207 protein-coding genes, 3 tRNA genes and 1 pseudogene (2 of these 211 only partly in view) are annotated in these 230,686 nt (G+C 58.0%); 128 read left to right on the forward strand and 83 right to left on the reverse strand.

The genetic code is table 11. The features are described from left to right. A protein-coding gene (trxB, locus tag D3878_RS02240) for a thioredoxin-disulfide reductase (protein ID WP_119783992.1) crosses the window boundary here: on the reverse strand, nt 1–766 show its 5' portion. 191 nt of this gene lie to the left of the window's left edge; the window shows 766 of its 957 coding nt (coding positions 1–766); the start codon lies at nt 764–766; its stop codon lies beyond the left edge, outside the window. A 132-nt stretch (nt 767–898) separates the two neighbouring features. On the opposite strand from trxB, the gene D3878_RS02245 reads away from it, so the two are divergent. The 16 genes from D3878_RS02245 (at nt 899) to D3878_RS02320 (ending at nt 20,343) form a co-directional block, all read left to right on the forward strand. Then, nucleotides 899–3,235, forward strand: a complete 2,337-nt coding sequence (locus D3878_RS02245; RefSeq protein WP_119783993.1) for a DNA translocase FtsK — start codon at nt 899–901, stop codon at nt 3,233–3,235. 1 nt (nt 3,236) lies between these two features. Further along, nucleotides 3,237–3,947, forward strand: coding sequence for an outer membrane lipoprotein chaperone LolA (gene lolA / locus D3878_RS02250; protein WP_420799469.1), 711 nt, complete (start codon nt 3,237–3,239; stop codon nt 3,945–3,947). After that, complete coding sequence (locus D3878_RS02255) at nt 3,948–5,243, forward strand: replication-associated recombination protein A (RefSeq protein ID WP_119783994.1); 1,296 nt, start codon at nt 3,948–3,950, stop codon at nt 5,241–5,243. A 271-nt stretch (nt 5,244–5,514) separates the two neighbouring features. Continuing rightward, nucleotides 5,515–6,294: an SDR family NAD(P)-dependent oxidoreductase gene (locus D3878_RS02260; protein WP_119783995.1), complete on the forward strand. Its 780-nt coding sequence runs from the start codon at nt 5,515–5,517 to the stop codon at nt 6,292–6,294. A 70-nt stretch (nt 6,295–6,364) separates the two neighbouring features. Next, nucleotides 6,365–7,339: a thiamine pyrophosphate-dependent dehydrogenase E1 component subunit alpha gene (locus D3878_RS02265; RefSeq protein WP_119783996.1), complete on the forward strand. Its 975-nt coding sequence runs from the start codon at nt 6,365–6,367 to the stop codon at nt 7,337–7,339. A 3-nt stretch (nt 7,340–7,342) separates the two neighbouring features. Continuing rightward, nucleotides 7,343–8,323 (forward strand): alpha-ketoacid dehydrogenase subunit beta, encoded by a 981-nt coding sequence (locus D3878_RS02270; protein WP_119783997.1) that lies wholly within the window; start codon nt 7,343–7,345, stop codon nt 8,321–8,323. Between the two features lie 25 nt (nt 8,324–8,348). Further along, nucleotides 8,349–9,692 (forward strand): dihydrolipoamide acetyltransferase family protein, encoded by a 1,344-nt coding sequence (locus D3878_RS02275; protein ID WP_119783998.1) that lies wholly within the window; start codon nt 8,349–8,351, stop codon nt 9,690–9,692. Continuing rightward, a complete protein-coding gene (locus D3878_RS02280) occupies nt 9,679–10,377 on the forward strand; it encodes a TetR/AcrR family transcriptional regulator (RefSeq protein ID WP_158592154.1) in 699 nt (232 codons plus the stop codon). The genes D3878_RS02275 and D3878_RS02280 overlap by 14 nt, the downstream gene beginning before the upstream one ends. Nucleotides 10,378–10,495: 118 nt before the next feature. Further along, nucleotides 10,496–11,722, forward strand: a complete 1,227-nt coding sequence (locus tag D3878_RS02285; RefSeq protein WP_119784000.1) for an ABC transporter substrate-binding protein — start codon at nt 10,496–10,498, stop codon at nt 11,720–11,722. Nucleotides 11,723–11,809: 87 nt separating this feature from the next. Beyond that, nucleotides 11,810–12,553: an SDR family NAD(P)-dependent oxidoreductase gene (locus D3878_RS02290; RefSeq protein ID WP_119784001.1), complete on the forward strand. Its 744-nt coding sequence runs from the start codon at nt 11,810–11,812 to the stop codon at nt 12,551–12,553. 27 nt (nt 12,554–12,580) lie between these two features. Next, entirely contained in the window at nt 12,581–14,104 is a 1,524-nt protein-coding gene (locus tag D3878_RS02295) for a class I adenylate-forming enzyme family protein (protein ID WP_233556202.1), read from the forward strand. Nucleotides 14,105–14,166: 62 nt separating this feature from the next. Beyond that, the gene (locus D3878_RS02300) at nt 14,167–15,147 is read left to right on the forward strand and encodes an NADPH:quinone reductase (protein ID WP_119784003.1); all 981 of its coding nucleotides are present in this window, start codon (nt 14,167–14,169) and stop codon (nt 15,145–15,147) included. Between the two features lie 105 nt (nt 15,148–15,252). Continuing rightward, the gene (gene serS, locus D3878_RS02305; protein WP_119784004.1) at nt 15,253–16,548 is read left to right on the forward strand and encodes a serine--tRNA ligase; all 1,296 of its coding nucleotides are present in this window, start codon (nt 15,253–15,255) and stop codon (nt 16,546–16,548) included. Nucleotides 16,549–16,629: 81 nt separating this feature from the next. Next, nucleotides 16,630–16,720: transfer RNA gene (locus D3878_RS02310), tRNA-Ser, on the forward strand. Between the two features lie 161 nt (nt 16,721–16,881). After that, nucleotides 16,882–18,105 carry a tyrosine-type recombinase/integrase gene (locus D3878_RS02315; protein ID WP_119784005.1) on the forward strand — a complete coding sequence of 408 codons (1,224 nt, stop codon included), beginning with the start codon at nt 16,882–16,884 and terminating at the stop codon, nt 18,103–18,105. A 486-nt stretch (nt 18,106–18,591) separates the two neighbouring features. Further along, the gene (locus tag D3878_RS02320; protein ID WP_119784006.1) at nt 18,592–20,343 is read left to right on the forward strand and encodes an ATP-binding protein; all 1,752 of its coding nucleotides are present in this window, start codon (nt 18,592–18,594) and stop codon (nt 20,341–20,343) included. A gap of 57 nt (nt 20,344–20,400) precedes the next feature. Here the strand turns inward: D3878_RS02320 and D3878_RS02325 are convergent. The 3 genes and pseudogenes from D3878_RS02325 to D3878_RS02335 all read right to left on the reverse strand — a co-directional run bounded on the left by D3878_RS02325 (nt 20,401) and on the right by D3878_RS02335 (nt 22,129). Beyond that, a pseudogene (locus D3878_RS02325) lies at nt 20,401–20,771 on the reverse strand (helix-turn-helix domain-containing protein). An 18-nt stretch (nt 20,772–20,789) separates the two neighbouring features. Further along, on the reverse strand, nt 20,790–21,035 hold the full coding sequence (locus D3878_RS02330) for a type II toxin-antitoxin system HigB family toxin (protein WP_119784007.1): 246 nt from the start codon (nt 21,033–21,035) through the stop codon (nt 20,790–20,792). Between the two features lie 53 nt (nt 21,036–21,088). Beyond that, the gene (locus D3878_RS02335) at nt 21,089–22,129 is read right to left on the reverse strand and encodes a S49 family peptidase (RefSeq protein WP_119784008.1); all 1,041 of its coding nucleotides are present in this window, start codon (nt 22,127–22,129) and stop codon (nt 21,089–21,091) included. Between the two features lie 301 nt (nt 22,130–22,430). On the opposite strand from D3878_RS02335, the gene D3878_RS02340 reads away from it, so the two are divergent. Then, nucleotides 22,431–22,808 (forward strand): hypothetical protein, encoded by a 378-nt coding sequence (locus D3878_RS02340; RefSeq protein ID WP_147383864.1) that lies wholly within the window; start codon nt 22,431–22,433, stop codon nt 22,806–22,808. 13 nt (nt 22,809–22,821) lie between these two features. Here D3878_RS02340 and D3878_RS02345 read toward each other — a convergent pair whose 3' ends face one another. From D3878_RS02345 to D3878_RS02450, 22 genes are all read right to left on the reverse strand, one after another. After that, nucleotides 22,822–25,629, reverse strand: a complete 2,808-nt coding sequence (locus D3878_RS02345; protein ID WP_119784010.1) for a conjugal transfer protein TraG N-terminal domain-containing protein — start codon at nt 25,627–25,629, stop codon at nt 22,822–22,824. A 28-nt stretch (nt 25,630–25,657) separates the two neighbouring features. Further along, nucleotides 25,658–27,097: a conjugal transfer protein TraH gene (locus D3878_RS02350; RefSeq protein WP_233556203.1), complete on the reverse strand. Its 1,440-nt coding sequence runs from the start codon at nt 27,095–27,097 to the stop codon at nt 25,658–25,660. 10 nt (nt 27,098–27,107) lie between these two features. Then, nucleotides 27,108–27,971: a conjugal transfer protein TraF gene (gene traF / locus D3878_RS02355; RefSeq protein WP_119784012.1), complete on the reverse strand. Its 864-nt coding sequence runs from the start codon at nt 27,969–27,971 to the stop codon at nt 27,108–27,110. Between the two features lie 12 nt (nt 27,972–27,983). Next, nucleotides 27,984–28,358 carry a hypothetical protein gene (locus tag D3878_RS02360; RefSeq protein WP_233556204.1) on the reverse strand — a complete coding sequence of 125 codons (375 nt, stop codon included), beginning with the start codon at nt 28,356–28,358 and terminating at the stop codon, nt 27,984–27,986. Continuing rightward, the gene (gene traN, locus D3878_RS02365) at nt 28,355–30,769 is read right to left on the reverse strand and encodes a type-F conjugative transfer system mating-pair stabilization protein TraN (RefSeq protein WP_119787657.1); all 2,415 of its coding nucleotides are present in this window, start codon (nt 30,767–30,769) and stop codon (nt 28,355–28,357) included. Before traN ends, D3878_RS02360 begins: the two co-directional genes overlap by 4 nt. 2 nt (nt 30,770–30,771) lie before the next feature. Next, a complete protein-coding gene (gene trbC, locus D3878_RS02370) occupies nt 30,772–31,533 on the reverse strand; it encodes a type-F conjugative transfer system pilin assembly protein TrbC (RefSeq protein WP_119784014.1) in 762 nt (253 codons plus the stop codon). Continuing rightward, nucleotides 31,520–32,512, reverse strand: a complete 993-nt coding sequence (traU, locus tag D3878_RS02375) for a conjugal transfer pilus assembly protein TraU (protein WP_233556446.1) — start codon at nt 32,510–32,512, stop codon at nt 31,520–31,522. Before traU ends, trbC begins: the two co-directional genes overlap by 14 nt. A gap of 17 nt (nt 32,513–32,529) precedes the next feature. Further along, nucleotides 32,530–33,168, reverse strand: a complete 639-nt coding sequence (gene traW, locus D3878_RS02380) for a type-F conjugative transfer system protein TraW (RefSeq protein ID WP_119784016.1) — start codon at nt 33,166–33,168, stop codon at nt 32,530–32,532. 3 nt (nt 33,169–33,171) lie between these two features. Beyond that, complete coding sequence (locus D3878_RS02385; RefSeq protein ID WP_119784017.1) at nt 33,172–33,510, reverse strand: hypothetical protein; 339 nt, start codon at nt 33,508–33,510, stop codon at nt 33,172–33,174. Nucleotides 33,511–33,521: 11 nt separating this feature from the next. Beyond that, nucleotides 33,522–34,127: a conjugative transfer signal peptidase TraF gene (gene traF, locus D3878_RS02390; RefSeq protein WP_233556205.1), complete on the reverse strand. Its 606-nt coding sequence runs from the start codon at nt 34,125–34,127 to the stop codon at nt 33,522–33,524. Next, nucleotides 34,124–34,480 carry a hypothetical protein gene (locus D3878_RS02395; RefSeq protein WP_119784018.1) on the reverse strand — a complete coding sequence of 119 codons (357 nt, stop codon included), beginning with the start codon at nt 34,478–34,480 and terminating at the stop codon, nt 34,124–34,126. Before D3878_RS02395 ends, traF (D3878_RS02390) begins: the two co-directional genes overlap by 4 nt. Further along, nucleotides 34,477–37,044, reverse strand: coding sequence for a type IV secretion system protein TraC (gene traC / locus D3878_RS02400; RefSeq protein ID WP_119784019.1), 2,568 nt, complete (start codon nt 37,042–37,044; stop codon nt 34,477–34,479). Before traC ends, D3878_RS02395 begins: the two co-directional genes overlap by 4 nt. A gap of 23 nt (nt 37,045–37,067) precedes the next feature. Continuing rightward, complete coding sequence (locus tag D3878_RS02405) at nt 37,068–37,703, reverse strand: TraV family lipoprotein (RefSeq protein WP_119784020.1); 636 nt, start codon at nt 37,701–37,703, stop codon at nt 37,068–37,070. Next, the gene (locus D3878_RS02410; RefSeq protein WP_199688063.1) at nt 37,700–38,530 is read right to left on the reverse strand and encodes a DsbC family protein; all 831 of its coding nucleotides are present in this window, start codon (nt 38,528–38,530) and stop codon (nt 37,700–37,702) included. The genes D3878_RS02405 and D3878_RS02410 overlap by 4 nt, the downstream gene beginning before the upstream one ends. Then, nucleotides 38,514–39,884, reverse strand: coding sequence for a TraB/VirB10 family protein (locus D3878_RS02415; protein WP_233556206.1), 1,371 nt, complete (start codon nt 39,882–39,884; stop codon nt 38,514–38,516). Before D3878_RS02415 ends, D3878_RS02410 begins: the two co-directional genes overlap by 17 nt. Before the next feature lie 2 nt (nt 39,885–39,886). Beyond that, entirely contained in the window at nt 39,887–40,693 is an 807-nt protein-coding gene (locus D3878_RS02420; RefSeq protein ID WP_119784023.1) for a type-F conjugative transfer system secretin TraK, read from the reverse strand. After that, nucleotides 40,690–41,247, reverse strand: coding sequence for a type IV conjugative transfer system protein TraE (traE, locus tag D3878_RS02425; RefSeq protein WP_119784024.1), 558 nt, complete (start codon nt 41,245–41,247; stop codon nt 40,690–40,692). The genes D3878_RS02420 and traE overlap by 4 nt, the downstream gene beginning before the upstream one ends. Nucleotides 41,248–41,264: 17 nt before the next feature. Next, complete coding sequence (gene traL / locus D3878_RS02430) at nt 41,265–41,564, reverse strand: type IV conjugative transfer system protein TraL (RefSeq protein WP_119784025.1); 300 nt, start codon at nt 41,562–41,564, stop codon at nt 41,265–41,267. Nucleotides 41,565–41,595: 31 nt separating this feature from the next. Further along, a complete protein-coding gene (locus D3878_RS02435) occupies nt 41,596–41,952 on the reverse strand; it encodes a hypothetical protein (RefSeq protein ID WP_119784026.1) in 357 nt (118 codons plus the stop codon). An 81-nt stretch (nt 41,953–42,033) separates the two neighbouring features. Then, nucleotides 42,034–42,720, reverse strand: a complete 687-nt coding sequence (locus tag D3878_RS02440) for an OmpA family protein (protein WP_119784027.1) — start codon at nt 42,718–42,720, stop codon at nt 42,034–42,036. Beyond that, nucleotides 42,717–43,265: a lytic transglycosylase domain-containing protein gene (locus D3878_RS02445; RefSeq protein WP_119784028.1), complete on the reverse strand. Its 549-nt coding sequence runs from the start codon at nt 43,263–43,265 to the stop codon at nt 42,717–42,719. Before D3878_RS02445 ends, D3878_RS02440 begins: the two co-directional genes overlap by 4 nt. Nucleotides 43,266–43,459: 194 nt before the next feature. Continuing rightward, the gene (locus D3878_RS02450) at nt 43,460–43,963 is read right to left on the reverse strand and encodes a hypothetical protein (RefSeq protein WP_119784029.1); all 504 of its coding nucleotides are present in this window, start codon (nt 43,961–43,963) and stop codon (nt 43,460–43,462) included. Between the two features lie 516 nt (nt 43,964–44,479). Between D3878_RS02450 and D3878_RS02455 the strand changes: the two genes are divergently transcribed. From D3878_RS02455 to D3878_RS02465, 3 genes are all read left to right on the forward strand, one after another. Beyond that, nucleotides 44,480–45,481: a YfgM family protein gene (locus D3878_RS02455; RefSeq protein ID WP_119784030.1), complete on the forward strand. Its 1,002-nt coding sequence runs from the start codon at nt 44,480–44,482 to the stop codon at nt 45,479–45,481. Between the two features lie 146 nt (nt 45,482–45,627). Then, nucleotides 45,628–46,224 (forward strand): hypothetical protein, encoded by a 597-nt coding sequence (locus D3878_RS02460; RefSeq protein ID WP_119784031.1) that lies wholly within the window; start codon nt 45,628–45,630, stop codon nt 46,222–46,224. Between the two features lie 72 nt (nt 46,225–46,296). Next, entirely contained in the window at nt 46,297–47,007 is a 711-nt protein-coding gene (locus D3878_RS02465) for a hypothetical protein (RefSeq protein ID WP_147383865.1), read from the forward strand. A 119-nt stretch (nt 47,008–47,126) separates the two neighbouring features. On the opposite strand, the gene D3878_RS02470 is transcribed toward D3878_RS02465, so the two are convergent. The 8 genes from D3878_RS02470 to D3878_RS02505 all read right to left on the reverse strand — a co-directional run bounded on the left by D3878_RS02470 (nt 47,127) and on the right by D3878_RS02505 (nt 55,719). Next, complete coding sequence (locus D3878_RS02470; protein ID WP_119784033.1) at nt 47,127–47,750, reverse strand: IncC plasmid conjugative DNA transfer DtrJ family protein; 624 nt, start codon at nt 47,748–47,750, stop codon at nt 47,127–47,129. Then, a complete protein-coding gene (traD, locus tag D3878_RS02475) occupies nt 47,747–49,648 on the reverse strand; it encodes a conjugative transfer system coupling protein TraD (RefSeq protein ID WP_119784034.1) in 1,902 nt (633 codons plus the stop codon). Before traD ends, D3878_RS02470 begins: the two co-directional genes overlap by 4 nt. Then, nucleotides 49,642–51,411: a MobH family relaxase gene (mobH, locus tag D3878_RS02480; RefSeq protein ID WP_119784035.1), complete on the reverse strand. Its 1,770-nt coding sequence runs from the start codon at nt 51,409–51,411 to the stop codon at nt 49,642–49,644. The genes traD and mobH overlap by 7 nt, the downstream gene beginning before the upstream one ends. Before the next feature lie 95 nt (nt 51,412–51,506). Beyond that, the gene (locus D3878_RS02485; protein WP_119784036.1) at nt 51,507–52,130 is read right to left on the reverse strand and encodes a FlhC family transcriptional regulator; all 624 of its coding nucleotides are present in this window, start codon (nt 52,128–52,130) and stop codon (nt 51,507–51,509) included. 21 nt (nt 52,131–52,151) lie between these two features. Beyond that, on the reverse strand, nt 52,152–52,472 hold the full coding sequence (locus D3878_RS02490) for a flagellar transcriptional regulator FlhD (RefSeq protein ID WP_158592156.1): 321 nt from the start codon (nt 52,470–52,472) through the stop codon (nt 52,152–52,154). 374 nt (nt 52,473–52,846) lie between these two features. Next, nucleotides 52,847–53,911 carry a DUF932 domain-containing protein gene (locus D3878_RS02495; protein ID WP_119784038.1) on the reverse strand — a complete coding sequence of 355 codons (1,065 nt, stop codon included), beginning with the start codon at nt 53,909–53,911 and terminating at the stop codon, nt 52,847–52,849. Nucleotides 53,912–54,132: 221 nt separating this feature from the next. Then, nucleotides 54,133–55,143 carry a DUF7146 domain-containing protein gene (locus D3878_RS02500; protein ID WP_119784039.1) on the reverse strand — a complete coding sequence of 337 codons (1,011 nt, stop codon included), beginning with the start codon at nt 55,141–55,143 and terminating at the stop codon, nt 54,133–54,135. 57 nt (nt 55,144–55,200) lie between these two features. Beyond that, nucleotides 55,201–55,719, reverse strand: coding sequence for an immunoglobulin domain-containing protein (locus tag D3878_RS02505; RefSeq protein WP_147383866.1), 519 nt, complete (start codon nt 55,717–55,719; stop codon nt 55,201–55,203). A 186-nt stretch (nt 55,720–55,905) separates the two neighbouring features. Between D3878_RS02505 and D3878_RS24550 the strand changes: the two genes are divergently transcribed. Beyond that, nucleotides 55,906–56,031, forward strand: a complete 126-nt coding sequence (locus tag D3878_RS24550; RefSeq protein WP_274381892.1) for a hypothetical protein — start codon at nt 55,906–55,908, stop codon at nt 56,029–56,031. 171 nt (nt 56,032–56,202) lie between these two features. Further along, nucleotides 56,203–56,976 (forward strand): AcaB family transcriptional regulator, encoded by a 774-nt coding sequence (locus tag D3878_RS02510; RefSeq protein WP_119787659.1) that lies wholly within the window; start codon nt 56,203–56,205, stop codon nt 56,974–56,976. Between the two features lie 25 nt (nt 56,977–57,001). Here D3878_RS02510 and D3878_RS02515 read toward each other — a convergent pair whose 3' ends face one another. After that, on the reverse strand, nt 57,002–57,247 hold the full coding sequence (locus D3878_RS02515; protein ID WP_119784041.1) for a helix-turn-helix domain-containing protein: 246 nt from the start codon (nt 57,245–57,247) through the stop codon (nt 57,002–57,004). A gap of 375 nt (nt 57,248–57,622) precedes the next feature. Between D3878_RS02515 and D3878_RS02520 the strand changes: the two genes are divergently transcribed. Continuing rightward, nucleotides 57,623–58,540 (forward strand): site-specific integrase, encoded by a 918-nt coding sequence (locus tag D3878_RS02520; protein ID WP_119784042.1) that lies wholly within the window; start codon nt 57,623–57,625, stop codon nt 58,538–58,540. 373 nt (nt 58,541–58,913) lie between these two features. Here D3878_RS02520 and D3878_RS02525 read toward each other — a convergent pair whose 3' ends face one another. After that, nucleotides 58,914–59,258, reverse strand: a complete 345-nt coding sequence (locus D3878_RS02525; RefSeq protein WP_158592157.1) for a hypothetical protein — start codon at nt 59,256–59,258, stop codon at nt 58,914–58,916. A 365-nt stretch (nt 59,259–59,623) separates the two neighbouring features. Between D3878_RS02525 and D3878_RS02530 the strand changes: the two genes are divergently transcribed. Beyond that, the gene (locus D3878_RS02530) at nt 59,624–60,028 is read left to right on the forward strand and encodes a hypothetical protein (protein WP_147383867.1); all 405 of its coding nucleotides are present in this window, start codon (nt 59,624–59,626) and stop codon (nt 60,026–60,028) included. Between the two features lie 161 nt (nt 60,029–60,189). Here D3878_RS02530 and D3878_RS02535 read toward each other — a convergent pair whose 3' ends face one another. Further along, nucleotides 60,190–60,774, reverse strand: a complete 585-nt coding sequence (locus tag D3878_RS02535) for a JAB domain-containing protein (RefSeq protein ID WP_119784045.1) — start codon at nt 60,772–60,774, stop codon at nt 60,190–60,192. Nucleotides 60,775–60,857: 83 nt separating this feature from the next. Between D3878_RS02535 and D3878_RS24195 the strand changes: the two genes are divergently transcribed. After that, nucleotides 60,858–61,289 (forward strand): hypothetical protein, encoded by a 432-nt coding sequence (locus D3878_RS24195; protein WP_233556207.1) that lies wholly within the window; start codon nt 60,858–60,860, stop codon nt 61,287–61,289. An 88-nt stretch (nt 61,290–61,377) separates the two neighbouring features. Here D3878_RS24195 and D3878_RS02545 read toward each other — a convergent pair whose 3' ends face one another. Both D3878_RS02545 and D3878_RS02550 read right to left on the reverse strand, forming a co-directional pair. After that, nucleotides 61,378–61,866, reverse strand: coding sequence for a hypothetical protein (locus D3878_RS02545; protein WP_119784046.1), 489 nt, complete (start codon nt 61,864–61,866; stop codon nt 61,378–61,380). A gap of 10 nt (nt 61,867–61,876) precedes the next feature. After that, on the reverse strand, nt 61,877–62,089 hold the full coding sequence (locus tag D3878_RS02550; protein WP_119784047.1) for a hypothetical protein: 213 nt from the start codon (nt 62,087–62,089) through the stop codon (nt 61,877–61,879). Nucleotides 62,090–62,994: 905 nt separating this feature from the next. On the opposite strand from D3878_RS02550, the gene D3878_RS02560 reads away from it, so the two are divergent. The 3 genes from D3878_RS02560 to D3878_RS02570 all read left to right on the forward strand — a co-directional run bounded on the left by D3878_RS02560 (nt 62,995) and on the right by D3878_RS02570 (nt 65,651). Further along, entirely contained in the window at nt 62,995–63,297 is a 303-nt protein-coding gene (locus D3878_RS02560; RefSeq protein ID WP_119784049.1) for an HU family DNA-binding protein, read from the forward strand. 594 nt (nt 63,298–63,891) lie between these two features. Continuing rightward, entirely contained in the window at nt 63,892–64,359 is a 468-nt protein-coding gene (locus D3878_RS02565) for a LexA family protein (protein ID WP_119787661.1), read from the forward strand. A gap of 2 nt (nt 64,360–64,361) precedes the next feature. Then, nucleotides 64,362–65,651, forward strand: coding sequence for a Y-family DNA polymerase (locus D3878_RS02570; protein ID WP_119784050.1), 1,290 nt, complete (start codon nt 64,362–64,364; stop codon nt 65,649–65,651). Nucleotides 65,652–65,801: 150 nt separating this feature from the next. On the opposite strand, the gene D3878_RS02575 is transcribed toward D3878_RS02570, so the two are convergent. Next, nucleotides 65,802–66,923, reverse strand: coding sequence for an integrase domain-containing protein (locus D3878_RS02575; protein ID WP_119784051.1), 1,122 nt, complete (start codon nt 66,921–66,923; stop codon nt 65,802–65,804). Between the two features lie 1,136 nt (nt 66,924–68,059). On the opposite strand from D3878_RS02575, the gene D3878_RS02580 reads away from it, so the two are divergent. From D3878_RS02580 to D3878_RS02600, 5 genes are all read left to right on the forward strand, one after another. Next, nucleotides 68,060–69,073 (forward strand): PRTRC system protein D, encoded by a 1,014-nt coding sequence (locus D3878_RS02580; protein WP_119784052.1) that lies wholly within the window; start codon nt 68,060–68,062, stop codon nt 69,071–69,073. After that, entirely contained in the window at nt 69,070–69,348 is a 279-nt protein-coding gene (locus D3878_RS02585) for a hypothetical protein (RefSeq protein ID WP_119784053.1), read from the forward strand. Before D3878_RS02580 ends, D3878_RS02585 begins: the two co-directional genes overlap by 4 nt. A 48-nt stretch (nt 69,349–69,396) precedes the next feature. Further along, a complete protein-coding gene (locus D3878_RS02590; protein ID WP_147383868.1) occupies nt 69,397–69,852 on the forward strand; it encodes a CFI-box-CTERM domain-containing protein in 456 nt (151 codons plus the stop codon). Then, on the forward strand, nt 69,842–70,399 hold the full coding sequence (locus tag D3878_RS02595; RefSeq protein WP_119784055.1) for a PD-(D/E)XK nuclease family protein: 558 nt from the start codon (nt 69,842–69,844) through the stop codon (nt 70,397–70,399). The genes D3878_RS02590 and D3878_RS02595 overlap by 11 nt, the downstream gene beginning before the upstream one ends. A 110-nt stretch (nt 70,400–70,509) precedes the next feature. Further along, nucleotides 70,510–72,654 carry a putative bifunctional diguanylate cyclase/phosphodiesterase gene (locus tag D3878_RS02600; protein WP_233556208.1) on the forward strand — a complete coding sequence of 715 codons (2,145 nt, stop codon included), beginning with the start codon at nt 70,510–70,512 and terminating at the stop codon, nt 72,652–72,654. 418 nt (nt 72,655–73,072) lie between these two features. On the opposite strand, the gene D3878_RS02605 is transcribed toward D3878_RS02600, so the two are convergent. After that, entirely contained in the window at nt 73,073–73,360 is a 288-nt protein-coding gene (locus tag D3878_RS02605) for a hypothetical protein (RefSeq protein ID WP_119784057.1), read from the reverse strand. 187 nt (nt 73,361–73,547) lie between these two features. Between D3878_RS02605 and D3878_RS02610 the strand changes: the two genes are divergently transcribed. Beyond that, on the forward strand, nt 73,548–74,495 hold the full coding sequence (locus tag D3878_RS02610; RefSeq protein WP_119784058.1) for an alpha/beta hydrolase family protein: 948 nt from the start codon (nt 73,548–73,550) through the stop codon (nt 74,493–74,495). 508 nt (nt 74,496–75,003) lie between these two features. After that, on the forward strand, nt 75,004–76,341 hold the full coding sequence (locus tag D3878_RS02615; RefSeq protein WP_158592158.1) for an MFS transporter: 1,338 nt from the start codon (nt 75,004–75,006) through the stop codon (nt 76,339–76,341). A 170-nt stretch (nt 76,342–76,511) separates the two neighbouring features. On the opposite strand, the gene D3878_RS02620 is transcribed toward D3878_RS02615, so the two are convergent. Next, nucleotides 76,512–77,219, reverse strand: coding sequence for a TetR/AcrR family transcriptional regulator (locus D3878_RS02620; protein WP_119784060.1), 708 nt, complete (start codon nt 77,217–77,219; stop codon nt 76,512–76,514). A gap of 245 nt (nt 77,220–77,464) precedes the next feature. Here D3878_RS02620 and D3878_RS02625 point away from each other — a divergent pair, with 245 nt between their 5' ends. From D3878_RS02625 to D3878_RS02670, 10 genes are all read left to right on the forward strand, one after another. Next, nucleotides 77,465–78,697, forward strand: coding sequence for a cytochrome P450 (locus tag D3878_RS02625; RefSeq protein WP_119784061.1), 1,233 nt, complete (start codon nt 77,465–77,467; stop codon nt 78,695–78,697). 55 nt (nt 78,698–78,752) lie between these two features. Beyond that, entirely contained in the window at nt 78,753–79,856 is a 1,104-nt protein-coding gene (locus D3878_RS02630; protein ID WP_119784062.1) for a CaiB/BaiF CoA transferase family protein, read from the forward strand. Next, the gene (locus D3878_RS02635) at nt 79,853–81,058 is read left to right on the forward strand and encodes a CaiB/BaiF CoA transferase family protein (RefSeq protein WP_119784063.1); all 1,206 of its coding nucleotides are present in this window, start codon (nt 79,853–79,855) and stop codon (nt 81,056–81,058) included. Before D3878_RS02630 ends, D3878_RS02635 begins: the two co-directional genes overlap by 4 nt. Nucleotides 81,059–81,221: 163 nt before the next feature. Next, nucleotides 81,222–81,992, forward strand: coding sequence for an SDR family NAD(P)-dependent oxidoreductase (locus D3878_RS02640; protein ID WP_119784064.1), 771 nt, complete (start codon nt 81,222–81,224; stop codon nt 81,990–81,992). An 83-nt stretch (nt 81,993–82,075) separates the two neighbouring features. Then, nucleotides 82,076–82,870: an SDR family oxidoreductase gene (locus tag D3878_RS02645; RefSeq protein ID WP_119784065.1), complete on the forward strand. Its 795-nt coding sequence runs from the start codon at nt 82,076–82,078 to the stop codon at nt 82,868–82,870. 67 nt (nt 82,871–82,937) lie between these two features. After that, on the forward strand, nt 82,938–83,738 hold the full coding sequence (locus D3878_RS02650) for an SDR family NAD(P)-dependent oxidoreductase (RefSeq protein WP_119784066.1): 801 nt from the start codon (nt 82,938–82,940) through the stop codon (nt 83,736–83,738). Nucleotides 83,739–83,923: 185 nt separating this feature from the next. Then, entirely contained in the window at nt 83,924–84,805 is an 882-nt protein-coding gene (locus tag D3878_RS02655) for a FadR/GntR family transcriptional regulator (protein ID WP_119784067.1), read from the forward strand. A 157-nt stretch (nt 84,806–84,962) separates the two neighbouring features. After that, nucleotides 84,963–86,174: a CaiB/BaiF CoA transferase family protein gene (locus tag D3878_RS02660; RefSeq protein ID WP_119784068.1), complete on the forward strand. Its 1,212-nt coding sequence runs from the start codon at nt 84,963–84,965 to the stop codon at nt 86,172–86,174. Nucleotides 86,175–86,378: 204 nt separating this feature from the next. After that, complete coding sequence (locus D3878_RS02665) at nt 86,379–87,341, forward strand: TauD/TfdA dioxygenase family protein (RefSeq protein ID WP_119784069.1); 963 nt, start codon at nt 86,379–86,381, stop codon at nt 87,339–87,341. A 37-nt stretch (nt 87,342–87,378) separates the two neighbouring features. Next, entirely contained in the window at nt 87,379–88,359 is a 981-nt protein-coding gene (locus tag D3878_RS02670) for an AraC family transcriptional regulator (protein ID WP_119784070.1), read from the forward strand. Nucleotides 88,360–88,478: 119 nt separating this feature from the next. Here D3878_RS02670 and D3878_RS02675 read toward each other — a convergent pair whose 3' ends face one another. The 6 genes from D3878_RS02675 to D3878_RS23370 form a co-directional block, all read right to left on the reverse strand. After that, nucleotides 88,479–89,618, reverse strand: coding sequence for an alkene reductase (locus tag D3878_RS02675; protein ID WP_274381894.1), 1,140 nt, complete (start codon nt 89,616–89,618; stop codon nt 88,479–88,481). Between the two features lie 160 nt (nt 89,619–89,778). Beyond that, the gene (locus D3878_RS02680) at nt 89,779–90,456 is read right to left on the reverse strand and encodes an SDR family NAD(P)-dependent oxidoreductase (RefSeq protein ID WP_119784072.1); all 678 of its coding nucleotides are present in this window, start codon (nt 90,454–90,456) and stop codon (nt 89,779–89,781) included. 14 nt (nt 90,457–90,470) lie between these two features. Continuing rightward, complete coding sequence (locus tag D3878_RS02685; protein WP_119784073.1) at nt 90,471–92,234, reverse strand: N-acyl-D-amino-acid deacylase family protein; 1,764 nt, start codon at nt 92,232–92,234, stop codon at nt 90,471–90,473. Between the two features lie 46 nt (nt 92,235–92,280). Beyond that, entirely contained in the window at nt 92,281–93,246 is a 966-nt protein-coding gene (locus D3878_RS02690) for a TauD/TfdA dioxygenase family protein (RefSeq protein ID WP_119784074.1), read from the reverse strand. Nucleotides 93,247–93,382: 136 nt separating this feature from the next. Beyond that, a complete protein-coding gene (locus D3878_RS02695) occupies nt 93,383–93,631 on the reverse strand; it encodes a hypothetical protein (RefSeq protein WP_119784075.1) in 249 nt (82 codons plus the stop codon). 92 nt (nt 93,632–93,723) lie between these two features. Further along, complete coding sequence (locus tag D3878_RS23370) at nt 93,724–93,975, reverse strand: hypothetical protein (protein ID WP_147383869.1); 252 nt, start codon at nt 93,973–93,975, stop codon at nt 93,724–93,726. Nucleotides 93,976–94,910: 935 nt separating this feature from the next. Here D3878_RS23370 and D3878_RS02705 point away from each other — a divergent pair. From D3878_RS02705 to D3878_RS02760, 12 genes are all read left to right on the forward strand, one after another. After that, nucleotides 94,911–96,359: an MFS transporter gene (locus D3878_RS02705; protein WP_119784077.1), complete on the forward strand. Its 1,449-nt coding sequence runs from the start codon at nt 94,911–94,913 to the stop codon at nt 96,357–96,359. Nucleotides 96,360–96,587: 228 nt separating this feature from the next. After that, the gene (locus D3878_RS02710) at nt 96,588–98,267 is read left to right on the forward strand and encodes a DUF1302 domain-containing protein (RefSeq protein ID WP_119784078.1); all 1,680 of its coding nucleotides are present in this window, start codon (nt 96,588–96,590) and stop codon (nt 98,265–98,267) included. A 25-nt stretch (nt 98,268–98,292) separates the two neighbouring features. After that, the gene (locus D3878_RS02715; RefSeq protein ID WP_119784079.1) at nt 98,293–99,684 is read left to right on the forward strand and encodes a DUF1329 domain-containing protein; all 1,392 of its coding nucleotides are present in this window, start codon (nt 98,293–98,295) and stop codon (nt 99,682–99,684) included. An 89-nt stretch (nt 99,685–99,773) separates the two neighbouring features. Continuing rightward, nucleotides 99,774–100,886 (forward strand): WD40/YVTN/BNR-like repeat-containing protein, encoded by a 1,113-nt coding sequence (locus tag D3878_RS02720; RefSeq protein ID WP_119784080.1) that lies wholly within the window; start codon nt 99,774–99,776, stop codon nt 100,884–100,886. 24 nt (nt 100,887–100,910) lie between these two features. Beyond that, nucleotides 100,911–103,352, forward strand: a complete 2,442-nt coding sequence (locus D3878_RS02725; RefSeq protein ID WP_119784081.1) for an efflux RND transporter permease subunit — start codon at nt 100,911–100,913, stop codon at nt 103,350–103,352. 168 nt (nt 103,353–103,520) lie between these two features. After that, nucleotides 103,521–105,539, forward strand: coding sequence for an alpha-ketoacid dehydrogenase subunit alpha/beta (locus D3878_RS02730; RefSeq protein WP_119784082.1), 2,019 nt, complete (start codon nt 103,521–103,523; stop codon nt 105,537–105,539). Further along, a complete protein-coding gene (locus tag D3878_RS02735; protein ID WP_119784083.1) occupies nt 105,539–105,763 on the forward strand; it encodes a lipoyl domain-containing protein in 225 nt (74 codons plus the stop codon). The genes D3878_RS02730 and D3878_RS02735 overlap by 1 nt, the downstream gene beginning before the upstream one ends. A gap of 28 nt (nt 105,764–105,791) precedes the next feature. Then, nucleotides 105,792–106,958, forward strand: a complete 1,167-nt coding sequence (locus D3878_RS02740; protein WP_119784084.1) for an acyl-CoA dehydrogenase family protein — start codon at nt 105,792–105,794, stop codon at nt 106,956–106,958. A gap of 1 nt (nt 106,959) precedes the next feature. Then, the gene (locus D3878_RS02745; protein WP_119784085.1) at nt 106,960–107,958 is read left to right on the forward strand and encodes an acyl-CoA dehydrogenase family protein; all 999 of its coding nucleotides are present in this window, start codon (nt 106,960–106,962) and stop codon (nt 107,956–107,958) included. A gap of 18 nt (nt 107,959–107,976) precedes the next feature. After that, nucleotides 107,977–108,504 carry a MarR family winged helix-turn-helix transcriptional regulator gene (locus D3878_RS02750; RefSeq protein ID WP_119784086.1) on the forward strand — a complete coding sequence of 176 codons (528 nt, stop codon included), beginning with the start codon at nt 107,977–107,979 and terminating at the stop codon, nt 108,502–108,504. A gap of 121 nt (nt 108,505–108,625) precedes the next feature. Continuing rightward, nucleotides 108,626–109,711: a hypothetical protein gene (locus D3878_RS02755; RefSeq protein ID WP_119784087.1), complete on the forward strand. Its 1,086-nt coding sequence runs from the start codon at nt 108,626–108,628 to the stop codon at nt 109,709–109,711. After that, nucleotides 109,708–110,844, forward strand: a complete 1,137-nt coding sequence (locus D3878_RS02760; protein WP_119784088.1) for an ABC transporter substrate-binding protein — start codon at nt 109,708–109,710, stop codon at nt 110,842–110,844. Before D3878_RS02755 ends, D3878_RS02760 begins: the two co-directional genes overlap by 4 nt. A gap of 40 nt (nt 110,845–110,884) precedes the next feature. Here the strand turns inward: D3878_RS02760 and D3878_RS02765 are convergent, their stop codons facing one another. The 5 genes from D3878_RS02765 to D3878_RS02790 form a co-directional block, all read right to left on the reverse strand. Beyond that, nucleotides 110,885–111,826: an AraC family transcriptional regulator gene (locus D3878_RS02765; protein ID WP_158592159.1), complete on the reverse strand. Its 942-nt coding sequence runs from the start codon at nt 111,824–111,826 to the stop codon at nt 110,885–110,887. 170 nt (nt 111,827–111,996) lie between these two features. Beyond that, entirely contained in the window at nt 111,997–112,470 is a 474-nt protein-coding gene (locus tag D3878_RS02770; RefSeq protein ID WP_119784090.1) for an aromatic-ring-hydroxylating dioxygenase subunit beta, read from the reverse strand. Continuing rightward, nucleotides 112,458–113,756 (reverse strand): aromatic ring-hydroxylating oxygenase subunit alpha, encoded by a 1,299-nt coding sequence (locus D3878_RS02775; protein WP_119784091.1) that lies wholly within the window; start codon nt 113,754–113,756, stop codon nt 112,458–112,460. The genes D3878_RS02770 and D3878_RS02775 overlap by 13 nt, the downstream gene beginning before the upstream one ends. A gap of 48 nt (nt 113,757–113,804) precedes the next feature. Continuing rightward, on the reverse strand, nt 113,805–114,614 hold the full coding sequence (locus D3878_RS02780) for a class II aldolase/adducin family protein (protein ID WP_119784092.1): 810 nt from the start codon (nt 114,612–114,614) through the stop codon (nt 113,805–113,807). Between the two features lie 426 nt (nt 114,615–115,040). Further along, nucleotides 115,041–115,805, reverse strand: coding sequence for an enoyl-CoA hydratase/isomerase family protein (locus D3878_RS02790; protein WP_158592160.1), 765 nt, complete (start codon nt 115,803–115,805; stop codon nt 115,041–115,043). A gap of 240 nt (nt 115,806–116,045) precedes the next feature. On the opposite strand from D3878_RS02790, the gene D3878_RS02795 reads away from it, so the two are divergent. Beyond that, nucleotides 116,046–116,888 (forward strand): FadR/GntR family transcriptional regulator, encoded by an 843-nt coding sequence (locus D3878_RS02795; protein ID WP_119784095.1) that lies wholly within the window; start codon nt 116,046–116,048, stop codon nt 116,886–116,888. 31 nt (nt 116,889–116,919) lie between these two features. Here the strand turns inward: D3878_RS02795 and D3878_RS02800 are convergent, their stop codons facing one another. From D3878_RS02800 to D3878_RS02810, 3 genes are read right to left on the reverse strand one after another with little or no spacing between them, the layout of a single operon-like run. Next, nucleotides 116,920–117,684 carry a dihydrolipoamide acetyltransferase family protein gene (locus D3878_RS02800; RefSeq protein WP_119784096.1) on the reverse strand — a complete coding sequence of 255 codons (765 nt, stop codon included), beginning with the start codon at nt 117,682–117,684 and terminating at the stop codon, nt 116,920–116,922. Between the two features lie 37 nt (nt 117,685–117,721). Further along, nucleotides 117,722–119,233 (reverse strand): class I adenylate-forming enzyme family protein, encoded by a 1,512-nt coding sequence (locus D3878_RS02805; protein ID WP_119784097.1) that lies wholly within the window; start codon nt 119,231–119,233, stop codon nt 117,722–117,724. Nucleotides 119,234–119,289: 56 nt separating this feature from the next. After that, nucleotides 119,290–120,078 carry an enoyl-CoA hydratase/isomerase family protein gene (locus D3878_RS02810; RefSeq protein WP_199688066.1) on the reverse strand — a complete coding sequence of 263 codons (789 nt, stop codon included), beginning with the start codon at nt 120,076–120,078 and terminating at the stop codon, nt 119,290–119,292. Between the two features lie 133 nt (nt 120,079–120,211). Between D3878_RS02810 and D3878_RS02815 the strand changes: the two genes are divergently transcribed. Then, entirely contained in the window at nt 120,212–120,988 is a 777-nt protein-coding gene (locus D3878_RS02815) for an enoyl-CoA hydratase/isomerase family protein (RefSeq protein ID WP_119784099.1), read from the forward strand. A 58-nt stretch (nt 120,989–121,046) separates the two neighbouring features. On the opposite strand, the gene D3878_RS02820 is transcribed toward D3878_RS02815, so the two are convergent. Genes D3878_RS02820 through D3878_RS02830 form a run of 3 tightly spaced genes read right to left on the reverse strand, consistent with a single transcriptional unit; the run spans nt 121,047 to nt 124,290 of the window. Beyond that, nucleotides 121,047–122,126 carry an acyl-CoA dehydrogenase family protein gene (locus tag D3878_RS02820; RefSeq protein ID WP_119784100.1) on the reverse strand — a complete coding sequence of 360 codons (1,080 nt, stop codon included), beginning with the start codon at nt 122,124–122,126 and terminating at the stop codon, nt 121,047–121,049. Further along, the gene (locus D3878_RS02825; RefSeq protein ID WP_119784101.1) at nt 122,123–123,316 is read right to left on the reverse strand and encodes an acyl-CoA dehydrogenase family protein; all 1,194 of its coding nucleotides are present in this window, start codon (nt 123,314–123,316) and stop codon (nt 122,123–122,125) included. The genes D3878_RS02820 and D3878_RS02825 overlap by 4 nt, the downstream gene beginning before the upstream one ends. A 53-nt stretch (nt 123,317–123,369) precedes the next feature. After that, nucleotides 123,370–124,290, reverse strand: a complete 921-nt coding sequence (locus D3878_RS02830) for an enoyl-CoA hydratase/isomerase family protein (RefSeq protein ID WP_199688067.1) — start codon at nt 124,288–124,290, stop codon at nt 123,370–123,372. 186 nt (nt 124,291–124,476) lie between these two features. Here D3878_RS02830 and D3878_RS02835 point away from each other — a divergent pair, with 186 nt between their 5' ends. Both D3878_RS02835 and D3878_RS02840 read left to right on the forward strand, forming a co-directional pair. Further along, nucleotides 124,477–125,850, forward strand: coding sequence for an aromatic ring-hydroxylating oxygenase subunit alpha (locus D3878_RS02835; RefSeq protein WP_119784102.1), 1,374 nt, complete (start codon nt 124,477–124,479; stop codon nt 125,848–125,850). Nucleotides 125,851–126,067: 217 nt separating this feature from the next. Next, nucleotides 126,068–126,829 carry an alpha/beta fold hydrolase gene (locus D3878_RS02840; RefSeq protein ID WP_158592161.1) on the forward strand — a complete coding sequence of 254 codons (762 nt, stop codon included), beginning with the start codon at nt 126,068–126,070 and terminating at the stop codon, nt 126,827–126,829. Nucleotides 126,830–126,919: 90 nt separating this feature from the next. On the opposite strand, the gene D3878_RS02845 is transcribed toward D3878_RS02840, so the two are convergent. From D3878_RS02845 to D3878_RS02865, 5 genes are read right to left on the reverse strand one after another with little or no spacing between them, the layout of a single operon-like run. Then, entirely contained in the window at nt 126,920–127,909 is a 990-nt protein-coding gene (locus D3878_RS02845; RefSeq protein WP_147383870.1) for an NADP-dependent oxidoreductase, read from the reverse strand. Then, nucleotides 127,900–128,667: a hypothetical protein gene (locus D3878_RS02850; protein ID WP_119784105.1), complete on the reverse strand. Its 768-nt coding sequence runs from the start codon at nt 128,665–128,667 to the stop codon at nt 127,900–127,902. The genes D3878_RS02845 and D3878_RS02850 overlap by 10 nt, the downstream gene beginning before the upstream one ends. A 60-nt stretch (nt 128,668–128,727) precedes the next feature. Beyond that, a complete protein-coding gene (locus D3878_RS02855) occupies nt 128,728–129,888 on the reverse strand; it encodes a hypothetical protein (RefSeq protein WP_147383871.1) in 1,161 nt (386 codons plus the stop codon). Between the two features lie 36 nt (nt 129,889–129,924). Beyond that, nucleotides 129,925–130,710, reverse strand: a complete 786-nt coding sequence (locus D3878_RS02860; protein ID WP_119784107.1) for an SDR family NAD(P)-dependent oxidoreductase — start codon at nt 130,708–130,710, stop codon at nt 129,925–129,927. Between the two features lie 33 nt (nt 130,711–130,743). After that, entirely contained in the window at nt 130,744–131,817 is a 1,074-nt protein-coding gene (locus D3878_RS02865) for a LysR family transcriptional regulator (RefSeq protein WP_119784108.1), read from the reverse strand. Between the two features lie 86 nt (nt 131,818–131,903). Here D3878_RS02865 and D3878_RS02870 point away from each other — a divergent pair, with 86 nt between their 5' ends. After that, entirely contained in the window at nt 131,904–132,128 is a 225-nt protein-coding gene (locus tag D3878_RS02870; RefSeq protein ID WP_158592162.1) for a hypothetical protein, read from the forward strand. Here D3878_RS02870 and D3878_RS02875 read toward each other — a convergent pair whose 3' ends face one another. Further along, nucleotides 132,129–132,605: a MaoC family dehydratase gene (locus D3878_RS02875; RefSeq protein ID WP_119787663.1), complete on the reverse strand. Its 477-nt coding sequence runs from the start codon at nt 132,603–132,605 to the stop codon at nt 132,129–132,131. A gap of 265 nt (nt 132,606–132,870) precedes the next feature. Between D3878_RS02875 and D3878_RS02880 the strand changes: the two genes are divergently transcribed. The 10 genes from D3878_RS02880 to D3878_RS02920 all read left to right on the forward strand — a co-directional run bounded on the left by D3878_RS02880 (nt 132,871) and on the right by D3878_RS02920 (nt 144,283). Then, complete coding sequence (locus D3878_RS02880) at nt 132,871–134,508, forward strand: flavin-containing monooxygenase (RefSeq protein WP_119784110.1); 1,638 nt, start codon at nt 132,871–132,873, stop codon at nt 134,506–134,508. 2 nt (nt 134,509–134,510) lie between these two features. Continuing rightward, the gene (locus D3878_RS02885) at nt 134,511–135,437 is read left to right on the forward strand and encodes an alpha/beta hydrolase (protein ID WP_119787664.1); all 927 of its coding nucleotides are present in this window, start codon (nt 134,511–134,513) and stop codon (nt 135,435–135,437) included. Between the two features lie 38 nt (nt 135,438–135,475). After that, on the forward strand, nt 135,476–136,567 hold the full coding sequence (locus D3878_RS02890) for an alcohol dehydrogenase catalytic domain-containing protein (RefSeq protein WP_119784111.1): 1,092 nt from the start codon (nt 135,476–135,478) through the stop codon (nt 136,565–136,567). 63 nt (nt 136,568–136,630) lie between these two features. Beyond that, nucleotides 136,631–138,079 carry an aldehyde dehydrogenase family protein gene (locus tag D3878_RS02895; protein WP_233556209.1) on the forward strand — a complete coding sequence of 483 codons (1,449 nt, stop codon included), beginning with the start codon at nt 136,631–136,633 and terminating at the stop codon, nt 138,077–138,079. A gap of 316 nt (nt 138,080–138,395) precedes the next feature. After that, nucleotides 138,396–138,719 carry a 2Fe-2S iron-sulfur cluster-binding protein gene (locus D3878_RS02900; RefSeq protein WP_119784113.1) on the forward strand — a complete coding sequence of 108 codons (324 nt, stop codon included), beginning with the start codon at nt 138,396–138,398 and terminating at the stop codon, nt 138,717–138,719. Between the two features lie 35 nt (nt 138,720–138,754). Then, nucleotides 138,755–140,014, forward strand: a complete 1,260-nt coding sequence (locus D3878_RS02905; protein WP_119784114.1) for an NAD(P)/FAD-dependent oxidoreductase — start codon at nt 138,755–138,757, stop codon at nt 140,012–140,014. Between the two features lie 57 nt (nt 140,015–140,071). Further along, on the forward strand, nt 140,072–142,210 hold the full coding sequence (fadB, locus tag D3878_RS02910; protein ID WP_119784115.1) for a fatty acid oxidation complex subunit alpha FadB: 2,139 nt from the start codon (nt 140,072–140,074) through the stop codon (nt 142,208–142,210). A gap of 140 nt (nt 142,211–142,350) precedes the next feature. Continuing rightward, nucleotides 142,351–143,100: an electron transfer flavoprotein subunit beta/FixA family protein gene (locus D3878_RS02915; RefSeq protein WP_119784116.1), complete on the forward strand. Its 750-nt coding sequence runs from the start codon at nt 142,351–142,353 to the stop codon at nt 143,098–143,100. Nucleotides 143,101–143,144: 44 nt separating this feature from the next. Further along, entirely contained in the window at nt 143,145–143,306 is a 162-nt protein-coding gene (locus D3878_RS23975) for a hypothetical protein (protein ID WP_199688068.1), read from the forward strand. A gap of 47 nt (nt 143,307–143,353) precedes the next feature. Beyond that, entirely contained in the window at nt 143,354–144,283 is a 930-nt protein-coding gene (locus tag D3878_RS02920; protein ID WP_119784117.1) for an electron transfer flavoprotein subunit alpha/FixB family protein, read from the forward strand. 295 nt (nt 144,284–144,578) lie between these two features. Here D3878_RS02920 and D3878_RS02925 read toward each other — a convergent pair whose 3' ends face one another. From D3878_RS02925 to D3878_RS02935, 3 genes are all read right to left on the reverse strand, one after another. Continuing rightward, nucleotides 144,579–145,727 carry an MBL fold metallo-hydrolase gene (locus D3878_RS02925; RefSeq protein ID WP_119784118.1) on the reverse strand — a complete coding sequence of 383 codons (1,149 nt, stop codon included), beginning with the start codon at nt 145,725–145,727 and terminating at the stop codon, nt 144,579–144,581. Between the two features lie 62 nt (nt 145,728–145,789). Next, nucleotides 145,790–148,033: an acyl-CoA dehydrogenase family protein gene (locus D3878_RS02930; RefSeq protein ID WP_119784119.1), complete on the reverse strand. Its 2,244-nt coding sequence runs from the start codon at nt 148,031–148,033 to the stop codon at nt 145,790–145,792. Between the two features lie 2 nt (nt 148,034–148,035). Then, nucleotides 148,036–149,169 carry an NAD(P)H-dependent flavin oxidoreductase gene (locus D3878_RS02935; RefSeq protein WP_199688069.1) on the reverse strand — a complete coding sequence of 378 codons (1,134 nt, stop codon included), beginning with the start codon at nt 149,167–149,169 and terminating at the stop codon, nt 148,036–148,038. Nucleotides 149,170–149,285: 116 nt separating this feature from the next. Between D3878_RS02935 and D3878_RS02940 the strand changes: the two genes are divergently transcribed. After that, nucleotides 149,286–150,395, forward strand: coding sequence for an AraC family transcriptional regulator (locus D3878_RS02940; RefSeq protein ID WP_119784120.1), 1,110 nt, complete (start codon nt 149,286–149,288; stop codon nt 150,393–150,395). Nucleotides 150,396–150,551: 156 nt separating this feature from the next. Here D3878_RS02940 and D3878_RS02945 read toward each other — a convergent pair whose 3' ends face one another. Then, entirely contained in the window at nt 150,552–152,681 is a 2,130-nt protein-coding gene (locus D3878_RS02945; RefSeq protein ID WP_119784121.1) for an acetate--CoA ligase family protein, read from the reverse strand. 217 nt (nt 152,682–152,898) lie between these two features. Between D3878_RS02945 and D3878_RS24200 the strand changes: the two genes are divergently transcribed. The 10 genes from D3878_RS24200 (at nt 152,899) to D3878_RS02995 (ending at nt 164,328) form a co-directional block, all read left to right on the forward strand. Further along, entirely contained in the window at nt 152,899–155,265 is a 2,367-nt protein-coding gene (locus D3878_RS24200; RefSeq protein ID WP_233556210.1) for an enoyl-CoA hydratase-related protein, read from the forward strand. 344 nt (nt 155,266–155,609) lie between these two features. Continuing rightward, nucleotides 155,610–156,803: a thiolase family protein gene (locus D3878_RS02955; RefSeq protein WP_119784123.1), complete on the forward strand. Its 1,194-nt coding sequence runs from the start codon at nt 155,610–155,612 to the stop codon at nt 156,801–156,803. Continuing rightward, nucleotides 156,800–157,222: a Zn-ribbon domain-containing OB-fold protein gene (locus tag D3878_RS02960; RefSeq protein ID WP_119784124.1), complete on the forward strand. Its 423-nt coding sequence runs from the start codon at nt 156,800–156,802 to the stop codon at nt 157,220–157,222. Before D3878_RS02955 ends, D3878_RS02960 begins: the two co-directional genes overlap by 4 nt. 325 nt (nt 157,223–157,547) lie before the next feature. Then, nucleotides 157,548–158,978, forward strand: coding sequence for an MFS transporter (locus D3878_RS02965; protein WP_119784125.1), 1,431 nt, complete (start codon nt 157,548–157,550; stop codon nt 158,976–158,978). 10 nt (nt 158,979–158,988) lie between these two features. Beyond that, a complete protein-coding gene (locus D3878_RS02970) occupies nt 158,989–159,933 on the forward strand; it encodes a 2-hydroxyacid dehydrogenase (protein ID WP_119784126.1) in 945 nt (314 codons plus the stop codon). A gap of 440 nt (nt 159,934–160,373) precedes the next feature. Continuing rightward, on the forward strand, nt 160,374–160,580 hold the full coding sequence (locus D3878_RS02975; protein ID WP_119784127.1) for a hypothetical protein: 207 nt from the start codon (nt 160,374–160,376) through the stop codon (nt 160,578–160,580). Next, nucleotides 160,577–161,353 (forward strand): SDR family NAD(P)-dependent oxidoreductase, encoded by a 777-nt coding sequence (locus D3878_RS02980; RefSeq protein WP_119784128.1) that lies wholly within the window; start codon nt 160,577–160,579, stop codon nt 161,351–161,353. The genes D3878_RS02975 and D3878_RS02980 overlap by 4 nt, the downstream gene beginning before the upstream one ends. After that, nucleotides 161,353–162,144, forward strand: coding sequence for an SDR family NAD(P)-dependent oxidoreductase (locus D3878_RS02985; protein WP_119784129.1), 792 nt, complete (start codon nt 161,353–161,355; stop codon nt 162,142–162,144). The genes D3878_RS02980 and D3878_RS02985 overlap by 1 nt, the downstream gene beginning before the upstream one ends. Nucleotides 162,145–162,162: 18 nt before the next feature. Continuing rightward, nucleotides 162,163–163,266: an ABC transporter substrate-binding protein gene (locus D3878_RS02990; protein ID WP_119784130.1), complete on the forward strand. Its 1,104-nt coding sequence runs from the start codon at nt 162,163–162,165 to the stop codon at nt 163,264–163,266. Nucleotides 163,267–163,275: 9 nt separating this feature from the next. Then, nucleotides 163,276–164,328, forward strand: a complete 1,053-nt coding sequence (locus D3878_RS02995) for an ABC transporter substrate-binding protein (protein WP_119784131.1) — start codon at nt 163,276–163,278, stop codon at nt 164,326–164,328. Nucleotides 164,329–164,492: 164 nt separating this feature from the next. Here the strand turns inward: D3878_RS02995 and D3878_RS03000 are convergent, their stop codons facing one another. Continuing rightward, nucleotides 164,493–165,503: an AraC family transcriptional regulator gene (locus tag D3878_RS03000; protein WP_119784132.1), complete on the reverse strand. Its 1,011-nt coding sequence runs from the start codon at nt 165,501–165,503 to the stop codon at nt 164,493–164,495. A 174-nt stretch (nt 165,504–165,677) separates the two neighbouring features. Between D3878_RS03000 and D3878_RS03005 the strand changes: the two genes are divergently transcribed. The 10 genes from D3878_RS03005 (at nt 165,678) to D3878_RS03050 (ending at nt 179,676) form a co-directional block, all read left to right on the forward strand. Next, nucleotides 165,678–166,502, forward strand: a complete 825-nt coding sequence (locus D3878_RS03005) for an SDR family oxidoreductase (protein ID WP_119784133.1) — start codon at nt 165,678–165,680, stop codon at nt 166,500–166,502. Nucleotides 166,503–166,559: 57 nt separating this feature from the next. After that, on the forward strand, nt 166,560–167,744 hold the full coding sequence (locus D3878_RS03010) for an acetyl-CoA C-acyltransferase (RefSeq protein ID WP_119784134.1): 1,185 nt from the start codon (nt 166,560–166,562) through the stop codon (nt 167,742–167,744). A 165-nt stretch (nt 167,745–167,909) separates the two neighbouring features. Beyond that, a complete protein-coding gene (locus D3878_RS03015) occupies nt 167,910–169,028 on the forward strand; it encodes a Re/Si-specific NAD(P)(+) transhydrogenase subunit alpha (protein WP_119784135.1) in 1,119 nt (372 codons plus the stop codon). An 11-nt stretch (nt 169,029–169,039) separates the two neighbouring features. Next, nucleotides 169,040–169,396: an NAD(P) transhydrogenase subunit alpha part 2 gene (locus D3878_RS03020; RefSeq protein ID WP_119784136.1), complete on the forward strand. Its 357-nt coding sequence runs from the start codon at nt 169,040–169,042 to the stop codon at nt 169,394–169,396. Between the two features lie 2 nt (nt 169,397–169,398). After that, nucleotides 169,399–170,856, forward strand: a complete 1,458-nt coding sequence (locus tag D3878_RS03025) for an NAD(P)(+) transhydrogenase (Re/Si-specific) subunit beta (RefSeq protein ID WP_119787666.1) — start codon at nt 169,399–169,401, stop codon at nt 170,854–170,856. Between the two features lie 168 nt (nt 170,857–171,024). Next, complete coding sequence (locus tag D3878_RS03030) at nt 171,025–172,209, forward strand: isovaleryl-CoA dehydrogenase (RefSeq protein ID WP_119787667.1); 1,185 nt, start codon at nt 171,025–171,027, stop codon at nt 172,207–172,209. A gap of 112 nt (nt 172,210–172,321) precedes the next feature. Then, a complete protein-coding gene (locus D3878_RS03035) occupies nt 172,322–173,995 on the forward strand; it encodes an electron transfer flavoprotein-ubiquinone oxidoreductase (RefSeq protein ID WP_420799470.1) in 1,674 nt (557 codons plus the stop codon). A 238-nt stretch (nt 173,996–174,233) separates the two neighbouring features. Then, nucleotides 174,234–176,810: a PAS domain S-box protein gene (locus D3878_RS03040; RefSeq protein ID WP_119784138.1), complete on the forward strand. Its 2,577-nt coding sequence runs from the start codon at nt 174,234–174,236 to the stop codon at nt 176,808–176,810. Nucleotides 176,811–177,553: 743 nt separating this feature from the next. After that, complete coding sequence (locus tag D3878_RS03045) at nt 177,554–177,769, forward strand: helix-turn-helix transcriptional regulator (protein ID WP_233556447.1); 216 nt, start codon at nt 177,554–177,556, stop codon at nt 177,767–177,769. A gap of 551 nt (nt 177,770–178,320) precedes the next feature. Beyond that, nucleotides 178,321–179,676, forward strand: a complete 1,356-nt coding sequence (locus tag D3878_RS03050; protein ID WP_119784140.1) for a leucine-rich repeat-containing protein kinase family protein — start codon at nt 178,321–178,323, stop codon at nt 179,674–179,676. A 79-nt stretch (nt 179,677–179,755) separates the two neighbouring features. Here the strand turns inward: D3878_RS03050 and D3878_RS03055 are convergent, their stop codons facing one another. Beyond that, nucleotides 179,756–180,244, reverse strand: a complete 489-nt coding sequence (locus tag D3878_RS03055; protein WP_119787668.1) for a VOC family protein — start codon at nt 180,242–180,244, stop codon at nt 179,756–179,758. A 476-nt stretch (nt 180,245–180,720) separates the two neighbouring features. On the opposite strand from D3878_RS03055, the gene D3878_RS03060 reads away from it, so the two are divergent. The 10 genes from D3878_RS03060 (at nt 180,721) to D3878_RS03105 (ending at nt 192,789) form a co-directional block, all read left to right on the forward strand. Further along, entirely contained in the window at nt 180,721–183,309 is a 2,589-nt protein-coding gene (locus tag D3878_RS03060; protein WP_158592163.1) for a PAS domain S-box protein, read from the forward strand. Between the two features lie 113 nt (nt 183,310–183,422). After that, nucleotides 183,423–183,698 carry a formaldehyde-responsive transcriptional repressor FrmR gene (gene frmR, locus D3878_RS03065; RefSeq protein ID WP_119784142.1) on the forward strand — a complete coding sequence of 92 codons (276 nt, stop codon included), beginning with the start codon at nt 183,423–183,425 and terminating at the stop codon, nt 183,696–183,698. 55 nt (nt 183,699–183,753) lie between these two features. Further along, nucleotides 183,754–184,863, forward strand: coding sequence for an S-(hydroxymethyl)glutathione dehydrogenase/class III alcohol dehydrogenase (locus D3878_RS03070; protein ID WP_119784143.1), 1,110 nt, complete (start codon nt 183,754–183,756; stop codon nt 184,861–184,863). A 16-nt stretch (nt 184,864–184,879) separates the two neighbouring features. Next, complete coding sequence (fghA, locus tag D3878_RS03075; RefSeq protein ID WP_119784144.1) at nt 184,880–185,710, forward strand: S-formylglutathione hydrolase; 831 nt, start codon at nt 184,880–184,882, stop codon at nt 185,708–185,710. 430 nt (nt 185,711–186,140) lie between these two features. Next, nucleotides 186,141–187,625 (forward strand): class I adenylate-forming enzyme family protein, encoded by a 1,485-nt coding sequence (locus D3878_RS03080; RefSeq protein ID WP_119784145.1) that lies wholly within the window; start codon nt 186,141–186,143, stop codon nt 187,623–187,625. Between the two features lie 14 nt (nt 187,626–187,639). Then, nucleotides 187,640–188,464 (forward strand): enoyl-CoA hydratase/isomerase family protein, encoded by an 825-nt coding sequence (locus D3878_RS03085; RefSeq protein ID WP_119784146.1) that lies wholly within the window; start codon nt 187,640–187,642, stop codon nt 188,462–188,464. Next, a complete protein-coding gene (locus tag D3878_RS03090; protein WP_199688070.1) occupies nt 188,464–189,711 on the forward strand; it encodes an MFS transporter in 1,248 nt (415 codons plus the stop codon). The genes D3878_RS03085 and D3878_RS03090 overlap by 1 nt, the downstream gene beginning before the upstream one ends. A 5-nt stretch (nt 189,712–189,716) precedes the next feature. Beyond that, nucleotides 189,717–190,355: an acrylate utilization transcriptional regulator AcuR gene (gene acuR, locus D3878_RS03095; protein ID WP_119787669.1), complete on the forward strand. Its 639-nt coding sequence runs from the start codon at nt 189,717–189,719 to the stop codon at nt 190,353–190,355. An 86-nt stretch (nt 190,356–190,441) separates the two neighbouring features. Further along, on the forward strand, nt 190,442–191,437 hold the full coding sequence (acuI, locus tag D3878_RS03100) for an acrylyl-CoA reductase (NADPH) (protein ID WP_119784148.1): 996 nt from the start codon (nt 190,442–190,444) through the stop codon (nt 191,435–191,437). A gap of 149 nt (nt 191,438–191,586) precedes the next feature. Then, a complete protein-coding gene (locus D3878_RS03105) occupies nt 191,587–192,789 on the forward strand; it encodes an ABC transporter substrate-binding protein (protein ID WP_119784149.1) in 1,203 nt (400 codons plus the stop codon). Between the two features lie 294 nt (nt 192,790–193,083). On the opposite strand, the gene D3878_RS03110 is transcribed toward D3878_RS03105, so the two are convergent. The 3 genes from D3878_RS03110 to nhaR form a co-directional block, all read right to left on the reverse strand. Further along, nucleotides 193,084–193,866 (reverse strand): helix-turn-helix transcriptional regulator, encoded by a 783-nt coding sequence (locus D3878_RS03110; RefSeq protein WP_119784150.1) that lies wholly within the window; start codon nt 193,864–193,866, stop codon nt 193,084–193,086. Beyond that, nucleotides 193,863–194,795, reverse strand: a complete 933-nt coding sequence (locus tag D3878_RS03115) for a HEAT repeat domain-containing protein (protein WP_119784151.1) — start codon at nt 194,793–194,795, stop codon at nt 193,863–193,865. Before D3878_RS03115 ends, D3878_RS03110 begins: the two co-directional genes overlap by 4 nt. A gap of 290 nt (nt 194,796–195,085) precedes the next feature. Continuing rightward, nucleotides 195,086–195,979 carry a transcriptional activator NhaR gene (gene nhaR, locus D3878_RS03120; RefSeq protein WP_119784152.1) on the reverse strand — a complete coding sequence of 298 codons (894 nt, stop codon included), beginning with the start codon at nt 195,977–195,979 and terminating at the stop codon, nt 195,086–195,088. A gap of 107 nt (nt 195,980–196,086) precedes the next feature. On the opposite strand from nhaR, the gene D3878_RS03125 reads away from it, so the two are divergent. Together D3878_RS03125 and D3878_RS23665 are read left to right on the forward strand one after the other, a co-directional pair. Next, nucleotides 196,087–196,854 (forward strand): TerC family protein, encoded by a 768-nt coding sequence (locus D3878_RS03125; protein WP_119784153.1) that lies wholly within the window; start codon nt 196,087–196,089, stop codon nt 196,852–196,854. 228 nt (nt 196,855–197,082) lie between these two features. Beyond that, complete coding sequence (locus D3878_RS23665) at nt 197,083–197,238, forward strand: hypothetical protein (protein ID WP_158592164.1); 156 nt, start codon at nt 197,083–197,085, stop codon at nt 197,236–197,238. Here D3878_RS23665 and galE read toward each other — a convergent pair. Further along, nucleotides 197,222–198,253 carry a UDP-glucose 4-epimerase GalE gene (gene galE, locus D3878_RS03130; protein WP_119784154.1) on the reverse strand — a complete coding sequence of 344 codons (1,032 nt, stop codon included), beginning with the start codon at nt 198,251–198,253 and terminating at the stop codon, nt 197,222–197,224. The two genes, D3878_RS23665 and galE, sit on opposite strands and share 17 nt — an antisense overlap. A 138-nt stretch (nt 198,254–198,391) precedes the next feature. On the opposite strand from galE, the gene D3878_RS03135 reads away from it, so the two are divergent. Both D3878_RS03135 and D3878_RS03140 read left to right on the forward strand, forming a co-directional pair. Then, nucleotides 198,392–201,058 (forward strand): sensor domain-containing protein, encoded by a 2,667-nt coding sequence (locus tag D3878_RS03135; protein WP_119784155.1) that lies wholly within the window; start codon nt 198,392–198,394, stop codon nt 201,056–201,058. Nucleotides 201,059–201,162: 104 nt separating this feature from the next. Continuing rightward, nucleotides 201,163–202,419: a DUF445 domain-containing protein gene (locus D3878_RS03140; protein ID WP_233556211.1), complete on the forward strand. Its 1,257-nt coding sequence runs from the start codon at nt 201,163–201,165 to the stop codon at nt 202,417–202,419. A 9-nt stretch (nt 202,420–202,428) separates the two neighbouring features. Here the strand turns inward: D3878_RS03140 and D3878_RS23375 are convergent, their stop codons facing one another. Next, complete coding sequence (locus tag D3878_RS23375; RefSeq protein ID WP_147383873.1) at nt 202,429–202,644, reverse strand: hypothetical protein; 216 nt, start codon at nt 202,642–202,644, stop codon at nt 202,429–202,431. 24 nt (nt 202,645–202,668) lie between these two features. On the opposite strand from D3878_RS23375, the gene pstS reads away from it, so the two are divergent. The 8 genes from pstS (at nt 202,669) to D3878_RS03180 (ending at nt 210,212) form a co-directional block, all read left to right on the forward strand. Next, the gene (gene pstS, locus D3878_RS03145; RefSeq protein ID WP_119784156.1) at nt 202,669–203,715 is read left to right on the forward strand and encodes a phosphate ABC transporter substrate-binding protein PstS; all 1,047 of its coding nucleotides are present in this window, start codon (nt 202,669–202,671) and stop codon (nt 203,713–203,715) included. A 66-nt stretch (nt 203,716–203,781) separates the two neighbouring features. Further along, nucleotides 203,782–204,777, forward strand: a complete 996-nt coding sequence (gene pstC / locus D3878_RS03150; RefSeq protein ID WP_420799573.1) for a phosphate ABC transporter permease subunit PstC — start codon at nt 203,782–203,784, stop codon at nt 204,775–204,777. 2 nt (nt 204,778–204,779) lie between these two features. Next, nucleotides 204,780–205,652 carry a phosphate ABC transporter permease PstA gene (gene pstA / locus D3878_RS03155; protein ID WP_119784158.1) on the forward strand — a complete coding sequence of 291 codons (873 nt, stop codon included), beginning with the start codon at nt 204,780–204,782 and terminating at the stop codon, nt 205,650–205,652. A gap of 17 nt (nt 205,653–205,669) precedes the next feature. Continuing rightward, nucleotides 205,670–206,455, forward strand: coding sequence for a phosphate ABC transporter ATP-binding protein PstB (gene pstB / locus D3878_RS03160; RefSeq protein WP_119784159.1), 786 nt, complete (start codon nt 205,670–205,672; stop codon nt 206,453–206,455). A gap of 31 nt (nt 206,456–206,486) precedes the next feature. Then, entirely contained in the window at nt 206,487–207,182 is a 696-nt protein-coding gene (gene phoU / locus D3878_RS03165; RefSeq protein ID WP_119784160.1) for a phosphate signaling complex protein PhoU, read from the forward strand. Between the two features lie 9 nt (nt 207,183–207,191). Beyond that, nucleotides 207,192–207,881 (forward strand): phosphate regulon transcriptional regulator PhoB, encoded by a 690-nt coding sequence (phoB, locus tag D3878_RS03170; protein ID WP_119784161.1) that lies wholly within the window; start codon nt 207,192–207,194, stop codon nt 207,879–207,881. Continuing rightward, nucleotides 207,878–209,185 carry a phosphate regulon sensor histidine kinase PhoR gene (gene phoR, locus D3878_RS03175; protein ID WP_119784162.1) on the forward strand — a complete coding sequence of 436 codons (1,308 nt, stop codon included), beginning with the start codon at nt 207,878–207,880 and terminating at the stop codon, nt 209,183–209,185. Before phoB ends, phoR begins: the two co-directional genes overlap by 4 nt. A gap of 106 nt (nt 209,186–209,291) precedes the next feature. Then, a complete protein-coding gene (locus D3878_RS03180; protein ID WP_119787671.1) occupies nt 209,292–210,212 on the forward strand; it encodes a patatin-like phospholipase family protein in 921 nt (306 codons plus the stop codon). Between the two features lie 3 nt (nt 210,213–210,215). Here D3878_RS03180 and D3878_RS03185 read toward each other — a convergent pair whose 3' ends face one another. After that, nucleotides 210,216–210,731: a C40 family peptidase gene (locus D3878_RS03185; RefSeq protein WP_233556212.1), complete on the reverse strand. Its 516-nt coding sequence runs from the start codon at nt 210,729–210,731 to the stop codon at nt 210,216–210,218. Nucleotides 210,732–210,895: 164 nt separating this feature from the next. Here D3878_RS03185 and D3878_RS03190 point away from each other — a divergent pair, with 164 nt between their 5' ends. The 5 genes from D3878_RS03190 (at nt 210,896) to D3878_RS03210 (ending at nt 217,833) form a co-directional block, all read left to right on the forward strand. Further along, complete coding sequence (locus tag D3878_RS03190) at nt 210,896–212,140, forward strand: response regulator (RefSeq protein WP_119784164.1); 1,245 nt, start codon at nt 210,896–210,898, stop codon at nt 212,138–212,140. 257 nt (nt 212,141–212,397) lie between these two features. Continuing rightward, nucleotides 212,398–213,588 (forward strand): glutamine-hydrolyzing carbamoyl-phosphate synthase small subunit, encoded by a 1,191-nt coding sequence (gene carA, locus D3878_RS03195; RefSeq protein WP_119784165.1) that lies wholly within the window; start codon nt 212,398–212,400, stop codon nt 213,586–213,588. Continuing rightward, nucleotides 213,581–216,811: a carbamoyl-phosphate synthase large subunit gene (carB, locus tag D3878_RS03200; RefSeq protein WP_119784166.1), complete on the forward strand. Its 3,231-nt coding sequence runs from the start codon at nt 213,581–213,583 to the stop codon at nt 216,809–216,811. The genes carA and carB overlap by 8 nt, the downstream gene beginning before the upstream one ends. Nucleotides 216,812–216,898: 87 nt before the next feature. Continuing rightward, on the forward strand, nt 216,899–217,375 hold the full coding sequence (greA, locus tag D3878_RS03205; protein WP_119784167.1) for a transcription elongation factor GreA: 477 nt from the start codon (nt 216,899–216,901) through the stop codon (nt 217,373–217,375). 14 nt (nt 217,376–217,389) lie between these two features. Next, nucleotides 217,390–217,833 carry a DUF4149 domain-containing protein gene (locus tag D3878_RS03210; RefSeq protein ID WP_233556213.1) on the forward strand — a complete coding sequence of 148 codons (444 nt, stop codon included), beginning with the start codon at nt 217,390–217,392 and terminating at the stop codon, nt 217,831–217,833. Nucleotides 217,834–217,900: 67 nt separating this feature from the next. Here the strand turns inward: D3878_RS03210 and yhbY are convergent, their stop codons facing one another. After that, complete coding sequence (gene yhbY, locus D3878_RS03215; RefSeq protein ID WP_119784169.1) at nt 217,901–218,374, reverse strand: ribosome assembly RNA-binding protein YhbY; 474 nt, start codon at nt 218,372–218,374, stop codon at nt 217,901–217,903. 37 nt (nt 218,375–218,411) lie between these two features. Between yhbY and D3878_RS03220 the strand changes: the two genes are divergently transcribed. The 7 genes from D3878_RS03220 (at nt 218,412) to D3878_RS24775 (ending at nt 224,219) form a co-directional block, all read left to right on the forward strand. Further along, complete coding sequence (locus tag D3878_RS03220; protein WP_119784170.1) at nt 218,412–219,056, forward strand: RlmE family RNA methyltransferase; 645 nt, start codon at nt 218,412–218,414, stop codon at nt 219,054–219,056. Between the two features lie 178 nt (nt 219,057–219,234). After that, entirely contained in the window at nt 219,235–221,118 is a 1,884-nt protein-coding gene (gene ftsH / locus D3878_RS03225; RefSeq protein WP_119784171.1) for an ATP-dependent zinc metalloprotease FtsH, read from the forward strand. An 86-nt stretch (nt 221,119–221,204) separates the two neighbouring features. Next, nucleotides 221,205–222,077 (forward strand): dihydropteroate synthase, encoded by an 873-nt coding sequence (folP, locus tag D3878_RS03230; RefSeq protein WP_119784172.1) that lies wholly within the window; start codon nt 221,205–221,207, stop codon nt 222,075–222,077. Nucleotides 222,078–222,108: 31 nt separating this feature from the next. Then, entirely contained in the window at nt 222,109–223,443 is a 1,335-nt protein-coding gene (gene glmM / locus D3878_RS03235) for a phosphoglucosamine mutase (protein WP_119784173.1), read from the forward strand. Nucleotides 223,444–223,494: 51 nt separating this feature from the next. Then, nucleotides 223,495–223,571 (forward strand) — tRNA-Pro (locus D3878_RS03240). A 62-nt stretch (nt 223,572–223,633) separates the two neighbouring features. Beyond that, nucleotides 223,634–223,710: transfer RNA gene (locus D3878_RS03245), tRNA-Arg, on the forward strand. Between the two features lie 299 nt (nt 223,711–224,009). Next, the gene (locus D3878_RS24775) at nt 224,010–224,219 is read left to right on the forward strand and encodes a transposase (protein ID WP_420799471.1); all 210 of its coding nucleotides are present in this window, start codon (nt 224,010–224,012) and stop codon (nt 224,217–224,219) included. A 185-nt stretch (nt 224,220–224,404) separates the two neighbouring features. Here D3878_RS24775 and D3878_RS03255 read toward each other — a convergent pair whose 3' ends face one another. The 3 genes from D3878_RS03255 to D3878_RS03265 are packed head-to-tail and all read right to left on the reverse strand — an operon-like array spanning nt 224,405 to nt 227,432. Further along, nucleotides 224,405–225,631 (reverse strand): ABC transporter substrate-binding protein, encoded by a 1,227-nt coding sequence (locus D3878_RS03255; protein ID WP_119784175.1) that lies wholly within the window; start codon nt 225,629–225,631, stop codon nt 224,405–224,407. A gap of 58 nt (nt 225,632–225,689) precedes the next feature. Further along, a complete protein-coding gene (gene kce / locus D3878_RS03260) occupies nt 225,690–226,622 on the reverse strand; it encodes a 3,5-dioxohexanoate:acetyl-CoA acetone transferase (protein WP_119784176.1) in 933 nt (310 codons plus the stop codon). A 15-nt stretch (nt 226,623–226,637) separates the two neighbouring features. Beyond that, nucleotides 226,638–227,432: a 3-hydroxybutyrate dehydrogenase gene (locus D3878_RS03265; protein WP_119784177.1), complete on the reverse strand. Its 795-nt coding sequence runs from the start codon at nt 227,430–227,432 to the stop codon at nt 226,638–226,640. A 53-nt stretch (nt 227,433–227,485) separates the two neighbouring features. Between D3878_RS03265 and D3878_RS23380 the strand changes: the two genes are divergently transcribed. Beyond that, complete coding sequence (locus tag D3878_RS23380) at nt 227,486–227,755, forward strand: hypothetical protein (protein ID WP_147383874.1); 270 nt, start codon at nt 227,486–227,488, stop codon at nt 227,753–227,755. On the opposite strand, the gene D3878_RS03270 is transcribed toward D3878_RS23380, so the two are convergent. Together D3878_RS03270 and D3878_RS03275 are read right to left on the reverse strand one after the other, a co-directional pair. Then, nucleotides 227,745–229,211 (reverse strand): sigma-54 interaction domain-containing protein, encoded by a 1,467-nt coding sequence (locus tag D3878_RS03270; protein WP_119784178.1) that lies wholly within the window; start codon nt 229,209–229,211, stop codon nt 227,745–227,747. The two genes, D3878_RS23380 and D3878_RS03270, sit on opposite strands and share 11 nt — an antisense overlap. A 133-nt stretch (nt 229,212–229,344) precedes the next feature. Further along, nucleotides 229,345–230,686, reverse strand: partial view of a winged helix-turn-helix domain-containing protein gene (locus D3878_RS03275; RefSeq protein WP_119784179.1) — the 3' portion only. 1,298 nt of this gene lie beyond the right edge of the window; only the last 1,342 of its 2,640 coding nucleotides appear in the window; the start codon falls outside the window, past its right edge; its stop codon occupies nt 229,345–229,347.

Raw genomic sequence — 230,686 nt, forward strand, 5'->3', positions numbered from 1 at the left:
TCTGGCCTTCGAAGATCGACGTATTGGGCTTGTGGCCGATGGCGATGAACAGGCCATGCACATTGAATTCGCTGGTGCTGCCTTCGGCAGTGGACTTGATGCGCACGCCGGTCACGCCGGAGGCGTCGCCCAGTACTTCATCCAGGGTATGGTGCCACTTGACCTCGATCTTGCCTTCGGCGACCTTGGCCATCAGGCGGTCGATCAGGATCGGTTCGGCGCGGAACTTGTCACGGCGGTGGATCACGGTAACCTTGCTGGCGATGTTGGACAGGTACAGCGCTTCCTCGACCGCGGTATTGCCGCCGCCGACCACCGCGACGTCGCGGCCGCGGTAGAAAAAGCCGTCGCAGGTGGCGCAGGCCGACACGCCCTTGCCCATGAAGGATTCTTCGGAGGGCAGGCCGAGGTATTGGGCCGAGGCGCCGGTGGCGATGATCAGGGCGTCGCAGGTATAGCTGCCGGCATCGCCGACCAGGCGCAACGGCTTTTCATTCAGATAAGTAGTGTGGATGTGGTCGAACACGATTTCGGTCTGGAAGCGCTCGGCATGCTGCAACAGGCGCTGCATCAGTTCCGGCCCCTGCACGCCCATCGGGTCGCCTGGCCAGTTTTCGACGTCGGTGGTGGTCATCAGCTGGCCGCCTTGCTCGACGCCGGTGACCAGCATCGGCTTGAGGTTGGCGCGCGCGGCATACACGGCGGCGCTGTAGCCGGCCGGGCCGGAACCGAGAATCAGGACTTTGGCGTGTTTGGAGGTGGTCATAAGCTGGATTCGGAAGAGAGTTTGTGGACGAATGCGCGCGCAAGGGGCAAAATTTCCACGGCAGCCGGATTATTCGGCCTTGCGCAAGGTAAACTAAACAGGATTATAGTCGATGCGCCAGCAAGCTGATTTATGACGAGAACCGCCCAAGCCTATACCCGCAATACCGCGCCCGCCGAGCCGCCCGAGCCCAGCCGCCTGGTGCGCCTGCTGTCCGAGGCGCGCTGGATTGCGCTGTCCGGCCTGTCGGTCTACCTGGTCATGATTTTATCCAGCTATTCGCGGCTCGATCCCGGCTGGTCGCATGCCAACGCGGCGGCACGCCTGCACAACTGGGGCGGCCACCTCGGCGCCTGGCTGGCCGATGTGATGTTGTTCGTGTTCGGCGTGTCGGCCTGGTGGTGGTGCGTGATGGTGTTGTGGACGGTCTGGGGCGGCTACCGCCGCCTCTCGCAACGCTACCTGTTGCGCCAGGAACCCGCGCCCATGCAGCGCCATGAAGGCTGGGTGCGCGGCATCGGCTTCGTGCTGCTGCTGACGGGCAGCGTGGCGATCGAATACCTGCGCATGTATTCCCTGAAGGCGGAATTGCCGCGTGCGCCGGGCGGCGTGCTGGGCGAGGTGCTGGGTGCGGCCGCCTACAATGCCTTCGGCTTCACCGGCGCCACGCTGCTCTTGCTGCTGGTGTTCGGGGTCGGCTTCAGCCTGCTGTTCCAGGTGTCGTGGCTGACGCTGGCCGAGAAGATCGGCGGCGGCATCGAATGGTCGATTGCCGCCATCCGCAACCTGAATGCCGCGCGCGAAGACCGCAAGCTGGGCCAGGAAGCCGCAGTCAAGCGGGAAGTGGCGGTGGTGCAGGAACGCGCCAAGATCGAAGTGGCGCCGCCGATCCGCATCGAGCCGCAAGTGGTGGCGGTGCCGAAATCGGAACGGGTGGAAAAGGAAAGGCAGGTGTCGCTGTTTGCCGACATGCGCGACACCAACCTGCCGCCGCTGTCCTTGCTGGACGATGCGCCGCCGTCGCAGGAAACCGTCAGCGTCGAGACGCTGGAATTCACCAGCCGCCTGATCGAGAAAAAGCTTTCCGACTTCGGCGTCGAGGCCAAGGTGGTGGCGGCTTATCCCGGTCCGGTGATCACCCGCTACGAAATCGAGCCGGCCACGGGCGTGAAGGGTAGCCAGATCGTCAACCTGGCGCGCGACCTGGCACGTTCGCTGTCGCTGACCTCGATTCGTGTGGTCGAGACCATCCCGGGCAAGAATTACATGGGGCTGGAGTTGCCCAACCCGAAGCGCCAGATCGTCCGCCTGACCGAGATCCTCGGCTCCAAAGTCTACAATGACAGCACCTCCAGCCTGACGGTCGCGCTCGGCAAGGATATTGCCGGCAACCCCGTTACTGCCGACCTTGCCAAGATGCCGCACTTGCTGGTGGCCGGTACTACCGGCTCGGGCAAGTCGGTGGGCATCAATGCCACCATCCTGTCGCTGCTCTACAAGGCTGATCCGAACAATGTGCGGCTGATCCTGATCGATCCCAAGATGCTGGAAATGTCGGTGTATGAAGGCATTCCGCACCTGCTGGCGCCGGTCGTCACCGACATGCGCCAGGCCGGCCACGCGCTGAACTGGGCGGTAGGCGAAATGGAGCGGCGCTACAAGCTCATGAGCAAGCTCGGCGTGCGCAACCTGGCTGGCTACAACAACAAGATTGCCGATGCGGACAAAAAGGAAGAAAAGATTCCCAATCCTTTCAGCCTGACGCCGGACGCCCCCGAGCCGCTGGAAAAACTGCCGACCATCGTCATCATCATCGACGAATTGGCCGACCTGATGATGGTAGTTGGCAAGAAGGTCGAAGAACTGATCGCCCGTATCGCACAAAAGGCGCGCGCCGCCGGCATCCATCTGATCCTCGCCACGCAGCGGCCGTCGGTGGACGTCATCACCGGCCTGATCAAGGCCAACATCCCGACCCGCATCGCCTTCCAGGTCAGCAGCAAGATCGACTCGCGCACCATCCTCGACCAGATGGGTGCGGAAGCCTTGCTGGGCATGGGCGATATGCTGTACATGCCGCCTGGTACCGGCTTGCCGGTGCGTGTGCATGGCGCCTTCGTCTCCGACGAGGAAGTGCACCGGGTGGTCACGCACCTGAAAGAGCAGGGCGAGCCGAATTACATCGAAGGCATCCTGGAAGGCGGCTCGCTTGATGAGGGCGGCGAGGGCGGAGCGCTCGGCGGCGAAGGCGCAGGCGGCGGCGAAGCCGATGCGCTGTACGACCAGGCCGTCGCCGTGGTCCTGAAAAACCGCCGGGCTTCGATCTCGCTCGTGCAGCGTCACCTGCGCATCGGCTACAATCGGGCTGCACGCCTGCTCGAACAGATGGAGCAGAGCGGCCTGGTGTCAACCATGCAATCCAATGGCAATCGGGAAATCATGGTGCCAGCGGGTAATGCAAGCGAATAGGATGATTATTTTGAAATTGATGGAAGAAATGCGGGAAGAAATGCGGCAACAAAAGCGCCTGGCGGGCGTGAGCCTGGCCGCATGGCGCGCGCTGCTGTGCGCCGGCGCGGCGGCGGTCGCCCTGCTGCCGGGCCTCGCAGCGGCCTCTGCGCTGGAACAGTTCAAATCCTTTGTCGCCACCACCAAGTCGGCGCAAGGCGAGTTTTCCCAGCGATTGGTGAAGGCTGACAAGGATGGCAAGCCAAGGGTGTCGCAGGAATCGACCGGCACCTTCACTTTCGCCCGTCCCGGCAAGTTTGTCTGGCTGTACCAGAAGCCCTACGAGCAATTGCTGCAAGCCGATGGCGAAAAACTCTATATTTACGACCGCGACCTGAACCAGGTCACGGTCAGGAAGCTGGGTAACGCGCTGGGTTCCTCGCCGGCGGCGATCCTGTTCGGCAGCAACGACCTGGAAAAGAATTTCGTCCTGAAAGAAGGCGGCAGCAAGGATGGCCTGGAATGGCTGCAAGCCACGCCGATGGCCAAGGACACCACCTTCGACCAGATTGGCATCGGCCTGAAGAACGGTGTGCCGCAGGCCATGGAATTGCGTGATTCCTTCGGCCAGGTGTCGCTGCTGACCTTCAAGAAATTCGAGAGGAATCCGCCGCTCAAGCCGGGCCAGTTCAAGTTCGTCGCGCCCAAGGGCGCCGACGTCTTCGAGCAGTAAATGTCTTCCATTCCACTTGCCGAGCGCCTGCGTCCGCAGGCGCTCGATGACGTCATCGGCCAGCAGCATCTGCTCGGTCCCGGTAAGCCGCTGCGCGTGGCGTTCGAATCGGGCGAGCCGCATTCGATGATCCTGTGGGGGCCGCCGGGCGTCGGCAAGACCACGCTGGCGCGCCTGATGGCGCAAAGCTTCAATGCTGAATTCATCGCCTTGTCGGCGGTGCTCTCGGGTGTCAAGGAAATCCGCGAAGCGGTCGAGCGGGCGCAAGTCGTGCGCGCCAATTCCGGCCGTCGCACCATCCTGTTCGTCGACGAGGTGCACCGCTTTAACAAGAGCCAGCAGGATGCCTTCCTGCCGCATGTCGAAAGCGGGCTGTTTACCTTCATTGGTGCCACCACCGAAAACCCGTCCTTCGAAGTCAACAGCGCCTTGCTGTCGCGCGCGGCCGTTTACGTGCTGAAGTCGCTGACCGAAGAAGACCTGGATGCGCTGGTGGACCGCGCCTGCATCGAGGAACTCGAAGGCCTGGATATCGATCCGCAAGCCAAGGCCATGCTGGTGGCCAGCGCCGATGGCGACGGCAGGAAACTCCTGAACAACCTCGAAATCGTCTTCCGCGCCGCCACTGCCAAGGGGCAGGAAGAAGTCAACCAGGCGCTGCTGGCCGAATGCCTGGGCGACGCCCTGCGGCGTTTCGACAAGGGCGGCGACGCCTTCTACGACCAGATCTCGGCGCTGCACAAGTCGGTGCGCGGCTCCAACCCGGACGCGGCGCTGTACTGGCTGGTGAGGATGCTCGACGGCGGCACCGATCCGCGCTACCTGTCGCGCCGGCTGGTGCGCATGGCCACCGAGGATATCGGCCTGGCCGACCCGCGCGCCCTGCGCATCACGCTTGACGCCGCTGAAACCTATGAGCGGCTTGGTTCTCCTGAAGGCGAGCTGGCGCTGGCCGAGGCAGTGATCTTCCTCGCCTGCGCCGCCAAGTCGAACGCTGTCTACAAGGCCTACAACGCCGCGCGCGCCTTCGTTGCCAAGGACAAGTCACGCGGCGTGCCGGAACATTTGCGCAATGCGCCGACCAAGCTGATGAAAGAACTTGGCTACGGCAAGCTGTACCGCTACGCCCACGACGAGCCGGGTGCCTATGCGGCCGGCGAGACCTACCTGCCGGAAGGCATGGCCGAGCCGCACTGGTACCAGCCGGTGCCGCGCGGCATGGAAGGCAAGATCGGCGAGAAGCTGGCTTACCTGAAGTCGCTGGATGAGGCGGCATGGAAGAAAGACCGTAAATAGCGTCCGCGCGCGTTGCTCCCAAGCCTCTATCATTCGGAACGGCTGCCGTTCGCACTGATCTCCTGCAAAATTATCATCGGGAAAAAATATAAATAATCCCCGAATTGGCGCTGTATATCCCGCACTCCTAACCGGTCTTCTCAATTGAGAAAACCGGTTTTTTTATCGTTAAGCCGCCTTGACACGGCGAAGTCCTTGCTTTAAATTACGAATATCGAATTACGAATCGAGATTCGTAATTCGTAAATAAACAAAACAATGGAGACATGATATGCCCGGAGCGGAGAAGCCGATCGTCGTCATTACTGGCGGAGCAAGCGGCATTGGCGCCAGTTGCGCCGAGCTGCTGGCCAATGAGGGTTATCAGGTAGTGCTTGCCGATGTGCAGATCGACCTGGCGCAGGACGTGGCTGCGCGCATCGGCGCCCAAGCCTATGCATTTGACGCCACCGACGAGCGCAGCATCCGCGACCTGGCGCGCCGGGTCGAGAGCGAAGTCGGCCCCGTGTATGGCCTCGTCAACAGCGCCGGCATAACCCAGAAACCGCTGCCGCCCGAACACTTGGATATGGCGCAGTGGGACCGTGTGCAGAGCATCGACTTTCGCGGCACCTATGTCGCCGCACTGGCTTTTTCCGAAGGCATGCGCAGCCGCAAGCGCGGCGCCATTGTCAATATTTCTTCCATCGCCGGGTCCAGCTCCATGCCCTTGCATTCCTATGCGCCCGCCAAGGCCGCGGTCATCAGCATGACGCAATGCCTGGCGGCGGAGTGGGGACCATCCGGCATCCGCGTCAATGCCGTCGCCCCGGGTTACACCCTGACGCCCATGCTCCAGGAAGCGATCGATCGTGGCGAGCGCGAAGTCAGCGGTGCCCTGCAAAATACGCCGCTGGGGCGACTGGTGCTGCCGTCCCAGGTGGCCGATGCGGTGAGCTTCCTGCTGTCGCAACGCGCCAGTGCCATTACCGGCGTCAATCTGCCGGTCGATGGCGGCTGGCTGGTGGGCTGCAGTTGGGACATGTACGGCGGTTTGCGGCAGCCCGCATGAGGGCTGCCTGAAAACTTTACGAATTTTTACGAATGAAAACCAACATCAGAGCGCAAGCTTGTCAAAGCCAATGACTAAAAATAAAGACAGCCAGTTGCTGCTGTCCCTGTACCGGACCATGCGTCTGATCCGGGTCGCGGAAAGCAGCCTGATCAAATTGTTTGCAGATAGCGAAATTCCCGGCTTCATCCACTTAAGCATCGGCCAGGAGGCGGTCGCCGCCGGCGTGATGGCTGCCCTAGAAGAGCGCGATACTGTCGCGACGAATCACCGGGGGCATGGCCATGTGCTCGCGCGCGGCATGGAGCTCGACCTGTTCTTCAAGGAGTTGATGGGCAAGGACGGCGGCATCTGCCGCGGCCGCGGCGGCTCCATGCACGTGGCCGACAGGAGCAAGGGCATCCTCGGCGCCAATGGCATCGTCGGCGCCGGTATCCCGATTGCCCTGGGCAGCGCGCTGGCGCATTCGGTGCGCGGCACCGGTGGCGTTGCGGTAGCGTTCTTCGGCGACGGCGCGATGGCTGAGGGCGTGCTGCATGAAAGCCTGAACATGGCGGCGCTGTGGAAATTGCCGATGCTGTTCGTCTGCGAACACAATGGCTGGTCCGAATTTTCGCAAACAAAGGAACAGTTCGTCGCCGAGCTGGCCGATCTGGCGCGCGCTTTCGGCATCCAGCATGTGCAGGTGGACGGTAACAATGTCGAGGAAGTGGCATTGGCAGCGCAGCAACTGACAAGCCAGGCGCGCGCCGGCGGGCCGCGTATTCTCGAATGCAAAACGCACCGGATACGCGGACACTTCGAGGGCGATTCGCAGAAATACCGAAACGCCGAGGAATTGATCGCGGCCGACGACTGCGATCCGCTCATATTCGCCCGCGCCATGATCGAACAGTGCGGCGTGGCGCCTGCAGCCGTCGACGGGATCGATGCCGAAGTCGAGGCCCAGGTGGCAGCGTCGGTGCTTGCCGGCCGCGCCGACAGGCAACCGGATTTTGCGCAGGCTTTTGCGGACGTCTATACGGCCACTGCGGCACAAGGATAAAAAATGGCTGAAATTCGTTATATGGAAGCGATCAATCGGGCGCTGCAGGATGGCATGGCGGCCGACGAAAACGTGATCGTAATGGGCGAGGATGTTGCGCGCGCCGGCGGCTCTTTCAAGGCGACGCGCGGCTTGCTGGACAAGTTTGGCGCACGCCGTGTGATCGATACGCCGATTGCCGAATCGACGATTGTTTCGGCGGCCGTGGGGGCTGCCATGACCGGGCTGAAGCCAGTGGTCGAAATCATGTTCATGGATTTCATCACCCTGGCGATGGATGCCATGGTGAACCAGGCGGCCAAGGCCCGCTTCATGTTCGGCGGACAATTCAATGTGCCGATGGTATTGCGTACTCCGCATGGCGGCGGGCTGAATGCCGGCCCGCAGCATTCGCAATGCCTGGAAGCCTGGTTCGCCCATGTGCCGGGCCTGAAGGTGGTTTGCCCGTCGAATCCCCAGGATGCCTACAGCCTCCTGCGCGCAGCGATCAGCGATCCGGATCCGGTGGTGTTCATCGAGCACAAGGCCTTGTACGGCAAGCGCGGCGAAGTCGATACCGCGATCGGCGCGCAGATCGGCAAGGCCAGGATCGCGCGGCCCGGGCGCGACGTCACCATCGTCACCTACGGCAATACCGTGCACGCCTCGCTGCAGGCGGCAGCGCAGCTCGCCGGCGAGAATATCGAAGTCGAAGTGATCGACCTGCGTTCGCTGCAGCCCTGGGACGAGCAAGCCGTGTACGAATCCGTGTCGCGTACCCATCGCGTGGTGGTGGTGCACGAGGCAGTCAAGTCCTTCGGCAGCGGCGCAGAAATCGCCGCCAGCATCACGGAAAACGTCTTCTACGAACTGGATGCGCCGGTCATGCGGGTCGGCTCGCCCTTCATGCCGGTGCCCTTCGCCACGTCGCTGGAAGCCCAGTACGTAATCAAGCCCGCCGACATCGCCGACGCCGTGCGCGTCACCATGGCGGGCGGGCGCTAGGCGCGGATCTCACTCAGGAAAGCTTATGAAACGCAAATTACTGATGCCGAAACTGGGCCTGACCATGACCGAAGGGGTGGTCGCCGAGTGGTCGATCCAGCCCGGCGCCGCCTTCAAGACCGACGATACCCTGTTCGTGGTGGAGACCGACAAGGTCGCCAACGAGATGCCGGCCGAGGCCGATGGCGTGTTGAGCGAAATCGTCGCCGCGGTCGGTCAGACGGTCGCCGTGGGGGAGATCATCGGCTACTGGGATGACGGCGCCGCCGGCGAGGAAAGTGCCGCACCAGCGGACGCAGCGGCCGTGACGGCGCCGCAAGCACTGGCAGTGCAGGCTTCGGGACAACAGGCGGCGGGATCGCAAGCGCCGGCGGCGGCCGTTGCCGCTGCACCGGCTGGCCGCGTGCGTTCGTCGCCGATGGCGCGGCGCATCGCCGCCATGGAAAATGTCGACCTTGCTGTCGTGCCGGGCTCCGGCCCTCGCAGCGCGGTGCGGGCGCAGGACGTGCGGGATTACCTGGAGGCGCGCGCGGGTGCGGCTGCCGCAATGGCCGCAGCGCCGGCTCCTGCAGCGTCGGCTCCGGCTCTGCCAGCGGCAGCGCGCATTGGCGCAGCTGTGGCCTGTCCCGCCGGAGAGGGCGCGATCGACGCCGGCATACGCAGCAAGCCCAGCCTGGTGCAGGCGGCGACGGCGCGGCGCCTCATCGCAGTCAAGCAGCAGGTGCCGCATTTCTACCTGGCGGTGGAGGCGGAAGTGTCGAAGCTATTGGCCTTGCGCGCCGAAATCAACGCGCAGGATCCGGTGGTGCGCCTGACCATCAATCATTTCGTCGTGGCTGCGGTCGGTCGCGCGCTGGTCGATCTGCCCGAGGCCAATGCCGTGTGGGCGGATGGCGACATCCTGCGTTTTCATAGCGCCGACGTCGGCGTGGCCGTCAATTCCGAGCGCGGCCTGTTCGTGCCGGTGTTGCGCGATGCCGGCAGGCTTGGTTTGAACGCCCTGGCGCTGGCCGGCAACCGCCTGGTCGAACGCGCCCGCGCCGGCGCGCTGACGGCGCCGGAAATGCAGGGTGGCGCGATCACCGTTTCCAATGCCGGCATGTTCAACGTTAAGTTCATGACGCCGATTATCAATCCCGGCCAAGCCATGATCCTTGGCGTGGGCAGCATCAGCAAGCAGTTCCGCCCCGATGCGGAAGGGCGTCCGGCACTGACGCAGGAAATGGGGCTGGTGCTGGCCGGCGACCATCGCCTGCTGGATGGCGTGTCCGGCCTGCGTTTCCTGAGCCGCGTCACGCATTACCTCGAACAGCCGCTGCAACTCTTGCTCGGCCATGCCGGCGCGAAAGGAGCGCATGATGGAAACTAAATTGGCGGAAAAGACGGCTGGCGCCGGCGTCAAGGCGCCGCGCGGCAGGCGCCGTATCGAGAAGTCGGAACAGACTCGCGAGGCGCTGTTGCAGGCCGCCGCAGAAGTGGTGGGCGAGAAAGGCTTCGCCAATGCCTCGATCACGCTGATCACCCAGAAGGCAGGCGTCGGCCAGGGAACTTTTTACAATTACTTCAATTCGCGTCAGGAAATCCTTGACGAGCTGATGCCGGCGGTCGGCCGCAACCTTTTGGCGTACGTCAAGGGCAAACTGACTGGTGGCCACAGCTTTGCAGAACTGGAAGAACAGCAATTTCGCGCTTTCTTTTCCTTCCTGCAGATTGCGCCGAAATTTTTCCGCATCCTGAACGAAGCCTACCTCTTTTCGCCTGAGGGGCATGATGCGCACATGAAAAACGTGTTCGATAACTACATGCGTTTTTTGCTGCGTTCGCATGCCAGCGGCGAATTCCCCGGATACGAGCCGCGCGAGCTGGAAGTGATCGCGCAAATCCTGATGGCAGCGCGTGATTACCTTGCCGTCAACTATACGCACGAGGAAGGCGGTGCGCCGAAATTGCCGGATTTTGTTGCGGATACTTATATGAAATTCGTCCGCTACGGGCTGGAAGGTGTGCCGCCGCAAGCGCAGCCGAAGAAGCGGGGCGAGGGCAGAAAGGAATGATGCCATGCTGCCGGATGCCAGCTTGCGCAAGCGGCAGGCATTCCGGGAGTTGGCGCAGTGAGGCTAGAGCAAGCAGTGCCGCCGGCAGTACGGCGTATTTCAATAAATGGAGACAGCAATGAAACAGACAAGCAAATTCAGCCGCAAGGCAATCACCCTGGCGACTGCAGCCGCATGCGCGATGGGGCTGGGCGCGCCGGCCGCGGCGCAGATTTCCGGCGACACCGTCAAGATCGGCATGCTGACCGACATGTCGGGCGTGTATGCCGACATTTCCGGCCAGGGCGGCATCGAGGCCATCAAGATGGCGATCGCCGACATGGGCGGCGCCATCAACGGCAAGAAAATCGAGATGGTGTATGCCGACCACCTGCACAAGGCCGATATCGGCTCCAGCAAGGCGCGCGAATGGGTGGATCGCGACGGCGTCGACTTGCTGATGGCGGGTGCGAACTCGGCCGTGATGCTGGCGATGGGAAAAATTGCCGCAGAAAAGAAAAAGGTCTTCATCATCCCCGCTACCGGTACCGGCCGCATCACCAATGAAGACTGCAATCCCTACATGGTGCACTACGGCTACGACACCGTGTCGGCGGCCAGGGCCACCACGGCGGCAGTGATGAAGCAGGGCGGCAAGAGCTGGTACTACCTGACCGCCGACTACGTGTTCGGCCTGTCGCTCGAAGGCGATTCCGCCAAGGTAGTCAAGGCCAATGGTGGCACGGTGGCCGGCGCGGCGCGCCATCCGCTCAATGCCTCGGATTTCTCATCTTTCCTGATGCAGGCGCAGTCGTCGAAGGCGCAGGTGCTGGGCTTTGCCAATGCCAGCAATGACTTGATCAGCGCCATCAAGAGTGCCAACGAATTCGGCGTCAACAAGTCCATGAAGCTGGCGGTGCTGTTCATGTTTATTACCGACGTGCACGCGCTGGGCCTGCAGCAGACCCAGGGCCTGTATGCCACCGACAGCTGGTACTGGGACCAGAGCCCGGAATCGCGCGCCTGGTCCAAGCGTTACTTCGCCGTGATGAAGCGCATGCCGACCGCCCTGCATGCCTCGACCTATTCGGCCGCCATGACGTACCTGAAAGCGGTCAAGACGCTCGGCGCCGACGATAGCGACAAGATCATGGCGTACCTGAAGAAAACCCCGGTCAACGACATGTACACCAGCAACGCGACGATCCGAGAAGATGGCCGCCTGATGAGCGACATGAAGCTGATCCAGGTGAAGACCCCGGCCGAATCGAAGGCGCCGTGGGATTACTACAAGATCGTGCAGACGATTCCCGCAGCGGACGCCTTCACCACCAAGGCCGAATCCAAGTGCACCATGTGGAAGTAAATTGAGGCAGGTGTGAGGCCTGGAGTTTCCCTTGCCGTACGTGGTTGCGGCCGGCAAGGGCAGGTTGAAAAGAATGGAGCATAAAAAATGTCGGACCTGATGGGTATTTCAATGGAGTCCAGCCGCGTCGCCATCGTCGGCGTCGGCGGCATCGGCGAACCTTGTGCGGATATTTGCGCCCAGTTGGGCGCGCACCTGATACTGGCGGACCGCGCGGCGCCGCAGGCCAGCGCCGCGCGGATTCGGGGTCAATACGGGACGCAGGTGGATGCGCATGCGCTGGACATGGGGTCGGTCGAAGACGTCAAGCGCTTTTGCAGCGCAATCGGCGACGTCGATGCACTGATCGTCACTGCGGCGATATTGCCGGAAGAGCGCGAGCTGGAACCGGGCAGCCCGGAATGGGAAGACAGTTTTCAGCGCGTCTATAACATCAACCTGCGCGGGCCGATGTTGCTGGCGCAACTGGCAATGCAGAAAATGATCGAAAGAAAAACCGGTCGCATTGTCCTCCTTGGCTCGCTGGCCGGCCGCAGCGGCGGCTTGCTGTCGGGCGCGCAGTATGCGAGCAGCAAGGGCGCGCTGCATACGCTGGTGCGCTGGCTGGCCTTGCGCGCCGCTTCGCACGGCGTTAGCGTCAACGGCCTGGCGCCGGGCGCAACGGCCACGCCGATGCTGCATAATGAAGTGGTCGATACGCGCAAGATTCCGGCGGGCCGCCTGGCGCAGCCGCTGGAAATCGCCCGCGTCGCGGCCTTTCTCGCCAGCCCTGCGGCCAGCTACATGCATGGCGCGGTGGTCGATGTCAACGGCGGCGCCTGCTTCAGTTGACCTAATTTATTCATCAGGATGCAAGCAATGGAATCGAGAGAATTGATCAGGGAAGCCGGCGCCGGTCCGGTGATGGGCGAGCTGTTCCGCTTGCGCGCCATGGCGCGCGGCGAACGCATTGCGGTCCAGGACGAGCGGCGCGCACTGAGCTACACGCAGCTCAACGAACGCGTCAATCGCCTGGCAAATGCTCTGCTCGGCAGCGGGCTGCAGCGCGGCGACCGGGTCGCCATCATGTCGGAGAACCGCGCCGAATACCTCGAAGCGCAACTGGCCTGCGCCAAGATCGGCGCCATCGCCGCTTGCCAGAACTGGCGCCAGTCGGATGCCGAGCTGAGTCATTGCATCAGCCTGGTCAGCCCGCGCCTGCTCATCCACTCGGAGCGCCACGGCCCGGCCATCGCCCGGCTGAACCTGGCGATCCCGCAGAGCATCGTGTTCGGCGACGCCTACGAAACCCTGCTGCAGCAAGCCAGCGAGATCGAGCCGGCGGCGCAGGTGCATCCGGAAGACGGTTTGCTGATTCTCTACACCAGCGGCACCACCGGCTTTCCCAAGGGCGCGCTCATCAGTCATCGCGCCATGATCGCCCGCGCCGCGCTGATGTTTGCCGACTGGAGCCTGACGTCCGACGAAACCTATGTGGCGTGGTCGCCGCTGTTCCACCTGTCCGGCGCCGACCTCTCGCTGGCGTCGCTGCTGCAGGGCGGCAAGGTGCGCATCATCGACGGCTTTAACCAGCAGCAGGTCGGCGATACCATCGCCACCGAAAAGATCAACTGGCTGATCATGGTGCCGGGCATGATCGAGCGCACCATGGCCGAGGTCAGGGAGCGCAAGATTGTCCCGAAGGGCATCAAGCTGATCGGTTCGATGGCCGACCTGCTGCAGCCGCAACTGATCGCCGAGCTGACCACGCTCTTGCAGGCGCCTTTCCTGAACAGTTTCGGCGCCACCGAAACCGGCATGGCGCCGGCCAGCAAGTCATTGATCCCGGTCGGCCACGCGCCCACCGGCTTCGACAAGGAGCAAAGCTCGTTTTGCCAGGTGCGCCTGGTCGACGACGACGACCGCGAAGTGGCGACCGGCGAAGTCGGCGAGATGAGCCTGCGCAGCGCCACGCTGTTCAGCGGTTACTGGAATGCGGAAGAAACCAACCTCAAGGATTTTCGCAACGGCTGGTTCCATATGGGCGACATGTTCCGCCGCAATGCAGACGGCACCCTTGCGTTTGTCGACCGCAAAAAATACATGATCAAGTCCGGCGGCGAAAATGTCTATCCGGCCGAGATCGAAAAGGTGCTCCTGACAAGCGAGCGCATCGCCGAAGTCGCCGTGGTCAGGAAACCGGACAGCAAATGGGGCGAGGTGCCGGCCGCTTTCGTGGTGCGTCGCGATGCCTCGCTGACGGAGGAAGATGTGATCGCCCTGTGCCGCAACGCCATCGCCGGCTACAAGATCCCGAAAACTGTGCGGTTTGTCGACGCTGCCGATATTCCGCGCAGCGAAACCGGCAAGGTCAAGCGTCACGAGCTGGAAAAATTGCTGTGACAGGAGGGCATGTGGGCGACATGCCGAACACCGGGAACAGAAACAATACAGGAGTAAGCATCATGAAGGCAGCATGGTATGAAAAAAACGGTGCGGCGCGCGAGACATTGATCGTCGGCGAAATGCCTACGCCGCAACCCGGCCCCGGCGAAGTGCTGGTGAGGGTCCATGTTTCGGGCGTGAATCCGTCGGACGTGAAATCGCGCCGCGGCCGTCCGCTCAACGGCCCATTCATTATTCCGCACAGCGACGCCGGCGGCGTCATCGAAGCGGTCGGCGCGGGCGTGCCGCCGACGCGCATCGGCGAACGGGTGTGGATCTGGAATGGCCAATGGCAACGCCCGATGGGCACGGCCGCCGAATACATCGCCTTGCCGGCGGCGCAGGCGGTCCGGCTGCCGGACAATTGCGACTTCGCAGCCGCCGCTTGCCTGGGTATCCCGGCGCTGACTGCCTTTGAAGCGGTGCGCCTGCTCGGTGACATCCAGGGCAAGACCATCCTGCTGATCGGCGCAGCCTCTGCGGTAGCGCATTATGCCGCCCAGTTTGCCGTGCTCGGCGGCGCCCGCGTGATCGGCACCGTGGGGTCCGACGAGAAGGCGCAGCATGCCAAGGCTGCCGGCGTGGCCGAGACCATCCATTACAAGACCGAGCCGGTAACGCAGCGGATCCTGGAATTGACCGGGCGGCGCGGCGTGGATGCCATCATCGACATGGATTTTTCCACCACAGCCAACCTGGTGCGCGAAGGAGCCTTGATGCCGCATGGCAAAATCGTCTGCTACGGATCGAATTCGATGGAAGACCACGTCATCCCGTTTCGCCCGATGCTGATGAATTCCTTGCAATTGCTGTTTTTCCTGGTCTACGACCTGACCCAGGAGCAGCGCCAGCAAGGCCTGGACGCCATCGGCGACTTGCTGGCCGCCGGCCGCCTGAAGCATACGATCGGCGCACGTTTTCCGCTGGAACAGATCGCCGCGGCGCACGAGGCGGTGGAAGGCGGCAAGGTAATGGGAAATGTCGTGGTCGATATCGCCTGAGCCTGGGCTGACTGCAAACGAAGCGGGGGCGGCAGGTCCGTCTGGCTCGAGTGCTGCCCGGCTTGGTACAATGGCGGTTTTCGACCGAAAACCACATCCTTCGCCATGATCGACATCCAACTCCTCCGCAAAGACATCGATAGCGTCGCCGCCCGCCTGGCCGCCCGCAAGTTCTCCCTCGATGTCGCCGCCTTCAATGCGCTGGAAGCCGAGCGCAAGCAGATCCAGACCCGCACCGAGGAATTGCAGGGCAAGCGCAACACCTTGTCCAAGCAGGTCGGCATCCTGAAAGGCAAGGGCGAGGATGCCTCGGCGGTGCTGGCCGAAGTTGGCGGCATCGGCGACGAACTCAAGGCCTCGGCCGCGCGGCTGGACGAGGTGCAGACGCACATGACCGAATTCCTGCGCGCCATCCCGAATTTGCCGCACGAATCCGTGCCGGTGGGCGCCGATGAGTCCGGTAACGTCGAATTGCGCAAGGTCGGCACGCCGCGCAGCTTCGATTTCGAGGTCAAGGATCACGTCGACGTTGGCGCCGCGCTTGGCCTGGATTTCGATGTCGCCGCCAAGCTGACCGGTTCGCGCTTTGCCGTCATGAAGGGTGGCATCGCCCGCCTGCACCGGGCGCTGGCGCAATTCATGCTGGACACCCATACCGAAGAGCATGGCTACACCGAATGCTATACGCCCTATATCGTCAACGCCGATTCGCTGCGCGGCACCGGCCAGTTGCCGAAGTTCGAAGCCGACCTGTTCGCGGTGAAGAAGGGCGGCCAGGAAGGCGAGGGCGAGTCGCTCTACTTGATCCCGACCTCGGAAGTCACGCTGACCAATATCGTGCGCGATGAAATCGTCGCCGGCGATGCCTTGCCGATCCGTATGACGGCGCATTCCCCGTGCTTCCGTTCGGAAGCCGGCAGCTACGGGCGCGACACGCGCGGCATGATTCGCCAGCACCAGTTCGACAAGGTCGAGATGGTGCAGGTCGTGCACCCGGAAAAATCCTTCGAGGCGCTGGAAGAAATGGTCGGCCACGCCGAAGCCATCCTGAATAAACTCGGTTTGCCCTACCGCGTGATTACCCTGTGCACGGGCGACATGGGTTTTGGCGCGGCCAAGACCTACGACCTGGAAGTGTGGCTGCCGGCGCAAAACACCTACCGCGAAATTTCCTCGGTATCCAACTGCGAAGCCTTCCAGGCGCGCCGCATGCAGGCGCGTTTCCGCAATGCCCAAGGCAAGCCGGAACTGGTGCATACCCTGAATGGCTCGGGGCTGGCGGTCGGCCGCACCCTGGTGGCGGTACTGGAAAATTACCAGCAAGCCGACGGCAGCGTGGAGATTCCGGCAGTGCTGCGGCCCTACATGGGCGGGGTGGAGCGCCTGGCACCGCAGGCTTGAGTAAAATTACTGCCACAACAAGCCAGACTTTGATATAATCTCAGGCTTCGCGGCAAGCCCATGCCGTGATCGACCGAATCCGGAGAGGTGGCAGAGTGGTCGAATGTACCTGACTCGAAATCAGGCGTAGGGTATCCCCCTACCGTGGGTTCGAATCCCACCCTCTCCGCCAGTTTGTTGTTTCAAGAAGTCCAAAGAAGTCCAGAAACCCGCATCAAGCCCAGTGCTGATGCGGGTTTTTTGTTTATTGCGCATTTTGACGTCCGTTTACATCCGGCTAAATTGGGGGCACTATTGGGGGCATAAGTGCAGTTCCTCATCGGAGATGCCCCCATGCCCCTGACCGATACCGCATGCAAGAACGCCAAGCCAGACGTCAAGCCCCGCAAAATGGCAGATGGAGGCGGCATGTACCTGGAAGTCATGCCCACCGGGTCCAAATATTGGCGACTGAAATATCGCTTCGACGGCAAAGAAAAACGGCTGGCGTTCGGCGTGTATCCGGAAGTGTCGTTGAGTGAAGCGCGGGAAAAGCGCGATCAAGCGCGTAAGCTACTGAAGCAGGGCATCGATCCCGGGCTGGCCAAGCACATTGCAGAACAAAAAAGGGCATTAGAGAGTGCCAATACCTTTGAGGCGATCGCCCGCGAATGGCATCAAAACAATATCGAAAAATGGACGCCGGATTACGGCACGAACATCCTGCACCGGCTGACCCTGGATGTTTTCCCCGTGATTGGCAAGCGTCTGATCGCTGAACTGGAAGCGCCCGATCTCCTGGATATGCTGCGCAAGGTCGAAAAGCGCGGCGCCTTGGAAATCTCCAAGCGGTTGGGGCAGACTTGTGGCCAGGTGTTTCGGTACGCAATCGCTACTGGCCGTGCCAAGCGCAATCCGGTGCCGGACCTCAAAGATGCTTTGAAACCCGTCATTCCAGGCCATTACGCAGCACTGGATGCGAAAGACCTGCCGGAGTTTATCCGCGTCCTGGATCGCAATGATGCGCGCCTCTATCCGCTGACGCGCCAGGCCATCCGCATGATGATGCTGACCTTCGTGCGGACCGGAGAACTGATCAACGCCAGGTGGAGTGAATTTGACCTGGATGCCGCCCTTTGGGTGATTCCCGCCGAGCGCATGAAAATGCGCAAAGAGCACTCGGTTCCGCTCTCCCGCCAGGCGCTGGCTGTTTTGGAAGAATTGCAGGCCTTCAGTGGTGGCCGGAGCCTGTTATTTCCGAACCAGGCACATCCCAGCAAACCCATGAGTAACAATACGATCCTTTTTGCACTTGGGCGGCTTGGCTATAAAGGCCGGATGACCGGGCATGGGTTCCGGGCGCTGGCAATGAGCACCATTAAAGAAAAACTGGGGTATCGGCATGAAGTGGTGGACCGCCAGCTGGCCCACGCACATAAAAACAAAGTGGATGCCGCGTATGACCGCGCCAAGTTTCTGGATGAGCGGATTGTCATGATGCAGGAGTGGGCTGATTACCTGGATGCGTTAAGAGCAGGGAGTGAGGTGATGCCAGGGAAATTCGGCAAGGCTACTTAGCCCGATGCAGTCTGATCATGCTTGTCACGTCGGCGGAATAAGCGGTAATGCTAATTTTATTTGCCCGGCATGTTTGTCGCTTTAAAGGGCAATCTAAAAAATAATGAAAAGATCGTGATGCGCAAGCACGTCGGCCTGATGTTAATCCCCAAGCGGTCTTGACCGGACGATTTTCGTGTGGATTGCTTTGTCCCTCGGCGGATGGGTGCCGAAATTCATAATTTCTGGCTTTGATCGTTCGCCTATCCGCAGAATTGTCTGCGCATTTTAGTCGTGGTTTCAGTCGACAGAGCCTGCATCAGATGTCGTAACCCAGCCCTGACCAGCCATCCGTTGTCAGATTCGGTCAAATCAGCCTAAGTTTTTACTCTCAAAATAAAATCATCATATTGAATACAAAAAAGTCGCCTTGGATTAATTGCATGATAAGCAATGAAAGTGCTGGTATGCTTGACTTACCTAATAGCAATGTCAAGGTAATAAAAGATGAAGAAGATCGACACCCGATTTCAAGTTAACTCGCGGCTTGCAAGTCTGTTAAGTCAAGAATATGCGTCCACCGAAAAGGCTATTAAAGAGTTGGTTGATAACGCATGGGATGCCGATGCAGATCATGTGAGTGTCTCATTACCTGCTCCTATGAGCGAAGGCTCGATTGTGATTCTCGACGATGGCACAGGAATGACGACTGAAGAGTTGACCAATCATTACCTTTCGATTGCGTCTGACCGAAGAGAACGAAGTGGGGAGCGAACTTCTGGAAAACAAAGGCTTGTCAAGGGGCGGAAAGGCGTAGGCAAATTTGCTGGACTTATGGCGGCTTCTGCCATGACTCTTGAGACTTATGCGCGGGGTGTTCGGACCAGTTTCACACTGCGAATTCAGGATCTCGCCACAGTACAGGACATCGAGCATCTTCCTATCGTTCTTAATAGTGATCCTTGTGACGCATTATCTCACGGCACTCGAATTACACTGAGCGGGCTGCACCAGCATTTGGCGTTTCCCGATCCGCTGAAGTTTCGTCAGATTTTGTTACAGGAATATGGGCGAGAAACTGATTTTGCCATTTTAATTAACGATAAACCCCTTGGCGTCGATGATGTCGACGGATTATTCAAAGATGAAAGATTATCTGTGCGCGACGTCGGCGATGTGCGTCTTCGTTTCGCAATCTCAGAGAAGAAATCAATATCACGTCAGCCTGGCATCGTGATCCGAGTGGACGGCAAGGCAGTCGGCAAACCGTCCTTCTTTGGCCTTGACGAGCAGGAGGATTTTCCTCAGAAATTATTGAAGCGTCTATACGGTGAGATCGATGCGGATGGGCTGAGAGAACATGTCACAGCAGGTTGGGACAGTCTAATCGAAAACAGTGAATTGCTAATGCGTGTGGCTGAAATGGTCAGGCCGGTTGTTCTCGCTGCATTCAAAGAGAAGCACGGAAAGGAAATCCAGTTAGCCCATGCGAGATTGCGGCGTGATATCAAAGATCGGTTAGCTGCTCTTCCTGAAAATCGGCGCGAGTTTGCTGAAAAAGCAATTAAGAAGATATTAGATCGGTTCTATCAAGAACCAGAGGAAAAGATTGCACCGTTCATCTATGTATTGCTTGAAGCGATTGAACGGTCTGAATATGGAACTGTAGTTCAGCATCTTGCAGAAGCGAAACGGAAGGATATCGCTGCGCTCGCGGATGCTCTGGATGAATTTGGTTTAGTGGATATGGCCCATCTCGTCGAACAGGCGAATGCTCGGAACAAGTTTCTGGACCAGCTTGAATCACTTTCCAAAAATGAAAGAACGCTTGAAGCCCAAATGCACAAGGCAATTGAAAAGAACCTGTGGATATTTGGCCCTGAATTCTCGCTTTTCAGTTCGAACAAAACACTTCAAAGGCAGGTTGAAGATTTTTTGGGTAAAAAGTTCTCAGGCAAAAGAGCAAACAACCGTCCAGATCTTCTCCTGAACGAAAATCTGAATGGCGAGTGTCTCCTCATTGAGTTTAAGCGGCCCTCTCATCCTCTAAATAGAGATGATTACACCCAGGCCACGGATTACCGTCACGATTTAGCGAAGTTGGTCACCAAGCCTATTACAGTTTTGGTGATGGGAGGAAAGCGGTCACCGGATTTTCCGATAAGCAATCTTGAGCCGGATGTTAAGGTGGCAACGTTTTTGGACGTTATTGCTACTGCTCGTCGCCAACTAAGATGGCAATTGACTCAGCAAATCTGACCCATATTTAAAAGACGTGGTAGGGAAATGCTAGTTTCGTTGAAACCGTAAACGCAATCATTCGACAACTGTCTCTGCAATTAGCACCTCTGCCGGGATGCCAAGACGCTGGTGCAGCTTGCGGATCTTAGGCAGGGGCAGCGGGCGCTTGCGGTTCAGAATCTCGTAGACGCGGTTGCTCTTGCGGATGATCGGCTCCAGATCCTTGACCGAAAGACCGCTTTGCTCCATGCGGAATTTGATGGCCTTGACCGGGTCGGGAGCGCTGATGGGAACGTGCCTGGCTTCATAGGCCTGAACCAGCGTGGCCAGGATGGCCAGACGATCTCCATCCGTCGTGCCTGTTCGGGGTTCGCATTCATCAGGGTCGAGATATCCCTGAGGGTGACTTTGTAGTCTGCTTCGGTGTGGATGGGATGAATGTCCAGGTTGTCCTCCAGAGCCAATCAGGCCATATCAACGGTTTCTGCGTCCACTGCGTCGTACTCCTTGTGGGTACCGACAAACTTCACCCAGACGATCTGCAACTTGTAGGCAATGACCACGATCAGTAGATAGTGGTTGCCCTTGATGTCCGATGGCTGCGTCAAGGTCGCGTTCGTACCTTCTTCGTACCACTCCTTCAGGGGTTGCTCGGCAACGGGATGTCGCTCCCAGAATGCTCGTAGTGTAGCGACTGCAATAACTCGCATTGTTGGAGAAGGCTCATGTCTTACGAAGCGTCCCGAATGACTATGCCGAATTGCTAGCGCAGCTGAAAGCGCTGCTGAGCAAGGAAGTGTTCAAGTAGCTGCAACACGCTGGCATTCGCTTGTGCAGAAAAGGCGCCAATGCCTGCCTGATGCGGTCCAAAATCGTAGGTCTTGAGTCCCCAACTCTGCTGTGCCACCTCATCCAGGGTGCCAATGTCATCGATCAAACCGATTTCCTTTGCCTCTAGGCCCCCCCAGACTTCGCCGCTACCGTAATCAACTCCCGGCTTTAACGCCGCACCACGCGCGGCCTTGAGTTCATTGACAAAGGTTTGGCCCATCTGGCCGACAAGCTGCTGGGCTTTGGCATCCATCTCGGGGGAGACAGGCGTGAAGGGATTCAGGAAAGACTTCATCTTGCCGGAAGCGTAGACGCGTTGGGTGACATTTAGCCTGCCCATCGCACGATGCAGCTCCCATGGCGTCATGATGGCGCCAATCGAGCCGACCAGGCTGTACTTGCCGGCAACGATTTTATCGGCATGCAACGCAATCAGGTAGGCTGCTGAGGCGCCAAGGTTGTTGATGACGGCAACGACGGGCTTGTCATATTTTTTCTTCAGGGAGGCAATCGCATTGTTGATGCGCTCGGATTCGACCGGCGCGCCGCCCGGGCTGTCGATCGACAGGATCACGGCTTTGACGTTGGCATGAGCAAAGGCCTTTCCCAGGGCGGGAATGATTTTGTCGGCGGAGGATGGGGACGAGGATGAAATCTGACCGTCGATACGGACCACGCCCACCACCTCGTCGAAAGGCCCCCAGCGAAACCCCGACGAGCTGAGGAAAAATGAAAAATAGAGGAGGCCAAGGATAAGGGGCGCCACAAAGAATACGCCTTGAAAGAACATTTTCCAGCGCCGTTCTACCCGACGCTCGGATGCCGCCAGATGGTGTTCGGCCTGTAGCGCCAGGCGCTGTTCACGCATTTCGCGGAGCAATTGCAGCATCACGGTCTCGTTCTGCGGCGGCACAGGGGGTAGCTCTTGCAGAGGGGGAGTGCGCTGTTCGAGTGTCTTTTCATCCTGGATCATGAGTGGCTCCGTGATCGCGACAAGCCAAGAAAAAAGTTCTACGCTTTACTTGTGCCTATTCCGTCACGGTACTGCCCGACCGGGTCTTGCGCCATAGGAAATGACGAGGGTTTTTACGGGCATTCGGCATTGGCGCGTCTGCCTGCGTGCCGGGCCAACGTAGGGCTATGATCTTGCGCAAGCCACTACCAAATGTCTGGCGCAAGCCAATGCCTATGCCCTGTGGCGGAATGTAGAATGATTGCTAATTCGTATTGACGACAAGGACGCAAAGTCGCGTACTCTCAGTGAGGATCAGGCCATGGTTTTCTTCGTCATCGGAATTGCAATGGGAATCGGCGCCATGCTCGGCGTCTTTACTTCAATTCAGGAAGGCGTCGGGCTGATGCTGGTCATGGGAGTCATTGGCGCAGCGTTTGCTGGCGCCATTGCAGGTGGGCTGTGCGCCGTAGTGCATGCGTTTAGTCGACAATCAATTAAATGCGAGCCGCAAGAGTGCTATTCCGGCAGTGCTCTGGATGAAAATACCGATTTTGACCATGCTGGTCTGATGGCCATGGCCAAAAAATGGTCTGATGACAAGGAGCGGTTTCCTATCGCAGGAGATCCAGAACTAATCTCAAGAGTTAAATCTGGTTCGCCAGATTTAACTAATTTGAATCATCACAATGGTTTTTGAATCATCATCAAATCTATTTTTTCTTTATCAAAAGATCTTTAACGACTTCCTTGGTATTGTCGGCAGCATTACCGCCGTCTTCGACCACTTGTTTCCCCGCCAGTTTCATCAGTGACCTGGTGGAAGACAAGGTGCCATCCGGAGTGGTGACGATTTCCGCTTGTTGATCGAAGCGGGCCTTTGCCGATATGCCATGGGCACGCAGGGACGCACCTTCCTCTGCCACGCGTTGACGCACGGTGGGTAACCTGACAGTAGCCGGCTGTTCCTGGGCCGGAGCATGCGGTTTGGGCGCTGGCTTCTGAGTGACCTGGGCGCGGTTGGCATGGTCGCGATCCTTAATTGCCGGATTTAGCGCCGGATCGTTCGCCTGCGCCGTGTGCCGGTCTTTCACTTCTGAAAAGGAAACAGGGATCGCCGTCCCGTCCGAGAAGACGCGATTGGGCCGCAGGGCTTGACGGGCAAGTTCGCTATCCAGCAGGACAAATGCTGACGCACTGTCGCCGCCATACTGCTCCGAATAGCGCAGGAACATGGCAAGGTTATGGGGATCCTGGGCCATGTCGATCGAGATGGTTTCGCCGCGCTCGCGCGCAGAGGAAAGGCGCTCGGCAAGCACCGTGCGTTCGCCGTAGCTTGCCTGGGCACGCTCGGCACGTGAGGTAGTGCTTGCCAGGCGAGCGGACAAGTCGCTGGCTTCGCGATTATCGGACGACACCGCCTGGAGCCAGCCCTGGTCCCGGCTGACGCGGTCGCCGAATTTCTTGAATTCCGCTAGCTGCTCCGATGAAAGGGCGCCAAGGACTTTCTGCTGATCGGCTGACAGCCCCGATGAAAAGGATTTTCCGGCACTGGCATTGGCCTGCAAACCGGCCTTGACTGGCGAGAAACCAGGCGTGCTTACACCCAGGTGCCCTGAAGCGCCGAAGGCGATCTGGGCTACCTGCTGTTGGCTCATGCCGGTGCGCTCAGCTACTTGGCGGGAAATTTGATCCAGGCGGTCGAGGCTGGAACCGATTTCTTCGAAACTGCTGCTGTTGCTGCCATTTGAAGTACGAACGGAATTGAGCTTGGCCGTGCCCTTGCTGAAGACATCCGCCAGCATGGCGGAGCGCTCGGTATTGGCCGCCACCAGGTCACTGCGGGCGGCTTCGGCGGACTGGTTGGCCTCGACCACATCCTGCTCCGAAACTTTCATCGACACCACGCGCGAGGCGAACCCCTGGTTGCGCAGCAGGTTGACGGCGGTGCGCCCGTTCAAGGCATTTGCCGAGACGGTATTGCCGGTGATGTCGCTTTGCAGGCTTCCCATGAAAGCGGAGGTGCGGTTGGGCGCCAGCTGCATCTGGTCCATGGCGACATTGCCCATGCTGACATTGCCGGCGGCCGCCGTCCCTGTTGCCATGGTCGCCGTCGATTGCAGGCCGGTCAGGCCGCCCACCACGGTATTGCCCAGGTTTTCCATGCGCTTCAAGGCGGCCCAGGCGATAAAGGGAATGCTGATGGTCAGATACCCCACCACCGCTTCCGAGGAAATGGCATTGGCGTAGATGGACGATGCGGTCTGCAGCGACAGCGCCTTCAAGCCGCCGCCCACGTTTGCCGCGGCGGCCAGTTCCGATGCCGCATACATGCTTGCCATGTAATTGAGGATGGCGTACAGGGGCGGCCACAGCTGGATCCAGATGAGCACGGCAATATAGTTTTTCAATGCCATCATGGTTTCCCTGCCGCCAGTCAGAAACAGCAGCAGCACCACGATCGGAAAAATCGCATACGCCAGGGCTTCAACGACATTGCGCACCACCGGCAAGGCTTGTTCGGCTATCTTGCCGCTATTGATCCAGGCCGCATTGGTTTGCGCAATCGCCTGGGCGCGACCGACTGCCAGCACCATCGAGGCGGGATCGTTGGTCTTTTGCCCGATTAATTGGCTCGTATCGTTGACTGCATTGATGACGGCGTTCTGGCGGATGATGTCTGCAGCCGTGGCGGCGGCATTGGCGATATTGTTTTTCAAATAGGCTTGCTGGATCTGCGCGGCAATCACGCCAGCCGCCGCAGCACCGGGCAGGGTAGGATTCAATTGCGTGGCGAGTTTTCCCTGGATGAAACTGATGTGCGCTGGTATCCGCAGATTCAGGTCGTTGTAGACGTTGGGACAGGTGTCGGTGGCAACAGCGCCGCCGCTGCCGGTGAGCGTGGTGAAGCGGGCGGGGTTTGGCGTCGCCATCAAGCCCCAGACATCGTCTGCGCGCGCAAATACGGTCGGGTCGAGTGTGCCGTCGATTAAGTCATACATGGTGCAGTTGTGGATGAAATTGACCAGGTCGGTGCGGAAATTCGGATCCTGGAATACCACCTTGCCGGTTTCCCTGATCAGGCGGTTACCGAACATCAAGCCATTCTTTTGGTAGGTCAATTCACTGGGCAAATTCGGGTTGCCGGGAATGATCTGGAACGCAGTTTCGAACAGCTCGGTCAGTGTATTGCCAATCGTGCTGGTCAAGCCACCAAACAAGGCAATGCCAAAGGGGACATTGTCCACCACCTTCACCGGCGCCCCGCCGGTCTTGTCGACAATGCCGACCGTCACCCGCGGGACAAACAGGATGGCATACACCAGCACCACCGACGCCAGCCATTGCCAGCCCTGCAGCTTGTGCGGTGCAAAGGCGTAGGCGAGCAGGGCGGCAATGAAGCCGCAAAAGGTGACGGCGGCAATTGCGCTCAAGTACGTGTCGGCTCCGCGGATTGCGGCAATGGCATTGAAGATGCCAAACAGGCTGTCCGAATTTTGGTAGGCATAGATTTCCCACATGCGGTGTCCTCGCTGGCTTGGGTGACGTTTACTTGCCCATGGTGGCCGCCTGCTGGCCCAGCATGTCCATGACGTGCTGCGGCATGCTGCTGCGCAGTTGCCGCTCCAGCTGTTCCAGGTGCGACGCTACCGCCCTGAAGGAGCCGACCTTCTGGTATAACAAGTTCTTTTCCTGGGCGAGCTGCAAGAGCAGGCCTTGCACGCGCTTGCGGATGTCGGCTGATTGCGTGCGCTGGGGATTGGTCAGCAGATAATCCTTGTCCAGTGCCGCCATGCCGATGCGCAGATTGCGCTCCAGGAAAACGTAGGCATAGTCGGCGGCGATGACATCGCGGTATTGCGCGATCAGGCTGTCGGCGAGACCCGAACCGGGAATGGTGGCGCCGATCGACAGCATCTTGTAGACGGGTTCGGTGGTCTGGTTGACAAAGCCGACTTCCGCGGAATTGTTGGGGATGGCGGTGCGCGTGGCAATTTTTGTGGCGATCGAACGCATCATGGTCTCCACCTTCATCGTGAAAGGCGTATGGACGTAGGTGGTGTCGAGCGTGACGACATCGCACTCCACGTAGTTATTGCATTTCAATAGATGCTGCGTGACGTTGCCGCCACTGGCATTTTCCTGGCCGTACAGCAGGTGGGCAATCGACGTCATGGTGGGCGCGAACGGCGCCGGCGCCTGGGCGGCTTCTTCCGGATAGAAAATCACCGTGCCGACCAGGCTCATGATGAGTTCGCGTTCCTGGTCATCCAGATAGGTGCTGCCGAGCTGCAGCGCCTTCCAGGTCAGGTTGCCGACGAAGGGGGCCTTGTTTTTGATATTGGGGTCGGCCGAGCTCCGGGCGGTGGCCAGGATACCGGCGCGGTCCGTGGCGCAACGGCGGCGGGCGGCATCGCGGTCGGTCTCCAGCCCCATCTCGATGGCGAGATCCGCGCAGGTTTCCTGGCTGCTGTAGCCCACGGCATCGGCCGCCGTGCTGACGATGGCCTTGGCGGTTTCGCAGGAATTGATACGGGCATTGTTGATCCAGGTTTCCAGTCCCTTGGCCCATTTGGTCAGTCCCCCCAAGAGGGGTGAGACGGATTCCAGGGCGAGCTGGAAGGCAATGCCGGGCAAGGCGGCGGTAATGTTTTTGAGCATGTTCTTGAACTCGGTGGCGGAAATATGCGAAAACGAGCCGCCAAAGACGTCGATGCCGCCGCAACCGGCCTTGGCGCTGGGGAACTGGATCGCTGCCAGCTGGTAGACCTTGTTGGGGGCGCGCATGAAGAGATTGCCGCCGGTATAGGTATTGAAGGTCTGGCCGCGGAAGGCGCCGGGCGCCGTGTAGTTGCCGACGGCGCCGAGATGATTGAACATGTTGTCGACTTCGGCATTCAGGTCGCCAGCCCGCAAGGAAAGCGGGGCCAGGATGAGGCACCCGGCAGTGACGAACACGATTGTTCGCGGCAAGATGGGGGTATGCATGGGCATTCTCCTAGCGCAGCGTGACAGGTTGGGGGCGGTTGGGAACCGTTGCTTGGGCGACAGGCGCAGCCGCCAAGGCGATGCGCTCTATCAACTGGGATTCGGAGAGGACGCCAAAGCCGATCGGCGCAATCTTGCCGGCGAAGGGCTGCGCCAGGAAGACGGCCGGCACTTGCGTCACCTGCAGGGTACGGGCGATGCCGTTGTCGGGCCTGGGCGCGGGGAAGCCCGGAATGCCGCCGCCATCGAGGCTGATGGGCACCACCGCAATCCCATACCTGGCCTGGAAGGCTCCCAGCGTCGGCGCAAAGGCATGGCAATACGGGCAGTCGCTGCGAAAGAAAAAGAACAGCACATGGTCGCGCCCGAGCTGGGCGATCGAGCGCGTGCGCCCCTGCATCTGATCCTGCTCATACACTTCCAGCGCCTTGGCATTGACCGGGCGGCCGTGCAAGGTCGGATCGAGTTCCGGCGTGGCCCAGGCCACGCGCTGGGCGACGTCAGCAAAGAGCGACGCCTGGCCAACCACCCTGGACTCCAGTTCCATGTAGCGGCGCACATTGGCTTCGGTCGGACGCATGATGGCGATATGGCGGGTTTCCTCCAACTTTTTCTGCAATTGCTCGAACTGGACCAGTTCCGGGGCTTTCGGCGTTGCCACAGGTTCAGGGCCAGGCTTGGGAGGCGCTGGAGCCGCCTTGGCGGCGGCAGGCTCGTCTTGCGGGTCTTCATAAAAATGCCAGCCGCGCCAGTTGTCGGACCAGTAGGCGGGCGCCGCTGTCAACCTGTGGCCGGGATCCTGGGACAACGCAGCAGCTGGCAGTAGTGCCAAAAGGCAGCAGAGGAGCGCGGGCGCGATCGAGTGTAGGGGCATGGCGAGACCTCCTCACAGCAGGGATTTCGGCGGCAAGCCGTCGCGGCAATAATTGATGCCGATGTCGATTGCCTGCTTTTTCGGGGCGGCGGCCCCCGGCAAGATCACGCCTTCCTGCCAGATCGTCACGTTCAGGCGGCTGCAGCCAGCCTGACGGTAACGGCGCAGCGTGGTGACGTCGATATAGATGGGCGAAGCGGACTGGAAGCGGCGCGCAATGGCGTCGGCCGATTCGCCTACCAAAATGCCGTAGGCCGTACCGGTCGGCGCGTCGAGGGCAGCGAACATCAGCGGGCGCGGATCAGTCACCCGTGAGCGGTCGATGGCATGCGCTGGCGCGGTGGCCGTCAAGGCGCAAAGCAGCAGGGCGAGCGGCAGTGGTCTCATTGGCATCTTCCTTGTCCGTAGTAGCAGCTCGACATGCGTGCGGCGTTGCTCGACTGGATCGTGCCCACATTGGGCAGGCTGGGCACGATCGAGGCATAAAACTCCGTCAAGTCCATCGCCGCAAAGTCGAGCGACTGCAATTGCGCAATGGTGAAGCCGGAACAGTCCGGGGTCTGTGCGCCGCCCCAGCCCTTGCCGACCTGCAGGCGCCCCTGTTCGTTGACCAGGCGCGACAGCACCGAGTTGAAGCAGCATTTCGCGGTGGTATGTTCGGTGCAGGAGACGCATTTTCCCAAAACCTTGATGCAGGACGAGCACCAGCTGCCGACCGCGTGGCACAGGCGCGCGCCTTCCTTCATGGCGAGCTTGCCTTCTTCCTCGCTGCACGACATCATCGATATCACGACATAGATCACCACGGCGACGGCCAGCGACCAAGGGTCGAAGGCGACAGCCATGTTCTCGCCCGCGTACAGGGTAACGGAGCCGGCCGGCAGCGCCGTGCCATTGACGGCCACCGTCACGCCATAGGTCGAGAAACTGCCAGAAAATCCCGCACCGGACACCAGGGCATTGAAGCCCTGGTAAAGGAATTCCCGGTTGTCCGCATTCATCAGCACGTCGTACACCAGCTTTGATCCGGCGCCGAACATGGACTGATTGGTCATGCCCGCGCCCTTGGCGTCCGCATAGCAGCAATTCTTCAGGAGCCGGTCGCGGCACTGGTTCGCTTCGCCCTTAAAGACCTGCATGCGGTCGGTGTCGAGATAGACGCCGGCTTCGCGCGCGGCTTCCATGTAGGACATCGTGCGGGCGAAATCGGCATCGTTGGTAGTGGACGTGTTGAAGCAGCTGGCGCCCAGGCAAAACACATTGCCGGGGCAATTGCTGGCCGTGGTCGCGGTCTGGACCGGGACGGGACACTGGTAAGTGTCCTGGAACACTTCGCACGCGCCGGTGACGGCATTCTTCCGGGTACAGGTAGATGCCGCCGGCGTGCAGCCCGCCGCCGCCAGGGGGGCGCATTCGTCGAGTGGTGCGCCGCCGGCGCAGGTAAAGCTGCGCTGGTACTGCCAGCAGGCGCGGGTGACATCCTTGCCATCGATTTTTTTCGTGGCGGGGCCGTCGATGCAGACTTCGGCGCCCGCAGGCGTGCAGCGGCTTCCCGTTGCCAGCGCGGGGCACTGCTCATCCCAGCGCTCGGTTTCGGCAAACTGCGTCGCCGGTTTCGTATAGCTGAGTGTCATCTTCGGGATTGCCCGTGGAAAGGCCGGATTGATCTTCCAGCCAGTGACTGTGCGTGCCCCGGCCTGTTGCCAGTACAGTGTGGCGCCGAACGTGCCGGTGACATCCAGCCCAACGTGCGGCGTGGCGCTGGCAGCCGGCGTGTAGCACAGGGCGTCATCCAGCGTCTGGCTAACCGCATTGCAGTCGGGGCAGCTTGACGCCAGGGACTGGATTTTGCCGCCGCTTTGCTGGCTGGCGGGACAGGGCGCATACGTCTTCTTGAAGGGTTCGACTTGCGTGCAGGCCGGCAGGCCGGCGTCGCCTCCCGCCGTGACGGGGCAGGTGGGATCGTGGTCGGGCGCGATCAGTGCCGTCACCGTGCAGGTCGTGGCATTACAAGTCGTGTCGGCAATCCAGACCCGGTCCTGCACCGGTACACCCAGCCAGCCAGCCGAAGCGGCATGTCCGAGATCGGCGACAGGCTGCGGGAAGAGGCGGGGAGTCGACAAATCCGCATCGAAAAAGGCCACCGGATTGCCGGATTGCGTCACCCGGAAATGCTGTGCCGTGTCCGGGCGATCCGGCAGGCATTGGGCCTCGAAGCCGGCGGCGCCCGCGCCGGCGTGGGCAAACCACTCGCCCGGCGTGCAAGTGGGCGTGCGATCGACCGCCACAGTCAGGCTGCGCGCGCACGTGAAGTTGCCGATGCCGGTATACCGGTTGCACAGGCGCGGCTGAGTCGAGGCCGGCGTGGTCACGTCGGTCGTTGTGCAGCCGCTGTAATAGCTGGCAAGGCTGCCCAGCGCCAGCGACGGGTTGCGCGCAATTTCCTTGGCTGCAGCGACGCCCGGGTCAAAGGCGGAAAGCGTAGGTCGCGCCGTATTGGCCGATGCCATGGCGCCCTGTTGCGCCTGGCAGACCGGGTCCGTCGGCGTCAGCGCGCAGTTGATCAAGCGCGCATGGGCCTGGGCGGCCAGATTCGGCTGGCCGGCATACGCCCGTTCGATTGGGGTGTCCGTGTAGCCGGGAACGACCGTCGTTGCGCTCGCTTGGTTGACCATGCTGGACACGACAGGATTGGCGGCAGTGCCTGCGGCCACGCCCTCGTCATGGGGCGCGGCCAGCGCCAGGGTTTGCGTCCAGAAGAAAAAGCACAAGGTAAGATGCACCGCGAGCGTGCGCATGGTCATCCTTTCAGTTTCTTCACATACATGCGCGCATCCCTGGCAAAGCGGGGCGCCTGGCGCTCGATGAATGCGAGCGCATAGTCGAGGCTGACATCGCCCGAGGTCGCCATGAACGCTTCCGCTGGCAGGCACTGGCCGGCGCCGCAAGGCTCGCCCTTGGCGCCGGCGCGCACGAGCACGAAAGTGGGGGTGCGGGTGACGGCGAAGCGGTCGAAGGCTTGCGGGTCGATCTGCACCGCCACCTGGCGCTGGCCGATCAGCGCCTGCATGCGCGTCACCGTCTCGCGCAGTGACCCGTCGACGAAGCCGCGGATCAGGAGCGTTGCCTGGGCGCGCGCCGCCTGGTCGACCAGGCGTTGCAGCGTCGGTTGCGGCATCGAGAAACTGATGAAGATCATCAGCGCCGGCCTGGCAGACAGACCTTGTGTCATGGCCATGCCCTCAGTGCCGGCTTGATAGCCGCGCGCCAGCGCTTCCAGGTCGAGCGGGGACGAGGCGGCCGGTTGCGGCAGCGCGTCGATGTTGGGCGACGATTTCGGTAGGCGCTCCAGGGCGGCATCCATCGGCAGGCGATGTGCTTTGGCCGCGCGTGCCATGTCTTGGTCGGTGATGACCGGCTGGTTGCGCTGTACCCGCGCAATGTCGGCCTCGGTGACAGCCGCCGTGCCCTGCGCTTGGGCGCTGCCCATGCCGTAGCAGGCAGCAAGGCTCGCCAGCGCCAGGAGGCGTGCGGCTTGGGTGAAATGGTTAATAGCCGACACAGCAATTCCTTTTTCGAAACAACATGAAGGCAAAGTCTTCGCCGCGCACCGGATATTCCTTGCCGGCGCCCCACAACACCGTGGTGCGGCCGAAAGGCTGGCAACAGCGGCCGGCCTCCTTGGCAGTGGCGGGAATTGGATAGGTCAGTTGGGTCTTGTAGGCAGTCTTGTCCATCACCGGTTGGAAGTACGGCCCGCACAGCCCAGCCTTGCCATGCCAGCCCCACGCCAGCAGTTCGCGGTGCATCTTGGCGGTCAGCCGCTGCGCGAGCAGCGCGGCGGTGCGCACGCCGCCCATGTGATAAGGCACGTGGCCGTCGAGCGGATAGATGCCGCCTTGGCAGCCGGCGCACCAGAACAGGTCGCGCACGCCAAAGCCGGTCGATGCCGCAACGCAATCGGCGGCGCAGGCGGCCACGGCGACCGGGTTGGCGAACAGTACCGCTTCCGGATTCAGGATCAGCGTCAACTCATCATCGTTCCAGAGCGGATCGACTTCGGTCAGGTAGGCGAGATCAAAGGAGCCGTGTTCCAGGCAGGGGAAATCGGTGATGACGCCCAGCCAGTACATGACCGGGTTCACGTAATAATGCGCCTGGTAAAAGCTGCCGCTATCGCCATCGCCTTCGGGACGGGTGTAGCGGGCGCCTTCCGGGGCGGGAATGCCGGGATCGAGGTCAATGCCGCCCAACGAAGTCAGGCAAAAGGGTTTACGGACCACCTCGACATGGCGGGCCGGTTCCCAGAAGCCGACCGACAGGCCGATGACCGGATTGACGCCGCAGCTGCAGACCGGGTTGGCCGGGTTGTCGATATCTTCCTGGCCGCCAAGATCGCCAATGCGCGCGCTGCCGATGGAAATCGGCAGGATGCAACTCCAGCAAATATCGGTGATCGGATTGGGAAACTTGCCGGTGCAGGTGGCGATCCCAGCGGCTTGCACGCCACTGACCGGCAGCCACAGGACCAAGCACAACATCAGGCGGGCAAGCGTCTTCATGGGAGTACCAGTTCATCGATGCGCAGGCGCAAGCCTTCCTGCGTGACCAGCGCCGGCACGTGCCCAATGCCGAGTCGCCGTGTCAATAGTCCCTGCTGGTCGTAGTACACCGGCGCGCGCCAGGCTTTCATCAGGTCAAGGTAGGAGCCGCCGACCAGGATCGGCTTGACCGGGATCTTGCGGGCGCGATAGAAGGTGATCAGGTCGCGCGCCCGCGCCACCTGGCGCCGGTCGCGTCCATCGAAAAACAGCAGGTGCTTCGACAGGGACACGATTTCCAGCGGGTTTTTGCGGGTGCCGGCGGCAAACAGCAGCCGGCCCTTGTCGTCAAGGATATTGCGGTCGAGTACAAACGTCGGGTCGACATAGAAGGTGCGGGTAGTCTGCGCCAGCGTCACACCGGCGACCGGCGTGGGCGTCGTGACAGCAGCTGTGCCGCGCGTTTGCGCGTCCTTGGCCAATTTTTGCAGTTCGCCATTGCGCTCTTTTTCCTGCAGGCGCGCGCGGATGAAGTCGAGCAGATGGGGTTCGGCCACCGGGTAGGCGGGCCCGATGGTGCCCAGGTCGCCTGCCTGCGCAGCGGCGCAGACGGCAAGGGCGGTGGCGGATAGCATGGGCACTAGACGGCGCAGCATGGTTCACCTCCTTCCAGTGCACGGCACGGAATTCGACAGGCGCTGTAGCAGGGCGGCGTCGCGCTGGGCGCTGGCGCGCATCATGGCCATCAGGACCGGTTCGCCCGCGCCGTCGGCCACCGCCTGGCGCAGTTCCTGGACGGTCAGTTGCCGGCCACAACGCTGCCGGGACGCCGCCAGAAACGTTTCGGCGCCGTTGCGCGCAGCCGGCGCGATGCGCTCCAGCAGCGCCAGATAAGCGTCCAGCGGCAAGTCTTCCGTTGGCGGCTGGGCAGCCGTACTCTGGCCTGGAGCGGCAAAGGAGGTAAGTAACAGCAGGAGGGCAAGAATCGTTAAGCGCATTGGTTTCTCCGCTAGAACAAGGGCGTGACCTTGCCGATCACCTGGCGCATGGGCACCAGACCACTTTCGCGATAACGCGAATCGAAACTGTCGGAGTGCGCGCCTTGCACGTAGTAGTAACCGGGTGGGATGACGGTCTCGGCAATCGGGTTTAAGGGATGGCGATCGAACGTGGTCGGTTTGGCCAGTCCCATGGAGACACCGTTGACGAACACCTGGCGTCCCATGACGGTTACGCGGTCGCCGGGGATGCCGGTCACCTGCTTGAAAAACGGTTGCGCACGCAGTCCCGGATAGCGCCTCTGCGCATCGCCCGCAAACGCATAGACGATAAAGTCGCCGCGTTGCAGTATTGGCGGATGGCCATAGTGCAGTAGCGCCACCGTGTAGGGCAGGCTGGGCGTCCAGTTGAAGAGGATCGGCAGGTGCGGCGTCGGATCGACCAGGACGCGCGCCAGCGCACAGCCCCAGATTGCCAGGACCGGTAGAAGGCCAAGCCAATGGAGGCGTACCAGTCGCACTGGCATGGCAATCCCGCCGCCAATAGCTGCTAGCGCACGGTAATGCCAGCCGTTGCGGGCATGGCGCGGGGCAAGGATGGTCGGGTCGGTCGTCACGGCAAGCCCACCTTGCGCTGCAAGAGCATTGTTAAGTCCAGCGCGTGTGGCGGGCTGCCGGCCACCGCCGAGCGCACCAGCACCAGGCATGCGCAGTCGCGCGACAGTTCTTCCAGCGCCAGGGGCAATTGCTGGGCAAAGCGTTGCGCCATCGTCAGCGCCTGCTGGCGCTCTTCGTCGGAAGCGCTCTTGGTCACCAGCTGGGTGAACTCGGCTTCCTTCAGGCGGTACACTTGGCCGACATCGACGACGCCGATGGATTTATCGGCGCGCACAACCAGCCGGTCGTAGGCTGCGAGCGCGACGGCGACGACTAGGAGGGTGACGACACTCTGGGATAGGAGGGTTTTCATAGGGTGTGCCCCCGGCGGCGCAGCAACTCCGTGATCGCCTCGTCGATGCTCAAGCCCTGCGCGCGCAATTCGTCCAGCGGCGCATTGTCTTCGAGCTTGTTGGAAAACAGCAGGTGGGTGGCTGGATCAAGGATGTTGCGCGCCACCCCTTCACCCACCGGCGATGAAATGAACAGTTCCGAAAACACCCCAGGCTCGGTGCGCAGCGAGTTGAGCAGGCGTTTTTTGGCTTCGTCCATGGTGAGTCTGCCCTTGCGATCCAGCATCTCGATGGATTCCTTCTTTTGCCGCATTAGGAATACCCAGTCGGAACAGTTGAAAGCCGCTTCCATCTGCGCCGAGCCGTAATAGTCGTCGGCGCTTTGCGTGGCCGTGCCTAAAGCGCCGCCATACTTGCGGGCGCGCCGCGCAGCTTCTTCGACCACCGCCGCCTTGACGGGATCGTCGGCGCCGATGTCGCCCAATTGCTGCTTCAATTCATCGATGAACAAGACTTTCTTGCGGTTGCGGGTCAGGTACATCTCGCCCGTGATCTGGTACAGCAGCAGGATGTTGACAACCGCGTGCAGGTCGGGCTTGCGCTTTAATTCCTCGTTTTCGATGACGATGAAGTCGTTGGAAAAATCGATGCTGCTTTTGCCCTCGAAAAAGCGTTCGTACTGGCCACCCCGGGCATAGGGGTTCAACATGATCGCCAGGTCGCGGATACGCGCGTCGTTGACCACGCCGAGCTCGGCGATGGTGCCGCTCTTGAAGGCGTCGCGCAGCGCCGTGATGGTCAGGTCTCGGCCGTATTCCCGGAACAGTTTCAAGGTCATCGCCGAGATCGCCTTGTACTGCACTTCTTCCAGCGTGTGCTGCATCGAAGCCATCTTGGCAATCGCCGGCACCAGCATGTCGATATCCTCGTTGATGTCCTGCACGGTCGAGAACGGGTTCATGCAGATATCGACATCCGGGCGGAATTCGATATAGGTGCCGCGCGCCTTGCGGCACAGCTTTTCGAACGAGCGCCCCAGGTCCAGCATCCATACCTTGGCGCCGATGGCGCGATACGACCAGGCCATCTCGTTCATCAGCACCGACTTGCCCGAGCCGGGCGCGCCGATGATGGCGAAGTTGTAGTTGCCCAGGTCGTTGTCGTACAGGTCCAGCGTCATCAACTGGCCGCGCCGGCCGCCAAAGACCAGCGTGGGCGTCCTGGTGCCGCGCCATTCGGCCACCAGCGGCGCCAGGTGGATCGCGTTGGCCATGGTCTTGCGTGTGACGCGGCGCATCTTGCGCAAGTCGTTATGGAAACGTTCCGACAGCGTCATCGGCAGGCTGGCGATCAGCGCCTGGCGGTGCATGTAGACATCGGCATTGAGTTCGAAGCCGCGCGCCCGCCAGATGGATTTTGCCGTTTCCTCGACGCCGACGGCACGCGCGGGGGACGTAAAGATCGCCAGCTGGTGGTACATGCTGACCAGCGCGCCACCGACATCGATGGCGTCTGCCGCGGCATTCCAGTCTTTCAGCTTTTTGCCCACGTCCGGCATGACGTTGGCCATCTTGCTCTGGGCGTTTTGCGTGGCGCGCACGTGGTTGGCAATGACGGTGGCCTTGGTGGCGTTGGGATCGAGCACGTGCACGCCCATGGTGAGCAGGAACGGCGCGCTGTACTGCAGCGCCGGCTGCATCAGGTCGCCGATGAGCGAGCCCATTTGCCACAGCGCAAAGCGCTCGGGAAACGACTTGACCGAATAGAAGCGCGCTTCCAGCACGCCGGGGTCGCCTTCTTTCCACAGCTGCAGGCCGCTGGCGCGGGCCTCCTGGATGGTGTCGAAATCGACGATCTGGTCGCGGATTTCCCGGCCATCGTCGTAGAAAAGATTGGGCGCGTCGGTGCGCGAGATGCGGTCGGGGTTGGTAAACAGCGAACACCAGTTGATCAGGTCGGCGGCATCGCAGACGCGATTGGGGAGCGATGCCGCCCGCAGGGTGGTGGCCATCGCTTCGCGCAAGCCCACCAGTTCGTCGCGCCGGTTGAGATCGGCGGCAGATCCCGGCAGCGCCACGCTCATCATCAGACGAAAGTCGCGGATGGTGTAATGGAAGCCGGATGTCATCGACTGTTGTGCCCCGAGCAAGAGGTGGCCGACGCGCTGGCGGGCAAGGCGGCGAAACAGGCTGTCGTTGCGCGCCGGACGGCCCCAGTGCCGGGCATTCTCGGCCTGGTCGGCGTCTTCGGTGCGCAGATTGGCATAGCGGCGCAGCTGGCCATGGACATGCGGGGAGGCGAACAGGTGAAACTGGATGCCGGTGCCCTTGGGACAGGTGGCATACAGGGAAACCAGCACTTCCACCATGCGTTCGTCCGCCCCGGACTGCGGCATGATCTCCAGCATAAAGCCGAGGTTGTCGCGGTTGACGAAGAGCTCGTCCTCAGCGATATAGGCAGAATACGGCAGCCAGCTGGCAAACTGCTCGGCGGGCGAGTCATCGTGCCCCAGGCTAAACCACTCCTGGTCTTTCAGGGCGGCGCCGGCGGCGCCCGTTAATCCTGCGCGAAGCGCTGTAAACATGGCAATCTCCTTCGTCGCGGTGGTTATTGGTTATCGCCAGCGGTGAGCAGGGGGGCGCCGGGCCAGGATGGGGAGGGCAGCGGCAGCGGGCTAGGTTGGCTGCCGGCCGGCTTGCCGTTCAGGACGGAAGCTGCTGGCGGCCTGTCCGACTGGGCGGCCTGCTGGGAGAGCAGGGCAGGCGGGCGCAGCGGCGCATAGGCGTCGCGGATGCGTTGCTGCGCATGGTCGATCAGCCAGCGGCCGTTATCGACCTGCACATAGACATAGCCCTGGTCGTACAAATCGCGGTCGGCGTCTTCCCAAGGCTTGTACCAGAGCCGCAGCACGCGCGGCTGGGCGCGCAAGGGCAGGGCAGCTACCATGGGTGCAGCGCTTGCGGTCGCCGCCGCGGCGTCCGTTCGCAGGGGCGCAGGTTGCGGACGATCGGGAATCACGCTGCTGCTGCCATCGGATTTGCGCGCTGGCTGCTGGCTGGGCAGATTGTTCTGGAGCGCGTTGTAATACGTGCCGGAAACCGAGTCGCAGCGTACGCCAGATGGCGCCTTGCAGCCATACTCGGCGCTGCCGGAGAGGCCCGTAATGCTGGCGCAGCCTGCCGACAGGCTTGCTGCCAGCAGGAGTGGCACACAACGCGCTTTGGAAAAAATGGAATGTTTCATTGGCGGGCCTCCTGGAGTTGTGTGGCGGGAACCTGCGTACGCGTGGCGGCAGCGGCCAGGCGGGCTTCAATGTCGGCGGCACTGGCATAGCCGTCGGAACGCTGCCCATTCGCATAGAACATCGTGGGCGTGCCGCGCACCGTGAGGCGCCGGGCGAGCGCCAGATTGCGATCGAGCGGGTGGGGACAGGCATCTGTCGGCTGGGTCGTCGTGGCCAGCCCGCCTGGGTCGCCCTGCCGCATGACGCGGCGCCAGGCATCCTGGCGTTCGGCGGCGCACCAGATGGCCGCTGGCAGCGCGACGCCCTGGAACGGCACCAGGAAGGTGTGGACTGTCACGTTGTCGAGCCTGTCGAGTTCGCCTTCCAGTCGCTTGCAGTACGAACAGGCGGGGTCGCTGAAAACGACGAGCATTCGGCTGCCGTCACCGCGCACGGTCGTGATCGCGTCTGCTAGTGGCAGTTGGCCAATTGCAATGGTCGGTGCGCTCTCTTGCTGGTCGGTGGCAGTGTCCAGGCGCTGGGCTTGCGCCAGCTTCGGCGCGGTCAGGTCGGTCATGGTTTGGGTATCGAAGACGTGGCCAAACACCAGGTAGCGCAGGTTGTGTCTGGAGACGAGCGCCATGTTGGGGCCCATCCATGCTTCATAGAGGCCAGGTACGGGCGTCGGCGCCACGCCGGTGAAGCGCGTGCCGGGATGAGCTTTTTTCAGCGCCGCCAGCAGGCGGGCTTCGGCGGGCGCGGGAGTGGCCGCCAGGACCGTGTCTGTCGCGGCGACGGCCAGAACCAGGGCGGCGGCCAGCAGCATCGGCTTAGTAGTCGTCATCATCGTTTCCTTTCGGGGCGGTTTCAGAAGGCAGCGGGCGCTGCTTGTCGGCAGCTGGCGCGCCTGCCTTGGCGGCGGAAGGCGCGTCGATGCGCACACCCTTGGTAATGACGACATCGATTTCGCGGCCAGCGTCGATTTCCACGACCGGAAACGTCTGTTCAGCGAGCTTGATGTAGTACTGGGCGAGGCGGTCCAGCGCCCGGCCGACGCCATTGCCAACGCCGGCGCGGTAGGCGTCGCCCCCGGATGTGGTGGCAATCGTCCCCAGCGCCGAGGTGCTGTAGCTGGTGGACGAGGTCGCCAGCCCCTGGCCGATGCCGCTGGCGATGCCGGCCAGTAGCGCATTGGCCAGCATCTGGCCCTGCTTGGTGACCAGGCGCCCGCGCATGCCGACCTTGCCGTCTTCGCCATAGACGCTGCCCTGAATCCTGACTTCCAGGGTCGAGCCGTCATTGCGCACGCAGGAAAGGTTTTCGGTGCGAAGGTACGCGCGTTCAGACCCGATGTCACCATAGCCGGCGGCAATTACGAAGCATTCGCGCACCTCGCTACGAAAGCGGTTTGGGAGGACGGCATTGTCGGAGAGACGGATCAATACCGGGTGCGGATTGGATTGCGACTGGCCGCCGGTCGGGGCATCCAGCCCGCCCAGCAGCACGCCGCGGGTGAAACTGACCGGCAGGTAGCTGGCGACCGTGTCGGCGCGGCTGGCACCGTCAGGCGAGGCGCCGGCTGGCGCGGCGATCGCCGCCTTGGCCGCGTCACCGACCGTCACATGCACTAGCCCAATGGCGGGTGGCTCGGCGCGCTCGGGTAGTGCGCCGGCCGGGGCGGGCCGTGCGGGCACGGGTGGCAGGCTGGCGGGCAGGGCGTTGGCGGGCGGGAACTGCATCGGCGACACGGGCGCCACGGGCGCTGCTGCAGCAGGCGCCGGAAGCGGCTTTGGCGTCTCTGGCTGCATCTTGGCGGCGGCCGTCAGCCGCTGTTCCAGGTCGCTGAAGCGCTGCATCGTGCGGTCTTCGAATTCCTTGCGGTCGCGGTTGAGGCGGGATTGCTCATCGCGCTCGTGCTCGTACTGGGCAAGTTTTCTGCCTGCCGTGCCGACCCACTGGTCCAGCGGGTTGACTTGCTGGCCCGGCGCCATCACGCCGATGTTGGTTGGGGCGGCACCGCCGGCAGACGGGGAAGATGGCGCCGCTGCGGCGGCGGAGCTGGCGTTGCCGGTGAAGGCAAAGACGGCCCACAACGCGCCGACGCCGCCAGCCATGATGGCTACCAGGGTGGCATATTGCCGTTGCTTGGGCGTCAGGTGCGCCAACAGCTTGCGCACCGCGGAGGCATTGAACGTAGCCATGCTCATTTCCCCTGGCGAATGACGTAGACGCTGGTGCTGTCACCGGAACGCAGGTTCAGGTTATCGATGGCCACGCCAAGCACGCTGCCATCGGCGCGATCGAATTCCTGTTCCGCCAGCACCATGGTTTGTCCGCTGGTATTGGTCAGCAGGTATTTTTCGCCGACCAGGCCGCGTGCCTCGAAGGTGCGCACTAGCGTGAAGTTCACCTCGTTCCACAGTTGCACGGGGCGGTTGACTTCCTCCATGCGCACGTCGGGCGCGCTGCGCTCGGACGCCATGGCCACCAGCAACGCTTTCATGGCGCGCACGTGGTTGGATGATGCGCCCAGCGGCCCCTGGTGGGGCATGGGTGGTCCGGTGCGGGCATGCCTGTCGCGGATGACAATGGTGTCCGATGGCGTATCCGAGCGGCGCAGCAGCAGCGTGTAGGTGGCGTTAGCCGAGGAGATAAACAGGTTGACGGGTTTGGTGGAATTTCCCACCGGGCGCACGTAGACTTCGCCCTTGTCGCGGTCGCATTCGAGCATGATTTCGCCGGCCTGGTTGACGGCGGGCGCCATTGCCGGCATGGCGGCGGCGCCCGTGTTTGCCGGTGCCGCCGTGGCGCAATTGCTGGAATGGATATTGCCGAACACATCGGTGATGGGGCCATGCTCGATGCGGATGCGGGTCGGCTCCTTGATGGACATGACCGCTTCGACCGTCACGCCGTCGCGCGCGTCAATGAGCTGCAACGCCTGGGAGGGACTGCTGGCGCAGGCAAGCAGCAGCGGCAGTAGCGGCCAGCGCAAGGATGGATGGGTCATTGGGGCATCTCCTTGAAGGATTTCAGGTGCATGCGGCCTCCGGCGTACTGGAATTCGGCCAGGTACGCCTTGGTTTCGGTCGCGGTTTCCTGGCCGTTGACTTGTGTGCGCAGGCGCCCGCGGATGGCGACGGTCTGCTTGTCTTCGTTGGGAACCAGTTGCTGCGGCAAAAAGAAGGTGCTGGCATTGATGCGCCGCAGGCGCTCGGCCTCGATATCCTGGCGGGACTGCATCGCGCCGTGCTGGTCGGGCGCGACGTAATTGAGCAGGATGTCCTTTTTCCAGTCGATCGACGCCGGCGTCACATCCAGGATCAGCCAGGCAACGAAGCTGCCCATCTGTTCCAGGTAGTCGCGGCTGACACGGTCGCGGGTGACCCAGAATGACTTGTCGATGGTCGGCGGCACCACGATGGTGCGCTCCATGCCGACCACGTTCAGGATGATCACGAGGCAAATGAGCAGCCCCAGGATCAAGCCTCCGACGGTCAGGCTCAAGGCCCGGTTGCGCCGGCGCATTTCCTTCAGATCGTTGTCCAGCTTGGCAAAGTCCATGGCGGGTTCCTATGGGTTCAGCCGACCATGCGGCGCAGGTGGGAAGGCGGCGTTCCCTGCATCGTCGTCAGAGGATTGGGCGGCAGGCACCAGTAGATCCAGTGCATGGCAAACGCCGGATGCTTGTCGGCCTTGATGCGGGAAAGCCAGCGCGACAGGAAGATGCCGATGCCCATGCAGACGGCGAATGACAGTTTTGAGCCGGACATGTAGCCCACGAAAAAGCAGAACAGGATCGGGGCAGCGACATCGACGTCCCAGAATCCGATCTTCCACTGATCATCGAGACGCCGGGGGATGTAGGTTTCCGTCTGCATGGCGTTTCCTTATGTAACTGGTGGGTACGGTTCAGAGGACCGCGCCCATGATCGCGCCGGCAATCACGAGACCGACGGCAGCAAAGATCGCCAGACCCACGTAGAACAGCACGGGACCAAAGTTGCGCAAGGCCGATAGCGAAATCAGTGCCACGACAAAGCCGACGAAGCCGACCAGGGCCTTGATGCCGGGGCCGAGCGCGGAAATCTGGGTGAGCGCCGAGGTGAGCGGGCCGGTGATGCCGGTGAAGGCCACCAGGTCCAGTGCGTGGCTGGGAAATGCTGCAACCAGGCCAATCAGGAGCAAGGCCAGCAGAGAGAGCGCAGCCAGAGGCTTGCGCGGCAGGTGATTGGTCGTGACGGTCGAATCGTGAAGAGCGGTGTGCATGAAATTCTCCTTAAGCAAGTTGAGGGGAAAGCGACGGGCTACGGCATGGGTCAAGCGGGTAAAAATCGTGGCATTGCTGCGTCAGGGCGGCGCCTGCCTTTGGGGGCGCACGACGACTTCGACGCGGCGGTTTTGCTTGCGGCCCTGCGGCGTGTCGTTGGCGGCAAGGAAGCAGCAGGCTGCCTGCGAGACCAGCGCCAGGGTGGTCTGGTTTGCGGGAAGGCGGGTGCGCAGGTGGTCGTGGACCGTTTGGGCACGCGCCTGGGCAAGTCGCCGGTTGGCGCGCAGGCTGCCGGTATTGTCGGTGTAGCCGGTAATGGCGACCTCACCGGTCTCGGGAGCTTCGGCCATCGCGCGATCGAGCCGCGACTTTTCGGAAGGAGAAAGGTTGGCGCTGCCGGAGGTAAACCGGACGAAGACGCGGTGCCGGGCGGGCGGCGTCTGAAGCGTGGTGGCAAGACGCAAAGTAGGGTGATCTGCGGCAAACGTATCAATTGCCTGCGGTGTGGCCGGTATGGCTGCGGGCATCGTCACAGCGAGGGTTTTGCGAGTGACTGCGGGGCAGGCCGGCTCCATGCAGGCAGCATAGGAGGCCTTGCCGCCAAAATCGACCTGGGTGAGCTTGCGGGAGAGCGGGGAGCGGTCCGCGTGGCGTAACTGCCCAGGTTCCTCCTGTTGCCGGGAGGGCAAAGTGCACGACATGGACAATAGCGTCATGGCGACAAGCAGGCCGATTCTCCTCACGGGGCGGAGTGCATTTTTTCTCATGGCGACACCCGCACGGCAAGGAGGGCGGGCGGGACGCCCTGGGCTGCGGGAGACTGACGACCGGGCTTGCGGGAGACCGCAGGCGTATGTGTGCCCTGTTGGGAGGGCAATTGCCGGTAGACCAGCCAGGCATACCTGGCGCGGGCTTGTTGGCAGGCTGCGCCTTTCAACTGGCTGCAGGCGGCGTTATAGGCGCCGATCCCGTCCCACGTTGCGCCGTGACGCGAGAAGCTGTCGGCAAGCAGCCAGGCGCCGACATGGATGTTGATGCACGGGTCGTACAGATCACGTTCGCGGATGCCGTAGCGTGCCAGCGTGCGCAAGTGCGTACTGTTGATTTGCATGAGTCCGATATCGTAGGAACCGGTGCGGGCGAAATGCGCGCGATTGACCGCCTGCGGGTTTAGGCGCGATTCGACGTGCGCAATCGCGACCAACAGATCCGCGGGGACGCGGTAGTGACGTGCCGCTTGTTCCCAGCAGGCCTGGGCCAGCGCGGGGGCGCACAGCAGTAAAACCAGTCCGACGACGTGAAGACGCGGCATACCCAATTCCCCAAAAAAGTTAATGCACTGCGCGCACCGTGCGCGAGCTGCGCTACTGCGGCCGGCTGTGCGGCTAAGGTCGGGTTCGAGTGAGCCCCGGCGGCGAGCGTCAGGGCAGGGTGGTGCAACTTGGGACAACTTGGCGTGGGACGGTGGCGGGCACCGGCACCACAGATTTTTTCAGAGGGAAGGCGTCAGCTGGCTGGCGGCGATGCTGTTCTTCTGGTGATCCGCTCGGCCGTGTTGATCCGTGCTTGATGCAGTACCAGGGCGCCCGTCGAGTCTTCTTGGCGGCAGAGCGCCACGCAAGCGGTCGTCAGCTGGTCGAGCTGGAACTTCGGGTGCGGATGTCTATTAGCCGAGGATCGCTGCACTGCCTGCAGCAGAACATACTGCGGCATCCACATGGATTCACGGCGGCGGGGGCTGTGTGGCGTGCGCAAGATTAGTTCGCCCCCAAGGAAAGCGAAGATGCGCGCTGCAGCATTGTCGTGGGAGAAAATCAGCGCGACGCAGGCGCTGATCAGGTCGGGAAAGCGGAACGTCGGCGAAACGTTGTGTTCGCTCTTGAGCAGTGCGTACAGCCAATCGTGTTCTTCCAGCCAAAGTCGTGTTTCGATGATGTCATCGACGAGCCCGCTGGCGGGCCGGGGTGCTGGTGAAGTCCCATGTTGCGCGGTCAGAATAGCGGGGGGCATGGCGAGCTCTTCCTTCAGTGTGCGCCGTGGTGAAGCGGCTGATGAAAGAAGGTTAATGAAAGGATGGGGGCAAGTCTCTGGGAAATGAACAAATTTGCAAGGGGGTTTTGCAATTAGCTCAGCATGCTGTTTGCGCACAGCGGGATTCGACCTGACAGCAGTTGTATGACTGGACCCAACAAAATTTGATTGGGTTAGCTCGTACATTCACTGACACACCGTGGCGGACCAGCTTACAACTGAACCCTGTCGTTACGTCCTAGTGTGATCATAAGCTATCAGTTACAGCAGTGCTCTAAAGCGATCATTGAAGACTACCTGGTTTACGTCATTTGCTAAATTACAATTTTAGTCATAAACTTTGGCGTAATGCTAACTGTTCGTCTTTCACGATTTTTCCAGTTCGTATACCTCAGCGTTATTTCGCAAAATAACAGATGGCGCGGCCTGGCAAGGCATCAGTCGTCGTGTAGATCGGGCAGTTCTTTTCATATAAGTCACTATCAGGAATCTCACATGGGAATTTTTGATCGCCTATTCGGCAAAAAATCGCCGCCATCGAGTGCTCAAGTTCCAAGCAAACCACTCGTGACAATCCACGTTTCATTTTCAGGGAAATTTCTCACCATAGATGCCATAAATTTCTTTGGGCAATTCGCCAAGTCTAAATCAGGTGAATGGATTGTTGCTTGGCGCGATGCAGATATTGAACAACAACGAGGGGGCCATAGAGTAAGTGGAATGGGTGAATATTTGTTATTTAACACTAAAACAAATAGCATAAACCTCCAAGGCAGGATGGCGCGTCCCAATAATGGCAATGTTGCAAATGATGGGCACTTCTCTCTTGAGGATTGGCATTTTGGTAGGGAACTTGGTGGAACTTTTAATGTTTTTTCGCCAAATGGCGATCAAAAGATCAAGCGCGTCGTAAGTGCAAATATCTTCAATAGTGCACTTTCAGACGATGGAAGGTACGCTGTATTTCAAACCGCTAATACTCCAAATGGAGGCGATGGCAACCTACTTATTGCATTTGAAGTCGAACATGGCAAAGAGTTGTTCGCAGTTCGTCCGCAAACCGGATGGGCCGATAAGTACGAGTTCAAAGAAAACCCCACGGCTATTGTCGTATCACACAAGGGGATTGGAAAATTTAAGTATGACGCACATGGAAACTTCATTGATGCAGAAAAATTCAAATTAGCATGCTTAAGTTGCAATAGATATGAGGTGCTTTTACCTGCTGTAGCAGAGCTACTCAAGACTGAAGCATTAAGCCGAAAAGATGCGCAAAAAGCTCTAGAGGCTATACTTTCAGCGAAGTCACTCGGTGCAGAAAACGATAAAGGGTGGAGGGCCACCGCATTTAAGCTGCAAGGTCAAGCTTTTGAGGTCCTTGGAGAAATAAAAGAAGCAATTGCCTCGTACGAAGAAGCGTTAGCATCAAACCCCAAGATCGGGGTAAAGCAGAAATTGGCTGCATTAAAAAAAATGACGCCTAATCCTGCACTATGATCAATGTGTTTTCCGGGACTAAGCGCTACCAATTCCTAACTTTCGGAACAGCGCGGACGCGCCAACGCTTCGCGTCGTTGTCGACTAACCCATGCGTTAGCCCCGTGCATCCTTATACCCTTAAACTCAATTATTTTGCATGAACGATGAAGTTTGAAATTGGGGATGAAACCGATCAAGCGCTCACGACAACGCTTGTTCATGAATTTGTGCTCTGCAAGGACAGTTTTGAGCGATTCGCCGCCTTGGCCAAGACGAACATCTTGGGACGTCGCGACAAGGCCTTAAAGATACGGTGCCACGATGCCTATGCCAATTTTCTTCACCATCTCTATGAGTTCAACGTTGGGTGTATCAAGCGAGATATCCGAAATACTGAAAACCTACAAGGCAAAGTACTCGACAAAATATTCAATCATGAAGTTACAAAGCTGTTGAAAAATCGAGTTGACGCGATCAAGGGAGGTTACGCGCCATCTTGGGAAAATCACATTTCTGTCTATCAAGTGGAAGTGCCTGCCGAATTTGGGACACAGTTTAGAAAGATCAGAAACCGAACGGCTCACGCCAGCACCAAACGCTCTTCGCCGGAAGACGAGTTAGCCCTTGGACAGTTTTATGAACAATATCACGACTTCGTTTATCTTCTGTATGTTTCGGCTCAGTGGTTTTGGTCTGTCAAAGACATCGAGGCATACGATTGGAAATCAATTGAAGAATTCGACCTTGCAGTGCGGGGTTAACCAATCATTCGAGTGGGCCTGCGCCGGCAAGCGTGCTCCAATTGCTCATGTCAAACGTTATACTTCTCTCAAATGATGCTGTTTCCTCATACAAGCTCGCTTTATGCGTTATCAGCAAATCTAGACAAAGAAGATGTCTTGTTTGTCGATGGCATACGTTATGCGAGCGAAATGGTGCAAATTGCCTACAACAGGTTAGCTGAGGCGCTTAAGCAGCTTCCAGAAGAAGATGAACCCAACACACATCGCCATTTGATGACATGCGCAGTTCACGATGCTTGGTCAATTATCGATTCGGCAGACAGGCTAAGAGGCCTTGTTTCACGCTCAACGCTGCTAAATCAAATAGAGAAGGCAAAGCAAAAATTCATAAGTAACGCTGACCCCATCAGGAAGTTACGGAATACACTTCAGCATATTGATACCCTCATACCCAATCACGCAGGTGCAGAATGGCCTGTCTGGGGGTTTTTGAGATGGTTTTGTTGGAAAGAATTTCCGCATACTGGCATCTCGTGCCAATTACTGGCCGGAGGGCATGTTACCAAGCGCCCCTTCAACATTGGAGGTCCGCACCCAGAGTGCTCAGGCGAAAACCTATCGGACGTATTCCTTTCAAACAAAGGCATCGAAGTATCGCTGCGCGATATTAAAAATTGTGTAGAAGCGCTTTCAATTGAGGTCGAATCCCTCATTGAAAAGCTTGCTGCAGAACGTGGCTTATCGCAAACGCGCTTTGCTGATGTTTTCATATCTGCTCACGTGGATTTTCGGAAGAAGTGAGCACACCATGAGACCAATATTTTTCGCAATCAACAACTAGGATCACATTAGATTTAACTGAATGATCTAATCGGTTTTCCGCTTGCTAGACTGATGGACTATGTTCAAATGAACGCCTGTCAAGCGCGCCGATGAAAACTCGCCAGCGCCCGGCTGGCAAACACGCTGATGGCCAGCGGCACCAACGGCCAAGCCAGCGGCGGCACCGTCACCGGCAGAACCAGAGCAACGACCGTGAGACACGCGGCCACGATCGCCGCGCAGGCATAGAGGGCAAAGATTTCCGGATTGTGCTGGATAAATGCCCGTGACTTGATCAGACGCCGCATGCCGCCATCGAACAGGGCTGCCAGCATCCATGCCAGCAACACCGGCAACCATTCCACCAGTGCGCAGAGGCGGTACGTCGCCAGGGCAAACAGCGTGTCGATTGCGCGAAAATAATCACTGTTGAACAGGCGATTGTTGGCCTGCGCCATCTGCCAGGCGACATCCAGCGCAACCGGCTGGGAAGGCGGCTCCACCGAGGGCGGGGGAATCGGGCTAGCCTGCTGTGCTGTCGCTTGCAAGTCCAGCATGCGTGCCAGTATACGCACGGCGCGTGCCGGGCTCCAGGCTTCGGCGGTCAGGGCGTGTTCGACGCGCAGCTGGTTAAGGAAACGCTCGGGCGGAAAGGCGGCGGGCAAGTACAGTACCAGCATCAGCAGCGCCACCAGGGAGGCTGTGCACACGAAGCGGATCATGCCGGCGCTCCGGCCATGGATTTGCCGGCATCGGGATCCAGGATCGGAAAGCGCCCCTTGATGATCCGCCCGCCCGAAACCGAGGCGAAATACTGCAGGTTCGGCAGCTTGCCGAGGATGTCGGCGGGGATGCGCTCTTCCAGCGTTTCAGTGAGCTGGGATGAGTAGGAGGAAGTGAAATCCCCCAGATGCGCGTCCGACGCAGTGTTCAGGCCAACCCGCAGAGTGTGGATCGCGGTCTTGCCGAAGGTTTCGACGATGAAGTCTTGCGTGGGCCGATCCTTGGAGCGCAGCGCAATCAGGTTGTTGAGATTCCCCAGAGCCATGCGTGCGGCCGCTTCGCTGCCCAGGCGTCTTGCCAGGTCAGCCAGCGTTTGCATGGCGCAGGTCGTAAAAATCCCGCCTTCAGCGCCCTTGTTGAGGATTTCAATCAAGGGCTGGTTGATCACGTTCGACACTTCGTCGACAAACAGCGAGATGCGCCGGAAGCCGCCCAGGTTGTAGCGCATGCCGGCGCGGGCGGCCAGGTCCGCCAGCAAGAGCGCGCCGATGGCGGAGGCGACCGACGGGTCGGGCAGGGCGTCGAGGCACATGTAGAGGACGTAGCCACCGCGTTCGATTTTTTCGAAATTCATGATGGCGCGCCGGTCATCGGCATCGAACGGGTCCGGCGACAGGCTCAACCCCAGGTCGCCCGAGGTCAGCATCGACAACACCGGCAGCAGGTTGGCGGTGATTTTCTGGTAATGCTCGCGGTTGTGGCGGAAGGTCCGCACCTGCGCATCGATGACCTTGTTGTGCTGGTGCTGCGGCACGTGATGCTCATAAAAGGCGACGAAAGCGAGCAAGTCGTTGCTGGCCGCTTCCGAGGGGCGCTTCAAGTTGCCGCGCTGGGCGTCGGCGAGGAGCTTGCGCATGTCCGCCTGCTCGCGCCAGCCCGGGCCAAAGGAACCGTCAAAAAAGCGCCGCAACGACGCTTCCAGCACCGGCTCGATGCCGCCCTCGATATACTTGGTCAACTTCATCAGGTTGGGCCGCTCTTCCAGGTCGACCAAGCCCTGGACCACGACATTGACGGCATCCCAGCCGAAGGCGCTGAAGGCGCCGGCGGTATCCGGCGGCATGATCGCCTGGATGCGCGAGGCAATCTCCGTCGGCTTTTGCCAGTTGAAGGTAAAATCCAAACGGACGCCGGCTTCCGGAAAGGCGGGATGGAATTCCAGGAAAGTGTCGGCTTCCCGGTAATCGGCGCAGGCCCGCATGACCGCGCGCTTGAGTCGCCGGCTGTTCTTGGGATCGATCACCACCACGACGTCGCCGCGGCGCACCGCTTGCGTGACCAGGTTGGCCAGCGCCACGCCCTTGCCGGACTGGGTGGTGCCGACCAGGAGTGTGCCGCCCTCGAAATTCTGCAGCGGCCGGTAGAGCGCCTGCTCGCGCGGCGCGACGCCATGGATGTAGGGCAGGCCGATCTCGCTGTCGGGTTGCGGATCGACCGCATAACCCAGCCAGCGCAGCAGCACGGGCGACACTGCATAGTCGCGGAAATCCACCTTGGCCAGCTCGTAGAGGCGTTGCGAATGCACCGGCTGCCACTCGAAGCCGAAGCCCAGAAACACTTGGTCGGGTTGCCTGCACAGTTTCTCCAGGGTCTTGGTGGGCACCACCTGCATGGCGCGGCCCGACAGCGAGGCGCGCACCACCAGGATGCGCAGCGCCTGCCGCAGGCGCAGCACCGCCATCATGAAACAGCTTGCCGCAAGGAACCCCGTCATTTGCCAGGGCAATTGTTCTTGCGTAGCGACGGCGATAGAGACGACCAGGGCGGCCAGCCACGCCAGGCTGGCGTAGGCTTCATAGGCAGGACGCCATGGCATCTCAAATGGGCGGGTCAGCATGCCGGTGTTCCTACGTCATTGGCCGTCGGGGCGGCATGGCCGGTATGGAAGCCTTTAACGAAGCGGAATGCGAGCAGCAAGCCGCGCGTTGGTTTGCCGTCGATGTCGCGCGCCACGGTGGCAGTGGTGCCGTCCGGCTGCGCCAGCATGCCGGCGTCGGTCAGGGCACGCAAGGCAAGCGTTGGTTCAAGCTGGCGCTTGGTAAATTCGGCGAGGGCAATGAACAGGCCGGCTTCCTCCATGCAGATGCCGGCGCCTGGCTCGTCGCGGTTCATGGCGTCGACAATTTCGGCCAGCGCATCGCGCACCACGGGATTCAAGCGCATGGGCGCGTCCAGCCGGAACCGCAGGATTTCCAAGGCGAGCTGGATGGGACCACCAGGGGGGCGCGCCGGGCTCGCAGCGCAGGCAGTGGCATTCTCTTCCGCTACAGGGGAGGTGGCAGCCGGAGCAGGCACGTTGGGCGCGGCATCCATGGGCAACGGCAGTTGCTCTGTCGCGTGGCACGGCGGGGCCGCAGTTCGGTCGCCTGCCGATGCGGTGGGCGTCGCGCGGGCCAGCGTAACGGCCAGCGGCTCGGGCGCCGGATCGATCCCCGCAAACAGCAGTGCCGGTGCGGATAGCCTGACGGCATCAAGCCCTGGCTTGCCGCCGGGCGGATGGATTTGCCACAAGGCTTGGCCGTCATGCTGGGCGACCAACACGCCGGCGGCCAGCAGGATGCCCAGCATCGTGTCACTTTCCTTGGGTATCCCCGCCAATGTTTTGGACGCCAGCAGGGTGCGCAGGTCGGCAGCGGCATTGGGCCACACCAGGAATACGCCGTCGCGTCCGTACCAGAGGCGCGACTTGTCCGTGTTGGGTCGCCAGGCCGGATGGGTGCGCACCAGCTGGCGCAGCGCATCGACCAGGTGACGCTCCCAGTGCGCACCAACCTGCGGCTGGCCACGGCGTTCGCCGCTGGCGCGCAGGTCGCGGTCGATGACCAGGGCCGCCGCGCGGCGCACCAGGTCGTCAAGAATATTGTGTTCCGGGTAGACCGGCACGCCGGCAATGCTGGCCAGCATGTGCGGCACGATGACGGTATTGCCGCTGGCAAGGTGCTGCAGGACGGCATTGGGCACCACGTGGGGCAGGATGAACAGGCCCTGGGCGCGGCAGTCTGGCGCGTGGGGAAGCCATTTCAGGTGATAGCGTTCGGCATGGAGGCGTGCGAGCCATGCCGACAGCGGCAGCAGGTAGGGTTGCCATGCTTCGCCCTGGTCGTTGGTGACGGCGACGTGGCTGAGGGTGCGATACAGCTCGCTGCACAGGCCGGCCAGGAAGGTCGCCTGGCGCCAGCGCGGCTCCAGGTGCCGGCGCGTGGAAATCGTGGCACGCCCGGAAAAGATATGGCCATCGGTGCCCTGCAGGCTGAAAAATCCCACTTCCAGCCCCAGGCGCAGCAAGCCGCCCGGCGTAGGAAAATAGTTATCGGGCGTGGCCGGCAACAGATGCACGCATGCGGCGTAGTTGCGGATCAGCGGCAGCAATTCCACTGCAAAGGTCGGGCGGTCCACACCGTAACAGACTTTGATGCGGTCGATCAAGTCCTGGTGTTCGCCGAGCACTTCTTCGATGGGACGGGCGGCGATGCCGGGATCGGTCGCTGGCGGCATAGAGACCGGCCTGTGTTTTTCCAGTACGTATGGCGCGACGGCATCCGCGGCGACGCTTGCCCGTGGCAGGCCAAAGTGGCGCAGGAGGTGTGCAAAGGAGCGCATGGGATGGAAGGGAATCGGTCGGGACAAACGATTCTGGCGCGGCAAGCCAGGGCGGCGCCAGCCGAAATGACCGGTTCCTGCGGCGGCTATCGCACTTAGCCTTCCCGCGTTTGCCTGGCCAGGGCGACGATGCCGAGTTTTAAGACGGTGGTGTCGGGCAGTGCCGTCACGGGGAAGGAAGTCTGGATGCGCGGGTCGCGCCGGTACCGATGCAGCAGCTTGCAGAATGGGCATTCATGGTTGGTAGCCGGGCACGCGCCGACCGCCGTCAGGTACTGGCTGGCGCAGGTCGGGCAGGTCGCCAGTGAAAAACTCGGCACCCTGACGATCCACAGGCCATCCAGGTGTGAAGCCAGGTCGAAGGCACGGTCGAAGCTGATGCGTGGCGCGCCATGGAGCATCGACAGATAATGCTTGTAGGCCGCCACCAGCGCTTCGGCCGGGCCGAAATCCAGCCCCCGGATACGCCGGTAGAGCGACACGACCATCGAGGCTTCCGTGCGGTACAGCAGATTGGCGCTGTGATACCAGTCAGGAGAATCCGGTGGGCGGCCGCGCGGTATGGCATTGTGATCGGCAAAAAACAGTTGCACCAGTTGTCCGTGCGGCAGCCCAGTCACATAGCCGATCGTGCGAAGACGCGCGCCCAGGGCTGCGCAGTCTTTTGCCAACCCGAGCGCACGGATATGGCGCTCGGCATAAGGGGATTGGGTCGCCATCAGTTTTTCCTTCACGGGTTGTCAGCACTGCACCACGGCGGGCTGCGGCGCATAGGGCGCGTGATGCGGCGGATGGACCGCCATCACGGCGCCGGCAAGCGGCAGCGGCAGGGTCAGCAGCGACACCATGTCCTGTCGCGGCAGGAACAGGCATTCGTGTCCAAGATTGGCGACCAGGATCAGGATTTGGTCGATGGACAGCGACTCCAGCAGGCGCGCCTGCGCCTCGCACAGGCCGAACTTGCAGCAGGCGGCAATCCGGTCCTGCTTGATGCTGTCACGCACGGTGATCAGCAGGGAGAGGTTGATAATTTGCACATCGGAAAATTGCATATTGCCCATGATAATTTCCTTACAGTAAGCCCTTCTGGGCATGGTGACTGCGTGGCAGCCTGATCAGACCAGGCTGGGCGATTGCTTCGGTAAATCCTTGTGACTGTTCATCGGGTAACTAACTATCCTTCCTGCATGTAAGGTTATTATTTTGCTAACATTGGCGTCAATAATGAATACTTGTGGCAAGAAAAGCGCCACCTGCAAATGCTCCCGTTTCGGAAGAATTTTTCGGGCGGCGTGCAATTGACGCAAAACGCGCGTCGCCCGGCGTGTTCCAACCAGGTTGCCCGCAACCTGGACCAGCCTGCATCCGCCCATGGACAAGGCCTTCCCCTTGCGGGGATACCTTGTCCGGTGCGGGACTGCCTTGCCTTAGTTGCTTAGGTCGCTTGCGCGAGTCCTTTCCACTCGCTGGCGGCCAGTTCAATCAACTTGCCGCCCAGGGCTTCGAATTCCGTCGCCCGGTCGTAGTCGTCGATCTCTTGCGAGTAATGCGTAACCGCATTGACCAGCCCGTAGCCTGAGAGATCGCCTTCAATGACCAAGTGGCGCAGCACGCCGGCGCGCTCAGTCTCGTTCAAGGTATAGCGATTGGCCAGCACTTCGACGGTCTTGACCGGGTCGCCGGTCAGCGCAATGCCCTGCGTCTTTTGCATCTTGTGCGCGATCTGGAGGAAGCTGGCTTCGGACACCGCCGCCTCGACCACGTCGCGCACCTTCAGGAAGAAGGCCTTGTCATCCGCCGCCAGCGTATCGTCGCGAAACACCGTGATGGCTTCTTCCTCGGTCTGCTGGATGCGCCCCACATGCGTCTTGCGCAAGCCGTGGTCCGCCGCAATCAAGCCATTGCTGCATACCAGGCGGTAGAGCAGCGGCTGCACCGACAGCGTGCCGTGGCCGACTTCGGAATTCATGATCACCAGCCCGGCTTGCACCACGTCGCCCGGCGCCATCTCGAAGCGCGTGCGCGGCGTGACCACCTTGAGGTACATTTTCGTCTCGGTCAGTTCGACCGACTCGAAGCGCATCTCCGGCAGCCGCTGCAGGATTGGCAAGACGTTTTCCGCAAGGTCGTAATTGTCCAGGCGCCGGTAGCGCTCCGACAGCACGGCCCGCACCTGGCCATCGAGCGTGCGGATCAGGCGACGCTCGCCATCGGCCTGCAGCCAGGTGTTGATATTGCTGTCGAGCAGATCCGGCTGGTCCAGGCGCATGCGTTCGAAGTACGCAAACGGGATCTTCAGCTTGTCGGCCAGCTGGCGGCGCGCCAAATGCGTGATGCCGTACGGGGCAGCAGCGCCGCTGGCCGCGATGGTCAAGGCGCAGTCACCCTGGGCATCGGTGCGGCATGCCATCAGGGGCGAGGGCACGATCATGTCTTGCTTGGTGCCGAGCTGGCGCAGCAGTTCCTGGGCCAGGCTGGAAAGGGTGCGTCCGGTTTTCATGGGTATTCTCCTGAGAAAAGCGGGGACGACACCGCCCGCAGCGGGCAATCTCCCCGCTGGGGTTGAAAAACAGGCCTGGCGGATCCAGACCTGCAGAGCGCAATGCATTGCGCCAATGCTTGGGCTGCCTTCGATGGGGGAATGCCCATCCTGGTGGCAGCTGCCAGTGAAAAACGCCTGCGCGAGAGGACAAGGCGCGGCATGGCGGCCGCACCCCGTGCCTATTGCGCGTCCACTTGCTGCTCGCCGCGCGCGCGCCAGACATCGGCCCAGTCCGTGCCCGCGTGGCGCGGCACGAATACCGTCACCTGGCGCGCTGGCCCCAAGCGTGCTGCCTGGCTCAGGCGCCGGGCCAGGGCAAACGCGCAGGCCTGGCCAGCGTAGTCGCCATCGGCATCGTTGTCGGCGTAGATGCAGATGCGGCGCACCGTGTCGGGCAGCCACAGCTTGTCCATGTTGCCGGCATTGATCGCCGCCCACACCGGCTTGCCGGTGCCCAGATGAATGGCCAGCGCCGTTTCGATGCCTTCGGCAATCGCCAACTCGTCACCGGCGGCAAACAGCCGAACCGCGGCGCCGTTGATGCCGGCTGACAGCACCTTCCTGGCGTCGCGCAGCGGCGCCTTCTGGCCATCCTGCAGATAGGTGCGGTGCAGCGTCACCGCCAGCCCGTCGGCGCCCTGGATGCAGGCCAGCATGGCGGGATACTCGGCGACCTTGTGCGACTTGCCCGCGGCATTCTTTTCGTAATAGCCCAGTGCCGGGTGAAACCGCAGCACCTTGGGATAGCTAGCCAGCCCGAGACCCCGGCGGCGCAGGTAGCAGTCGACTGCGTCGCCCGCCACTACTGCCGTGGCTTCGTCCCAGATGCGCCTGGCCAGCTTCTTCATCTTGTCTGCCGGCGGCCCTTCCAGGCGCAGGCGCGTGGCAGCCAGCTGGGCGCTGCCCAGGCATGCTTCCAGGCGCAGCAAGACCGTGCCGAAATCCCAGCTGCGGATTTCCTGGAGCAGCTTGATGCCGTCTCCGGGACCGCAGCCGCGGCAGTGATAATTGCCTTCCCCGAACTTGTCGGTGTACTGGAAGCGGTCGTGGCCGCCGCACAGCGGGCAGGGCTGGTTGCGCCGGTTGAGGATGGCGGCATCGATGCCGAGCGTCGTCAGCAGCTCGGTCCAGCAGCCATGGGCGCGTTGCTTGATGTCGGCAACGCGCGCTTCGAATAGATGGTGGTCCATTTGGGTCTCCCCGCGGCCAGCCGGCCGCGCCTTGGTTGAACGATGCCCGGACGGGCTTTACGCGAACAGGTCGCCTTGCGTGAACCGTTGCCGCACTTGCTGGTTGAGCCACTGCGGGTTCTTTTCCAGATGACGCGCGATCCACTCCGGGTGGCGCTGCACGGCTTCGCGCACCCAGGCGGGATAGCGATTCAAGGTGGCCTGCAGCCAGGCCTGAAGCTGGCCCCGGATTGCTTCCTTGACGGCATCGGCATCGACCTGCCCGATATAGGGCAGGGGCGACAGCGGGCTGCACGCCACGACCTGGATGCAGTTGGCAAAGGAAAACGGCCTGCTTTCCTTCTCGCGCTCGGTAAACACCCAGCGCAGCATGTCGAGCTTGTCTTCCAGCGGTGTAGCTGGGTCGCCCAGTTCGGCCACGGCCTTAAGCAGTCGCCAGTGCAGCAGCACGATTTCTTCTTCTTCCCACTCGACGGTACCGTCATCGTCGGCGAGCAGCAGCGCTTCGGCCACAGGCGCGGACGTTGGCAATGCCGACGGCGAGGGGATGGGGAATGCACTCAGGTTCAGCATCATTGCCTCCAAAAATAGTTATGCGAGGCAATGACCACCACGGCGGGACACTGGCCCGCGCAGGGTGAGGAACGACCGGCGAAGTGCCGGCATGTGGGGCTGGCTAGGCTTGCAGGGCAGCGTGCCCTTGACCGGTGTGCCAGCTACCGGTCGAGAAAACGGTCGAGAAAACGGTCAAGAAAGCGGTCAATGTGCGATGGCGTCTTCGCCGGGGCAGCAAGCTGGGCGAAGGAACCAGACCGGCACGGGAAACTGGCCGGTGACGCAGGGACATTGCGCGAACTCCAGGGCTTGCCGAACGGCTTGCAGGGCTAGCTGCTGCATGTATTCAAGTTACGCCGCCGGCCCGAGGCCGTCAATGTCGCCGAAGTGACTTTGACCGTCTGATGGCGAAAAGGCGCCGGCAGGTGGTCCTTTTTGGGTGGCGCTTGCAGGCTTGGGCCGGGAAGATGGCATTTCATGATGCATTTCTTGCGGAGCGACGACATGGCAGACACCCAGCTCGTGAAAGTGGACCAGGGGGCGGTGAACGAACGCATCCTGGCGCGGGAAGTGAAGGTGGATTTTCGGCGGGTCGAGGCGGCCAGCGTCAAGATGGTCACGCACCTGAAGAGCGCAGAGGGCAAACGCTTGTTCGTGCGCTACTTCAACACCCTGCAACTCAATGGCCACTTCATCTCGGTCACCGCCCGCACCAAGTTAAAGCACGACGATGTCGCCAAGGTGGAAGCGGCGCTGCGCGAGAAGCTCGACGCGGCAACGCTTGCCTTGAACAAGGGCATCGACGGCGCCGAGGCGCTGTTCCAGAGTCATGGCATCACGCATGTGGCGACCTACGATACGCTGCCGCTGGTGCTCGAAGTTGGCATCATTTCTTCCCTGGGGCGGCGCTATTTCGAGCTGTTGAACAAGGTCGACCAAATCATGCCCTTGCTGCAGACCCTGGAAATTCATGAAGTCATCACGCCGGGCGACGCCGATATCCAGCGCGCCCTGTTCAAAAAGATGATCCGCAGCGTGGCTGGCAGCGCACGCAATCTGGCAGGTGGCCTGCGCCGGCGCATGAACGAGCTAGCAAGCCGCGACGCCGAGCAGGCGCGCGCAAAGGGGGAACACGGTACCGCGCTGGCGGTGTCTGCGTTTACCATCGCCAATCGCGAGCGGCAGTCCGGGGACCAGGGCAATGCAACAGAAACGACGCAAGAGGGGAGTTCGGTTGATGCACCGGCGGCGATGACGGCACCATCGCGCATTGCGTGAGCGGGCGGTCTGGGGCCAGCGCCTGTTACAGGTCGGCGTCGGCCAGGATGTCGGCGGCCCGGGTGGCGAGCGCATCGCTGATGCGCAGCAGGTTGAGCACCGACAGGTTGTTTTCTCCGCGCTCGATCTTGCCCATGTTGCTGCGCTCGATGCCGGCGGTGATGGCCAATCCCTCTTGCGACAAACCCAGGAGCTTGCGCCGGGCACGAATCGCTGCACCCATGCGCACGAGTTTTTGTTCCTTGTCGAGTTTGGACGAGAGCCTTGCCATGCGCCAATGTTGGCGTCACGCTGCTTTTAATACCACGTGATTGAATACCCATATTGCATGCGAGTAGGTTTCAGACGGCCTAGTTCTGGACTATGACGATACAGCTTGCCCAGCGACCAGGCATGGCGCGACCTGATTTCTGTTGTTATCGAGTCAACGGCATTCATTACCCATTTAATATTAAAAAAACAACAAACGATTGTTTATAAAATGGCAATTTTAATAATGAACCCCTACAATCCGCTGCGCAGTGCTTGTGCACAGCGATGGTCGCCCTGCTGGAGCCGAAAGCGTCAGGATCGTCGGGGGTTTTCGGGTGGCGGGTGAGGGTCGAAGACTGGATCATGAAAAGAAATCTCAAAGGCGTGTTTTCCTATGGATACCGATTCACTCCTGCTGTCGATTGCGATGCTTCAGGACGTCGTCAATGGCAAAACCTATGAGGCGGTGGCAGCGGCTTACGGACTCACGCGTACCGCCATCGAGCGGCGCGTCAAGACGGCAGCGCTGCGGCTATTCCGGGAAGCCGGCATCGATGGCATCAACGAGGACGGGCTGGCGTTCGTGCAGCGGCTGCGCGCCTGCCGGACGGCGATCACGGCAGCCATCCAGCGCTACGAGCCGCGCAGGGCCGACCGCAAGCGTGTCGGGCGCATCCTCTCCGACCAGGATATCGAGATGGCAATCCAGCGCACGCGCCAGCGCAGTCCCTGTGCGCAGCGCGACGTGGCGCTCTTGTGCGTGTTGCTGACCACGGGCGCGCGTCCGCTGGAAATCGCCCGGCTGGAAGTGCGCGACTACCTGGAAGCCGATGGCAGTGTGCGAGAGGAATCGGTCATGCGCAGCGAGGTCGCGGTCAACCGCAGGAGCCGGCCGCTGTTCTTCGCCAGTGACAAAGTTCGCGAGGCGATGGACCGCTATCTGACGGATCGCACCGGAGGGCATCCTGGCGTCGCGGGGACGCTGCCCTATCGCGGCCTGGCGCCGGATAGTCGCCTGTTCCTGACTGAAAAGGGGATGCCGTTCGAGATCCACTGTCACGGCGCGCAGGGACAGAGGCGCTTTCTGTGCCGTGGCATCCTCGATACCTACCGCAAGATCTTCCGCCGCATCGGCTTGCCTGGCGCGTCGGCGCTGAGCGTGCGGCGCACCGTCGCCAATCGCCTCTACGAGCGCGGTGCCGCAGAAGACCAGATCGGCGAGATCCTGGGCATCAGCGAGAAAAAGTCGGTGCGTGAACTCTTGCCCAGGCAGCGCCAGCCCCTGCAGTCGGTCGTGCGCGGACTGGTCTGAGCGCGCGGACTATCGTCAATCATGCCGGGTGGGTTTGCGCAGCAGGGAAGGGACGCGGAAAGTGGCGCAATGCCTGGGAGGGCGTCACCCCGGCAAGGGGCGATTACAGGAGGAGACAACCGGCAGCACAGTTTCTCTGTGAAAAATACGGGAACCCCGGAGTGCTCACCTCGTTGGTTGCGATTTCTCCATCTCTTGTCGCAGTTTTGCGGGCAGCAGGAGATGACTTTGCTACCGGCGTTTTGCCGCAGATTTTTAGGGAAGAGCAGACTTCCTGGCGATCGCCGCAGTCCCACGTCCGTTGAGTAAAAGTGTGGTCTCAACGGCATTCCAGGGCGGCTAGAAACCGGGGCGCCATGGCGTGATGTCTTGGTTACTGATTGCGGGGAAGCTCGCCCGTTTCGATGTAGCGCGCGGAATTGGCGCAATGGCGCCTGGATTCTGCTTGTGCGGTATCCGACTTGAGCTCCGCGCTTGCCCTTTCCCAGTCCGCGCATTGCTTTGCCAGGCTACGGCCGTGGATATCGGCACTACGCTGCGCACGCAACTGGTCTCTTTGCATGGCTGCATTCTCCTGGCTTCGCTGCATGGCGGCTTGATTGGCGGCTTGCACGCGCTGGGTCTCCTGGTTGATGACTTTGGCGGTGTTGTTCCAGACTAATGCGATCTGATGCTGAGCGATTTTGGCTGTAATCCAGGCCGATGCAAGATTACCCACGACGACTGCTGCGGTAATCGTGATAAAGAGGCGCCAGTAATTCGGCGATGACTGTTTTGGGGCAGTGAATGTCGGGGGCACTGCTCATTCCTTGTTCAACCAGGCAGAAGCGCCTGCCATCGCAGTCTACGTTAATTGGTTGCTAACTGTCCATGAAGGAAATGGCGGTGAGGGCTACCCAAGCACCCGCTGTGCAGCCCGCAGTCCTATCGATCATTACGGGAGAAGTCCACTGCGCTGGTCGGTATGAACGATGGCGCTGCCTGCTGCAGCGCCAGGAGGCGGCGCAATGCGGCTCTTGAAGCGGCGCAGAAATGCGCGATGCTGGACAGGCGAAATCCATCACACTGCACAGGATCCGCGCCATGACATCCATCATCGACCCATCCCGGGAAGTTCTCTCGCGCGTCGTTAGCCTGGACACGCCGGAACCCGCGTCAGGCGACAGGCAGCAGGGCCGGGAATGCCGCTCAGAATACCTGCCGGCAGGCGCGGTCAGCACGTCCGCCCCGTTTGCGCTGGCGCCGCCATTGACGGGGGCGTGCGCGCCCAGTGTCGACCAGGTGAGGGCGGCAGCGGTCGCTCTGGGTGTGGATGCGACACGCTTTGCGCGGTATGCGGCGCTGCGCTGGGGTCGCGGCTGGCGGCGCAACGCGACGGACCGGGCACTGGCGCTGGATGAAATCAGGCGCTACCGCAATGACGCCGAAGGATTTGCTGACAAGGTCGATACTGTAGGGCGGTCGGCTGGACGTATCGGCGGCGACTGATGCCGACCCTGAACCGGGCCGGGCACGTCATTGCTAGAGACTGCTCTGGACTGATTTTAGGTCCACTTTCCGGTACGCCCTCTGCGTGGGACTGGTGCATGCTGCCCATTGTCCGGGCAGCATGCACGTGGCAGGGACAGCGCGTGGCGGGGCGCTGGCAACTACAGCATGCCCTGTTCGGCAAATGACAACACCTCGCTGCCGGCAACGATGCAGTGGTCGTTCAGGCGGATCTCCACCAGTTCCAGGGCGGACTTGAGCATTGTCGTCAGCATCTGGTCGGCCTGGCTTGGCGTTGTACTGCCGCTCGGATGGTTGTGGGCCACAATCAGCGACGCCGCATTGCGCGCCAGCGCTGCCTTCACCACTTCGCGCGGATAGACTGACGTGTGGGTCAGCGTGCCGCGGAACAGTTCCTGCGCTTCGATCAGGCAATTGCGGGCATCGAGATACAGCGCCAGAAAGACTTCGTGTTCAACATGCCCGCAGTGCAGGCGCAGCCAGTCACGCACGATGCCGGGTGAGCTCAGGACGGACCTGCCTTGCATCTGCTCGGCCAGGTCGCGCAACAGGAGTTCGCGCGCAATGGCGAGGCGCCGCTGCACCAGCGTCTCGTGGGACGCCCGGGCGACCATGTCGTAAGGTGCTGCCAACGCGGCAGACAACTCGGCAATCATTGTCGGCTGGGGCACTGCCACCAGCTCGCTGGTGAGTTGGGCGCGCGACATCGAGGAAATTTTTTTCATGGCGTTCTCCAATAAAAATGGGAACGCCGCCCCCAAGGGGGACAGAGTTCCCCGGGGTCAAAGCACGCGGTAGGCGTGCAGGAATGGGTGTTGCATCCTTGCCGCAGGCGGCATGCATTCGTGCTGGAATGCGACTACAGACGGACTGCACAGCGACTGCAGCGCGCCAAAAAATTATGTTGGCGGGCGCTGCCTGCGGCAATACACAGGCGCAGCGGATTGCGCGACAATCAGGCGATCGACGATCCGCTAGGAGAACGATGATGCTTCGCTGGGGATGCCATATCCGCCTGACCGCGCCGGAAATCGCGCGATTTGAAAAAATCACCGGCTTTGTGCCGGAGAATGTCAAAACGCTTGCCGATCTGGATGCCTACATCGCCCGCTGTAAACGCTATTACTGGGGCGTATCGCGCGACACGCGCTTTTTGCACTGGCTGATGGATCGCGAGCGGGGCCGCTGCCTTGACGCGGGGCACGAGGATACACGCCGCAATGCGTCAGGAAGCAGCTGAGTGCTTCACGCGCCTCCCTCGTGGGGAAGCCGTGAAGACACCCGGCGCTGCTTGCGCCAGCGTAGCAGAATCGCCGAAACGCGCCCGATCACGCTGCCCTGGTGCCGCCGGCAGGGAGCTCGCCCGACGCAGCCGCTGGCGCTGCCGCTGTGCCGGCAAACGCCGTCTGTGCTTGCGCAAATTCGGTGTCAACCGACAGTTGCTGCACGCGTGGCATGGCCGGCTCCCGGACGACTTCAGGCAGGCATGCCACGAAAACGTCGCCGGTCCTTTGCAGCAGCTTGCGCAGGGCACGCAGCGGCACCGTCAGCAGCACGCCGCACAGCAGCCGCACGCCCTGGCCGATGCGCTGGTGGCGTGCCTGCCGTGCTTTTTGCAGGCGCAATCCTTCCTTGCATAGCAGGTACAGGGCCAGATGGGCCCGCTTCATTTCCGGATCGGCTTCAAGCTGGCGCAGGATTTCCAGGGCGAGGGCGGGATGGCCGACGCGCCGGTAAAACCCGGCCCAGGCTTTCTGTTCCTCGTCGTCGACGCTGGCGCGCCGGCTGCGGGGAGGCTTGCTGGGGGCAGGGGACATGGCGACTCCTTCAGCTGCGGCGGCGGTTGCCAGGCAGGGCATGGCGCTGGCGCGACGTGCCGGTGCCGTTTTCGGATGACGGGCCGGGCACAAGTCGCCTGGCGCCGGCGTTGCGCTGCCGCAGCAGGGCAGCAACTGCAGGTCCGGCTGGCGCGGCGGCCGGCTGCGTGCCGGTGCCGCCCAGCAGGGTGCAGGGGGAAGGGAAGCGATTGGGGGAGAGCATGGGATTTCCTTTCAAGAAAAAAGGGAACACCCTCCCCGGCGGGGAACGATGTTCCCCGGGTGGGATGGCGCCAGTTGGCACTGGCGCGGCTTGAAGGGCATGCGTTGCGGCATGCGCAAAACAAAAGGCCCGTAGTCCTTGCGAACGGGGGCCTTTTTCTCGGTGGTGAAGCACGGCCTGCACAGGGCAGGCGTGCATTTTCACCGCATGCTCGCCGGCATTTCCCGAAGGAGGCTGGCGAGCGGCAAGTCCGGCAAGCGCCGGCGATACTACAAAGCCACTTGCGTGGCGTGACCGGCATGACTGTCGGTCGCTTCAGGGCGGGTAACGACCGCAACGCCGGCTGGATGGGCCGGACTTCACGTCAGCTTGGCGACAAGCCAGGGTGAAGGCTGTGTAGGTGCGATACCCACAGAAAGCGATTCAAGTATGGCAGTGGAGGTGGGCGCTTTCAAGCGTCGCGAGTGTGCCCGGGCGGGGCGCCATGCGCATACCAGAGCAAAGGCGGCGGTTTGGGGTGGCGGCATCTGCCGTCAGGGAAACGCATCCAGGCAAGGGCGGGCCATCGCTGCCGCGACGCACGTAAAACTGGTGCGCTGCGTATTTTCCTGAGCAGGAATGGTGAGCGTCGGCTGGCTTGGTCATATGCTTCCATCCTGGTCGCCTGCGTGGGAGCGATGGTGGAAATCGCGTGCTTGTACACCAGCTGGCTGCCGTTGCCACTGCGGCATTGTCTGCGCCTTGCTGCCAACGGGAGAGTGCGCAGGTTACCAGGTGGACCTTGCTCGGGGAGCGAGACTGTAATTGCCATAATGGAATGGATCAGTGAAAATGCAGCAGGCACAGCGTTTTCCCGACGCTGCTTTTATCGTGACTGCACGTCACCTCACTTCATAAGGTATGCAATGAACCGTCTAGAACTCGCAGAAAAAATCGCCACCCAACATGATCTGTCGAAAGCCGAAGCCGCCCGTATCCTGGCAACGATTACCGAAACCATTGTGACCACCGTCAAGAAGGGGGGCACGGTCGGCATCGTCGGCTTCGGCACCTTCAAGCAGGTGAGCCGCGCCGCACGCAGCGGCTTCAATCCGAGCAAAGGCACCAAGATCAAGATCCCGGCAAGCAAAGTGCCGAAGTTTGTGCCGGGCGCTGGCTTCAAGGCAGCCGTCGACCCGAAGGCCGCCAAGCGCAAAGCCGCGAAGTAAGGGCAAGGATTATCGGAAAGCAGGACGGCAGATTCCGCTGGCGGAGTCTGCCGGGAGTACCTTTGTCACGGCCGGGAAGCGTATCGCGAACGTGTCCGACACAGTGGATTGCCGCAGCCTGGAGCCGACAGGGGAATTTGGCAGGACCACTTTCACGCCAATTGTCGTGAAAGTGACGGCCAAGTATGCGGGGAAAATTGCTTCGCGTATCGACACCGTAAGTCCAGCCATGGATGATAGGCTAGACCTGTGACCGGAGTTTGACATGCATCACCGTTGTCAATGACAGGCCGAAGAAGAGCCCGCAGGGATGCGTCAATTCCATCCCGGCCAAAAAAAAGCCCGCGGACCTTGCGGTGCGGGCTGGAATCCAATTCATAGAGACTTGGAGGAGACAGAATCACTATAACCTTCCCGTTTTGGTGCGTCTGCTTTCGTTTTGTGATGTCAGTTATGTCTGTTAAATATAACAACAGCGATGGCGCGCTGGCTGCCAGGGATGGGTCAGGCGACGTGGCAATGATTTTTCTCAGTGCAAATCGGTTGACGCAAGATACTGTATAAATGTACAGTGGTGCCATTATGCCGCTGCCGATGATTTCCTCCCTTCTTCCTCCCGACGCACTGACGCTGTTGCAGGAAGCCGCGCCTGCCGCAGCCATACCGGCGCCATGGACAATCCGTTTTTTCCGGCAGCCGATTCCCGCGGGATTTCCTTCGCCGGCCGCCGACTATGCCGAAGAGGGGCTCGATCTCAATGCCTATCTGATCGCGCGCAAGTCCTCCACCTTTTTGTTTACAGTGGTAGGCGACTCCATGAAGCATGCCGGCATCCTGGATGGCGACAAAGTCGCGGTCGACCGCGCCATCGAACCCCGGCACGGCCATATCGTCATTGCCGTCGTCAACCAGGAATACACCATCAAGCGGCTCTATCGACGTGCTGGTGTCATCGAACTGCGTCCGGAAAACCCGGCCTTCCCAGCCATCCGATTTGCCGGTCTGGATGAGCTGCATATCTGGGGCGTGGTCACCGGGGTGGTGCGCCGGTTCGCAGTGTAGTCATGGAAAACACCCCTCGGGTCTTCGCCCTGGTCGACTGCAATAATTTCTACGTGTCGTGCGAACGCGTCTTCAATCCAAAGCTCGCGGACAAGCCGGTTGTCGTCCTTTCCAACAATGACGGCTGCGCGGTGGCGCGCTCCAATGAAGTCAAGGCGCTGGGCGTGAAGATGGGCACCCCCTGGTTTCAGATGCAGCCTCTGGCCAGGCAGCACGGCATCATCGCGCTATCGTCCAACTACACCCTGTACGCTGACATGTCGCAGCGGGTCATGACGATCCTGCGCGACTTCAGTCCCGAGGTCGAAGTGTATTCGATCGATGAATCGTTTCTTGGCCTGCAGGGCCTTTCCAGGCTCTGGCCAACCTACACCGATCTGGGGCAGGCGATCAGGCATCGCGTCGGACAATGGACCGGGCTGCCGGTGTGTGTGGGCATCGCCCCCACCAAGACCCTGGCCAAGCTGGCCAATCACCTCGCCAAAACCCGGCCGGAATTTGCCGGCGTGTGTGACCTGACGGTCCTAAAAGAGGGGCAGCTGGCTGGCTACCTGGCATGCCTGGAGGTCGGCGAAGTCTGGGGTGTCGGCCGGCGCATCGCCGCCCGGCTGCAGGCACTGGGGATCGGGTCGGTCCAGGCGTTACGGGCAACTCCGCCGCACGTCATCCGGGAGCATTTCGGCGTGGTGATGGAACGCACCGTCCGCGAGTTGCGCGGGATATCCTGCCTGGACCTGGAGGAGGTGGCGCCGCCAAAGCAGCAGATCATCGCTTCCCGCTCGTTTGGTGCGCCGGTGATCTCCCAGGAAGAGTTGCGCGAAGCGGTTTCGCGCTACATGCAGACTGCCGCCGAGAAGCTGCGGCAGCAGGGTTCCGTCTGCAGCGCCGTGCAGGTATTCATCCATACCAATCCATTCAAGACGCACGACAGGCAGTACAGTACCGGTGTGGTCGTGCCATTGACACAGGCGACCGATGATTCACGCCGGCTGGTCGCCGCCGCGCTGTGGGGACTGGCGCGCATCTACCGTCCAGGGTATTGCTACAAGAAAGCCGGGGTGATGCTGCTGGACCTGGCACCCGCATCGGTACGGCAAGCTTCCCTGTTCAGTCAGGTCAACCCGCGCACAGCCCACCTGATGCGCGTGCTGGATGAATTGAATGCGGCGCATGGTCGCAACACCATCCATCTGGCCTCCTCAGGCATCCAGCAGCGCTGGGCAGCCCGGTTCGACCACCGCACGCCGCGCTATACCACGCGCTGGGATGAACTGCCGCGCGTCCATGCCTGAGGTGCCTGCGGCAAGGAGATGCGCCAGGGACCGTTGCCGCTCGGGATAAGCCAGCAGTGCGGCACGGCAGCTTGCAGGACTGCGGGAGTACTCGCTATGTGGGCGTTCCTGAAGTTGGCCGCAATTGCCCACGCATGGTCTTGTCTTGCGCTAGGCTTTCCTACCCCGTGCAGCCGCCGTACCACCAAGGTAGGCCGTGGAGGCACGCTTGCGCCCGTGGCCTGCCAGTTCGGCCACGTCCTGTCGCGCAATCCGGTCGATCTCGGCAGGCGGCTTTGTGCCGCCGCGCACCGGCGCGGCAGCGCCCGTCAGCGTTTCGAACTGATTGATCAGCACTTCATGGCGCAAGCCGTGCGCCGTCACACCCAGCTGTTTCTTGGTGATGCCGAACTTGTCCATCACATAATCGAAGCGGCGCATCGCCTGTTTCAAGTCAAGTGCGGGATGGCCGATGTGGGCGTCGCGGGTGGCAGCGACTTGCCGGGCATGGTCGATGGCGGCAAGACGTTCCGGGGTGTCAAGCGCGACAAAGCGCTCGCGCCCACCCTTGCTGCCCGCCTTGATGCGCCCATACCATTCCGCTTTTCTTTTTTCCGGGGAAAAGCCGGTCGCCTCGAACGGCACCACGCATTGATGGGGCCGGAACATGATGGCTTCTTTCCTGCGGACGCCCAGCGCGCGCATGAGCCTGAGTGCTGCGCCGACATGCGCGTCGTAGGCAGCGATTTTCTCAATCAGTTCATCGATGTTGACGTGCTGGGCCGACCAGCTCCTGTCGTGATCGGCAGCTTCATGCCGTTCATAGTCGTCGCGCTGCAATCCATAGTGGTGCGGTTTTCTCACCAGCCCGGGCTTGCCGAGCCAAAGTGCCAGCGCGCGCAAAAAGCTCAGGTAAGTCTGGATCGTCGCTGGCGCCAGTTGTTCCTGCTGCCAGAGGGCGACCATGGCCCGGATATGGCGCTGGCCCAGGTTGCGCGGATCGGGCAGGGTGGCAAAGCCTGCCTTGTGCTTCAAGTCGCGGTAAAAGCGCCGCAGGAAGTTGGCGCGTTCCTGGCGTGTCTTGAACGACACTTCCTTGTGGCGGACCGTGTGCTGCTTGTTGAAAAGATCGATCAGGATGGCGAGTACGACCAGCGGCGCCGTCTTGCCTGGTGGGTTGAGCGCCAGGATCTCGGCGGCGCTCAGGCCATTCCAGTCCTGGCGTCGGCGCGGCTGATGGACGAGCGACATCGCCGCGTGTCGGGGGCGGCTGGATTGCGTGTGAGTGGGCATGGGGTGCTCCAAAAGAGACCGCCGGCAGCGCGGAAAGCCGGCGGGTCCAGCAAACGGGGAATCGCAAGAATGGGCAGATGCGGCGGATTCCATCGCCCTATCTGCCACGCGGTCGACATCAACTTGCAGTCCGCGGCCGCGAGCGGTGCTGCAGTGTCCCAATGCATTGCCGGCTTCCTGAAAACTTGCCGTGGCCGGCTCGGTCATCCTTAAAAATGGTGATGGTGATCCGTCCCGCTTGGGCATTTCTGCGCCGCGCGGGGGTAGACGCCGCCATGCCTCCAGGACATAGGGCATGCATCCACGCCGAGATCGGGTCTGGCGTGTGGTGGGATCGTTTCTTGATGGTCGTCACGTCACCTGCATGGAACCGTTCCTCACCGAAAGTCCGGGACGGTGTCAGGTGCATGCGCAAAAAACGCGCGGGGAGCCTCTCCAGGCAAGCACAGCCGCGCGCCGCAAAAGCTGCAGGCGCATTGGGGTGACGACAAAGTGGCATCCGACATCGGGTGTCGGCAAGACGAGCTGCTCGGCACCTGGCGCTTCCCGAAGATAGCCAGCGAAAGATGGCTGAAGGCCAGGGCAGACTGCACTTCATGAAAATGGACTACACGGCACGACCTCGCGGGGCGCGCCACAACCGATTCAGTGATCGGCAGTCAGGGCGGGTCACGTCCGCAACGCCTTTTTGCGTCCCGCGATGGGAGCAGGGCAAGGAGCCTTCCGAGCAGGATCATCTTGCGCGCGACGGGGGTGTGCGTCAAGAGCAGGTAGGGCAGTTTCGGGTGGCGTTGAACACGCCGCATGAGGGGCATTTATTCTTCGATTGCCGACCGCGACGAGCCGGCATGTGCCCTTGACAGGGAAAAAAATGGCCTCTGGTTGCGGCCTGGGGATTCCGAAAAAAATCGCCCCTTGACGCCTCGGTTTCTGGTGCGAGCCTGATGGGACCAGCAATGGCATCGCGCCGCGACGCCGATTCCTGGTCGGATTATGGCTTGGCTGCAGCCACACCGTGGTCGTGGCAAGGCGCGACCTGATGCCGAAACATGGCAGGTAAGCAGTCGATTGTGCCTGGCCTGGCCAGGGCGATTTGCCGATGCTGGGTGTATTCATTGACTGAAACGGAGGAAGCTATGGAATCGATTGTCAGGGCGGTGGACGTCGGGTTCGGCAATACCAAATACGTGACGGGCGCCACTGGCGCGGACATCCGCTGCAGCGTCTTCCCGTCGGTGGCGTACCCGAGCGCCCGGGACTTGTCGGCCGTGCCGATCGACGGCTTGTTTTACGAAGTGGGGCCGGAAGTGAACCTGGCAGCGGACACCTTCCGGGCGACGCAGATGCATGACCGCTACACCGAGACGCCCGAGTATCTGGCGTTGTTGCGGGGTGCCTTGAACCAGATGAAGGTGCCCGCCATTGATTTGCTGGTGGTCGGCTTGCCGGTTGCCGCCTTCCTTGCAAAAAAAGCCGCGCTGGAAAAGGCCATGACGGGCAGGCACGAGGTGGGCGGCGGCCAGACCGTGACGGTGCGTAAGGCGCTTGCCGTCGCCCAACCGCAAGGTGCGCTGGTCTACTATGCGTCGCTGCATGAGAAGCTGAAGACGATCGAGCACGAGCAAAGCCTGATCATCGACCCGGGTGCGCGCACGTTTGACTGGCTGGTTGCCAAAGGCATGCGGCTCGTGCAAAAGAAAAGCCATTCGATTAACCGCGGCATGGCCGACGTCCTGCAGGCCATTGCCACCGAGATCAGCGAGGATATTGGCACGTCGTACCGCGACTTCGATGCAATCGATGTGGCACTGCGTACCGGAAAAAGCCCGATGATCTACCAGAAGCCCTATGACATGACGCGTTTGATGCCGATTGCCCGCACGATCGCGCAACAGGCCGTGTCATCGATGATGCAGTGGATCGAAGCTTCCTACAGCTTTCAGAACATCATCCTGGTCGGGGGCGGGGCCTTTCTGTTCAAGAAAGCGGTGAAGGAGGCATTTCCCAAGCATAAGATCCATGAAATCAAGGATCCAATGTACGCCAACGTCAAGGGCTTTCAGATCGCCGGGATGAATTACGCTACCAGCATCTTGGCAAAAGAGGGGCAATTCCACAGCACCGGCGCCACGGCAGGAGGCGCGGCATGAATGCCGGCACGGCGATGGCGCCCGAGACAATCCGCCTGCTCTTCGAGTTGGAGCGCGACGACAATCCGCGCCTGTACGATGAGCTGATCCGGTTTAAAAAAGGGACCAAGCGGGTGAACAGGCTGCGCACGCTGGCGCAGGAAGGATTGCTGGCGCAGCACTGGCCGATCGGATCGGCAGGGAAGCGGGGCGCGGCCAGGGAAGAGGCAACGGCCTGCGATCAGGGCGACGCCGCGATGACCAACCAGGTGTTTGAGCAGCCAATCGCTGAATAGCGGTGCCATGCCGCTGTTATGCAAGCGAAGGCTGGCCAGGAGGTTCCCATGATGCATCGTAATAAACGGATGAAGCGTCCGGTGAGCGCATCCGAACTCGCGCAGATGGGCATGTGCGAACGTCGGGTTGTATATGAACATCGCCTTGGCGAGCGCAGTACGGCAAGCCAGTGCGCGGCACGGCAACGCGGCTTGACAGAGCATGAGCGTTTTTATCTGGAGGCAGTGCGCGCCTCTTATAAGAAAGGGCGCTGTTATGTCGCGACGCTGATTTGGGGAGAAGGGCCGGAAACCGCTGCGCTCAGGTTGTTGCGGGACCGGGTATTGCGTAAAGGCGCACTGGGACGGTGGATAATCGGCGGCTATTATCGATCGGCGCCGTTTATTTGTACCGTACTGGTGCGGCATGCGTGGCTGCAGCCTCTGGTCGGGATAGCAATAAGGACGGTTGCCTGGGTGGTTGGGTGCGCTCTACGCTACAAAAGGAGGGAGCGTGACCGTTAGCGGGTGGAGTTTACTGGGGCTAGCTGCCATCGTTCTGCTGCTTATATTGCGTTGGATCGGTCGGACATGCCGTGTCGCCACAGAACGCGCATGGCTGCCGCAGGATTTGCGGGATGCCGAGCTTGCCTATGCCGAACAGCGCTTCCGGGCAAAGGTGCCGGTTGCGCTGGGCGCCAGAGTGGATCGCGCTTACCGGCATCTCAATGGCGTAATGGTGCTGGTCGAGTTGAAGGCGCGGCACGCCAACCGGGTATATTTTTCCGATGTGGTCGAATTATCCGCCCAACGATATGCGCTGGAGTCGCACACCGGGGAACCGGTTGCCCGGCAGGCGTACGTGCTAGTCCAGCAAGCGGGACAACTACAGAAGGTGCCGCACCGGGTGACTCTGTTGGCGCATGATGAGGTCGTGGCATTGGTGAAACGACGGGAGGCGATCCTGATCGGGATGGTCGAACCTCAATATTCAAGGTGGCCGAAGCTATGCCGGCAATGCGCATTCAGGCAGCAATGCAAGTCGCCATCGGTTAATCAACGGAAAAATTAAGGAATGGTTAAGGGCATCGCACGATACGCTCAGTTATCGGCCAGCTAGTTGTAACGATTTCCGATGCCAGGATTGGCATTGCCCTGAACCCTGTCGCGAAAAACGGGCCTTTGGACTGGTTGGCATCGAGGAGCGCATCAAGACGATCGGCGGCACGTTTGCCGTGGACAGCACTCCCGGCAAAGGCACAACGCTCACCTTGGCCATTCCGTTGCCGGTGCCAATCGACCCGTCGTGCTAATGGCATCACGACGGCCGGCACGCTTGCCCCTGAATTATCCTGCATACTGATCTATAATAAATTTCTTACATGTAGCAAGTCTGGGACAGGCTCTATGAAAGACCTTGGCGATGTGCCAATGGGCAACCAAGCCGGGCCTGCGTCAGTGGAGGATCAGGCCCGAAAACTGGCGCGCGTTCATCGTGCCCTCAAAACCTTGAGTGCCGGAAATCATACTTTATTGCATGCTTCAGATGAGCAAGCATTGCTTAATGATATGTGTCGGATCATTGGGGAAAGTGGCGGATATCAACGCGCTGCCGTTGGTTATGCAGAACACGATCAAGAAAAGACGATCCGCTGGATGGGCACCGTCGGTACGGACATAAGGTTTCTTGAGTCGGTGCATCTTACCTGGTCGGATACGCCATCCGGACGCAGCGTGGCTGGTACGGCAATCCGCACCGGCAAACCCTATGTGGGGCAACATATCCTTACCGACCCAGCCTATGCCGCTCCAGCCTACGACCCTTTGCGCGAGGCGGCAATCAAGAAAGGCGTTACTTCAGTCACTGCTTTCCCTTTGCGCATCGATGGCGAGGTGATTGGCGCCCTGGTGATTGGTGCGGCTGAGCCCGATGCATTCGATGAAGAAGAAGTCCAGTTGCTCAGCGAGTTGGCCGATGATCTGGCCTACGGCATTGCCAACCTGCGGATCCGCGAAAAACATCGCGATGCCGAAGCCACCATCGCGCGACTGGCTTACTATGATGCGCTGACTGGCTTGCCAAATCGCACATTCCTGCTGGAGCGCCTGGAGGAATCCATGCAAGAGGCGAAACAGCATCACCATGCGCTGGCATTGCTGCACTTGTACGTAGGGCGCTTTCATGAAATCAACAAAGTCCTGGGTTACCGCTCGGGAAATCAATTGCTGCAGGAGCTCGGCCGGCGCCTTAAGCTGGCAGTGAAGGAAAATGAAACGCTTGCGCACGCAGGAGAAGCGGAGTTTGCCTTGCTGTTGCCTGCGGCAAGTGCCGAGCATGCGATCCAGAGGGCGCAACGGCTTACCACCATTCTGCATGATCCCGTAGCAGTGTCCGGTCTGATGGTGGATGCCAGCGTGAATATCGGCATTGCGCTTTTCCCTGGCCATGCCACGACCCCGGAAGCATTATTGCGCAGGGCGAATGCCGCGATGCGCGAAGCCAGGCCCACGCACGATGGTTATGCGATGTACACCGGCGGCCAGGAAGAACAGCACGCCCGGCGGCTTGCGCTCATGGGGGACTTGCGGCATGCCATCGAGCACGACCAGTTGCTGCTGTATTGCCAGCCCAAGGTGGACATGGCTTCGCGGCGCGTGTGCGGCGCGGAAGCGTTGGTGCGTTGGCAGCATCCAGTGCATGGCATGATTTTGCCCAGTGACTTCATCCCGCTTGCGGAACAAGCTGGCTTGATCACGCCGCTCACCGACTGGGTGCTGGAATCGGCATTCAGTCAAAGCTACGCCTGGCATGAGGCCGGGCTGGACTGGCCGCTGGCGATTAACCTTTCTGCGCACGATCTGCGCGATCCCGATCTGGTCGAGCGGATCCGGGGTTTGTTTTCTACCTGGGGCATCGGGCCGGAACTGATTCAATTCGAGCTGACCGAAAGCGCTTTAATGGAGGACCCGGCCAGCGCCATGGAGACGCTCACCGATTTGAAGCAACTGGGCACCCGGCTGTACGTCGACGACTTTGGCACGGGTTACTCCAGCCTGAGCTATTTGCAGAAATTGCCTGTGGATTACATCAAGATTGACCAGTCATTCGTCATGCCCATGACGGTATCCAATGATTCGGCAGTGATCGTCCATTCCACCATCGAACTGGGGCACAATCTGGACATGAAAATCGTGGCGGAAGGGGTCGAGAGTCAGGCGCACTGGGATAGTTTGGCGGCGCTTGGATGCGATGTGGCACAAGGCTATCATATCGGCAAGCCGATGCCGACAGCACAGTTCAGGAATTGGGAAACTGGCTGGGCTTGATGTGGATGAATTTCGCTGCGGTGCAATATCTATTTGATCAGGCCTTTGCAATTGTCGCGGACTTGTTGGCCAGCGAAATGACTTAATTGCCATGATTCTGGAAACAGGCGGGCAAGAGATAGTTGGGGGCTTGTATGCCTTGTTTTCGGGCAGGAAGAGGAAGCGGTCTTCGGTGACGGGGGGAAGTGGGGCGCCGCGTTCCTGCCAGTCGGGGAGGAGTTCGGCCATGGCAATGCGGCTCTGCGTGCCTTTATAGAGCGGGACGCTATGCGCACTGTGTTCCTTTTATTCTTCATTTATTTATATTTGGAGAATAAAAGGAACATGCTGTGTAAATTATACGAATTGATTCTCACACCCATCGTCTGTTCGATCTGCTACGGCAGAAGGGAGTGCTGCGCTCCAAGGAACCAAGTAGTCATCGACAAGTAATTGTGTAGTCGGTGCCGAAGCCGCGTCTTAAGGCAGCGACTTCGTCGTGCAATTCCATCCCGGACAAGGTGAGGAAGCGGCGCCAAGAGTATTTCGCCTGTCTTTCCTGCATCGACGCTCCATGTTGAATACCAGCGTTGTCCCGGATGACCCCGGTCTTTTTCGTCAGGCCGCCAACCATTCGATCAAAGAAGGCAATAACGTCTTCGCCGGCGACCGAATGCGTCATTATTTCCCAAATCAAGTCGACACCCTTTTGCAGGCAGCCCAGCACGTTGACTCATTAAAGAAATTGAATTTTACTTGGCGTTGACGTAGTATAAATAAATAACTAAGCTATATAGGATGGCTGTTGTTTTTAAATGTCAACCGGAGGCGAAGCATGGCTCGGATCTGATCGAGGTGAGCGATCCGCTGATCGTCATGCCGATGGTCGCTAATAAAACAGGAGATACTCTTTAATGATTGAAACTCAACGCGCACTCAAAACATCGCTGACACTCGCCGACATGGGCAGCTTCTTCATCGAGGGGCAGCGCAAGCACGTCGAACACACGGCAATACCGCATATCGGTCCGCAAACCATCAACGATGGTGCCATGTATGTGCGCTACATGATTCCTGCGGAGCGTAAATTCGATCTGCCCATCGTGCTCGTGCACGGCGGCACACACACCGGCATGACCTGGGAAACCACCCCGGATGGACACGAGGGTTGGGATACGATGCTGGTCGCCGCGGGTTTCGTCGTTTACAACATCGACCAGCCCTATCGCGGTCACTCCGGTTTCAATGGCGGTATTTTCAACGCCGTTCGCGAGGGCGCAGTGTCAGTGGAATCGCTGCCGCCGCTCGGGGTCGGCGGCGAGGAGCTTGCCCATAAGTTCGCGCGCGGTGGCAATCGCTTTCCGTTCGATCACCTCACGCAATATGTCGCACAATTAGTTCCCGATTTTTACACGCCGATCGCCGTGAGCCGCGGCCGCCCCGGCGAGTGCGATCCGCGCGTGTTGAAGGCGATGCAGGCGCTGCTGGAGCGCATCGGCCCGGCAATTCTGCTCACGCATTCTCAGGGCGGCGAAGTCGGCTGGCTGACAGCACTGCAGGCGCGGGACAGGGTGTGCGCGATCGCCGCCGTCGAACCCGGCGTCGGTTGCGAAGTGCTCGACCGCGCCGACTTTCCCGATATCCCCGTTTATGTGATGTGGGGCGACAATCTCGCGCCGGCGGGCGTTCTGACGCGGGCGCAAATGGAAGCCTGCAAGGAGCTGGCGGCGCAACGGCGCAACATAACCGTGGATTACCTGCCGGACGCTGGCATTTTTGGCAATGGCCATATGCTGATGATGGAAGACAACAACCGTGAATTGCTTGATCGAATCATCGCGTGGCTGCGAAGCGTCGGTTAATTGTCAGCCGTAACGAAAAAACAAGGCGCCGTAAGGGCGCCTGTTGCTATCGATGTGGCGATTAGCGCTCCACCGCAACTGCCATTTCCTTGCCTTCCAGCGCTGTGTGTAGCACAAGGCAAGCCGGCCCTTTGCTACCCGGTGCACCGAGATTGTGATCTTGCTGTGTCAAAGCCGTGTTGCGATGATTTCCATTTGAAAAATTTCTCGGTGACCGTGCAAGCTCGGGCTGAATTCGCAGTGACGAATTCTCTTGTGATAAGTATGGAACTACGTTAACCTAGTAATTAAAAATAGAAATAAGGCGGGCGTGTCCTTGGTAGGTGGAATTTATGCTTCAGCTGTCTGAGACGGCAGGCAAAGCGAAAAAGTGACATCGGTCGGTACTGCTCAGCACCGACTCGTTTGAAAAACGGGTCGACTAAGAGTGTGCTCGGGAATCCGCTATAAAAGTAAGACAGCCAATCCGGCATGCCGGTGCAGAATGTTGAAACATATAGGAGACAAAATGACCGCAGTGAATGAGAGAATCGCCCCGATGGAAGTAATGCCATCGCATAGTGCTGTCGACGGCAATTTCCGCAGATGGTATGTGTTATTCATCCTGGTGTGGGCCTATGCTATACATAACCTGGATAAGCAAATCGTCTCGGCGTTGATTGGTCCCCTGAAGGCGGAATTCGCTATGAGCGACTTCCAGGTTAGCATACTGGGCGGGCTTGCCGCATCGGTGCCATTTGCGCTGGTTTGTATACCAATGGGGATGCTGGCAGATCGCAAGAACCGCAAGCACCTTTTGGTCATTTTGCTGCTTGCATGGAGTTTAGCAACATCTTTTGCTGGGTTTGCTTCGACATTGGCAGTTTTATACTTGTGCAGAATCAGTGTTGGCGCACTTGAGGCAGGATTCAGTCCAATTACCATGTCGCTGATTTCCGATCATTTCCGTCCGAAGGAGCGTTCGACTGCACTTGGTTTTTTCGCTCTGGGTGCGCCAGTAGGCACGTTTTTGGCGATGGCGGCAGGCTCCTATATTGCGGCCGACTACGGCTGGCGTATGGCATTTCTTTTGGCCGGCATTCCTGGTGTGGTATTGGCGATCGTTATTGCATTTACTATCCGGGAGCCCGCGCGTGGCAGATACGATGCGGTGAAGACAGTCGACAATGAGACGGCTTCTTTAAAAATGGCATTGCGTTACATGCTGTCAGATAAAGCCCTGCTTCACACTTTTGTGGGTATGGTGCTTTGCGTGGCGCTTCTTGCCTGTCTCGCGGTTTGGCTGCCGACGTTCCTGGTGCGAGTGCATTCGCTAAGCATGAAGGAGGCGGGAATATGGTCGGCATTGGTGGTTGGTGCCGTTGGCGCTCTTGGCGCGGCGGCAGGTGGCTTTGTGGCTGATTTTATTAGCCAGGGGAGGGAGTCACGCAAGCTCATGATGGTGATTATCACAACAATTCTGGCTGCCGTTTGCACGGTAGTTGCCATGCTTTTTTCCCCCAGCCTTAGTGTTGCCGTTGTCTTGATAGGTTGCACTACGTTCCTGGCCCAATCTCTATTTGGAACCGGTTATGGATTGGTGATCCATCTTTCTGCGCCCAATATGCGTGCTACCGTACTGGCAATGCTGGTCGTTGCCTTCAACCTGATTTCCTATACCGTGGGGTCGTCGGTGGCAGGATGGGTGAGCGATCGGATGGCTTCGTTTGCGGGAGTGCATTCAATCACCTATGGAATTGCCGCGACAACGATTCTTTCCTTTTGGGGGGCAGGGCACTTTTTCCGGGCATACCAACTGCTACGGCAGCGAGAACCTAAATATCCTGACGTAATTCATTCCAGGTAATGTGCGATAAGCCGCCAGTCTGTTGAAGCCGGTTGGCGGAAATCCTGCAGCCACAATCGGAATTTGGCTTGAACCGATTTCATGGATGAATTTGTCGGCGTTTGATGGACGCGACCTGGAATGTTTTCGAGGTCGTCAGTGCGCCGCACGAACAGCTATATTGGTCGCCTTTAAAGGGGACTGCGCAATACGCCGTTAAGCATGCGCTCGACATAGTCGCGCCAGCGTTGTCGATGGCCTTCTTCCCAAGTCAATTTTCCAGCTGCATTCATCAGCGGCGAGAAATGAAATGGAAAGGTCAGCAGTCCGCTGACCATGACGGCGGCCACTTCGATGTCCAGGTCGGGCCGAAACATGCCCTGGCTTGCTACTGCAGAAAGGTGCTGTCGTACGGCATCGTAAGCCCGCGCTGCCAGCCTGCGCCGATAAGCAACGCGTGCTCGTCTTTCGGTCAAAGCCACTTCGGCCGAAAACAGGGTCAGTACGTCGTTCCAGCTGACATAAATGGCCATCATTTCATTGGCCAGCTGCCGAATCGGATCGCGCTTCTCGCTCTGTATTTTTTGCGAGAGGCGCTTCAGGCGATCCACGACGTTATCAAACATGGCATCAATCAGCGCAAGGAACAAGCCTTCCTTGCCACTAAAGTAATAGTTGATCATGGCGGCGTTGGTACCTGCTTTTGCGGCGATATCCCGTACAGCGACGCGCGAGAAAGACTGACTTTTCAGGCTCTCGCGGGCAGCGGCAAGCAGAGCTTGGTAGACCTGCCCATCGCGGTCGCTCGGCGGCCGACCTCGGCGTCGCCTGACGATGCTGTCGACATCTTTTTCGCTGATTAAGTCCGGCTTGGACATTGCCATGTTGACGGCTTGCATTGCGTTCCCTTAGTTCACCACAAAAATACAGAGACTCTGGCACCAAGAAAAGAGCGCGCGATCTCGGATTTCTGCGCGCCACAAAGTCGGAGTGATTAAAAGAATTTCTGTTTAATTTTACTCCTTGCAATTGGCTCCATTTCGCGACTAAAATCATTGCATGCAAAAGAACATAGTAACCTAAGATGTCTTATATATCTTATTTTCATAAAATCAGAGTGTAGTTTTTAAAAGAGGAGTTCCGGATGCAAGCAGCCAAAATCATTCCCCCACTGACCGAAAAGCCTGCGCATGTCCCGGCTGAATTGGTGCGTGACGTCGACATCTTCAATTTGCCTGGGGCGCGTGAAGACGTACATTTGGCGTGGAAGCGTATTCAGATGGAGATGCCGCGCATATTCTGGACGCCACGCAATGGCGGGCTATGGATGCTCACCCGTGCTGCCGACGTTCTGGAGTATCAGAAAGACCACGAAACCTTTTCATTAAAGGGTGCCCTGGTGCCGAACCATCCACGTCCCTTTCCCGCGCCGCCTATCGACGTGGAGGATGCGGAACATGCCCCGTGGCGTCTTCTGCTCTCGCCGGCCTTTTCGCCCAAGAAGGTTGCAGAGGCCGAGGCGATGGTGCGCAAAGTCACAATTGAAGCAATCGAGGGCTTTAATGCACGTGGCGAATGTGAGTTCGTGAGGGAGTTTACGCGCATTCTGCCCATCGTCGTTTTCCTGACCATGATGGGTCTGCCTCCCGAAGACAAAGAGGAATTGCTGCCGCTGGCCGACGTGATCGTGACATCGTCGACACCGGAAAAGCTGACCGAGGCGCGCATGGCGCTCATGGCTTACATCCAGAAGCAAGTCAACGAACGCAAGATCAACCCCAAGGACGATCTGATCACGCAGATCATGAATGCCAAAATCAAAGGGGAGCCGATTGAAGAGCGTTATGCGGTGGGTATGCTTACGCTCGCACTTAGCGGTGGGCTCGATACAGTCAAGAACATGTTGGGATTTTGCTGCCTGTTCCTGGCCACCCATCCAGATCATGTGCGCCAACTGCGTGAAAACCCCGATCTGATTCCCAACGCGGTAGAAGAGTTGTTCCGCCGCCATGGCGTGTCGAACACTGCCCGCCTGGTGCGCAAGGATTGTGAGTTTGCTGGTGTCCACCTCAAGAAGGGCGACCAGATCCAGGGCGTCTCATCGATGGTGGGCCTGGATGATGAGACGGTACCGGATCCGATGACCGTGGACTTTAATCGCCCGATGCCGATTCCGCACGCAACCTTTGGCAACGGACCGCACCGTTGCCCTGGTTCTATCCTTGCCAAACGCGAGGTGGTGGTTTGGCTGCAGGAGTGGTTGCCGCGTATTCCTGAGTTTCGCGTCAAGCCAGGCACCGTGCCACGCCAGAACGCCGGCATGGTCAACAATGTCGCCGAGCTCTGGCTATCGTGGGATGCTGCCAAGACGGCTTAATCTCGGGAAAAAACCGGACGCAATCCACCTCAATTAATGCATTGATCTTGGAGTTATGAATCGTATGACATCTACTCACGCCGCCCGTCCCCCGCTCGAAGGCATTCGGGTTCTGGACCTGTCTTTTTTTACTCCCGGCCCCTTTGCATCGCAAATCCTTGCCGATCTTGGTGCAACCATCATCAAGGTGGAGGCGCCGCCGGAGGGAGATCGTGAGCGGTACATCATGCCTTCTTATTTCAAGGCATACAACCGCGGCAAGTATAGCGTGGTGCTGAACCTGAAAGATCCGGCAGATCTGGCCAAATGCCTTGAGCTGGCTAAAGAAGCGCATGTCGTTATTGAAGGCTTCCGTCCTGGCGTCGTCGAGCGGTTGGGGGTTGACTTCGAAACGATTGCCAAGCTGAACCCTGAAATCATCTATGCCTCCATCAGCGCCTACGGCAGCAAGGGGAAATACGCCCAAGCGCGGGCGCATGACCCCGAGATTCAGGCCATGACGGGGCAGTTACATTATGCCAAGGACGCAAGCGGCAAGCCCTACTACAACTTCGCATACCCGACATCCGATTACGCGGCTGCCATGTATGCAGTGATCGGGATCCTGTCCTGGGTGCACAAGCCCAACCATGGTCCGGTTCATGTCGAGGCGCCGATGGCTGCGGCTGCCCTTGCCTGGATGTACCCACAGTACCTCAACGCAATCGAAGATGGCAATCGGGACTTTGCCGACAACAACCTCTGGCGCGGCAGCTATCGCACCTCGGATAACCGTTACATCACGCTTACCCCGGCGGAAGGCTTGGTTGAGCTGGCCAAGGTGCTGGGTGTGGAAGGCATCACTGGGCGCAGCAAGGAAGAGATGGGACGGATTGCCGACGCCATCGCGCTACGCCATTCCGAGGAAGTGGTGCCCTTGCTGTTGAAGGCGGGAGTTCCCGTGGGGCTGGTGCAGACCGCCGATGAAGCCATTGCAGACCCCGGCCTGCTGTCGCTCGGCATGCTGGAGTTTGCGCCGGATAACATGACCTGCGGCTCCCCCATTCTGGGCATGCCGACGCTGCATTTGCGCGATGTTCCGCAGCTCGACGGCCACGGCGTCCAAATACGTACTGGCGGATGGTCCGCAATTGAGAAAAACCAGGAGACAACAAAATGAGTGAAAAACCGAAATTGGGGCAAGAACCTGCGCGTCTGAAGGTCATTGACTTGGGAACGATGGTGGCGGGGCCCTTTGCTGCAACACTAATGGGTGATTTTGGTGCCGACGTGCTCAAGATCGAGCGGCCTGATGGCAAGGGCGACCGCATGCGCATGAATTCCGACTATTGGCCGGTGGAAGGGCGCAACAAACGCTCGATCACCCTCGACCTGCGCATCGAGGAAGGCAAGGCCATTTTGCGTAAGCTGGTGGCATGGGCAGATGTGCTGGTGGAAAATTTCAAACCCGGCACCATGGCGAAATGGGGCTTGGGTTACGAACAATTGTCCGCCATTAACCCGCGCCTGGTGATGGTCAGTGTATCTGGCTTCGGGCAGACCGGGCCAAACAGTCCCCGTCCCGGTTACGACCACGTGGGTGCCGCCATGGGAGGCATGTGGTACGTGACAGGTTATCCCGACCGGCCGCCGGTACTGCCAGGACTGCCGATTGTCGATTACTTTACCGGCACATTCGCCGCGCTGGGTGCGCTGGAGGCGATTCGCCGCCGCGATGCGCCTGGCGGCACCGGTAAGGGTGAATGGGTAGAGTTGGGCTTGTACGAATCCATGATCCGCATTGCAGGCTCCAATTTCATCCGCAATTCGCGCGATGGCCACGTCAGTCAGCGCGTGGGCAGCATGCCATTGGACGACCAACCGCCCAAGGGCTTGCAGCATGGCTTGGCGTATGAAACCCGCGATGGCCGCTGGCTATCGATGTTCCCAGTCACGGACCAGCAGTGGGGCTTGTTGGGCAGTGTCATTCCGGAGGTCTGCGCGCCGAAATATTCCATCGAGGTGATTCACAAGAATCCGCATGCAGCCGATTCAGTTGTCCGTAAATGGGTCAAGGAACGCGATTACGACGAGGTGATGGACGCCTTCATCAAGGGAGGTTTGCCTGCCGCCCCGATTTACAGTACTGCCGATATCGTTGCTGATCCCCATGTCAACGCGCGCGGCAACCTGGTGGAAGCCACCGATCTGGATGGAAATCGCGTACGCATGCAAGGTGTCATTCCCCGCTTGGTCAGCAATCCGGGCGAGGTGCGCTGGGCCGGCGAAAAACTGGGCGGCTCCAACCAGGCCGTCTATGAAGAGCTGCTGGGTCTGTCCAAAGAGGAACTGGATCAATTGAGAGAGCTGAACGCCATTTGACCTATGTGGCGTAACAGGAGCGATGCCTTGTGCCTACGCTCTGCGAGCGTAAGCTGCGGTGCGCTCCTGTGCGCAAAATGTGCGTGATACGCCACCGACATGGTGCGGACGTAGTTGCCCATGCCTTTTTGCTTTTGAAATGACGATGAACGGAGACTCCTGAGTGACTACTATTTCATTGCACGGACGGACATCATTGATCACGGGAGGCGGTCGAGGGATTGGTGCAGAGATTGCGCGGGCTTTTGCCGCGGCTGGCGCTAATCTTGTCCTGATAGGGCGCTCAGCCGATCAGTTGGCGTCAGTGGCAGCCCAAGCGCAGGAGCTCGGTGTTTCGGCGCGCGTAATCACTGCCGACCTTTCGCAAAGAAAGGATCTTGACAAAGTGATTGCAGAGGCAGGTGCGATCGATATTTTGGTAAACAATGCGTCTGTGAAGCAGCGTTACCTCCACTGCACCGATTGGCCTGAGGATTATTTACGAGAAGCATTTGAAGTTGGTTTCTGGGCGCCGGCAATTCTTATGCGAGAGATTGGCAAAAGCATGGCCGCGCGCAAAAGCGGCGTGATACTGAATATCTCAAGTACTGCAGGCGTAAGGACAGCGCCCCATCTTGGCCATTATTCTGCCTTCAAGGCTGCTATCGATATGGTGACCCGCGCGACAGCGATTGAGCTTGCGCGTTTTGGCGTTCGTGCCCTTAGTATTGCCCCTGGCGGTATCGACACCGGGCATCATGGACTGGCCGACAGCGGTGCGCTTTGCGCGCCAGTTGGGCGCATCGGATTGGTGACAGACGTGGCACAGCTCGCAACCTTTCTCGCCTCAGATGCTGCGAGTTTCATGACTGGTCATGTGATTCCCTGTGATGGTGGTCTATCGGCGGGCGAATTCACCAGACATGCTCCGCCTTATCTTTCGCGAGTGGAGTAAGTGGAGTAGTTGCGCTGGCGTTATTCCTGAATATTGAAGCAGGAAGATTGGTCAGATCGTGCGTTACATTTAAGGAGACAAGTATGGGAATGCTGGAAGGACAAACTGTTTTTTTGTCTGGTGTCGGTGAAGGATTGGGCCGCGATGCGGCGCTGCTGTTCGCACGCGAAGGGGCCGATCTGGTCATCACGGCCCGCCGGCCGGATATCATCGAGTCCATTGCTGCCGAGGTGCGGCAGTTGGGCCGCAAGTGCTTGCCTGTGGTGTGTGACATTACCAAGCTCGATGATTGCGAGCGGTCGACTCACGCAGCCATTGAGCGGTTCGGCAAGATTGACACCCTGGTCAACATTGCCTACGTCACGGACTGGCCTAAGCGCCTCACTTTGCTCGAATCCGAGCCGGATCTTTCCAACTACCGCGGGTGTTTTGAAGTAAACGTCTTTGCCACGCTGCAGATGACCCGCCTGGTAGCCAAGCACATGGTCGAGCGGCGTGCGGGGCGCATCGTGATGATCAACACCATGACGGCAGAGAAAGTTTATCCGGGCAGCGAGGGTTATTCGGGATCTAAAATTGCCCTGCAACGCATGACCCGTGCTGTGGCAATGGAGCTTGGCGAATACGGCATCCGGGTCAATTCGATGCACCCAGGCTTCATGTGGGGGCCACAGGTCGAAAAAGTCATGAATCTACGAGCGATCCAGAACGGCACGACACCTGAGCAAGAGCTCAAGAAAGTGACGGATCAGGCGGCCCTGCGCTACGTTCCGCCTACCGAGGAATATGCACGCACGCTGCTGTTCTTTGCCAGCAGCCTGTCGGACGCGGTCACCGGGCAATCCCTGCACGTGAATGGCGGACTGTATTTCCATTGATTTCACAAGTGCTTTCTTGGAGATAAAACCATGCTTTACCTTTGGACAAAAGTAATTGGAGCTCCGTATGAAGATTGAATCTGGTCAAGTAGCTGTAATTACAGGCGCAGCTTCTGGAATTGGACTTGCGATGGCCCGGGCTTTCGGTGGTCGGGGCCTGAAATTGGCCATGGCGGACGTCGACGAAAAACGACTTGCTCACGAAGTGGAAACATTGAGAGTTGCAGGGATTGAGGCGAAGGCCTTTGCCTGCGATGTGTCCTTGCCTGCCGAACTCGAGAAACTCAAAGATGGCACGCTTGCAGAATTTGGGCGTTTCGACATTGTCTGCAACAACGCCGGTGTGATCTTGCCTTTCAGTCCCTTATGGGAAGTTTCAACGTCGGATTGGGAGTGGATTCTCGATATCAACCTGAGAGGCATTTTCAATGGCATCCGAACTTTTGTCCCTCATCTGGTACAGCAAGGGAGCGGCCATATTGTCAATACCGCATCGATGGCGGGAGTCACGATGATACCGGGAAATGGTGCCTACAATGCGACTAAGCATGCTGCGGTCTCTCTTACCGAAACCCTGGCGGCTGACTTGTCGGAGGCTGGAAGCGCGGTTGGTGCGACCGTTTTATGCTGCGGATTGGTCAGCACACGGATTCGAGAGTCGGTACTCAAACGCAGCGCTCCCGCGCCAATTAATATGGAGGCAATTGTCAATCCCATTGCCAAATCCTTCATCTCTTTACCGCCCGACGATGTGGCTGACATGGTATTGGACGCCATAGAAAAACGTCGTTTATATCTGTTCACCAATCCCGGATCGGAAGAAAGAATTCGCAACCGGATAGACCGCTTGCTGAGCGACCTTCACTAAACCTCCACCTAGATCCGCCCTCAATAATCTAAACGAATCATTGGCGCCGGCATGAATTCATCAACCCGGCGCACCCATACTGTAGTGTTGCTGGCGGATCAAAAGCAAGGCCAGTGCCGCACGACGTTAATTGACATTCAATGTGGATGCGCCTATAGTGAATTACTACGTACACTTAGGTAACTATGAACTCAACTCCACTCAATGATGAGGCGGCTGATAAGGACGTCGGTCGATCCACCGACCAGGCGCCCATTTGGAATTCTATTGCGTCCGAAATTTTGGATTCTTTAGTGAACAGTGAAACATCTGCGGTTCAGGTTCCTAAGTTGTCTCACGTTTTAGCAGAGCGATTGCGTGGACAAATCATCAGTGGAAAGTTGCGAGTCGGGCAAAACCTCCCTGCAGAGAGTGAATTGCTAAATGTTTTCAAGGTATCACGTCCGACATTGCGTGAAGCGTTAAGAATTCTTGAGGCGGAAGGATTGGTGAGTGTGGGGCGGGGAACTCGTTCAGGCGCCGAAATCCGCATGCCGACTGTGGAGCGTGCTACTCAGTATGCCGCCATGGTTCTTGCTAGCGGCGGTGCGACCATGCTTGAAATCCATCTTGCTCGGATGCTGCTCGAGCCTCCGTTGACCATGTTGCTTGTCGGGGAAGAGAACAGATCTGTTGTTGATCAACTTCGAGAATGTGTGAGCCGGCAGGAGCAGGCTTTGCATAAAAAAAAGTATCAGGATGCGTTAGCTTTGATCAACCGATTTCATGAAGTACTGATATGTGGTTCAGGTAACATGGTATTGACGCTACTGGTAGGCATGCTGCATCTACTTTCTCAGTCGACGTCTTCTTTTCTGGTTGAAGGTAGCACCGATGAAAAGGCGAATCTTCATTCGAATATGGCCAAGACGATCTCAGCGTACAAGCGTCTGGTCGATTTGCTCGAGGCAGGTGATGGGGCGGCAGCCGAAAAGTTCTGGTCTAACTATATGCAACGTGCGCTGACTTTCCTGGAACGTACTGGGCTGGGGGCGCAGCGTTTGCGATATCAGTCCGTTGGTTCATGACCTTTCCCGTCATCGCCAATCCAATCAATCCATCGCCGCTACTCTCTAATTAAATCGTTGCTATGGTTGGCGATTGGACGAAATTCGCGTAGGCAGCGTTGGATGTTTAATACTGGTTCATCATTTATTCTTCATTGAATTTTATTCGGGGTTATGCATGTCTAAATCTTTGGCAGGAATCAAGGTGTTGGATATGGGGCGGATTGTCTCGGCGCCCTGGGGAGCACAAGTGCTTGGCGATCTGGGTGCCGACGTCATCAAGGTCGAGCGCCCGGGGCGCGGAGATGACTTGCGCACGTATGGCCCCTCGTTTGCACGTGACGCAGCCGGAAATGACACTGCGGAGTCGGGCAACTATCTTTGCTCGAATCGTAACAAGCGCTCGATTACAGTTGATTTGTCAAAACCCGAAGGCGCAGATGTCATACGTGATCTCGCCAGTAAAGTCGATGTATTGATTGAAAACTACAAGGTGGGCGATCTTGCTCGCTACGGACTTGACTACAAAAGCTTGTCCGCGATAAACCCGAATTTGGTCTACTGTTCAATCACGGGATTCGGGCAAACCGGTCCATACGCGAATCGCCCTGGCCTGGATGCCGTCTTTCAGGGTTTGAGTGGCCTTATGGCCGTCACTGGCGAACCAACCGGGATGCCACAACGTGTTGGCACCTATCTGATTGATGAAATGTCGGGGTTGTATGCAACAATCGCGATTCTCGCTGCGCTGCGTCATCGCGATGCGGGGGGAGGGGGGCAATACATTGATATGTCCTTGCTGGACGTTGGCATCGCCGCAATGGCGCCGCGTAATATCGATTACCTTATCGATGGGAAAAACCCGGAACGTCTGGGTTCCAAATCTCCAGGCTCATGTCCCGCGCAGATTTTCGAATGCGCTGATGGCTACCTTAATATTCAAGCCGGTGCTGAAAGAGATTACCGCAAGTTATGTGACGAGCTGGGTTTTCCTGAACTTAAGGAAGATCCGCGATTTGCGACACGGAAGGATCGCGTAGCCAATGAGTCTATTCTTATTCCGTTGCTTTCGGAAAAAATAATGGCACGCAATGGCAATGAGTTGGCTGAGGCGTTGATTGCACGCGGTGTCATCGCTTCGCCAATTTATCGGGCAAGCGAGATGGTAAATGATCCGCAAATCAAGCATCGAAATTTGTACTTCAACGTGCCGCATCCAACGGTCGGTTCCGTCCCATTATTTGCCAGTCCGCTGCGACTTTCCAAGACGCCCGTCGATGTTTACAAGGCTCCCCCTGTATTGGGGGAGCACACCGACACTGTGTTGCAAGAAGTGCTGGGTTATTCTCCTCAGCACGTTGCCGCTTTGCGCGAGACGGGCGCGATCTGACAGTCACGGAGTCGCCCACCCAGCAGCACTGCTATGCTCCCAATTTATGCACTAATGGGAGAGTAGCATGGGCGGCGCTCATAGAACTCGGTGTCAAATCACTATCGCAGGACTGCGAGCATAATGTTACGGAGCCTCTGCACTTGGTATCTTGCAAGACCTGTTCGAAAATTAACGTTCGTCCATCAACCTTGAAAGCTTACCGTGAAATTCGAGACAATTCCGATCACCGAAAACCTGGGCCTGGAAATCCGCGGCCTGGATCTCAACCTGCCGCAAGGCGACAGCACTTGGCAGGATCTGTTCGACGCCTGGATCAAGGCAGGGGTACTTTTGTTCCGAGGTATGGACAGGACCCCGCAAGCTGCGGTCAACCTGAGCCGCCATTTTGGCGAACTCGAACTTCACCCGTCCGTTGGATCGCGTCTGAAGGATCTCCCTGAACTGATCCGCATTGCCTATGACCCGGCGACCGACGCTTCAAGCCAGAATGTCTACCGCTACGATGGCCAGGAGCGCGGTGCATTCCAGCCCTGGCACAGCGACCTGCGCTACATGACCAAGAACAACCGTGGTGCCCTTCTCTGTGCGGTTGAAGTGCCGGCCGAAGGGGGGTACACCGGTTTTATCGACCAGATTCAGGCGTATGAATCCTTACCCGATGACTTGAAGACCAAGATCGAAGACCTATGGGTGATCTACCGGATGAATCCCGACTCGTCCCAGATAAAGTTCAAGAATGGCCACACCATTGAGAGGGTCCACCTCTCAAAAGAGGCCAAGGCTTTGATAGCACGCATAGAGAAGGACTTTCCCCCTGTGATCCACCCCATGATCTACCGACAACAGGAAACCGGTCGAAAGGTACTCAATGTCAGTCAATGGTTCGCCCTGCACATCATGGGTATGGAGCACGAAGAAGGCGATCGTTTACTTGAACGCGTCATGAGCCACGCAATCGACGAACGGCTTGCCTACTACCATGAATGGCGCCCGAACGACATGGTGCTGTTCGACAACTGGCGCACACTGCACTGCGCCTGCGGCGTTCCGACCCGGTGCAAGCGAGAAATGCACCGGACTACCATCATGGGGGACTACGGCCACGGTCGCTATCTCGACTCCTCGCCGAACAAGGCGTCCACTGCCGCTGCTGCGGTTTATTGAGCCTTTACGAGAGGTAGGCTACTCATAGAATATTCTGATGGCCTCATCACTGTCTGATCTGCTCAGGGTTGTGCGCTTCGATGATGTCGATAGCGCACTTGTCACGCTCAGAACCACGGGCTCGATCCATTTTCCGCACCACCATCGCGGATACTTCCATCTAGTGCTCGAGGGGGGGCTGAAATTGCGTACGGCTGGTTCGCAGCAGGTTTTTAGCGCTCAGTCGGGCGACATATTGTTTCTTGTTCAAGGCACGCAGCATGAGATTTCCGTGGATTTCACCGCGGCCGGCATTGAGTTCAGGTATCTACTCGAACACCATCGGCTCGACGCCCCGCCTGCCCTGCAGATTGGCAGTGGTACTGTTGTGGCAAAGCTACTCAGCGGGGTTTTCGGTCTAAGCATGGGAAGGACCAGTAGAGGTATCCTGCCCGAGGTTATGTTGATGCCATCCCGCATTGGGCATTTCCCTGAGCGTAGCGCGCCGCAAGGCGCCTGCGATATCGAGCTTGCGTGTCAGGGCGTCGGCGCGTCTGCTTTTGTATCCTGTTACGTCCATACCCATTTCGTTCAGGCCGTCCGTAGCTACGTCAAGGATCAAGTCCAGGCTCCAAGCCGTGCCGGCGTGAGCACCACATTGGACATCAAAGCACTCAAAATGCCACAGATCCACGTGGCACGCCGTCTTATTAACGGTAACCTCGGACAGCACTGGACGGTCGCAAGCTTGGCGCAGGCGGTGGGTATGTCCCGCTCCGTATTTGCGGCCTCGTTTGCCCACGCTGTGGGCGAAAGCCCGATGCACTATGTCACGCGCTTTCGGATGGAACGGGCGACTGAGTTGCTGCGGCTGAGAACATTGACGGTGGCGGAAATCGCACAGAACCTGGGCTACGAGTCACAGTCTTCATTCGCCCGGGCCTTTCGCAAATTCCATGGCTTGTCCCCCGATAACTATCGCACGGGGAGCGATACTGAGAGGCCGATTGAGACGTTCCGATCGATCGATAGCCTTTGACGCGGTCAAGCAGATTCAAAGGCTTTAGGCCTGCGCGCGAAAGTCTCAATATAGAGAATTTTATGTGTCTCTCAGGTCAATGGCAATAGACACTCTGTGTGCTTATGATTTGTCCCTTTTTAGGATGCCAGTGACGTTAGAGAGGCCAGGGTGGGATAGTCGGTGTAGCCCTTTTCCGGCCAGTCGCCGCCATAGAAGGTGGCGCGGTCGGGCTCGTTGAAGGGACCGCCCTGGCGCAGGCGACGGGTCAGGTCGGGATTTGCAAGGAATCGCTTGCCGAAGGCGACCAGGTCAGCGCCCGAGATGAGCGCTTGCTGCGCCAAGGCCAGATCGTAGCCGTTGTTGACCATCCACGCCCCTTGACCACCTGCCTCGCGGTAGCTGCGCAAAACGGCCGCGTAATCGAAAGGCTTGTGGTCCCGTGCGCCTCCGGCCTGGCCCTCGATTAAATGCACATAGGCCAAGCCCAGCGGGGCGAGTTCGCGCGTCACATATTCGAACAATGCCTGCGTATCGGCGTCGACCACGATACCATTGCCCTCGGTTACCGGTGACAGGCGCACGCCAACCCGGTTGCTGCCGATCTCGCCACAAATAGAACGCAGCACCTCCAGTAGCAGGCGGGCACGGTTTTCGATCGAGCCACCGTAGGCGTCGGTGCGCCGGTTGGACTTGGTGCGCAGGAACTGGTCGAGCAGATAGCCGTTGGCACCATGCAACTCGATGCCGTCCATGCCGGCGTCGATGGCGTTCCGTGCCGCCTGGCGGAAAGTCTGGACCAGGGCGGGCAGTTCCTCCAGCTTCAAGGCCCGCGGCTCGGATGTATCTACGAGGGCGCCGACGCGCAGACCGGGCTCACCCTTGATCAGGTAGGTTTTGGCGTTAGCCCGCACGGCTGACGGTGCCACCGGGGCTTGCCCCCCGGGCAGCAGGTCGACGTGGGAGACACGACCCACATGCCACAGTTGCATCACGATGTGGCCACCCTGAGCGTGCACGGCACCGCTGATTGCTTTCCAACCCTCGATCTGCTCGGCGCTGTGGATGCCGGGGGTGTCAGAATATCCATGGCCTTCGGGGCAGATGGGCGTACCCTCAGTGATGATCAGGCCTGCACCAGTTTGCGGATGGGCACGCTGGGCGTAGTAGGTAGCCATCAGCGGCGTAGGCATTTGTGCAGGCGCGCGGTTGCGGGTCAGCGGCGCCATGACAACGCGGTTAGGCAGTTGCCAAGCCCCGACACGGACCGGCTCAAACATAGATGGGGAAGCAAAAGAGTCTGGCATAGTTGTATTTTGGTTCATCAAGAAAAGTATTTATCTACGATATCGTCAATAACTAGAACAACTCAGAAATACCAGACTGTGCTAATTCATTAATGGCAAGATCATTCGCGGTGGGAAAGGCTCGCGTTACTGGCTAGACACGTCCGTTGATTGCTATGGCTGATCCGGTAATGTCGTGCGCTTCCGGTGCAAGCAAGAACGCAATGGCAGAAGCGATGGACTCCGGCCTGACCCAGCGAGAGAAATTGGCCTTGGGCATGTCCTTGCGATTGGCAGGCGTATCAATGATGCTCGGCAAGATAGCGTTGACCGTGATGCCGTCGTCTTTGAGTTCTTCGGACAGGGCCTCTGTCAAGCGCATGAGTCCGGCCTTTGACGCGGCGTAGGCCCCCATTCCCAAGCCTGCCTTGCCGCCCGCTCCAGCACCAATGTTGACGATGCGACCCGCCCCCGACCTCTTGAGCAAAGGCAGGGCGGAACGGCACATATGCAAGGCAGTCTTGATATTCAAGGCGTACATCAGGTCCCAGGTGTCTGGGCTGCCTTCAGCCACGGTTTCCCAACGAAAGGCTCCGGCCACGTTGACCAGGCCATCCAAACAGCCGAAGCGCAGCTCAACTTCACGTATCGCAGCCTCGGCTGCCCGAGGCTGCACCAAGTCGACCCCCGGTAACAGCAGATGATCGGCGAAAGCATCAGCCAGAACTGGTGGCGCGACCGGTGTTGCATCCACCAATACCAGCGCGGCTCCCTGGTTTTTCAGTAAGCCTGCCACCGCTGAGCCCAGAGCGCCGAATGCGCCGGTAACCATGTAAGTTGCATTGTTCACGGTCGCACGCCCTCACGCCCTTGCACACTTTGCTGCTGTGCCTGTTGACGTCTCACCAATCTGCCCGGCAATGCACCAGTGGCCTTACCGTTGCGGTAAGTAACCATGCCACTGACAACCGTGGCAACGTAGCCTTCGGCTCGTTGCTGCAAGCGGCGACCACCGGACGGCAGATCGTAGGCCGTGCGCGGAGCCGATAAGCGTAGCCGATCGAGGTTGATCACATTGACATCTGCCTTCATGCCGGGTTTGAGCAAGCCACGATCCATCAGACCCACGGCTTCCGCCGGCTTGCGGCTAAGTTCGGAAATGGCCCATTCGATGGGGAAGCGCTGTTCCGGCGACGCGTCACGCACCCAATGGGTCAGCATGAAGGTCGGGTAACTTGCATCGCATATCAGGCCATAATGCGCCCCGCCATCACCCAGGCCCAGAATGGTGTACGGGCTGGCCATCATTTCCCGGACAGCGTTCAGCGTGTTGCCGACGTAGTTCGCCCCAGGCAGGTACAGAATGGCCTTGCCTTCATCGCCAAGCAGCAGGTCGTAGGCTAGTGATTCCGCTGAAACCCCTGCGGAAGCGGCAAGGTTGCAGATCAACTTGTCAGCCGGCGGCGTATATTCCGCACGGTCATCAAGGACGAACATCTCGTTGACCTGGGCACAAAGCTCATTGAGCATTGGCTGTGGGTCAGGAATTGGGACTTCGGCAAGCAATTTCGCCTTGAAGGCGGGGTCTCGCAAGATCGCGACACGCTCGGCCAGGGGCAATTTTTCGATCGCCCTATACGAAAGCCGGGTTAAGAATGGATTGAGCGAGAGGTCCAGTCCAAGCAGCACCCCGACAGGGCGAGGGAACACTTGACCACGTATCGCCAACCCGTCGGCATTGGCCTGCTCGACGTGCTTGAGTGAGATCCGCCAATCCTCCGGTGCGCGGGGCACTTGCAGCAGGGTGAACGATACCGGCCGCTGAGAAGTCTCGGCCAATTTCCTAACGAGAGAAATCTCTTCGGCCGGGTTGCCGCTGGCGTTGGTGATGATCTGGAACACACCGGCACCGGCTTCCTTCAAGCCACTCGCGAGGGCCAGGATCTCTTCGTCGGCCGAATCGATGCTGGGCGCCAGCTTGCCGTTCTTGAGCCGATGTCCCGGCGAACGCGAGGTGGACACGCCGATCGCGCCCGCCTGCACCGCTTCGGTCACCAGTTTGGCCATGGCCACACGATCTTCAGGCGTCGAGGGCTCATGGTCTGCGCCTCGTTGCCCCATGACGTATACCCGCAGCGGAGAGTGCGGTATCTGCGTCGCCACGTCAATGTCGAATTCTCGTACAGACAGGACATCGAGGTAGTCCGGAAAGGTCTCCCAGTTCCAGGAGATGCCTTCAGCCATGACCACCTCGGGAATATCTTCCACGCCCTCCATCACCTTGATGAGCACCTGGTGGTCGGACGGCCTCACGGGAGCAAAACCAACACCACAGTTGCCGGTCACCACCGTCGTGACGCCATGTCCGCTTGAGGGAGCCAGGGTGTGTTCCCAGGTTGCCTGGCCGTCGTAGTGTGTATGAACATCGACGAATCCTGGTGTAACCAGGCAGTCGGCCGCATCGATTTCTTCCTTGCCCGAGCCTTCGATAGGCCCGATCGCAGTAATACGGCCACCATTAATGGCGACATCGGCACGGAAAGCGGGACTGCCGCTGCCGTCAATCACAAGGCCACCCCGAATTACCATATCATGGGCTATTGTTTTCATTGAGTTTTTCTTGAATTTAATTGATTGGTCAAAGAATAATTCACAGTCATTCGACGTAGCGCGCCGTCATCATGGATTTGTCACGAGCGGGATCGAGGTAGCGGCCCAGGCCGTAATCGCCCATGATCGTGGTTCGCTGCATTTCGCGCGTATCGTCGGGGGACACACCCATCGCAATGTGCAGTACGCGCCAGTTGTCCCATGCCAGCAAATCATTGGGCTTCCAATGATGGTAGTAAGCATAGCGCTCGTCAGTTGCGTAGCGGGCGATTTCATGCAGAAGCGCATCGCTTTCCTGCGGGTCCATGCCCAGCACATAGCGCGCATGGGGTGGGCAGAAGTTCAGCACCTTTCGGCCGGTTTCAGACTGGACGAAAACCATCGGGTGCACCACTGCGGGATAGTCCGTTTTCATGCGGGCGCGAATCGATTCCTGCAGTGGCGTCGTCTTGATCGTACGGATCTGCTCCGGACGACCGAATTTGTGCAAGGCAGGGTTGATCTCCATCTGATAAACCACCTCCAGCTTTTCGATCTGCTGTTTCAACGCCTCAGGCAACCTATCGTAGGCCTGGATGCGGTCGATGAAACCAGTAAGCCCCCCCGCTTTGGGCAGCCGGATCGGCCTCAACACTGCACCACGGCAGGTCACTGGCATTTGCGCCGTGTCCCAATGCCAGTAGAGGTAACCGGCGCGCAGCTCTCCGTTGACCTCGTTGATGGGCCAGGAGTTTTTCTTGGGGTCCTGGGCATCATAGGTCAGAGAGATCAGATCCGCATTGCCCTGGACATGCAACTCCCGTACGGGATGGGGCTCCAGCGTCCCGAACAGTCGGCTAAAGCGCAACTGCGCCTCTGGCGAACTGCCACCATTGCGAACGACCAGCACACCATGTTTGATCCAAAGAGCCATCACATCGTCACGTTCGGCGCCGGTCAATTCGCGTTCCAGATTCAAACCGATGATTTCGCAGCCAATGTGCGGTGAGAGAGGCTTTATCTCGATATTCATGTTTCTCCTAGGGTGATTTCGTCATTCGGGAAGACCGCAGACGAAATGAATATAGGTGGGAGCCTGCAAACAAACAAGGGTGAATGCTCCCTGCCGGACGCCCTGCGCGCTCAAACAGATAGATGGCATTGAAATCTCAGTATCCACTCTCCCTCTTCCAGTATTCTTCATGAATGATTTGCGCGTGCTGTTGCGTTTGGATGTCGAATGCGATCTGGATCCATAGGGGCCACCTTTGGTCGCCGCACGCTGCAATCGACACCCGAGTTAAGTGCAAGAAGTCACCGGTGAGGTGGTGGAAGTGGTGCTTGTCGACTAAGGCTATACCGGCGACGAAGCGCAGCAACAGGCGGAAAAACAAGGCATCGCGCTGATGATCAAACATGCGCAAGCGAAAAAGAGGTTTATATTGTTGCCGCGTCGCTGGGCCCAGCAGCACTCTTATGCTCTCAACTTATATCCTAATGGGATAGGTTTTTAGTGAGCCCACGCAGCAAAGAAATCGATTACACCGTAATAGATCAGGTTCGTTTGTTCTTCTGCATGACTTGCACTGGCAGTCTCAGAGGGAGAGGGGGATGAGGCGTTCGAAAAATCTGATGCGCTCGAATTCGCCGAATGATTATTGCTGTGTGAGAAGAGCGCCCGTAAAACGATAAGAGAAATTGCAAGGGAGAGGACAGCCAGCAGAGTAATCGTAATCCAGGCGATAGTCGTAATATTCATCATGGTCTCCTAACTAACAATATTTTTTTATCGTGATTCCGGTGCATTCATGAATGGACCTATGACCGCTTCATTTGCTTCTGCGTATTCTCGCGGGCGCTGACTCCTGGTGGCGTTTGAGCATAGCCATGGCTATCGACCAGGTCAGTAAGCCTGCCAATACTCTGGATGTTGTTGTAGGACTGAAATGGGCCATGTTGTATGGCTTAAAATCTTTGCATAAAATTAACATGGTTATCTTAGATAACCTAGGAGTTTAAAAAGGCTACCATGCATTTTTAAGGATGTCTAGGAAAAGCTGCCTCAATTCATGTCGGAATAATTCTTTAGGAGGCTGAATGAGAATCGCCATATTGTTTTTTAGCAAGCCTTAGCCGGCGATTCAGTGTTGAGGCCACGATTGCCGAGAGCGCGGGCCATCGCGCGCCCAGTCCCCGAGGCCGCGCCTGTGATTACGGCAACTTGACCGGATTCAATCTTCGTGTCGTGCTCCAATCATTTTGGTTCAAATAAAGGCAAGGCTTATCGTCAATAAAGTGATTTTGACGTTAATGGAAGTGCAGGCCGCCATTCATATGCAAGGACTGTCTAGCGCCCACTTTGACATAGTAAACGTAGTATTACAAAATATCTTGGTTTGTTGGACTTGTAAAAATTGAATTGTCCGGCTCATCAATCTGATTGGCAGTTATAAATTTAGCCTTGAAGGCCAATCAGCCATTGCATAAATCTGCCATCGTAAGTGCATTGACAATCCTGTGAAACTTCGGCATATTTAAAGATAACTAGGTAAGCTAAGTGATATTGACTATGCGTTTGTCGAGCAACAGCATGATAACGTCATTCCCTGGTAGAGGCGCGCTATACGAATCCTTGATACTTCTTTTCGTTCATGTGCCAAAACAATTTCTCTTGTCCGATTAAATCTTGAGGGCTGCATGCGGAATGCAATTGCTGTGAAATCCATTTGGCCGACCATGTTCGCCTTCAGCGCGGTTGGCATGCTGGCATCAGCGGATATGGGCATGATGTTTGCAGCGATAGCAACATTTATCACTCAGTTCCATGACCCGGAACGTGCCGGATGGCTGATCACCGCTCCCATGCTTGTCTCGGCGGCAAGCGCCGCTATTGGCGGCCGCATGGGCGATCTGTATGGCCGCAGACGCGTCTTGCTCGTAGTGCTCACACTTGTCACGGCAGGCGCGGCAATCAGTGGCGCGCGTGACGATTATCAGTGGGTGATGCTCGGCCGGGTATTGCAGGGGGTGATTGGCGCGGCATTGCCGCTCTGTTATGGGCTCTTGACGGAAACCATGCCAAAAGCTCGCCTGTCTCATGCCGTCAGCATGATGACCGTGTCAACCTCGGTGGGCGCGGGGTTAGGCGGCCTGTTGGGCGGGCTTATCGTCGACCACCTTGCCTGGCAATGGCTTTTTCATGCTCTCGCAATTGGCGGAATCATGGCGTCTTGCCTGGTCTTGCTGCTGGTTCCGTCCGGATCCGTGCGCCGCAAAGACGAAGAGGGCGTCGATATCGTTGGCGGGTTGCTGTTCGTACCGGCGATTGTCGGCATATTGCTGGCCCTGACCCAAGGCGCTCGCTGGGGGTGGGGTAATGCGCGCGCATTGTTGCTTCTTTGCGGATCCGTGTTGCTTCTGGCGGTATGGATTCGGCATGAACTGCGCCATCCCAGGCCGCTGATCGATGTCAGGCAGTTCGCCAATCGAGAAATTGCAACGGCTAACATCATCGTGGCGCTGCTTTCAATGGGACCATATCAGGCACAGATCCAGATACTTTTGATGCAACAGCCTGTGTGGACCGGGGTCGGACTGGGTATATCCGCAACTCTTGCCGGCACGCTCAGAATGCCGGTCACCGTATTTGGAAGTTTCGGTGCGACGTGGAGCGGCAGACTGATAAGCACTTATGGCGTGCACCGTGCCCTGATCTGCGGCCTGTCAATCACGACAGCCGGTTGGGGGGTGTTGATTCTGTTTCATGATTCTCTGGTGGCATTGCTGGGTTCGATGTTTGTTTCTATCTTTGGAATTTGCATGGTCTTGACTTCGGTCCAGAGCCAGCTCGTCCATGCGGCGCCGGGAAACAGAACCAGTGAAGCGACGGGGCTGACAGCAGTAGTGCGCTATGCATCGCAAGCTTTTGGCACGCAACTGCTAACGTTAGTTATGGCCAGTTCAGTCATCAGCGACCCATCCAAGGGAGCCGGCGCTTTTCCGACCGAAGTTGCGTATAAATGGGCCTTTGGAATCATCACTGTCTTCTGTTTTCTGTGTTTTCCGATTGTCCTGGCGATACCACGGCGAAAAGTGGATCCGGACTATGAGGTGTCCGGTGAAGCAGTCCTTGAGAGCAAAAATTAATACTGGCTGATTGCCCTTCACTTATATCAAATTCCGCCTGGAAATAATTAAGTGAAGTTTTGTGTATTGCTCTCCATTTCTTTTTGTTATTTTGTTCTCCATAAAAAGAATAACCTGTACAACGTAGATACCTTAGTTTAATATATATTTCACGTTAATGATTTGGCGCTGTTAACGTCATGTTAAGGATTCAATTCTTGAAACAAGACTTTCCTATAAAGGAAGAAAATGAAAAATACAAGACGCAATGCAGGAGATAAAGCAGTGAAAGTGTTCAAGCAAAATTCGAGAATGGCTCGATTTGGAGGGGCACTAGGGCTTTTGGCAATTGCAAGCACGGCAAGCGCCGTTGAATTTTCAACGGGTAATCCCGATCTCACGATTCGCTGGGATAACTCAATCCGCTACAATCTCGGCGCCAGAATCGAAGGACGCGATGCGCGTATCGCCAACAATGCCGGCTCCGATGAGGGTGACTTCAAGTTCGGTGAAGGCTCTATCACTACGAACCGTCTGGACCTTCTTTCGGAAGTCGAAGTCGATTGGAAGCAGCAGATGGGTTTCCGGGTTTCCGGCACCGCTTGGGGCGATCATGCTTACAGAGACACGCATGTCAGGCAAAACCCGGCTCTCGTCGGCGCACTTTCGAGTTACAACAACGCGGAATATTCATCCCATACCAAACGTTATTATCGCGGTCTGTCTGGGGAGCTTCTGGATGCGTTTGCTTACTTCAATACGTATGTCGACGACAGGCCGCTCGGTGTACGATTGGGACGGCATGCACTGTATTGGGGCGCTGCGTTGTTTACCAACGGCGGCGTCTCATTTAACCAAAATCCGATTGATGCGCGCAAGGGAGTTTCCTCTCCTGGCATTGAGGCGCGCGAAGTGCAGCTTCCGTTATCCCAGCTTTCAGCATCGCTGCAGGTGACGCCGACTGTTTCAGTCGCCGGACAATACTTTTTTGATTGGGAGGCTATCCACTCTCCTGAGGGTGGTACCTTCCTTGCCGGATCCGATGCAACGCTTAAGGGGCCGGACAGGCTCGGCGGTGCAGCTGCCTTTCCCGCCAATAGCCCAGAGCTGGGGCCAGAGCACAAAAGCGGAAACTGGGGTGTGAATGCGAAAATCATGGTACCTGAAATGAACGGGACGACGTTCGGCGTTTATTATCGTAAGTTCGATGAAAAGAACACGCCTTGGGTATTGCGCAATCCGGCAGCGCCGCTGTTCTACCGTGCGGTTTACGCTCGCGACACCAAGCTTGTCGGCGTGAGCATGGACACCACAGTTGCAGGGGCGAGCATCGGTGCGGAGGTTTCCTACCGCATGGATGGCAGTCTGCTTTCGCAGGGCTTCGCCCTCGCGAATGAAGGCGCCCGTGGCGACACCTGGCATGCCCTTGTCAATGCTGTTTATGGTCTCAAGTCCAATGCCTTGTGGGATGCCGGTTCGATCAGCGCCGAACTGACCTACGACCGCCTTGGAAAAGTCACGAAAAATGCAAATCTGTTCAACCGGGAGGGGAGTGCACTTTGTCCTCTTGGGAAGTTTGCCGGCTGTGCGACCGATGATGCCTGGGGTTTCGCAATGCGGTTCGCGCCGCAATGGGTCCAGGTCTGGCCTAGCGTGGACTTGACGGTGCCGTTCTTTGTGTCTGCGGGCCTGAAAGGCAATTCGCCATCTACACTGGGGGTCTATCAAGGCGCCATGTCTTACTCAATCGGTGCGGAATTGGATATCCAGAGAAAATACAATGTCGCCCTCACGGTTGCAGACTCTAAGGCGAAAATCATTCCGAACGGAGGCACCAATGTCTTGGGGCCAACCTACACCGGCAACGGAAGCGGCTGGCAGACCACTGACCGGCGTCGTGTCATGCTGACGTTCAAAACGGCATTCTAATTTTTTCATAGCAAGGAGACAAGAAATGCGTAAACTAACTATTATTGCTGCATTAACCTCGCTGACCTTTAGCGCGACCGCCATGGCGGCGCCTACACCGGACCAAATCAAGCAGCTTGGCACCACGCTGACGCCTTGGGGCGCGGAGATTGCCGGCAACAAAGACGGCACCATCCCCGCTTATACAGGCGGTATGGCCACGCCGCCGGCTGGATTTTCTCCAGAAAAAGGCAAGTGGGTCGATCCTTTTCCGGATGATAAGAAGTTGTTTTCCATCGACGCTAAAAATATTGACAAGTACGGAGACAAAGTCAATGCCGGCCTCAAGGAACTCATGAAGCGGTATCCGGATACGTTCCGGATGGATATTTATCCGACCCGTCGCAGTTATCCGGCACAGCCAAAAGCGTATGCCGATGCGGCGCTGGCGAATGCAAAAAACTCGGAATGCAAGACGGAGTCGAATGGCACCGGTATGAGGGGATGCACCTTGTCGACGCCATTTCCCATTCCCAGTAACGGTAATGAGGCAATGTGGAACCACCTGTTGCGAGTCAGAGCATTGAGTTGGGAGATTGTGTCTTTCAACGGTGTCAGCGATAGCGCCGGGAATAAACAAACGCCATACAGCTTTATGGGGCGTGCCGAGATGCCTTATTTGGATATCAACCAAAAACCATACGATGGCGGTATCGGCAACTACTATTATCGTGGTGTTACCCGTGCCATTTCGCCAGCTCGGGATGCGGGCAATACGACCTTGATCTGGTATCCACTTCAATACGACAAGGACGATCAACGCACCTGGTCGTACACAACCGGTCAGCGCCGTGTGCGCCTGGCGCCGGAATTTGCCTATGACACACCGGTAGCACCGCTGGCAGGGGTGATCTTCTACGACGAAGCGCAGATGTTTGCAGGTCGCATGGATATGCACAACTTCAAGTTGGTGGGGAAAAAGGAAATGTATGTTCCCTATCACGCCTATAAGGCAATTTGGGCGCCTATAGATTCGGTTCGCGGCAAGCACCATGTCAATCCCGATGCAATGCGTTATGAATTACACCGGGTGTGGGTTGTCGAGGCAACGCTCAAAGATGGCAAACGGCATGCGGTGCCAAAACGTATCTTTTATCTGGATGAAGACTCTTGGACGGTCTTGGTGATGGAAGGTTATGATCAAGCCGGCAAGTTGTCCCGAGTTCAGATGGGCCATTCCTTGCCAAATTACGCCACTGGCCTGGGCATGGTCGATTTCCAGTCATCGCTCCAGGCTTATGACTTTGCCCAAGGCTCATATTTGCTCCTGTCGAACTTGGGGCAGCCGGAATCGTACTATAAGCCGCTTGCCTCACGAAATGGGCAATTTTCGGCCCAGTTTAGCCCTGAGGCGGTCGCCGGAAGAGGCGTTCGCTGATCATCCGTCTCTTCCATCCATGCGGGTGGAAGAGACGGCATCTCATCACTCTTCCTCACGGGAAGATTTCGCTTGGGGATAGCGCCACTATGGGCACAGCAATCACAAGGTTACTCCTGGCCACAATGTTCATCATGTGTGCCACACTCGGCGTGTCGGCGGCCGAACCGAACGACGCCAGATTCGATCCACTTCATACACCGGCGACAGTCGGCCAGCGGGCCAATGAAGCGCAGTTGACGGCCGTCGCGCGAGCCGGGAAACGATTGGTCGCCGTGGGTGCGCGCGGACAGATTATTTTATCCGACGACCGCGGCGCTACCTGGACGCAAGTTGCGGTTCCTGTCAGCGTGGATCTTACTGCGATCAGTTTTCCGACACCTGAGCATGGTTGGGTGGTAGGACATAGCGGCGTTGTGCTGCATACCTCCGATGGCGGAAAATCATGGGCCAAGCAGCTCGATGGTCAAACCGCTGCTAAAGCGATGGTCGATTATTATCAGGCACGTCAAAAGGAAGGCAATGATGCCGTCAAGCGCGCTCTGGAAGATGCCTCGATCAGCCTGAGCAGCGGCCCGTTGCTGCCTTGGCTGAGCGTCCATTTCCGCGATCCGATGCACGGCTCTGTCATCGGCCCATTCAACACAATCATGCAAACGGCCGACGGGGGAAAAACCTGGATTCCCCTGCTCGAGAAATTGCCCAATCCCGACAGCTTGCATCTGAATGGGATCGCCGAGCTCGATGGCGCTATGTTCATTGCCTCGGAACGAGGCAAGGTATATGTCAAAGAAAAAGGTTCAGACAACTTCATCCTGCGAGATACAGGATATCCAGGTTCATTTTTTGGCGCAGTTGCCGGGGAAGGAGTTGTCCTTGCTTACGGCATGGTGGGAACGGTGTTCCGAAGCTTTGATCGCGGCGCGACCTGGGCCCGGGTTGACACCGGCATCCGCAGAGGGATCACAGGAGCCGCCGTACTCGAAGACGGCCGGGTTGTGCTGGTCAGTCAGGGCGGCGACCTTTTGATCGGCCAATTCTCCGATGAAAGTTTTTCCTTGCTAAAAACTTCTCAGCGTTTTCTGTTCACCGGGCTGACTCCAATCAACCCGGAAATGCTAGTCATAACGGGCAACCGTGGCGTAGTAGTTGAGCGCATCTTGTCTACCCAGAGACTGGCGAGATGCAGCGCGCCTTGTTAATTGAATCGATGAAGAGAGGCTACCTTGGCCATTGATACAAATAAAAACCGACTGCCGATCATTCGAGATCTGAAAGACTTCGACAAAAAATCCGGTGGTCTGGTTGAACGAGTGATATTCAACAACCGGCTTCTGGTGGTGCTGATCTGCGCAATCATCACCGTGGTGCTGGGCTATCGCGCCACGAAACTCGAAGTCAATGCAAGTTTCGAGCAGATGATCCCGCAGTCCCATCCCTATATCAAAAATTACTTTGATAATAAGGAATCCTTGAAAGGCCTTGGTAATTCAATCCGTATCGTCCTTGAAACCACCAAGGGCGACATTTTCGACCCAGCCTATCTCGATCAACTTAAAAAAATCAATGATGCCATTTACCTGACTCCTGGTGTCGACCGTTCAATGATGCGGTCGCTGTGGATGCCGGCGGTTCGTTGGACAGACATTAATGAGCAGGGATTTGTCGGCGGACCGGTTATGCCGTTCGATTACGACGGAACCCCGGCTTCGGTGCAGCACTTCAAGGAAAATGTGCTGAAGGCCAGGCTGGAGGGATCCATTGTCGGCCAGGGATACACCTCCAGCATGATTGTAGTACCGCTGCTCGCCACCAATGCTGAAACGGGAAAACCACTGGACTACAAAAAACTCGCCACAGTCCTGGAACAGGATATTCGGCAGAAGTTTTCGCAAGCTTCAGGTGGCGCGGAACCCGGGCATTACAAAATCCGGATAGTCGGCTTTGCCAAGTTGGTCGGCGACTTGATTGAGGGCTTGCATCAGGTTTTGGGATTCTTTGCCGTGTCTGCATTGATTGCCACATTGCTGATCTATCTCTACACGCGAGACTTACGCAGCACGCTATTGCTTGTATTCTCGGCAGCCTGTGGCGTGGTCTGGCTGCTCGGCCTGCTGCAGGTTCTGGGCTACGACCTGAATCCCTATTCGATCCTGGTGCCGTTCCTTATCTTTGCCATCGGTATTTCCCATGGTGCGCAAAAAATGAATGGGGTGATGCAGGATATCGGGCGCGGCACGCACAAATATGTCGCAGCACGATATACCTTCCGGCGTCTTTTTCTTGCCGGACTTACCGCACTCTTGACGAACGTGGCGGGATTTGCGGTGCTGATGATTATCGATATTCCAGTCATCCGCGATTTGGCGCTCACGACCAGTATCGGGGTGTTGGTTCTGGTATTTACCAAACTTTTCTTTATACCGGTCGCGCTTTCCTATATTGGCGTCAACCCAAAATCGGCGCAACGCAGCTTGCGGTCCGAAGAAGGCAGGCAGACCGGCGCCATGGGCGCAATGTGGGAGCTCATTGCGCGCGCAACGGAGAGGCGCTTTGCCTTGCCTTTGGTGATTGGCTCTATCATTCTGGGCTGCATGGCGGCGGCAGTGAGCCTGACCTCGCTGCAAATTGGCGATCTGGACGCAGGCGCTCCGGAATTACGGCCGGAATCCCGATATAACCGGGATATGGCTTACATTAATAAGCATTACGGCTTATCGAGCGACCAGTTTGCAGTCATCGTCAAAACATCGCCAGACAAAATGGTCTCTTATATCTCCATGTTGGAAATGGACCGGTTGGCATCGGCACTACGCCAATTGCCTGGGGTGCTGGCGACCAATTCCATAGCCGAGCGCGCAAGAGGCGCTACGTTGGGGATGTACGAAGGCGATCCACGCTGGCTGACGCTGCCGCGTGACGAAAAGACAATCTGGATGGCGGTGAAGAATGTCGTCACGGACTCTCCCGAGCTGATCAATGCTAACGCAAGCGTGGCTCCCATGGTTGCTTACCTGAAGGATCATCGCGCTGACACGTTGAAGGAGATGGTCAAGGCAACCGAGGCGTTCGCTGCAGAACACAATACCGAAGATCGCCAATTCCTGTTGGCGGCTGGCTCCGCCGGCATCGAGGCAGTCACAAACATTGTGGTGCAGGAAGCAAATTACCGGGTGCTGGGGCTGCTGTATCTCTCCGTGATTGCATTCTGCTTCATTACGTTCCGCAGCTGGCGCGCAGTGATCGTTGCAATTGTCCCCTTGTTGATCACGTCGTTTCTATGTGAGGCACTGATGGTGTTTCTCGGAATTGGGATCAAAGTGGCAACGCTACCAGTCATCGCGTTGGGTGTGGGCGTGGGCGTGGACTACGCCTTGTATCTGATTAGCGTGCAGGTGGCTGCGCAGCGCCAGGGTGCAACGCTCAAGGAAGCTTATGGCCTGGCTTTGCGCTTCACCGGCAAGGTGGTCGCCCTGATTGGCGTGACAATGGCTGCGGGCGTCGTCACGTGGGTATGGTCGCCGATCAAGTTTCAAGCCGATATGGGCCTTCTACTGACCTTCATGTTCTTGTGGAACATGATCGGTGCGCTTGTGCTGATTCCGGCGCTTTCGCATTTCCTTCTAGGTGATTCGAAATTCATCGGCAAGCAATCCATGAGCCGATAGCGTCAATAGACTGTTGACGATGATTTTTATATTAAAAAATTTTTTGTCAGGCGCAATATCCTGGAAGAAGTCAGAAAGTAGCCCTTGACGCAAATGTTAAGGGTAAACTAAGATAACTACGTTATATGTATAATCAGGCTTGCGCCTGTAAATCGGAGGAATTCTCGAATGATCGCGCACCAACGCAATACAGATAAAACGCTCTCAAGTGCAAACCTGCGTGACATATATCGCACTGCGTCCTTGATAAGGACGGCTGAAAACAAGATACTGAAACTCTTGCGTTCCGGTGCAATTTCCTTTCCGTTTTACCCGGTTACTGGGCAGGAGATCGCCCCGGCCGTACTCGCTCATTGCCTGGGAAAAGACGATCAGATGGTCACGATTTACCGTGGCCTCGCTGATCAGCTGGCAAAGGGCTTGAGTTTATTCGAAGTGCTCGGTGAATGCATCGGACACTCAGCCGGCCTGTGCGGCGGTACTGGTGGCGGCATGGGCATTGCCAAGCCCGAACTCGGCATAATGATGACTACCGGCATTGTAGGCTCCGGTGCGCCAGTGGCCAACGGGTTGGGCCTCGCATCGCAGTTGCAAGGTACAGGCAAAGTGGTGGCGGTGAGTTTTGGGGATGGCGCCACCAGCATTGGTGCTGTGCATGAGGCGATGCACATGGCTTCGCTTTGGAAGCTGCCTGTGATCTTCGTTTGCCATAACAATCAATGGGCGGAATCCACCCCCTTTGCAGAGTATTCGACGATTGACCGATTGTCCCGTCGCGCCGAAGCGTACAGCATGGCTGGCGTTACTGTCGATGGCGCCGATCCGGTAGCGTTGCAGGCTGTTTTCGCCGAGGCGGTCGAACGCGCCAGTTCTGGCGCTGGGCCTACCTTCATTGAATCGATGACCTACCGGTTGTGCGGCCACTACTATGCAGATCAGGGCCCATACATGGATAAAGAGCGCCTGGCGCAAGAACGCGATAAAGACCCGGTTCCGGCGCTGCGTGCTCGTCTCATCGCAGAAGGCCATGCAAGCATCGACCAACTCGACAGCATTGACGCGCAGGTCGCCGCCATCGTCGATGCAGATTGCGCGCGCCTGCTTGATACGCCCGACGACGCGCCTACGCGAAAAGCGCTGCGCAGGCATGTGTATGAGGATCCCGACTTCGTGCCGGTAAGCCGCCATGCGGCGCCAGCCGATCCAGTCCCTGCAGCGGTGCGCAAAGGCACCATGCGGGATGGCTTTAATGAGGCGCTCAGTATCGCCCTTGAACGCGATCCGGGTGTCATTGCGCTGGGCGAAGATATTGCCGATCCTGCCGGTGGGGTAACCGGTGTTACGCGCGGCTTGTCGACGCAATATGGTCTTCATCGCGTGCGCTCAACCCCGATCGCGGAGCAGGCGATTTTTGGTGCCGTTGTTGGCGCTGGCCTGGCGGGCATGCGGCCAGTGGGCGAATTGCTCATGATGGACTTCCTCCCGGTTGCCATGGATCAATTGATCAGCCATGCCGCCAAGGTGCGGTTTATGACTGGAGGGCAGGTGCATTGCCCAATGACGATGATTACCCTGATTGGCCAGGGCAATGGCGCGCAACACTCGCAATCGACAGAGGCATGGTTGATGCACACGCCAGGACTCAAGGTGGCCTATCCATCGACCCCTGCGGATGCAAAGGGACTGCTGCTGACGGCAATCTTTGACAATGATCCGTGCATCGTTCTTGAATGCATGAGCCTGTTGTATAGCAGCGGAGATATTCCGGAAGGGGACTATCGTATTCCCTTTGGCTCTGCTGCCGTGCGTCGCGAAGGCAGTGATGTCAGCATCATTAGCTATGGCGCGACCATGACCGATGCGCTGGCGGCAGCTGACCTGCTTGCCGCTGATGGCATCAGTGCGGAAGTGATCGATTTACGCTCCCTGGTGCCGCTGGATGGTCACACGATTTTGAAATCAGTAGCCAAAACGGGGCGCGCCGTGATTGCGCATCGCGCTACGGAGTTTCTCGGTGCTTCCGCAGAAATTTCTTCCCTGATCAATTCCGAACTTTTCGGCCAGTTGAAGGCGCCGGTCCAGCGCGTGGCTGGCGACTACACCCCCGTACCCAAGAGCACGAAGCTTTTGGGTGTTTATTTCCAAGGTGCGGCAGCAATTGTCAGTGCCGCAAAGGAGACTCTGTAATGGAACTGCGTATTCCCCAATCCGGTGATGCTGTCACCGAAGTTCAACTCGTCGAATGGCACGTCGCTGATGGTGCCGAAGTCAAGGAAGGCGATGTCGTGTACTCGATCGAGAGTGAGAAGGCGGTCATTGATATCGAGGCACCGGCTGCCGGCAAGGTGAAGATCATTGAGCAGGCCGGTGCTTTCCTCGCCATCGGCCATCTCGTGGGCAGTGTCGCCTGATCAGGGTGATGAGAATTTGAGGGGCTATATGATGAATTTTGCCGCCGACATGGAAGATGCCGAATATCGCGACCGCATGCGAAAAATCGCTGATGATTACGATTGGCCTGCAATGCAGAGGATGCGTGCTGAAATGCAGTCTCTGGGAGTGGAAAAATACTCCATCGAGTTTTATCAGCGTATCGCCAAAGAGGGGCTGGTCGGGCTCAGCTGGCCGCAACCCTACGGTAAAGGCGTGCCGTTCATACGTGCATTCCTGTTTGCTGAAGAACTGGAAACCCAGGGTTTCGGTGGCTATGCATTGACGACCAATCAACGCGGCGGCGGGATGCTGATCCGTAGCGGCACGGACGAACAAATCCGGCAGCACTTGCCCCAGGTCGTAAACGGTACATGGCGATTCTGCCAGGGTCTTTCCGAACCCGGTGCCGGCAGCGATTTGCTATCCCTGAAGACGCGCGCTGTGCGGGAGGGCGACGAATACATTGTTAACGGCTCCAAGCTCTGGACCTCCAATGCGCATATTTCAGATTGGACGGGACTGCTGGTACGCACGGATCCGGAGGCTTCAAGGCACCGTGGCTTGTCAATGTTGCTTGTTGATCTGAAGTCGCCGGGGATTGAAATTCAGCCTGTATGGGTAATGGGAGGCTGGCGGGTCAACGCAGTGTTTTACGATAACGTTCGTGTTCCCGCAGCCAATCTCATCGGTGAGGAAGGTAAAGGATGGGATGTCGTCACCGGCAATCTTGACGAAGAACGTGCCATGAGTTTCGGCGGTACCGAGACGCGCGCGCTGGCGGTGCGCTTGATTCATCGGCTTGAAGGCATGGCGGATCAACTGTCCGAGACGGATCTCGAGAAACTTGGCCATTTCATCATGGAACTGGAGGCCGACCGTTTGCTGTATCTGCGTGTCGCTCTTGCCGCCGGTCGCGGCGATGACACGAGCGGCATCGGCCCCATGAGTAAAGTCTTTGGATCGGAATTGGCCCAGCGGTTCATACAATGGGCAGCCGACGTCATTGGCGATGAAGTGCTGTTTGCCGATGCCGACGGCAGCGAGGACGTGCTTGCCAGTGATATGGAAGAGCAGCTGCGCGCGGCAACGGTATTGACAAATATCGGCGGCACGAGTGAGGTGCAGCGCAATATCATCAGCAATCGTTATTTTAAACTACCCCGGGCCTATTAATATGCTAGACGAAAGATGGAGCAGCGATGCCGAAGAAATCGGCAATGCGCTACGGAAGTTACTTGCAGTTGAAAGCGCAATTGAACGAGTCCGCATCGCCGAAGGTAGCACAGATGGGCGTGATCGCGCTTTGGAGGCGGCGCTTGATGCGTTTGGGTTATCCGATCTGGAAGCCGAACCTGACGTTCTGGCACGTATCGCCTATGAACTGGGGCGAGCGCTGGCACCGGTGGCAGTCGTGGAATCCCTGCCGGCGCTGACAGTACTGCGCCGAAATGATGTGGCGTTCGGGTTTGACGGTCTTGTACCCGCTGCATTGCCTTACGCTGCAGTGCAGCGCAGTGATGGCGTTTATATTGAGAAAGTTTTAGGAATGCCACGCAAATCTGCGGCAGGCGACTTTCTTGTTCAGCACCAATCCAATGGCGATGGGGAATTTATCGGCGATTCTGCTATCGCTGACCGTCTGCTTCGCTTGATGAACCTGCTGGATGCATCCAGGATGGTAGGCGCCGGTCAAGCCTTGCTCCAGTATGGTGTTGATTATGCTAATGAGCGCGAACAGTTTGGCAAAAAGATTGGCGGTTTCCAGGCTGTCGCGCACAAGCTCGTTGAAGCCGGTATCGTCCTTGAAGGTGCGGAATTGCTTGTGAGGAAGGCCGCATTCACAGCGTTAGAACGTGCGGGTGGGGATGGTGCGCCGGCGCCGGTGTTTTCGATGATGGTGCTTCCCAAAGCAATAGAGGCCTCCCGGCTGGTGGCGACGACGGTACACCAGGTATTTGGCGGCAACGGATTTGCGATGGAGTATAACGTGCAGCTCTTCAGTCGTCGCCTGCGCAGTTGGGCTATGCGGCGAGAACGGCCTGGAAAGCAGCTCGCGGCGCTGGCCAGAACAATGCTGACCGCGGAAAAGCGCGATGCCGTCAAATATCTATGGAATCACGATAGTGGATTGCCGCTGCCTCGCTGGGCACGTGAGGCAGACAGAAAAGCCTAACTGGCCTGACAAAAAGTTATGAACCAAATCGCCCCCCAGAATGCGTCAAGCCGACAGGGAAAATCCTCTGCTGTTGTGAAAAATCCGAAATCCAGGCGTACTCCCGAAGAGATAAACTGGGACACGCGTCTTGGCTTTCTGATGCATGACGTATCCCGACTCAGGCGAACTGTCTTTGATGAATTCATGAAACCGCTGGGGGTCACGCGCTCCCAGTGGTGGGTGCTGGCCTATCTTTCCCGCCATGACGGGATGATTCAAAGCGATCTGGCAGACATGCTGGAACTGGGCAAGGCGGCCCTGGGCGGCCTGATCGATCGCCTGGAATCATCAGACTTCATTCAACGCAGGGCCGATGCGACGGACAGGCGCGTCAAGCGAATCTACCTGACTGAAAAAGGCGTTCAGATCATCAAGCAAATGCGCAATTCCAATCAGGATATGAGTGAGCGCATTTTGAATGGCTTGAATGAAGCGGAGCGGCAAAATTTGTTCGAGCTGCTGGCGCTTGTGAAAAAAAATCTTGTCACAATTAAGAGCGTCTAAGAGCTTTGAAAAATGGTGTCAAAGCGTCTTTTCCGATCCCGCCCCATTTCCATTTTGTTAGGCGTTCTTAATTTTATTGATGATTCCGCACACGATAGGGCGCAACCCACAAAGGAGCATTATGGATTCTGATTTGCAGCGAAAGTCGGCGCGCTATAGGGTTGTTCAATGGGCTACGGGGCATATTGGCACAGAGAGCCTGCGTCAAGTCATCGATCATCCCGATCTTGACTTGGTTGGACTCTTTGTTTATTCGCCGAATAAGGTCGGGGTGGATGCCGGCCAGCTCTGTGGCAGACCGGATACCGGTATCCGGGCGACGAATCGGATTGAGGATATCGTCGCGCTTGACGCTGATTTCGTGCTGCACATGCCGATGCTCGAACCGTCGCCGGAAAATAGTGACCGCGAAGTACTCTCCTTGCTCGAGTCAGGCAAGAACGTGATCTCGATACGCGGATATTTCTGGCCAGCCTGGCGTGGCCAGGCGTATGAGAAGAAGTTTCTCGATGCCTGCCGTAAGGGCAACGCCACCCTGCATGGAAATGGAATTTGCCCGGGTTTCGTGTTTGACCGGATGGGCCCCGTGCTTACAAGCTTTTGCACGGCCGTCAAGGAAGTGCATTTCATCGAATATTTCGATTTGCGGATGCGGCCCTGGCATACGATCCAGGATGTGATCGGTCTCGCCACGCCCCCGGGATCGATTACCATCGCGCATCAAACACCGCGGACGCTGACGACGCTCTACAGCGAGATGTACCATCTCATGGCCGCGCAATGGGAAACCGAAGTGGTTTCGATTGATCTGAAGCTCGATTGGGTTCCCGCGGAAAAAGACGTGGTTTTATCCAGTGGAACGGTTCGTGCGGGAACATCCGTCGGCACCATCTGGACATGGACCATCAAGATGGCCAACGGCCTTCTGGTGACGCAAAAATCGCATTGGTATGTCGATGCAATACCGGGCTGGGACGAACGCAACGTGTGGATCGTCGATATCGTTGGCGAGCCGCGCTTCCGTTGCGAAATGCCGCTTGAAGTCATTGGCCCCGACTCGCTGACGGCGGGTGGCTACGATCCCAATGGCCGTGCGCTGGCGGCGTTATGCATTAACGCCATGCCCGAGGTCGATGCTGCTCCAGCGGGCATCCTGAAGCCAACCATTTTTGCGCCGTGGCGCGCTCGATTTTTCAAGGAGGCATGATGAGCGATAGCGCACAGAAAAAACCAGTCGTCAATCCGCGACGGCCTACGACGCTGCCTTATCGCGTCGGTCTGTTGATCGACTGGGCTTATGAGACGGCACCAGTGAACGACTATGCGGACGCCATAACGCTGGCATGCGAAGAAGCGCACGCAAAAGGATTGATCGATCGACCGGTCGAATTGGTGGTGCGACGTGTATACGGTGGCCCCAACGCATCAGCGCTGGATGTCCTGGCGGCGTTCAGGGAACTGATCAATGAACGTGTATTGGCAGTGATCGGTCCGACCCTTCCGGATGACATGATGGCGTGCCGACAGGAGTTTGATCGGGCGGCGACGCCGGTGCTGTCGTTCGGCGGCACCATGGGCATCAGCAGTCCGTACGTTTTTCAATTACCCAATGGCACCTACGCTGACGAGGTGCACATGATCGTGAATTATGCGCGCGCGAGTGGTTGCAAGTCGATCGGGTTATTGCGCGATCAGACGCTGATGGGGATGGAATATCAAGCCACGTTTGCATTGGCGACGCGTGACGCCGGTATCCGGGTCGCTGGTGTTCATGGTATCCGGCCTTCGCCAGACAACCCGGAGTTGCTTGAAGGGCTCAAGGCGCTACGTGATGCGGATGCAGATGCACTTCTGGTGATCTCCGTGAGCCTGCAGGCACCCATCGAGGCCGCACTTAAGCAACTGGACTGGTCTCCAATGAAACTGATGGTATGTAATTTCGTTGCATCGATTCCTGGCTTTGATGGCGCCGAACCGTTCGAGGGCTGGGTTGGCATCGACCAGTATCACGAAGAAAACCCGGTCTTCCGCAATCTCGTTGCCCGGTTTTCGGATCGTTTCGGACGCCATGCTGCCCACACCTATCAAGCGATCGGTTATGACATCGGTCGGGCGCTGTGCTATGCGTTTTCCATGATGGCGCCGGCAACGCCGGAAGGCCTGCGTGAGGCTCTTGAGAAAGTGCGCATGTTGCCCGCTGCAGCAGGCGGGCCGGGCACGGTAATCAGCTTTAGCCAGAGCACGCGAAGAGGGTATCAGGGAAATTATCTCGTCTACCGGCGCGTCACCAACGGACGGAATGAAGCCATTGGCACCCTCGGCGATCACCTGTATAAATGACAGCTAATCAAATCGAACTTGAATTTTGACTAACTGACATTCAACTCATCGGTTGTATCCATGCCGCCTTGCGGTATTCCTTAGGGGGGATCCCGTGCCGGGTCCGGAAAACCCGGGCGAACGACGATTCGGACGCATAGCCGCTCTGGCGGGCAATTTCGCCAATCGGAAGAGTCGTGGAACGCAGGAGGACCGCGGCATGGTCGAGCCTGATTGCGGCCACATGCTGCATCGGTGGCAGCCCTAGACGGGCGACGTACTTCTCGGCAAAATTCGCCCGGGACATGCCAACGTGCTTGGCGAGCAACGCCAATGTCCATGGGTGTGCAGGATTTGCTGTCACCGCCGCGACGGCTTGCTCAATGCGGAAAGTTCTCAGCCAGACTGGCCCCAAGTGAGCAACGCGCTCCATGAGAGCGGGATCGCCGCGGACAACCTCGAGAAGCATCAATTCCGCCAGGCGCAACACTAGCGTACGCCCGCCGGGAGCCATCAGCGATGCCTTGAGCGCCGCCCCAAGTGTCACTACTTGCCTGTCTTTTCGTTTATAGCTCAGCAAGGGCGGCAACGCGGAAACAATCGGATTTGTGGTCAGCGGGGGAAAGCGGAACACGCCAGACAGTATTCGGAATGCAGGCGTCTCACCTGCGCAGAAACGCAGCAGCACGGGTACGTCGCGCTCCAAGGCGAGGGGTACCCGCTCGGCTTCGCGGGCAGGTACGGCCTTCACCTCCGGACTGTCACTCAGGCTGTGGCGCCGGCCGTGAGGCACGACTATGAAATCGCCGGCTTCGAGCACGGCATTGATGCTGACGTCCTCGGCACTCAAGTGGCAACGACCATCGAGGACGAAGTGGAAAGTCGGTCGCATCGCCACGAACATGGCCCCGCGACCCGCCGCCACCTCGATCAGCGAGCACTCCAGCTCCGTTACGCGAACGTGTTGCAGGATTTCCGAGACAGTCGTCTTGTGCGTTTTCATGTCGTAGCCGGGAGATGGGAAAAAGGAATGAACAGGATGTCCATTAAACATAGAAGGTTACTACATCAACTGTGAGAAACACGTTGCCAAAAAAGAAAACCCCGACAGCCAAATTCTGAAACTTGGCTGTCGGGGCTGGCAAGAATCGTCTTTCCCACTCGTGGCCAGGATCAGATCAGGAAGGTCATGTTGTTCATGTAGCCGTCGTTGTTCACCAGATAGACTGTTTTGCGCACGATTTTGAAGCCTCCTCCAATGGGCCGCAGATGATGGACAACCCGCGCTGCGAAGTTCTCCATCACGTTGCGGCGGAAAGCTGTGATGTTGAAAACCGACTTCGCTTCGACAAGTCCCTCGCCGATCTCGGCCACGCGGATGTTTCCTATGACGCGCACGACACGTGTTTGCGGCGACTGGGTGTGGGCGTACCCGGTTGACAGTCGACGTACTCGGTCCTCGAGCCCTGTATAGTTTTCGTAGATCAGCGCGACGTGGTTCTCCGGGGCGGCATCGTCATCATTGCAAGGTAGCCAGTAGCGGCCGTCCTCTGCCCACAGGGCCAGCCATTCCGAATAGGCGTGACGGTCGGCAAGCTCGCCTTCTTCATAGAGAAACGCCTCAACCCGCTCTTTCAGGACACGCATGCTTTCCCTCCTTCGCTAGACTCGGTCATCAGTTCGCGCCAGCGCGCAAAGAAGGCACGGTTGGATAATTCGTCGGTGATCTGGCCCGATACGGACCCGTCCTCGTGCTGCGTCTCGAGATGAATCCCCCGACTCAGCAGCGACCACGGATCCACCTCGGCGGCGAGCCCGATCTGATTGCGTTCGAACATTTCGATGTCGTCCGACTGGCCGCCGCCGGCCGGACCATAGAAGGCCTCGTGGTTACGCAGGCGTCGCGTATTGATCTCCTGCGGCGCACCCTTGAGCAGGATCGGGAACAAATGCACCCGGGTCTCGGTCGGTGTCATCGGCTGGATGAGGCGGAAATGTGCCCCTACGTAGCTGAAGTTCGGAAAGATGTAGAGGTGTGTGCCGCTCTTTGCGAGCAGGTACTCGGCGCGCTCCTTGCCGTAGCGCTCGATGAGTGCGTCGTGATAGGCTTTCGCAGCTTCCTCGCCCGGGCGATTGCCCGGGAAGGAGCGGGTTCCGCCCGCGAGGATGGAACTCGAATCCCACGTACAGTGACCATTGCCCAGGTGACGGATGCGTGCTGGCGAGGCGCTTGTGGTAAGCGTCGCGGGATTCTGCCCAGTGCGCGCCAGCACGTTCTCGAAATGGCTGCGGTGTACCGGGCCGGCATGGTACCCGTCGACCACATTCTCGATCATGAGCTTCCAGTTGCCCGCAAAGCCAACCTTGTGAACACCGGCGTTGACCATCAGTTCGCCCATTGGGGAGAGGTCCGCGATATCGTCGAGCTCGGCGAGTACGAGAGGACCGAGATGCTCATCGAGCGGTACGTCGTCCGGATTGAGCGTGGCGAACACGAAACCGCGACGCGATTCTACCTTGGCTACCTGACGCAGCCCGAGGGATTTCTTGTCGAAATCCTGGTCGTAGCGATCAGAGTATGGCACCACGGCGAGTTCTCCATCGAGCCGGAATCGCCAGCCGTGGTAGGAGCAGGTAAAGGCCTTGGCATTACCTCGCTCGTGGTGGCACACTGCGTTGGCGCGATGGGTGCAACGGTTCATCAGCACCCGCACGACGCCTTTGTCGTCGCGCAGGAAAATGACTGGCTGCCGGCCAATGTGACGCTGCCGGTAGTCGCCGTTATTGGGGATTTCACCCTCGTGTCCGATGAAGATCCAGTGCCGCGAGAACAGGATATCGAGCTCGCGCGCGAAGATTTCCGGATCGCGATAAACGTCCCCATGGACGCGATCCTTTTGCGCCAGACCGGCAATGTCGGTCATGCTCAGCATGATTTATCTCCAGTTGATTTTTGATTAGTGCGAGCTAGGCAGTGCCCATCAGGTGAGGACGCTGGGATCGGCCAGCACTTCGCGCCGGATCATTGCGTGGTACATGCGATTACCGGACTTGCCCCCAAGCGCCGCGCTCACCAGGCCATCCACGGCGGGCTGCGTCATTGGCAGCCCCCGCTCCGCGCCAAGTGCCTTCACGCGCCACGCCATGCGAGCGCGCGTCTCAAGTGCGACGCAACGCTGGTGGGCGCGGGCAATGCTGTCCCCAAGGATAAAGACGCCATGGTTGGCGAGGATCGCGGCGTTGCTGTTGCCCATGGCCCGCACGTTCAGTTCCGCGATTTCTTTGAAAGTGACATCGGCCTCATATTCGTTGTAGAGGCCCAACTCACCGACCTGTGCTGAATTCTGGTTGTAGATCCCGGGAATCTCCCCGAGCGCGCCCCACACGGTGCCCCACTGGCTGTGGTGATGGACCGCCACTTTGACGTCCGGCCGCAAGCGATGAGCGGCTAGATGTAGGGCAACCGCAGGCGTTACCGTCCAACGCCCCGAGAGCAGCTTGCCAGTGGTATCAATACGCAGAATGTCGGATGCGCGTATCTCGTCCCAAGGCACTTCCCAGGGGTTGAGCAGGATCGTGCCATCGGGCTGCACGTAGGTGATGTGTCCCCAATTGTGGTCGTCGTATCCCTCGCGGTGCAACATGCGGGCAAGTACCGCCACTTCCGCCTCCGGTGAAAGCGAGAAGTACAGGGTCTTCTGCTCGCCCTCCTCATAGACGCGGACTGGACGGTTCGTATTTGCCGTCTGGCCCATCGGGGCACTCGTTTCCTTGGTCGATGTTTCTGCCATGCCTGTTTCTCCTAGTTATAACCGATTGCCTTTGCCTACCGGGATAAAAGCACATTTGAAACGGGACTTTTGTGCTTGTTTTCCGGCCTTCGCCTCAGTCGTGCGGCATCGCTTGACGCGTGCCGCACGCCGATGTGAGAAGCATATTTCAATACATCAAATCAAGGTGGTAGAGACGGCGAGATATGGACGAACGCGCTACCATTTAAGACGTTCTGCACAGTTTTTCCGGATCTGATCCGCTGCGTCCCCGGACCGCCTCTTTGCCTCTCCTCGACGGCAAGGCCACTCTGCTTTCCGGCCACGATCTCGGTGAGTTCCGCTTGTGGCTGGAGCAGAAACTTGGCGGCGCCAATCCATCGCAAGATATTCCTGAGGGGCTCCCCAATGCTGGCTTCGCCGCGCTATTGGAGTGGGTTGCGACAGCTAGTTGTTTGCTGGAGCTGCCCGACGACGTTCCAGAAAGGCCTTGATGCCTGCCTGCGTTTCCGAACGGGTCAACATGGCGTCGAACTGACGAAGTTCCTGCCTGAATAGTCCATGCATGCTGGCGTAGAGCCGCTCTTTCAGCATAGCCTTGGCATTGATGACGGTTTCGCTCGGCAATGAAGCCAGCTTCATTGCACGCTGTCGAGCAAAGGGAATCAGGTTGGCATTCTCGACGACCTGATTGACGATGCCCATCTCGCGTGCCCGATGAACATCAAAGGTTTCGCCGAACAGCACGGCTTCGGAGGCAAGGCGATGCCCACTGAACAATGGCGCGAGCAGACTCGTGCCAAACTCGGGACATACGCCCAGGGGAACAAATGGCATGCCAAACCTGGCGTCCGGTGTGGCGTAGACGATATCGCTATGGTAGAGGATGGTCGTGCCCAGTCCGATGGCAGCGCCGCCTACGGCGGCGATCAGGGGTTTGCGCAACGCCTGGACCGCATCCATCAATGCCAAGGCGGGGCGGGTTCCTTGCCCCTGCGGATCCAGAAATTCGCCCAGATCGTTGCCGGAGCAAAAAAGGTCCTCTTGCCCGCGTATCATGACGACGCGCGTGCCTGGATCCAGATCGGCCTTGAGCAGCGCCTTGGTTACGGCATCGTACGTGGCGGCATTAAGCGCATTCTTGACTTCCCGGCGAAAAAGTTCGATTTCGGCGACACCGTCGGCAACGGTAATTCTGATATTGGTGTTCATTGAGACCTCCATGGCTATTAGGTTGGCTGATTAATGCCGGATCGCGTTGTGCATGTGCGCAATCCCTTTTGTTGCATTTTTGAAACATCTTGTTGATGCATTGCTCTGCAAGAAAGCAGGCGGATGAAGGGAAGGCATACCTGACTTCACTTAATAAGTAAATCAGTTATGACTCGTTATCCCGTTTCCGCTAGAATTATGGCAATGCAATTCGTATTGTTCTTCGGCGATTGCAAGTAAATGTTGGCTGTAAAAACAGCAATTCCTTTAAAAGGTATGCCCCAAGTGAATGATTTGACGCTGTCGCAAATAAATGAACCGGAAGAGATCCGTGTCCAGAAACTTTCCCATGTCATCGCCGACCGATTGCGTAAGCAGATCATTTCCGGGCAACGCAATCCTGGCGATCGATTGCCGCCTGAGGCGGAGTTGCTGGAGCAGTTCCAGGTGTCCCGGCCGACGATTCGCGAAGCGCTGCGGATTCTGGAAGTCGAGTCCCTGATCACGCTGGGGCGAGGGGCGCGGACCGGGGCGACAATCAAGGCGCCTTCGGTGGAGCGGGCAGCCGAATATGCCGCCATGGTCTTAGTGCGCGGCGGCACGACCATGATGGAATTGCACGTGGTGCGCACCTTGCTGGAACCCCCCATCGTGTATCGATTGACCGTGCAAGGCGAGACGCGCATATTTGACGACATGGAGCAGCATCTTGTCAGAGCAAAGCAATATCTGAAAGAATCCGATCTTCAGGCGGCAGTGGACGAGGCCAGCGCATTTCATGCGGCGCTTTCCAGTGGCAACAAGAACCAGGCGCTGAACCTGATTGTGGAAATGCTGCAGCTTCTCTCCCTCGACGCGACCGATATGCTGATGCAGAATCTGGGGGGCAACACGGCTGATCTCAAGAAGCGGTTGACCAAAGTGATTGGCAATTTCCAGAAACTGCTGGATACGATGCGGCAAGGCGACGCTGACGAAGCCCAGCAATTGTGGCATCGATACATGGTAAACGGTCAGAAACTCCTGCTGGATACTGGGATTGGCAATAACAAATTGCGTTTCCGTCCGTCCAAGCAAGGCTGACAAGTAGTTCACCAGTTTGCATCGTGGCGGATTACGCAAGATCGTAATCCGCGATACATGGCGTCTCCAGTAAAGCCTGAAGCGTTTGCAGCAGTCTGGCGCCGACTGCGCCATCGACCACCCGATGGTCACATGTCAAAGTCAGGCTCATGACTGTCGCGATACCGATCTGGCCTTCTTTGACAATCGGGCGCTGCTCGCCGACGCCGACAGACAGAATGCAGCCATGCGGCTGGTTCAGGATCGAGGCGAACTGGCGGATTCCAAACATACCCAAGTTGGAGATCGAGAACGTCCCGCCTTTGTAGTCGCGTGGTGAGAGTTTCATGGCTCTTGCGCGCGCGATCAAGTCTTTGCTTTCTATGCTCACCTGAATTAGTGACTTGGTGTCGACGCTGCGTAGAATCGGGGTAATTAAGCCGTTATCCAGTGCAACAGCCACGGCGATGTCAGCATGGTGGTGCCGTGCAATGCCATCTGGCGTGAAGCTGGCATTGGCCTCGGGTACCCGGGCCAGCGCCACGGCGCATGCGCGCACGATGACATCGTTGAGCGTGACCTTGAGACCGCTTCCTTCTGCTTTTTCCTCGTTGTATCGACTGCGAAAGCGGAGCAGCGCGTCAATTTCCACATCGATAGTCAGCGGAAAATGCGGCACATCGCGGAAGCTTTCCGTCATGCGATTAGCAATGGTCTGGCGCAAACCATCAAGAGGAATCAGGTCATACGAACCCGGTGTGATGCCGATTTTGGTGAGCGCTGCGGACGTCGGCTTCGGGGCAATTGAATCGGTCATTCGCTATCTCGCTAAATGGATTGATTTGGGAGTGACATTACGCAGCGCCGTGCGCCTCAAGCAGTCGAAGTGCCTCTGGACGACTGATCTTGTCGGACACCGTGCGCGGCAGTTTATCGACGAAGACAAAGCGCGCCGGCACCTCGTAAGGCACCAGGTGCTGGCGCGCAAAGATGCCAAGATCGACCGGCGCTACGGGGTCTGCTCCGGGGCGGCGCTCAATCAGCGCGACGGGAACCTGCCCAAGACGTTCATCGGCAACGCCCAGCACGATGGCATCCATGACATACGGATGCAGCCTCAATGCATTGGCAACTTTTTCAGCCATGATTTTAAAACCGCCGCGAATGATGGCATCGTCAGCGCGGCCGGCAATGTAGAGAAAGCCATCCTTGTCGATGCGCGCCAGATCCGAAGTGCGCACCCAGGACTTGCCGCCGTCCAGACGGGCAACTCTGGCCTCGAGGATGCCGACCTGGTCCTGTTCGAGGGGCGCAAACGTGGCTGGATCAACAATGCGCAGTTCCACGCCGGCATTGGCGCGTCCGACACTGCCGCGCTTGGTCTTGCCCCATTCCTTGTATTCGTTAAGTGACCAGCCGGCAACGGTTCCGAGAAATTCGGTGGCGCCGTAATTGGTCAAAACGGGAACACCGAATTTGTTTTCAAAGCGTTCCTGGGTTTCAATTGGCAGAGGCGCAGTGCCGCTGCGTACGGCACTCAAGCTGGCGAGATCGGCGGGCGTGGCATCGCTATCGAGCAGCATGCGCAACGCAGTCGGCGGCAATGCCGCAAATTTGGCGCGATGCGCAGAAAGTTTGCGGGCAAATTCCATGGCATCGAATTTTTCGAACAGCACGGTCGGACGTGCTTCAAACACTGACATCAGTAGCCCGAATGTGCCGCTGGTATGCACCAGCGGGCCAAACATCAGTGTAGGGGAGCGTTTGACGGTCAATTCGGCAGCGTCGGCCTCGCCATTGGCATTGCGCACGCCGCTTTGCAGCGAGCCTTCAAGGGTGCGACGCGAGATGGCAATCCGCTTGGGTGCGCCAGTGGTGCCGCTGGTCTGGATTTCGATGATGGTATTCTTGTCGCAGCGGCGAAACTCGATACCGGTGCGTCCCGCCAAAACCAACTTGGTCTGCAGAGCGGTGCCGCTGTCGCCGAGGGCGATCAGGGCTGTGCCTGCCGCTTGCGCCGCTGCGCTGATCTGGTCGCTAAAATCTTCCTCCAGGCCAATCAGGCATGCGAGTCGCAGATCGGCGACTTCCTGGGCAATCTGGTGCGCCGGGCGCATTGGATTCAGCAGCGTCACGCCACGCTCGAGACCAAGTAGCGCGACGTAAGCGGCCGCCAAGCATGAATGGTTCCGGGCCAGCAGGCCAACACTGAAAGCGGGATCGATCTTGTGATCGTCCAGCAGACGCCCCAGTTCGTTTTTTACGCCACGAATATCGCGCCAAAGCAGGCGGCGGTCGCGATACTCGATTGCCCACGTGTCAGGGGATAGGCTCAGTACCTTGTCAATGCGCTGTGCAATGTTCATATTAGTCTGTAGTCAAGCAGGACGGCGTATAAAGGCCACGCCTGGGAATAATGAGATCAGCGAACTTCAAAGGGCAGTCGCTTGCCTGTTTTCATCAGGTTTTCGGCGATTGCCAGACCGATCGGATTGCCGATCTGCGTATAGCTCAGCCCGCGTTCAAGCGCCTGGGTACGGCCCGCATCGAGCGCCTCCCAGATTGCCCTTACTGTGCCTTGGGTCGACACGCTCGGCTTGCCGGCAATCCGGCGTGCCAGTTCGTGCGCGCGCTCGTGCAATTTTTCCGGGTCCACGACCTCTGATACCAAGCCAATCTGGCGTGCACGTTCGGCACTCATGCGTTCTTCCAGGCCGAGCAACGAAATGCGCAGCACTTCACCGAGCGGCATGCGCTGCATCATGCTGATTGGTTCGAGTGCAGCAACCAGGCCATAGTCGACATGGGGATCGAAGAAAGTGGCATCAGTTGACGCGATCACGATGTCGGAGCCCCCGACAAGATAGAAAGCGCCGCCGGCGCAGGTGCCATTGACTGCGCAAACCACTGGTTTCCAAACCTTGTGGTGCTTGGGATCCAGACTGGTACCCGGATCCGGCTTGTTCCATACATTGTCTGGATATTTAAAGCCTTGCACCCGGTCCAGGCCGGTGCTGAATGCCTTTTCTCCGGAAGCACGCAAAACCACTGCATGAACCTTGTCGTCGTCACGCACGACTTGCCAGAGCCGCTTAATCTCGGCAAGCATTTCGGCGTTCAATGCATTCATTTTTTCCGGGCGATTGATGGTAATTGTCGCAACGTGGTCTTCGCCTGCGTGGTAGCTCACCAAATCTGTACTGCTTGTCATTTGCATGCCTCCATAGTCTGGTTATGAAAAGGTCGTATCAGTAATTTCTTGATTAACCTACATACCGCGGTTAACATGGTAAGCTAAGTTGTTATGGATGTCATCCTGTTTGAAATAAAATTTGGAGAAATATATGAATGGAGAACGCCAGAGAATTGCAATCCGGCGCGAATCAGATGTGCTTGTGCTTATGCTGGATCGGCCTGATGCACGCAATGCCTTGGATCCGGATACGGTCCAGGAGCTTGGTCGCTGGATCCGCGAACCTGGAGAAGGGGTGCATGCGATTGTCATTACCGGGTCGCCGCCGGTATTTTGTGCAGGAGGCGATCTCGCCTATCTGCGCGACGTCATGACGCAGGACGCGATTCAGGCTGCCGATTCAATTTACAAAAATTTTCATGCGCTGGTGCGCACCATGCTGTCTTCAAAGATTCCGCTCATTGCCGCCGTCAATGGGCCAGCCTTGGGAGCCGGTCTGGATCTGGCGCTGGCATGCGACTTGCGCATCGCTGCCGCGAATGCTACGTTCGCCAGCACGTGGATACGGCTCGGTCTTGCAACTGGCATGGGTGGTTCATGGCTACTGGCGCGTGCCATTGGCGGGGGCCGCGCAGCGGAGATGCTGCTTCTTGGTGAGCCCATCACCGCAGAGCGCGCAGAGCAGATCGGTCTTGTCAATCGGGTGGTGCCTTACGAGCATGGCTTGCTGGAAGAAGCAATTGCCATGGCCAAAAAATTGGCCGCCTTGCCCCCGCGAGCGGTATCAGCAACTCGCGCGTCGTTGCGTCGTGCAGTTGATATGGGATTTGATATGGAGCTGCAGATGCTGGGTGTCGTTCAAGGCACGCTGTTCGCGAGCGAGGATTTTGCCAAAGCGGCCGACAAGTTCCTCAAGCCGCGCACATAGTAATACGCCATGTTGCGCTTGCCCGATTTTGTCGATGCAAGCGCAGTCATGTGCTTTACTACCATCCTGCCATGCTTGCATAGCGTGCGCGATGCAATGACGGCCGTCCGAGATAGTTATGGTCAAAAACGGCGCGCTTGAGCCAGAGATGTGCGCCAAGCTCCCACGTATAGCCGATACCGCCGTGGAGTTCGATCATGCGGCGGCTCGCGGCAGTGTAGACGTCGGTGAGGTGAGCCTTGGCAAGTGCGGCAGCCTTGGACGCCTTATCAGGCCGCTCATGGTCGAAAGCATGAGCAGCGTACCAGTATAGGCCGGCGGCTGGTTCAACTTCGACCGCGAGGTCGGCAAGTTGATGCTTGACCGCCTGGAATTTGCCGATCTGTTGGCCGAACTGGACGCGCTGCCTGGCGTATTCCACGCTCATCTCGATGCAGCGTTTTGCACCACCGTAAGCGTCAGCTGCCAGCAGTACGAGACCAACATCACAAATGCGCTGAGCGCATTCCTGCGCTGCAGGCAGTAATTCTGCAGGCGTCGCATTGAAAGTGACTTGGTAGAGGCGCCGGGAACCATCGAGGGAGGGCAGGGCGGTCAGTTCAAGACCGTTTGCGCCGCGTTCGACCACGGCCATCCGTCCTCCTGAGAGGCCAACGACGATCAAATCCGCATCGAGGGCGTCAGGTACATAGTGCTTGGCGCCATTGAGCGTATCGTCACAAGGCATATGCCAGTCTCCTGGCATCCAGCCTTCCTGGCCTTCAGTCAGTGCCACCGTGGCGCGCAATCTGCCGCTGGCCAGATCCGGCAGCCAGCGTGCTTGCTGTGCTTCGGTGCCGCCCAGACTGATTGCGTAGGCTGCCATGGCATGTTCAATCAAAGGGCCTGGCATGACGAAACGTCCGGCAGTTTCAACCACGGCTGCAAGATCCAAAAGTTCCAGGCCAAAGCCGCCGAATTGTTCCGGTATGGTCAATCCGCCAACCCCCAGCTCCATCAGTCCGGACCAGTATTGGAGTGCAGGCGGGGATTGGGCCTCGAATGTCGCCAGCACTGCGGGTATTGTGCACGCATCGTTCAAGTAGTTGGCAATCGAGTCTTGAAATGCGCGTTGTTCATCGGTAAGGTCGAAGTTCAAGATGCCTCTCCGGTTGGGTTTGCTGCGTCGCGGGGTAAGCCAAGGCCGCGCTCGGCAATGATGTTGCGTTGAATATTAGACGTGCCGCCGGCAATCGAGGATGCCAGCGAACCCATATACTGATTCATCCAGCGCTCGTTGCCGAGCTTGCGGCCTGGCGCGCCGGTAAGCAAGGCATCGTTTTGCACCAGATCGAGGCTGGTTTGTGCAACGAGATGACCAAAATTACTTTGGGAAAGCTTGTTTAGCATTTGTAACAGGCCGGCGCTTTGGCCACGCGATTCGCGGGTGAGCTGGATATAGTTCGAGTAACGTTGCACTTCCAGGTGGCCGGCCAGCATGGCAAGACGGTCGCGTACCGCGCTGTCTTGCAGCGCCGGCGCGCCATCGCGCTGGACCCGGCGTGCCAGTCCCAACAGGCTGGCAAACAAGGCATCCGAGCGGTCCAGGCTGCCAATCATGTTGCGTTCATGCTTGAGCAGGGAACGTGAAACCTTCCAGCCACCGCCGCGCGGGCCGACTATCCAGGAGGCTGGCGTGCGGACGTTTTCAAGAAACACTTCGTTGAATTCGGTGCCGCCATTGATTTGCTTGAGCGGGCGGATGTCAATGCCAGGCTGGTTGAGGTCGATTAGCAGGTAAGACAGGCCAGCATGCTTGGGCGCCTCGGGTTCGGTACGCACCAGTGCAAACATGTAATTGGCGTCCCGGGCATAGGAAGTCCAGACTTTTTGGCCGTTGATGACCCACTCGTCGCCCACCAGTTCGCCCCGGGTGCGCAGCGAGGCCAGGTCGCTGCCAGAGTTTGGTTCGCTATAGCCCTGGCACCAGCGATACTCGCCCTCGATGGTCTTGCGCACAAAGCGTTCTCGCTGCCATTCTTCTCCGCATTCAAGCAAGGTTGGCACGAGCATCTGCGTGCCCACGCCAAGTACTTCGGTGGGGGCGCCTGCGCGGCGGAATTCCTGGGCGATGATCTGGGCCTTGAGCACATCGGCGGGCTGTTCGCCGCCGCCGTAGTTCTTTGGGACGCCACGGTAGAGATAGCCCTGTTCCGTAGCCAGTTGGCGGAATGCCTTGATGGCTTCCGGAGCGGGCTTTGCGTCTTTTTCAAATTGCCAGTTAGTGCTCAGGAATGCCTGAATTTCCTGGCGGAAGGTTTCATGCTCGGGGCTGAAATGCAAATCCATGTCAAGGGCTCTCGATGTTTTGGTTAGAATAAGGTGCCGCGTCGCGCCGGCGCTTACTCAAAACCCAGGTCTTCCCAGACCTTGTTCAGGTTTTTCATTGCGTCTTTGCCGCCCACGCGGTCGCGCTCGCGCAGGAAATTCTTTTCATCCTCACGCCAGACCACGTTGGTAAACAGCGGGTGGGCAACGGTGGCGAAGTTCTGGAATGCGGCAAAGCCAAGGCCATGCAGATATTGCTGATATGCGCGCTTTCCCAGCATCAGGTTATCTGTCGAATGTGCCGCCACTGCGCGTGCGTAACGCATCGCTTCATCCATCAGGTTTTCTGCCTTGACCACCGAGTTGGCAACGCCCCAATCAAGCAATTCCTTCGCCGTGATGGTGCGTCCGGTCAGCAATGCTTCCATTCCGCGATTCAAACCAAGTCGCAACAAGGTCATCGGCAATTGTGTGTCGAATGCGGCAAAGCCAATCCGGCTCTGCCGACGCGCCAGCTTGGCATCGTCGGCCAGCACAAGAAGATCGGCCATCATGGCGAATGAAAATCCCTGGCCATAGGTGCAGCCCTGGCAAGCAGCAATAACAACCTTGTCGCCCCAGGTCATGCTTTCCTGGGTGCTGTTGAGCGTTTTTCTAAATCCGCGCATGCGCAATGACTGCGGTAAACGCTGGCCCTTTTTCAAGCCATAGGACTCAACAGGCGTCTTGGAAGTGTCTTCGCCAGAACAAAAGTCTGTGCCACTCCCCGCGAGGATGATGACCTTGACCGCATCGTCGTCTTGCGCCCGTAGGAACGTTTCCTGGAGCACGATATTCATTTCTGGTGTCAGGATGGCATTGCGGCGGTGCGGGCGGTTCAGTGTGATGATCGCAATGTGCTTTTCGACAATCTCATAGAGCACCATATCCTGCTCGCCGGAGACGGCGGCCTTCTCGGCAGCAGGTGTAGCTGATAAAGCTTCAGATTTGTTCATCCTGGGTTCCTGTATCGGTGTCGGTTGAAACATGGTGGACGTTAAGCATCATTTCGCGATGAAACGCCTAACGATTGCTGTATTCTACAACATAGGTTACGATGTTATCTAGGTATACTATTACCTCATGCTTTGACCGAAACGTCAAGAAGTTCGCTGATCAATTACATCGAAGGAGGAGTACACATGCAAAACGCAGCTGCCGCAAAGGGTTCCGTAGAAATCGCGAAGAAAGAACCTACCCCAGTGAGTTGGATGGCAACAGATCCTCGGCAACCTCCGCAGGCTTATCAGGAAAAATCGTTTGTGGACCTTGGTACGAGCGGCCTTGCGATTTCCCGTTACATTGACCGTTCATTCCATGAGCGTGAGATGAAGCAGATGTGGAGCAAGGTTTGGCAGATGGCTTGTCACGAGCATGAGATTCCCAACATTGGGGATAGTATCGTCTACGAAATCGGTGAACTGTCGTTTGTCGTGGTACGGTCAAGCGAAACGACCATCAAGGCATACCGCAATGCCTGTCTTCACCGTGCCATGCAGTTGCGCAGCTGTGATGGACACGTTACCAATCTGAGATGTCCATTCCACGGCTGGACTTGGGATCTTGAGGGTGCGCCGGTTCGTGTCGCGGAACAGTGGGATTTTCCTCAGGTCGACAAGGAAAATTTGCGTTTGCCCGAAGCTCAAGTTGCAACCTGGGGCGGTTTTGTCTTCATTAACATGGATCCGGATGCGCCGCCCCTGCATGAATACATCGGCAATTTGTCGGAACACTTTAAAAGCGCGCCGCTGGAGCATCGCTATGTCGCTGCACATGTTGCCCGTATCGTGCCAAGCAACTGGAAGGTTGCAATGGAGGCATTCCTGGAGTCGTACCATGTGTCGCCGACGCATCCGCAATCCGTGACAGTGGCTGAGTATGCGGAAACCCAGTATGACACCTACGAGCACAGTCCCAACATCAGCCGGCTCTTGACAATTTCCGTGGCCGCTTCGGCGCCGACTACGAAAGCAATGTCCGAGCAAGAGCTTGCTGACTATGTGGCGAAAATGACCGAGCGTGAACCTGTCAAAGTGCCGGCAGGCTCAACTTTCAGGGCGACGCTTGCTGAGCAGCGACGTGCCGACGTTGGGCAGGCGCTGGGGATCGATGTTTCGCATCTCAGTGATGTGGAAATGCTGGATGCAGTCGAGTATTTTGTTTTTCCGAATTTTTTGCCCTGGCATGGTTACGGCTTGCCGATTGTCTATCGTTTCCGTCCTTATCAGGACCATCATGACCAGTGTATTTTGGAAGTGTATCTGCTGGCGCCGCGCAAGCTGAGTGAACCAGCACCCAAGGCGGCGCCTTGTGTGTGGGTCCAGGAAGGGCAGCTATTTTCCGATATTCCGCAGTTGGGACGACTTGGGGTCATTTTCGATCAGGACTATGTGAATATTGTCGGCATGCAGAAAGGAATGAAGGCGACAGAAAAATCCGAGATTATCCTTGGCCATTATCAGGAAAGCCGGATCCGCCATTATCACAAGCGCATCGACGATTTTTTAGCTAAATAATTTGCGTGGGGCGGCCAGCGCCCGTGCGATCCTGCCACATGTGCAATGTGGCAGGATCGAGTCAAGCTGCAAGAGGTAGGGGATACAGAAAAATATGGAAGTCATTGGAGAAGTTTTCGATGCGCCGGATTGGTTTCGACAGGCAATCTCAGTGCCGTCTTCGTCGCAGTCTATTCATGTTGACGGATGTAATGTGCATTACCGATGCTGGAACAGCATGGATCACGGAAAACCGCCACTACTGTTTGCCCATGGTTTTCTAGCGCACTCACACTGGTGGGATTTTATCGCGCCGTTTTTCATGGACCGTTATCGTGTCTTCGCGCTAGATTTTTCAGGTATGGGTGACAGCGAGCATCGCAGCGTGTATGACATTGCGATATGGCGCGACGAGATTGCAGCCGTAGCAAGGCATCTGGATGATGGACCGGTTACCCTGGTTGCACACAGTTTCGGCGGCGCGCGCGCAGTCGAAGCCTGTGCCACTTATCACGAATTGTTCAGGCAGCTGGTAGTGCTGGATAGTTATCTCCATTTTGAAGACAATACTAAACGCCAAAATAGATTCCAGTCGTCAGATTCTCCTCCTCGCCGGCATGTCGATCTCGCTTCTGCTATGAGGCGTTACCGTCTGATTCCAGATCAGGACGCGCCTGTATACATCAAGGAGCATCTGGCGCGACATTCTTTGCGCAGATATCAAGATGGATGGGGCTGGAAGTTCGATGAGCTAGCTTTGATTGCGCCTCGTAACGAGCCAGACAGTACAAAAATGCTTGCCAAGCTAGCATTGCCAGTGTCGCTGGTATTCGCCCAACACAGTAGAATCGCGACAAGAGAACGTATGCAGCGAATTACCAAATTGTTGCCAAACTGCAATGCGGTTATTGAAATCCCCGCTGCCAATCATCATCTTTTTCTCGATCAGTCATTGGCTGTCGTCTCATGTCTGCGCACGCTCTTCGCTTTGCCGCGTTGAGAACAGCGTATCGCGGCGGTAGTGGCAGGCGCAGGCAACGCTATTGATAACGCTGACCCTGCAAACCGCGTTTACATGGGGGGTCGCATTTCAACAGTCTGTTAGGACAAATTTGCGTCGCAGGCCTCCCTTTGCCATGAGGGAATGTGCATTTTCCGCGTCAGACAGAGCCAGCACATTTATGTCTGGCAGCGCAAATTTACCTCCGACGACATCTTCGGCCAGTTTTGCCAGGCGGTCCGGGTCTGGCTTGACAGAATGACGTTCAATTGCCAGCCGATCCGGATCGGCGGGAGCAGTCGGTAGCGGCACAACGGTAACGATCTTGCCGCCAGGCGCTACCGTCCCGTAGAGCGGGGCCAGTGCCGCGGGGCCTACTGTGTCCACGATACTCTGGATCGCCCCGGCCAGTTGCGCGACTGCGTCGGGATCGTCGATCGCAAGATAATCGTCCGCACCCAACTGTCTTGCCTCTGCCAGCCGGTTCTTGCGGACGCCGGCGATGACGCGAGCTCCGCGTAACTGCGCGGCATGCACGGCCGCCCTGCCGACGGCGCCAAGCGCGCCAGCTATCAGGATACGATCGCCCGGACGACAATCGAGCACCGTCTCGACTAATTGCACACCGGTCAGGCCTGCAATGGGCAGCGCAGCCGCGTCGACCGACGTCATATTCGAAGGGATCGGGCTTAGCCGCGACGCATCGGTCACGACATATTCGGCATAGGCGCCGTCGGCCGCGAAATTGAGCATCCCGAATACTCGTTCGCCGACTGTCAGACGAGTGACGCCCACACCGGTTTCTACGATCGTGCCAGCGACTTCCCACCCCGGAATGAAGGGCAGCGGCCGGGCGAAATGCGCTTTAAGATGGCCTGAACGGAACCATGCATCAACCGGATTGACGCCGCAAGCCTCAACCTTCACGAGCACCTGGCCGGCCGCTGGCGTCGGGATTGGGCAGTCCTCAAAACGCAGGTATTCTGGCCCGCCATATTCGTGGATCCTGATAGCCTTCATCGTGTTCGCCTTTTGGTTTTCCTCAGATAGTTGCTGCGGCAGGCTTGCCGTTAGCGCCACTTGACTCCGAGCTGTTCAGTCGTGGCGCTGCTCCTGCTGGCATGTGCGCGCGCCGTCTCCTCCACGGCTTGTTCCTCGGCGCTTGCGCGGGCGACGGCATCGCGCGTCAGATACGGCATCATCGGCACATAACAGGACACAGCGCGGCGCTTGACGTACGGCGTGTCAGATTCGGCGTTCTGGGCGCGCCAGCTTGCCCGCGCAGTGTCGAGATCGCTGACGCGATAGATCGCCATGTGCGAAAACTGCGGCTCGAATGCGAACATCTGTCCGTGCTGGGCAAAGCGCAGGAGTGATCCGGTCAAGTGGCCAGCGGTCGCCATGATCGCCGGCAAACGAATATCGCTATACCATCTCTCGAACGCTGTGGCTTCATTCTGATGGATGCGCAGCTGTTCGAGGATCAGCGGTTGCGTGTCCGGCATCAGCAGTTCCGGATCGTTGCTGCGGAAGCTGACAGGATTGTAATAGCCGTTGATGACATTTTCCTTGTCATGGGCATTTGTCACCACCATGCGTGGCGTGCCCATCGCTTCCTTGTGTTCAAGCGACAGGAGAGCCGGATCGAACGTATCGTAAAGGGTGAAATACTTGTGCGATGGCGGTTCGATCTGCTGTTCGGCCGCGACCAGCCTTTGCACTCTGATCGATCCTGCGAAACGCATCACGTCGCGTATGTGTACATGCGTGTACCAACTATCGAAATCCGCTTCCTTGCCCGGCGTGGGATTGATCAGGACCGTCAGCAGACTAGACATGGTTTACTCCTCAAAAATGAAATCCTGCCGGTGGACCGATTTGCCGGCAAGAGGAATGGCTCAGGCGCCCTTGTACTGGATCGCGTAGATCGACCCGTCGGGCTCATGGAAATTGCCGGACGAATAGCTGTGGCGCACGTTGGTGATGATCAGCCGGTTGTTGGTGAAGCCGAGCAGATTCTGTCCTGCCTGCAGATTGGTGGCGAAGACATGTTCCTTGCCATCGGCGTCGCGCCGGATGATCTCCGCAGAGTAGGGCAACGCCTGCGGCTCGGCCGCCGTCCAGTGGACGGAGGAAATGAAGCCGTGATTTTCCGGCCGAAACATCTGACCAGCATAGTGTCCAAAGCCTGCCGGTGCGCGATGACCCATTCCGCCCGATAGCGCGGCGACGGATTCGGGCTCCACCGTGCGTCCGACCACACGATAATGGCCAGGCTTGTAGGTCCGGTTCTGCACGCCGAAATGGGTTCCCCACGACCCCTCGACCACTAGCATATTGGGTTCGCCCGCGATTTCCGGATCGGCATAATAGAGGCGATAGGGCATCAGTGGCCCGGGGCCGTTGACCCCATCCATGACGATCCACGGTTCGATCGTCGCGTCGGGACGAACGGCATAAATTGTGCAGTTGTGCATGGAAATAATAAGCAGCAGGCCTTCCTCTGGCGTACCGGGACGGCCGAACACGCCCGGCATCAGCGCACCCGAAATGCCGCCACCGAGGCTGCCAGCGCGTGGGGGAATGCCGAAGCCGTGCGGCTTGTCGTCACCCGGCCCCAAGCGATAGATCATGTGATCGACGACAGCGCCACGGCGGCCCGGAATGATCTGGCTGCAGAAAAAGATATGGCCGCCCCAGTCGCCCCAGCCCTCCGGCGCGATGATTGGCCGAAACACGCCGGCCTGCCGACCGGCGCCAGGTGCCATGATTGTTTCGAGCCGGTTGTCGGCATGCAGGCGATACAGAGCGCCATGGCCCATGGCCGGATCCCAGCCCGGTTGCTGCTGGCCGCCGATGTCGGAGATCAGGATCGATCCTTCCGGCTTCCCCCAGGCGTTGTCCGGCTTCCAGTCCCAGAATACCTGCGGATCGTAGAGAAATTCACCGCCCGCCACGATCTCGACGACCTCATAATCGGGGTCAAGCACTTCAACCCGCATCGCGCACATTTGCTTAAGTCGCACTGGGTCCATCATCGGTTCGGTCATTTTAGTCATTTCATTATCCTTGGTTGAGCGTGAAAAATTCAGATGTCAGAGCGGCGCCGGAAACTTAATTCGCTGGAAACGCCCATCCTCAAAATCGGTGCGGCAAACCACATTGCCCGTGAATTCGCGGCGGCATTGCGCGAGCCAGACAATCGAAGGACAAATCGATTCCGGCTGGGCGTAAGTGCTCAACTGCGACCGATCCAGCACGTGCTGGTGGCTGCTTTCTGTTAGTAGTTTCATCGGTCGGATTGCGTTTGCCGCGATGTTCGATTCGGCGAGTTCCTGTGCCAGCCCTCGCGTGAACTGCTCGACGCCCGCCTTGGCCGCCGAATAGGCGACGTTGAGCGCTGCGCGGTGCGTGGGGTCTGCGCCTGTCGAAGACATATTGATGATGCTGCCGCCACCGGCGGCGACAAGATGCGGAATGGCGAAGCGGGCGCACAGGAAAGTGCCGGTCATGTGGGCCGTGATCGTCTCGTCCCACAGCGCGAGTTCAATTTCGGCAATTGTTTTGCGGGGGAAGTAAAGCCCGGCGTTATTCATTAACACATCGAGGCGGCCGAATTCTGCGACGGTGGCCGCGATGCTTGCTTCCACAGCGGCGGGATCGCGAATGTCGCAGATCAGCGGTAATGCCTGACCTCCGCTAGCCCTGATCGCGGCAGCCGTTTCGCCCGCCGTGCCGGGCCCCTCGCCCGGCGTGCGCCCGGTCAGGCCGACTGCGGCGCCCGCCTTGGCCAGCCCGACCGCAATGGCACGTCCAATCCCCTTGCTTGCACCAGTGACAAAGGCGACCCGCCCGGCGAGCGGTTTTTCGATTATCAGCATCTATTTCTCCATATGAAATCCACCTGACGAATGTTATGGATGCATGTCATATGCGTCAAATGACGAATTTTCAGGGTCGCTATGAGCCGATTTCATATGGTCATTCGGCCGATTTTCAGAATGACCTGTGACGGGCAATCCAGATGGAGGCATGGCGCAAAACCGATCGGCAATCACGCGGAGAGTTAGTTCGCGCAACCAAATGTGCGCTGCACTGTCTGTTCGATCCCGCGACCATAACATCGAAATTGTTACCGCATCAGTTGCCATTGGCACGTCGACGATGCGCAAGCCAAGTTCCAAGGCATGCGCCTGAACGAGTCGCCGAGGCAGAAATGCCGCCATGTTCGACCGGGCAATTATCTGCATGGCCGTGCGATTGTCGTAGACGGCCCCGCGGGCAGGGGGGACATGATAAGCCGCCGGCATGTGCTTCATCAGGACTTCTTCCGGGTTGATCGTCAGGCGCCTCTCCAGACCGTCGACGTTGCTACCCATAAACTCATCTTCCGCGCTGTTCGCGGCCGAAACGTTAAGGCGCGGCAGCGCGAGCAGGGCAGCGACGTCAATCGTTTCCGCCATCGGGTGACCTTTTCGGACGACCCACACCATGTCCTCAGTAAGCAGTGGCTGCGCTGCCAATTGTGCGGGAATCCTGCCGAAAGTCCCCAAAGTAAGGTCGATATTGCCCACGACAAGATCTTCTACGAGCCGGTCCGTATGTTTGCGAATCAGAAACTGCGACCGCGGAGCGGTAGTGATGGCGGCAATCAGAAGGTCCTGCGCTACCAGCTCGCAAAGATAGGGACCGGCGGCAATGGTGAAACTCCTCTCCGTAGTATGTGGATCGAAGTTTGTCCTTTCGCTGGATTGCATGAGGCTGCGAATAGCCTGACGCACCCGCGGTTCAATATCCAAAGCATATGGGGTGGGGCGCAGGCCGCTCGGCGACCGGGTAAAGAGGCGATCACCAAGTGTAAGTCGCAGACGATTGAGTGCATGGCTGACCGCAGGCTGGGTCACATTCAGACGAGCTGCGGCTGCGCTGACGCTCCTCTCGTCGAAGACCATAAGGAAAAGACGATAAAGATTTAGATCGGGAGTCATTGGTGGCAATTGAAATATGAACCGGACTTGGAAACCACGCACATGGTGCCGCGTCCTGCTGGTTGAGGACGAGACGGATTTGCTGCTTGCACTGGTTGCCCAAGCGGGTGCCGGAACTCAATCCGATGGATACGCTCTGGGGACAAGGGATAGATGTGATCAACCCCAACCGGCAGTACGCCAGACTGGATGAGCAAGTCAAACTGTTCATCACGCATTTGTTCAGCCTGTCGAACAAGGAAGCATTGCAAACCTCGAGCGTACTGTCGAAGAGTTTTTGGTTGAAACCCGTTTTGTCAAAAAACTTTTGATCACTTGCTTAGCCAGCGGCCGAGCATCCATCGCGCCACCAATGTCGGCCGTTGTTGGTTTTTAATCTCGACCGACACCATGTAAGTCACCAGGATGAACCGAGGTTTTGGCTCGCTTATCTCGGCGAGGTCAAATCGTGCACGTATCCGTGAGTTAACCGGCAGTGGTGTGACAAACCGAACCCGGTCAAAGCCGTAATTAATCCCCATTTTTGTGCCCTCAATCACAGGCACTGCCGTATGCATCAGCTTCGTCAATAGAGAAAGCGTCAGCAGTCCATGCGCAATCGTGCCACCGAAATGAGTCTTGGCCGCGCGCACAGGATCGACATGGATGAAGGCATCGTCTCCGGTTATAGATGCAAATTCATCGATCATTGCTTGCGTTACCAGTAGCCATTCAGAAGAATTTCCGCAAGCGCCAATGCTCTTGCGGTACTCGTCGATTGTAATTGTCTGTCGTGTTCGCTCTGTCATCTGTTTCTCCATGTTTTTGATGGATTTAAAAAGAATGCTGCGGGCGCTTGTAAATGTGTGATTTTGCAAATCAAATTTATTCTTGATTGTCGGCTTGACGCACCATTGAAATCAATCCATACTTTATTCTAAACGATAACTACGTTATATACGTTGATGTAGTTTGTTGATATTGATACTTGGGAATGGGATAACCACCCGCTGGTACGTGGCGGATTTCGGATCAATGAAGAAGAATTATTGATATAAAGAAGGAGACGTTTCAATGCAATTATGTGAAGCAGATTATCGGAAAGACAACGAAAGCCAGGCTTGCGAGTTTGACGCCATTGTCGTTGGCGCAGGCTTTGGCGGCATGTACGCGCTACACAAGCTGCGTGGACTCGGGATGCGTGTGCGTGTACTCGAAGCGGCGCCCGACGTCGGCGGCACTTGGTACTGGAACCGCTATCCCGGTCTTCGGTGTGACGCAGAAAGCGTGGAATATTCCTATTCTTTTGATGACGGACTGCAACAAGATTGGGAGTGGACGGAAAAGTTCGCGACGCAACCAGAAATCCTGCGTTATGCAAAGCACGTTGCCGACCGGTTTGACTTCAGGCGCGATATCAACTTCGAAACACGCGTGAAGTCGGCAACGTATGACGAGGCCACCAAGCGCTGGTGCATAGTGACTGATCGTGACGAAGAGCTGACGGCACGCTTTTTTATCATGGCGACAGGATGCTTGAGTGTTGCCAGCGTACCTAAGATGAAGGGATTGGATAGTTTCAAGGGGCGCTGGTATCACAGCAGCAATTGGCCAGAGGGGGGAGTGAATTTCAAGGGATTGCGCGTCGGTGTTATTGGCACCGGTTCCACAGGCATTCAGCTAATTCCGGAGGTGGCCAAGGATGCAGCGCATCTCTACGTGTTTCAGCGTACGCCGAACTTCACAGTGCCGGCTCAAAACGGACCACTCTCGCCTGATTTCAAAAAGTACGTTAAAGAAAACTACGCGGATATCCGTGCTCGTGCCAGACAACAGGGACTTGGCTTGCACACTCACGGCGATCAATCGGCATTTGGCGTCTCCGCTGAAGAACGCCAAAGGCGTTTTGAAGCTGCGTGGCAGCAGGGCGGTCCACAGTTTATGTTTGTCTTTAATGATCAGCTAAAAAATCCAGAAGCAAACAAGGCTGCCGTTGATTTCGTGCATGGAAAAATTCGCTCTATCGTCAAGGATCCTGCAACAGCCGATACGCTTTGCCCAAAGGATTACCCAATAGGTGCAAAACGCATTTGTGTAGACACGAACTACTACGCGACGTTCAACCGTGAGAACGTCACTCTAGTCGATTTGCGCAAGTCACCTATTGAAGAACTAACTGAGGCGGGCTTGAAAACCAGTAATGGGGATTATGAGCTCGATGCCATTGTTTTTGCGACGGGATTCGACGCAATGACCGGTGCATTGTTGAAGGTTAATATCATCGGGCGCAACGGACTCAAGCTGGCGGACAAATGGTCTGCAGGCCCGCAAAATCTTCTTGGCATCACGGTTTCTGGATTCCCGAATTTCTTCATGATTACCGGACCTGGAAGTCCATCCGTTTTCTCGAATGTCGTGATGTCGATTGAGCAGCATGTGGATTGGATGGTTGATTGCCTTAAATATATGAGAGAGCAAGGCTTCGCTGCGATCGAAGCCAGCGCAGAAGCCGAATCAAGCTGGGTGCAGCATGTGAATGATGTCGCCAATAATACGTTGCTGCCGCAAGCAAATTCCTGGTACGTAGGCGCCAATATTCCAGGAAAACCTCGAGTCTTCATGCCTTACGTTGGTGGGGTCGGTCAGTTCCGCAAGAAATGCGATGAAGTGGCGGAAAATGACTATAGCGGTTTTGCACTCGAAAGGGGATGACGATGCCACTTGACGATGCAACTACAGCATTCATTGCGCAAGTCAGTCAGGCCCGACCACGGCCATTGACGGAAATGGCGCCAGATGAAGTTCGTCTGGGAACTGCGCGCCTGCGTGCTCTTTATGGAACAGGGCCCGGCATGCAACGCACAGAAGATGTGCGCGTGGGTGAGGGCGAGCATGCTTTTGATGTCCGCGTGCTGGTACCAAATCAGGCGCCTTCTGGGGTTATTCTCTATTTCCATGGCGGCGGCTGGGTCACCGGCGACATTGACGACTTCGATGTGTTGGGGCGAAAAGTCGCAGAGCGCACTGGATGCGCAGTGCTGCTAGTGAATTATCGCCTCGCTCCGGAACATCGCTTCCCTGCCGCAGTGAACGACGCCTGTGCTGCATTGCATTGGGCAGATGCCAATATCGAAGCTATAGCAGGTCGTCAGGTTCCGTTGGTTCTGCTAGGTGATAGCGCTGGTGGGAATCTTGCGGCCGTTGCGGCGCATCGCGCCCGTGATGCTGGCCTGTCCGTAGCCATGCAAGTGCTTCTCTATCCTGTCACGGATTCGGATTTCAATCGTCCAACTTACACGGATCCGAAAAACCAGTTGCTTTTGAATCGCGCATCTATGGTCTGGTTTTGGGACCACTATCTTCCGGATGCTTGCATGCGCCTGCAGCCTGATGCCTCTCCACTGCGCAGCACAAACTTTCAGGTGCTGCCGCCAACCCTTATCCTGACAGCAGAATTCGATCCTCTGCGTGAAGAAGGTGAGGCGTATGCCGCGAAACTGGTTGCCGCAGGTGTACCTGTCGAATTTGAACGCTATGCCGGCCAAATGCATGGTTTCTTCTCGATGGTTAACGTTCTTCCCGGCAGTGAGCGTGCGATTAACCATGTGGCCCGCTTCATCCGGGAACGACTTTCCCGATAATTATTCCATTCACAATTTAGTATAAAAAAGGAGAAATTATGCCTGTAACGTGCAAAGCAGCAGTTGCATTCGGACCTAATGAACCATTGCAGATCCGCGTGATCGAGGTTGCCGACCCCGGCCCTAAGGAAGTCATGGTGCGCCTTGCCGCAACCGGATTGTGCCATTCTGATTTGTCCATGATGGAAGGGAAAGGGAATGTGACCTTCCCGATCGTTTTTGGCCATGAGGGATTCGGCGAAGTGGTCGCCTGTGGCGAGGGGGTGACCGAATTTGAAGTTGGCGACACGGTTATTCCTTATCTGATTCCAGATTGCGGAGAATGCTTTTTTTGCAAATCCGGCAGAACCAATCTGTGTGTGCAGTTCGGGGCGCGACGTCAGTCGCCATGGACGCCGTTTTCCCTGGATGGGAAGCCAATCGCGACATTCATGGGACTTGGCACATTTGCCGAAATTACTGTTGTCAAAGAAGACATGCTGACCAAGGTGGACAGTAAGGCCCCGGCCGACTATGCCTGCTGCATTGGCTGTGGCGTGACAACTGGTATTGGCGCTGCACTCAACACAGCCCAGGTGAAGCCAGGGTCAACTGTAGGTGTCTTCGGCGTAGGTGGCGTTGGGTTAAGCGTTGTCCAAGGCGCGCGGCTTGCAGGCGCCGGCCGCATCATTGCCATTGACATGAATCCAGCGAAGGAAGAAGTTGCGCGCAGGATGGGCGCAACCGACTTCGTCAATGCGAAAGAAGTGGACAACCTGGTATCGCATCTGTTCCAGATGACTGGAATGGGCCTGGATTACGCGTTCGAATGTGTCGGCTCGCCTAAACTGATGGCATTGGCTCTGGAGGCGACCAATCCGGCATGGGGACTGGCGGTCAATATCGGAGTTGTGGAAGCAGGAAAAGAGCTCACCACACTGCCAAATACGCTTGTTACTGGACGTCGCTGGACCGGTTCCCTCATGGGCGGCGCAAAGCGTCAGGATGTATCCCGCTACGTCGACATGTTCATGCGCGGTGAGATAAAACTGGATGATCTCGTCTCGCACAGGCTGGATCTGGAAGAGATTAATCATGGCTTTGACATGATGCGCAGCGGCGAATCGGTGCGTTCCGTGATCATGTATTGAAATACCGATCGCTGGCTTCTCTGAACAAGATGAGGTTTGATCACTTTCGAAAAAGGAATTACAGTGAAATACGCAAACAAATTGCTGATTGACGGCGAATTGGTCGGTACTGCTAAAGGTAAAACATTTGATGTCGAAGACCCGGCGACCGGGCAGGTAATCGCTCAGGCGCCTGCAGGCGATGCAGAAGACATTGACCGTGCTGTGCGCGCCGCGCGTCACTGTTTCGACTCCGGTGCCTGGACGAGCTACACGGCGGCAGATAGAGCTGCAACCATGTGGAAACTGTCTGATACCGTTGCGGCCAATATCGACCAGCTTTCGGAGTTGGAGGTTATCGACAACGGCATGCCTCTGGTGTTCGCACGTGCAAGCCTCAATAGTGCCATCAATGGCCTGCGTTACTATGCGGGCATGTGCACAAAGCTTAATGGTATTACCAGTAATATTTCTGGAGGCGGGCGGCAGATGCATGCGTATACCCAGCGGGATCCGGTCGGAGTGGTCGGTGCAATCACGCCCTGGAATGCGCCGCTGGCTACCTTGATTAACAAGATTGCTCCGGCCATTGCCGCTGGTTGTGCCCTTGTATGTAAACCCGCGGAACAGACGCCGCTGACTTCACTCCGTTTTGCAGAGCTGATCGCTGCGTCCGGCCTGCCACGTGGGCTAATCAATATCGTCACTGGCCTTGGCTCGGTTGCCGGCGCGGCAATAGCAAATCATCCAGGCGTGGATAAAGTTACTTTTACGGGGTCCACTGAGGTCGGCAAGGGGCTGGTTCAGGCTGCGTCGGGCAACCTCAAGCGGCTGACGCTGGAGCTGGGCGGCAAGTCCCCGGTTTTCCTGTTTGACGATGCGGATCTTGAGCGTGCTATTCCTGCTTGTATTATGGCCATTTTTGCGAACAGCGGCCAGGTGTGCTTTGCAGGATCACGTCTGTACGTACAGCGTCGAATCTTTGATGAGGTGGTCAACCGCATTGCCAAGGCAGCAAAAGAAATGCGTTTGGGCAGCGGGCTTGACGCCGCGACGCAGCTGGGTCCGCTGGTGTCACAAAAACAGATGGCACGCGTCCTGAGTTACATAGAGAGTGGTATCACGGAAGGTGCTGAATTGTTAAGTGGTGGCGCCAGGTTCGGAGACAAAGGCTATTTTGTCGAACCGACCGTATTTGCCAACCAGAATGCGCAGGATATTCGTATTGTGCGCGAGGAGATTTTTGGCCCCGTTCTGGTTGCCATGCCATTTGATAACCTGGATGACGTCGCCCATATAGCCAATAGTTCTCCGTACGGCCTCGGAGCGGGAATCTTTTCATCCAATGTGTCGACTGTACATAAAGCCGCACAAATTATCCGGGCAGGGAATATCTGGATTAACTGCTACGGCATTCTTGATAAGTCCATGCCGTTTGGCGGCTTCCGTCAATCCGGCTGGGGGCGCGAACATGGTATTGAAGGGATTGAGCCTTATCTTGAGACAAAATCTGTCTACACAATGCTGGGATAAGTAGCTGGTAGTTGCGATGCGTATGGAGAATAAGCCTGCATGGATTCTGAATGCAGGCTTATTTTCGTGCTCTTTGTGAACTTTTAGCTGCTTGTTTTATTTGTACCGTAGTAGGAAGTCTCATCGTACCTGATCAGATGTCGTTCCAATGTTGAACGGAAGGTTATCGCACGAAACCGACGGCGATAATGCTGAGGTACGGAAAAAGAAATAATCGAATTGCGCCATAACATAATTAACTAGGTTGACTAAGTGGTGTATATGGCGTAAAGTTATTCATGCATTGTTGCATGTTTGTTTTTAAGAAAGGGTTCAAATGCCGAATATTACTTTTATCCTTGCAAATGGGGAACTCAAGAAAGTTGCGGTAGCAGCGGGTGTTTCGCTGATGAAAGCTGCAATTGATGGCGGCACCGGGGGCCTCGATGCCGAATGCGGCGGCTGCCTGACGTGTGCGACCTGTCATGTATATATTGACGGACCTTTGGTCGACAAGATTCCGGCACCGAGCGAAGAAGAGAATGTCATGCTGGAAGGTGCCGCAGTTCACGTGAGGCCGACTAGCCGACTGAGTTGCCAGGTGGTTCTTAGCGATGAGCTGGATGGTCTTGTTGTAGAACTACCAAAGTCGCAATACTGAGCCGTCATTATTAATTCTTTGCGCGAGAAGCGGTCATGGATACATACGACGTATTGGTTGTTGGGGCTGGTCATGGCGGGGCGCAGATTGTTGCAAGTCTACGTCAGCAAGGATTCAAGGGTTCCATCGGTATGATTGGTGACGAGGTCGATGCGCCTTACGAGCGTCCGCCATTGTCAAAAGCTTATCTGGCCGGGGAGACTTCCGTGGACCAACTCTTGTTGCGCCCTCAGGCATTCTGGATAGAGCAAGAAATTGCTTTAAAGACTGGATTGCGCGTGACGTCAGTCGATGCGCAAGCGCACCAGGTGCGCTGTGCTAGTGGCGAACAATTCGGGTACAGGCATTTGGTTTGGGCAACGGGCGGGCAACCCAGGCGGCTTGTCTGCAAGGGTTCCGATCTGGCCGGCATCCATGTCGTACGCACACGTGCTCAGGTAGATGCCATGCGGGATGAGGTTGTCCACGCAAAGAATGTCGTGATCATCGGCGGCGGATACATCGGGTTGGAAACAGCGGCTATTCTCGCTAAGGCAGGAAAATCGGTGTGTGTCATTGAGGCGCAGGATCGCGTGCTTGCGCGGGTAACCTCCCCCGTCGTTTCGGCTTTTTACGAGGAAGAGCACCGGCGGCATGGCGTAAGAATCCTCACAAAGACATCGATCGAATCGCTGCTTGGTGACAAAGGACGTATCGCTGGTGTGCTTTTGTCGAACGGAGAAGTATTGCCGGCAGATATGGCGGTCGTTGGAATTGGTTTAATACCTGAAGTTTCCGCGCTGATGGATGCTGGTGCGGTCTGTACCAATGGCGTCGATATTGATGCACAGTGCAGAACGACGCTCCTGGATGTGTATGCGTTGGGTGACTGTGTAAACTATGTCAATGCCTTTGCCGATGGCGCAAGAGTGAGGCTGGAGTCGGTTCAAAACGCCAACGATCAGGCAAAAGTCGTAGCGACAAACATCATTGGCATAGCGCAGGCTTCTTATTCTGCCGTACCTTGGTTTTGGTCGAATCAATACGATCTCAAGCTGCAGACCGTCGGATTAAATATAGGGTATGACCAAACCGTGGTTCGTGGCAATCCTGATAATCGCAGCTTCAGCGTGGTCTATCTACGCAAGGGCAAGATTATTGCGCTCGACTGCATCAATGCGGCTCGTGATTTTGTTTTCGGAAAGAAGCTCGTCGCTCAGGGCGTTGTCGCGACTGCTGCGCAACTTGAGGATGTGCATGTCGACCTGAATAGCCTTGCAGCGAGTGCGGCAAGCGCGACGGTGGGAGTGCTGTAGCTGAGATAGGCAATTAGCGTCAGCAGATCCGGATCAATAATAAGTTTAAGGAACGACATGTACCAAGGTCACGCGCTACGCGTAATTAATCTGTTTGATGGTCTGGTAGAACTATGCTTTGATCGCACCCATAGCGCGGTTAACAAGTTCGATATGCAAACGGTAGCCGAGTTGAAAGAAGCGACTGACGCGATACGCAAGGCAAACGGTATTCGCGGCATTTTGGTGTCGAGCGCCAAAGAAAATTTCATAGTTGGTGCCGATATCTTCGAGTTTCCGCCTTTGTTCGCCGGCCAAGCCTCGAAGCTCGCTGAGCTTAATTGCAGTCAGAACGCCGTATTTTGCGGCTTCGAGGATTTGGCCGTCCCAATCGTCACGGCAATCAACGGACTTGCCCTGGGTGGTGGGTTCGAAATGGCACTGGCGTCGGACTACCGAGTGATCGCGGAGTCAGCCAAGGTGGGTTTGCCGGAAGTTGGCCTGGGTATTATCCCGGGCTATGGAGGCACGGTGCGCTTGCCCCGACTTGCAGGTGCAAAAACTGCCATTGAATGGATTGTGACTTGCAAACAGCAGGGCGCTGAAACCGCGCTTCGTACCGGCGTGGCCGATCGGTCGGTACCGATCACATTACTAAGAGAAGCGGCTTTGGCGCTGTTGGTGCGGGTTGCGGAAAGTGGAGAATGGAGAGCGAAGCGGGCCGCGCGCTTCGGTCCGGTAACGTCAGAGGCCACTGCTGCCGTTTTCGACCTGGCCAAAACTACCGCAGCAAAGGGTACCCGTCATTATCCTGCAAAATTGGCTGTTGTCGAATTGATTGAACGCGGCATTAACATGTCACGCAATGATGCGCTCATGCTGGAAAACGAGACTTTTGTCCGTGTTGCGACAACGGGCACCGCCCAGGCATTGACGCAAATCTTTATCAATGAGCAAGCTATCAAGAAAAAGGGCAAAGGCTATACGACAATTGCATGCAAAGTCGAACGAGCCGGAGTGCTCGGAGCTGGCATCATGGGTGGCGGTATTGCCTATACGTCTGCTGTACGTGGCGTTCCGGTCGTCATGAAAGATATCGCCCAAGGCGCACTGGACCTGGGTATTGGTGAGGCGCGCAGGCTGCTTGCGAAGCAAGTCACCCAAGGTCGTATAGGCCAGTCCCGGGCTGACGCTGTACTGTCCTCTATTGAACCTACGCTTGAATTCAATGGTTTCGATTCCGTGGATGTGGTTGTGGAAGCAATCGTTGAAAACCTGAATGTCAAAAAGAGTGTTCTGGCCGACGTGGAGCGTCGAGTCCAGCCAAGTACCGTGATTGCTACCAATACGTCTTCGCTGTCAGTTGCGGAACTCGGTACGGCGCTGGTTCGGCCGGAAAATTTCGTCGGCATGCACTTTTTTAATCCGGTGGCCGCCATGCCCCTGGTCGAGGTCATCAAGGGACCGAAGACCTGTGATGAAGCTGCGGCAAGGATTGCTGGATATGCCATGGCGATGGGGAAAACGCCTGTGGTAGTCAAGGATTGCCCGGGATTTTTGGTCAATCGCATCCTGACCACTCAGTTCGTCTCATTTGTGACACTCCTCCGCGATGGCGCCGATTTCCGGCGCATCGACCAGGTCATGGAAGACTTTGGCTGGCCGATGGGTCCTGCCTATCTTCAGGATGTGATTGGGATGGATACCAGCAATCACGTCATCGAGGTCATTACTGCGGGTTACGGCGACCGCATGAAAATCGGTTTTCGGCATGCTGTTGCCGTCATGGCGGAGCAAAAGCGCTATGGACAGAAATCTGGCGCTGGATTTTATCGTTATGAGGCCGATGCGAATGGTCGTTTGCAAAAACATCTTGCAGCTGACAGCTATGCGCTTCTGGCAGAGATTCAGCCACTTGGTCAACGTGACTTTAGTGACGAAGAAATCATTGACCGCATGATGTTGCCAATGGTGATAGAGGCGGCGCTCTGTCTTGAAGAGGGTATTGCCGAATCAGCAGCCGAAATCGACATGAGCCTGGTGCTCGGAATTGGCTTCCCACGGCATTTTGGCGGCGCCCTTAAATACGCCGATCTGGTTGGACTAGAACGCATACTTGAAAAATGTGCTGCATATGCCAGCTTGGGTGGTTGTTATGCACCGACGGAGCGCATGCGCGAGATGGCGCGCCTTGGCAAGCGCTTCCATCTATTATGACGTCTGGCAATATTTAAGCATTGGTCAAGATAATCGAGTAATTTGTTTTTTACGTGGACAGATGTCTCACATCCCTTCTCCTTTGGGGTGCTTTCGCGGGCCACTCTGGTGGTCCGCTTTTTTATTCGCAGGAGTGTCACATGAAAGTTTTAGTTCCAGTCAAACGCGTGGTCGACTACAACGTCAAGGTGCGCGTCAAGTCCGATGGCTCGGGCGTCGAACTCGCCAACGTCAAGATGAGCATGAATCCCTTCGATGAAATCGCCGTCGAGGAAGCCATGCGCCTGAAAGAAGCCGGCAAGGCGACTGAAGTCATCGTCGTGTCCTGCGGTGTTGCGCAATGCCAGGAAACCCTGCGCACTGCCATGGCGATTGGCGCCGATCGCGCCATCCTGGTGGAAACCGATGCCGAGTTGCAGCCGCTGGCCGTGGCCAAGCTCTTGAAAGCCCTGGCCGACAAGGAGCAACCGCAACTGATCATCCTCGGCAAGCAAGCCATCGATGACGACAATAACCAGACTGGCCAGATGCTCGCCGCCCTGCTGGGCTGGGGCCAAGCCACCTTCGCCTCGAAGGTCGTGATCGAAGGCGATAAGGCGATTGTCACCCGTGAAGTCGATGGCGGCTTGGAAACCGTGTCGCTGGCCCTGCCGGCCATTGTCACCACCGACCTGCGCCTGAACGAGCCGCGCTACGTGACCTTGCCCAACATCATGAAGGCCAAGAAAAAGACCCTGGACGTGGTCAAGCCGGCCGATCTGGGGGTGGATGTGGCGCCAAGGTTGAAGACCCTGAAAGTGGTCGAGCCAGCCAAGCGCTCCGCCGGCATCATCGTGCCGGACGTGGCCACGCTGGTCGCCAAGCTGAAGAACGAATCCAAGGTCATTTAGCCCGCGTCATTTAGTTCTCTTCGCACTGCACAGGAACCATGGTCATGGAAAACATTCACCAGCCCACCAAAGAGCAAATCCGGGAATGGCTTGCCAACCGGCGCAAAAGCCCGGCGCCGCTGCCCGATGCCAGGCAGATCCGGCACCAGCTGGACTGGAAGCAGGTCGACCATGCCGATGAGTATCCCATTCAACAAGCCGCCTGAGCACCCGCGTCAATCTCGCTCAGACCAAACATTTCATCAGGAAAATCATGACTGCACTCGTCATTGCCGAACACGATAATGTTTCTCTCAAGGGCAGCACCGCCCATACCGTCACCGCTGCCCTCCAGTGCGGTGGCGACGTCCACGTCCTCATTGCTGGCCACCATTGTGGTGCTGCTGCCGCCGCTGCCGCCCAGCTGGCTGGCGTCAGTAAAGTGCTGGTGGCCGATGCCGCGCACTTTGCCGATGGCCTGGCCGAGAATATTGCCGCGCAAGCCCTCGCCCTGGCGAAAGACTATGCGCACATCCTCGCCCCCGCCACCGCCTATGGCAAGAACATTGCCCCGCGCGTGGCGGCCAAACTGGATGTGGGCCAGATTTCCGAAATCACCAAAGTCGATGCGCCCGACACGTTCGAGCGGCCGATCTATGCCGGCAATGCGATTGCCACTGTGCAATCGATCGATCCGATCAAGGTCATTACCGTGCGCACCACCGGCTTTGACTCCGCAGCGGCTGGCGGCAATGCTGCTATCGAAGCCATTCCGGCCGTGGCTGATTTCGGCAAGTCGGCGTTCATCTCGCGCGCAGTGGCGAAATCCGACCGTCCTGAACTGACCGCCGCCAAGGTGATCGTCTCGGGTGGCCGTGGCATGGGTTCGGGTGAAAGCTTCAAGATCCTCGAACCGCTGGCCGACAAGCTCAATGCCGCCATGGGCGCTTCGCGCGCCGCGGTGGACGCCGGCTATGTGCCTAACGACTGGCAGGTGGGCCAGACCGGCAAGATCGTCGCACCGCAGCTGTATATCGCGGTGGGCATTTCGGGCGCCATCCAGCATCTGGCCGGCATGAAGGATTCGAAGGTGATCGTGGCCATCAACAAGGATGCCGAAGCGCCGATCTTCAGCGTGGCCGACTATGGCATCGTGGGCGACCTGTTCGAGATCGTGCCGCAGCTGGTCTCGGCATTGAATTGAGGATGTAAATTAATAGTCCCTCGACACCTCTGTCTGAAAGTGTGCTGGATGACGGAGGGAGAATATGCATGAAGAAGCGGGACGTAAATTCTCGCATGAGGCGTTGGAAGAACTGCGAATTAATGCTGTTCGAGTAGCCAAAGTACGGAAGATGAGGTGGCTTGACGCTTGCGCTCGATTCCCGCCGATGGCGCATGCGTGATGACGCCTGACATTGATAGCGTTATCCGGGAGAGGGCGATGGCTCAGACAGAGCGTACGGTGTTCGCGTAATTGCAGGAGCTCTCGCTTCGCGTCACTTCATCATATACCGCATTACACCATTGGCGTCGGTCAGCCGGGTAATCTCTCTACGAGCTAATAAATAGTTCAGATGCGCCAGCGCTTCGCCTGTGGCTAATCCAAGCTCCTCACCGCTGTCGTTGATTTTGCGCGCGAATAGTGCGCCGAAGACGTCGACGACCCGTAGCGGTTCTGACAAACTTTGGCGCAGTCTGCTCAAGGAGTTTTGGTGGCCAGCTGTCATTCGGTCGAGCCGGGCATGCAGGCCCAGGAAGGGCTCTCCGTGGGCTGGCAGCACAAGCAGTTCGTTGCTAAGGGTCTTGCGCAGGCTGGCCACAGATGTCAGCCAGTCATTAAGTGGATTGGCTTCAGGTTCAGAGGGAAAAACTGAAACATTCGACGAGATGCGTGGTAGAACCTGATCGCCCGAGATCAGCAGGGATTGCTCTTCGTTGAGCAGGCACACATGCTCAGGTGAATGGCCTCGACCGATAATGACACGCCAATTCGAGCGTCCGAACTGAATGCAGTCGCCGTCGCTTAGCCGCATGAAGCTGTCAGGGAGTACATGCATATGCCGACCGAAGCCACCGAAACGCGCCCGGTAACGGTCCAATGCATCCTCCGCCCATCCGGCCGCGCGGTAAAAACGCACGGCGTCGTCGGGCGCTTCGCGGCCGGTGTCAGCCGCTAGAACACGGCAGGTGAGATATTCAAGCCGTGCCATCCATAATCGACAGCCAAATTTTCGCGTCAACCAGCCCGCCATGCCGACATGGTCGGGATGCATGTGGGTCACCAATACGCGTGTGACGCGTGCGCCTTGTGTAGTGGCCGCCAGCGGACCATGCGGCGACAGTACCTTGCACCACGCTTCCGTGGCCTCGGATGTCATGATGCCGGTGTCGACAATCGCCCAACCTAGACCATGATCATCTTCATCGGCGATCGCCCATACGTTGATGTGATCGAGTGCGAATGGCAACGGCATGCGCAACCATAAGACTCCCGGCGCGACTTCAATCGCTTCGCCAACAGCCGGAGGTGCACCGATGGGATATTTCAGTCCCAGGGTCAGGTCCGGCCGGCCATCTGAAGTAGCCGGCTGGCTTGGTAGCACCGGATGTCCACTTGTTTGCTGCTGTTGAGGAACAAAAGTCATAAGCTAAGAATCTTTCTGGCAGTTATCCGACAATACAGGATATGAATTCGATCCCCGTTGCTTCAACGCGGTAGTCCCAATCCCACCGTAGCAATGATGTTGCGCTGGATTTCGTTGGTACCGCCACCCACGACGTACATGATAGCCAGGCGCAATGCCCTCTCGAACAGTCCGTCACCAATGCTGCCTGGAGAACCGTGTGACAGAAGAGCGCCTGTGCCGAACAAATCCATTGCGCATTCGGCGATGCGTTCCATCAGTTCACCTGTCACGCACTTTGACATTGATGCCTCTGCGATCGGTACCTTACCGAGACTCACCAGCTGTACGTTGCGCACTGCAAGCATGCGTGCCGCCTCAATCTGGGCGGCCAGGCTGCCGATGCGGTGACGTACCAATGAGTCCTCGGCCATGGGCTGTCCTCGACGCTGCCTGGCCTTGATGGCCACAAGCAGCTGATCGAACTGGGCCTGCACCGAAGCTACGGCGGCACCCATGAGGATGCGCTCATGCGCCAGCGCCGCAGTAATGATTTGCCAGCCGCCATGCAGCTTGCCGACGAGCGCATCTGCATCAACATGCACGTCGTCGTAGAACACTGCGCACGCCGTGCCACCATGCATTGCACGCATCGGACGTACGGAAATGCCAGGCGAATCCTTGGGGACGATGAATACGCTGATGCCGCGATGACCTGGCTGCTCCGGATCCGTGCGAACCGCCAACCATATATGGCTGGCATCTTCGGCCATGGTTGTGAACAGCTTGGATCCGTTGATGATCCAGCCGTCGCCCTCAGGTATTGCGCGGGTACGCAGCGAGGCCAAGTCCGAGCCAGATTCTGGTTCAGAGTAGCCCAGGCAGAAGCTAACTTCGTGCTTGAGGATGCGAGGAATGAAGTGCTGTACCTGCGCAGGGGTTCCGAATTTCAGCAGTGCTGGTCCGATGATTGTCTCGGTGGCGCGTAGCAAGCCTAATGAAATACCATGGTAGGCAATCTCCTCAGCGAAGACGAACTGCTCGGCAACTGATCGTTCTTGTCCGCCAGATGTTTTCGGCCATCCCAATCCGATCCAGCCCCGTTCGATCAAACCTTTCGAAATTGCTTGAGTGGCCAGCTGATCTGCTCCAGATCCGTGGTTCAATTGGGGTTGTATATTTAATGTGCGTGCCCAGGCCCGGACTTCGGCACGGAATGTATCGGCCTCCGGGCTCAGATGAATATCTGGCAAGCCCCCACGTTCGAGCGCGGCTTCGGCCAGAAGATTACAAGCACGATCAAGCCCGCCGAGTGCCACCATGTCTGCATGTACGCGACGAAGATGCCGCGGAGCCTCATGTTCCTCGAAATAGCCCACTCCTGCAAATACATGATGCGCTTCCAGCGTGACCCGACGCATAGCCGGTCCGGCATAGGCCTGGGCACAGGCAATCTGTATCTCTGCATCCATGTCGCCACGCTTGACCGCAGCGACCGCGCGTTCGATCAAGAGAGTAGAAGCATCGAGCAGCGTCGCAGCGTCTGCCAGCTTATGCTGAATGGCTTGGAAGCGACCGATTGGCTGGCCAAACTGTACCCGTGTCTTGGCCCATTCAACGGCCAGTTCAAACGTCCGGCGTGCTGCCCCCAATGCTCTCATGAGAAGCCCCAATCGCATTAGCAAGCCGACCGAGGAGTCATAGGGAACGACGGTTGCCGGCACGCTTTCAAAATGCAGGCGATGCAGGACGGGCACGGCATAGCCAGGCGTCGCCACGTGCGTTAGCCCGGCCGCTGTTGCACTCACCAAGGCGGCACGGGCGGCGTCTTCATCAATCACCAGGAAATCGGTAGCGAGTTGGATACCTTCTACGAAGTCGATTTGTCCGGATAGGTGTGTTTTACCCAACTCGGTTTGCCATGTGAGCGCTGCATTCTGTCCGTCCGATGTTGCAATTGCCACTGCAACAGCAGCCTGTCCAGTGGTCAATGCACTAGCGACACGGTGCAGTTCCGTACAGTCATGTTGCTTTTTAGCAATCTTGTGCAGTGTGTACGATTCGACCAGCGGCAGGGGACATGCTGCACGTCCCAGCTCTTCGATTAGCAGCATCAGTTCATCCAGGCCGCCGAGTTCGGCGTCATCCCCAATGGCAAGCCAGCCCTGCCGTGCAACTTGTTGCCATGCGCTTCCCAGTTTCGAATCTGTCTGTGCCCATGCCACAGCTTGTTCTGGCGGCCATTCCTGCGTCAGTAACCGACGGGCGGCATCGCGCAGGGCGTCAAGGTGTTCTTGACATGGCGTGCTGTTAGGGGATGCCGACATACTTAATCCTCAACTTGTTCATTGAGAAACATCAGGGCCTCAGCGAAATCGTTCTTGAAGCTGCGCATCACTTCGCTGGCCGAGGTAATGCTATGCACCAGACCAACACCCTGGCCGACCCAATAGCTCAACAGCTCCATTGCTTTCGGATTGCCAGCTTCGGCTGCGCGTTCTATCTTGCGGAATGCTGGCGACGCGAGCAGGCTCATTACTGGCATTGGCAAAGTCCCCGGGCTATCGGAACCGTGCCAGGCGTCATGCCAGGCCGAATGCAGCTGGCGCGATGGCTTGCCAGTGCGGGCCGTCGAGCGGATCGTATCGCGCGAGGTGGCGGCCAACATCTTCTCTTGGAACGCTGGCGACGTTTCGGCTTCCGTGGTCGCGAGCCACACCGAGCCAGTCCATGCACCGGCTGCACCCATGGCCATGCAGCCTGCCATTTGCCGGCCGTTCATGATGCCGCCTGCGGCCAGTACTGGAACTTTTCGTACAGCTTCCACCGCCTCGATGACTTCAGGAACCAGCACCAGGGTCGATACTTCGCCACAGTGTCCACCCGCCTCGGTGCCTTGGGCGACGATCATGTCCACACCCGCAGCAACCTGTCGCAGGGCATGTTCCTTGGCCCCGACCAGTGCCGCGACGGGCACCCCATGCGCGCGCGCGCGTTCGATCATGGAAGGCGGTGCAATGCCCAAAGCATTGGCAATGAGGCGGATAGGGTGGCGAAACGCCACATCCATCAATGCTTCGCCAATTTCGGGCATCATGCCAGGCAAGGACTGCGGCAAGAGATCTGCCGGCTCGACCTGGATGTCATGTTGTCGGAGCAGCTCGACGGCAAAGGCCAGATGCTTTTGCGGCACTTGGGCGGCAAGGAAATCCAGCGTCAAGGGCTTGCCGGTAGGGAGTGCCTGATGCTCGGGCACCAGAATGTCTACACCATAGGGACGCCCGTCAATGTGCTGATCGATCCAGCGGAGTTCGAGTTCAAGCTGCTCCGGGGTAAAGCTGCTGCCCCCTAATACGCCGAAGCCACCGGCCCGGCTGACGGCTACGACAACGTCACGGCAATGTGTAAACGCAAACAGGGGGAATTCGCAACCGACCAACTTACATGCAGTATTATTCAACATGGATATGCCTTTATATTTGGACTGAGAGTAAGGCAATGTTGCAGTCGATATGCTGCTCTGTGAAGGACAATTGGTGACAAAAAATATCGCACAAACGATACGGCGAGACGAATATCATGCAAACGATTAGTAACTTCCTGGTCAGTGAACCATCGAGTGCACCGGCGCAAGTCCGACCGGGGAAAGGGAAGAATTTCGCTGATCACGCAGTGCGTGTACTCAGAGCCGGAGCGCGCAGCCGGATTCGCCTTGTGGACTGTCTTGCTGCAGCGGGCGTGGCACTGCCGGCGCAAGACGCCAGCGAGGACAATGAATCGATCCTGCAAGCCCTGGCGCGGAGCTTCATCAGTCAACAGGAATGCTCGCGCCTGCTCAATAGCATCAAGGAGGCCTTGAATGACGAATGTTATGGCCTATGTGCTCACCCATGCCGCCGCGGCACATTTGCTTTTGCGGTCGAGATGGCCCTGCGCAGCGATACCCTGACCGGTGCTGTAGATGTATTTTTTCGATTCTATGGCGTTGTGACTGAGGATCTGTATTTCGAGAAAGTAGTGGTAGGCGATGACGTTGAATTGCGAGTAAGCCTCAACCAGCCCGAACTGGACCCCGACGGGATATTGTGCGACTACTGGCTCGTCAGCCTGCACCTGCTGCTGAGCTGGATGGCTGGATACATGTTTCCTGTAAAGCGGGTTGATATGACCCTGGACCAGGCATCCCTCAATGGTTGCCTCAGTCCCTTCCTCCGCGGTGAGTGTCGAACTGGCCAGACACAGAATGCTTTGGTGTTTAGCCGTAAGTACCTGACACTGCCAGTGATTCGCACACTAGCCGAGCTTCAGGAGCATCTGGCCCTGCTCGCTCTCGGCGTCCCGCAGTGGCCGAAAAGTTCCCCTGGATGGAGTTCTCGTGTGCGTGCGGTTCTGCGTCAAAGCTTGTCACAACGATTGCATTGGCCTTCGCAAGATGAGGTCTGCCGGGATTTGGGTGTGACGTCGCAGACCTTGCGGCGTCACCTGCGAAGTGAAGGCGCCATCTATCAGGCGCTGAGCGACGAATTGCGACGCGATCTGGCGATTGAAAAATTATGTCTTCAACGCATGCCGGTTGCTGAAGTGGCCGCACAACTGGGGTATGCGGAGCCACGCTCGTTCAGTCGAGCGTTCAAACAGTGGACCCAGATGTCCCCCAGTACGTATCAACGGCGGCGCGAAAAGACCTAGCGTGACGCAGGTCCCCAATGACGCCCACTTAAGCATGCGTCCGGGCCTGATCTGCTAGTGTCAAGACTGAAAACCTCGCGCTGCTTCTTTGGCGCGAAGTTTTCAGCCGTTCTCCGAAAGACTCTTGGCGGCTCGCAAACTAATTCATATGTTTGACTACGCCTGGGATGTCGGTTCTGATGCACTCCAAGTGGCCAGCGCATCGAGCGCCTCGATTTTGTCGGCATTAATGGACAAGGGGTTGATTTCCAGTGAAGCCAACTCTGGGCCAAGGGCAATTGCCGCGCGCCCGACAGCCGCGACTACGACCGATAGGGCGGCCAGATCGACCGGTGGCGCGCCCCGATATCCCGTCAGCAACCGTTGCGCTTTCAATTCGCCGAACATTTCCAGTACCTCGTCGGGAGTCACCGGAAGCAGGCGCAACGCGGTGTCGTCGAGTGCCTCGATCCAGATTCCTCCAAGGCCAACCGCGATGGCCAACCCAAAGGAGGGGTCACGGACGATGCCGATAAACAGCTCGGTACCTTGGCTGCGCATCGGAGAAACGATGATGCCGTCAATGCGAGCATGGGGAGCGGCGCCTCCTACATTGCGCATAATCGTGTCGTAGCCATCTGCAGCCGCGGCGCCGCCGTCCACATTCAGCATGACGCCGCCGACCTCGGTTTTGTGTGCAATATCGGGCGAAAGGATCTTGAGTACAACGACCCCGTTCATTTCCTGGGCGGCGCTTGCCGCTTCTTCTCGGGAGCGCACCACCCGAGCAGGAATCACTGGTACACCGTGACTTTGCAAGTACTCGAGCGTTTCGCGCTCTGAGCGGGGACGATTAATTCCCGCAATCGGCTTAACGGTTGTACTGGTACCGGTCCGAGCAGTTCGCATCCGATCGGACCATTGGTATGCGCTACCGATGGCTTTCATCGCCGCGTCCATCCCGGGAACGAGGATTGGTACCGCGTGCTTTTTCAGCAATTCGCGCGCGTATTCTGTCGTATCTTTCATTGTTTGTTCGATCAACAGCGTCGGACACTTCGCCGTGGCCAGGCCGGCCAGCGATCGATCAAGCATGGTCAGTGTGAAGGAGTTTGTCTGCGCGGGCGTGCTCGCCATATCGAAAGTACAGGCCAGTAGGCCTACGTCAGGATCGGCGGCTAGTGCTGTCAGCACGTTCTCCAGGATCTCGGGCTTGACCAGTGCAGCGCCGGTCACATCCAGCGGGTTGTGGGCGGCGCCAAAGTCCGCCACTACGTCTTTCAGCCGTTCCATGGTCCGTGGTGCGAAGCGCGTGAACCGAATTCCTGCACTACTTCCGGCATCGGCCATGATTTCGCAGGCCCCGCCGGAGATGGACGCTACGGCGAATCCCTTTTGTTCCAGGGGGCCGACGTGTGCTATGACCGAAGCTGTGATCAGCAATTGTTCCAATGAATACACCCGGACCAGGCCGTATTGTCGGCACACCGCATTAAACACACGATCGTCGCCGACCAATGCCCCGGTATGCGCTTGCGCAACTTCTGCAGTAAGTTCGCTGGTGCCGACTTTGAGGATGATGATCGCTTTTTTCAATGCCAGTGCGCGTTGCGCTGCTGCAAGAAAGCTTTCTGGCCGCCTGATTGATTCGGCAAATATCGCGACCGCGCGCACCTCAGGCTGCTCAATCATATATTCGAGCACTTCGGTTAAGTCGATACAAGCCTCGTTACCCATGGCCACAACATGGCTCAGAGCGATGTTTTGGCGATAAGCCTGTTTCGTCAAGAGGCCGGCTGTAGCGCCACTCTGGCTGATCAGCGCCACCTTTCCATTGGGTAGGATTGGCAAATCCAGGGACATTGCCGAAAGTGCACAGCTATCTGTCAGGCTGATGCTGCCCAGGCTGTTCGGTCCCAGTAACTTCAAGCCGCGTGCGGCGGCGCGATCAAAGATACGTTTCTGTTCCGCCGCACCTGCAGGGCCGGTTTCTGCAAAGCCGGAGCTGACCACAACGCCATGCATGATACCTGCATCAGCCATGTCTTCCAGAGCGTCTTCCAAGGCTGCTGCCGGTACGGCTAAAAACGCTGCGTCTACCGGCTCACCGATGTTCCGGCACGAAGTGAAAGTCGCCTGGCCCATCACTTCGGCGCCGCGCTTGTTTACCAAATGCACCTTGCCGCTGAAACCCACCGACTTTAGGGTTCGGATGACCATGCCGGACCAGGGGTTGTTGTCGGATGCGCCGATGATCACGACGCTGCGCGGGTTGAATAAGCGCGAAAGGGGACAGCTAACAGTCATGGAGATTCCTCTCGAAATTAAATGTTGGAGCTAAGGTGATGCTTGACAATTGAATTTTATAATAGAATACTTCGATAACCTAGTGATTTACGTATATATGTATTTTTTATGTTCTGTGAAATCTGGTGAATCTGCCTGTTTGCGATTCTGGCGTGAGGAGTTGCTGCAAATTGAAGATCCGCGACAGGCATAACTTGATCAATTAAAGGGAATGAATATGAGCGTCAGTTCGAACACACCTATTATCGTGGGCGTTGGCCAGTGCACCAATCGTCTCGACGCTGCTGATTATCAAGCATTGTCTGCAGTGGAACTGGCAGTGCATGCCTCCAGAGAGGCTTTTGCAGATGCGTTGTCACTGGAAAAATTGAAACCGTTTCTGGATACGATTGTCACCACACGAACGTTCGAGGATTCTATACCTGCGCGTGCCCAGCCTTTTGGTAAAAGTAACAATTTTCCACGCTCGATCGCGCAGCGTCTTGGTTTGGTGCCGCGTACCGCTGTGTGGGACCGGGCGGGTGGCGACACGCCCCAGCGCTTAATCAACGAGTTTTGCGAGAAGGTGGCCGCCGGCGAGGCGCGTATGGTACTGCTGGCTGGCGCTGAAAATATTTCCAGTGCACGCGCTCTGGTCGCAGCAGGCAAGACGGCTGACTGGTCGGAGGCGGTGGAAGGCGAGGTTGAGGATCGGGGCATGGGATTGAAGGGCATGTTTACGATGCATACGAGGATACACAAACTGGCAGGTGCGCCGCCGTCATATGGACTACTGGAGAATGCAAGGCGGGGCCGGCTCGGGATGACGCGCGAGGCTTACGCTGACGAGATGGGCCGGTTGTTTTCGCCTTTTTCGGCGGTCGCGGCCGAGCATCCTTGCGCTGCATTTTCCGTTCAGCGTTACAGCGTCGCCGATCTGACCACGGTCACAGAACGTAATCGCATGATTGCAGACCCTTATCCACAGCGACTGGTCGCGCGTGATCAAGTCAACCAGGGGGCGGCGTTACTGATTACCACAGTCGGTTTGGCGCGTGAGCTCGGCATCCCGGAAGACAAATGGGTTTTTCTGCATGGCTACAGTGATCTGGCAGAACGTGATCTGCTCGAGCGCCAGGATTTAAGCCAGTCTCCGGCGGCGCAAATGGCGAGCAAGGCTGCTTTGGGTGCAGCTGGGATCGGCGTTGACAAGGTAAGGTGGTTTGACTTTTATAGCTGTTTTCCAATTGCTGTCTTTAATGTCGCCTGCGACGGACTGGGGTTGGCTGCTGATGACAAACGTGGCCTCACGGTGACTGGCGGGCATCCATTTTTCGGCGGCCCGGGCAATAACTATTCGACGCACGCGGTGGCAACAATGGTCGAGAAGTTGCGCCGATCGCCTGGACAATACGGGTTTATCGGCGCCAATGGCGGCGTACTCTCGAAGTATTCGGTTGGCATTTACTCCACTCAACCCAAGAACTGGAAAACCTTTGACAGCCGAGTTCTGCAAGAGGAGATCGATAACCTCCCGGCGCCGGAGTTGTGCATGGAACCGGAAGGCCCGGGCACGATCGAGACCTACACTACGGTGTACGAGAAGGGGCAACCTGCCTATTCTATCGTCGTGGGCCGGTTGGAAAAGAATGGCGCGCGATTCCTTGCAACCACCCAAGATGATGACAGAGATACGGTAGGGCGGATGCTTGAGGTTGATCCGCTTGGCAGCAGAATTTTCGTGACCTCCACAGCACATGGCAATCGATTCACTTTCAGCGAGCAACGGCTTGCGCAGTTGTTTCCGAAGTGCCCGCCGGTATTCCGGGAGCAGTACGAATTTTGCCTCGTCGAACGAAAGGGCCACCTGCTAGAAGTGACCATTAATCGCCCGGAAGCGCGCAATAGCTTGCATCCGATGGCCAACGACGAGCTGGCAGCAATTTTTGACGCCTACGAGGCGGATACTGACTTGTGGGTAGCGATCATCACGGGCGCAGGCACAGAGGCTTTTTGTGCCGGAGCAGATTTGAAGTACAACGCCAGCGGAAAATCTTCCTGGCTGCCGAAAACCGGCTTTGGCGGCTTGACAAACCGGGTGCGCAGCAAGCCCGTCATCGCCGCGGTGAATGGTTTCGCGATGGGTGGTGGAACGGAAATTAGCCTGGCCTGTGACATCATCGTGGCTGATGCGACTGCTCAGTTTGCGCTTAGCGAAGTGCGGGTAGGACTCTTTGCCGGTGCCGGGGGGGTGGTGCGGTTGCCACGACAGATTCCGGTGAAGATCGCGAATGAATTGATCTTGACCGGGCGAAAATTCTCGGCTGAGATTGCACTTCAGTGGGGAATGGTGAACCGGATTGAAGCCGCGGGCCAGGCGTTGCCAGGCGCGCGTACCCTCGCGGCCGAGATCCTCGAAGCATCGCCGACCTCGGTGCGTCTGTCGATGAAGGCCATGCGCGATGCCGGGAAATGGGCTTCGGCGGATGAAGCCATGCAGTATCGTGATCCAAAGCTTATCGATGAGTTGATTGCCAGTGATGATTACTTTGAGGGGCCTTCTGCATTCGCACAGAAACGCAAGCCAGTGTGGAAGAACCGATGAACGGCAGGCTAACGCGAAGTGAATGAGTGCATGGTTTTGGCAAAACGCCATGAAAGCTGATGCGCTGTGTTACTTCGCGTTACAAAAGCGTCGCCATGGCTAGCGGGTGGGATAGCAAAGTTCAAGAAATATTTGGGACGATTTGCATGGAGTGAAGGTCCAGATCGAAGACCTGTGGTTGATCTACCAGATGAATCCTGACGCATCCTCCGTGAAGTTTAAGAACGGCCACACCACCGAAAGTATTTATTTTTTAGATACAAACCAAGTATTGACGGCACGCATCGAATCCGACTTTCCGCCTGTGATCCATGCCATGGTCTATTGAAATCCTGGGGTAAACGATGGGAAAAAAAACTGCGGCGATCGTTGGATTTAGCGAATGGAAACCGCAGAAAAAATGGCCTACATCGATGTTTTCTCTCGAAGCAATGGCGCAACTCGCAGCGGAAACATTGGCCGACGCAAAGTTTGAAAAGCACGAAATCGACGGCATTGTCATCGGTGGAGTACCGGAGTCGCCGGTGTTCGCGCCGTCAGCCGTTGCCGAATATCTCAACCTTCAAACGTCATTCAATGAAATAGTCGATCTTGGCGGCGCCTCTCCAGCCGGGATGATCTGGCGCGCGGCCGCAGCCATTGAAGTCGGTGTCTGTGAAAGCGTTCTTGTGCTATGTCCTGGCGTGCCTTCACCTTCTTATCGGGATGCGAAATCAAAGCTTTTGCCGACGATGATCTACATGGGTGGTGACGCTTGGGGTTCGCCGCAATCGCAATGGGAAATTCCGGTAGGACTCGTTGCCGCAGTCCCAAGTTATGCGATGGCGGCACAACGTTACCGTGCTATATACGGCTACGATGAAGAAATTCTCGCGAAGATTTCGGTGCAACATCGCGATAATGCACAGGCAAATCCCAACGCCATTTTCTACGGCAAGCCGATTACCGTCGACGATGTAATGATTTCACGTTACGTTGCCGACCCGATCAAATTGCTGGAAATCGTCATGCCTTGCGATGGCGGTGGCGCAATGCTGATCACATCCGCCGAGCGTGCTACACGTACACCCCATCGTCCGACGTTTGTCAGTGGTTATGGCGAATTCATGACGCACAAAAGCATCACCAATATGCCGGATTTTCTGCACTCGCCGCTCGCTGCTGCATCGGAGCGGGCGTTCCGCATGGCGGGAATGCGGCGCGAAGAAATAGATCTCGCATGTCTTTATGACAGCTTTACGATTACGGTCCTGCTCGCAATTGAGGGTGCCGGGTTTTGCAAACCGGGGCAAGGCCAGGCGTTCGTTCGCGAGCACGATCTGCGTTATCACGGTGACTGGCCGCTGAACACGCACGGCGGACAACTGAGCTTCGGACAACCGCGTCTCGCAGGCGGGCTGTCGCATTTCATCGAGGCAACGCGCCAAATACAGGGACGCGCTGATGCGCGCCAGATCGCGCACTGTGATCGTGCGTTCTGTAGTGGGTCGGGTGGTATGTTGTCCGAACAGATTGCTGTCATTCTGGAAGGGGCATGATGCTGGCTTACGCTGAAAACGGCCGTCCGTTACCGTTGGTTGCGCCCATCTCGCAACCATTTTTCGATGCAGCACGCGAACAAAAGCTGTTGTTGCAGAAATGTCCGCGCGATGGTTTCTTTTTTTATCCGCGCAGCCACTGTCCGCACTGTCTCAAGACTGACTGGTCCTGGCAACCGGCGCGAGCCAGCGGCAAGGTTTATTCGTTCACTATCGAACGCATGGGGCAAGACCCCAGCCAACGCGCACGCATTCCGTTCGTAATTGCGGTGGTCGATCTTGATGAGGGAGTGCGCATAATCGGCAATATCGTCGATTGCGCGCATGAGGATGTTCGCGTCAGTATGGCGGTCAATGTGTGTTTTGAAATTATCGATAATATGCCGTTGACCTGTTTTCGATCGGTGTCAGCCACGTAAGTGGCGCGGCTGACACTGGCCCGCGCACTCAGGAGTCTCTGTGGAAGCGGCTTAAGCGAAGATTACATTGGCGAAGAAACTCTTTGCGTCTTGGATTTTCGATCAGTCTGAGCAAGGGGACTCTCAATGCGCCACCCATTTTGCTTGTCTTTTTAAAAAAATAAATTAGTGGCACTAAGTTATAGACGTTTATTATGAGGTGCGTGTACTATCTGTAAAAAATTATGCAAACAAGCTGCGCTGAAAGTTGGCATGGCTTTTCAGCAGGACGGGGTGCCAATTTCCCCATGAAAAGCTAGAGATTATATTAAGAGAGAGACAAAGCATGAGTGGACAAAAGATGAGTGCGCGGATGTGGCTGATGCTGTTTGCGATCGGTACCGCCGAGTTGGCTGGCGCGTTCGAAACCGGCATGATCTACACCGCATTGGCGGTGTTTCTCAAGGAATTCGGTGATCCGATCGGGGTGGGCTGGTTATTGACAGGCTACTTGCTGGTTGGCGGGGCAACAGTTGCGATCTGTAGCCGTCTGGGTGACATCTACGGACGTCGTCGCGTAGTGCTGATCATGTTGGCGATATGCGCGATCGGGTCTTTGGTTAGTGCCTTCGCGACGAGCCTGACGTGGGTAATCGTCGGGCGGTGTTTGCAGGGCATGGCTGCACCGATCTTGCCCTTGTGTTACGGGCTGGCGCGTGAACACATGCCGCCTGCACGCGTGCCGCTGGCGATTGGCGTGATCGGCGGCACCGCCGCTGCCGGGGTTGGTGCCGGCATTCTTCTGGGCGGCGTCATCGTCGATAACTTTTCCTGGCATGCGCTGTTTTATTGGAGTACGGCCATCGTCATCGTGGGATGGCTGGTGGTTTTCACCATTCTGCCGCCGTCGCAACGCCAGCCAAGTACCAAGCCACTCGATGTGGTTGGTGCGCTGTTGTTCGCGCCGGCGGTGGCTGCGCTGCTGTTCGCCGTGTCCAAGGGGGCGGCATGGGGGTGGTTCGATGCACGTACGCTTGGCTTGGCGTTCGGCGCCCTGGCCGTGCTGTCCTACTGGGTTTATTATGAATTGCAGCAGGAAGAGCCGATGATTGATGTGCGCTTGCTGGCCAATCGCCAGATCCTGCTTGCCAACATCTGCATGGGGTTAGCCGCGTTTGGCGCCATGCAAGCCCAAGTGATCAGTTTGTTGCTGCAGCAGCCTACCTGGACCTTGGTGGGACTGGGTGCGTCTGCTACCTTGGCCGGCGCACTCAAGGTGCCCGGAAACATTGCTGGTTCGCTTAGTTCACCGGTGAGCGGCTGGGTGGCTTCCAAGTACGGTGGCCGCATGGCCATGATGGTCGGCGCATTGATCTGTGCTGTTGGATGGACCGCACTGACCTTTGACCACAGCCAGTTGTGGATCGTTGCAGCTACAGTGCTCATCACAGGATCGGGCATCGTCTTTCTGTTTGCAGCCATACCGAACGTGATTGTCGAAGTATGTCCCAAGGAACGTACCAGCGAAGCCACCGGATTGTCGGTCGTGGTTCGCACCACCTTCCATGCCGCCGGGGGGCAAATCCTCGCCGTCGTGATGGCCAGTTCTACCATCACGGACCCCGCTCGCGGCAAGGGCGTTTTTCCGACAGAACAAGCGTACACCACAGTCTTTGTAGTGATAGCGTTGTGTTGCTGGTTGTGTGTGCTGATCGCTTACATGTTGCCGCACCGCGCCCGGGCGCCGCTTGTTTTGCAGTCGGCCAGCAACCCATAGGAGCCACGCGATGTCTTTGTTGATCCGCTCACCCAATCCTGACGTGATCGACCCGTTGTCCTGGAAAGAGGCTATCGCGTCCTTGATGCCCGATCTCGACATATGCGTCTGGCCCGATACCGGCGACTTGGAGCGGGTCGAGTGTTTCCTGGGACAGCGTGCTGAAGCCGCGTTATTCAAATCCATGACGCAGATAAAGTTCATGCAGCAATTCGCCGCTGGTGCCGATTACGCCTTGTCGGATCCGGCGATACCGCCAGGGTTGCTGGTGTCGCGCATGGTCGATCCGGCAATGGCGAATACCATGTCGCTGTTTGTTCTGGCAGCAGTGCTGCGCTACCACAGGCAGCTTGATGCTTATCAGCGACAGCAGGTGTCCCATGTCTGGAAGCGGCTGCAGGTCCCGTGCGCGCAGGACCGCACGGTCGGCGTCATGGGCCTGGGTGCGCTGGGTGGTGACCTCTGCAGCAAGCTGGTGGCGCTTGGCTTTAAGGTCGCCGGTTGGAGCCGAACGGATAAATCTCTGCCCGGCGTAAAAATTTATCAGGGCCCGTCGAGTTTGGACGCCTTCCTGAAATGCAGCGAGATCCTGGTCTGTCTGTTACCGTTGACGCAGGCAACACGTGGCATCCTGAACCGTGAAAATTTGGCGAAAATGCCGCATGGCAGCTATCTGATCAACGTCGCACGTGGTGAACACCATGTGGTAGACGACGTGCTGGCTGCGCTCGACAGCGGGCAGTTGGCGGGTGCCACCATCGATGTTCATGCCCATGACCCAAATCCACCGGCTGACGAAAGCCCGCTGTGGGATCATCCGCGCGTTGCTGTAACACCTCATGTCGCAACGCTGTCATCGCCTACCTCGGCGGCGGCCTATGTGGTCGAGAACATCCGGCGCGTACGTGCGGGCCTCAAGCCATTGAACGTGATCGACCGCGTGAATGGTTACTGAACCAAGTCCAAGCTGACCGCACCAACCATCACGAATCGCTGAAACTACTGTACTGCCGCTGCTCGATGGCATGCTGTGCCTTGCCGGTCGACGTGGCCGTCTGCTTTTAATGCGTGGCTTCAAACCATCCGAACTGGGGGCTATGGCACGGTGAATAATTCATCTGCAACGTAGCGTTGATGGCTGCTGCAATGGCCAATCACGCGGCTGACAGCCGTTGGGCTTCTTATGGCCTTCTAATTTAAATAGTATAACTTAGGTATACTAGTTGACATTGTAAATTTTTTTGTCGATACTAAACATGTCAATTGTGATGTGAAAGTGGCGATGCTGGCGGATGCGTGCTGGAGTTTTTCGGTGCCATGCTGACGAGTCGCCGGTGACAAAAATTAATAGACTCGAGGCGCTCAGGCAGCCTCCAATTACTTTGTGGAGATATCATGGAAATACCAACCATCGCCGCGCTGACCGAGCGGCCTCCTCACGTATCTTCGATCCTCGTGAAGCGTGAAGTTCGAGTGTTTCTGGGAAAATGGATTTCGCGCATCCCCGAGTTTCGCATCAAGCCTGAAACCAAGACGCAGCAATCGGTAGGCATGGCAAGCCAAGTTTCGGAGCTCCGGTTGTCCTGGGAGCTTTCAAAATGAAGAAAATGGATCTGGAAGGGCAAGTAGCTCTTGTGACTGGGGCTAGCTATGGCCTCGGACGCGCCATTACCGAAGAGTTGATTGCGCGAGGTGCCGCCGTCATGCTGACGGACATTGACCCGCGTCTGGAAACGACGACAGCCGAGCTAAAGGCGAATGGCCATCGCGTTGCGCAAGCCTCCTTAAATGTGCTTGAGCGCGACTCGATTTTCGCGGCAGTTGCGGCTGCCGTTCGCGAATTTGGCCGACTCGATATCTTCGTAAACAACGCCGGCTGGTCTAAGTCGATGAACTTCATCAAGGACATTACGCCGGAGGAGTGGGATCTCTACATGAATATCAATGTAAGAGGTAATCTCTTTTGTATTCAGGCAGCCTCCGAGGCTATGGCTGCATCAGGACGCGGCGGTCGCTATGTTGCCATCGCATCGACAGCGGCAGTCAAACCTTACAAACGTGCTGCTGCTTATTGCACAAGCAAGTCGGCGATCCCCATGCTGGTAAAGGCTGCCGCCCTGGAGCTTGCGGAGCATCGCATCACCGTGAATTGCGTCGCGCCGGGTCCGACAACGACCGAAACAAACTTGATGCACTCTTCCGGTACCCTCGATCCGGCGGTCGGGGAAGAGAAGCGTCGCAGGCAGGCACTGATTCCTCTTGGCATCAATGCGCCGGAAGACATCGCTACTGCTGTAGCATTTTTCTCCTCGCCAGCTGCGGGCCACGTTACAGGCCAGATGCTGGTGGTTGAAGGCGGCGGGCAGTTAATCTGATGGTTACGACGCTTTCTCTCGAGCTGTTTTCACTAGCCGGAAAAGTTGCCGTTGTCACAGGCGCTGGCGCCGGGATCGGCAAGGGCGTGGCAAGGCTTTTTGCAAAAGCCGGGGCTACGCTGGTCATCGCGGACCGCGACCTTGCTGCGGCCGAACTGGTTGCAGCCGAACTGCGGGCAAAAGATCGTGCTGCAATTGCACTCTGCTTCGATCTTGCTGACGAGGCCAGTGTCACCCGGTTGTTTGATGAGGTCGAACGCTCCTTTCACACTGTCGACATCCTGGTGAATAACGCCGGAATCTACCCGAAGTTCCCATTGGATTCGCTCACGCATGCGCAGTGGCTGGAGATGCAGGAAGTCAATGTCTGGGGATGTTTCGTTTGCATGCGAGAAGCCGCACGCCGCATGCGCACGGGCGGCAAGGGCGGCCGAATCATCAATATTTCGTCAGTCGGAGCGGCCCGCACTGCCGTCCATCATCAAGTGGCTTATAACGCATCAAAAGCGGCGCTTGATTCGATGACCATGTCTGCCGCGCTTGAGTATGCCCCGGATGGCATCCTCGTGAATTCGGTGCTGCCAGGTGCTGTAAAGCCTTTGGACCCACGTCCTAAGGCGTACTCGCATGTAAGTCCTACTGGCCCCTTGATGGCGCCCGGCCGGATTCTTTTGGGGCGGGCGGCAGATGCGGCAGAAGTCGCCGGACCAATACTCATGTTGGCTAGCGCAGCCGGTGGATACATCACTGGACAGACAATCACCATAGATGGCGGATTTTCAATTTCATGAAAACTGAAGGAGCTAAACATGTTACGCGCACCGTATAGGATATCGATTTACCATAACTGGGCAATTCAGCTGCAGTTGCTGCTTGATTGGGAAGATGCCGCGCGTCTGGCCTTCGAGGAAGCCTTTGAAGCCGGCATTATCGATCGGCCCGTCGAGCTGGTTTCGCGCGAAGTTTGGGGCGCTCCCAACGGCTCTGCGCTCGAAGTTGGCGCTGCCATGCGAGATATCGTCGCAAATGATCGCGTGCATGCGATGATCGGATTGGCAATGACTGAAGATTGTGCAGTTCTGCGCCAGGAAATTAATGAAAAGATGAAAATTCCGGTCCTCACATTTGCTGCGACAACCGGTTTTGATGGGGAGTATTGTTTTTCGGCTCCCTGTGGCACATTCATGGACGAAGCGCCAGTTATCGCCGCTTTTATCAAGTCTCAGGGGTTCGAGCGCTTTGCGATGATTCACGATACCTCTTTCCAGGGGGAAGAGTACGGGGAAGCATTGCGTGCAAGTGCCCGGCACGCAAATCTGGAAATTGCCTGCTGCGAAAGCATTAACTCTGTCGCTCCGGAAGCCGAGGTCATCGAAAAGCTGCAGCTTGCGAAAGCCGCTGGTGTGGAAGCGTTTGCGTATGTCGGCGTTGGTATGCAGTTCAAGCAACTTGCGGCGGCGTTCCGGAAATTGGACTGGAATCCAAAACTGCGCATGACTGGGCTGACATTTTGTGGTGCCAATCCGGGTTTTGACGGCCCAACTCAGTACGAAGGATGGTATGGCTTGGATCAATACCACGAAGGTAATGAAACTCTGATGAAAATGGCGGTTGCATTTCAAAAGCGCTTTGGGCGTGATGGATCCCATATGTGGGCAGCGCATGGTTACGATGAGGGGCGCGTCATGGCACTTGCCCTGGGTAATGCCAGCCCGCCGTCTCGCGCGGGCATACGCGCGGCAATGGAAAAGATCCGGATGTTGCCTGCGGCCGTCGGCTGCCCCGGCAACCATATCAGTTATGGCCCATACGACCACCGCGGATACAAAGGCGATTATTTCACCATTCGACGCATTAATGAGGGGCGAAATGAACTTGTCGGCGTGCCTTCCCAATTTCTCGCTTCGCTGTAAGGAGTATTCATGAGTAATCAAAAACAACATCAAGGCAATAGCCGCCATTCTGTCATTACTCCCTATCAGGTTGGCATGTTGATGGACCGGAGTGATGCTGCCCATCAGGACTTGCACGATGCAGTAATGCTGGCTCTCGAAGAAAGCCGTGATATGGGCGAGCTCGACAGGCCCGTGAAACTCGTTGTGCGTGACGTCAATGGCGCTCCGGATGGCTCGGTTCTGGATGCGGAAGCGGCTTGGCGTGAACTCAATGATGGCGGCATGATGATGGCAATGATCGGTCCGTTCGATGAGGATAATGGTGGGACTGTCCGTGATCTCATCGAAGCGCACGCCATACCTACGCTGACTTACTGCGCAAGCGATGCCATGACTGGGAAATACTGCTTTCAGCTGCCGCTTGGACATCCGGCTGACATTTCGCACCGCCTGCTTCGTCACGCGCGTAGCCTGGGGCATGCAAAAGTCGTTTTGGTACGCGAAACCGGGCCGCGCGGCGCAACCATTGAAGCAGCTTTCCGGCAGGCGGCCGCTCAGGACTGCTTTGAGGATGTTGAGGTGGCCGAGTACGGGAAGAAGCTTGCTGCGCGTCTGGCCTTGTTTGGCTCTCGCGGTGCCGAAGTGCTGATTTATCTTGGGGGCGAACACCATGCCGAGATCAATGAAGTGCTTGCTTCCATCGGCTGGAATCCGTTACGGCTTACAGGACTGGAACTTGCCAAACGCCATCCCGTGTTTGGCAAAGCGTCATCGCTGGAAGGCTGGGGCGGCGTCGAGGCAGTACACCCGGAGAACAAGGTGTTTCAACGCTTCGTGCAAGCGTTTGAATCGCGCTATGGACGCAAGGCGGATCACGCGTATGCTGCGGTCGGCTACGACATTGGGCGAATGATCGCGGCAACGCTTGCTACAGTGCGGCCACCTTCGCCTGAAGGGGTGCGATCCGGCCTGGATCAGGTTCGCATGATGCTGTCGGCAGTTGGCGTTCCTGGCACTGTCATCAGTTTCGCCCGTTACGATCATCGCGGATTTAAAGGTGACCCATATTTGTTGGCATAGTCCTACAGAGAAGTATTATTGCCAAGTAATAGATGGCTTGCCTCGGCGAGGCAGGCTTGGATCATTTTCCTGTACCGAGAACCCGGCCATGCTTGGCCGGTTCTTCGGTGCAGGATTGCCGTAATCGTCAAGCTGCATCCGGTATTGCCTGAATTTTTACATTCCTACATACGCAGGGCGGCTTTTTGACGATAGTCGCCAGGCGTGTCTCCCGTCCATTGCCGGAAAGCTCTGGTAAAGCTCTTGTCGCTGGAAAAGCCGACGGATAAAGCGATTTGTTTGATTGGTTTATTAGTGCTGCACAGCAGCTTGATTGCACGCTCGCGGCGCACCTCATCCTTGATGTTTTGGAGTGAAGTGCCTTCTTCACGCAGTTGCCGGTACATGGTTCTGGATGAAACATGAAGCAGTCGCGCAACGGCGTCAGCATCATCGCTATCTATTGTGGTGTCGCTCATTAATTTGCGTACCCGTTGCACCAGCAGGCGATCACGGCGGTATGGCAGGATGGAAAGCGGAAGGGGGCGCTGCAGCATCACGCGCAGTGCGTTCTCATCTCGCTGATGTGCCAAGGTTAAATACTTGGCATCGAAGCTGAAGCAGGCGCGCGGCGCATTGAACTGGACCGGCCCTGCGAATAATAACGGATAAATATCGCCATGAAGCGGTCGGTCGAATGGCATGCTTGTCTGTAGCAACGGCATGCGCGAATCGATGGCCCAGCAGGCATAGCCATGAACGAATCGCAGGTAAGAAAGCAGGCAAAGTTCGCGCATGTCGCCAAAGTCCTGATTTTCAAGCACCGAAACAGTCGCGACCCGATCCGAAGACACAATTAATGTCATTTCGATATCTTCGGTGATCAATAAGTGATGGCGAAACCAACGCCGAAGGGCAACGCCCAGATTGGGGGAAGACAAGGATGCACGGCAAAGCATTCCGTAGGTTCCCCAAGGAAGTTTGCGGGCAAACCAGCCAAGCGTTTCGTCGTTCAACTGCCGCATGGCACCTTCGGTGAAAATTTCCAGCTGCCTTGCAGTTATTCTGCCATTCCGCTCGCCTAGCAGTTCTGGCTGAATTTGTGCATGTTTCAGCATCTCGTCTGGGTCGACGCCATACTTTTTATAGGCAAGAAGAATGGCATTAACAAAGGCTATGGGACTGGTCGCTGTCATGCCTCGAACCTTCGCTAGTTTCTTTTGCGTCACGATGACTGAATATTTTAATGGCAGGATTTGTCACCATTATGGCGGCAAATGCGCCTCTTGGACAATTATTCTCTTACCTAGGAAAACACATGTGGTCAGTCGCAGCCATGGGGCTGCTGCCGGTAGCATTGGGAGGATATTGTGCAAGTCAATTTTGATTTCAAGGGTCAGCATATTTTCGTATTCGGCGGCACCACCGGCATTAACTTTGGTATCGCACAAGCCTTTGCACGGCAAGGGGCGGATGTAACCGTCGCCAGTCGTAAGCCAGAGAATGTTGATGCAGCGTGTACTGAACTGGCGAAATTTGGCGGCCGTGTGCATGGTGTGTGTGCCGACGTGCGCGATTTCGATGCGGTGGGTTGGGCGTTTGCGGATGCTGTTGATCGATTCGGTCCAATCGACGCGCTGGTCTCCGGCGCTGCGGGCAACTTCCTTTGCGAAGCAAAGGATATGTCCTCCAATGGCTTTAAAGTCGTGATTGACATCGATCTGATTGGGACCTTTCATGTGCTGCGCCAGGCTTATGCGCATCTGCGCAAGCCTGGTGCGTCCGTGATTAACATTACTGCACCCCAGTCTTTTGTTCCCATGCGATTTCAAGCGCATGCTGGCGCTGCCAAGGCGGGTGTCGACCAATTGACGCGCATTCTGGCCCTCGAATGGGGCAGCGAAGGTATCCGTATCAATTCGATTTCGCCCGGTCCGATTGATGGTACCGAAGGTTTTCGGCGGCTCATGTCGCGCAATCCAGAAGAGCGCGCCGCGGCATTGGCAGCTGTGCCGGTCCAGCGTTTCGGTACGCTGGATGATATTGCCAATCTCGCCCTTTTTCTTGCATCGCCCTACGCCAGCTTTGTTTCTGGCGCACTGATTCCATGCGATGGCGGTGGCGCGCTTGAAAGCGTCAAGCCAGCGCTCGAGGCGGCTGGCTATGCCGCCGTTGCTGAACAGCAAAAAGCTTAGGCCGTTCAACGGCCCTTTGGGTGAAAAACTTAACCTGTCTGTTACTGGAGCACCATCGTGAAAGAAGCTGTCATTGTCTCTACTGCGCGTACGCCGATTGGCAAGGCGTTTCGTGGGGCGCTTAACAACACAAAATCGCCGACGCTGATGGCGCATGCGATGAAGCATGCTGTGTCGCGCTCAGGCATTGAGCCTGACCGGATTGATGATGTCATTATTGGCACCGTCCTGACCGCTGGAACTGCCGGTTCAAATATTGCGCGCAATGCCGTCTTAGCCGCCGGTTTTCCCGGCAGTGTCAGTGGCCAGACTGTCGACCGGCAATGCGCTTCCGGCTTGATGGCGATTGCGACCGCTGCCAAACAGATTTTGGTCGATGGTATGGAAGTGGTCGTTGCCGGTGGTCAGGAAAACATTTCGGCGGTTCAGCAGCGCTACGCCGAATGGGTCAATGCAGAAGCGGACCAGAACGTCGCCCTGAAGCATCCCCATGCTTACATGTCCATGCTTGATACGGCAGAGTATGTATCAGACAAGTATCAAATTTCACGTGAGGCGCAGGACCGTTACGCGCTTTTGTCGCAGCAACGCACTGCCCAAGCACAAGCTGCAGGCCGGTTTGACGCTGAAATTGTGCCGTTGACGACGACGATGCTGGTCAAAGACAAGCAAAGTGGCGCAGTCGCTTATCGAGAAGTGACGTTGCAGAGCGATGAAGGCAACCGACCTGACACGACCTTGGCATCGCTGGCTGCACTTTCCCCTGTGATCGCGGGGGGAGTAGTTACTGCAGGTAATGCAAGCCAGCTTTCTGATGGTGCGAGCGCCTGTGTGCTCATGAGTTCAACATTGGCTGAGAAAACTGGCTTAGCGCCCTTGGGGATTTACCGTGGCATGGCAGTAGCTGGTTGTCCGCCGGAAGAGATGGGACTTGGGCCACTCTATGCGATTCCAAAATTATTAAAGCTTCATGGCTTAAAAGTTCAAGATATTGGACTTTGGGAGCTCAACGAAGCGTTTGCGTGCCAGGCACTGTATTGCCGTGACAAGCTTGAGATTGATCCTGCAATCTACAACGTCAATGGCGGTGGCATTTCCATTGGCCATCCCTATGGCATGAGCGGATCACGGCTTACTGGTCATGCCTTAATCGAAGGTAAGCGACGCGGTGTTCGTTATGTTGTCGTCACGATGTGTGTGGGGGGCGGCATGGGCGCCGCTGCACTGTTCGAAGTCGCTTAGGCGCGGATGAGATGGTGCCAATTCATGTGGCAACACAGAAGTTGTTAGCAACAATAAGAATTGGCTTGCCGGCTTTGGTTAGTTAATTAGTGCACGGCTTGGGTATTTGAATCCAGATAAACCTTTCGTTGCCATCGAAATTATTAAGTTAATAAAGAGATCGACATGAGAATTGGCATACCCGCCGAGACGCGGCCCGGGGAAACCCGGGTTGCGGCCACGCCCGAGACCGTCAAGAAACTGGCGGCCAGCCACGCCGTCATCGTGCAATCCGGCGCCGGCATTGCGGCCAGCATCCCCGATGCCGCCTACCTTGCCGCCGGCGCCACGATCGGCACGGCAATAGAGGCCTTCGCCTGCGACCTGGTATTGAAAGTGCGCGCCCCGTCGGCTGACGAGCGCGCGCAGATTCGGCCTGGCACGGTCGTCATCGGCATGCTCAACCCGTTCGATGCCGACAACACCGCCGCCATGGCCGCACAAGGACTCACCGCCTTTGCCCTGGAAGCCGCGCCGCGCATCACCCGGGCGCAATCGCTCGACGTGCTGTCCTCGCAAGCCAATATCGCCGGCTACAAGGCCGTCATGCTGGCTGCCAACACTTACCAGCGCTTCATGCCCATGCTGATGACCGCCGCCGGCACCGTGAAAGCGGCGCGCGTGCTGATCATGGGCGTGGGCGTGGCCGGCCTGCAAGCCATTGCCACCGCCAAGCGCCTGGGGGCGGTCATCGAAGCTTCCGACGTGCGTCCGCCCGTGAAGGAACAGGTCGAGTCGCTCGGCGCCAAATTCATCGACGTGCCCTATCTCACCGACGAAGAGCGCGAAATCGCCCAGGGCGTGGGCGGCTATGCCCGGCCCATGCCGGCTGCCTGGCTGGCGCGCCAGGCCGAACTGGTCCATGCGCGCGCCGCCCAGGCCGACATCATCATCACCACGGCGCTCATTCCCGGCCGCCGCGCCCCCGTCCTGATCAGCGAAGACACGGTCAAGGCCATGAAGCCGGGCTCGGTCATCGTCGACATGGCGGTGGAGCAGGGCGGCAATTGCCCCCTGTCGGAACTGGGCAAGACCGTCACCAAACATGGCGTGCATATCATCGGCGAAGCCAACCTGGCTTGCCTGGTGGCCGCCGATGCCTCGGCCCTGTATGCCCGCAATGTGCTCGATTTCCTCAAACTGATCATCGACCCGGCAGGCCAACTGGCCATTCCCGCCGACGATGAAATCATTGCCGCCACGCTCTTGTGCCATGGCGGCGCCACCTTGCGCAAGGCCGCCTGAAGGAGAAGCTCATGGAAGTCAGTCACACCCTCATCAACCTGATCATTTTCGTGCTGGCCATCTACGTCGGCTACCACGTGGTCTGGACCGTCACCCCGGCACTGCATACGCCCTTGATGGCGGTGACCAATGCCATTTCCGCCATCATCATCGTCGGCGCCATGCTGGCGGCAGGCCTGACCGAAGGCATCGTCGGCCAGGCCATGGGCACGCTCGCCGTGGCCCTGGCGGCTGTCAATGTCTTTGGCGGCTTCCTGGTGACCCAGCGCATGCTGGAAATGTTCCGCAAGAAAGAACCGAAAGTCGCCGCCAAGGCGGCAAATGCAGCTGGTACGCCAGCCCTGGCCAAGCAAGGGAGTGCAGCATGAACATGGCCTTTGTCAGCATGAACCTGGTGACGCTGTTTTACCTGGTCGCCTCAGTCTGTTTCATCCAGGCCCTCAAGGGCTTGTCGCACCCGGCCACAGCCCGGCGCGGCAACGCCTTCGGCATGAGCGGCATGGCCATTGCCACCCTGACCACGCTGGCCCTGATCGTCAAGCTGCAGGGCGAAGCCAGTAATGGCAGCCTGGGCTTTGGCCTGGTGCTGGCCGGGGTGATTGTCGGCGGCGGCATTGGCGCGCTCCTGGCAAAACGGGTCGAGATGACCAAGATGCCTGAACTCGTCGCCGCCATGCATTCCCTGATTGGTCTGGCCGCGGTGTGCATTGCGGTGGCCGTGGTGGCCGAGCCCTGGGTCTTCAACATCACCACACGCGAAGCCCCCATTCCCTTCGGTAACCGCCTGGAACTGTTCATCGGCACCTTCGTCGGCGCGGTGACCTTCTCGGGGTCGGTGATTGCCTTCGGCAAGCTCTCGGGCAAGTACAAGTTCCGCCTGTTCCAGGGCGCGCCGGTCAGCTTCAGGGGCCAGCACATCCTCAATCTGCTCCTGGCGCTGGCGATGGTGATCCTGGGCCTGGCGTTCTGTTTCGCCCCGGGCACCGAACCGGCCTGGACGCCGTTCCTGATCATGGCGGCGATTGCCTTCGTGCTGGGCGTGCTGATCATCATTCCCATTGGCGGCGCCGACATGCCGGTGGTGGTGTCGATGCTGAACAGCTATTCGGGCTGGGCGGCGGCGGGCATCGGCTTTTCGTTGAACAATGCCATGCTGATCATTGCCGGCTCACTCGTGGGGTCAAGCGGTGCGATCCTGTCGTACATCATGTGCAAGGCGATGAACCGCTCGTTCTTCAATGTGATTCTCGGCGGCTTTGGCGGCGAGGCGGCCGCCGCGACTGCCGGTGGCGCGCAGGCGCAGCGTCCGGTGAAGTCCGGTTCGGCTGACGATGCGGCCTTCCTGATGGGCAATGCGGAAACCGTCATCATCGTCCCGGGCTATGGCTTGGCGGTGGCGCGGGCCCAGCATGCCCTGAAGGAATTGACCGAGAAGCTCAGCCACAAGGGCGTCACGGTGAAATATGCGATCCATCCGGTGGCCGGGCGCATGCCGGGGCACATGAATGTGCTGCTGGCCGAAGCCGAAGTGCCGTATGACCAGGTCTTCGAGATGGAAGACATCAACAGCGAATTCGGCCAGGCCGATGTGGTGCTGGTCTTGGGCGCCAATGACGTGGTCAATCCGGCGGCGAAAGATCCGAAGTCACCCATTGCCGGCATGCCGATCCTGGAAGCGTTCAAGGCCAAGACCGTGATCGTCAACAAGCGTTCGATGGCGGCGGGGTATGCGGGGCTGGACAATGAACTGTTTTACATGGACAAGACCATGATGGTGTTCGGCGATGCCAAGAAAGTCATCGAAGACATGGTCAAGGCGGTGGAGTAATCCGCCCCTTTTTATTTACGGCAGTAATACAGAATTATTGACAGATAAATATCGCCAAATTGGTGTTTGTAAATATAGATTTTTGCTTTATTTGCAAGCGCCGAAAAGAGTACGGAAAACTTTACATCATCAATTCATACGACAGCAATAAAAATCATGACGAATCCAATTATTAATTTTCCGTCCCTGACTTTCGATCATGGCGAAGACATCGCCGCACTGCGTGAAGCCGTGCAGCAATTCGCGCAAGCCGAAATCGCCCCGCGTGCAGCGGAAATCGACCGCAGCGACCAGTTCCCCATGGACCTGTGGAAGAAATTCGGCGACCTCGGTGTGCTGGGCATCACGGTGGAAGAGGAATATGGCGGCAGCGCCATGGGTTACCTTACCCATATCGTCGCCATGGAAGAAATTTCGCGGGCCTCGGCCTCGGTCGGCCTGTCCTATGGCGCGCATTCGAACCTGTGCGTGAACCAGATCCGCCGCAATGGCACGCATGCGCAGAAACTGAAATATCTGCCGAAATTGATTTCCGGCGATTTCATTGGTGCGCTGGCCATGTCGGAGCCCAATGCCGGTTCGGATGTGGTCAGCATGAAGCTGCGCGCCGATAAAAAAGGCGACCGTTATGTCTTGAACGGCAACAAGATGTGGATCACCAACGGTCCCGATGCCGATGTCCTGGTGGTCTATGCCAAGACCGATCCGGAAGCCGGTCCACGCGGCATCACTGCTTTCCTGATTGAAAAGGGATTCAAGGGCTTTTCGATCGCGCAAAAGCTCGACAAGCTGGGCATGCGCGGCTCGCATACGGGCGAGCTGGTATTCCAGGATTGCGAAGTGCCAGAGGAAAACATCATCGGTGGCCTGGGCAAGGGCGTCAATGTGCTGATGTCCGGGCTCGATTCCGAGCGTGCCGTGCTGTCGGGCGGGCCGCTAGGCATCATGGCCGCCTGCATGGATGTGGTGATTCCCTACATTCACGACCGTAAGCAGTTCGGCCAGTCGATCGGCGAGTTCCAGCTCATGCAAGGCAAGATCGCCGACATGTATTCGACCATGATGGCCTGTAAGGCGTACGTCTATGCGGTCGGCCAGGCGTGCGACCGCGCCAGGACGCCGGAAGCCGTGCGCGCGCTGCGCAAGGATGCTGCCGGCGCGATTCTGTACAGCGCCGAGAAGGCGACCTGGATGGCGGGAGAAACCATTCAGGCGCTGGGTGGCAATGGCTATATCAATGAATACCCGGCCGGACGCCTGTGGCGCGACGCCAAGCTATATGAGATCGGCGCGGGCACCAGCGAAATCCGCCGCATGCTGATCGGCCGCGAATTGTTCGGCGAAACAGCGTAATTCAGTTTCTCCACCACTTCCAATGTGGTTTTGGCTCGTGTTCCTCGGGACACGAGCATTTTTTGTGTTGCGACCTGCGACGAACCCTTCTTACCATACCTAAGTTAGCGTGATGAATTCCCAAAATATCCTGGCACAGTACGGTCCGCGCGAAGCGATGGAATACGATGTGGTAGTGGTCGGCGGGGGACCTGCCGGCCTGTCGGCGGCCATCCGCCTCAAACAGCGCGCCGCGGAAAAAGGCCAGGAGGTCTCGGTCTGCGTGCTGGAAAAAGGCGGCGAACTGGGCGCCCACATCCTCTCCGGCGCCGTCATGGACCCCATCGCGATCAGCGAACTTTTCCCCGACTGGAAAGAACGCGGCGCCCCCCTTGCCACCCCCGTCACCGAAGACCGCTTCCTCTTCCTGTCGGAAAACAAGGCCTTCAAGACGCCCAACTGGCTCTTGCCCGCCTGCTTCCAGAACCACGGCAATTACGTCATCTCGCTCGCCAACGTGGTGCGCTGGCTGGGCCAGCAAGCCGAAAGCCTGGGCGTGGAAATCTTCCCCGGCTTTCCCGCCGCCGAAGTGCTCTACAACGACGATGGGCAGGTCTTGGGGGTTGCCACCGGCAACATGGGCGTGGATAAGGAGGGCAATCCCACCGACGCCTTCCAGCTGGGCATGGAATTGCATGCCAAGTACACCCTGTTTGCCGAAGGATCCCGCGGGCACCTGGGCAAGCAATTGATGTCCAGGTATGACCTGAACGCCGGGTGCGATCCGCAAACCTATGGCATCGGCATCAAGGAATTGTGGGAAATCGACCCCAAGCGGCACCAGCCTGGCCTGGTGATCCATACCGCCGGCTGGCCACTGGACAATGCCACCTATGGCGGCTCCTTCCTTTACCACCTGGAAAACAACCAGGTCGCGGTGGGCTACGTGGTGGGCCTGGCCTATACCAACCCCTATCTGTCGCCCTTCGAGGAATTCCAGCGCTACAAGACCCACCCGGCCATCCGCGCCTTCTTCGAGGGGGGCAAGCGCCTGTCCTATGGCGCCCGGGCGATTACCGCCGGCGGCCTGCAATCGCTGCCCAAGCTGGTGTTCCCGGGCGGCGCCCTGATCGGCTGCGATGCCGGCTTCCTCAATGCTTCGCGCATCAAGGGCAGCCATGCCGCCATGAAGACCGGCATGCTGGCCGCCGACGCCGCCTTCGACGCGCTGGGCGAAGCCCGCCAGCACGACGAACTGACGGCCTATCCGCAGGCGTTCGAGGGCTCGTGGCTGCACGAAGAATTGCACAAGGCGCGCAACTTCAAGCCGGCCATGGGCAAGGGCCTGGTCACCGGTACGCTGCTGGTGGGCATCGATCAAGTCGTGTTTGGCGGCAAGGCCCCCTGGACCTTGCATCAAACCCACGCCGACCATGAATGTCTCAAGCCGGCAGCAGAATGCCAGCCCATTGCGTACCCGAAGCCCGATGGCAAGCTGACCTTTGACCGCCTGTCGTCGGTGTTCATTTCCAACACCAACCATGCCGAAGACCAGCCGGTACATTTGACGTTGAAAGATGCGAGCGTGCCGGTCTACCTCAACCTGCTGAAATACGCGGGTCCGGAGTCGCGATTCTGTCCAGCCGGCGTGTATGAATTCGTCAAGAGCGATATTGGCGAAGCACGCTTGCAGATCAATGCGCAGAATTGCGTGCACTGCAAAACCTGTGACATCAAGGACCCGACCCAGAATATCGTCTGGGTGACACCGGAAGGCGGTGGCGGACCGAATTATCCCAATATGTAGCATTGATTGCACTCAGCAAAAGGCTGAGTGCAAAAGATAGTGCGTATTCGAACTAACAGTAATTGGTCATATCTAGAGGCACGGTGTTTGCATCCCGTATCCGGCCGCATATACCATGTCAAGACTAGCTCGCCATGACGAGGCTTATGATCTAGCTATGCAGATATGATTAATTCCAGACGTAATGCCAAAACGGAGCTGAATCTGACATTTCTGTATCAGGTCTGACGAAGAATCTATGCTCAGCAAATCCCTTAAATATTCTCAAGATTTCCTTGCACGTCTGAAGTGGTATTACCTGGATTCTCTTAAAGGTCGTCTGATCGTACTGTCGCTGGGATTATCTCTTACCCTTCTTTGGACACTGGTATTTTTCTCAACGGCTGTGCAACAGCAGAAATTCAGTGAAGTGCTGTTTGACCAGCAGTTAGCAACGGCACGGCGTCTTGCTGCCGATATGGATTACAAACTTCAGGTACGCATTAATGTGCTTACCGTTGCAGCCAAAAGTTTGCCTGACACTCTCACATCGTCCATCTTTGAGGCGCATATGGCGCAAGAAACTAGCTTGCATCGTACCTTTCCTGAGGCCATCGGCTTGATCGGCCTGGATGGCAGAGTTATAGCCAATTATCCAGCCGCGCCGGGGCGCCATGGCACGTACGCGGGCGATCACGACTTTTTCAAAGCCGTGGTGGAAACACGCCAACCATATATCGGCAAGCCATTCATGGCAAGGACGTTGGAATTTCCGGTACTGGTGATTGCCGTGCCTGTCTTTGACCGTGCCGGCAAGGTTCGGGCAGTGATGACTGGCGTCACCAACCTGATCTCGCCGAGTTTTCTCGGCGCCTTTTTCGACAAGTCGATCGTGGATAAACAACAGTTTCTTGTTGTCTCGCCGCGCGATAACCTCATCCTGGCGTCGACCGATCCTGCTCGCGTCATGACCGCTCCACCGTCGCGGGGCGTCGACCACTTGTATGACCGCTTGGTGAGTGGTGTTAAAAGAGTAGGTATTGACACCCATTCCAACGGCACAAAAATGCTCGCTTCTGCCAGCTACGTGCACACAACAGGTTGGTTGGCGATTGCATTTATGCCGGCTGACGTTGCCTTCCGGTCGGTGACTATCATGCGCTATTATCTGATCGGTATGGCAGCCATCATGACGCTGGCTGCGGTTTTCCTTGTCCACTGGATCACCCTGCACATGCTGGTTCCTTTCGATGAGGCGAGACAAGCCATACAGCGCATGACGCAGGGCGAGATCCCGCTTGCGCCCTTGACAGTAAAGGCCAAAGACGAGGTCGGTGGCATCATTGATAATTTCAATGTCCTGGTAGAGGACCGCCGTCGCGGTGAAGTCGAGCTGAGGCGCAGCGAGCAGCGCCTCCTGGCATTGCTCGAGCATGCACCGGACGCCATGTTTGTCCACACGTGGGATTGCTTTGCTTATGTAAACAACGCCACCTTGCACCTGTTCGGCGCCGAATCACCGGGCCAGTTGCTGGGCCAGTCAATCCTGAAGCGCATCCAGACGAGCTTGCATGCGGTGGTCAAACAACGCATCCGTTCAGTCAGCGAGGCCAAGGAAAATTTCTTGCCCATGGAGTTGAAGTTGCTGCGCATGGATGGCTCGGTGGTGTATGCGCGGGTTTCTGCCATGCCGTTTAACTATCATGGCCACGATGGCTTATTGGTCTTTGCACGGGATATCACGAAGCGCAAGCGGGCCGAAAAAGCGCTCCGGGCAAGCGAGGAACGCTTCCGCCGCCTGGTTGCGCTTTCGTCGGAATGGTACTGGGAGCACAACGAGAATTTCGTGGTGACCACCGTTGCAGGATGGAGGGAAATCAAAGGCGGCATGATCCCCGAATACAGTATTGGAGAGAATCCCTGGAAAATGGGCGGCATTGGGAGTGACGAGGCGTCCTGGAAGGCGCATCGCGCCACGGTGGAAGCCCGGCTTCCCTTCACGGATTTTGAATACGCGCGGCAGCAATACGACGGCAATGTCGTGTGGTACAGCACTAGCGGCGAACCCATGTTCGATGAACATGGTGATTACAAAGGCTATCGCGGCACGGGAAAAGACATCACAGAACGCAAGCTGGCTGAAGAAGCGCTGCGCCAGTCGCAACTGCGTATCCGCGAGCTTGCCGAACATCAAGAAGCCATCAAGGAAAAAGAGCGCAAGCGCATCGCCCGCGACTTGCATGACGAACTGGGCCAGACGCTGCTGGCGATCCGACTGGATGCCACCACGTTGGCCGAAAAAACCATCGAGTCGCGTCCCGACCATCACAAGGCGGCCCGTCTCATTCTCAATCACATCGATACTGCAATGACGAGCGTGAAGACGATTATCAACGACCTGCGGCCTTTCGTGCTGGACCTGGGACTGCTGGCCGCCATGGAATGGCAAGTCCATGAATTCGAGAGCATGAGCGGCATTCCCTGCGACCTGGAGGTGGACGACGAGGATTGCTATCTCCACCTCGACGCAAGCCATTCCACCGCATTGTTCCGCATCCTGCAGGAGTCCCTGACCAACATCACCCGGCACGCCAAGGCACGGCAGGTAAGCATTGCGATCCGCACGCAAGATGGCCAGCTTGTAATGACGATTGCCGACGATGGGATTGGCATTGGCCCCGATCATCGCGATAAAAAAAGTACGTTCGGTCTGATTGGCATCGAAGAACGTATCAACGCATTAGGCGGAAAATTTAGCGTAAGCAGTAATCACGGAAAAGGCACGACGCTGCGAATAGCGATGCCGGTCTCGGTGCAGATTGACGCGCGATGTTGAATGAATTGTGACCATCGGCACCTCGGAGAGACATCAGATTATGCGACAGCTTCTTCCCCTTGATGCCACCGACGTCGTATTCCTATATGCCTTATTGTTTTTATTGTAATAATTTCTGCGGGGTTTTTCATGCCGTTTTGTGGCAAAAATTGTGGCATTTGCGTAAGTCATTGATTTTCAATGTGCCAATAGGGCCTGCAAAGCCGTTTACGCCGGTTACTGCTCCCGCCTCCATAATTAAAAACTTGGCTCATCTGAGTCGTGCTATAAAAAGAGCCAACTGAAATCCCTCCGTTTCAGAAACGATTTCGCTATTTTAAGTGGCGGCATCTGTTGCGATAGTTGAATCTGATCTCTGTCTGATTTATTGTTTCAGCAGTTTGCGCCACGTCGCGGCTTTGGGCCCGGTAGCGCGAAATCCGCCGTATGAGGTTAAAGTGCGGCGGCGTCGCAGCCGATAACTGCCCTTACTTTTTGCTTTCAATCCTACTGTGTTTGCACAGTGGGGATTGTGAGCGAGTGCAGATACATCCTCTTGATAGATCGCGTTACTGGTTCAGTATTTGCTTCTGCATGTACTTTTAAGTTAATGCATTTCCCAATCCATACCAAAATGGCCGGGACTGCCTTGGTATGTCGCAGAGTTTTAAGTTCCCTAGCGACCATGTCTCCCTGGCCACGCATGGTTGCGACAGAGCGGGTCACTTCCTTGTCCGGCGAGCATGCCGATGAAAGGGCTGATCATGTCAACATCGCATTCACACAATGCAACTCTCCCTGAAACGGGTTTTTTGCGGCAATCGACAGTCTTGACTATTATTCCGATATCCAAGTCAACCCTGTGGCAACGCGTACTGGCTGGAACATTTCCAGCACCGATAAAGTTGTCCGCCCGGGTTACGGTGTGGCGAGTTGAAGAGATTCGACGTTGGATCAGTGAACAGGGGCCGCGGACGTGACAGGAAAGTTCTGGAGCGAATTTCTTTCCACTTCAGAAGTGGCGTTTGCCGCATGTCCGTTTTCCGACGGAAGGCGCGTTGGATGGCGTTATTCCAGCGGATGCATCGCTGTAAGTGCCCCGAGCACTGTGCAAGTGCGTGTCATGGTGCTTGCTGTGTCGCCACTGGGCGACCAGTGATGCCGGGAATTCTGGAAAGCGCATGCACAGAAAACAATTTGGGGGCATAATTGGGGGCATCCGTGTTATTCATATTTTTTTGTTCCTTTATATACGGGCTACGGAAGGAATAATGTGAATCCCACCCTCCCGCCAAAACACAAAGCCCCGCATTGCGGGGCTTTTTGTTTTCGGAGAGGAGCGCGCATGCGCGCGCGTGGGCTTCGAAGCTTTGCGCTTGCAAGCGCAAAGCCGGGAGAATCTGCGGGGCGGTGTGACGCGCAGCGGCGCGCCGGGCCGCAGTGGTTGCGGTAATACGTCCGCATGAAAAGCGACGAACCCGCGAAGCGGGGAGTACGGATATTTATTTTCGGTTATTTGGGGTTATCTGAAATGCACACCTTGGAACAGCTACGCACCGGAAAACTGACCGGTACCCAACGCCTGAAACTGGCTTGTAATCTCACCGAATTCCCAAAAGAGATTTTCAACCTCGCCGACACCCTGGAAATCCTCGATTTGTCGGGCAATGCCCTGTCTTCGCTACCCGATGACCTGCCACGTTTGCGCAAACTGCGCATCATCTTTTGCTCGGACAACCAGTTCACCGAGCTCCCCGAAGTCCTGGGTCAGTGTCCGCAGCTGAGCATGATTGGTTTCAAGGCCAACCATATCCAAAAGGTGTCCGCCAAATCGCTACCGGCACAACTGCGCTGGCTGATCCTGACCGATAACCGGATCGAAGCGCTGCCCGCCGAGATCGGAAACTGCAAGCAACTTCAGAAGCTGATGCTGGCTGGGAATAATTTGCGGGAATTGCCCGGGGAGTTGTCCGCCTGTTCCCGCCTTGAATTGCTGCGCATCGCTGCAAACCGGCTGACTGAACTTCCCGACTGGCTGCTCTTGCTGCCGCGTTTGTCATGGCTGGCATATGCAGGCAATCCATTCTGTGAAGAGCGCGAGCTTGCTGCGCTCGCAGATACGCCAATCACGAGTATCTCCTGGGAGGAATTGCAGATTCACGACCAGCTGGGAGAGGGCGCATCCGGCGTAATCCACGGCGCGGAACATCGAAATGGTAACGCCACCAGACCTGTCGCCGTCAAGCTGTTCAAGGGCGAGGTGACCAGCGATGGCTTGCCCCGCTGCGAGATGGCGGCCTGGTTCGCCGCTGGCGAACATCCGAACCTGGTTCCGGTTCAGGGCAAGGTACAGGATCACCCGACGGACGTTCATGGCCTGGTCATGCCTTTGATCGATCCTGAATTTCGTAACCTTGCCGGGCCGCCCAGTCTTGAATCCTGCACGCGCGATATTTACGCCGCAGGGACGTCTTTCGATCTGGCCTCGGCCCTGAGTATTGCCCAAGGAATTGCCTCAGCGGCAAAGCACCTGCACCGTCGCGGCATCATGCACGGCGACTTGTACGGCCACAATATCCTGCATGGCAGCCGGGGACGCGCCTTGCTGGGCGACTTTGGTGCAGCTTCATTATTCGCGCCTGAAACGTTACATGCGGATGCGCTGCAGCGGCTAGAAGTGCGCGCTTTCGGTTATCTGCTGGAAGAACTGACCGAGCGATGCGATGGGCCGGCTGCATCCCAGCGCATTCTGGCGCGCCTGGCAGGCCTGACGGCAGCCTGTCTGAATGAGGAAAACGCATGCCGGCCACTGTTTGAGGATGTCGAGCGAGTTCTGTCCGAACTCGCGGGATTGCATCACAATCGCGTGCCTGGCCTCGTCGTTTGACGCAGTCACGGCGCAGCACTCGGCCAGGCGATGACCCGACTTCCCGGATCTTGCGAAAGCCGATATGCGAGGCTGGCAATTAGCCGGCGCAGCCTTGCGGGTTTGCGGGCATCTGCTTCATCGCCTCCTGCGCTTCTTCCATGCTCACATCGCGCACATGGGTGGCAACCGACCAGCTATGGCCGAACGGATCTTCGAGAACGCCATAGCGGTCGCCCCAGAACATGTCCGCGAGCGGCATGATGACCTTCGCCCCGGCGGCGACGGCCTGCGCGACTTGCGCATCGACATCCTGGACATAAAGGTGGATGGTGACCGGCGTGCCCTTGAGCGATTTCGGCCCGAACGCCCTCCATTCGGGATTTTCGTCCACCAGCATGAGCGCCGAATCGCCGATGCGCAGCAAGGCGTGCATGATTTTTCCATCCGGGCCCGGCAGACGCGCCTCTTCTTTCGCGCCGAAGGCTTTTTTATAGAATTCGATGGCATCCGCTGCGCCGGCGCATACCAGGTGGGGCGTCAGGGAATGCATGCCATCGGGGACCGGCTTTACTGTCGAATTGACCATGGTCGCTGCTCCTTCATTTGAATTTTCGTGGTTGGTCGAAATGTACATCCAGGGGGTACTACAACTGCGCAAGCAATCGTCAAAGTCGTGCCCGGACGCAGCGCCGGCTTTTGCTGTCATTCTCTCTTCAATGCCATCGGATTGGCTTGGAGATTGGATAAGACTGATTGCCGCTTCAATTGCATATTTTTTACATCCATGTGTAACAAATATGAACACGAACTGTTATTAAAACGGCTTTTGATTGTGGCTTCTGCGGTTCGACATAGAAAATATGGACAATGATCTGCTTAATAAGAAAACAAGGTTTTCCGCCTCTTTTTTGCTTAATATTGCGCTGCGTCAATTAATGCACTCAGGCATAGCTTTCATAACGAAAATATTTTTATTCCATCAGTTAAAATCGGCGTTGAATTAATTCTCGAGTCTCTTCTATGTTGTGCCGTCACAAGGCGCGCGGCGGGCAACGACAATCCATGTTTAGCAATTTCCCGAACCGTCTCCCCGGCCTCCTTGCGCAACTGAAGTTGCACTACGTCAGTTCGCTGAAAGGCCGTCTGATCGGATTGTCGCTTTGTTTGTCGCTTACCCTGCTTTGGGGGCTGGTATTTTTCTCTACCGCTATTCAGCGGCAGAAATTCAGTGAAGTGCTGTTTGACCAGCAGTACGCTTCTGCACGACGCCTTGCAGCCGATCTGGATGCCAAACTGGAGGGACGCATCAACCTGCTCACTGTTGCTGCCAGAGGCCTGCCTGACCATCTCACGCCGCCCATCCTCGATACCCGTCTATCACAAGCAACTGTCTTGCAGCGTATCTTTCCAGCCGGAATCGCCGTGATCGGACTGGACGGCCGGGCCATTGCTGCTTACCCGGACATGCCGGGGCGCCGGGGCATTTACGTGGGGGATCGCGACCATTTCATTAAAGTGCTGGAAACAGGCAAACCCGTTATCGCCAGGCCGCTCATGGGAAGGACGTTGAAACAGCCGCTACTGATTATCGCCGTGCCTGTTTTTGACCATGTCGGCAAGGTGCGTGCCGTGATGACCGGCACGACCGACTTGAGCGCGCCCAATTTTCTCGGTCCTTTTTTCGATAAGGAATTGGCGGGACAACAGCGGTTTTCTGTCATTTCGCCGCACGACAATCTCATCCTCGCCGCCACCGATACCGATACCGCACGCGCCCTGACTGCGGCCCCCGCGCGAGGAATGAACGCCTTGTATGACCGCTTTGTCGACGGCTTCAAGGGTTCGGGCATTACCACGAATTCCCGCGGTATGGTGGTCCTGGCGTCCGCCAGTTACGTGCCCACGACACAATGGCTGGTCATCGTGTCATTGCCAGCCGAGATCGCTTTCCAGCCTGTGACCGCAATGCGCAATTATCTGATTGCCATCGCCGTCATCATGACGCTGCTGGCGGTTTTCCTTGCCCACTGGATCACGCGGCGCATGCTGGTGCCGCTGGATGAGGCTGGCCAGGCGATGCAGCGGATGACGCAAGGTGCTGTCCCGCTTGGCCCATTGGCCGTGAAAAGCAAGGACGAGGTCGGCGGGATAGTTAACAATTTCAATCTCCTGGTTGAGAATCACCATCGTAGTGAAGCAGCGCTGGTCGGGAGTCATCAGCGTTTCCGCGCGCTTTTCGAAAATGCGCCGGATGCGATTTACGTGTGCAACCGTGGTTGCTTTGCCTATGCGAACGCAGCCACGTTGGACCTGTTTGGCGCCCATTCGCAGGACCAGTTGTTGGGCCAGTCCATTCTTGGCCGGGTCCATCCTGATTTGCATGGGGTTGCCGAAACCAGCCTCCAGTCGGTTATCGAGGCCAAGGAATCCGTTGCGCTAATGGAAGTGAAGTTGCAGAGAATGGATGGCACGGTGGTGTATGCACGGATTTCCGCCATTCCGTTCCACTACGAGAATGAGCCTGCCGCACTCGTTTTTGCCCGGGACATTACCCAGCGCATACATGCTGAAAAAGCGCTGCGGGAAAGCGAGGATCGGTTCCGCCGCCTGGTCGCGCTCTCGTCGGAATGGTACTGGGAGCATGACGAGAACTTCGTGGTGACCAGTGTTGCAGGCTGGAAGGCAACCAAAGGTGGCAAGATTCCGGAATACGGCATTGGCAAGAATGGCTGGGAACTAGGGTTCAGAGGTGACGATGCAACCTGGACCGCGCAACACACTACCATCAAAGCCCGTCTTCCCTTTACGGATTTTGAATACGTGATGCCGGAACGGGACGGCAGTATCGTGTGGTGCAGCATCAGCGGCGAGCCCATGTTTGATGAAAACGGGGATTACAAAGGCTACCGCGGCACAGGAAAAGACATCACCGAGCGCAAGCTTGCCGAAGAGGCTTTGCATCAGTCGCAAGCGCGCATCCGCGAGCTTGCCGAACATCAGATAACCATCAAGGAAAAGGAACGCAAGCGGATTGCACGCGACCTCCATGACGAGTTGGGCCAGACGCTGCTGGCGATCCGGCTGGATGCTTCGACGTTGGTAGAACACACGGCGGCCTCGCATCCAAATCTCCACGGCACGGCGCGTCTCATGCTCGATCACATCGATACGGCGATGACGAGCGTGAAGGCGGTGATCAACGACCTGCGGCCTTTTGTGCTTGACCTGGGGCTCATGGCTGCCATGGAGTGGTTGGTCCATGAATTCGAAAGCAGGAATGGCATCGCATGCGACCTGGAAGTGGACGACGAAAATTTCGATCGCCACCTCGACGCAAACCGTTCCACGACATTGTTCCGCGCCTTGCAGGAATCACTGACCAACATTACCCGGCACGCCAAGGCAAGCCATGTGCATATTGTGATCCGTACCGAAATCGACCAGCTTGACCTGACCATCGCTGACAATGGCATTGGCATTTCCCCCGGTCACCGGAATAAAAAAAAGGCGTTCGGACTTGTCGGCATCGAGGAGCGCATTAACGCGCTCGCAGGCACGTTCGCCATCGACAGCGCTCCCGGCAAAGGTACGACGCTGCGCTTGTCCGTGCCGATCTCGGCGCGAGAGAATGCTGGCGGAAAATTGGCGTAACACAGTCAATTTTTTGCATAAAACTTTACTCTGACGCTATTTCATGGGCAACGCTTGTTTGTCCAGAAGGCTTCAACTATACTATCCCCCAGTATAGTTATCCTGGAACGCTCATGCCGCATTCTCCGCAGGAAAAAAAACGCGTGCTCACCCGCGTGCGCCGTATCCGCGGCCAGGCCGAGGCGCTGGAACGGGCGCTGGAAGACGGTGTCGAATGCGCGGCGGTACTGCAGCAGATTGCTGCCATTCGCGGCGCGGTCAATGGCCTCATGTCCGAAGTGATGGAGGCGCATATCCGCGAAGAATTCGGCCAGCCGGTGGCCTCCGAGGCCGAGCGCGCGGCGCGCGTGCACGAGATGAGCCTGCTCGTGCGTTCCTATCTCAAGTAGTTGCGGCCAGGCTGCAACTACCCAGTCATCCATCATTCATCGCAGGAGTCCATTCATGAAATCACGTGCCGCTGTCGCCTTTGAAGCAGGCAAGCCACTGCAAATCGTCGAGATCGACGTCGCCCCGCCAAAGAAGGGCGAAGTGCTGGTGAAGATCACCCACACCGGCGTCTGCCACACCGATGCCTTTACCTTGAGCGGCGACGATCCGGAAGGCGTGTTCCCGGCGGTGCTGGGCCATGAAGGCGGCGGCGTCGTGGTGGAGGTGGGCGAGGGCGTCACCAGCGTCCAGCCGGGCGACCATGTGATTCCGCTGTACACCGCCGAATGCGGCGAGTGCAAGTTCTGCAAGTCGGGCAAGACCAACCTTTGCTCGGCAGTGCGCGCGACCCAGGGCAAGGGCCTGATGCCGGATGGCACCACCCGCTTTTCCTACAATGGCCAGCCGATCTACCATTACATGGGCACCAGTACTTTCAGCGAATACACGGTGGTAGCCGAAGTGTCGCTGGCCAAGGTCAATCCGGCCGCACCGCTGGAGAAGGTCTGCCTGCTCGGCTGCGGCGTCACCACCGGCATCGGCGCGGTGCACAATACCGCCAAGGTGAAGGCCGGCGACACGGTCGCAGTGTTCGGTCTTGGCGGCATCGGCCTGGCAGTGATCCAGGGCGCGGTGCAGGCGAAGGCGGGGCGCATCATCGCCATCGACACCAATCCGGGCAAGTTCGAACTGGCGCGCAAGATGGGCGCCACCGACTGCGTCAATCCGAAAGATCATGCCCGGCCGATCCAGGAAGTGATTGTCGAGATGACCGATGGCGGCGTCGAATTCAGCTTTGAGTGCATCGGCAATGTCGATGTGATGCGCGCCGCGCTGGAGTGCTGCCACAAGGGCTGGGGCGAGAGCGTGATCATCGGCGTGGCCGGCGCCGGCCAGGAAATCCGCACGCGGCCGTTCCAGCTGGTGACCGGGCGCGTCTGGCGCGGCTCGGCCTTCGGCGGGGTCAAGGGGCGCAGCCAGCTGCCGGGCATGGTCGAGCAGGCGATGCACGGCGAGATCGATCTCGATCCGTTCATCACCCACACCATGCCGCTGGAGCGTATCAACGAAGCCTTCGAGCTGATGCATGAAGGTAAGTCGATCCGTACCGTCATCCATTTCTGAGTCGGCGCAGGCAATCATGGAACGACTCGAACATCGCGCCTGTTGCGGCGGCTGGCAGGATGTGTACCGGCATGATTCATCCGTGCTGAATTGCACGATGAATTTTGCCGTCTACCTGCCGCCGCAGGCAGCGCAGCAAAAATTGCCGGTGCTGTACTGGCTCTCCGGCCTGACCTGCAGCGAGCAGAATTTCATCACCAAGGCCGGCGCGCAGCGTTATGCCGCCGAGCACGGCGTGATCCTGGTGGTGCCGGACACCAGTCCGCGCGGCGATGCGGTGGCCGATGCCGACGCCTATGACCTCGGCAAGGGCGCGGGCTTTTACCTCAATGCCACGCAGGCGCCGTGGGACCGGCATTACCGCATGTACGATTATGTGGTGGAGGAATTGCCGGCGCTGGTCGAGGCGCATTTTCCTGTCACGGCGGCGCGCGCCATCAGCGGCCATTCGATGGGCGGTCATGGCGCGCTGGTGATTGCGCTGAAAAACCCCGGCCGCTATCGCAGCGTGTCGGCGTTTGCGCCCATCGTCGCGCCGTCGCGGGTGCCGTGGGGCGAGAAGGCTTTCACCGCGTACCTGGGTGAGGACCGCGCGGCATGGCAGGCTTATGATGCCAGCGAACTCATCGGCGCAGCGCAGGAACGCCTGCCGCTGCTGATCGACCAGGGCGATGCCGATGAATTTCTCGACGACCAGCTCAAGCCGCAGCTGTTGCAGGCCGCCGCCGACGCGGCAGTCTATCCGTTGACCCTGCGCCTGCAGCGCGGCTACGACCACAGCTATTACTTCATCGCCAGCTTCATCGGCGAGCACATCGCCCATCACGCCAGGGCCTTGCATACCTGAGCGCCGGAGTGCCTGAGTGCCTGAGTGCTTGAGCATGTCAGGTGCCTGCCTCCCGGTTTACCCACATTAACCGTGGACAATACTGTGGATAAGTCCGGGGTGTTTGGTCCAAGTCCTTGTTTTTGCAGGTTTCTTTTCGGCTGATAAAAAATGCGTCACGCATGCCGCCGGCGCCGTTCTCGCGCACCTGAAAATGGTGGCTTCATGCTCGACAGTGAGGTGATGATGTGCGGCATTCCGCCAGAGCTCTGAATCGTCAAGTCCGGCAATCGCAATGCGATTGAATGGATGCGCGATTTATAGTTGACTGGTCGTCTATAATGACCTATATTGGTTTCTAAGCAAGGCGGAACAATGCATGGCGGATCGACCTCAGCAGTTGCTTGATATCGCCATCGGTAGTGATTGACAACCTTTTCCGGAGACAATAGTGCCAGGTAAACTAGGTGTCGCTCTGACTGAAGCGTGCGATAAATTCGCTAATCAAGAGGCAATCTGCGGCGGCCTCGATCCGTTGACCTACTCGGGACTTGCCAAGCGGGCGCGAAGAATTGCTGATTTACTGAAGGCTGGAGGGCTTGCTGCAAACGAGCCGGTGCATGTCGCTGTGTCGAACGCATCCCTGGATGTGGCTGCTTTTCTGGGAGTGTGGCAAGCCGGCGGCGTGGTAGTTCCGCTGCACAGGACTACGCCGGCCGCAGCCGCAGCTAAAATCCAGGCAAAGACACAGGCTCGCTACCTGGTGGATATGCGCGCAACGGCGTCCGGGGCAGCATCGGAGTTGTCCGAGATCGATTCGGCGCCGCCACCTTTCCGCGAGCAGATGCGGGATGCCGCATTCGTTATTTTCACTTCCGGATCAACCGGTTCGCCTAAAGGGGTGGTGGTTTCACATAACGCGTTTCATGGCAAGATCGAACAGATCGATCGCCTGCTCAAATTCCAGGCCGGCGATTCCACCTTGCTGGTACTGAACATCACCTTCAGTTTCGGTATCTGGATCAGTTTGTTGACATTGCTGCGCGGCGGCAAGCTGGTCATGCTGGAAAAATACGAGCCTGCGCTTTTCCTGCAAACGCTCATCGATCGCCGGATTAAACGTGTCGGCATGGTGCCGACGATGATGCGGGTGCTGTTTTCCCAGCCGCAGCTTGCGCCGCTAATGGACCAGCTTGTCCACCAGGACAGCTTGCGCCAGGTCTTGATCGGTGGAGAGTCGCTCGGTCATTCGCTCGCTTCTGCCATTCGACAGCGCTTTTGCGGCACGCAACTGATCGATATCTACGGCTTGACCGAAACCTCTACATGCGACTTCTTTTCCTTTCCCGAAGATTACGCCAGATATCCCGGCTGTATCGGGCGTCCATCGCCGCAGGTCGCATTTCGCATCGTTGATGGCGATGACACTGAAGTCGATGGCGATGACGTTGGCGAGTTGCAGATCTCGAGTCCGTACCTGATGAATGGCTATCTCGACGAGCCGGAGTTGAGCGCTGCTGCTTTCTCGGGGCCATGGTTTAAAACCGGCGATCTGGCCAGGAGGGTGGCGGGCTCGGTGGTGGAAATCATGGGCCGCAAGAAGGAGTTGATCAGCCGCGGCGGCAACAAGGTGACGCCGGTGGAAATCGAGCAATTGCTCTGCTCCCATCCTGCTGTCGCAGCAGCCATGGCAATCGGTCTTCCCGATGCCGTATTGGGGGAGCGTATCCATGTCCTGGTGGTGCCGCGCAATGGTGCTGCTTTCGAGATCAAAGGAATGGAACAATTCCTGAAAGACAAGCTTGAAAAGTTCAAACAGCCTGATGTTTATTATGTCAGAGAAGAATTGCCGTTAGGCCGCACCGGCAAGGCAGATCGCGGACAACTCAAGTTCATGATCGAATCCGGGCAGGTCACTCCCATCATCACCATCTAATTGGAACGCATGCCATGAGCGAATTCTCTGCCATCCTGTTCGAGCGCAAAGACAATATTGCACATATCATTCTCAACCGTCCGGAGCGCCTGAATGCTTTGGCGAAGCAAACGCTGCTTGAGATTAACCAGGCAATGGACAGCGCCGAAGCCGATGAGTCGGTGCGCGTGATCGTCGTCAGTGGCGCCGGGCGGGCATTTTCTTCAGGTTTCGATCTCAAGGCGCAAATGGATGCGCGCCCGGAAGGCGCCAAGATATGGCGTGAAATACTCGATCTGGATTTCGATACCACGATGCGCTTCTGGAACAGTCCCAAGCCGACCATTGCCGCCGTCCATGGCGCGTGTCTGGCCGGCGCATTCGAACTGGCGCTTTCCTGCGATATCACCATTGCTGCCGAAGATGCCCTGTTCGGCGAGCCTGAGTTGAAGTTCGGCGCCGGTATCGTGACCATGTTATTGCCCTGGATGACAGGGCCGAAACATGCGAAGGACATCATCTTCACCGGCAACGACAGAATCAGCGCCGAGGATGCGTTGCGCATGGGTCTGGTCAGCCGCATCGTACCGCAGGGCACCCACGTCGACGCCGCATTCAGGATCGCCCGCGGCATTGCGCTGATGGATCCGGTGCTGGTTGCCGAGACCAAGAAGGCGCTGAACCAGACCTATGAAATCCAGGGGATGCAAACCGCGCTGAAAATGGCGCTGGATGTTGACCATACGATCGAATCGCACGGTTCACCGGACAAGCAGGCATTCATGGAAGTGGCACGCGCGCAGGGAATGCGCGCGGCAATCGCCTGGCGTGATGCCCGCTTCGCACAAGCGCAATCCTGATGAAAAGACCGATCGCCATCATTGTCCTGGCGCAGTTGTTCGGCACCTCCTTGTGGTTCAGTGCCAATAGCGCCGCAGACGACCTGAACCGCTTGTGGGGCTTGTCGTCAACCGACATTGGCTGGCTGACCAATGCCGTGCAGATCGGCTTCATTGCCGGCACGCTGCTATTCGCTTTCAGCGGTTTGGCTGACCGTTTTGCGGCAAGCAGGATCTTTGTGGTGTGCAGTGTGCTGGGTGCGCTCTTCAACGCGTTGTTTGCCTTGGTCAGCAGCGGGCTGGAAAGCGCCTTGTGGTTTCGTTTCATGGTGGGGCTCGCGCTGGCAGGAATATATCCACTGGGTATGAAGTTGATCGTCAGCTGGAATCCGGAAAGCGCCGGTCGCAGCCTCGGGCTGTTGGTTGGTATGCTGACGCTCGGCACCGCGCTGCCGCACGGCATCCGCATGCTGGGCGCCACGCTTTCCTGGCAGTTCGTAATCCTGATCTCTTCGGCATTGGCCTTGCTGGGGGCCGCGCTCGTCGCCTGGCTCGGCGACGGTCCGCATCTGCGCGCCGGCACCGCGCATGCGGCGCACCCGAGGATGAATGTCCTCAATGCCTTTCGCGTTCCTGAATTTCGTGCTTCAGCCTTCGGTTATTTCGGCCATATGTGGGAACTGTATGCCTTCTGGACGCTGGTGCCCTTGCTCCTGGTGACGGTGGTTGCGGCATCCGGCACATCGTCTTCTCATGCGCTGTCAGGGTGGGCATTTGTCGTTATCGGTGTCGGCGCCATCGGCTGTATCGGCGGCGGCATCATCAGCCAGCGTATCGGCAGTGCCAGGGTCGCCTGGTGGGCGCTGGCCACGTCCGGCCTTGTTTGCCTGGTCTATCCATTGGTGGATGCGCTTTCCGGGGACTGGAAGCTTTTTCTGCTGCTAATCTGGGGCATTGCCGTGGTGGCCGATTCGCCGCAGTTTTCCGCTATGTCGGTGAAAGCATGTCCGCCCCAACTGATCGGCAGCGCGCTGGCGATCCAGAACAGTATCGGCTTTTTGCTGACCACTTTCTCGATATTGATTGCGACGACAGCGTATCCGACGATCGGCAGCAAGGTCGCCTGGATATTGCTGCCGGGGCCGATATTGGGGTTGCTGGCGATGCGCCGGCTCCTGCGGCAATCCGCTGCCGCTACAATTACGGTACGAAACGGCGTGCCTCGCTCGGATGCGCCGCCTTCGCGGATAACTACTTCGAAAAAATGACGGATATGGCCACCAAACCTCCAGCCAAAACACAGTCGCCGCGTGGCCGGGTCGACAAGCGTGCATTGCTGATTGAAATCGGTACGGCGATTTTTACGCAAAAAGGATTCAGCAGCACCGGCCTTGACGAAATCGTGCAGGCAGCTGAAGTGCCAAAGGGATCGTTTTATTACTATTTCCCCAGCAAGGACGAATATGCAATCGAGGTCATCAGGAACTATGCCCAATACTTTGCCAGGAAACTTGAACGCACGCTGGAAGACGACAGCCTGACGCCACTCGAGCGCCTCAAGGCCTTTACCCGCGATGCGGCGTCTGGGGTGCAGCGCTTCGAGTTCAAGCGCGGATGCCTGATCGGCAATCTTGGCCAGGAAATGGCAAGTATCGAGGAAGAGTTTCGCGTTGTCCTGCTGGAAGTGCTCAGCGACTGGCGTAATCGCTTCCGGATTTGCCTCGATGAAGCCAAGGCCATCAAGGAAATCACGACGCAGGTCGATTCTGCAGAGCTGGCCCGTTTTTTCTGGAGCGCCTGGGAAGGTGCGGTCCTTTGCGCAAAGCTGGAACGTTCGACCGCGCCGCTGGAAAATGTAAGCCGGCTGTTTTTCGAGCAAATGCTGCAGCCTGCAGCGAAAAATAAAACATAAGCGGTAAAACATGCCAGTGCGGTTTTTATTCAGTCGTTTTTTATTCAATAGTTGACCGGTCAACTGATACCAAGAAAGGAAATAACATGTTTCGCGCCATCTACCTGAACAAAACTCCCGAGAACACTACCAGTGCCGAGATCCGGGAAATGCACGACAGCGATCTGCCGCAATTCGAGCGCGGCGCAGTGACAGTCGCTATCGATTATTCAACCATTAATTACAAGGATGGGCTCGCCATCACGGGCCGTTCGCCTGTAGTGAGGAAGTTTCCCATGGTGCCAGGCATCGATTTTTGCGGCACCGTGACGGCCAGTGAACACGCCAGCTGGAAGACCGGTGACAAGGTCATTCTGAACGGTTGGGGCGTCGGTGAAGCCCACTGGGGCGGACTTGCGCAACGCGCCCGGGTCTCGGGCGACTGGCTGGTGCCGCTGCCCGAAGGCTTGTCGTCCCACGATGCCATGGCAATCGGCACTGCCGGCTATACCGCCATGCTGTCCGTGATGGGCCTGCAAGCCCAGGGTGTGACACCCGGGCATGGCGAAATCCTGGTGACCGGCGCGACCGGCGGCGTCGGTTCGTTCGCGGTCTCCCTGCTGGCATCGCTCGGTTACCAGGTGGTCGCGTCCACCGGTAAAAAGGACGAAGCAGCGTTCCTGCAAAGCCTTGGCGCTGCCGACATCGTCGATCGCGCATCCTTGTCGTCCGCCGGAAAACCATTGCAAAAGGAACGCTGGGCCGGCGTGATCGATACAGTCGGTTCGCACACACTGGCGAATGCCTGCGCGAGCACGCGTTACGGCGGCGTTGTCACCGCTTGCGGTCTGGCGCAGGGCATGGACCTGCCAATGACGGTGGCCCCGTTCATTTTGCGCGCAGTGCGCCTGGTCGGTATCGACAGTGTGATGGCGCCGCTCGAAGTGCGGCGCCAGGCATGGGCACGACTGGCGAAGGAATTGCGCCGTGGCGCAATCGAATCGATCTCGAAAACCGTGACGCTCGCTGAAGCGCTGCCGGTGGCGCAGCAGATTCTGTCCGGTGCAGTGCGCGGGCGAGTCGTTGTGGACGTCCAGCGCTAGTAATTCAAGAAATTTCGCGGCGGGCCCGGACCCGGGGGCCGTCGCGCATTTACGGGATGCACGGCTATATGCATCCACCGGGGCCCTGAAGCAGCTGTTACCTACCAAGACATACCAAGCCATCAATGGAGACGACAATGCGAACACACATGAAAAAAACGGCGCTGGCAATTTCAACCCTCATGACGCTGGGCTTGGCCAATTCGGCGTCGGCACAAATATCTGGAGATGTAGTCAGGATCGGTTTCATCACCGACATTTCCGGGTTTTATTCAGATATGGATGGACAAGGAGGAGTAGAGGCAATCAAAATGGCCATTGCCGACTTCGGCGGAACGGTCAATGGCAAGAAAATTGAATTCATCTTCGCCGACCATCATAACAAGGCGGATATCGCGGCGAGCAAGGCCCGCGAATGGATTGATCAGAACGGTGTGGATTTGCTCATCGGCGGTACCAATTCCGGCGCAGTTCTGGCCATGACAAAGGTGGCGGCGGAAAAGAAGAAACCCATCATCGTCATATCGGCTGGCGCCTCGCGGTTCACGAACGAGGACTGCACACCGTATTCCATTCACTATTCCTACGATACGGTAGCGCTTGCGAAAGTGGCCGGTTCCGCGATCGTCAAGCAAGGCGGGGATTCATGGTATTTCCTGACTGCCGACTATGCCTTTGGCGCTTCGCTGGAAAAAGATACCTCCGAAGTGGTCAAGGCAAACGGCGGCATCTCCAAGGGCCAGGTCAAGCACCCGCTGAACGCTTCGGACTTCTCGTCCTTCCTGCTGCAGGCGCAAAACTCCAAAGCCAAGATCCTGGGCTTGGCCAATTCTGGCGGGGATACCGTCAATGCTGTGAAAGCGGCCAATGAATTCGGTATTACCAAGGGCATGAAACTGGCGGGATTACTCATGTTCATCACGGACGTACATGCGCTGGGACTCAATCTTACCCAGGACATGTATATCGCCGATCCATGGTACTGGGATATGAATGAAGAAAGCCGAGCCTGGGCCAAACGTTATTTCGAAAAGACCAAAAAAATGCCGTCATCGACACAGGCCGCCGATTATTCGGCCGTCATGAATTACTTAAATGCGGTAAAAGCAATCAACACGGATGATGCGGATAAAGTGATGGCACGCATGAAAGAGACCAGAATAAATGACATGTTCGCCAAGGATGGATACATACGTCCCGATGGACGCATGGTTCATGAAATGTATCTGATGCAAGTGAAGAAGCCATCAGAGTCGAAATACCCGTGGGATTACTACAAAGTGGTCGCCAAGGTACCTGGTGAGCAATCGTTCACCACAAAAGCAGAATCCAAATGCCCATTATGGAAATGATAATAGGATAGCTTGAGTGTTTCTACGGGGAATCCAACGGGTTACGTGTTTTACGTAACCCGTTTTGTTTGTCTCGGATCAATAATACAGTCGAATACATCGCAGGAAAAAATGCGGCCTGGCATGCGTCCCATCCGCGGCCAAGCTGAGGTGCACCCGGTTTACCCACATTAAACGTGGACAATTCTGTGGATAAGTCCTTGTTTGACGAGTTATCTCCTTGTTTTGCAAGGCATTTTTGACGCTGATGCAAAATCGGTCAGATGCCCGGCGCGCTGGTTCGGGTACGTGCCTTCAGCCGCGTGGCGCCTTCAGCAGCCCCAGTTCATGCGCCTTGGCCACCGCGTTGACGCGGCTGCGCACGTCCAGCTTCGAAAAAATCTGGTCGATGTGGTATTTGACGTTGAGCTCGGTCAGGTTGAGGATCTTGGCGATTTCCCAGTTGGTCTTGCCTTCATGCATCCAGTACAGGATTTCGCTTTGCCGCTCGCTCAAGGGCTTGCCGGTCTTGCCGACGAAGGCCTGGAATTCCTGCACGTCGACGATGGCGCGCGCCAGCGCCAGGTGCAGGTGGGGGGTGATGATTTTCAGCAGGAAGGCGTGTTCCGGCCCAACCTCGCCATCGAGCCGCGAAAAAATGAAATAGCTCGATTGTGAGCCGGTCAGATCGATCACGCCATGGCCGATAATGTTACGCATCTTGTACTTGTTGAACAATTCCACCCAGTCGGCGGGAAATTGCTCGTCGTCGCGTCCGCTCTGGAAAAATACCGGCTCCTGGGCCTCGCGCCATTTCTGCATCAGCGGACTGTTGACGCGGCCATCCGAATTGAGCATTTCGGCGTAATACTCGTAGCATTCGAAAGGGCAGTTGAACTGCAGGAACTTGCGTACGAAATTGCCTTGCGGGCTGACGCCGCCGATCCCGCACACCAGCATTTCATGCGGCAGCACTTCGCGCAGCGGGCCGTTCACCAGGCGCGTGAGGTCGGCTTCATTCCTCACATCCGCACTTTCCAGAATGACGGCGAGGATGCGCTTGTCGAGATCGCCGCTCAACATCGTGGCTTGTTTCATAGGCCAGCCTGCGCGCGCGCCTGCGTGTAGCGGGCGTACTCGTCCTTGCTTAACGGAAAGCGCTCCAGCACCTGCAGGGCGCTACCCTTGAGCGCCTTGCTTTCGGCGCCGTTGCTGATGATGCCCATCAGGGCGGATTTCAAGGCATCGCTGCGGGCGCCGGACTGGGCCACGGCGAAGATGGCGGCCTGGCGCACCTCGGCCGCGGGGTCGCCCAGCGCCTGCGCCAAGCGGCCCTGGCTGGCGCCGGTCTTGTCCCATTGCGCCAGTTGCAGCACGCTCTGGCTGCGTACGGCCGGGTCGGCATGTTGCGCCAGTGTCCCCAGTTGCGCCAGGACTGCCTCGAACTCGGCCGGGTCGACCGCCCCCGGTCGCAGCGCGGCCACCGCCTGCGCCAGCAGTTCCGGCGATTGTTCGCTGGCCAGCGCCTGCCTCAGGAGCGTGCGCATCTCGGGTGAATCGGGCGCCATTTGCTGCAGCATCGCGTACCCTTCCTTGCGCTGCGCCGCATCGCCGCTGTTGGCCAGGCGGGCAAAAAACGCCAGGGCTTCCGGCTTTTGCACGGTGGCCAGCACCGACTTGATGATTTCCCGCATTTCCGCTTTGGGCTCGGTTTCATAACGCTGGATCAGGCTGCGCAAGAAGACCGGATCGGCTTCGGCGCGCTCGCGCAATTTCTGTTCTTCGTCGCCTGCCGTAGCGTTACGCGCAGGCGTCAAGGCGGGAAGCTGGGTTGTCGCATCCGGCGCGCCACGGCCGTTCCACAGATCGGCAAGCTGGTTGGCGCCGGCGCCGCTCGCCGGCGCCGAGGCCGCCTGGGTTGCGGGCGCAGAGGCGGTGCTGCCTGGCAGGGTTTGCCAGGCCAGGAAAAAACCGAAGGCAAAGCTGATGCCGCTACAGCCAAACAAGACCGGGATGGAAATTTTCACGGGTGGTGCTCTCCGATAATGCCGGCAGGCCAAGAACGCATCCAGTGTCGCACCGGTGCTGCGAAGCTTGCCAGCGGGTTAATTCAGGACACTCAGGGCACTCAGGACGGATAGACGCGCTGCGGCGCTTTGCCGCAAAAATAGGTGGCAGGCATGCTTGTCTCCAGTTTTGTTTTTATGCAATCGTTCTGGCGCGCTTTTGCTTGCGCCAATTTATACAGGCAATACTACTGGAATTAGCCTGTCATGAAAACTATTTGCATTTTTGCAGCGCACTGCGCATTGTTGGCCTAGCCGTGGATTGCCGAGAGGATCGCATCGACCGCGGGGTGCTTGATCTTGCGTTCGTTCGAAATGGCATAGAATTGTTCGTGCACATTCTGCAATTCCCCTACCGGCAGGGCGCCGAATTGCGCTTCCACATCCGCGATCAGCGCCGATGGCGCCGGAAACAGGCCCATGCCATTGCGGCCGAAGGTGTTGAGCAGGGCATTGTCGTCGAATTCACCGACGATGTCCGGACGCAGGTTCTGGGTTTCGAACCAGTGGTCGATGCGCCCGCGGATGGCGTTGTTGCGGGTAGGCAGCAAGAGCGGTGCGCCATTCAGGCTGGCGGGAAAACCCGGTCGATATTTTTTCGCCAGTGCCGGCAGGCCGAACAACATGATGTCGCTTTCCCCCAGTAAATGGCTGAACACGCGCAACGTGGTGCCGGATTGCACCGGGCGATCCGCCAGGACCACGTCGAGCTTGTGCACCGAAAGGTCGCCCAGCAAGGTTTCAAAGCGGTCTTCGTAACAGACCAGCTTGATTTTTTCCGGCAATTGCAAGGCCGCCTGCAAGACGCGCGAGGCGATCAGCTTCGGCAGCGAATCGGACAGGCCGACCGTCAGGCGCATGGTGCGGCCGACATCCGAATCGGCCAGGGCGTCCTGCATCTGCTCGCCCAGCAGGAAGATCTGATCGGCGTAGCGCAGCGCGATACGGCCAGCTTCGGTCAAGACCAGGCGCCGGCCTTGCGGGGCGAACAGCGATTTGCCGATGGATTGCTCCAGCAAGCCAAGCTGGGTACTGATGGTCTGGATCGCCAGCCCCAGGCGTTCAGCGGCTTGGGTGATGCTGCCTTCCTTGGCAACAACCCAGAAAAAATACAGATGACGATAGTTCAAGCCAGTCAATTTCATCGCTTGTCTTCTATTTTTCAGAAGGAAAGATTCTATTATCTTCGCTTATTTGTGAATTGCAAGTGGCTTAGGATAGCGCCTTTCCAAAAAAACTATTTACTCCCATCATGCTCGAACTTCTCGCCGACCCGCAAATCTGGATCGCATTTGCCACGCTGACCGCCCTGGAACTGGTTCTCGGCATCGACAACATCATTTTTATCGCCATCCTGGTGGACAAGCTGCCGCCGGAAAAGCGCGAGTTCGCGCGCAAGATCGGCTTGTTTGCCGCCATGTTCATGCGTATCGGCCTGCTGCTGGTCCTGTCGTGGATCATCGGCATGACCGCGCCGTTATTTACCGTACTCGGCAACGAGATTTCCGGGCGTGACCTGGTCCTGATCGCCGGCGGCCTGTTCCTGTTGTGGAAGAGCGTCGGTGAAATCCACCAGTCGATGGAAGGCGAGGAAGGCCACGCTTCGAGCGCCGTCAAAGCGACCATGGCCGCGGTGATCGCGCAAATCATGGTGGTTGACCTGGTGTTTTCGCTGGATTCGATCATTACCGCAGTGGGCATGGTCGACCAGGTTGCGGTGATGATTGCCGCAGTGGTGGCTTCGGTAGGCCTGATGATGTTGTTTGCCGGCCCGATCGGCCGTTTTGTCTCGGCCCACCCGACCATCAAGATGCTGGCCTTGTCCTTCCTGGTCGTGGTGGCGGTGGTGCTGATCGCCGAAGGCTTCGACACTCATGTGCCCAAGGGTTATGTTTATAGCGCGATGGCGTTTTCGGTGGTGGTGGAAATGCTGAATATCCGCATGCGCAAGCGTTCCGCCAAGCCGGTGCATTTGCATGCGCCGTATGCCAGCGGCGGTGTGCAGGACAATCAAGGCTAATATTGCATAAACTGCATGCAGTTCATGGGATTGTTTCAAAAAAACCGTTGGCAGAACGGGCGCTGCTGGATCAGAATATGGTTCCGCAGAAATGACGCGGCGCGCCGACGGTTTTGCCCGGCGCGCCAGCCCGTAACCCGTACCGCCCCACAGCCTTGTTTGTTTGGCAGCGTACGGAAATTTCCTGGCGCCGGCTTAACTGGGCCGGCCCTCGTACTGGATTGATTTATGAAAAGAATCATGGCGCTGCTGGTTTTGGCCAGCAGCTTTTTAACTGCCTGTGCAACGCAAGAGGGACCCTCCCTGCATCCCTACGGCGTCAAGTCGAAACCGGACGGGGAAGGGTATTGCCCGCCCACCCAGGCGATCAAGGGACTTTGTTGAAGCCCTGGGGATTCATGCTTTGCCAGCGCCAGTGATCGGCGCACATCTGTTCCAGGCCTTTCTGCGCCTGCCAGCCCAGCACTTCACGCGCGCTCACCGGATTGGCAAAACACACTGCAATATCGCCTGGACGGCGCGCCACGATCTCATACGGGACCGCGCGCCCGCTGGCGATTTCGAAGGCGCGCACGATTTCCAGCACGCTATAGCCCTGGCCGGTGCCGAGGTTGACGGTAAAGCCCTGGCCGGCGGCAAACAGGCGGTCCAGCGCGGCGACATGGCCGCGCGCCAGATCCACCACATGAATATAGTCGCGCACGCCGGTGCCATCCGGGGTCGGATAATCGTTGCCGAACACCGACAGACGCGGGCGGCGGCCGACCGCCACCTGGGCGACGAAGGGCATCAGGTTGTTGGGAATGCCTGACGGATCTTCGCCGATCAGGCCGCTCGGATGGGCGCCAACCGGGTTAAAGTAACGCAGCACGCCGATGGCCCAGGACGGGTCGCTGTGCGCCAGGTCGCCGAGAATTTGCTCGACCATCAGCTTGGAGCGGCCATAAGGATTGGTGACCGAGAGGCGGGCGGTTTCGGCGATCGGCACGCTGTCCGGGTCGCCATACACAGTGGCCGAGGAACTGAAGACGAAACGCCGCACGCCGGCTTGTTGCAGCGCTTGCAGCAATACCATGCTGCCGTTGACGTTGTTGTCGAAATAGGCCAGCGGCTTTTCCACCGATTCGCCGACGGCCTTCAAGCCGGCGAAATGGATCACCGCATCGACCGCTTGCGTTGCCAGAATCGTATCCAGCGCCTGGCGGTCGCGCACATCGGCGCAATGGAAGGGCAGGGGCGCGCCGGTGAGCTGTTCGATGCGTGCCAGCGATGCGCGCGAGCTGTTGGCAAGGTTATCCAGTCCGATGACCGTATAGCCGGCTTCAATCAATTCAACGCAGGTGTGTGAGCCGATGTACCCGGAGGCACCCGTGACAAGAATGGTTTTAGGGGAAGTCATTGATGAAATTCTAGAAATTTAAGCAAGTGTGGCAATTATTTATTGTGCAGTATCAAGCAAGATAATTTCATCTGCAAATTTTATGTGGATTTATACGGAAAATTGACAATTGTTAATCAACAAGCGCTAGAATCAGACATGGTTTCGATCCAGCAACAACTCCCTGCGGCAGATGAGTTTCCGGGCGACGATCGCTATGAAATGCTGGTGCAATTGTCGCCCGACGCCTTGTATGTGTTGCAGAATAATCAACTGGTCTACAGCAATGTGGCCGGTTTTCGGCTGTTATGTGCGGATGCGCCCGAGGACTTGATCGGCTTGCCGGTGGCCAAACTGCTTCATCCCGCTTATCTGGCCAAGGCCGAGGCGCGCATCGCATACATGCTCAAGTCGGGCCAGGCGGCACCCTCGGTGGAGCAGAAATACGTACGGCGCGATGGTCATGTCATCGATGTCGAGGTGCGTTCGGCGCCTTTCATGTATGCCGCTAAACCGGCGATCCAGGTGCTGGCGCGCGATATCACCGCGCGCAAGGCCGCCGAAGAAGCGCTGCATTTCAGTGAGGAGCGGCACCGCCTGGCAGCGCAGGAAGCCACCCGCGCCAAGGATTCTTTACATCACGAAAAAATCATCCTGGAAATGATCGCGCTCGACGAGCCGATCAAGGATATCCTGCGTGAAGTCTGCCTCGGTATCGAGTGGATCGTCGGCCAGATTTGCTGTTCGATATCCTTGCTTGATGCTGATGGTGAACACATCCAGGTCGTGGCCGCACCGTCGCTGCCGGAGGCCTATGTGAGTGCCATGCAGGGCATGGCAATCGGGCCGCAGGCGGCTTGCTGCGGCACGGCGATTTACCTGAACCAGCCGGTGATTTCCGGCGACATTGCCAGCGATCCATTGTGGGAGACATTGCGCGAGACGGCGCTGGCGCAGGGCTTGCGCGCCTGCTGGTCGGTGCCGGTGCGCGCGGCTTCCGGCACCGTGCTGGGCGCGCTCGACGTCTACTTTACCGAGACGCAGTTGCCGAGCAAGGATGACTTGAACTTCGTCAGCAATATTACCCACCTGGTCGGGGTGGCCGTGCAAAAGGATCGCGTCGAACGCAGCCTGCATGAAAGCGAGGAGCGTTACCGGTCGGTGGTCAATTGTCTGGCCGAAGGCATCATGGTGCAAGCCCGCGACGGCACCATCGTGGCGTGCAATCCGAGCGCTGAACGGATCCTGCGTGTGCCGCCCGGCAGTGCGGTGGGATCGAAGGGCATGAATTTGCGCCGTATGTTTACCGAAGACGGCAGCGAAATCCTGCCAGAACAATTACCCAGCCTGGTGGCGCTGCGCACCGGCGAAGCCATCCTCAACCTGACAATGGGCCTGGAAACCGCCGATGGCGCCACCGTCTGGGTGTCGCAAAACGTCCTGCCGATCCGCCAGGCGGGCGTGCAGGAAGTCAGTTCGGTGCTGGTGTCGTTTACTGACGTGAGCGCGGTCAAGGAAGCGCAGCAGCGCTTGCAATTCCTGGCATCGCACGATTCGCTGACCGGTTTGCCCAACCGCGCCTTCCTGGTCGAGCGGCTGGCCCATGCGCTGTCGCTGGCGCAGCGTCAAACGCACCGGATCGCGCTGCTGTTTCTCGACCTGGATCGCTTCAAGCACGTCAACGATACCATTGGCCACGAAGCCGGCGATCAGTTATTGCAAACCGTGGCCACCCGGCTATCCGCCTGTATCCGCGAAACCGATACCCTGGCCCGGTTGGGCGGCGATGAATTCGTGGTGCTGGCCGAATCCTTCGACGACGCCAGTTACCTGACCGGTCTGGCCGAACGCATGCTGGGCACCATTTCGGAACCATTTCGCCTGCGCGGCTACGAGTATTATCTTGGCGTGTCGATCGGCATCAGCGTGCACCCGGACGATGGCGAGGACGGCAATACCCTGCTGCGCTGCGCCGATTCGGCGATGTATGCGGCCAAGGAAGACGGACGCAACAATTACCGTTTTTATACGCAGGAAATGAATGCCCGTAGCCAGCGCCGCTACCACCTTGAAAAGAACCTGCGGCACGCCTTGGCCAACGACCAATTCGTGTTGTATTACCAGGCAAAAACCGACCTGCAAAGCGGCCGCATCGTCGGTGCCGAGGCGCTGTTGCGCTGGCGGCACCCGGAAAATGGCCTGGTGTCGCCGGTCGATTTCATTCCGGTAGCGGAAGAAACCGGCCTGATCGTGCCGATCGGCAGCTGGGTGCTGGAACAGGCTTGCCGCCAGGCTGCCGACTGGCGCGCGCGCCTGGCGCCGCACTTGCGTATCGCGGTCAACCTGTCGCCGCGTCAGTTCCAGGATAATAGCCTGGTCGAGGCGGTCAGCCTCGCCTTGCAATCCAGCGGCTTGCCGGCATCTGCGCTGGAACTGGAAATCACCGAAAACCTTCTGATGGGAGAGTCCGACACACTCATGCCCCTGTTCGATGCCCTGACCGGACTGGGCGTGGGGTTTTCCCTGGATGATTTCGGCACAGGATATTCCTCGCTGTCCTACCTGCAGCGCTTTCCGATTTCCAACTTGAAAATCGATCGCTCCTTCATCAACGGCATTCCCGCCAACCGCGATTCGGTGGCCCTGACCCAGACCATCATTGCCATGGCCAAGGCGCTGGCCCTGACAGTCACGGCGGAGGGCGTCGAGGATGCGCAACAGATGCGCTTTCTGCAAGAGGCGGGCTGCGGTGAAATGCAGGGGAATTATTTCAGTGAACCGATTGCCGCCGCCGACTTCGAACGTCTGCTGGCGACCGGCAGGTAATCCGGCGACTGCGCGGCTGGCCGCATTGATCCAGCGCCGAAACCGGCTGGAGAGGCGGGTGCTTGTGCCGCTGCCAGTTTATGCTGTGGGAGGCGCTACCCATCATGAATATGGATCCCATTTCCCTCCTTGAGCAGGAACAACTCGCGCAGTTGGCGAAGTTCCGCCGTATTGCCACAGGCTTGTTGCTGTTAATGGCAATCGTGTTTGTCGTCACCAGGCGCTTCGAGCTGGCGTATCCCTGGCTGGCCCTGGTGCGGGCCTTTGCCGAAGCCGCCATGGTCGGCGCACTGGCAGACTGGTTTGCCGTGACAGCCCTGTTCAAGCATCCGTTGGGCTTGCCCATTCCGCATACGGCAATCATCCGCAGGAACAAGGACCGCATCGGCGTCAGCATTGCCAATTTCCTCGAACACAATTTCATGACGCGCGAGGTCATCAGCGAAGAATTGCGCGAGGTCGATTTCGCCGCCGCGCTGGCATCCTGGCTGGAATCGCCCGGCAACGGCCGGCGGCTTGCGCAGCAGCTGGCGGGCACCGTTCCCGCCTTGTTGCGCATGGTGGAGGATAAGGACGTCGGACATTTTCTGCAGCAACGCGCTGCTGCCGCCCTGCAGGATGTGCGTTTCGCACCGCTGCTGGGGGAGCTCTTGGCGCTCCTGAAGGCGGGCGGACAACATCAACGGGTGTTCGATCATGTGATCGAGCTGGCCGCCGATGCGCTGGAGCGCAACCGCCCCTATATTCGCCAGAAGATCCATGACAAGTCGCCACGCTGGCTGCCCAAGTCGATCGATGAAAAGTTTTTCGAGCGATTGCTGGAAGAATTGAACAATATCCTCGATGAAATGCGGGAAGAAGATAGCGAATGGCGCGGCCGCTTTGAATTTGCCGCAGAAAATTTTATTGATAACCTGAAAACTTCTCCCGAATACGAAGCCCGGCTTGCGCGCATGATCCACAACACAATGGCGCAAGAAGAATTTCGCGGCTATGTCACGCAAGTGTGGCGGGACATCAAGGCGCGGCTGCTGCGGGATGTGCGGGCGGAAGATTCAAAGGCTGTTGGCCGGCTGGAGCAGGCACTTGTTGCCCTGGCGCGCGCACTGGAACAGGATCGGGCAGTGAGCGCCAAACTGAACCAGTGGCTGCGGGGTTTCGCGACTGAAACCATCGTGCATCGGCGCGGGGAAATTGCGCAACTGGTCGAACGGGTGATCCGCAAGTGGGATGGAGAAACAATTGCGCGCAAAATCGAACTGCACGTCGGCAAGGATTTGCAATATATCCGCATCAACGGCACCCTGGTCGGCGGCATGGTCGGACTGCTGTTGCACCTGGCTGCGCAGGCACTCACCTGAAAGCGGGTGTTAAAAGAATCTTAATTTCAATCCGGCGCTGACTGCCATATTGTCCAGTGGGTCGAATGGCCCTTGCTGGCGGCGCGACTGCGCGCCATCCCACGCTATCCCGCGCCAAATATGACAATAAAATGACGGCTGGGCGACCTTTGTCATTTTTTGCGTCAGCTTGAACGGGAATGTCATCAACTCGTCATAATTGCCATTTAGAGTGCGTCCTGTCAAAAACCATCTTTTCGAGGAGTTCCCATGCGACTCGCTTTTTATTGCAAATCCCTGGCATTGGCGGCAGTTGCTGCTGCCAGCCTGATGGGTGCAGCCCAAGCCGCAAATATTACTGGCGCCGGCGCGACCTTCCCCTATCCGATCTATTCCAAATGGGCCGAGGCCTATAAGGCAGCCACCGGCACCGGCCTGAATTACCAGTCGATCGGTTCCGGCGGCGGCATCAAGCAAATCAAGGCCAAGACCGTGGAATTCGGCGCCTCCGACATGCCGCTCAAGCAGGAAGAGCTGGAAAAAGAAGGCCTGATGCAATTCCCTGCCATCATGGGCGGCGTGGTGCCAGTGATTAATGTCGACGGCATCGCCCCCGGCCAGCTGAAGCTGTCCAATGCGGCATTTGCCGGCATTTACCTGGGCAAGATCACCAAATGGAATGCGCCGGAAATCGCTGCCGACAATCCTGGCGTGAAGCTGCCGGCCGAAGACATCACCGTGGTGCATCGCGCCGACGGTTCCGGCACCACCTTCCTGTTCACCGATTACCTTTCCAAGGTCAACGCAGACTTCAAGGCGACGATTGGTGCCGGCACCGCCGTCAAATGGCCCACGGGCGTGGGCGGCAAGGGCAACGAAGGCGTCGCCGCCAACGTGCAGCGCATCAAGAATTCGATTGGCTACGTGGAATACGTGTATGCCAAGAAAAACAAGATGACCCATACCCAGCTGAAAAACCGTGATGGCCAATGGGTGCAGCCGGACGATGCTACCTTCAAGGCGGCTGCCGCCGGCGCGCAATGGGACAAGACGCCGGGCTTTGCCGTGGTGCTGACCGACCAGGCCGGCAAGCAAAGCTGGCCGATTACCGGCGCTTCCTTCATCATCATGCACAAGGTGCAGGCCGATGCCGCCAAGGGCAAGGAAGTGTTGAAATTCTTTGACTGGGCCTACAAGAACGGCGGCGCCATGGCCACTGAGCTGGATTACGTCGCCATGCCGCCCGCCGTCATCAAGCTGGTGGAGGATGCCTGGAAAACCCAGCTCAAAGATAGCGCCGGCAAGGCTGTCTGGTAATTTCGCCGCCAGCCGATTCGACATTCACGACCAGTATCCATGACCGCACCGTCATCCCCGTTCGCCATGCCCGCCACCGAGGCCGCAGGCGCCGTCCGCAGCAGTGCCGACAATCTCGCGCTTGCCGGCACCATGCGCCGCCAGCGCTGGCAGGATTTCCTGTTCCATAAAGTCACCCTGGGCTTTGCCCTGTTCGTCCTGCTGGTGCTGCTCGGCATTCTGGTCTCGCTGGTAATCGGCGCCTGGCCGGCCTTCCACGAGTTCGGCTGGGCTTTCATTACGACCGTCGAATGGGACCCGGTCAACGACAAATATGGTGCGCTGATTGCCATCGCCGGTACCCTGGCGACTTCGTTCATCGCGCTGCTGATCGCGTTCCCTTTAAGCTTCGGCATTGCGCTGTTCCTGACCGAGATTTGCCCGGCCTGGCTCAAGCGCCCGCTCGGCACCGCGGTCGAACTGCTGGCCGGCGTGCCCAGTATCATCTACGGCATGTGGGGTCTGTTCGTGTTCGCGCCGCTGTTCGCCGACTATGTGCAACCCTTTCTGAAGCAAACTCTGGGGCAGATGCCAGGGATCGGCGTATTGTTCAACGGCCCCATGATGGGCATGGGCATCCTGACCGCCGGCCTGATCCTGGCTGTCATGATCATTCCCTTCATTTCCTCGGTGATGCGCGACGTCTTTGAAATCGTCCCGCCAATACTGAAGGAATCCGCCTACGGGTTGGGCTGCACCAAGTGGGAAGTGGTGCGCAAGGTGGTCTTGCCTTATACAAAAAATGGCGTAGTGGGTGGCGTCATGCTCGGGCTCGGGCGGGCGCTGGGGGAAACCATGGCGGTTACTTTCGTGATCGGCAACGCGCACAAACTGTCGTGGTCGCTGTTTGCGCCCGGTAACAGCATTGCCTCGACCCTGGCCAATGAATTTGCCGAGGCCGAATCGGTACTGCATGTCTCATCGCTGTATGCGCTCGGTCTGATCCTGTTCGTGATCACGTTTATCGTCCTGTCGGCGGCAAAACTGATGTTGCGCGGCATGTCGCGCAAGGAGGGAGTTTGAGCATGAATAAAGCCATCAACCCGCAAGCCGTTAACCCGGTTTATCGGCGGAGGCTCTGGGTCCATCGCATCGGCATTGCCCTGTCTTTCCTGGCGATGACGGTCGGCCTGGCCTTCCTCCTGTGGATCCTGGCGACCCTGCTGATCAAGGGCTTCGGCGCGATCAGCCTCGACATGTTCCGCCAGACCACGCCTTCGCCCGACAGCGACGGCGGCGGCCTGCTGAATGCCATCGTCGGCAGCCTCATGATGGTGGGCGCCGCCACCCTGATCAGCACGCCGATCGGTATCCTGGCCGGCCTCTACCTGGCCGAATACGGTGAGGAAAGCTGGTTCGCCCAGGTCACGCGTTTCGTCACCGATATCATGCTGTCGGCGCCGTCGATCGTGATTGGCCTGTTCGTCTATGCAATCTACGTCGCCAACGTCAAGCATTTTTCCGGCTGGGCCGGCACCTTCGCGATTTCGTTGATCGCCATTCCGGTGGTGGTGCGCACCACCGACAACATGTTGAAACTGGTGCCAAGCAGCCTGCGCGAAGCAGCTTTCGCGCTGGGCGCACCGCGCTGGAAGGTGGCCACGCTGGTGCGCCTGCGCGCCGTCAAGGCTGGCGTGGTGACCGGCGTCTTGCTGGCGGTGGCGCGCATTTCCGGCGAAACCGCGCCCCTGCTGTTTACCGCGCTGAACAACCAGTTCTTCAGCGCCGACATGAATAGTCCGATGGCCAACTTGCCGGTGGTGATCTACCAGTTCGCCATGAGCCCGTATGAAAACTGGCGTTCGCTGGCCTGGGGCGGCGCCTTGCTGGTGACCTTCAGCGTGCTGGCCCTGAATATCCTCTCGCGAACCTTGTTCAGCCAGAAAGCGCAACGATGAACCGACAAACTATCGAAATGAACGATTCCACCAACATGTCCGCCGCTCAAGCCAAGACACTCGAGATATCGAACCTGAATTTTTTCTATGGCAGTTTCCAGGGGCTGAAAAACGTCAACCTCGATATCCATGAAAAGCAGGTGACCGCGTTCATCGGCCCGTCCGGTTGCGGCAAGTCGACCTTGCTGCGCACCCTGAACCGGATGTACGATCTGTATCCGGGGCAGCGCGCCGAGGGCAGTATTACGTATCATGGTCGCAATATTCTCGACCCCGGACAGGACGTCAACATGCTGCGCGCCAAAATCGGCATGGTGTTCCAGAAGCCGACGCCATTCCCGATGTCGGTGTATGAAAACATCGCCTTCGGCGTGCGTCTTTATGAAAATCTGTCGAAAGGGGAAATGGACGAGCGGGTCGAGTGGGCGCTGAAAAAGGCAGCCATTTGGGGCGAGGTCAAGGACAAGCTGAACCAGAGCGGCCTTTCCCTGTCGGGTGGCCAGCAACAGCGCCTGTGCATCGCGCGCTGCGTGGCAGTCAAACCCGAGGTGCTGCTGCTGGACGAGCCGACCTCGGCGCTGGACCCGATCTCGACGGCCAAGATCGAGGAATTGATCACCGAACTGAAGCAGGATTACACCATCACCATCGTCACCCACAACATGCAGCAGGCGGCGCGCTGTTCGGACTATACCGCCTACATGTACCTGGGCGAACTGGTGGAGTTCGGCGACACGGACCAGATTTTCATGAATCCGGCCAGGAAGGAAACGCAGGATTACATTACCGGCCGCTTCGGCTGATGTCCTCAATCACCTTGCAAGGAGTATCCCGATGACGGGCGAGCATTCTTCAAAACAATATGACATGGACCTGGAAACCATCCGCTCCAGGGTCTTGCAAATGGGCGGGCTGGTGGAAAACCAGTTTCAGGATGCCATCAAGAGTTTCCGGATTGGCGACGTCGAGCTGGCGCAGCAGGTCATCAAGGGCGACGAGCAGGTCAATCGCCTGGAAGTGGTGCTGGACGATACCTGCAATCACCTGATCGTCAAGCGCCAGCCGGCGGCCAACGATTTGCGCATGGTCATGTCAACCGTCAAGGTGATTACCGACCTCGAGCGCATCGGCGACGAAGCGGTGAAGATCGCCCGCGTGGCGGCCAGTGCGCATGAGCGCGCCAGCGGCCTCAACCAGTTCGAATTCGTGCGGGTGATCTCCGAGCGCGCGCGCGACCTGCTGCACGAAGCGCTGGACGCTTTCGCCCGCAAGGATGAAAAGCAGGCGCTGAAGCTGATCGCCCAGGATGCCATCATCGACCATGAATACAGCATCATCCTGCGCAGCCTGATCACCTTCATGATGGAAGATCCGCGTACCATTTCCGTGGCGCTCGACACCATGTGGGTGGCCAAGGCCATCGAGCGCATCGGCGACCATGCCAAGAATATTGCCGAGTATGTCGTCTACGTGGTGGAAGGCAAGGATATCCGCCACAGCGACTACGTTGCCACCAAACTTGAACTATGACCGGAATCCATGTCGGCCGATAAGACCACGATACTGATTGTCGAAGACGAACCTGCGATCGTCGAACTGGTAAGTTATTCGCTGAAGGAGGCGGGCTGGCAGGCGCTGGCGGTCAATACCGTCGGCGAAGCCTGGGAATTCCTGCAGCGGCGCACCCCGCACCTGGTCCTGCTGGACTGGATGCTGCCGGATCAGGCCGGCCTGCGCCTCTTGGCGCGCATTCGTGCCGACCGCCAGTTGCAGGCGCTGCCGGTGATCATGCTGACGGCGAAGAGCATGGAAGAGGACAAGATCGCCGGCCTCGACCAGGGTGCCGACGACTACATCACCAAGCCGTTCTCGCCGCGCGAGCTGACCGCGCGCATCAAGGCACTGTTGCGGCGCAAGAGCCCGGAGCATGCGCAAAACGTCATGAGCGTCGGCGCTGTCACGCTCGATCCGGTCAGTTGCAGCGTCAGCCTGGGCGGCGACAAGATCGATATCGGCCACGCCGAATACCGCCTGCTGAAATTCTTCATGGCCCATCCGGAACGGGTGTTTTCGCGAAATCAGCTGCTCGACAAGGTTTGGGGCGATCATGTCGTCATCGAGGAGCGCACGGTCGACGTGCACGTGCTGCGCCTGCGCAAGGCATTGAAAGAGGCGGAGACCCTGATCAAGACTGTGCGCAGCGTCGGTTACATGCTGTCTGAAAAATGAACCCGCAATTGCTGTTCTGGATACCTGCCGCGTTGCGGCTGCTGATTATTCTGGTCTGCGCCGGCGTCGTCTGGGCGTTTTTTGGCCCGCTCGCCGGACTCAGCGTCGCTTTCCTGGCTGTGACCGCGCTGAGCTTTCTGCAATTGTTTTACCTGAATCGCCTGGATAACTGGCTTGACAGTCCTGAAAGCGAAAAGATGCCCGATGGCTGGGGCGCCTGGACCGATGTCTTTTCGCGGCTGTACAAGATGCGCCGCGACGACGAGCGCAACCAGGCCGAGCTGACTGAATGGCTGGCGCGCTTCCGCCAAGCCATGAGCCGTCTGCCGGATGGCGTGGTGCTCATGGATGACGTGCTGTTCCTGGAATGGTGCAATCCGACCGCGCAAAGCCACCTCGGACTGGACCTGGAGCGCGACAAGGGCATGCGGGTCACCAACCTGATCCGTCACCCGGAATTCATGGATTACATCATCCTCGGGCGCTTCGAGCAGCCGCTCACGCTCTCCCTGCGCGGGCGCAAGCTGGTCGTGCATCTCATTCCCTTTGAAAACCGCCGCCAGATCCTGGTGACCCACGATGCCACCGAATCCGAGCGCATCGACATGATGCGGCGCGACTTCATCGCCAATGCCTCGCATGAACTGCGGACGCCGCTGACCGTCATCAACGGCTTCCTCGAGATCGCCTGCAACCAGCCCAGCCTCGACTCGGCCACGCGGAAGGCCCACCTCAAGTTGATGAGCGAGCAGGGCCAGCGCATGCAAAACCTGGTGGACGACATGCTGACACTGAGCCGGCTGGAATCGACCGACTTGCCGCTGCGTGCGGAAAAAGTGAATGTCAGGGCGCTGCTGGAGCAGATCGTGCGGGAAGCCAATGCACTATCGGCGGGCAAGCACACCATCAGCCTGACGGTGGCAGGACCGGATGTCAAGGGCAATACCGAAGAGCTGCGCAGTGCCTTCACCAACCTGGTGACCAATGCCATCCGCTATACGCCGGCGCAGGGCAAAATCGATTTGACGTGGCAAGATACCGACGAGGGGCCGCAATTCATCGTGCGCGATTCCGGCATCGGCATCAGCCAGGAGCACCTCGCCCGCCTTACCGAGCGTTTCTACCGGGTTGACAAGAGCCGCTCGCGCGAGACCCAGGGCACGGGTCTGGGACTGGCCATTGTCAAACATATCTTGCTGCGCCACCAAGGCAAGCTGGTCATCGAATCGGTGGTCGACCAGGGCAGCCGCTTCATGGCGCGGTTCCCGAAAAGCAGCGTTTATTATGAAAATGGCCAGCTCTGAGCGTTGATCGCCTGAAAGCAGGCATTGCGCAAACGCTTGCTTCGCAGGACAATTCCCCTTGTTCTGTTTTTCTGTCCTGCATGTCCATGTGGGCGCTTGCCGCTTTATGCCAAATTTCCGTTTGCAGTTTCCCCTTTTCTCGATTGTCCTGGCTGCGGTTCTGAGCGGCTGTGCCGCGCCGACGCCGCCCGTTCCGCCGTCGCCGCCGGTGGCAGGCGTGCATCCCAAACCGCCACGCACCCTCAAGATCGGCCTGGCGCTGGGCGGCGGTGCGGCGCGCGGCTTTGCCCACATTGGCGTAATCAAGGTGCTGGAAGCACAGGGCATCGTGCCTGACATTGTGGTCGGCACCAGCGCCGGCAGCCTGGTCGGCGCACTGTATGCCGCCGGTAATAACGGTTTTGCCTTGCACAAGCTGGCGCTGGAAATGGAGGAGGGCGCAATTTCAGACTGGTCGGTGCCGCTGTTCGCCAGATCGAGCGGCGTGCTGAAGGGCGAGGCGCTGCAAGGCTACGTCAACAAGGCGGTGCATAACATCCCGCTGGAAAAGCTGAAAATTCCTTTCGGTGCAGTTGCCACCGATTTGCGTACCGGTGCACCGGTGGTTTTCCGCAAGGGTAATACCGGACTGGCCGTGCGCGCTTCCTCCGCCGTACCCAGCGTCTTTCAGCCGGTCCAGGTGGGTGGGCATACGTATGTCGATGGCGGCCTGGTGTCGCCGGTGCCGGTGCGCTTTGCGCGGGAAATGGGTGCCGATTTTGTCATCGCCGTCAATATTTCAGCGCAGCCCGACGCCCAGCAGGCTTCTTCTTCCGTGGAGGTCTTGTTGCAAACCTTCGCCATCATGGGGCAAAGCATCAATCAGTACGAATTGAAGGAGGCTGACGTGGTGATCAAGCCGGGCCTGGGCAACATGAAGGGCGGCGATTTCGCCGGCCGCAACCTGGCGATCCTGGCGGGCGAGCAAGCGGCGTTGAGTCAGCTGGCTGAAATCCGGCAAAAATTGCAAGCCATGCGCCAGCAATAAAAATTAACGGCCCGTAGCCGGGTCATTGATGCGGCGCGCGCCGTTGAAGCGGTTTTTCCAGTACGCCAGATCCATGCTTTCAATGCGCACCTTGCCGCCAGCGGAAGGCGAGTGGATGAACTTGTTGTCGCCCAGGTAAATGCCGACATGGGAAAAAGTGCGGCGCAAGGTATTGAAAAACACCAGGTCGCCGGGACGCAAGTCATGGTTTTCGACGTGTTCGCCGACCCGGCTGATTTCTTCGGCAGTGCGCGGCAGCGCAGTTCCCCAAGTTTGCTGGAAGACAAGGCGCACCAGACCGCTGCAATCCAGGCCGCTCTCCGGCGTATTTCCCCCCATCTTGTAGCGTATGCCCAACAAGCTCATGGCGTGCAAGGCAACTTCGGAGGCGCGGTTGGTAAATTCCCTGAACTTGCTGATCGTACTCGTGGGCGGCGCAAAATCCTCAGGCAGGCCGAAGCCTTCGATCGCGGCCGCCGGCTGACTGGCGAGCAAAACCGCCAGCAGTGCCGGACACAACAGATAATTCCGCAGACGGAAGGCAGGGGAAAAAATTATCATTTTGATAATTTTGGGAAATAGACACAGTCAATGTAAGCGAAAGTGGAATTACTGTCAAAAATTGTTGCCTCTGAATATGCTTTCAAGATAGAGTGAAGTCATGGATAAAGTTTCCCTGAAGCATGCTCACACCAAGCTCCCATGACATACCGGTCAAGCCGCGCGTCCTGATCGCCGACGATTCCAGGATAGTGCGGGCGACCCTGATCAAGCATATCCAGGGCATGTTTGACTTCCGGGAAGCCATGAACGGTGAAGAGGCGTGGGAAACCCTGCTGATCGATCCCACTATTCGCGTGGTGATTACCGATTTGTCCATGCCCAGGCTGGATGGTTATGGCTTGCTCAAGCGCATCCGCTCGTCCGAAATCAGCCGCATCCGCACCCTGCCGGTGGTGGTGGTGTCGGGCAGCGACGAGCAATCCGAGCGCGACCGCGCCAAGGCGGCCGGCGCCAACGACCTGATTACCAAGGGCATCGAGACTGCCCAATTGCTCTCCCGCCTGGATGTGCTGGCCAAGCTGGTCAATACCCAGCGCGAGTTCGAGCGCAGCCTGGAGGTCCTGGCAAAAAACGTGACTGCTGCTTCGCACCTGCAACTGGCGACCCCGGCGGCGCTGGATTCGCATGCGCACAAGGCGCTCACCATCGCCTTGGGCAACCGCAAGAATTTCGTCATCCTGAATGTGATGGTCGGCCTGCGCCATGCTGAACTCGATGGCCAGGCGATGTTGCCGCCGGCATCGGTGGTGCATGCCGTCGGCCAGTTGCTGCAACGCACGATCAGGCAATCCGATCGGGTGGCGCAGACCGGCGAAGCGGAATTCATCCTGGTTACAGGGAGCATTCATTTCGATTCGGCGCGCAATTTCGCCCAGCGCATCTGCCGCGCCATTTCCAATGCCAATATGGTCAGAGATGAGCACATGTCCTTCATCGCCAGTTGCGGCCTGATTTCGCTGTCGGAGAAATATGGGCAAGGCGAGGCGCGGCCCAGCCTGGCTGAATTGAAGGAAATTGCCAGGCGCCGCGCGCAACTCGGGTTGAATCTGGCGACCACCGGTGTGGTCGGTCTGGAGGAGGAACTGGCGTTCGGCCAGGATGGCCGCCTGCCGTCGTTGCCGGCAGGCGAGGCGCCTGCAGCAGGCGCAGTGGCGCAGGCAGAATCTATCGCTGGCACGGAATCGTCCAGCCTGTCGTTTTATCAGCCCCGCGCTGGCCAGGATGGCCAGCCGGAGCCGGTCGAGCTATCCACGCTGGTGCGCTGGATCAGCGAAGGCAAGCAAGAAAAGGTGCTGCAGCATATGCAGGAGCTGTCGCAAGAGTTGAAGCCGCTGGTCGAATTGCTGATCCAGCAACGGCACTAAAGGGCAGGGCGCTTGCTGCCCCGGCGCCGGTGCACGGCATACGCAAGCGCACTCGCCTGTTGCCAGGCATGTCTTGCCAGCTTTGCCTGGCAAGACCTTTTGCGCTATAATCATGCGTTAACCAATTTCATTCCGTCGTAGCGCATACCCCCTCCCATTCGTCCCGAAACGGCCAACATTCGCCAGCGCGCCTACGCGCGCGGGTGACGGGTCGAGCAGGCACGGCGCAGCGACGGTAACAATTTCAGGAGTTACCCTTGCTGCCTTTTTTTTCTGGCCAAACAGTACCGGCCATCCTGGCTCTCGCGGACGGGTCGATTTTTCAGGGTTTTTCCATCGGCGCTCCCGGCCAGACCATCGGTGAAGTGGTGTTCAACACCGCCATGACCGGTTATCAGGAAATCCTGACCGACCCCAGCTACAGCCGTCAGATCGTCACCCTGACTTACCCGCATATCGGCAATGTCGGCATCAATCCGGAAGATATCGAAGCGGCCAAGGTTCACGCGGCCGGTCTGATCATCAAGGATCTGCCGCTGCTGGCCTCGAATTTCCGTTCGCGCCAGACCCTGCCGGAATACCTCAAGGCCGAAGGCATCGTCGCCATCGCCGGCATCGATACCCGCAAGCTGACCCGCATCCTGCGCGAGAAGGGCGCGCAAAGCGGCGCCATCATCGCCGGCCATGACATCGTCGCCAGCCATGCCGTCGACTTGGCGCATTCCTTTTCCGGCCTGGCCGGTCTGGATCTGGCCAAGGTGGTGACCACCGACAAGCCGTATGTCTGGAACGAGACGGAATGGAAACTCGGCGAGGGCTACGGCAAGCAGATTGCGCCGAAGTTCCACGTCGTCGCCTATGACTTTGGCGTCAAGTACAACATTCTGCGCATGCTGGCTGAACGCGGCTGCAAGATCACCGTGCTGCCGGCGCAAGCCAGTGCGGCCGAGGCGCTGGCGCTGAACCCGGACGGCATCTTCCTGTCCAATGGCCCTGGCGATCCGGAGCCCTGCGACTACGCAGTGACGGCAACGCGCGAGCTGATCGAGCGCGGCATCCCGACCTTCGGCATCTGCCTTGGTCACCAGATCATGGCCCTGGCCTGCGGCGCCAGGACCGTCAAGATGAAATGCGGCCACCACGGCGCCAACCACCCGGTGCAGGACCTCGACACCAGGCAGGTGATGATCACCTCGCAAAACCACGGCTTCGCCGCCGATGCCGAAAGCCTGCCAGCCAACTGCCGTGTTACCCACGTGTCGCTGTTCGATGGCACCCTGCAGGGTTTCGAGCGCACCGACCGCCCGGCGTTCTGTTTCCAGGGCCACCCGGAAGCCTCGCCCGGCCCGCACGACATCGCCCCCTTGTTCGATCGCTTCATTGCGCTCATGGAACGCACCAATACGCAAAATACGCAGGCAAAGATGGAGAAACAGAAAAATGCCTAAGCGCACAGACATTAAAAGCATCCTGATCATTGGCGCTGGCCCGATCATCATCGGCCAGGCCTGCGAATTCGACTATTCCGGCGCCCAGGCCTGCAAGGCCCTGCGCGAAGAGGGTTACAAGGTCATCCTGGTCAACAGCAATCCGGCCACCATCATGACCGACCCGGAAATGGCCGACGTCACCTATATCGAGCCGATCACCTGGCAAGTGGTGGAACGCATCATCGCCAAGGAAAAGCCGGATGCAATCCTGCCGACCATGGGTGGCCAGACCGCGCTGAACTGCGCGCTCGACCTGCATCACCATGGCGTGCTGACCAAGTACGGCTGCGAGCTGATCGGCGCCACCCCGGAAGCCATCGACAAGGCCGAGGACCGCTCCAAGTTCAAGGATGCGATGACCAAGATCGGCCTCGGTTCGGCCAAGTCGGGCGTCGCCCACACCCTGGAAGAATCCTGGGCGGTGCAGAAGGAACTGGGTTTTCCGGTCATCATCCGTCCCTCGTTTACCATGGGTGGCACCGGCGGCGGCATTGCCTACAATGCCGAAGAATTCGAAGCCATCTGCAAGCGTGGCCTGGAAGCCTCGCCCACCTCGGAACTGCTGATCGAGGAATCGCTCCTCGGCTGGAAAGAGTATGAGATGGAAGTGGTGCGCGACAAGAAAGACAATTGCATCATCGTCTGCTCGATCGAAAACCTCGACCCGATGGGCGTGCATACCGGCGACTCGATCACGGTCGCGCCGGCGCAGACCCTGACCGACAAGGAATACCAGATCATGCGCAACGCCTCGCTGGCGGTGCTGCGCGAGATCGGCGTCGACACCGGCGGCTCCAACGTGCAATTCTCGGTGAATCCGAAAGATGGCCGCATGATCGTCATCGAGATGAACCCGCGCGTGTCGCGTTCCTCTGCGCTGGCCTCCAAGGCCACCGGCTTCCCGATCGCCAAGATCGCCGCGAAACTCGCGGTCGGCTTCACCCTGGACGAATTGCGCAACGAAATCACCGGTGGCGCCACGCCGGCATCGTTCGAGCCTTCGATCGATTACGTCGTCACCAAGATCCCGCGCTTCGCCTTCGAGAAATTCCCGACTGCCGACGATCACCTGACCACCCAGATGAAATCGGTGGGCGAGGTGATGGCGATCGGCCGCACCTTCCAGGAATCCTTCCAGAAAGCCTTGCGCGGCCTGGAAGTCGGCGTCGATGGCATGAATGAAAAGACCACCGACCGCGAAACCATCGAGGAAGAACTCGGCGCTCCGGGACCGGATCGCATCTGGTATGTCGGCGACGCGTTTGCGCACGGTTTCTCGCTGGAGGAAGTGCAGCAACTGACGCATATCGACCCGTGGTTCCTGGTGCAAATCAAGGAAATCGTCGATATCGAACTGTGGCTGGAAACCCAGAGCCTGGACGCGCTCGACCGCGACACGCTGTTCCGCCTGAAGCAGAAGGGTTTCGCCGACCGCCGCCTGGCCAAGCTCTTGAAGGCCACCGACACGGCGGTGCGCGAAAAGCGCCATGCGCTCAACATCCGCCCGGTGTACAAGCGCGTCGATACCTGTGCCGGCGAGTTCGCCACCAACACGGCCTACATGTACTCGACCTACGATGAAGAGTGCGAATCGCAGCCGACCGATAAGAAAAAGATCATGGTGCTGGGCGGCGGTCCGAACCGTATCGGCCAGGGCATCGAGTTCGACTATTGCTGCGTGCATGCCGCACTGGCGATGCGCGAGGATGGCTATGAAACCATCATGGTCAACTGCAATCCGGAAACCGTTTCGACCGACTATGACACGTCCGATCGCCTGTACTTCGAGCCGTTGACGCTGGAAGACGTGCTGGAAATCGTCGATGTGGAAAAGCCTTATGGCGTGATCGTGCAGTACGGCGGCCAGACGCCATTGAAACTGGCGCTGGACCTGGAAGCCAATGGCGTGCCCATCGTCGGCACTTCGCCCGACATGATTGACGCCGCCGAAGACCGCGAGCGTTTCCAGAAGATGCTGCAGGAACTCGGCCTGCGCCAGCCGCCCAACCGCACTGCGCGCACCGAAGAGGAAGCATTGAAGCTGGCAGTCGAGATCGGCTACCCGCTGGTAGTGCGTCCCTCCTACGTGCTGGGTGGCCGCGCCATGGAAATCGTCCACGAGCAGCGCGACCTCGAGCGCTACATGCGCGAAGCGGTCAAGGTTTCGCACGACTCGCCGGTGTTGCTCGACCGCTTCCTGAATGACGCCATCGAAGTGGATGTGGATTGCCTGTCCGATGGCACGCGCACCTTCATCGGCGGCGTCATGGAACACATCGAACAGGCCGGCGTGCACTCGGGCGATTCGGCCTGCTCGCTGCCGCCGTATTCGCTGTCGCAGCCGACCATTGACGAGATCAAGCGGCAGACCGCTGCCATGGCCCGCGGCCTCAATGTGGTCGGCCTGATGAATGTGCAGTTCGCCATCCAGCAGCAGGAAGTCGACGGCAAGTTGCAGGACATCGTCTTCGTGCTGGAAGTGAACCCGCGCGCGTCGCGCACCGTGCCCTTCGTGTCCAAGGCCACCGGCCTGCAGCTGGCGAAGATCGCCGCGCGCTGCATGGTCGGCCAGTCGCTGGATAGCCAGGGCATCGCCAACGAAGTGGTGCCGCCTTACTACAGCGTCAAGGAAGCCGTGTTCCCGTTCGTGAAATTCCCGGGCGTCGACACCATCCTCGGGCCGGAAATGAAATCGACCGGCGAAGTCATGGGCGTGGGCAAGACTTTCGGCGAAGCCTTCGTGAAATCGCAGCTGGGCGCCGGCGTCAAGCTGCCGACCTCCGGCAAGGTGTTCCTCTCGGTGAAGTCGAGCGACAAGCCGCGCGCGGTGCAGGTGGCGCGCGACTTGGTTGCCATGGGCTTCCAGGTGGTGGCGACCAAGGGTACGGCGGCAGCGATTGAAGCTTCCGGCATTCCAGTGGCAACCGCCAACAAGGTGGTCGAAGGCCGTCCGCATATCGTCGACATGATCAAGAACAACGAGATTGCCCTGGTCATCAACACGGTCGAGGAAAAGCGCAACGCCATCGTCGATTCGCGCGCCATCCGTACCTCGGCATTGGCGGCGCGGGTGACGACCTTCACGACGATCGCCGGTGCGGAAGCGGCGGTGCAGGGCATGCGTCACCTGGATTCCTTGCACGTCTACGATTTACAGGGCTTGCATAAGTCTTTACACTAATCTGATCTGCAATTCCCTCACAGAGGTCACAGAAAGTGCCTTACGGCACTATTTGTGACCTCTGTGTTTTCTTTTGAGTATAAAAACATGAATACAGTACCGATTACCAAATACGGCGCCGAATTGCTGAAGGAAGAATTGCAGCGTCTGAAATCCAAGGAGCGTCCGGCTGTCATCAATGCCATCTCCGAGGCGCGTGCCCAGGGCGATTTGTCGGAAAACGCCGAGTACGACGCCGCCAAGGAAAAGCAGAGCTTCATCGAAGGCCGCATCGCCGACCTCGAAGGCAAGCTTGGCGCCGCGCAGATTATCGACCCGGCCTTGCTGGACGCCGAAGGGCGGGTGGTGTTCGCTTCGACCGTGGATCTGGAAGACCTGGAATCCGGCCAGAAGGTGACCTACCAGATCGTCGGTGAAGACGAGGCTGACCTCAAGGAATTGAAAATATCGGTGACTTCGCCGATCTCCCGCGCGCTCATCGGCAAGTATGCCGGCGACGTGGTCGAGGTGAATGCCCCTTCCGGTCCGCGCGAGTACGAAATCCTCGAAGTGCGCTATATCTGATGGTGGCAATCCGCATGCGCGCAGTGCTGGCCACCCTGTGGGTGGGCAGCCTGTGGACCATCGGCTACATGGTCGCGCCGACCCTGTTTGCCACACTGGAAGACCGCGCCTTGGCAGGCACCATTGCCGGGCGTCTGTTCGCCATCGAAGCCTGGGTCACCGTGGTTTGCGCCGTGCTGCTGGCGTTGCTGGTGGCGCGCGCCGGCGCGGCATTCGATCAGCGGCAGCGCAAGCAGGTATTGATCGTGATCGGCGTGATGCTGCTGTGCACCCTGGTCAGCCATTTTGGCATCCAGCCTTACATGGCGGAGTTGCGGGCTGCGGTTGCGCCCGGGGCCAGCATGGCAGGGGAGATTCAGGCGCGCTTCGGCCGTTTGCACGGCGTTTCGAGCGCGATTTACATGGTGCAGAGCGTGCTGGGGCTGGTGCTGGTGTTGAAGTTGTACCAGGCGAAATAGCCCGGGGTGCCAGGCGATCAAGACCGGCGGGCAGGGCGGCCCGATGCCGCGCCGTGTGCCCCGCGCATCATCCGCGGCTGGAGAGGGTTTTCTTGGTGCTGGTCTGGCGTGGCTTGGCGCGCTTGATGCTGCCGCCGGCAGTGACCCGCTCATTACCTTTGAGCATGACCTTGGATACGGAAGGTTTCTTTGTGCCGCTGCGGCTGGGCTTGACGATGGTGACTTCGCGCAAGCCCTTGCCGCGTTTTTCGCTGGCTTCCTTTTCCGCTTCTTTTTGCGGACGATAAATCACCAGCAGCTTGCCGATATGCTGCACTGGCGCGGCGTCCAGTTCTGCACAGATCGTCTCGTAAATGGCCACGCGCGCTTCGCGATCGTCGCCGAACACGCGCACCTTGATGAGGCCGTGCGAGTTCAGGCTGGCATCGATTTCCTTCATGACTGCGGGCGTGAGGCCGGCTTCGCCGATGATGACGACAGGGTTCAGGCCATGGGCTTCGGCGCGCAAGGCGCTGCGTTCGGCGGGAGTGAGCTTCAGCATAACTATAAATATCCTTTAAAAGCAGTATTCTACGCGAATGGCAAAAAACAAATTCAACAAAAACTGGGTGCATGACCACCTCAACGATCCTTTCGTCAAGCAGGCGCAGAAAGAAGGATACCGGGCGCGGGCGGTGTACAAGCTCAAGGAAATCGACGAGGCCGAAAAGCTGGTGCGGCCCGGGCAGGTGATCGTCGACCTCGGCTGCACGCCGGGCAGCTGGTCGCAGTATGTGCGCAACAAGCTGGCCGGCCAGGCCGGCGGCGGCATCAGCGGCACCATCATCGGCCTGGACCTGCTGCCCATGGAGCCGATCGCCGATGTCCACTTCATCCAGGGCGATTTTCGCGAAGAGGTCGTGCTGGCGCAGCTGGAGGCGATCGTCGCCGGGCGCCAGGTCGACCTGGTACTGTCCGACATGGCGCCCAATCTGTCGGGCGTGGCGATCGTCGATGCCGCCCGGGTCGAGCATATTGTCGACCTGGCGCTCGATTTTGCCCGCGCCCATCTGAAACCTTCCGGCGCCTTGCTCGTCAAATGTTTCAATGGTCCGGGGTATAACGAGATTCTTGCCAAGTTCCGCGCGGAGTTCAAGACGGTAGCCTCGAAAAAGCCCAAAGCCAGCAAGGACAAGTCGTCCGAAATCTTCCTGCTTGGGAAAACCCTCAAAAATCCTGCCTGAGTCGTACCGTTATGGATCGTTTCCAATAAATTTACCGAAAAGTGCGTCAAATTTGCCATTTGTGCCTTGTTTTTTCGGGGATTCGGCCATACATCCTGCCTAGCAAGCGCCTGTTATTACGAGTAGAATCGTAAAAAATGCTATGAAAGGGGCGCAATCCTGCGCCGAAGGAGTCCTAGTGAATAACATGTTTTCCAAAGCCGCTGTCTGGGTGGTGATTGCCCTGGTGCTGTTTACCGTATTTAAACAGTTCGACGGGCGTTCCCTGGCCAACGGCGCAACGCCGATTCCGTATTCGGATTTCCTCGACGAGGTCAAGGCCAAGCGCATCAAGGATGCCACCATCGAGGAGCGCACCCTGGTTGCCACCACCACCGATGGCAAGAAGATCAAGACCGCGATCACCTACCTCGATCGCGGCCTGATCGGCGACCTCGTCAACAATGGCGTGAAGTTCGACGTGCGCCAGCCGGAAGAGCCTTCTTTCCTGTCGCAAATCTTCATTTCCTGGTTCCCGATGCTGCTGCTGATCGGCGTATGGGTCTTTTTCATGCGGCAGATGCAGGGCGGCGGCAAGGGCGGTGCGTTTTCCTTCGGCAAGTCCAAGGCGCGCATGCTGGATGAAAACGCCAATGCGGTGACTTTTGCCGATGTCGCCGGCTGCGATGAAGCCAAGGAAGAAGTGCAGGAACTGGTCGATTTCCTGCGCGATCCGACCAAATTCCAGAAACTGGGCGGGCGCATCCCGCACGGCATCTTGATGGTGGGCCCGCCGGGTACCGGTAAGACCCTGCTGGCACGTGCCATTGCCGGCGAAGCCAAGGTGCCTTTCTTTACCATTTCCGGTTCAGACTTTGTCGAAATGTTCGTCGGCGTGGGCGCATCCCGCGTGCGTGACATGTTCGAGAATGCCAAGAAGCATTCCCCTTGCATCATCTTCATCGATGAAATCGACGCCGTCGGCCGCCATCGCGGCGCCGGCATGGGCGGCGGCAACGACGAGCGCGAACAGACCTTGAACCAGTTGCTGGTCGAGATGGATGGCTTCGAAGCCAATGCCGGCGTGATCGTGATCGCCGCCACCAACCGTGCCGACGTGCTGGACAAGGCGCTGCTGCGTCCGGGCCGCTTCGACCGCCAGGTGATGGTGGGCTTGCCGGATATCCGCGGCCGCGAACAGATCCTGTACGTGCACATGCGCAAGGTGCCTATCGCCCCGGACGTCAAGGCCGATATCCTGGCACGCGGCACCCCGGGTTTCTCGGGCGCGGATCTGGCCAACCTGGTCAACGAAGCGGCCTTGTTTGCCGCCCGGCGCGGCAAGCGCCTGGTGGAGATGCAGGATTTCGAGGATGCCAAGGACAAGATCGTCATGGGGCCGGAACGCAAGTCCGCCGTCATGCGCGAGGAAGAACGCAGAAATACCGCCTTCCATGAGTCCGGCCATGCAGTGGTGGCAAAGCTCTTGCCAAAAGCCGACCCGGTGCACAAGGTCACCATCATGCCGCGCGGCTATGCGCTCGGCCTGACCTGGCAATTGCCTGAGCATGACCGCGTCAACATGTACAAGGACAAGATGCTTGAGGAGATCGCAATTCTCTTCGCCGGCCGCATCTCCGAGGAAATCTTCATGCACCAGATGTCCACGGGCGCTTCCAACGACTTCGAACGGGCCACCAAGCTGGCGCGTGCGATGGTCACACGCTACGGCATGTCGGAAACGCTGGGTACGATGGTCTATGAAGACAACCAGAGCGAAGGTTACTTCGGTGGCTCTTCCAAGACCATTTCGGAAGCGACCCAGCAAAAGGTCGATAATGAAATCCGCAGTATCCTGGATACGCAATACGCGCTGTCGCGCAAGCTGATCGAGGAAAATCGCGACAAGGTCGAAGTGATGGCGAAAACCCTGCTGGATTGGGAAACCATCGATGCCGACCAGATCAACGACATCATGGCTGGTCTTGACCCGCGCTTGCCCAAGGCCGGCGTGCCGGCCAAGCGCACGCCGCCGGATACGCCTGCAGGCGGGGTTTCCCCCAATGCCACGGCGCCGGCCTGATCGCTACGCCATGGTCTAATTTCACGTCTTTCAAGCCAAGGGTGAGGATATTTCCTCACCCTTTTTCTTTTCCTGGAAAAATTCACATGCAAGAATTTCTGCAATGCGGGCGTTTTCGGCTGGCGCTGGGCCAGGCCGACCGTCCGCTGGTCATGGGCATCCTCAACATTACGCCGGATTCGTTTTCCGACAGCGGCCAGTTCATGCCGCTGGAAGCGGCGCTCGATCACGCCGAGCAAATGATCGCCGAAGGCGCCGACATGATCGACATCGGCGGCGAATCGACCCGTCCGGGCGCACCCGTGGTGCCATTGGAAGAAGAGTTGCGGCGTATCATGCCCATCCTGTATGCGCTGCGCGATTGCGGCAAGCCGCTTTCGGTGGATACCTACAAGCCCGAGGTCATGAAAGAAGCCCTGGTCGCGGGCGCCGACATGATCAATGACATCAATGGCTTCAATGCGCCGGGAGCATTGAGTGCAGTCAAGGATAGCGATTGTGGCTTGTGCATCATGCATATGCAGCGTGACCCGCAAACCATGCAAGCCGATCCGCATTACAGCGATGTCCTGGGCGAAGTCAGCCGTTACCTGCGCCAGCGCGTTGATGAAATCGGCGCAGCCGGCATTGCCCGCGCACGCATGTGCATCGACCCCGGTTTCGGCTTTGGTAAAACCCTTGCGCATAACATTGAATTGCTGAAAAATCTCGAACTTGTCTTGCGGGAAGTGCAATTGCCACTGCTGGCCGGGATGTCGCGCAAGACCATGATCGGCGCGATCACCGGCAAGCCGGTCGAGCAGCGCATGGCCGGCAGTGTGGCCGCCGCGCTGGTCGCGGTGGCGCATGGCGTGCGCATCGTGCGGGTGCATGACGTTGCGGCCACGGTCGATGCAATCAAGGTCTGGCAAGCCACGCGGCCGGATGCCGCAGCGGCATCCGCTGCCGCTTCGATGTAAACCATTTCAAATAACGGGAGACGGAAAAATCATGTCACGTAAATATTTTGGTACCGATGGCGTGCGCGGCCGTGTCGGCGAGTTGCCGATCACGCCGGGCTTCGTCATGCGCCTGGGTTATGCCGCCGGCCGTGTGCTGGCGCAGGGCGAGGCCGGCAAGAAAACTGTCCTGATCGGCAAGGACACGCGCATCTCGGGTTACATGCTGGAAGCCGCATTGGAAGCTGGATTTTCCGCCGCCGGCGTGGATGTCATGCTGGCCGGGCCGGTGCCGACCCCGGCAGTGGCTTATCTCACGCGGGCCTTGCGCCTGTCGGCCGGGGTGGTGATCTCGGCATCGCACAATCCCTACCATGACAATGGCATCAAGTTTTTTTCCGCGCAGGGCAACAAGCTGCCGGACGCCGTCGAGTCGGCCATCGAAGCAGCGCTCGAGATGCCGATCGACTGCGTGCCCTCGGAGAAGCTGGGCAAGGCCAAGCGCCTGGATGACGCGCAGGGGCGTTATATCGAGTTCTGCAAGAGCACCTTCCCCAACGAACTCGATTTGCGCGGCCTGAAAATCGTGGTCGATTGCGCTCACGGCGCGGCGTACAACATCGCCCCGCACGTGTTCCACGAACTGGGTGCGGAAGTGGTCGCCATTGGCAACCAGCCCAACGGCTTGAACATCAATGACGGCTTCGGCGCCACGGCGCCGCGGGCGCTGGCGGCGGCGGTGCAGGCGCAGCAGGCCGACCTCGGCATCGCGCTGGATGGCGATGCCGACCGCCTGATCATGGTCGATAGCGAAGGCCGCATCTACAATGGCGACGAATTGCTGTACGTGATGGTCAAGGATAGGCTTGCCAGCGGCGGCATTCAGGGCGCTGTCGGCACCCTGATGACCAACATGGCGCTGGAAGTGGCGTTTCGCGAATTGGGCGTCGGCTTTGCGCGCGCCAAGGTCGGCGACCGCTACGTGCTGGAAGTGCTGCAGGAGCGCGGCTGGCAAGTGGGCGGGGAGGGCTCGGGCCATCTGCTGTTCCTCGACAAGCACACCACTGGTGACGGCATCGTCTCGGCGCTGCAAGTGCTGTCGGCCTTGCGCCGCAGCGGCAAGACGCTGCAGCAAGCCACGGCGGATATTTTGATGTACCCGCAAACCCTGATCAACGTGAAAGTGACGCCCGGCTTCGACTGGCAAAAGAACGCCGCGGTGGTGGAGGAAAAGCGCCTGGTCGAGCGCGAACTCGGCGACACCGGGCGGGTGCTGATCCGCGCTTCCGGTACCGAGCCGCTGCTGCGGGTGATGGTGGAAGCCAAGCGCGCCAATGTGGCCGAAAGCCTGGCGCGCCGGCTGGCCGACAAGGTGCAGGCGGCATAGCAATTATCTTATTTGACCCAGGCAAGAGGGTCGAGTATAATTGATGTTCTTCGGAGTGTAGCGCAGCCCGGTAGCGCACCTGGTTTGGGACCAGGGGGTCCAAGGTTCGAATCCTTGTACTCCGACCAGTAATACCCTGACGGGCTGTCTTTTGACAGCCCGTTTTTATTTCCGTCTTTCAGTCTCGCGACTGCCCATAGCTCAGTTGGATAGAGCAACGGCCTTCTAAGCCGTAGGTCGCAGGTTCGACTCCTGCTGGGCAGGCCAATTCTTCTACCTCTCAGCGATAGTGCGCACGAATCAGATTTATCTGCTCCACGCTGTGCTCAAATTGTCCCCATTCGTTTTTAATTGGTTTTGAGCACGATCGCTTTTTGGCGCTCGGTCTATCTTGAGCGCAATAGGTTAAAGCCGGTCGGTCGCGCCGCAACTCTGAAGCAGCGATGGATTCCTTTCTCCCATATTCATGGGATGGCGCATGTTACGGATACAGCGATACCATCTTGCCTAATAGACATAAGTCACTTCTTTCCGTATGTTAACGTGATTGTCACGAATGCAACGTTTTGGCTGATCGAGTAGCTTGGGTATTTGGATTTGCACGGGAGCCGGCAATACAGGATGTGGCCCAATCACTGGACATCCATCCCTTCATGCTGTCACGATGGCGCAAAGAAGCCAGGGACGGAATCATTGTGACCAAAGGGATCAAGCTCAATGTCAATGAAGTGTGCGAACTCAGGCGCCTGAGGCAACTCGAAAAAGAACACGCCTAGCTCAAGGTGGAGCATGATCTATTCAGAGCGCGGCCTCGGCCTTGGGGAGATGGATCAGCCAACCTGAAATCAACAATACGCATAAAACAACCAGCTTGGCCCAAGGAGACCGTCTTGGACCAAAAGCTGGTGTTTAACCTTCTTTATCTATAACAAAGTGAACTAGGTTGGCGTGACCGAACCGCTTATTTTTTGACCAGGGGGCACTTGCTCGTTGCGAGCGGCTGAAAAGCCTGTTCGCCTGGAATGACTGCCTTGACGTGGAAATAGTCCCACGGCGTTTTGGACTCGGACGGCTTCTTCACCTGAACCAGGTACATGTCATGGACCATCCGTCCATCCTCGCGAATCTTGCCGTTCTTCGCAAAGAAGTCGTTGATTGGCGTATCTCGCATTTGCTTCATGACCGCGCCGGCTTCATCGGTGCCCGTAGCCTGGATCGCCTTCAAATAGTGCATCGTGGAAGAATAAACGCCGGCGTGAATCATGTTCGGCATTTTTTTCATCTTGCCGAAGAAACGCTTTGACCATTTTCGCGTTTCGTCATCCAGGTCCCAATAAAAAGCATCGGTCGCGTATAGGCCTTGCGCTGTTTCAAGGCCAAGGCTGTGGACGTCATTGACGGTGAACAGCAACGAGGCGAGGGACTGCTTTCCCGATTTTGTAAGGCCGAACTCTTTTGCGGCCTTGATTGAATTGACGGCATCAGGCCCGGCATTGGCAAAGGCAATGACTTGCGCACCGGATGCTTGCGCTTGCAGCATGAAGGATGAGAAATCCGCAGCGGCGAGCGGATGTCTCGAGCCGCCTACAATCTTGCCGCCTTTCGATTTGATCACGTCGGACGCATCTTTTTCCAGCGAATGGCCGAATGCATAATCGGCTGCTAAAAAATACCAGGAGCTGCCGCCCTGTTTGAGGATCGCGTTGGCGGTGCCGTTGGCGAGCGCATACGTGTCCCAGGCATAGTGAATGCTGTTAGGCGTGCATGCCTCGTTGGTCAGGCGGCTGCTGCCGGCGCCGTTGACGATGGCGATGCGATTCTTCTGTTTGGCGATGTCGACGACGGCCAGCGCGGTACTCGAAGTGACCAGGTCGGCAATCATGTCGACTTTTTGCGAGTCGTACCATTCCCGCGCTTTGGCCGATGCGATATCTGCCTTGTTCTGGTGGTCCGCAAAAATCATTTCGATCGGGCGGCCCAGGACTTTGCCGCCGAAATCCTCGATCGCCATCCTGACCGCGGTGACCGAACCTTCGCCGCTCAAGTCGGAATACAGACCGCCCATATCGGTCAATACGCCGATTTTGACCGTGTCGTCGGAAATCTTGGACGATTGCGCCATCGCCGGCGTCAGCGCGAAGGATTGGATTGCTGCACAAATTGCGGCAGCTAGTTTTTTGGATTTCATAATTTTCTCCGTGTTATTAATTGATTGTGTAAGAAATTAAGGTTTGGCGCACTTGAATTTAAAATCCGACTTCGTTGGCGCCCTTTAAGCCCAGGATTGCCCTTGCTTCGTCGGGTGTTGCGATCTCGAGTGAAAGTGCTTCCAGGATGCGCCTGATGCGGCGTACCTGATCGGCGTTTTGCCGCGATAAAGTGCCGGGTCCTTCCCATAAATTGTCTTCCAGGCCAACGCGCACATTGCCGCCTTGGGCGGCCGCGACCGCGGCAAGCTTCATTTGCGAACGTCCCGCGCCCAATACAGACCAAACATAATCGGCGCCGAACAAACGATCTGCGGTACGTTTCATGTGTGCGACGTCGTCTGCATGCGTACCGATCCCACCCAGGATGCCAAACACGGTTTGAATAAAGAGCGGCCCCTTGACAAGGCCTCGATCGACAAAGTGCGCAAGGTTATAGAGATGGGCGGTGTCATAACATTCGAATTCAAAGCGCGTGCCGTTGCCAGAGCAAGCTTGCAAGACATATTCGATATCCTTGAAGGTATTGCGAAAGACGACGTCGCGAGTCCCTTCGAGAAATTTGCGCTCCCAGTCGTGCTTGAATTCTTTGAAGCGGTTCAACATGGGGTACAACCCGAAGTTCATCGAGCCCATGTTGAGCGATGCTAATTCTGGTTTCAACTGCAAGGCCGGTTGCAGACGCTCTTCGACGGTCATGCCTGGCGCGCCGCCGGTGGTGATGTTGATGATGCCGTCCGTGCGCAGCTTGATATTGCCGACAAATGCGCGAAACAGTTCAGGCGCCTGCGACGGCTTGCCATTTTCGGGATCGCGGGCGTGCAAATGCACGATCGCGGCGCCGGCCTCGACCGCTTCTACCGCCGCTTGCTCAATTTGCGGTCCTGTGACGGGAAGATAAGGCGACATTGACGGCGTATGAATACCGCCGGTCACAGCGCAAGAGATGATGACTTTATTTGGTTTGCTCATATTGGTTCACCTTTCTTATTGCGCGACGATGCCGCCGTCGACAGGGAGTGAAATTCCGCGAATCTGGTCGGCCGCGGCGCTGCATAAAAAGGCGACCGTTTCGCCGATTTGTTCCGTGCTGACAAATTCGCCGGAAGGCTGCTTTTCGGACAGCATGCGTTTTTTGATTTCGACGTCCGACAGTCCTTCCTGCTGTGCACGCATATCGACTTGCGTCTGGACCAGCGGCGTCAGTACCCAGCCGGGGCAAATTGCATTGCAGGTCACGCTGTGCGCTGCCGTCTCAAGCGCCGTTGCCTTGGTCAACCCAAGCAGCCCATGTTTGGCGGCGATGTAGGCGGATTTGTTGGCGGACGCGATCAGGCCGTGGGCGGACGAAATGTTGACGATACGGCCCCAGTTTTTCGATAGCATGTGTGGCAAGGCCAGGCGTGTCGTGTGAAATGCAGCGGTTAGATTGATCGCCAGTACCGCGTTCCATTTCTCCGGTGGAAATTCCACAATGCTCGAGACGAATTGAATGCCGGCGTTGTTTACGAGGATATCGACGCCGCCGAATTTTTCGTGCGCAAAACGGATCATCGATTCGATCTCGTCGGCTTTCTCGATATCGGCGCCATGGTAAGTACAATGCACATCGCCGCTTTCGGCAAGCGCATTGCGCACCGCTTCGATCGCCTGTGGTTCGCCAAAGCCATTCAAGATGATGTTTGCGCCTTGCCTGGCGAGCGAGCGTGCGATGCCCAGGCCGATGCCGGAAGTCGACCCGGTGACCAAGGCTGTTTTGCCTCTGAGGGGTTGAATTTTCATGATGTTAAAAATTTAAAAGATGGTCGGGTTATGTTTAGCGCGTCGAGATGTTCTTGTCGGTCAGCGTGGCATCGAATATCAAAGCCCGCGCCTTACCTGCGTTTGCAATATCGAACGCAATGGCTATCGCAAAAACGATGCCAGTCCGTTATCTAATTGATTTTGTGGGAATTTTTACGCTATCCGACCGAGGGGCAGCGAAATGCGAGGAAAATGCGGGGAAAGTTGTTCAATGTGAGAACAACTCCAGCGTAATAGTTTTTAAGGCTTTGATTATTATGGATAATTCCTGTTCAACTAATGAACAATTGATCATTTATTGAACAAAATGTCGAATTGCTCGATCTTTTGGTAGAGCTTGCCGCGCGAGATGCCGAGCGTGCGCGCGGCTAGTGACTTATTGCCGCGGCTGTCGCGCAATGCGGCCTCGATCAGATTCTTTTCAGTTTCGGATATAACCTTGTCGAGCCGGGGTTGAGATGATGCTACCGATCTTCGCAGTCCGTTCCGCCGCTCGGCCGCGATGTCTTTGAAGCTTGGTTTCGCAATCGGCAAGATCGGCAGAAAATTGGACGCATCGAGAACATGGGCATCGGATAGCATGCAAGCCTGTTCGAGAATATTTCCCAACTCCCGTACATTTCCGGGCCAGTCGTAATGTGCTAATAAGTCTCGCGCCGCCACGCTTAATTCCCGTTGCGCCATGCCGGATTGGGCTGCAATTTGTTCAAGAAGATGCTCGCATAGGGCATCGATATCAGCTACCCGTTCGCGCAGCGGCGGCAACGCAATCGGCAATACATTCAGTCGGTAATAGAGGTCTGAACGGAATTGTCCGGCGCTGATTAATTCGGTCAGGTTTCGGCTCGTTGCAGCGATGATCCTCACATTGATCTTCAACACCTTATTCGCGCCTAGCGGTTCGATCTCACGCTCCTGCAGTGCGCGCAGCAGCTTCGCTTGAATCTGCATCGGCATATCCCCGATTTCATCGAGAAATAAGGTCCCGCCGTCGGCTGCTTTGAATTTGCCATCGCGGCCTTTGCGATCCGCACCCGTGTACGCGCCCGGCGCAACGCCGAAAAATTCCGCTTCAAGCAAAGTTTCAGGTATCGCCGCGATATTGACGCCGATAAAGGGTTTGCTCGCGCGCGCCGATGCAGCGTGTATGCCTTGCGCCAGCATTTCCTTGCCGGTGCCAGTCTCTCCCAGCAGCAGCACCGGAGAATCGAGTTGCGCAGCGCGTCTGGCGCGTGTTTTCAATTCAAGCGCCGCCGCACTGGCGCCGATAAAACTGGAGATCGAATAACGCGTGCCCCGACCCCTGCGAAGTTGCGCGAGCTCTTTACGTGTGCTCTCCAGCGCAGCCTGTAATTCGGAGAAACGGGAAACAAGTGGCCGCAACTGGTCCAAGTCATCGTACAGCGCGAATGCAAATGCGCCGAACACGCGGTCGCTTTCGTCGCGTAATGGCAATCGCGTAATAACCAGCGAGTGTCCTCGAATCGAAATGATGTCGAGCATGATCGGTTTTCCCGACTGGACTACTTCGCGCATGCGGCTATTCGGAATGATTTCTTCGACCTGCCGCCCGAGCGCTTCGGCCGGACTGTTCAAACCAAGGAATTCCGCATATTTGTCATGAATCCAGGCGATGCGTCCCTGCCGGTCCACTGCCATGGTGCCAAGGCTGAATCGATTAAAAAAATCGAGCAGCGACGCCATGCTCAGGCGCTGAATATTGTCTATATCCCAGATGGGATCAAGGCTCGAAGTCATGGCCTTAAGCGCTCCTTCTTTTCATTTACGTAAATATTCTCAACCTTGAGCGAACTGGCCGTGAATACCGATTGGCATCGCGTACAGAAGATTTGCTTGTGCAATCGGACCATTATGCAGTGCAAGGAATTCTCTAGCCACGAATTTTTTGAATGGCGTCGAAACGCTTGGTTACGCCAAGCTTGCGGTACAGGCTCTTGATATGAAATTTGACGGTGTTCGGCGACACGAATAACTTGGCGGCGATCTCGTCGTTGGACAAGCCCGTGGCCAGCAGTCGCGCGACTTTTTCTTCCTTGCCGCTCAGGGCTGCCATCACTTGATCGCATTGCTGCCGTTGATCGGAACGCGCGTCGAATGCCGCGAGCACTTGTGCGGCAAAGTCAGCCAGCGCCGCCGGTACCTCGGCTTTTTGCAGCAGCAATTGCAACCCGATGCCGGCATCGATGAAGGGCCGCAGATGCTCGTGCACCTGCGCCAGGGCAAGCGCCCGGCATAAAAATTCGGCAGCCGATTTCTGCTTGTCTTCCGCCTGGCGGACCTGCGCCTGCAGGATCATGATTTCGATGGATGCGCCATGACGCTGATCCCGCTCGGCATTCAACAACAGCCGGCTGAGCAGATCAAAGGCTTCGCTGGTGCGGCGCTGCTGCAACAATAACCGCGCCAGCACCAGCACTTCGATTTCCCATTCCGGCTTGAGCGTCTTCGCGTCGATGCCGCGCTGCGCGAACCATTCCGTGAGATCCTTGACCCGGCCCTGCATCAACCACAATTGCGCAAGATGACCCGACAGCGACGAGATGACCAGGCGGACCGAGGCCCAAAACCCTAGCAGCCTTTGTTCGTACTGAGGTTCCAGGCCGGCCTGTTCGCCGCGCGCCAGCTTCACCCGCGCCAGCAATACCTGGCTGCAGCCCTGGTTCAGTTCCATGCCGCCGGCCTTGGCCAATTCCAGAGCGCGGGCCGCCTGCACGGCGGCTTCATCGAGCCGGTTTTGCAGATAAGCGATTTCTCCCAATTGCAGATGAAGCATGCCGCATACCGGCATGTCTTGTAACCCTCTCTCGCTGAACTGGCGCAATCCTTCCCGGCAAATATTCCGTGCGAGCTGCAGATTGCCGCGCATGAACTGTATGCGCGACAATCCAAAGATACTGGACATGGTGACCCATAGAAGCGGCTGCGCATCGCTCACTTCCGTGTAATTGCAAAGTATGGCCGTGGCTTCGTCGAACCGCCCCTGGATGATCTGAAGAATTCCCAGATTGATCATCGCAATGCCGTGAAACACGTCATCTTTCGGCAGCAGCTCGCCGGCCATGCCAAAACATTCCAACGCGATGTCGGCGTGACCGGCATAACGCGCCTGATAGCCGCGCACCACGGCGACTTTGCCCATCAGGCTGTGACGGTCCGACTGTGAATCCCGCGTGGCTGCCAGCGCTCGATCAATCGCCGCCAGGCAGCGTTCA

The organism is Noviherbaspirillum sedimenti (assembly GCF_003590835.1).
In the GTDB taxonomy this organism is placed as follows: domain Bacteria; phylum Pseudomonadota; class Gammaproteobacteria; order Burkholderiales; family Burkholderiaceae_D; genus Paucimonas; species Paucimonas sedimenti.

Bases quoted from the DNA above. Each gene is read 5' to 3' on its own strand.
- D3878_RS03265 (WP_119784177.1), bottom strand. From the start codon at position 227,432: ATGAAAATTCAACCCCTCAGAGGCAAAACAGCCTTGGTCACCGGGTCG.
- pstS (WP_119784156.1), top strand. From the start codon at position 202,669: ATGCGACTCGCTTTTTATTGCAAATCCCTGGCATTGGCGGCAGTTGCT.
- D3878_RS02420 (WP_119784023.1), bottom strand. From the start codon at position 40,693: ATGACCCATCCATCCTTGCGCTGGCCGCTACTGCCGCTGCTGCTTGCC.
- D3878_RS03090 (WP_199688070.1), top strand. From the start codon at position 188,464: ATGAAAAGACCGATCGCCATCATTGTCCTGGCGCAGTTGTTCGGCACC.
- D3878_RS03070 (WP_119784143.1), top strand. From the start codon at position 183,754: ATGAAATCACGTGCCGCTGTCGCCTTTGAAGCAGGCAAGCCACTGCAA.
- D3878_RS02655 (WP_119784067.1), top strand. From the start codon at position 83,924: ATGAACTCAACTCCACTCAATGATGAGGCGGCTGATAAGGACGTCGGT.
- D3878_RS03055 (WP_119787668.1), bottom strand. From the start codon at position 180,244: ATGGTCAATTCGACAGTAAAGCCGGTCCCCGATGGCATGCATTCCCTG.
- D3878_RS02245 (WP_119783993.1), top strand. From the start codon at position 899: ATGACGAGAACCGCCCAAGCCTATACCCGCAATACCGCGCCCGCCGAG.
- serS (WP_119784004.1), top strand. From the start codon at position 15,253: ATGATCGACATCCAACTCCTCCGCAAAGACATCGATAGCGTCGCCGCC.
- traE (WP_119784024.1), bottom strand. From the start codon at position 41,247: ATGGACTTTGCCAAGCTGGACAACGATCTGAAGGAAATGCGCCGGCGC.
- carB (WP_119784166.1), top strand. From the start codon at position 213,581: ATGCCTAAGCGCACAGACATTAAAAGCATCCTGATCATTGGCGCTGGC.
- D3878_RS03210 (WP_233556213.1), top strand. From the start codon at position 217,390: ATGCGCGCAGTGCTGGCCACCCTGTGGGTGGGCAGCCTGTGGACCATC.
- D3878_RS03140 (WP_233556211.1), top strand. From the start codon at position 201,163: ATGAATATGGATCCCATTTCCCTCCTTGAGCAGGAACAACTCGCGCAG.
- D3878_RS24200 (WP_233556210.1), top strand. From the start codon at position 152,899: ATGAGCGTCAGTTCGAACACACCTATTATCGTGGGCGTTGGCCAGTGC.
- D3878_RS02440 (WP_119784027.1), bottom strand. From the start codon at position 42,720: ATGAGAAAAAATGCACTCCGCCCCGTGAGGAGAATCGGCCTGCTTGTC.
- D3878_RS02755 (WP_119784087.1), top strand. From the start codon at position 108,626: ATGGATTCTGATTTGCAGCGAAAGTCGGCGCGCTATAGGGTTGTTCAA.
- D3878_RS02960 (WP_119784124.1), top strand. From the start codon at position 156,800: ATGATGCTGGCTTACGCTGAAAACGGCCGTCCGTTACCGTTGGTTGCG.
- D3878_RS03270 (WP_119784178.1), bottom strand. From the start codon at position 229,211: ATGACTTCGAGCCTTGATCCCATCTGGGATATAGACAATATTCAGCGC.
- D3878_RS02840 (WP_158592161.1), top strand. From the start codon at position 126,068: ATGGATCACGGAAAACCGCCACTACTGTTTGCCCATGGTTTTCTAGCG.
- D3878_RS02975 (WP_119784127.1), top strand. From the start codon at position 160,374: ATGGAAATACCAACCATCGCCGCGCTGACCGAGCGGCCTCCTCACGTA.
- D3878_RS03190 (WP_119784164.1), top strand. From the start codon at position 210,896: ATGCTCACACCAAGCTCCCATGACATACCGGTCAAGCCGCGCGTCCTG.
- D3878_RS02535 (WP_119784045.1), bottom strand. From the start codon at position 60,774: ATGAAAAAAATTTCCTCGATGTCGCGCGCCCAACTCACCAGCGAGCTG.
- D3878_RS02280 (WP_158592154.1), top strand. From the start codon at position 9,679: ATGATGGAAACTAAATTGGCGGAAAAGACGGCTGGCGCCGGCGTCAAG.
- D3878_RS02260 (WP_119783995.1), top strand. From the start codon at position 5,515: ATGCCCGGAGCGGAGAAGCCGATCGTCGTCATTACTGGCGGAGCAAGC.
- D3878_RS02585 (WP_119784053.1), top strand. From the start codon at position 69,070: ATGAATGCCGGCACGGCGATGGCGCCCGAGACAATCCGCCTGCTCTTC.
- D3878_RS02575 (WP_119784051.1), bottom strand. From the start codon at position 66,923: ATGCCCACTCACACGCAATCCAGCCGCCCCCGACACGCGGCGATGTCG.
- D3878_RS03085 (WP_119784146.1), top strand. From the start codon at position 187,640: ATGAGCGAATTCTCTGCCATCCTGTTCGAGCGCAAAGACAATATTGCA.
- traD (WP_119784034.1), bottom strand. From the start codon at position 49,648: ATGCTGACCCGCCCATTTGAGATGCCATGGCGTCCTGCCTATGAAGCC.
- D3878_RS02660 (WP_119784068.1), top strand. From the start codon at position 84,963: ATGTCTAAATCTTTGGCAGGAATCAAGGTGTTGGATATGGGGCGGATT.
- D3878_RS02510 (WP_119787659.1), top strand. From the start codon at position 56,203: ATGGCAGACACCCAGCTCGTGAAAGTGGACCAGGGGGCGGTGAACGAA.
- D3878_RS02795 (WP_119784095.1), top strand. From the start codon at position 116,046: ATGTTGGCTGTAAAAACAGCAATTCCTTTAAAAGGTATGCCCCAAGTG.
- D3878_RS02970 (WP_119784126.1), top strand. From the start codon at position 158,989: ATGTCTTTGTTGATCCGCTCACCCAATCCTGACGTGATCGACCCGTTG.
- D3878_RS02940 (WP_119784120.1), top strand. From the start codon at position 149,286: ATGCAAACGATTAGTAACTTCCTGGTCAGTGAACCATCGAGTGCACCG.
- D3878_RS02315 (WP_119784005.1), top strand. From the start codon at position 16,882: ATGCCCCTGACCGATACCGCATGCAAGAACGCCAAGCCAGACGTCAAG.
- D3878_RS02735 (WP_119784083.1), top strand. From the start codon at position 105,539: ATGGAACTGCGTATTCCCCAATCCGGTGATGCTGTCACCGAAGTTCAA.
- D3878_RS02490 (WP_158592156.1), bottom strand. From the start codon at position 52,472: ATGGGCAATATGCAATTTTCCGATGTGCAAATTATCAACCTCTCCCTG.
- traL (WP_119784025.1), bottom strand. From the start codon at position 41,564: ATGCAGACGGAAACCTACATCCCCCGGCGTCTCGATGATCAGTGGAAG.
- D3878_RS03050 (WP_119784140.1), top strand. From the start codon at position 178,321: ATGCACACCTTGGAACAGCTACGCACCGGAAAACTGACCGGTACCCAA.
- D3878_RS23370 (WP_147383869.1), bottom strand. From the start codon at position 93,975: ATGATGAATATTACGACTATCGCCTGGATTACGATTACTCTGCTGGCT.
- D3878_RS02320 (WP_119784006.1), top strand. From the start codon at position 18,592: ATGAAGAAGATCGACACCCGATTTCAAGTTAACTCGCGGCTTGCAAGT.
- D3878_RS02255 (WP_119783994.1), top strand. From the start codon at position 3,948: ATGTCTTCCATTCCACTTGCCGAGCGCCTGCGTCCGCAGGCGCTCGAT.
- D3878_RS02275 (WP_119783998.1), top strand. From the start codon at position 8,349: ATGAAACGCAAATTACTGATGCCGAAACTGGGCCTGACCATGACCGAA.
- D3878_RS03255 (WP_119784175.1), bottom strand. From the start codon at position 225,631: ATGAAATCCAAAAAACTAGCTGCCGCAATTTGTGCAGCAATCCAATCC.
- folP (WP_119784172.1), top strand. From the start codon at position 221,205: ATGCAAGAATTTCTGCAATGCGGGCGTTTTCGGCTGGCGCTGGGCCAG.
- D3878_RS02945 (WP_119784121.1), bottom strand. From the start codon at position 152,681: ATGACTGTTAGCTGTCCCCTTTCGCGCTTATTCAACCCGCGCAGCGTC.
- D3878_RS02865 (WP_119784108.1), bottom strand. From the start codon at position 131,817: ATGACTCCCGATCTAAATCTTTATCGTCTTTTCCTTATGGTCTTCGAC.
- D3878_RS02745 (WP_119784085.1), top strand. From the start codon at position 106,960: ATGCTAGACGAAAGATGGAGCAGCGATGCCGAAGAAATCGGCAATGCG.
- lolA (WP_420799469.1), top strand. From the start codon at position 3,237: ATGATTATTTTGAAATTGATGGAAGAAATGCGGGAAGAAATGCGGCAA.
- D3878_RS02385 (WP_119784017.1), bottom strand. From the start codon at position 33,510: ATGCGCTTAACGATTCTTGCCCTCCTGCTGTTACTTACCTCCTTTGCC.
- D3878_RS02920 (WP_119784117.1), top strand. From the start codon at position 143,354: ATGACTGCACTCGTCATTGCCGAACACGATAATGTTTCTCTCAAGGGC.
- D3878_RS02855 (WP_147383871.1), bottom strand. From the start codon at position 129,888: ATGACTAAAATGACCGAACCGATGATGGACCCAGTGCGACTTAAGCAA.
- phoB (WP_119784161.1), top strand. From the start codon at position 207,192: ATGTCGGCCGATAAGACCACGATACTGATTGTCGAAGACGAACCTGCG.
- pstA (WP_119784158.1), top strand. From the start codon at position 204,780: ATGAATAAAGCCATCAACCCGCAAGCCGTTAACCCGGTTTATCGGCGG.
- D3878_RS02500 (WP_119784039.1), bottom strand. From the start codon at position 55,143: ATGGACCACCATCTATTCGAAGCGCGCGTTGCCGACATCAAGCAACGC.
- D3878_RS02915 (WP_119784116.1), top strand. From the start codon at position 142,351: ATGAAAGTTTTAGTTCCAGTCAAACGCGTGGTCGACTACAACGTCAAG.
- D3878_RS02645 (WP_119784065.1), top strand. From the start codon at position 82,076: ATGGGAATGCTGGAAGGACAAACTGTTTTTTTGTCTGGTGTCGGTGAA.
- D3878_RS02300 (WP_119784003.1), top strand. From the start codon at position 14,167: ATGAAGGCAGCATGGTATGAAAAAAACGGTGCGGCGCGCGAGACATTG.
- D3878_RS02435 (WP_119784026.1), bottom strand. From the start codon at position 41,952: ATGCACACCGCTCTTCACGATTCGACCGTCACGACCAATCACCTGCCG.
- D3878_RS02675 (WP_274381894.1), bottom strand. From the start codon at position 89,618: ATGTTTGAGCCGGTCCGTGTCGGGGCTTGGCAACTGCCTAACCGCGTT.
- D3878_RS02980 (WP_119784128.1), top strand. From the start codon at position 160,577: ATGAAGAAAATGGATCTGGAAGGGCAAGTAGCTCTTGTGACTGGGGCT.
- D3878_RS03020 (WP_119784136.1), top strand. From the start codon at position 169,040: ATGGAAGTCAGTCACACCCTCATCAACCTGATCATTTTCGTGCTGGCC.
- acuI (WP_119784148.1), top strand. From the start codon at position 190,442: ATGTTTCGCGCCATCTACCTGAACAAAACTCCCGAGAACACTACCAGT.
- D3878_RS02495 (WP_119784038.1), bottom strand. From the start codon at position 53,911: ATGAAAACCGGACGCACCCTTTCCAGCCTGGCCCAGGAACTGCTGCGC.
- D3878_RS02775 (WP_119784091.1), bottom strand. From the start codon at position 113,756: ATGCTGAGCATGACCGACATTGCCGGTCTGGCGCAAAAGGATCGCGTC.
- D3878_RS02295 (WP_233556202.1), top strand. From the start codon at position 12,581: ATGGAATCGAGAGAATTGATCAGGGAAGCCGGCGCCGGTCCGGTGATG.
- D3878_RS02360 (WP_233556204.1), bottom strand. From the start codon at position 28,358: ATGAGACCACTGCCGCTCGCCCTGCTGCTTTGCGCCTTGACGGCCACC.
- pstB (WP_119784159.1), top strand. From the start codon at position 205,670: ATGAACGATTCCACCAACATGTCCGCCGCTCAAGCCAAGACACTCGAG.
- D3878_RS02885 (WP_119787664.1), top strand. From the start codon at position 134,511: ATGCCACTTGACGATGCAACTACAGCATTCATTGCGCAAGTCAGTCAG.
- D3878_RS02670 (WP_119784070.1), top strand. From the start codon at position 87,379: ATGGCCTCATCACTGTCTGATCTGCTCAGGGTTGTGCGCTTCGATGAT.
- D3878_RS02650 (WP_119784066.1), top strand. From the start codon at position 82,938: ATGAAGATTGAATCTGGTCAAGTAGCTGTAATTACAGGCGCAGCTTCT.
- D3878_RS03045 (WP_233556447.1), top strand. From the start codon at position 177,554: ATGTCAACATCGCATTCACACAATGCAACTCTCCCTGAAACGGGTTTT.
- D3878_RS02620 (WP_119784060.1), bottom strand. From the start codon at position 77,219: ATGCAAGCCGTCAACATGGCAATGTCCAAGCCGGACTTAATCAGCGAA.
- D3878_RS02690 (WP_119784074.1), bottom strand. From the start codon at position 93,246: ATGAATATCGAGATAAAGCCTCTCTCACCGCACATTGGCTGCGAAATC.
- D3878_RS02485 (WP_119784036.1), bottom strand. From the start codon at position 52,130: ATGGCGACCCAATCCCCTTATGCCGAGCGCCATATCCGTGCGCTCGGG.
- D3878_RS02570 (WP_119784050.1), top strand. From the start codon at position 64,362: ATGGAAAACACCCCTCGGGTCTTCGCCCTGGTCGACTGCAATAATTTC.
- D3878_RS02590 (WP_147383868.1), top strand. From the start codon at position 69,397: ATGATGCATCGTAATAAACGGATGAAGCGTCCGGTGAGCGCATCCGAA.
- fadB (WP_119784115.1), top strand. From the start codon at position 140,072: ATGTACCAAGGTCACGCGCTACGCGTAATTAATCTGTTTGATGGTCTG.
- D3878_RS02850 (WP_119784105.1), bottom strand. From the start codon at position 128,667: ATGTCTAGTCTGCTGACGGTCCTGATCAATCCCACGCCGGGCAAGGAA.
- D3878_RS02405 (WP_119784020.1), bottom strand. From the start codon at position 37,703: ATGAAACATTCCATTTTTTCCAAAGCGCGTTGTGTGCCACTCCTGCTG.
- D3878_RS02905 (WP_119784114.1), top strand. From the start codon at position 138,755: ATGGATACATACGACGTATTGGTTGTTGGGGCTGGTCATGGCGGGGCG.
- D3878_RS02415 (WP_233556206.1), bottom strand. From the start codon at position 39,884: ATGGCTACGTTCAATGCCTCCGCGGTGCGCAAGCTGTTGGCGCACCTG.
- D3878_RS02565 (WP_119787661.1), top strand. From the start codon at position 63,892: ATGATTTCCTCCCTTCTTCCTCCCGACGCACTGACGCTGTTGCAGGAA.
- D3878_RS24195 (WP_233556207.1), top strand. From the start codon at position 60,858: ATGGGTGTTGCATCCTTGCCGCAGGCGGCATGCATTCGTGCTGGAATG.
- D3878_RS02550 (WP_119784047.1), bottom strand. From the start codon at position 62,089: ATGCTCTCCCCCAATCGCTTCCCTTCCCCCTGCACCCTGCTGGGCGGC.
- traF (WP_119784012.1), bottom strand. From the start codon at position 27,971: ATGCCCCTACACTCGATCGCGCCCGCGCTCCTCTGCTGCCTTTTGGCA.
- D3878_RS02760 (WP_119784088.1), top strand. From the start codon at position 109,708: ATGATGAGCGATAGCGCACAGAAAAAACCAGTCGTCAATCCGCGACGG.
- D3878_RS03015 (WP_119784135.1), top strand. From the start codon at position 167,910: ATGAGAATTGGCATACCCGCCGAGACGCGGCCCGGGGAAACCCGGGTT.
- D3878_RS02955 (WP_119784123.1), top strand. From the start codon at position 155,610: ATGGGAAAAAAAACTGCGGCGATCGTTGGATTTAGCGAATGGAAACCG.
- D3878_RS02990 (WP_119784130.1), top strand. From the start codon at position 162,163: ATGTTACGCGCACCGTATAGGATATCGATTTACCATAACTGGGCAATT.
- D3878_RS02625 (WP_119784061.1), top strand. From the start codon at position 77,465: ATGCAAGCAGCCAAAATCATTCCCCCACTGACCGAAAAGCCTGCGCAT.
- D3878_RS02695 (WP_119784075.1), bottom strand. From the start codon at position 93,631: ATGTTTGATCATCAGCGCGATGCCTTGTTTTTCCGCCTGTTGCTGCGC.
- D3878_RS02545 (WP_119784046.1), bottom strand. From the start codon at position 61,866: ATGTCCCCTGCCCCCAGCAAGCCTCCCCGCAGCCGGCGCGCCAGCGTC.
- D3878_RS03000 (WP_119784132.1), bottom strand. From the start codon at position 165,503: ATGACAGCGACCAGTCCCATAGCCTTTGTTAATGCCATTCTTCTTGCC.
- phoR (WP_119784162.1), top strand. From the start codon at position 207,878: ATGAACCCGCAATTGCTGTTCTGGATACCTGCCGCGTTGCGGCTGCTG.
- D3878_RS02465 (WP_147383865.1), top strand. From the start codon at position 46,297: ATGATGCTGTTTCCTCATACAAGCTCGCTTTATGCGTTATCAGCAAAT.
- D3878_RS03135 (WP_119784155.1), top strand. From the start codon at position 198,392: ATGGTTTCGATCCAGCAACAACTCCCTGCGGCAGATGAGTTTCCGGGC.
- D3878_RS02410 (WP_199688063.1), bottom strand. From the start codon at position 38,530: ATGATGACGACTACTAAGCCGATGCTGCTGGCCGCCGCCCTGGTTCTG.
- D3878_RS02580 (WP_119784052.1), top strand. From the start codon at position 68,060: ATGGAATCGATTGTCAGGGCGGTGGACGTCGGGTTCGGCAATACCAAA.
- D3878_RS02330 (WP_119784007.1), bottom strand. From the start codon at position 21,035: ATGCGAGTTATTGCAGTCGCTACACTACGAGCATTCTGGGAGCGACAT.
- D3878_RS02995 (WP_119784131.1), top strand. From the start codon at position 163,276: ATGAGTAATCAAAAACAACATCAAGGCAATAGCCGCCATTCTGTCATT.
- D3878_RS02835 (WP_119784102.1), top strand. From the start codon at position 124,477: ATGCAAAACGCAGCTGCCGCAAAGGGTTCCGTAGAAATCGCGAAGAAA.
- D3878_RS02335 (WP_119784008.1), bottom strand. From the start codon at position 22,129: ATGATCCAGGATGAAAAGACACTCGAACAGCGCACTCCCCCTCTGCAA.
- D3878_RS02860 (WP_119784107.1), bottom strand. From the start codon at position 130,710: ATGCTGATAATCGAAAAACCGCTCGCCGGGCGGGTCGCCTTTGTCACT.
- D3878_RS02265 (WP_119783996.1), top strand. From the start codon at position 6,365: ATGACTAAAAATAAAGACAGCCAGTTGCTGCTGTCCCTGTACCGGACC.
- traC (WP_119784019.1), bottom strand. From the start codon at position 37,044: ATGTTTACAGCGCTTCGCGCAGGATTAACGGGCGCCGCCGGCGCCGCC.
- D3878_RS02350 (WP_233556203.1), bottom strand. From the start codon at position 27,097: ATGCATACCCCCATCTTGCCGCGAACAATCGTGTTCGTCACTGCCGGG.
- traN (WP_119787657.1), bottom strand. From the start codon at position 30,769: ATGCGCACGCTCGCGGTGCATCTTACCTTGTGCTTTTTCTTCTGGACG.
- D3878_RS02455 (WP_119784030.1), top strand. From the start codon at position 44,480: ATGGGAATTTTTGATCGCCTATTCGGCAAAAAATCGCCGCCATCGAGT.
- D3878_RS02720 (WP_119784080.1), top strand. From the start codon at position 99,774: ATGGGCACAGCAATCACAAGGTTACTCCTGGCCACAATGTTCATCATG.
- D3878_RS02685 (WP_119784073.1), bottom strand. From the start codon at position 92,234: ATGAAAACAATAGCCCATGATATGGTAATTCGGGGTGGCCTTGTGATT.
- D3878_RS03125 (WP_119784153.1), top strand. From the start codon at position 196,087: ATGCTCGAACTTCTCGCCGACCCGCAAATCTGGATCGCATTTGCCACG.
- D3878_RS02830 (WP_199688067.1), bottom strand. From the start codon at position 124,290: ATGAACAAATCTGAAGCTTTATCAGCTACACCTGCTGCCGAGAAGGCC.
- D3878_RS02930 (WP_119784119.1), bottom strand. From the start codon at position 148,033: ATGTCGGCATCCCCTAACAGCACGCCATGTCAAGAACACCTTGACGCC.
- D3878_RS02935 (WP_199688069.1), bottom strand. From the start codon at position 149,169: ATGTTGAATAATACTGCATGTAAGTTGGTCGGTTGCGAATTCCCCCTG.
- acuR (WP_119787669.1), top strand. From the start codon at position 189,717: ATGGCCACCAAACCTCCAGCCAAAACACAGTCGCCGCGTGGCCGGGTC.
- traW (WP_119784016.1), bottom strand. From the start codon at position 33,168: ATGCTGCGCCGTCTAGTGCCCATGCTATCCGCCACCGCCCTTGCCGTC.
- greA (WP_119784167.1), top strand. From the start codon at position 216,899: ATGAATACAGTACCGATTACCAAATACGGCGCCGAATTGCTGAAGGAA.
- D3878_RS02805 (WP_119784097.1), bottom strand. From the start codon at position 119,233: ATGAACATTGCACAGCGCATTGACAAGGTACTGAGCCTATCCCCTGAC.
- D3878_RS02730 (WP_119784082.1), top strand. From the start codon at position 103,521: ATGATCGCGCACCAACGCAATACAGATAAAACGCTCTCAAGTGCAAAC.
- D3878_RS02470 (WP_119784033.1), bottom strand. From the start codon at position 47,750: ATGATCCGCTTCGTGTGCACAGCCTCCCTGGTGGCGCTGCTGATGCTG.
- D3878_RS02460 (WP_119784031.1), top strand. From the start codon at position 45,628: ATGAAGTTTGAAATTGGGGATGAAACCGATCAAGCGCTCACGACAACG.
- D3878_RS02765 (WP_158592159.1), bottom strand. From the start codon at position 111,826: ATGAAAACGCACAAGACGACTGTCTCGGAAATCCTGCAACACGTTCGC.
- D3878_RS02890 (WP_119784111.1), top strand. From the start codon at position 135,476: ATGCCTGTAACGTGCAAAGCAGCAGTTGCATTCGGACCTAATGAACCA.
- D3878_RS02285 (WP_119784000.1), top strand. From the start codon at position 10,496: ATGAAACAGACAAGCAAATTCAGCCGCAAGGCAATCACCCTGGCGACT.
- D3878_RS02925 (WP_119784118.1), bottom strand. From the start codon at position 145,727: ATGACTTTTGTTCCTCAACAGCAGCAAACAAGTGGACATCCGGTGCTA.
- D3878_RS02815 (WP_119784099.1), top strand. From the start codon at position 120,212: ATGAATGGAGAACGCCAGAGAATTGCAATCCGGCGCGAATCAGATGTG.
- D3878_RS02680 (WP_119784072.1), bottom strand. From the start codon at position 90,456: ATGGTTACCGGCGCATTCGGCGCTCTGGGCTCAGCGGTGGCAGGCTTA.
- D3878_RS03060 (WP_158592163.1), top strand. From the start codon at position 180,721: ATGTTTAGCAATTTCCCGAACCGTCTCCCCGGCCTCCTTGCGCAACTG.
- D3878_RS02875 (WP_119787663.1), bottom strand. From the start codon at position 132,605: ATGACAGAGCGAACACGACAGACAATTACAATCGACGAGTACCGCAAG.
- yhbY (WP_119784169.1), bottom strand. From the start codon at position 218,374: ATGCTGAAGCTCACTCCCGCCGAACGCAGCGCCTTGCGCGCCGAAGCC.
- D3878_RS03105 (WP_119784149.1), top strand. From the start codon at position 191,587: ATGAAAAAAACGGCGCTGGCAATTTCAACCCTCATGACGCTGGGCTTG.
- D3878_RS02880 (WP_119784110.1), top strand. From the start codon at position 132,871: ATGCAATTATGTGAAGCAGATTATCGGAAAGACAACGAAAGCCAGGCT.
- D3878_RS03040 (WP_119784138.1), top strand. From the start codon at position 174,234: ATGCTCAGCAAATCCCTTAAATATTCTCAAGATTTCCTTGCACGTCTG.
- D3878_RS02705 (WP_119784077.1), top strand. From the start codon at position 94,911: ATGCGGAATGCAATTGCTGTGAAATCCATTTGGCCGACCATGTTCGCC.
- D3878_RS02520 (WP_119784042.1), top strand. From the start codon at position 57,623: ATGGATACCGATTCACTCCTGCTGTCGATTGCGATGCTTCAGGACGTC.
- phoU (WP_119784160.1), top strand. From the start codon at position 206,487: ATGACGGGCGAGCATTCTTCAAAACAATATGACATGGACCTGGAAACC.
- D3878_RS03035 (WP_420799470.1), top strand. From the start codon at position 172,322: ATGAATTCCCAAAATATCCTGGCACAGTACGGTCCGCGCGAAGCGATG.
- D3878_RS02610 (WP_119784058.1), top strand. From the start codon at position 73,548: ATGATTGAAACTCAACGCGCACTCAAAACATCGCTGACACTCGCCGAC.
- mobH (WP_119784035.1), bottom strand. From the start codon at position 51,411: ATGCGCTCCTTTGCACACCTCCTGCGCCACTTTGGCCTGCCACGGGCA.
- D3878_RS02515 (WP_119784041.1), bottom strand. From the start codon at position 57,247: ATGGCAAGGCTCTCGTCCAAACTCGACAAGGAACAAAAACTCGTGCGC.
- D3878_RS02530 (WP_147383867.1), top strand. From the start codon at position 59,624: ATGACATCCATCATCGACCCATCCCGGGAAGTTCTCTCGCGCGTCGTT.
- D3878_RS03180 (WP_119787671.1), top strand. From the start codon at position 209,292: ATGCCAAATTTCCGTTTGCAGTTTCCCCTTTTCTCGATTGTCCTGGCT.
- D3878_RS02790 (WP_158592160.1), bottom strand. From the start codon at position 115,805: ATGAACACCAATATCAGAATTACCGTTGCCGACGGTGTCGCCGAAATC.
- D3878_RS02965 (WP_119784125.1), top strand. From the start codon at position 157,548: ATGAGTGGACAAAAGATGAGTGCGCGGATGTGGCTGATGCTGTTTGCG.
- D3878_RS03220 (WP_119784170.1), top strand. From the start codon at position 218,412: ATGGCAAAAAACAAATTCAACAAAAACTGGGTGCATGACCACCTCAAC.
- D3878_RS03025 (WP_119787666.1), top strand. From the start codon at position 169,399: ATGGCCTTTGTCAGCATGAACCTGGTGACGCTGTTTTACCTGGTCGCC.
- D3878_RS02900 (WP_119784113.1), top strand. From the start codon at position 138,396: ATGCCGAATATTACTTTTATCCTTGCAAATGGGGAACTCAAGAAAGTT.
- D3878_RS02630 (WP_119784062.1), top strand. From the start codon at position 78,753: ATGAATCGTATGACATCTACTCACGCCGCCCGTCCCCCGCTCGAAGGC.
- D3878_RS02800 (WP_119784096.1), bottom strand. From the start codon at position 117,684: ATGACCGATTCAATTGCCCCGAAGCCGACGTCCGCAGCGCTCACCAAA.
- D3878_RS02450 (WP_119784029.1), bottom strand. From the start codon at position 43,963: ATGCCCCCCGCTATTCTGACCGCGCAACATGGGACTTCACCAGCACCC.
- fghA (WP_119784144.1), top strand. From the start codon at position 184,880: ATGGAACGACTCGAACATCGCGCCTGTTGCGGCGGCTGGCAGGATGTG.
- D3878_RS02270 (WP_119783997.1), top strand. From the start codon at position 7,343: ATGGCTGAAATTCGTTATATGGAAGCGATCAATCGGGCGCTGCAGGAT.
- D3878_RS02740 (WP_119784084.1), top strand. From the start codon at position 105,792: ATGATGAATTTTGCCGCCGACATGGAAGATGCCGAATATCGCGACCGC.
- D3878_RS23975 (WP_199688068.1), top strand. From the start codon at position 143,145: ATGGAAAACATTCACCAGCCCACCAAAGAGCAAATCCGGGAATGGCTT.
- D3878_RS02750 (WP_119784086.1), top strand. From the start codon at position 107,977: ATGAACCAAATCGCCCCCCAGAATGCGTCAAGCCGACAGGGAAAATCC.
- D3878_RS02770 (WP_119784090.1), bottom strand. From the start codon at position 112,470: ATGCGTGTCCTGAAAGAGCGGGTTGAGGCGTTTCTCTATGAAGAAGGC.
- D3878_RS02560 (WP_119784049.1), top strand. From the start codon at position 62,995: ATGAACCGTCTAGAACTCGCAGAAAAAATCGCCACCCAACATGATCTG.
- D3878_RS24550 (WP_274381892.1), top strand. From the start codon at position 55,906: ATGTGCGATGGCGTCTTCGCCGGGGCAGCAAGCTGGGCGAAGGAACCA.
- D3878_RS02985 (WP_119784129.1), top strand. From the start codon at position 161,353: ATGGTTACGACGCTTTCTCTCGAGCTGTTTTCACTAGCCGGAAAAGTT.
- galE (WP_119784154.1), bottom strand. From the start codon at position 198,253: ATGACTTCCCCTAAAACCATTCTTGTCACGGGTGCCTCCGGGTACATC.
- traU (WP_233556446.1), bottom strand. From the start codon at position 32,512: ATGTTGTGCTTGGTCCTGTGGCTGCCGGTCAGTGGCGTGCAAGCCGCT.
- D3878_RS02290 (WP_119784001.1), top strand. From the start codon at position 11,810: ATGTCGGACCTGATGGGTATTTCAATGGAGTCCAGCCGCGTCGCCATC.
- D3878_RS02395 (WP_119784018.1), bottom strand. From the start codon at position 34,480: ATGAAAACCCTCCTATCCCAGAGTGTCGTCACCCTCCTAGTCGTCGCC.
- nhaR (WP_119784152.1), bottom strand. From the start codon at position 195,979: ATGAAATTGACTGGCTTGAACTATCGTCATCTGTATTTTTTCTGGGTT.
- D3878_RS02615 (WP_158592158.1), top strand. From the start codon at position 75,004: ATGACCGCAGTGAATGAGAGAATCGCCCCGATGGAAGTAATGCCATCG.
- D3878_RS03110 (WP_119784150.1), bottom strand. From the start codon at position 193,866: ATGAAACAAGCCACGATGTTGAGCGGCGATCTCGACAAGCGCATCCTC.
- D3878_RS02715 (WP_119784079.1), top strand. From the start codon at position 98,293: ATGCGTAAACTAACTATTATTGCTGCATTAACCTCGCTGACCTTTAGC.
- D3878_RS02825 (WP_119784101.1), bottom strand. From the start codon at position 123,316: ATGGATTTGCATTTCAGCCCCGAGCATGAAACCTTCCGCCAGGAAATT.
- D3878_RS23665 (WP_158592164.1), top strand. From the start codon at position 197,083: ATGAAAAGAATCATGGCGCTGCTGGTTTTGGCCAGCAGCTTTTTAACT.
- pstC (WP_420799573.1), top strand. From the start codon at position 203,782: ATGCCCGCCACCGAGGCCGCAGGCGCCGTCCGCAGCAGTGCCGACAAT.
- D3878_RS02810 (WP_199688066.1), bottom strand. From the start codon at position 120,078: ATGACAAGCAGTACAGATTTGGTGAGCTACCACGCAGGCGAAGACCAC.
- glmM (WP_119784173.1), top strand. From the start codon at position 222,109: ATGTCACGTAAATATTTTGGTACCGATGGCGTGCGCGGCCGTGTCGGC.
- D3878_RS02345 (WP_119784010.1), bottom strand. From the start codon at position 25,629: ATGTGGGAAATCTATGCCTACCAAAATTCGGACAGCCTGTTTGGCATC.
- D3878_RS02505 (WP_147383866.1), bottom strand. From the start codon at position 55,719: ATGATGCTGAACCTGAGTGCATTCCCCATCCCCTCGCCGTCGGCATTG.
- D3878_RS02710 (WP_119784078.1), top strand. From the start codon at position 96,588: ATGAAAAATACAAGACGCAATGCAGGAGATAAAGCAGTGAAAGTGTTC.
- D3878_RS02635 (WP_119784063.1), top strand. From the start codon at position 79,853: ATGAGTGAAAAACCGAAATTGGGGCAAGAACCTGCGCGTCTGAAGGTC.
- D3878_RS02780 (WP_119784092.1), bottom strand. From the start codon at position 114,614: ATGGCAGAAACATCGACCAAGGAAACGAGTGCCCCGATGGGCCAGACG.
- kce (WP_119784176.1), bottom strand. From the start codon at position 226,622: ATGAGCAAACCAAATAAAGTCATCATCTCTTGCGCTGTGACCGGCGGT.
- D3878_RS02340 (WP_147383864.1), top strand. From the start codon at position 22,431: ATGGTTTTCTTCGTCATCGGAATTGCAATGGGAATCGGCGCCATGCTC.
- D3878_RS02445 (WP_119784028.1), bottom strand. From the start codon at position 43,265: ATGCCGCGTCTTCACGTCGTCGGACTGGTTTTACTGCTGTGCGCCCCC.
- frmR (WP_119784142.1), top strand. From the start codon at position 183,423: ATGCCGCATTCTCCGCAGGAAAAAAAACGCGTGCTCACCCGCGTGCGC.